General features: G+C 59.6%; 181 protein-coding genes, 2 tRNA genes, 2 pseudogenes and 1 riboswitch (1 of these 186 running past the window's edge). Of the genes and pseudogenes, 101 read left to right on the plus strand and 84 right to left on the minus strand.

Going from position 1 to position 220,043, the window contains the following annotated elements; genetic code table 11:
• The 9 genes and pseudogenes from KFS80_RS11590 to KFS80_RS11625 all read left to right on the plus strand — a co-directional run.
• Positions 1–565, plus strand: the 3' portion of a protein-coding gene (locus tag KFS80_RS11590; RefSeq protein ID WP_212544874.1) for a lipopolysaccharide kinase InaA family protein. 188 nt of this gene lie to the left of the window's left edge; 565 of the gene's 753 nt are visible here — the last part of the coding sequence; its start codon lies beyond the left edge, outside the window; its stop codon occupies positions 563–565.
• Complete coding sequence (locus KFS80_RS11595) at positions 565–2,016, plus strand: lipopolysaccharide kinase InaA family protein (protein ID WP_212544875.1); 1,452 nt, start codon at positions 565–567, stop codon at positions 2,014–2,016. The genes KFS80_RS11590 and KFS80_RS11595 overlap by 1 nt, the downstream gene beginning before the upstream one ends.
• 331 nt (positions 2,017–2,347) lie before the next feature.
• Positions 2,348–2,488, plus strand: a pseudogene (locus tag KFS80_RS26950) (DUF3800 domain-containing protein); the annotation flags it as partial.
• 225 nt (positions 2,489–2,713) lie between these two features.
• Positions 2,714–4,471, plus strand: coding sequence for a carbamoyltransferase family protein (locus KFS80_RS11600; RefSeq protein WP_008079282.1), 1,758 nt, complete (start codon positions 2,714–2,716; stop codon positions 4,469–4,471).
• Positions 4,455–5,585, plus strand: coding sequence for a glycosyltransferase (locus KFS80_RS11605; RefSeq protein ID WP_212544876.1), 1,131 nt, complete (start codon positions 4,455–4,457; stop codon positions 5,583–5,585). Before KFS80_RS11600 ends, KFS80_RS11605 begins: the two co-directional genes overlap by 17 nt.
• A complete protein-coding gene (locus KFS80_RS11610; protein ID WP_212544877.1) occupies positions 5,585–6,481 on the plus strand; it encodes an antimicrobial resistance protein Mig-14 in 897 nt (298 codons plus the stop codon). Before KFS80_RS11605 ends, KFS80_RS11610 begins: the two co-directional genes overlap by 1 nt.
• A gap of 8 nt (positions 6,482–6,489) precedes the next feature.
• Complete coding sequence (locus tag KFS80_RS11615; RefSeq protein ID WP_212544878.1) at positions 6,490–7,926, plus strand: PIG-L family deacetylase; 1,437 nt, start codon at positions 6,490–6,492, stop codon at positions 7,924–7,926.
• Positions 7,923–9,077, plus strand: coding sequence for a glycosyltransferase family 4 protein (locus KFS80_RS11620; RefSeq protein WP_212544879.1), 1,155 nt, complete (start codon positions 7,923–7,925; stop codon positions 9,075–9,077). The genes KFS80_RS11615 and KFS80_RS11620 overlap by 4 nt, the downstream gene beginning before the upstream one ends.
• A 50-nt stretch (positions 9,078–9,127) precedes the next feature.
• Complete coding sequence (locus KFS80_RS11625; RefSeq protein ID WP_159811711.1) at positions 9,128–10,012, plus strand: glycosyltransferase; 885 nt, start codon at positions 9,128–9,130, stop codon at positions 10,010–10,012.
• A gap of 18 nt (positions 10,013–10,030) precedes the next feature.
• Here KFS80_RS11625 and KFS80_RS11630 read toward each other — a convergent pair whose 3' ends face one another.
• Positions 10,031–11,248, minus strand: a complete 1,218-nt coding sequence (locus tag KFS80_RS11630) for an acyltransferase family protein (protein ID WP_212544880.1) — start codon at positions 11,246–11,248, stop codon at positions 10,031–10,033.
• The gene (locus KFS80_RS11635; protein WP_212544881.1) at positions 11,248–13,110 is read right to left on the minus strand and encodes a bifunctional O-antigen ligase/aminoglycoside phosphotransferase family protein; all 1,863 of its coding nucleotides are present in this window, start codon (positions 13,108–13,110) and stop codon (positions 11,248–11,250) included. Before KFS80_RS11635 ends, KFS80_RS11630 begins: the two co-directional genes overlap by 1 nt.
• A gap of 159 nt (positions 13,111–13,269) precedes the next feature.
• Between KFS80_RS11635 and msbA the strand changes: the two genes are divergently transcribed.
• From msbA to hldE, 4 genes are all read left to right on the plus strand, one after another.
• Positions 13,270–15,072, plus strand: a complete 1,803-nt coding sequence (gene msbA / locus KFS80_RS11640; protein ID WP_212544882.1) for a lipid A export permease/ATP-binding protein MsbA — start codon at positions 13,270–13,272, stop codon at positions 15,070–15,072.
• Between the two features lie 256 nt (positions 15,073–15,328).
• Positions 15,329–16,033: a sulfotransferase family 2 domain-containing protein gene (locus tag KFS80_RS11645; protein ID WP_212544883.1), complete on the plus strand. Its 705-nt coding sequence runs from the start codon at positions 15,329–15,331 to the stop codon at positions 16,031–16,033.
• Positions 16,026–16,637: an adenylyl-sulfate kinase gene (cysC, locus tag KFS80_RS11650; RefSeq protein ID WP_212544884.1), complete on the plus strand. Its 612-nt coding sequence runs from the start codon at positions 16,026–16,028 to the stop codon at positions 16,635–16,637. Before KFS80_RS11645 ends, cysC begins: the two co-directional genes overlap by 8 nt.
• 102 nt (positions 16,638–16,739) lie before the next feature.
• Positions 16,740–18,161, plus strand: coding sequence for a bifunctional D-glycero-beta-D-manno-heptose-7-phosphate kinase/D-glycero-beta-D-manno-heptose 1-phosphate adenylyltransferase HldE (gene hldE, locus KFS80_RS11655; protein WP_159811693.1), 1,422 nt, complete (start codon positions 16,740–16,742; stop codon positions 18,159–18,161).
• Between the two features lie 84 nt (positions 18,162–18,245).
• On the opposite strand, the gene KFS80_RS11660 is transcribed toward hldE, so the two are convergent.
• The 4 genes from KFS80_RS11660 to KFS80_RS11675 form a co-directional block, all read right to left on the minus strand.
• A complete protein-coding gene (locus KFS80_RS11660; protein ID WP_053116733.1) occupies positions 18,246–19,214 on the minus strand; it encodes a hypothetical protein in 969 nt (322 codons plus the stop codon).
• Between the two features lie 31 nt (positions 19,215–19,245).
• Complete coding sequence (locus KFS80_RS11665) at positions 19,246–20,058, minus strand: aldo/keto reductase (RefSeq protein WP_212544885.1); 813 nt, start codon at positions 20,056–20,058, stop codon at positions 19,246–19,248.
• Positions 20,055–21,230 (minus strand): NAD(P)/FAD-dependent oxidoreductase, encoded by a 1,176-nt coding sequence (locus KFS80_RS11670; RefSeq protein ID WP_212544886.1) that lies wholly within the window; start codon positions 21,228–21,230, stop codon positions 20,055–20,057. Before KFS80_RS11670 ends, KFS80_RS11665 begins: the two co-directional genes overlap by 4 nt.
• Positions 21,231–21,431: 201 nt before the next feature.
• The gene (locus tag KFS80_RS11675) at positions 21,432–21,764 is read right to left on the minus strand and encodes a DMT family transporter (RefSeq protein ID WP_053116736.1); all 333 of its coding nucleotides are present in this window, start codon (positions 21,762–21,764) and stop codon (positions 21,432–21,434) included.
• A gap of 111 nt (positions 21,765–21,875) precedes the next feature.
• Between KFS80_RS11675 and KFS80_RS11680 the strand changes: the two genes are divergently transcribed.
• Both KFS80_RS11680 and waaA read left to right on the plus strand, forming a co-directional pair.
• Entirely contained in the window at positions 21,876–22,772 is an 897-nt protein-coding gene (locus KFS80_RS11680) for a LysR family transcriptional regulator (RefSeq protein ID WP_212544887.1), read from the plus strand.
• An 11-nt stretch (positions 22,773–22,783) separates the two neighbouring features.
• On the plus strand, positions 22,784–24,058 hold the full coding sequence (waaA, locus tag KFS80_RS11685) for a lipid IV(A) 3-deoxy-D-manno-octulosonic acid transferase (protein ID WP_212544888.1): 1,275 nt from the start codon (positions 22,784–22,786) through the stop codon (positions 24,056–24,058).
• 168 nt (positions 24,059–24,226) lie between these two features.
• On the opposite strand, the gene KFS80_RS11690 is transcribed toward waaA, so the two are convergent.
• Complete coding sequence (locus tag KFS80_RS11690) at positions 24,227–25,660, minus strand: TolC family outer membrane protein (RefSeq protein WP_053116739.1); 1,434 nt, start codon at positions 25,658–25,660, stop codon at positions 24,227–24,229.
• A gap of 206 nt (positions 25,661–25,866) precedes the next feature.
• A riboswitch (TPP riboswitch) is annotated at positions 25,867–25,972 on the plus strand.
• Between the two features lie 146 nt (positions 25,973–26,118).
• Here KFS80_RS11690 and thiC point away from each other — a divergent pair.
• Together thiC and cytX are read left to right on the plus strand one after the other, a co-directional pair.
• Entirely contained in the window at positions 26,119–28,011 is a 1,893-nt protein-coding gene (gene thiC, locus KFS80_RS11695; RefSeq protein WP_212544889.1) for a phosphomethylpyrimidine synthase ThiC, read from the plus strand.
• A gap of 145 nt (positions 28,012–28,156) precedes the next feature.
• A complete protein-coding gene (cytX, locus tag KFS80_RS11700; RefSeq protein WP_064117169.1) occupies positions 28,157–29,449 on the plus strand; it encodes a putative hydroxymethylpyrimidine transporter CytX in 1,293 nt (430 codons plus the stop codon).
• Here cytX and KFS80_RS11705 read toward each other — a convergent pair.
• Positions 29,418–30,164 carry an RsiV family protein gene (locus tag KFS80_RS11705; RefSeq protein WP_053116742.1) on the minus strand — a complete coding sequence of 249 codons (747 nt, stop codon included), beginning with the start codon at positions 30,162–30,164 and terminating at the stop codon, positions 29,418–29,420. The genes cytX and KFS80_RS11705 overlap by 32 nt on opposite strands.
• Before the next feature lie 227 nt (positions 30,165–30,391).
• On the opposite strand from KFS80_RS11705, the gene KFS80_RS11710 reads away from it, so the two are divergent.
• The 9 genes from KFS80_RS11710 to KFS80_RS11750 all read left to right on the plus strand — a co-directional run bounded on the left by KFS80_RS11710 (position 30,392) and on the right by KFS80_RS11750 (position 39,886).
• Positions 30,392–31,009 (plus strand): NUDIX domain-containing protein, encoded by a 618-nt coding sequence (locus tag KFS80_RS11710; RefSeq protein WP_053116743.1) that lies wholly within the window; start codon positions 30,392–30,394, stop codon positions 31,007–31,009.
• Complete coding sequence (locus tag KFS80_RS11715; RefSeq protein ID WP_053116744.1) at positions 31,000–31,452, plus strand: DUF1249 domain-containing protein; 453 nt, start codon at positions 31,000–31,002, stop codon at positions 31,450–31,452. The genes KFS80_RS11710 and KFS80_RS11715 overlap by 10 nt, the downstream gene beginning before the upstream one ends.
• 99 nt (positions 31,453–31,551) lie before the next feature.
• Positions 31,552–32,367 (plus strand): 3',5'-cyclic-AMP phosphodiesterase, encoded by an 816-nt coding sequence (gene cpdA / locus KFS80_RS11720; RefSeq protein ID WP_212544890.1) that lies wholly within the window; start codon positions 31,552–31,554, stop codon positions 32,365–32,367.
• Between the two features lie 289 nt (positions 32,368–32,656).
• Entirely contained in the window at positions 32,657–33,265 is a 609-nt protein-coding gene (locus KFS80_RS11725) for a YqiA/YcfP family alpha/beta fold hydrolase (protein ID WP_212544891.1), read from the plus strand.
• Positions 33,266–33,306: 41 nt separating this feature from the next.
• The gene (parE, locus tag KFS80_RS11730; protein ID WP_212544892.1) at positions 33,307–35,214 is read left to right on the plus strand and encodes a DNA topoisomerase IV subunit B; all 1,908 of its coding nucleotides are present in this window, start codon (positions 33,307–33,309) and stop codon (positions 35,212–35,214) included.
• Positions 35,214–36,203: an esterase-like activity of phytase family protein gene (locus KFS80_RS11735; protein WP_212544893.1), complete on the plus strand. Its 990-nt coding sequence runs from the start codon at positions 35,214–35,216 to the stop codon at positions 36,201–36,203. Before parE ends, KFS80_RS11735 begins: the two co-directional genes overlap by 1 nt.
• Positions 36,200–36,724, plus strand: coding sequence for a retropepsin-like aspartic protease family protein (locus KFS80_RS11740; RefSeq protein WP_212544894.1), 525 nt, complete (start codon positions 36,200–36,202; stop codon positions 36,722–36,724). Before KFS80_RS11735 ends, KFS80_RS11740 begins: the two co-directional genes overlap by 4 nt.
• Before the next feature lie 7 nt (positions 36,725–36,731).
• Positions 36,732–38,996, plus strand: coding sequence for a DNA topoisomerase IV subunit A (gene parC / locus KFS80_RS11745; RefSeq protein WP_053116750.1), 2,265 nt, complete (start codon positions 36,732–36,734; stop codon positions 38,994–38,996).
• A gap of 176 nt (positions 38,997–39,172) precedes the next feature.
• Positions 39,173–39,886 carry a PqiC family protein gene (locus KFS80_RS11750; protein ID WP_053116751.1) on the plus strand — a complete coding sequence of 238 codons (714 nt, stop codon included), beginning with the start codon at positions 39,173–39,175 and terminating at the stop codon, positions 39,884–39,886.
• A 326-nt stretch (positions 39,887–40,212) separates the two neighbouring features.
• Here the strand turns inward: KFS80_RS11750 and KFS80_RS11755 are convergent, their stop codons facing one another.
• Complete coding sequence (locus tag KFS80_RS11755; RefSeq protein ID WP_212544895.1) at positions 40,213–41,730, minus strand: AhpA/YtjB family protein; 1,518 nt, start codon at positions 41,728–41,730, stop codon at positions 40,213–40,215.
• A 134-nt stretch (positions 41,731–41,864) separates the two neighbouring features.
• Here KFS80_RS11755 and serB point away from each other — a divergent pair, with 134 nt between their 5' ends.
• Entirely contained in the window at positions 41,865–43,079 is a 1,215-nt protein-coding gene (serB, locus tag KFS80_RS11760; RefSeq protein ID WP_212544896.1) for a phosphoserine phosphatase SerB, read from the plus strand.
• An 84-nt stretch (positions 43,080–43,163) separates the two neighbouring features.
• On the opposite strand, the gene KFS80_RS11765 is transcribed toward serB, so the two are convergent.
• The 4 genes from KFS80_RS11765 to KFS80_RS11780 all read right to left on the minus strand — a co-directional run bounded on the left by KFS80_RS11765 (position 43,164) and on the right by KFS80_RS11780 (position 48,421).
• Positions 43,164–44,915: a molecular chaperone gene (locus KFS80_RS11765; protein ID WP_212544897.1), complete on the minus strand. Its 1,752-nt coding sequence runs from the start codon at positions 44,913–44,915 to the stop codon at positions 43,164–43,166.
• A 230-nt stretch (positions 44,916–45,145) separates the two neighbouring features.
• Positions 45,146–46,006 carry an archaetidylserine decarboxylase gene (asd, locus tag KFS80_RS11770; RefSeq protein ID WP_053116755.1) on the minus strand — a complete coding sequence of 287 codons (861 nt, stop codon included), beginning with the start codon at positions 46,004–46,006 and terminating at the stop codon, positions 45,146–45,148.
• An 18-nt stretch (positions 46,007–46,024) separates the two neighbouring features.
• Complete coding sequence (gene rhdA / locus KFS80_RS11775; RefSeq protein WP_212544898.1) at positions 46,025–46,840, minus strand: rhodanese-like domain-containing protein; 816 nt, start codon at positions 46,838–46,840, stop codon at positions 46,025–46,027.
• Positions 46,841–46,882: 42 nt separating this feature from the next.
• Entirely contained in the window at positions 46,883–48,421 is a 1,539-nt protein-coding gene (locus tag KFS80_RS11780; RefSeq protein WP_212544899.1) for an HDOD domain-containing protein, read from the minus strand.
• 166 nt (positions 48,422–48,587) lie between these two features.
• On the opposite strand from KFS80_RS11780, the gene motA reads away from it, so the two are divergent.
• Complete coding sequence (gene motA / locus KFS80_RS11785) at positions 48,588–49,439, plus strand: flagellar motor stator protein MotA (RefSeq protein WP_053116758.1); 852 nt, start codon at positions 48,588–48,590, stop codon at positions 49,437–49,439.
• Between the two features lie 3 nt (positions 49,440–49,442).
• Positions 49,443–50,501: a flagellar motor protein MotB gene (motB, locus tag KFS80_RS11790; protein ID WP_212544900.1), complete on the plus strand. Its 1,059-nt coding sequence runs from the start codon at positions 49,443–49,445 to the stop codon at positions 50,499–50,501.
• A 352-nt stretch (positions 50,502–50,853) separates the two neighbouring features.
• On the opposite strand, the gene KFS80_RS11795 is transcribed toward motB, so the two are convergent.
• From KFS80_RS11795 to rsgA, 4 genes are all read right to left on the minus strand, one after another.
• A complete protein-coding gene (locus tag KFS80_RS11795) occupies positions 50,854–51,339 on the minus strand; it encodes a toll/interleukin-1 receptor domain-containing protein (RefSeq protein WP_053116761.1) in 486 nt (161 codons plus the stop codon).
• Complete coding sequence (locus tag KFS80_RS11800) at positions 51,339–52,298, minus strand: caspase family protein (protein ID WP_212544901.1); 960 nt, start codon at positions 52,296–52,298, stop codon at positions 51,339–51,341. The genes KFS80_RS11795 and KFS80_RS11800 overlap by 1 nt, the downstream gene beginning before the upstream one ends.
• 2 nt (positions 52,299–52,300) lie before the next feature.
• Entirely contained in the window at positions 52,301–52,708 is a 408-nt protein-coding gene (locus KFS80_RS11805; protein ID WP_053116763.1) for a TIR domain-containing protein, read from the minus strand.
• A 211-nt stretch (positions 52,709–52,919) separates the two neighbouring features.
• A complete protein-coding gene (gene rsgA, locus KFS80_RS11810; protein ID WP_007915800.1) occupies positions 52,920–53,951 on the minus strand; it encodes a small ribosomal subunit biogenesis GTPase RsgA in 1,032 nt (343 codons plus the stop codon).
• A 107-nt stretch (positions 53,952–54,058) separates the two neighbouring features.
• Here rsgA and orn point away from each other — a divergent pair, with 107 nt between their 5' ends.
• Together orn and KFS80_RS11820 are read left to right on the plus strand one after the other, a co-directional pair.
• Positions 54,059–54,601 carry an oligoribonuclease gene (gene orn / locus KFS80_RS11815; RefSeq protein ID WP_053116764.1) on the plus strand — a complete coding sequence of 181 codons (543 nt, stop codon included), beginning with the start codon at positions 54,059–54,061 and terminating at the stop codon, positions 54,599–54,601.
• A 183-nt stretch (positions 54,602–54,784) separates the two neighbouring features.
• Complete coding sequence (locus KFS80_RS11820) at positions 54,785–55,396, plus strand: trimeric intracellular cation channel family protein (protein ID WP_053116765.1); 612 nt, start codon at positions 54,785–54,787, stop codon at positions 55,394–55,396.
• A 94-nt stretch (positions 55,397–55,490) separates the two neighbouring features.
• Here the strand turns inward: KFS80_RS11820 and queG are convergent, their stop codons facing one another.
• The gene (gene queG, locus KFS80_RS11825; protein WP_159815244.1) at positions 55,491–56,555 is read right to left on the minus strand and encodes a tRNA epoxyqueuosine(34) reductase QueG; all 1,065 of its coding nucleotides are present in this window, start codon (positions 56,553–56,555) and stop codon (positions 55,491–55,493) included.
• Between the two features lie 63 nt (positions 56,556–56,618).
• Here queG and KFS80_RS11830 point away from each other — a divergent pair, with 63 nt between their 5' ends.
• The 12 genes from KFS80_RS11830 to KFS80_RS11885 all read left to right on the plus strand — a co-directional run bounded on the left by KFS80_RS11830 (position 56,619) and on the right by KFS80_RS11885 (position 71,621).
• Positions 56,619–58,118, plus strand: coding sequence for an NAD(P)H-hydrate dehydratase (locus KFS80_RS11830; protein WP_212544902.1), 1,500 nt, complete (start codon positions 56,619–56,621; stop codon positions 58,116–58,118).
• Complete coding sequence (gene tsaE / locus KFS80_RS11835) at positions 58,106–58,576, plus strand: tRNA (adenosine(37)-N6)-threonylcarbamoyltransferase complex ATPase subunit type 1 TsaE (RefSeq protein WP_053116768.1); 471 nt, start codon at positions 58,106–58,108, stop codon at positions 58,574–58,576. The genes KFS80_RS11830 and tsaE overlap by 13 nt, the downstream gene beginning before the upstream one ends.
• 3 nt (positions 58,577–58,579) lie before the next feature.
• On the plus strand, positions 58,580–60,013 hold the full coding sequence (locus KFS80_RS11840; protein ID WP_212544973.1) for an N-acetylmuramoyl-L-alanine amidase: 1,434 nt from the start codon (positions 58,580–58,582) through the stop codon (positions 60,011–60,013).
• A gap of 8 nt (positions 60,014–60,021) precedes the next feature.
• Entirely contained in the window at positions 60,022–61,923 is a 1,902-nt protein-coding gene (mutL, locus tag KFS80_RS11845) for a DNA mismatch repair endonuclease MutL (protein WP_212544974.1), read from the plus strand.
• A complete protein-coding gene (gene miaA / locus KFS80_RS11850) occupies positions 61,923–62,894 on the plus strand; it encodes a tRNA (adenosine(37)-N6)-dimethylallyltransferase MiaA (RefSeq protein ID WP_053116771.1) in 972 nt (323 codons plus the stop codon). Before mutL ends, miaA begins: the two co-directional genes overlap by 1 nt.
• A 95-nt stretch (positions 62,895–62,989) precedes the next feature.
• Positions 62,990–63,250: an RNA chaperone Hfq gene (gene hfq, locus KFS80_RS11855; protein ID WP_007902656.1), complete on the plus strand. Its 261-nt coding sequence runs from the start codon at positions 62,990–62,992 to the stop codon at positions 63,248–63,250.
• 12 nt (positions 63,251–63,262) lie between these two features.
• Complete coding sequence (gene hflX, locus KFS80_RS11860) at positions 63,263–64,564, plus strand: ribosome rescue GTPase HflX (protein WP_053116772.1); 1,302 nt, start codon at positions 63,263–63,265, stop codon at positions 64,562–64,564.
• A 96-nt stretch (positions 64,565–64,660) separates the two neighbouring features.
• A complete protein-coding gene (gene hflK / locus KFS80_RS11865) occupies positions 64,661–65,833 on the plus strand; it encodes an FtsH protease activity modulator HflK (protein ID WP_053116773.1) in 1,173 nt (390 codons plus the stop codon).
• The gene (hflC, locus tag KFS80_RS11870) at positions 65,833–66,702 is read left to right on the plus strand and encodes a protease modulator HflC (RefSeq protein WP_053116774.1); all 870 of its coding nucleotides are present in this window, start codon (positions 65,833–65,835) and stop codon (positions 66,700–66,702) included. The genes hflK and hflC overlap by 1 nt, the downstream gene beginning before the upstream one ends.
• Before the next feature lie 313 nt (positions 66,703–67,015).
• A complete protein-coding gene (locus KFS80_RS11875; protein WP_007915833.1) occupies positions 67,016–68,203 on the plus strand; it encodes an ATP phosphoribosyltransferase regulatory subunit in 1,188 nt (395 codons plus the stop codon).
• A gap of 54 nt (positions 68,204–68,257) precedes the next feature.
• Positions 68,258–69,547: an adenylosuccinate synthase gene (locus KFS80_RS11880; protein WP_027921980.1), complete on the plus strand. Its 1,290-nt coding sequence runs from the start codon at positions 68,258–68,260 to the stop codon at positions 69,545–69,547.
• Positions 69,548–69,686: 139 nt separating this feature from the next.
• Positions 69,687–71,621: a methyl-accepting chemotaxis protein gene (locus tag KFS80_RS11885; RefSeq protein WP_212544903.1), complete on the plus strand. Its 1,935-nt coding sequence runs from the start codon at positions 69,687–69,689 to the stop codon at positions 71,619–71,621.
• Between the two features lie 71 nt (positions 71,622–71,692).
• Here the strand turns inward: KFS80_RS11885 and KFS80_RS11890 are convergent, their stop codons facing one another.
• From KFS80_RS11890 to KFS80_RS11905, 4 genes are all read right to left on the minus strand, one after another.
• Positions 71,693–73,258 (minus strand): ABC transporter permease, encoded by a 1,566-nt coding sequence (locus tag KFS80_RS11890; RefSeq protein WP_212544904.1) that lies wholly within the window; start codon positions 73,256–73,258, stop codon positions 71,693–71,695.
• Positions 73,258–74,268 (minus strand): extracellular solute-binding protein, encoded by a 1,011-nt coding sequence (locus KFS80_RS11895; protein ID WP_212544905.1) that lies wholly within the window; start codon positions 74,266–74,268, stop codon positions 73,258–73,260. Before KFS80_RS11895 ends, KFS80_RS11890 begins: the two co-directional genes overlap by 1 nt.
• A gap of 292 nt (positions 74,269–74,560) precedes the next feature.
• Positions 74,561–74,647, minus strand: a tRNA-Leu gene (locus tag KFS80_RS11900).
• 181 nt (positions 74,648–74,828) lie between these two features.
• Positions 74,829–74,915: transfer RNA gene (locus KFS80_RS11905), tRNA-Leu, on the minus strand.
• A gap of 225 nt (positions 74,916–75,140) precedes the next feature.
• On the opposite strand from KFS80_RS11905, the gene rnr reads away from it, so the two are divergent.
• From rnr to KFS80_RS11960, 11 genes are all read left to right on the plus strand, one after another.
• Positions 75,141–77,771: a ribonuclease R gene (rnr, locus tag KFS80_RS11910; protein ID WP_212544906.1), complete on the plus strand. Its 2,631-nt coding sequence runs from the start codon at positions 75,141–75,143 to the stop codon at positions 77,769–77,771.
• Positions 77,768–78,532 (plus strand): 23S rRNA (guanosine(2251)-2'-O)-methyltransferase RlmB, encoded by a 765-nt coding sequence (gene rlmB, locus KFS80_RS11915; RefSeq protein ID WP_008078316.1) that lies wholly within the window; start codon positions 77,768–77,770, stop codon positions 78,530–78,532. The genes rnr and rlmB overlap by 4 nt, the downstream gene beginning before the upstream one ends.
• A gap of 276 nt (positions 78,533–78,808) precedes the next feature.
• Positions 78,809–79,231: a 30S ribosomal protein S6 gene (gene rpsF / locus KFS80_RS11920; protein WP_003217491.1), complete on the plus strand. Its 423-nt coding sequence runs from the start codon at positions 78,809–78,811 to the stop codon at positions 79,229–79,231.
• A gap of 28 nt (positions 79,232–79,259) precedes the next feature.
• Positions 79,260–79,490, plus strand: coding sequence for a 30S ribosomal protein S18 (rpsR, locus tag KFS80_RS11925; RefSeq protein WP_002551829.1), 231 nt, complete (start codon positions 79,260–79,262; stop codon positions 79,488–79,490).
• A 36-nt stretch (positions 79,491–79,526) separates the two neighbouring features.
• The gene (locus KFS80_RS11930; protein WP_212544907.1) at positions 79,527–80,420 is read left to right on the plus strand and encodes a hypothetical protein; all 894 of its coding nucleotides are present in this window, start codon (positions 79,527–79,529) and stop codon (positions 80,418–80,420) included.
• A gap of 18 nt (positions 80,421–80,438) precedes the next feature.
• Complete coding sequence (rplI, locus tag KFS80_RS11935) at positions 80,439–80,885, plus strand: 50S ribosomal protein L9 (RefSeq protein WP_042557398.1); 447 nt, start codon at positions 80,439–80,441, stop codon at positions 80,883–80,885.
• 120 nt (positions 80,886–81,005) lie between these two features.
• Positions 81,006–82,403, plus strand: coding sequence for a replicative DNA helicase (gene dnaB / locus KFS80_RS11940; protein ID WP_159815256.1), 1,398 nt, complete (start codon positions 81,006–81,008; stop codon positions 82,401–82,403).
• A gap of 220 nt (positions 82,404–82,623) precedes the next feature.
• Positions 82,624–84,936 carry a YgiQ family radical SAM protein gene (locus KFS80_RS11945; RefSeq protein ID WP_053116779.1) on the plus strand — a complete coding sequence of 771 codons (2,313 nt, stop codon included), beginning with the start codon at positions 82,624–82,626 and terminating at the stop codon, positions 84,934–84,936.
• 279 nt (positions 84,937–85,215) lie between these two features.
• Positions 85,216–88,509 carry a transglutaminase family protein gene (locus tag KFS80_RS11950; RefSeq protein WP_212544908.1) on the plus strand — a complete coding sequence of 1,098 codons (3,294 nt, stop codon included), beginning with the start codon at positions 85,216–85,218 and terminating at the stop codon, positions 88,507–88,509.
• A gap of 70 nt (positions 88,510–88,579) precedes the next feature.
• A complete protein-coding gene (locus KFS80_RS11955) occupies positions 88,580–91,066 on the plus strand; it encodes a circularly permuted type 2 ATP-grasp protein (RefSeq protein WP_212544909.1) in 2,487 nt (828 codons plus the stop codon).
• Positions 91,066–91,956, plus strand: coding sequence for a transglutaminase family protein (locus tag KFS80_RS11960; RefSeq protein ID WP_159815259.1), 891 nt, complete (start codon positions 91,066–91,068; stop codon positions 91,954–91,956). Before KFS80_RS11955 ends, KFS80_RS11960 begins: the two co-directional genes overlap by 1 nt.
• A gap of 208 nt (positions 91,957–92,164) precedes the next feature.
• Here KFS80_RS11960 and KFS80_RS11965 read toward each other — a convergent pair whose 3' ends face one another.
• Positions 92,165–92,353, minus strand: coding sequence for a hypothetical protein (locus tag KFS80_RS11965; RefSeq protein ID WP_158836123.1), 189 nt, complete (start codon positions 92,351–92,353; stop codon positions 92,165–92,167).
• 67 nt (positions 92,354–92,420) lie between these two features.
• Positions 92,421–93,008: an LOG family protein gene (locus KFS80_RS11970; protein ID WP_053116783.1), complete on the minus strand. Its 588-nt coding sequence runs from the start codon at positions 93,006–93,008 to the stop codon at positions 92,421–92,423.
• A 340-nt stretch (positions 93,009–93,348) separates the two neighbouring features.
• Here KFS80_RS11970 and azu point away from each other — a divergent pair, with 340 nt between their 5' ends.
• The gene (gene azu, locus KFS80_RS11975; RefSeq protein ID WP_053116784.1) at positions 93,349–93,795 is read left to right on the plus strand and encodes an azurin; all 447 of its coding nucleotides are present in this window, start codon (positions 93,349–93,351) and stop codon (positions 93,793–93,795) included.
• A 222-nt stretch (positions 93,796–94,017) separates the two neighbouring features.
• Positions 94,018–94,929 carry a hypothetical protein gene (locus KFS80_RS11980; RefSeq protein WP_212544910.1) on the plus strand — a complete coding sequence of 304 codons (912 nt, stop codon included), beginning with the start codon at positions 94,018–94,020 and terminating at the stop codon, positions 94,927–94,929.
• Between the two features lie 164 nt (positions 94,930–95,093).
• On the opposite strand, the gene nadE is transcribed toward KFS80_RS11980, so the two are convergent.
• The 5 genes from nadE to KFS80_RS12005 all read right to left on the minus strand — a co-directional run bounded on the left by nadE (position 95,094) and on the right by KFS80_RS12005 (position 99,315).
• Complete coding sequence (nadE, locus tag KFS80_RS11985; protein ID WP_212544911.1) at positions 95,094–95,921, minus strand: ammonia-dependent NAD(+) synthetase; 828 nt, start codon at positions 95,919–95,921, stop codon at positions 95,094–95,096.
• Between the two features lie 4 nt (positions 95,922–95,925).
• Positions 95,926–97,149 carry a nicotinate phosphoribosyltransferase gene (pncB, locus tag KFS80_RS11990; RefSeq protein ID WP_053116787.1) on the minus strand — a complete coding sequence of 408 codons (1,224 nt, stop codon included), beginning with the start codon at positions 97,147–97,149 and terminating at the stop codon, positions 95,926–95,928.
• A 49-nt stretch (positions 97,150–97,198) separates the two neighbouring features.
• Complete coding sequence (locus KFS80_RS11995; protein ID WP_053116788.1) at positions 97,199–97,453, minus strand: hypothetical protein; 255 nt, start codon at positions 97,451–97,453, stop codon at positions 97,199–97,201.
• Positions 97,446–97,715, minus strand: coding sequence for a hypothetical protein (locus KFS80_RS12000; RefSeq protein WP_159815749.1), 270 nt, complete (start codon positions 97,713–97,715; stop codon positions 97,446–97,448). Before KFS80_RS12000 ends, KFS80_RS11995 begins: the two co-directional genes overlap by 8 nt.
• A 133-nt stretch (positions 97,716–97,848) precedes the next feature.
• Positions 97,849–99,315, minus strand: a complete 1,467-nt coding sequence (locus KFS80_RS12005) for an alanine/glycine:cation symporter family protein (RefSeq protein ID WP_246541808.1) — start codon at positions 99,313–99,315, stop codon at positions 97,849–97,851.
• Between the two features lie 173 nt (positions 99,316–99,488).
• Here KFS80_RS12005 and KFS80_RS12010 point away from each other — a divergent pair, with 173 nt between their 5' ends.
• Positions 99,489–100,298 carry a helix-turn-helix domain-containing protein gene (locus tag KFS80_RS12010; RefSeq protein WP_212544912.1) on the plus strand — a complete coding sequence of 270 codons (810 nt, stop codon included), beginning with the start codon at positions 99,489–99,491 and terminating at the stop codon, positions 100,296–100,298.
• Positions 100,299–100,380: 82 nt separating this feature from the next.
• Here the strand turns inward: KFS80_RS12010 and KFS80_RS12015 are convergent, their stop codons facing one another.
• Positions 100,381–101,280 (minus strand): LysR family transcriptional regulator, encoded by a 900-nt coding sequence (locus KFS80_RS12015; RefSeq protein ID WP_053116792.1) that lies wholly within the window; start codon positions 101,278–101,280, stop codon positions 100,381–100,383.
• Positions 101,281–101,443: 163 nt separating this feature from the next.
• On the opposite strand from KFS80_RS12015, the gene amaB reads away from it, so the two are divergent.
• The 9 genes from amaB to KFS80_RS12060 all read left to right on the plus strand — a co-directional run bounded on the left by amaB (position 101,444) and on the right by KFS80_RS12060 (position 112,674).
• Positions 101,444–102,934, plus strand: a complete 1,491-nt coding sequence (gene amaB, locus KFS80_RS12020) for an L-piperidine-6-carboxylate dehydrogenase (protein ID WP_212544913.1) — start codon at positions 101,444–101,446, stop codon at positions 102,932–102,934.
• A gap of 147 nt (positions 102,935–103,081) precedes the next feature.
• Complete coding sequence (gene amaA / locus KFS80_RS12025; protein ID WP_053116794.1) at positions 103,082–104,365, plus strand: L-pipecolate oxidase; 1,284 nt, start codon at positions 103,082–103,084, stop codon at positions 104,363–104,365.
• Positions 104,366–104,733: 368 nt separating this feature from the next.
• Entirely contained in the window at positions 104,734–105,867 is a 1,134-nt protein-coding gene (locus tag KFS80_RS12030) for an ABC transporter substrate-binding protein (RefSeq protein WP_053116795.1), read from the plus strand.
• A 240-nt stretch (positions 105,868–106,107) separates the two neighbouring features.
• The gene (locus KFS80_RS12035) at positions 106,108–107,022 is read left to right on the plus strand and encodes an ABC transporter permease subunit (protein ID WP_053116796.1); all 915 of its coding nucleotides are present in this window, start codon (positions 106,108–106,110) and stop codon (positions 107,020–107,022) included.
• Positions 107,023–107,025: 3 nt separating this feature from the next.
• On the plus strand, positions 107,026–108,327 hold the full coding sequence (gene livM / locus KFS80_RS12040; protein WP_212544914.1) for a high-affinity branched-chain amino acid ABC transporter permease LivM: 1,302 nt from the start codon (positions 107,026–107,028) through the stop codon (positions 108,325–108,327).
• Positions 108,324–109,196 carry an ABC transporter ATP-binding protein gene (locus tag KFS80_RS12045; protein WP_053116798.1) on the plus strand — a complete coding sequence of 291 codons (873 nt, stop codon included), beginning with the start codon at positions 108,324–108,326 and terminating at the stop codon, positions 109,194–109,196. Before livM ends, KFS80_RS12045 begins: the two co-directional genes overlap by 4 nt.
• On the plus strand, positions 109,193–109,909 hold the full coding sequence (locus tag KFS80_RS12050) for an ABC transporter ATP-binding protein (RefSeq protein WP_053116799.1): 717 nt from the start codon (positions 109,193–109,195) through the stop codon (positions 109,907–109,909). The genes KFS80_RS12045 and KFS80_RS12050 overlap by 4 nt, the downstream gene beginning before the upstream one ends.
• Before the next feature lie 917 nt (positions 109,910–110,826).
• Positions 110,827–111,591, plus strand: a complete 765-nt coding sequence (locus KFS80_RS12055) for an SDR family oxidoreductase (protein ID WP_008087168.1) — start codon at positions 110,827–110,829, stop codon at positions 111,589–111,591.
• 177 nt (positions 111,592–111,768) lie between these two features.
• The gene (locus tag KFS80_RS12060; protein ID WP_053116812.1) at positions 111,769–112,674 is read left to right on the plus strand and encodes a cation diffusion facilitator family transporter; all 906 of its coding nucleotides are present in this window, start codon (positions 111,769–111,771) and stop codon (positions 112,672–112,674) included.
• 237 nt (positions 112,675–112,911) lie between these two features.
• Here KFS80_RS12060 and KFS80_RS12065 read toward each other — a convergent pair whose 3' ends face one another.
• The 7 genes from KFS80_RS12065 to KFS80_RS12095 form a co-directional block, all read right to left on the minus strand.
• Positions 112,912–114,045: an AGE family epimerase/isomerase gene (locus KFS80_RS12065; protein WP_212544915.1), complete on the minus strand. Its 1,134-nt coding sequence runs from the start codon at positions 114,043–114,045 to the stop codon at positions 112,912–112,914.
• 163 nt (positions 114,046–114,208) lie between these two features.
• Complete coding sequence (locus tag KFS80_RS12070; protein WP_212544916.1) at positions 114,209–114,781, minus strand: HupE/UreJ family protein; 573 nt, start codon at positions 114,779–114,781, stop codon at positions 114,209–114,211.
• A 27-nt stretch (positions 114,782–114,808) separates the two neighbouring features.
• Positions 114,809–115,423 carry an urease accessory protein UreG gene (ureG, locus tag KFS80_RS12075; protein WP_053116815.1) on the minus strand — a complete coding sequence of 205 codons (615 nt, stop codon included), beginning with the start codon at positions 115,421–115,423 and terminating at the stop codon, positions 114,809–114,811.
• Between the two features lie 11 nt (positions 115,424–115,434).
• Complete coding sequence (locus KFS80_RS12080; RefSeq protein WP_212544917.1) at positions 115,435–116,109, minus strand: urease accessory protein UreF; 675 nt, start codon at positions 116,107–116,109, stop codon at positions 115,435–115,437.
• Positions 116,106–116,606 (minus strand): urease accessory protein UreE, encoded by a 501-nt coding sequence (gene ureE, locus KFS80_RS12085; protein ID WP_212544918.1) that lies wholly within the window; start codon positions 116,604–116,606, stop codon positions 116,106–116,108. Before ureE ends, KFS80_RS12080 begins: the two co-directional genes overlap by 4 nt.
• A 301-nt stretch (positions 116,607–116,907) precedes the next feature.
• Positions 116,908–117,540 carry a TetR family transcriptional regulator gene (locus KFS80_RS12090; protein WP_053116818.1) on the minus strand — a complete coding sequence of 211 codons (633 nt, stop codon included), beginning with the start codon at positions 117,538–117,540 and terminating at the stop codon, positions 116,908–116,910.
• 169 nt (positions 117,541–117,709) lie between these two features.
• Positions 117,710–118,126: a hypothetical protein gene (locus KFS80_RS12095; protein ID WP_053116819.1), complete on the minus strand. Its 417-nt coding sequence runs from the start codon at positions 118,124–118,126 to the stop codon at positions 117,710–117,712.
• A gap of 385 nt (positions 118,127–118,511) precedes the next feature.
• Between KFS80_RS12095 and KFS80_RS12100 the strand changes: the two genes are divergently transcribed.
• A complete protein-coding gene (locus KFS80_RS12100; RefSeq protein WP_212544919.1) occupies positions 118,512–120,587 on the plus strand; it encodes an AsmA family protein in 2,076 nt (691 codons plus the stop codon).
• 168 nt (positions 120,588–120,755) lie between these two features.
• On the opposite strand, the gene KFS80_RS12105 is transcribed toward KFS80_RS12100, so the two are convergent.
• A complete protein-coding gene (locus tag KFS80_RS12105) occupies positions 120,756–121,289 on the minus strand; it encodes a ferritin-like domain-containing protein (RefSeq protein ID WP_134175811.1) in 534 nt (177 codons plus the stop codon).
• A gap of 90 nt (positions 121,290–121,379) precedes the next feature.
• A complete protein-coding gene (locus KFS80_RS12110; protein ID WP_172680067.1) occupies positions 121,380–122,309 on the minus strand; it encodes a LysR substrate-binding domain-containing protein in 930 nt (309 codons plus the stop codon).
• Between the two features lie 109 nt (positions 122,310–122,418).
• Between KFS80_RS12110 and KFS80_RS12115 the strand changes: the two genes are divergently transcribed.
• The 3 genes from KFS80_RS12115 (at position 122,419) to KFS80_RS12125 (ending at position 124,333) form a co-directional block, all read left to right on the plus strand.
• Complete coding sequence (locus tag KFS80_RS12115) at positions 122,419–123,057, plus strand: FMN-dependent NADH-azoreductase (protein WP_212544920.1); 639 nt, start codon at positions 122,419–122,421, stop codon at positions 123,055–123,057.
• Positions 123,058–123,363, plus strand: a complete 306-nt coding sequence (locus KFS80_RS12120; protein WP_053116824.1) for a DMT family transporter — start codon at positions 123,058–123,060, stop codon at positions 123,361–123,363.
• A gap of 91 nt (positions 123,364–123,454) precedes the next feature.
• Positions 123,455–124,333: an esterase/lipase family protein gene (locus KFS80_RS12125; protein WP_212544921.1), complete on the plus strand. Its 879-nt coding sequence runs from the start codon at positions 123,455–123,457 to the stop codon at positions 124,331–124,333.
• 114 nt (positions 124,334–124,447) lie between these two features.
• Here KFS80_RS12125 and KFS80_RS12130 read toward each other — a convergent pair whose 3' ends face one another.
• Positions 124,448–125,335 carry a DMT family transporter gene (locus tag KFS80_RS12130; protein WP_212544922.1) on the minus strand — a complete coding sequence of 296 codons (888 nt, stop codon included), beginning with the start codon at positions 125,333–125,335 and terminating at the stop codon, positions 124,448–124,450.
• Positions 125,336–125,431: 96 nt separating this feature from the next.
• On the opposite strand from KFS80_RS12130, the gene KFS80_RS12135 reads away from it, so the two are divergent.
• From KFS80_RS12135 to KFS80_RS12150, 4 genes are all read left to right on the plus strand, one after another.
• On the plus strand, positions 125,432–126,214 hold the full coding sequence (locus tag KFS80_RS12135; RefSeq protein ID WP_212544923.1) for an AraC family transcriptional regulator: 783 nt from the start codon (positions 125,432–125,434) through the stop codon (positions 126,212–126,214).
• A 108-nt stretch (positions 126,215–126,322) separates the two neighbouring features.
• Positions 126,323–130,723, plus strand: coding sequence for a dermonecrotic toxin domain-containing protein (locus KFS80_RS12140; RefSeq protein ID WP_212544924.1), 4,401 nt, complete (start codon positions 126,323–126,325; stop codon positions 130,721–130,723).
• 128 nt (positions 130,724–130,851) lie between these two features.
• Positions 130,852–131,157, plus strand: a complete 306-nt coding sequence (locus KFS80_RS12145; protein WP_053116829.1) for a PsiF family protein — start codon at positions 130,852–130,854, stop codon at positions 131,155–131,157.
• Positions 131,158–131,360: 203 nt separating this feature from the next.
• Positions 131,361–132,374 (plus strand): AI-2E family transporter, encoded by a 1,014-nt coding sequence (locus KFS80_RS12150; protein ID WP_053116830.1) that lies wholly within the window; start codon positions 131,361–131,363, stop codon positions 132,372–132,374.
• Between the two features lie 123 nt (positions 132,375–132,497).
• Here the strand turns inward: KFS80_RS12150 and KFS80_RS12155 are convergent, their stop codons facing one another.
• Complete coding sequence (locus KFS80_RS12155) at positions 132,498–133,772, minus strand: Hsp70 family protein (RefSeq protein WP_159815233.1); 1,275 nt, start codon at positions 133,770–133,772, stop codon at positions 132,498–132,500.
• Positions 133,773–134,065: 293 nt separating this feature from the next.
• Here KFS80_RS12155 and KFS80_RS12160 point away from each other — a divergent pair, with 293 nt between their 5' ends.
• Complete coding sequence (locus KFS80_RS12160; protein ID WP_053116833.1) at positions 134,066–135,016, plus strand: DnaJ C-terminal domain-containing protein; 951 nt, start codon at positions 134,066–134,068, stop codon at positions 135,014–135,016.
• A 23-nt stretch (positions 135,017–135,039) separates the two neighbouring features.
• Positions 135,040–135,345 (plus strand): chaperone modulator CbpM, encoded by a 306-nt coding sequence (locus KFS80_RS12165; protein ID WP_016984795.1) that lies wholly within the window; start codon positions 135,040–135,042, stop codon positions 135,343–135,345.
• 113 nt (positions 135,346–135,458) lie between these two features.
• On the opposite strand, the gene KFS80_RS12170 is transcribed toward KFS80_RS12165, so the two are convergent.
• Entirely contained in the window at positions 135,459–136,586 is a 1,128-nt protein-coding gene (locus tag KFS80_RS12170) for a sensor histidine kinase (protein ID WP_212544925.1), read from the minus strand.
• A 268-nt stretch (positions 136,587–136,854) separates the two neighbouring features.
• Between KFS80_RS12170 and KFS80_RS12175 the strand changes: the two genes are divergently transcribed.
• Positions 136,855–141,903, plus strand: a complete 5,049-nt coding sequence (locus KFS80_RS12175) for an NEL-type E3 ubiquitin ligase domain-containing protein (protein ID WP_246541809.1) — start codon at positions 136,855–136,857, stop codon at positions 141,901–141,903.
• A 50-nt stretch (positions 141,904–141,953) separates the two neighbouring features.
• Here the strand turns inward: KFS80_RS12175 and ureC are convergent, their stop codons facing one another.
• From ureC to cbiE, 24 genes are all read right to left on the minus strand, one after another.
• Entirely contained in the window at positions 141,954–143,654 is a 1,701-nt protein-coding gene (ureC, locus tag KFS80_RS12180; RefSeq protein WP_212544927.1) for an urease subunit alpha, read from the minus strand.
• 202 nt (positions 143,655–143,856) lie between these two features.
• Positions 143,857–144,162: an urease subunit beta gene (locus tag KFS80_RS12185; protein ID WP_212544928.1), complete on the minus strand. Its 306-nt coding sequence runs from the start codon at positions 144,160–144,162 to the stop codon at positions 143,857–143,859.
• Positions 144,162–144,695 (minus strand): GNAT family N-acetyltransferase, encoded by a 534-nt coding sequence (locus tag KFS80_RS12190; protein WP_053116839.1) that lies wholly within the window; start codon positions 144,693–144,695, stop codon positions 144,162–144,164. The genes KFS80_RS12185 and KFS80_RS12190 overlap by 1 nt, the downstream gene beginning before the upstream one ends.
• A gap of 5 nt (positions 144,696–144,700) precedes the next feature.
• Complete coding sequence (locus tag KFS80_RS12195; RefSeq protein WP_212544929.1) at positions 144,701–145,234, minus strand: GNAT family N-acetyltransferase; 534 nt, start codon at positions 145,232–145,234, stop codon at positions 144,701–144,703.
• Positions 145,235–145,243: 9 nt separating this feature from the next.
• A complete protein-coding gene (gene ureA, locus KFS80_RS12200) occupies positions 145,244–145,546 on the minus strand; it encodes an urease subunit gamma (protein ID WP_008085431.1) in 303 nt (100 codons plus the stop codon).
• A gap of 223 nt (positions 145,547–145,769) precedes the next feature.
• On the minus strand, positions 145,770–146,609 hold the full coding sequence (locus tag KFS80_RS12205) for an urease accessory protein UreD (RefSeq protein WP_212544930.1): 840 nt from the start codon (positions 146,607–146,609) through the stop codon (positions 145,770–145,772).
• 43 nt (positions 146,610–146,652) lie between these two features.
• On the minus strand, positions 146,653–147,351 hold the full coding sequence (gene urtE, locus KFS80_RS12210; protein WP_053116875.1) for an urea ABC transporter ATP-binding subunit UrtE: 699 nt from the start codon (positions 147,349–147,351) through the stop codon (positions 146,653–146,655).
• 140 nt (positions 147,352–147,491) lie between these two features.
• Positions 147,492–148,361 (minus strand): urea ABC transporter ATP-binding protein UrtD, encoded by an 870-nt coding sequence (urtD, locus tag KFS80_RS12215; protein ID WP_008078129.1) that lies wholly within the window; start codon positions 148,359–148,361, stop codon positions 147,492–147,494.
• On the minus strand, positions 148,358–149,437 hold the full coding sequence (urtC, locus tag KFS80_RS12220; RefSeq protein ID WP_212544931.1) for an urea ABC transporter permease subunit UrtC: 1,080 nt from the start codon (positions 149,435–149,437) through the stop codon (positions 148,358–148,360). Before urtC ends, urtD begins: the two co-directional genes overlap by 4 nt.
• Positions 149,437–150,939, minus strand: a complete 1,503-nt coding sequence (gene urtB / locus KFS80_RS12225; protein ID WP_212544932.1) for an urea ABC transporter permease subunit UrtB — start codon at positions 150,937–150,939, stop codon at positions 149,437–149,439. Before urtB ends, urtC begins: the two co-directional genes overlap by 1 nt.
• 143 nt (positions 150,940–151,082) lie before the next feature.
• On the minus strand, positions 151,083–152,348 hold the full coding sequence (gene urtA, locus KFS80_RS12230; RefSeq protein WP_053116878.1) for an urea ABC transporter substrate-binding protein: 1,266 nt from the start codon (positions 152,346–152,348) through the stop codon (positions 151,083–151,085).
• A gap of 309 nt (positions 152,349–152,657) precedes the next feature.
• A complete protein-coding gene (locus tag KFS80_RS12235; RefSeq protein ID WP_212544933.1) occupies positions 152,658–153,668 on the minus strand; it encodes a FecCD family ABC transporter permease in 1,011 nt (336 codons plus the stop codon).
• Positions 153,665–154,612, minus strand: coding sequence for an ABC transporter substrate-binding protein (locus KFS80_RS12240; RefSeq protein WP_212544934.1), 948 nt, complete (start codon positions 154,610–154,612; stop codon positions 153,665–153,667). The genes KFS80_RS12235 and KFS80_RS12240 overlap by 4 nt, the downstream gene beginning before the upstream one ends.
• Positions 154,609–155,397, minus strand: a complete 789-nt coding sequence (locus tag KFS80_RS12245; protein ID WP_212544935.1) for an ABC transporter ATP-binding protein — start codon at positions 155,395–155,397, stop codon at positions 154,609–154,611. Before KFS80_RS12245 ends, KFS80_RS12240 begins: the two co-directional genes overlap by 4 nt.
• A 223-nt stretch (positions 155,398–155,620) precedes the next feature.
• Positions 155,621–157,744 carry a TonB-dependent receptor gene (locus tag KFS80_RS12250; RefSeq protein WP_212544936.1) on the minus strand — a complete coding sequence of 708 codons (2,124 nt, stop codon included), beginning with the start codon at positions 157,742–157,744 and terminating at the stop codon, positions 155,621–155,623.
• Positions 157,745–157,895: 151 nt separating this feature from the next.
• Positions 157,896–159,275 (minus strand): PepSY-associated TM helix domain-containing protein, encoded by a 1,380-nt coding sequence (locus KFS80_RS12255; RefSeq protein WP_212544937.1) that lies wholly within the window; start codon positions 159,273–159,275, stop codon positions 157,896–157,898.
• Between the two features lie 170 nt (positions 159,276–159,445).
• Positions 159,446–161,566: a TonB-dependent copper receptor gene (locus KFS80_RS12260; RefSeq protein ID WP_212544938.1), complete on the minus strand. Its 2,121-nt coding sequence runs from the start codon at positions 161,564–161,566 to the stop codon at positions 159,446–159,448.
• 84 nt (positions 161,567–161,650) lie between these two features.
• A complete protein-coding gene (locus KFS80_RS12265) occupies positions 161,651–162,097 on the minus strand; it encodes a DUF2946 domain-containing protein (RefSeq protein WP_212544939.1) in 447 nt (148 codons plus the stop codon).
• Positions 162,098–162,118: 21 nt separating this feature from the next.
• Positions 162,119–162,598 (minus strand): copper chaperone PCu(A)C, encoded by a 480-nt coding sequence (locus KFS80_RS12270; protein WP_212544940.1) that lies wholly within the window; start codon positions 162,596–162,598, stop codon positions 162,119–162,121.
• 48 nt (positions 162,599–162,646) lie between these two features.
• The gene (locus KFS80_RS12275; protein WP_212544941.1) at positions 162,647–163,045 is read right to left on the minus strand and encodes a DUF2946 domain-containing protein; all 399 of its coding nucleotides are present in this window, start codon (positions 163,043–163,045) and stop codon (positions 162,647–162,649) included.
• 99 nt (positions 163,046–163,144) lie between these two features.
• Positions 163,145–163,435, minus strand: a complete 291-nt coding sequence (locus tag KFS80_RS12280; protein WP_053116889.1) for an addiction module antidote protein — start codon at positions 163,433–163,435, stop codon at positions 163,145–163,147.
• 3 nt (positions 163,436–163,438) lie between these two features.
• Complete coding sequence (locus KFS80_RS12285) at positions 163,439–163,741, minus strand: type II toxin-antitoxin system RelE/ParE family toxin (RefSeq protein ID WP_053116890.1); 303 nt, start codon at positions 163,739–163,741, stop codon at positions 163,439–163,441.
• Between the two features lie 158 nt (positions 163,742–163,899).
• Positions 163,900–164,631: a cobalt-precorrin-6A reductase gene (locus KFS80_RS12290; RefSeq protein WP_212544942.1), complete on the minus strand. Its 732-nt coding sequence runs from the start codon at positions 164,629–164,631 to the stop codon at positions 163,900–163,902.
• A complete protein-coding gene (gene cbiE / locus KFS80_RS12295) occupies positions 164,624–165,835 on the minus strand; it encodes a precorrin-6y C5,15-methyltransferase (decarboxylating) subunit CbiE (RefSeq protein WP_212544943.1) in 1,212 nt (403 codons plus the stop codon). The genes KFS80_RS12290 and cbiE overlap by 8 nt, the downstream gene beginning before the upstream one ends.
• A gap of 229 nt (positions 165,836–166,064) precedes the next feature.
• Here cbiE and KFS80_RS12300 point away from each other — a divergent pair, with 229 nt between their 5' ends.
• From KFS80_RS12300 to KFS80_RS12335, 8 genes are all read left to right on the plus strand, one after another.
• Positions 166,065–166,730 (plus strand): hypothetical protein, encoded by a 666-nt coding sequence (locus KFS80_RS12300; protein ID WP_212544944.1) that lies wholly within the window; start codon positions 166,065–166,067, stop codon positions 166,728–166,730.
• Positions 166,731–166,876: 146 nt separating this feature from the next.
• Positions 166,877–167,695: a hypothetical protein gene (locus KFS80_RS12305; RefSeq protein ID WP_212544945.1), complete on the plus strand. Its 819-nt coding sequence runs from the start codon at positions 166,877–166,879 to the stop codon at positions 167,693–167,695.
• 50 nt (positions 167,696–167,745) lie between these two features.
• Positions 167,746–168,402 carry a hypothetical protein gene (locus tag KFS80_RS12310; protein WP_212544946.1) on the plus strand — a complete coding sequence of 219 codons (657 nt, stop codon included), beginning with the start codon at positions 167,746–167,748 and terminating at the stop codon, positions 168,400–168,402.
• A gap of 136 nt (positions 168,403–168,538) precedes the next feature.
• Entirely contained in the window at positions 168,539–169,837 is a 1,299-nt protein-coding gene (gene cobG, locus KFS80_RS12315; RefSeq protein ID WP_212544947.1) for a precorrin-3B synthase, read from the plus strand.
• Positions 169,830–170,456 (plus strand): precorrin-8X methylmutase, encoded by a 627-nt coding sequence (locus KFS80_RS12320; RefSeq protein ID WP_053116894.1) that lies wholly within the window; start codon positions 169,830–169,832, stop codon positions 170,454–170,456. Before cobG ends, KFS80_RS12320 begins: the two co-directional genes overlap by 8 nt.
• Positions 170,453–171,187 (plus strand): precorrin-2 C(20)-methyltransferase, encoded by a 735-nt coding sequence (locus KFS80_RS12325; RefSeq protein WP_370872600.1) that lies wholly within the window; start codon positions 170,453–170,455, stop codon positions 171,185–171,187. Before KFS80_RS12320 ends, KFS80_RS12325 begins: the two co-directional genes overlap by 4 nt.
• A complete protein-coding gene (gene cobJ, locus KFS80_RS12330) occupies positions 171,187–172,887 on the plus strand; it encodes a precorrin-3B C(17)-methyltransferase (RefSeq protein ID WP_212544948.1) in 1,701 nt (566 codons plus the stop codon). Before KFS80_RS12325 ends, cobJ begins: the two co-directional genes overlap by 1 nt.
• 639 nt (positions 172,888–173,526) lie before the next feature.
• On the plus strand, positions 173,527–180,441 hold the full coding sequence (locus KFS80_RS12335; RefSeq protein ID WP_246541811.1) for a TcdA/TcdB pore-forming domain-containing protein: 6,915 nt from the start codon (positions 173,527–173,529) through the stop codon (positions 180,439–180,441).
• Between the two features lie 64 nt (positions 180,442–180,505).
• Here the strand turns inward: KFS80_RS12335 and KFS80_RS12340 are convergent, their stop codons facing one another.
• Positions 180,506–181,162: a hypothetical protein gene (locus KFS80_RS12340; protein WP_212544950.1), complete on the minus strand. Its 657-nt coding sequence runs from the start codon at positions 181,160–181,162 to the stop codon at positions 180,506–180,508.
• Positions 181,163–181,405: 243 nt separating this feature from the next.
• Between KFS80_RS12340 and KFS80_RS12345 the strand changes: the two genes are divergently transcribed.
• Together KFS80_RS12345 and KFS80_RS12350 are read left to right on the plus strand one after the other, a co-directional pair.
• Positions 181,406–182,224, plus strand: coding sequence for a hypothetical protein (locus tag KFS80_RS12345; RefSeq protein WP_212544951.1), 819 nt, complete (start codon positions 181,406–181,408; stop codon positions 182,222–182,224).
• Positions 182,225–182,276: 52 nt separating this feature from the next.
• Entirely contained in the window at positions 182,277–182,960 is a 684-nt protein-coding gene (locus KFS80_RS12350) for a hypothetical protein (protein WP_212544952.1), read from the plus strand.
• A gap of 35 nt (positions 182,961–182,995) precedes the next feature.
• On the opposite strand, the gene KFS80_RS12355 is transcribed toward KFS80_RS12350, so the two are convergent.
• The 13 genes and pseudogenes from KFS80_RS12355 to gcbA form a co-directional block, all read right to left on the minus strand.
• A complete protein-coding gene (locus KFS80_RS12355; RefSeq protein ID WP_159813521.1) occupies positions 182,996–183,592 on the minus strand; it encodes a MarC family protein in 597 nt (198 codons plus the stop codon).
• A 47-nt stretch (positions 183,593–183,639) separates the two neighbouring features.
• Positions 183,640–186,417, minus strand: coding sequence for a hybrid sensor histidine kinase/response regulator (locus KFS80_RS12360; protein WP_053116900.1), 2,778 nt, complete (start codon positions 186,415–186,417; stop codon positions 183,640–183,642).
• 99 nt (positions 186,418–186,516) lie between these two features.
• Positions 186,517–187,812 (minus strand): phosphoribosylamine--glycine ligase, encoded by a 1,296-nt coding sequence (gene purD / locus KFS80_RS12365; protein ID WP_212544953.1) that lies wholly within the window; start codon positions 187,810–187,812, stop codon positions 186,517–186,519.
• A gap of 149 nt (positions 187,813–187,961) precedes the next feature.
• Positions 187,962–189,569 carry a bifunctional phosphoribosylaminoimidazolecarboxamide formyltransferase/IMP cyclohydrolase gene (purH, locus tag KFS80_RS12370; protein ID WP_212544954.1) on the minus strand — a complete coding sequence of 536 codons (1,608 nt, stop codon included), beginning with the start codon at positions 189,567–189,569 and terminating at the stop codon, positions 187,962–187,964.
• An 83-nt stretch (positions 189,570–189,652) separates the two neighbouring features.
• Positions 189,653–189,973 carry a DNA-binding transcriptional regulator Fis gene (gene fis, locus KFS80_RS12375; RefSeq protein WP_003221275.1) on the minus strand — a complete coding sequence of 107 codons (321 nt, stop codon included), beginning with the start codon at positions 189,971–189,973 and terminating at the stop codon, positions 189,653–189,655.
• Positions 189,970–190,980 (minus strand): tRNA dihydrouridine synthase DusB, encoded by a 1,011-nt coding sequence (gene dusB / locus KFS80_RS12380; RefSeq protein WP_212544955.1) that lies wholly within the window; start codon positions 190,978–190,980, stop codon positions 189,970–189,972. Before dusB ends, fis begins: the two co-directional genes overlap by 4 nt.
• 185 nt (positions 190,981–191,165) lie before the next feature.
• Positions 191,166–192,461, minus strand: coding sequence for a DUF3426 domain-containing protein (locus KFS80_RS12385; protein ID WP_212544956.1), 1,296 nt, complete (start codon positions 192,459–192,461; stop codon positions 191,166–191,168).
• A gap of 30 nt (positions 192,462–192,491) precedes the next feature.
• On the minus strand, positions 192,492–193,370 hold the full coding sequence (gene prmA, locus KFS80_RS12390) for a 50S ribosomal protein L11 methyltransferase (protein ID WP_053116905.1): 879 nt from the start codon (positions 193,368–193,370) through the stop codon (positions 192,492–192,494).
• Positions 193,371–193,607: 237 nt separating this feature from the next.
• The gene (gene accC, locus KFS80_RS12395) at positions 193,608–194,966 is read right to left on the minus strand and encodes an acetyl-CoA carboxylase biotin carboxylase subunit (RefSeq protein ID WP_102899385.1); all 1,359 of its coding nucleotides are present in this window, start codon (positions 194,964–194,966) and stop codon (positions 193,608–193,610) included.
• Positions 194,967–194,983: 17 nt separating this feature from the next.
• Positions 194,984–195,442 (minus strand): acetyl-CoA carboxylase biotin carboxyl carrier protein, encoded by a 459-nt coding sequence (gene accB, locus KFS80_RS12400; protein WP_008078186.1) that lies wholly within the window; start codon positions 195,440–195,442, stop codon positions 194,984–194,986.
• A gap of 48 nt (positions 195,443–195,490) precedes the next feature.
• Positions 195,491–195,943: a type II 3-dehydroquinate dehydratase gene (aroQ, locus tag KFS80_RS12405; RefSeq protein WP_008078187.1), complete on the minus strand. Its 453-nt coding sequence runs from the start codon at positions 195,941–195,943 to the stop codon at positions 195,491–195,493.
• Between the two features lie 247 nt (positions 195,944–196,190).
• A pseudogene (locus tag KFS80_RS27315) lies at positions 196,191–196,697 on the minus strand (methyl-accepting chemotaxis protein); the annotation flags it as partial.
• Positions 196,698–198,188: 1,491 nt separating this feature from the next.
• A complete protein-coding gene (gene gcbA / locus KFS80_RS12415) occupies positions 198,189–199,859 on the minus strand; it encodes a diguanylate cyclase GcbA (RefSeq protein WP_212544958.1) in 1,671 nt (556 codons plus the stop codon).
• 435 nt (positions 199,860–200,294) lie between these two features.
• Between gcbA and KFS80_RS12420 the strand changes: the two genes are divergently transcribed.
• The 7 genes from KFS80_RS12420 (at position 200,295) to KFS80_RS12450 (ending at position 207,997) form a co-directional block, all read left to right on the plus strand.
• A complete protein-coding gene (locus KFS80_RS12420) occupies positions 200,295–201,362 on the plus strand; it encodes a DUF2333 family protein (RefSeq protein WP_053116908.1) in 1,068 nt (355 codons plus the stop codon).
• Positions 201,363–201,365: 3 nt separating this feature from the next.
• Complete coding sequence (locus tag KFS80_RS12425; protein WP_053116909.1) at positions 201,366–201,923, plus strand: NUDIX hydrolase; 558 nt, start codon at positions 201,366–201,368, stop codon at positions 201,921–201,923.
• A gap of 306 nt (positions 201,924–202,229) precedes the next feature.
• Positions 202,230–202,601 (plus strand): translation initiation factor Sui1, encoded by a 372-nt coding sequence (locus tag KFS80_RS12430; protein WP_007914613.1) that lies wholly within the window; start codon positions 202,230–202,232, stop codon positions 202,599–202,601.
• Between the two features lie 219 nt (positions 202,602–202,820).
• Positions 202,821–204,734 (plus strand): arginine decarboxylase, encoded by a 1,914-nt coding sequence (speA, locus tag KFS80_RS12435; protein WP_053116910.1) that lies wholly within the window; start codon positions 202,821–202,823, stop codon positions 204,732–204,734.
• A 234-nt stretch (positions 204,735–204,968) separates the two neighbouring features.
• Positions 204,969–206,312 carry a contractile injection system protein, VgrG/Pvc8 family gene (locus KFS80_RS12440; RefSeq protein ID WP_212544959.1) on the plus strand — a complete coding sequence of 448 codons (1,344 nt, stop codon included), beginning with the start codon at positions 204,969–204,971 and terminating at the stop codon, positions 206,310–206,312.
• A complete protein-coding gene (locus tag KFS80_RS12445) occupies positions 206,309–207,103 on the plus strand; it encodes a DUF4123 domain-containing protein (protein ID WP_212544960.1) in 795 nt (264 codons plus the stop codon). The genes KFS80_RS12440 and KFS80_RS12445 overlap by 4 nt, the downstream gene beginning before the upstream one ends.
• Before the next feature lie 18 nt (positions 207,104–207,121).
• Positions 207,122–207,997, plus strand: coding sequence for an alpha/beta hydrolase (locus KFS80_RS12450; RefSeq protein ID WP_212544961.1), 876 nt, complete (start codon positions 207,122–207,124; stop codon positions 207,995–207,997).
• On the opposite strand, the gene KFS80_RS12455 is transcribed toward KFS80_RS12450, so the two are convergent.
• Both KFS80_RS12455 and KFS80_RS12460 read right to left on the minus strand, forming a co-directional pair.
• A complete protein-coding gene (locus KFS80_RS12455; protein WP_053116914.1) occupies positions 207,991–209,340 on the minus strand; it encodes an MATE family efflux transporter in 1,350 nt (449 codons plus the stop codon). The genes KFS80_RS12450 and KFS80_RS12455 overlap by 7 nt on opposite strands.
• Before the next feature lie 205 nt (positions 209,341–209,545).
• Complete coding sequence (locus KFS80_RS12460; protein ID WP_212544962.1) at positions 209,546–209,839, minus strand: hypothetical protein; 294 nt, start codon at positions 209,837–209,839, stop codon at positions 209,546–209,548.
• Between the two features lie 243 nt (positions 209,840–210,082).
• On the opposite strand from KFS80_RS12460, the gene KFS80_RS12465 reads away from it, so the two are divergent.
• The 5 genes from KFS80_RS12465 (at position 210,083) to KFS80_RS12485 (ending at position 214,972) form a co-directional block, all read left to right on the plus strand.
• The gene (locus KFS80_RS12465) at positions 210,083–210,385 is read left to right on the plus strand and encodes a MazG-like family protein (RefSeq protein ID WP_053116915.1); all 303 of its coding nucleotides are present in this window, start codon (positions 210,083–210,085) and stop codon (positions 210,383–210,385) included.
• A complete protein-coding gene (locus KFS80_RS12470) occupies positions 210,385–211,134 on the plus strand; it encodes a methyltransferase (protein WP_212544963.1) in 750 nt (249 codons plus the stop codon). The genes KFS80_RS12465 and KFS80_RS12470 overlap by 1 nt, the downstream gene beginning before the upstream one ends.
• 12 nt (positions 211,135–211,146) lie before the next feature.
• The gene (locus tag KFS80_RS12475) at positions 211,147–211,761 is read left to right on the plus strand and encodes a DUF4136 domain-containing protein (protein ID WP_053116917.1); all 615 of its coding nucleotides are present in this window, start codon (positions 211,147–211,149) and stop codon (positions 211,759–211,761) included.
• Positions 211,762–211,814: 53 nt separating this feature from the next.
• Complete coding sequence (locus KFS80_RS12480) at positions 211,815–212,372, plus strand: DUF4136 domain-containing protein (RefSeq protein WP_053116918.1); 558 nt, start codon at positions 211,815–211,817, stop codon at positions 212,370–212,372.
• A gap of 611 nt (positions 212,373–212,983) precedes the next feature.
• Positions 212,984–214,972 (plus strand): pilus assembly protein TadG-related protein, encoded by a 1,989-nt coding sequence (locus KFS80_RS12485; protein WP_212544964.1) that lies wholly within the window; start codon positions 212,984–212,986, stop codon positions 214,970–214,972.
• On the opposite strand, the gene KFS80_RS12490 is transcribed toward KFS80_RS12485, so the two are convergent.
• Both KFS80_RS12490 and KFS80_RS12495 read right to left on the minus strand, forming a co-directional pair.
• A complete protein-coding gene (locus KFS80_RS12490) occupies positions 214,969–217,722 on the minus strand; it encodes a PAS domain-containing sensor histidine kinase (RefSeq protein WP_212544965.1) in 2,754 nt (917 codons plus the stop codon). The two genes, KFS80_RS12485 and KFS80_RS12490, sit on opposite strands and share 4 nt — an antisense overlap.
• Positions 217,719–218,174, minus strand: a complete 456-nt coding sequence (locus tag KFS80_RS12495) for a TadE/TadG family type IV pilus assembly protein (RefSeq protein ID WP_212544966.1) — start codon at positions 218,172–218,174, stop codon at positions 217,719–217,721. The genes KFS80_RS12490 and KFS80_RS12495 overlap by 4 nt, the downstream gene beginning before the upstream one ends.
• 75 nt (positions 218,175–218,249) lie before the next feature.
• Here KFS80_RS12495 and KFS80_RS12500 point away from each other — a divergent pair, with 75 nt between their 5' ends.
• Both KFS80_RS12500 and KFS80_RS12505 read left to right on the plus strand, forming a co-directional pair.
• Positions 218,250–218,720, plus strand: coding sequence for an A24 family peptidase (locus KFS80_RS12500; protein ID WP_053116922.1), 471 nt, complete (start codon positions 218,250–218,252; stop codon positions 218,718–218,720).
• A 126-nt stretch (positions 218,721–218,846) separates the two neighbouring features.
• Positions 218,847–219,614, plus strand: coding sequence for a response regulator transcription factor (locus tag KFS80_RS12505; RefSeq protein ID WP_053116953.1), 768 nt, complete (start codon positions 218,847–218,849; stop codon positions 219,612–219,614).
• Positions 219,615–220,043: the final 429 nt, after the last annotated feature.

The following is a 220,043-nucleotide window of genomic DNA, read 5'->3' on the forward strand; positions in this document are numbered from 1 at the left end:
CTTGACGCGCACGTTGCACGCGCCGTTTGGTGAGCCGAGTTTTGCCCGTGAGTTTCGCAATATCAGCCGTTACAACACGCTGGGGATTCCGGCGCTGCAAGCGGCGTTTTTCGGCCAGCGCAAGGTCGACGGCGAAGTCCGCGCGATCCTGCTGACCCGCGCCCTCGATGGCTGGGATGATCTTGATTCGTTGTTGCAGCGCTGGCCGGAACTGACCGCCGCGCAGCAATCAGCGATCCTCAAGGCCTGCGGGCAACTGGCGCGGCTGCTGCACGGTCTGCGTCAGGTGCACGGCTGTTTTTACCCGAAACATATTTTTTTGCAGGCCGACGGCGCTGATTATCGCGCGCAGTTGATCGACCTGGAGAAAACCCGGCCACTGCTGTGGGGCATGCGCGATCGGGTCAAGGATCTGGAGCCACTGGTGCGCCGTGCGCCGCAATGGAACGAGGCGCAACTGCGCGAGCTGCTTGCGGCTTATGTCGATCAGGCGACCGACAGTTCGTTGGTCGATGCCTGGGTTACGCGGCTGACCGCGCGGCGTAGTCGCAAGGAGACTCGCTGATGCAATTGTCCGATCTGAAAAACGCCGGGCGCACGCCGAGTCTGCCGTTGACGATTTCCCTGGCCGATGCCGCCGGGCCTGCCGATTTGCAGTTGCTGAGTCTGCTGCGGGTGCTGCCGGGGCAGCGTTATGTCGGTGCCGGTGTGTGGCGCGGTCGGCCAGTGCTGGCGAAATTGCTGGTCGGCAGCAAAGCGGCGCGGCATTTTCAGCGTGAACTCAATGGCGTGAAGCTGCTGGCGGCGCAAGGCTTGACCACGCCGCTGCTGTTGGCCGATGGCTTGAAGGAAGGCGAGGGCGGCTGGCTGCTGTTCGAATTCCTTGAAGACGCTGAAAGCCTTGGCGATGCCTGGCAACAGGTCGAGTCGTTGCCGGTGCTGGCGGATGAACAATCGGCGGTGCTGGGCGACGCACTCGGCGCGATTGCGCAGTTGCACAGCAAGGGCCTCTGGCAGGAAGACCTGCACCTCGACAATCTGCTGCGTCACGGCGGCCAGTTGTACTTGATCGACGGTGCCGGCATCTGCGCGGAAACCGCTGGCCAGCCGTTGTCGCGGCAGAAAGTGCTGGAAAATCTCGGTGTGTTTTTCGCTCAGTTGCCCAAGTCACTGGAGCCGTTCACTGAAGAGTTGTTGGTGTATTACCTGCTGAGCAACGGCGAACACGCGTTGCCGCTGGAAGCATTGCAGAAGCAGATCGACAAAGTGCGCGCCTGGCGTCTGCGCGATTACCTGATCAAGGTCGGTCGCGAGTGCACGCTGTTTGCCGTGCAGCGCGGTGCGTTTGCCCTGCGCGCTATTCGTCGCGAAGAAGAGGCGGCGATGGTGCCGGTGCTGGAACAGGCCGATGCGCTGCTCGATCAGGGCCATTTGTACAAGACCGGCGGCGCGGCGAGCGTCGGCAAGGTTGAAGTGGCCGGGCGCAAACTGGTGATCAAGCGCTACAACATCAAGAATTTTGCTCATTGGCTCAAACGCTTCTGGCGTCCGAGCCGCGCTTGGCATTCATGGCGTGAAGGCAATCGTCTGGCGTTCCTCGGCATCGCCACGCCGAAGCCGCTGGCCGTGCTGGAAAAACGCTTTCTGTGGCTGCGCAGCCGCGCGTATCTGATCACCGAATACCTGCCGGGCCCGGACATCATCGAGCGCTTTGCGCCGTATGTTGAAAACGGCAACGCGCCGGAATCCGAGCTGCAGGCGCTGGATCAACTGTTCGCCCGCCTGATCGCCGAACGCATCAGCCATGGCGACTTCAAGGGCCACAACCTGTTCTGGCAGGACGATCGCTGGGCGCTGATCGATCTCGACTCAATGTGCCAACACCGCTCCCTCGGCAGCTTCGCCCCGGCCTACGCCCGCGACCGCGCACGCTTCATGCGCAACTGGCCCGAGAGCAGCGCGCTGTATCAAGTGATTGATCAGCGGTTGCCCAAAGACATCTCCAGCGTTGCCTGAATCGGGTCTTCGACCCTTTCGCGAGCAAGCCCGCTCCCACATCGACCGCATTCCAACTAGAGGAACACGGTCACCTGTGGGAGCGGGCTTGCTCGCGAAGAGGCTCGTAAAAACGCCACAAACTCCGCTGACTTCTCCTACAACTTCTCCAGAACCCATAACCTGTGCCCGATTGAGCGCCGATGCTAATTTGCCCTGACGACATCGGAGGGCATCTCTTGACGATTAAAAGGGCAGCGAAAGTTTGCGTTCATACATGGGCTTATCAAGTCGTGGGTAGCGGTTTTGCAGTTTTCTCTCTTTGAAAACGCAAGCGAATCGGGAGTAACGAAGGGCAGGTCAGGAGAATCGCGCGTTTGATGTGCTCAAGCGCAAATTCTATTGCAGTGGTGGGCGGAGCAACGTTGGAGAGGGATTCGAGAACTGGGGTTTGAAGATTTTCCCTGCCCCAGAAAGCGAAAAGCCCCGGTGATCTCACCGAGGCATTAGCGCCGACCGGGATCCCCCAGTCCATTTGCACGGAGTCTATGTTGACGTGCCCGGAAGTGTCAACGCGGGCGCTTGCCCGTTCCGCTAGAGGTTTGCTGGCGCTTTTACGCTATAATCCCGCCCTTTAGCTGTCTCTCGCCCGGTGCGAGGGCACTTCAATTTTCAAGGCGCCTTGCGCCTGCATGCAGACTAAAGAGGCTAGACCCCTGTGGCATTGACGATTCTTGGCCTGTCCGGCGCCCTTAGCCATGATCCTTCAGCAGCCTTGTACATCGACGGCAAGTTGGTGGCGGCGGCTGAGGAAGAGCGCTTCGTACGCGATAAGCATGCAAAGAACCGCATGCCCTACGAATCGGCGAAGTTCTGCCTTGAGCAGGCTGGCATCAAGCCGTCCGACGTTGACGTGGTAGCGATTCCGTTCGCACCGATCAGCCTGTTCGGCGAGGCGCGCTGGCACTACGCCAAGCGCTACTGGTACGCACCGGATCGCGCTCTTGACGCGATTCTGATGGGCAACCGCCGCTACAAGCGCTATCGCAACAAGATCGTCTGGTGCCTGGAGCAACTGGGTTTTGATCCGAAAAAGATCAAGATCGAGCCGGTCGAGCACCACCTGGCTCACGCCTCCAGCGCCTACCACTGCTCGGGTTTCCAAGAGAAAACCGCGATTCTCGGCATCGACGGCAAGGGTGAGTACGCCACGACCTTCTTCGGTTACGGCGAAAACGGCAAGATCCACAAGATCAAGGAATTCTTCGACCCGGACTCCCTCGGCGGCCTGTACGGCGCGATCACCGAGTTCCTCGGTTTCGAGATGCTCGACGGTGAGTTCAAGGTCATGGGCATGGCGCCGTACGGCGACGCCAGCAAATATGATTTCTCGCGTCTGGCCTCGTTCGAGAACGGCGAGCTGGTGATCAACACCGACTACGCCAACGTGATCGGCCTGCGTCGCTACAAAGAGAAGGGCAAAGGCTTCTACTTCTCGCCGAAGCTGATCGAATGGCTGGGCCCGAAACGCGAAGGCGACATCGCTGACGAGCCGTATATTCACTACGCCGCGAGCATGCAAGCGCTGTTCGAAAAGATCTCGCTGCAGATGATCGACCACTACCTGGGTGACATCCTCAAGGAAACCGGCAAACTCGCGTTCGCCGGTGGCTGTGCGTTGAACGTCAAGCTCAACCAGAAAATCATCGCCCGCGATGACGTTAAAGAATTGTTCGTACAACCTGCGTCCGGCGATGCCGGCACCGCTGTTGGCGCCGCCGCTTACGTGTCGCACGCCCGTGGCGTACCGGTCGAGAAGATGGAACACGTCTACCTCGGCCCGTCGTACAGCAACGAAGACGTGATCGCCGCGTGCGCCCGTCACGAGAACAAGCCGACCTGGCGCAAGCTCGACAACATGCCGGAGCAGATCGCCAAGATCATGGTCGATGGCAACCCGGTGGCCTGGTTCCAGGGCCGCATGGAGTTCGGTCCGCGCGCACTCGGTGGTCGTTCGATCATCGGTTGCCCGAGCATTCCCGGCGTGGCTGACCGCATCAACCACCAGATCAAGTTCCGCGAGCGCTGGAGGCCTTTCTGCCCGTCGATGCTCGACACCGTTGCGCCACAGATGATCAAGATCGATCACCCGGCGCCGTTCATGACCTTCACTTTCGAAGTCGCGGATGAGTGGAAAACCCGTGTGCCGGAAGTCGTCCATGAAGACGGTACGTCGCGTGCCCAGGTGCTCAAGCGCGAATACAACCCGCGCTACTACGACATGATGAAAGCGCTGGAAGTCCTCACCGGCAACGGTGTGTCGCTGAACACTTCGCTCAACCGTCGTGGCGAACCGATGATCTGCTCGCCGACCGACGCGCTGAACATGTTCTTCGGCTCCGATCTGCAGTACCTGATCATGGAAGACATTCTGGTGGTCAAAGAGGGCGCAAACGCTTATGACTCGCTCGGCTGAACGCCATGTGTTGCAGTTCTGTCACGGCTATGACGGGCCGTTCCTCGACTGCGCACGGCAGTACGCCAGCCTGTTCGCGGGCACCGGTTATCGGGTGACCACGGTCTTTCTGACCGGGGCCGCCGATAGCGAGGTGGCCGCAGCGTGTGCCTCCGATGAAGTGTTGTTCATGGAATACAGCTCCAAGGCCATTCGTGGCCTGAAGCTGGGCGCCATCGGCGATCTGCGCAAGATCGCCGCTTCACGCAATTTCAGTTTCTGCATCGCCCATCGTTTCAAGCCGATCTACATCGCCTTGCTCGGCACGTCACTGCCGGTGATTGGCGTGCACCACGCGTTTGGTGATTACCAACGCCGTACGCGCAAGCTGTTCGCGCACATTTTCCGTAAACGTCTGAGCCTGCTCGGTGTGTCCGATGCGGTGCGCGACGACATGCGTCGTTGCCTGCCGCAGTGGCCGCAAGCGCGGATTCAGACGCTGTACAACCGTATCGATCTGCCTGCGCTGCAATTTGCTCAGGTGTCCGCCCGCGAAGCCCGCGAGACCTTGGGTCTGGCGGCGGATGCGTGGATTGTCGGCAACGTTGGTCGACTGCACCCGGACAAGGATCAGGCGACATTGCTGCAAGGTTTCGCCGCCGCGCTGCCGGGGTTGCCCGATAACAGCCAACTGGTGATTCTCGGCAAGGGCCGCCTGGAACAGGATCTCAAGGAGCTGGCGCGCGAGCTGGGTATCGGCGATCGCGTGCTGTTCCTCGGTCAGGTGCCGGACGCACGCAATTTCTTCCGCGCCTTCAATGTTTTCGCGCTGAGCTCCGATCACGAACCGTTCGGCATGGTGCTGCTGGAGGCCATGGCCGCCGGCGTGCCGTTGCTGGCCACTGCGTGTGGCGGGGCGAAGGAAGTCGTCGAAGGCGTGGGCATTCTGTTCCCGCTGGGCGATGCCGATCGCCTTGCCCAGGGCTTGCAACATTTGGCCGGTATGGATGATCAACAGCGCCATCAGTGCGCCGAGATGATGCTCGAACGTCTGCGTGAGCAATTCTCCGACCGTGCGGTGCGCGACACCTTCTGGCGTCTGCCGCAAGTTATCGATCTGGCACCGAGGGGCTGATGCTCAACCGATTCCAAGGCTGGCGCGAACGTGGCTGGTCGCCCGTTGACGCCTCGACCTATGCAACCACCTGGCAGCGTTTTGGCGGCAGTGTCGCCACGCATCCGCTGGTGGTTGAGCGTCTGGCTGATCTGGCCGGCATCCCGGTGCGCTATCTGGCCTGGGAGCAGCAAGGCGAAATCAAAGCGGCGATCCCGACCTGGGGCCGCGATCTCGCGCTGTCCAAGGACGTGCTCAAGCGCAACGGCAAGAAAGGCCTGTTCGACCTCGGTAACGCCGAGCTGATCCTGCCGGCCGCCGTCGATGCCCAAGCCCCGCTGCGCCATCGTGCACGCTACTTGTCGGCGCTCAACGAAAGTCGCTTCAGCGGCATGAAGTTGCAGACCGAGCAACTGGCCATGGCCCGCACCCCGGAAGAATTGTCGAAGAAGTTTCGCTACAACCAGCGCCGCGAATTGCGTCTGCTGGAAGAGGCGGGCGGCGTGGTGCGTCCGGTCAGCGACTTCTCCAGCGTTGAGCTGGCGGCGATCTACTGCGATCTGTTTCAGCGTCGCTGGGGTTTCCCCGCTACCGGCGCGGCGCGCATGGCTGATGTGATCGAGCTGTTGCGTGAGTTGCTGATCGGTTCGGTGATCTTCCTCAACGAGGCGCCGATTGCGATCCAACTGGTATACCGCGTCGAAGCGCCGGAGTGGATCAGCGTCGAATACATCAACGGCGGCGTCGACCCAGAAACCCGTGAATTCAGTCCCGGCAGCGTGTTGAGTTTCCTCAATACGCAAAGTGCCTGGGAACATGCGCGCGCGCTGAACAAGCCGCTGCGCTTTTCCTTCGGTCGCGCCGACCGTGAATACAAGGATCGCTGGTGCAATCCTGTGCCGGTGTTCACCGTATGAGCCCGCCCATGAGCCGCAAACAGCAACTGCTCAAGCGCCACCGGCGCAACAAACGTATCGGCCTGCTGATTGCGTTGATCGTGTTGATCACGATCGGTGTGCTGGTCGCCTGGTGGTTGCCGTTGCTGCTCGCGGTGATCGGCTGGATCGCCCATGAGGCGTGGTTCGCCGATCATTTGTTCTATTCGCCGAAAGACGATTATCAGTACAGCTTTCCACCGTTTACGCCACAGCCGAAAGTGCATCTGAACGGCGAGCAATTGCGTCTGGATGACGGCGTGATGGTGATGGATGACGCCACGCTGATTCTCGCGGTGCAGGTCAAAAGCACGTGGCTGGGCCGCTTCTTCGATCCGCGCATCGAACTGGTGGGCGGTACAAATCCTGACGCGCAAACCTTCGAGCGAGGCGTCAACGGTCTGCGCTATCTGAACCTCAGCGGTCAGGCGCAAGCCTTGTCGCAAGGTGTGCTGCGTTTGCGCTGGCGCTTCTGTCGCGTCTCCGGTGAACCGGTTTTGTGGGCGTTGGAGCAAACCGATTACCGCCGTTCGCGGGTGATGGTCATCGCACCGCACGCCGACGATGCCGAACTCGCGGCGTACGGTCTGTACAGCCAGGTCGATGAAGCCTGGATCGTCACCCTGACCGCCGGCGAAATCGAAGCCGAGCATTATCAGCAGATGGGCCTGAACAAGGTCGAAGCCGCGCGGCTCAAGGGTCGATTGCGCGCCTGGGACAGCCTCGCCGTGCCGCGCTGGGCCGGTGTGCCGGCGGAAAACTGCGTACAACTCGGTTACTTCTGTCTGCAACTGGCAGCGATGCAGGCAGCGCCGAATCAGGCGATGGCTTCACGCGAAGCCGATCTGAGTGATACCCGCCTGTTCCGTCAGTTGAACCCGTTCAGCTTGCCGAGCGATGTCGATGGCGCGCCGACCTGGAACAATTTGCTGGCCGACCTGCGCGAAGTGCTGCTGCGCGCACGTCCGGACGTGATCGTCCTGCCGCATCCGACGCTTGATCCGCACCCCGATCATATTTGCAGCCAACAAGCCGTGTTGCAGGTGCTCAGCAGCCTCGACTGGCAGCCAACCCTGCTCGGTTACGCCAATCATTTGCACGACAACGATCGCTGGCCGATGGGCAACGCCGGTGAGGGCATCGCGCTGCCGCCGGCGTTCGATGGCGCCGCACCGATGCAGCCGCTGTGCCTGCCGCTGACTATCGAACAGCAACGCGACAAAGCCATGGCGCTGGGCATGATGCATGACTTGCAGCCGCCAGCGCCGTTCAAGCGCCGTTTGCGCCGCTTGATCCAGCGTTTGCTGGCCGGTCGCGCGCCGTCGGTGTATGGCGAAAACGAATTTTTTCGAAAAGCGGTCAGACGCCAGGAATTGCTGTGGCTGCTGAAACCGGGTGAATCAGGCGTCAATCGGGGAGAGTTATGAGTCAACGGTCGAAGGTGCTGCAACTGCAGCCTGACTACAACGTCAAAGCCCATGATTTCGCTGACCTTGCCGAGCAGATCGTCAAGGCGCTGCCGTCGGATCGCTATGAAATCACCGCAGCGTTCCTGCGCGGCAAACCTGCACCTGGCGAGCCGGTCAGCCGCGCCGATCGCTCGGTGTATTTCGAGTTTTCCGACAAATCCCTGAAAGGCATGCGCCTGCGTGCGATGTGGGAACTGTACAAGTTCTGCCGCCGCGAGAAGTTCGACGTCGTCATCTGCAACCGCTTCAAACCGGTGAACATGATGCTCACCCTGAACCGCTGGTTGAAGGTGCCGCTGTGCATTGGCATCTCCCATGGTTTCGGCGAGTACGACCGCTTCTACCGTCGTCGCCAAACTCAGCGGCTGATCGACCGTCACTGGCGCTTCGTCGGTGTTTCGCCAGCTGTCAAACAGTACCTGCTGGACTGCGATTGCGGCTTCACCGACCAGAATACTTACGCGATCACCAACGCCATCGACATCGAACAGGCCGAAGGTTTGCAGCACAGCCGCGAAAAGGCGCGTGAGCTGCTCGGCATCGACCCGAATGTGCGCCTGATCGGCGCGCTGGGGCGGCTGGTTTCGGTCAAGGGTCACACTTATCTGTTGCAGGCTTTTGCCGCGCTGAAAGACAAATACCCGAACACGCAGTTGGCGATCATTGGCGCCGGGCGCCTGCAAGCGCCGCTGGCTGCCGAGATCGAGCAACTGGGTTTGGAGGGTCGCGCGCACTTGCTGGGTTTCAAGGAAAACGCGCTGCAATACGTGCGCGCGTTTGATATCTGGACGATGCCGTCGCTGGCCGAAGGTTTGGGTCTGGCCTTGCTGGAAGGCATGAGCGGACATTTGCCGGTGATCGCCTCGAACGTGCCGGCGATGGTGCCGCTGATCGAAGGCGCTGGCGGTCTGGCGATTACGCCGAAGGATGTGCCGAGTATTGTTGCGGCGCTGGATCAGTACCTCGCGCTGTCCGACGACGAACTCAAGGCCAAGGGCGAGCAAGCCTACCGCTATCTGCAAGAACAACATGACATCGAGGTGTTCCGTCAGGAGTACCTCAATCTGATCGACTCTGGCCTGGAACAGGCACGCAAGGAGCAGCCATGAGCGAGCAGAAAGCCATGGGCGAGCAAACAGCCTTGAGCGAACAAGAAGCCATGAGCGAAGCGAACGCCCTCGTCACCGTGATCATCGCCTCGTACAACCACGGCCCGTACATCGAGGAGAGCATCCTCAGCGTCATCAATCAGACCTACCAGAACATCGAATTGCTGGTGGTCGATGACGGCTCGAAGGACGACAGCGTCGAGCGCATCACTGCCTTGCAGGCACAGTACGGTTTCGATTTCCGTGTGCAGCAGAATCAGGGCCTGACCAATACGCTCAACGGCGCCATCGCGCGGGCCAAGGGTAGCTTGATCGTGCCATTCGGCTCCGACGACATCATGTACCCGGAGCGCATCGCGATTCAGGTGGCGTACATGGACGGCAAGCCGGAAGTGGGGATTTGTGCCGGCAACATTGAGTTGATGGACGCCGACGGCAACCTCTACCCGGAAAAGCGTCAGCGCCGTGATGTGCCGTTCCGTCGTCTGGACTTCGACGACATGTTCCTTGAGCGCAAACCGTATCCACCAGCCCCGACCCTGATGATTCGCCGCGAAGCGCTGGACAAGGTCGGTGGCTTCGACCCGACGATTCGCCTCGAAGACCTCTACATCGAACTGAAGGTGACCCGCGCCGGTTATTTCATCGATGGCTTGAACGTGGTGATGGCGCGCTATCGCAAGCACGCGACCAACTCGTACAAGAATCACCGCTTCATGATCGAAAGCATTCTGCGCATCTACGCGTTGTTCAGCGATCATCCGCTGTACGACGAAGTGCGCTACAAGTCGCTGAATTCGATGTTCCTGAAAACCGCCAACCGCAATCGCAAGCTGGCGTGGGAGCTGCTGAAGCAGATCCCGTTCAAGGCGTGGAACAAGAAGACCTGGCGCGGTCTTGGGCGGTTACTGTTTTCGCCGCAGGAAAAGGGCTGAAACAGCGGTCGCCCGCGCTTAGCGGGCGACTTTCTCCGAGAGCGGCTTATCGCCTTTCTGCCGCGAGCGAATCCACTGCAGCACCTTCTTGCCGGCGGCCATGCCCGGCAACTCGATGTACAGAAAGCTCAGGCTGCTGATCAGAATCAGCAGGCAGGTGCAGATCGCGATCAGCGGCAGATAGACATCCGCCTCCCGCGCATCCAGATTCAGCAGCAGCGGCAGACGCTGCACCATCAGCCACAACACAAAACCGTGCAGCAGATAGGTGCTGTAGCTGATCTCGCCGAGCCAGCGGATGCTGCGTGGCTTGAGCGCACCGAACAGGCTGTTGCCCGACGCCACGATCACGAAAAACAATGACAGCAGGAACAGCGGCCCGGTCTTGAACGCACGGTTGAACGCGGTGAAGGCAATCACCAGCGCCAACACGGCAATCACGCCCGCCAGACGTGTGCGGCTCCAGGCCACCAGCGCAGGCTTGCGAATCCAGTACGCCGCGGCGATCCCGCCGAGAAAACTGGCGAGGAAGTGCTTCTTCAGCGAGTGCTCCCAGCCGACCACTTGATACAGCGCGTAAATGCCGATCAGGCACAGCACCACTTGTATCCAGCTGCCGCGATAGATGAACACCATCCCGGCCAGTGGCAGCGCCAGATAGAAAAACACTTCATAGGCCAGCGTCCAGGTGACGTTGGAAATCAGCATGCCGGTTTGCGGGTATTGGTTGATGTCCGGACGGTCGAAGGTCAGCCACGCCAGAATCTGTTTGAACAGGGCGCTGCCAGGCTCTTTCAGTTCCCAGTTCTGCAAATGGAACACGGTGACGAAGACGATCAACATCAGCGGCAGGTACAGCGGATACAGGCGAAACACCCGCGAAATGCCGAAGGCCAGCCAATCGTGCTGACGCCCTTGGGTCAGCAGACGGTTCCAGAACAGGAAGCCGGTGATCATGAAAAACAGCGCAACGCTGCCCTGGCCGATCATCGAATAGAAGTTGCTCGGCGGAAAGCCGAATTCGCCGGTGCGCAGAAAGATCCAGGTAATGACAGCGTGGTGCACGAACACACCAAACGCCAGGTAGCCGCGCAGGCCATCGATGCTGGCATAGCGGCTTTCACCGGAATGCTGCAGGTGGCGGGCGATTTTCGGTACGACGCGCAACAAAAGCGCGGCGGATACGATGGCCAGCAGATAGGCTGCCAGCGCAATGAGGGGGTTGGTTTCGATCATCAATGAACTCGGGCCGCAGTGTTGCCGGCCAGCACTTGCCTGTGCAGATTATCCACCGCAGATTGCGACGCCATCACGGCGTAGCCCTGGAGTAATGCTTCGAAGTGGTCTTCGAACAACCAGCGTTTGTCGACGGTATAGCGCTGCATATGGCGCAAATTTCGCTGGCGCAGGGCCAGACTGAGCGGGCTAGGGTAAACGCGCAGGTCGGCCAGATCAATCAAACCGAACTCGCCATCCTCCAGCACCAGCACGTTGCCCAGGTGCAGCGAGCGGAAATACACGCCTTTCTCATGCAATTGCGCCATGAACTTGCCAAAACGCTCGACCAGCGCCTGACGAACGGCCGGTGCGGTAATGCTCTGCAATACCTGACGCAACGTGTGGCCAGGCAGCGGGGCGTAATGCACGGCGCTGCTGCCATCGTTGAGGCGATAAAGATTGAGCACTTGCGGGGTTGGAATGCCCATAAGGCGCAACTGCTCGCTGTTGACGGCAAAGCGCTCGGAATAGGGATTGAAGCTGCCCGAGGTGTACCAGCGGCGACGGCGGAACAGTTTGAGGAAGCTGCCATCGGTCAGGCGCAGGACTTTCGGGCCAAGGCCGTCTTCTTCGATGACCTGAGCGCCATTGCTCAAGTGCTGCAGGTCAGTCGCAGAGAGTTTTTGCACCGGCAGGGTCAGCAGTCGCCGCGCACGTTGATTGATGCTCAGTGCCGCGATCAGTGCCAACGGGATCCACAGCAGGAACCAGTGTTCCTTGGGCCGCGAAATGATCCCGCCGCCTTCGGTCAGCCCGGCGCCGATGCCAAAGATCAGCAGTGTCGAGGCGACAATCAGCAGCGGTTGTACGCGCTGACGCCAACTGCTCAGCAGGCCCCTGAAAATAAAGAACAGCCACGGCACCAGACCGACAATGCCGACGTAATACAGCACGCCCAGGACAAAGCTGTGTGGCTCCTGGAAATTGATGCCGACGCCGGGGTCGACGGACAACGTGGCGCTGTAACCATGTCCGATCCAGGGATGGTCGGCAATCATGTGCAGTACTTGTTTCCAGATTTCCAGTCGATACGAATCGCCACGTTCGATGATCATTTGTGCAAACAGGAAGGCGACCGTCACGCCGCTAAGGGCCAGGCCGATCAACAAGCCCACCGAGCGGCGGTTCCAGCAAATGAAGCACAGCCACAACGCGGCCATGGTCAGCGCCACAAGCGGCGTTCTGGAGCCGGTGCCAATGACCGCCATGAACATGATTGCCATTGCCGGCACACTCAGCCACATCATCTGGCGGCGTTTGCAGGTCATGGTTACGCTCAGCCAATAGGCGCTGAAGAAACCGAACAGGTGCGAGCTGAGCAGTGGGTTGTCGAAAGCGCCGCCGCCGATCAGACGTATGCCCGGTTGGTAAATATGGGCGAATCTGAACAGGAACCACGTCGTTGCGACCAACGCCACTAACGCGGCGCCGAACAGCAGAGGTTGCAGGATCTCACTGCGATAACGCACCAGCAGATAGGTGCCGGCAAACAGCAGCAAGGTGTGCAATGACGGTTTGAACATCCCGGCGAGGCCTTCTTCGCGCGGCCCCCAACTGAGGCTGAGCAGGGCCCAGGCGACAAATATCAACAGCGAGACGAAGATCGGTTCACGCAGTAATTCTTTGAGTTCACGTGGGCGCAGGCACAGTGCGATCAGCGTTGGAATGCTGAACAAGCCGTAAAACAGCTTGTGATGCAGACTTCGGCCCGGCAAAAAAAACAGCGCGCACAGGAGCAGGAAATAGCCGACGGGAAGTATCCACAGGCTAATGAAGTCGAAGACTCGATTGGACGTACTGCTGAAGCCGCGAAGTTGCATGCTGTGAGATTCAATCCTGAAGAAGTTGATCGACCATTCGGATGATGGCTATTTGATGCTTAAAAAGGTGTCTAACAATAACAGCCTTTCGCCGATTGCCAGAACCCCGAAGAAGCTGTGTTAAAGTCGGCGTCCTTATTTATCGACTCTTCGCGTGATATGACCGACTCCAGTCCTGCCGCAAGCCCCTCGAGCTTGAAAATCTACTTCCGCCTGCTCGGCTATGTTCGGCCGTACATCAGTCTGTTTCTGATCAGCATCGTCGGTTTTCTGATTTTCGCTTCGACCCAGCCGATGCTTGGTTACATTCTCAAGTATTTCGTCGACGGCCTGTCGAATCCGGAAGCCGTGCTGTTCCCGACCGTGCCTTACCTGCGTGACCTGCAACTGCTGCAGGCCGTGCCGTTGCTGATCATCCTGATCGCGGCGTGGCAGGGTCTGGGATCTTATCTGGGCAACTATTTTCTGGCCAAGGTTTCCTTAGGCCTGGTGCATGACTTGCGCGTGCAGTTGTTCAACAACCTGCTGGTGCTGCCGAACCGCTACTTCGACAAGCATAACTCCGGTCATCTGATTTCCCGCATCACCTTTAACGTGACCATGGTCACGGGGGCGGCAACGGATGCGATCAAGGTCGTAATCCGTGAAGGCATGACGGTGATCTTCCTGTTCGCCTCCCTGCTGTTCATGAACTGGAAGCTGACACTGGTGATGGTTGCGATCCTGCCGCTGATCGCCGTGATGGTGCGCACTGCGAGCAAGAAATTCCGCAAACAGAGCAAGAAAATCCAGCTGGCCATGGGCGACGTCACTCACGTGGCTTCGGAAACCATTCAGGGTTATCGCGTGGTGCGCAGCTTCGGCGGCGAAGTCTACGAAGAGAAGCGCTTCCTCAAGGCCAGCCAGAGCAACACCGACAAACAGCTGCGCATGACCCGCACCGGTGCGATCTACACGCCGATGCTGCAACTGGTGATCTACAGCGCCATGGCCGTGCTGATGTTCCTCGTGCTGTACCTGCGCGGTGACGCTTCGGCCGGTGACATGGTCGCCTACATCACCCTCGCCGGCCTGCTGCCGAAGCCGATTCGCCAATTGTCCGAAGTCAGCTCGACCATCCAGAAAGGTGTGGCCGGTGCGGAAAGCATTTTCGAGCAGCTGGATGTTGCGCCTGAAGTCGACACCGGCACGGTTGAGCGCGATGCGGTCACCGGTCGTCTGGACGTGCGCAACCTGAGCTTCACCTACCCGGACACCGAGCGTCAGGTGCTCGACAACATCAGCTTCAGCGTTGAGCCGGGGCAGATGGTTGCGCTGGTCGGCCGTTCCGGCAGCGGCAAGTCGACGCTGGCCAACCTGATCCCGCGTTTCTATCACCACGACAAGGGCGAAATCCTTATCGACGGTGTGGAAGTCGAAAACTACAAACTGCTCAACCTGCGTCGTCATATCGCTCAAGTGACTCAGCACGTAACCCTGTTCAGCGACACCGTGGCCAACAACATCGCCTATGGCGATCTGGCCGGCGCGCCGCGTGAAGACATCGAGAAAGCCGCGCGTGATGCCTACGCGATGGACTTCATCGCGCAACTGCCTGAAGGCCTCGACACTCAGGTTGGCGAGAACGGCGTGCTGCTGTCCGGTGGTCAGCGTCAGCGTCTGGCGATTGCCCGTGCGTTGCTCAAGAACGCACCGCTGTTGATTCTCGACGAGGCCACCTCGGCCCTCGACACTGAATCGGAACGGCACATTCAGGCGGCACTCGATCAAGTGATGAAGGGCCGCACCACGCTGGTGATTGCTCACCGTCTGTCGACCATCGAGAAAGCTGAACTGATTCTGGTCATGGATCAGGGCCGCATTGTTGAACGCGGCACCCACGATGAATTGCTGGCGCAGAACGGTTACTACGCCCGTTTGAACGCCATGGGCCTGGATGCTCCGGCTGAAGACATCGCCTGATAATGTTCACGCGGCCCGGTAGGAGCTGCCGCGGGCTGCGATCTTTTGATCTGTTTTCATAGAAGCAAGATCAAAAGATCGCAGCCTGCGGGAGCTCCTACAGGGAAAGTGCATTGCAGTTGTGGGCCGTTGTTTGTATCCAGACCTTTACCCTTCTTGACCAAACCGGCATAAAACCGGGCACCGCGCTTGTTAAGGTTCCTCAACGAACTCTTACATCTATCGAGGGGGACATCCCCGTCGCGCGGGTACTCTCATGTTGCAACGCTATCTGTGGAAACTGCTGCCCAAACCGCAGCGGGCCTTCCTGCTGGGGCGCTTGTCGGTGGTTGATCGGCAGGTCGTGAACAAGTCGATGTCGGCCAGCGTGGCGTTTCCAAAGGCTTTCCAGCAGCACGCGTGTCTGTTCATTCATGTGCCCAAGTGCGCCGGCAGCAGTGTTTGCGAAGCGATGTTCGATGGCTGGCGCCCGGGGCATCTGCCGTTGTACTGGTATCAGGAGCAGTTTCCGCAACAGTTCGCCACGGCGTGGAAGTTTGCCTTCGTGCGCGACCCGCTGGAGCGCGCGTACTCGGCCTTCGCGTTTCTGCGCGGTAATGAACTGAGTGGCCGCGATCAGGCCGCGCAGCAACTGGTCAGGCAGTACCGGGATTTCGACGATTTTGTCTTGCGCTGGCTGCATCCCGAGAACATTCCCCGGCAATTGCACTTTGCGGCGCAAACCGATTTTCTCACCGACTCGCTGGGGCATCTGGCGCTGGATTTCATCGGCTATCAGGAACATCTGCAGCGCGACTTTCAGTTGGTCTGCGAGCAGTTGGGTCTGGCCAGTCAGTTGCCCCACGTCAACAGCTCCCGGCAACGTCAGCCAATGCCCGCACGTGAATTTTGCACCGCGCGCACCCGGCGACTGGTGAGACGGGTTTATCAGCGTGACTACGAGTTGCTCGGTTATGAATGAATCGCTGTCGCTGCCGGCGCCAGCGCCGGCCATTCGCCCTTATGGTCTGGCGCTGTCGCATCAGGCCCGCGCCATGATCAAGGGGCAGCGTCCGCGTTGCCTGTGGCTGACCGGGTTTTCCGGTGCCGGCAAGTCAACACTGGCCAACGCGCTGGAGTTGTATCTGCATCAGTTTGGCCTGCACACCTTTTTGCTCGATGGCGACAATGTGCGCAGTGGCCTGTGTCGCGATCTAGGCATGGGCGATGGCTGTCGTCGCGAGAACATTCGGCGCATGGCGGAGGTGGCGCGGCTGATGGTTGATGCCGGGCTGATCGTGATCGTCGCGGCCATCTCGCCGTTCCGCGCCGAGCGTGAGGCGGCACGCCGACTGTTTGCCCCGGAGGACTTTATCGAGGTGCATGTCAGCACCTCGTTGCAGGTCTGTGCGCGGCGCGATCCGAAAGGGTTGTATCAAGCGGTTCGCGAGGGCCGGATCAGCAACTTCACCGGCGTAGACAGTCCCTACGAGCCCCCGCTGAGTGCGGAATGCCGAATCGACACTGAAGCCCTTGAACTGCCCGAAGCCTGTCAGCAGTTGGCGGGGTTGCTGCTCAAAAAATGAGCAGAAAACCCACCTGTTTCATCCTGTTGCAGCCTGCGCGCAAGCCGGCGCCAACCCTGTGTTAATATCGCGCCCCTGTTCATTTTGTATGTGGGTTGCTCCATGAAGTTGTCCATGCCGCGATTCGATCAAGCCCCTGTCTTGGTGGTCGGCGATGTCATGCTCGACCGTTACTGGCATGGTGGTACCTCACGGATTTCCCCTGAGGCGCCGGTGCCGGTCGTTAAAGTCGAGCAAATCGAAGACCGTCCGGGCGGCGCTGCCAACGTTGCCTTGAACATTGCCGCGCTGGGTGCGCCGGCGTCGCTGGTCGGTGTGACCGGCGATGATGAAGCCGCCGACAGCCTGAGCAACAGTCTCAAGGGCGCGGGCGTTCGTGCCCTGTTCCAGCGCATCGCGCATCAGCCGACCATCGTCAAACTGCGGGTCATGAGCCGGCACCAGCAATTGCTGCGTATCGACTTTGAAGAACCGTTTGCCACTGACGCATTAGCCCTGGCCTCGCAGGTCGAAGACTTGCTCGAAGGCATCAAGGTGCTGGTGCTGTCGGACTACGGCAAAGGCGCGTTGAAAAACCATCAGGTGCTGATCCAGGCCGCGCGTGCCAAAGGCATTCCGGTGCTGGCCGATCCGAAGGGCAAGGATTTCTCGATCTACCGTGGCGCCAGCCTGATCACGCCGAACCTCAGCGAATTCGAAACCATCGTCGGCGGTTGCGCCGATGAGCACGAGCTGGTGAGCAAGGGCGCGACCCTGATGCACGACCTCGAGCTCGGCGCGCTGCTGGTGACCCGCGGCGAACACGGCATGACCCTATTGCGCCCGGATCATCCGGCGCTGCACTTGCCGGCACGTGCCCGTGAAGTGTTCGACGTGACCGGCGCTGGCGATACCGTGATTTCGACGTTGGCGGCAGCGATCGCGGCGGGCGAAGAATTGCCTCACGCGGTGGCCCTGGCCAACCTGGCCGCCGGCATTGTTGTTGGCAAATTGGGTACGGCGGCGATCAGCGCCCCGGAACTGCGTCGCGCAATCCAGCGCGAAGAAGGTTCGGAGCGTGGCGTGCTGGGTCTGGAGCAACTGCTGCTGGCGGTTGACGATGCTCGCGCGCACAACGAACGCATCGTCTTCACCAATGGCTGCTTCGACATTCTGCATGCCGGCCACGTGACCTATCTGGAACAGGCGCGCGCGCAAGGTGATCGCCTGATCGTGGCGATCAACGATGACGCCTCTGTCAGCCGTCTGAAAGGCCCGGGCCGTCCGATCAATAGCGTCGACCGTCGTATGGCGGTTCTTGCCGGCCTCGGCGCGGTGGACTGGGTGATCAGCTTCCCTGAAGGCACGCCGGAAAACCTGCTGCGTGAGGTCAAGCCGGATGTGTTGGTCAAGGGTGGGGATTACGGCATCGACCAAGTGGTCGGCGCGGATATCGTGACTGCGTATGGCGGCACGGTGAAAGTGCTGGGGCTGGTGGAAAACAGCTCGACCACGGCGATTGTGGAAAAAATCCGCGGTCATTAAGGTCAAAAGATCGCAGCCTGCGGCAGCTCCTACATTGGAATGTATTCCCCTGTAGGAGCTGCCGCAGGCTGCGATCTTTTGCTTTCAGGAATTCACTTTCTTGCGCGGTACGATTTTCTTCAGCAATTGCTTGGCCTTGCCGCGTAATCGCGCGAGGCCAGTCGTCTTCTCCGGTGGCGTCAGACCTTGTTGACGCAACCAGTCCTTCCAACGAATCCGCTCATCGCGCACCAGCCAGCCCTCCTGGCGGGCGAAGCTTTCCGCCAGATACAAACCGCGAGTACTCGCCGGGTACAGTTGATCCTTTTTCAGGGTGTACAACTCGGGCAACGGCTGACCGTCCTGCAACGGCATCAGGTACAAATCGGGCCGCTTGCGATCCAGCCGCGCCACCAGTTGATCGCCTTCCAGCCGCTCGTCGACATGAAACAGGCTCAAGGATTTCGCTTCCTTGGGCACGTCCAGGCGCAGGTCGTAAATCAATTGCAGCGACGCCGTCGGCAAATGCACATAAGCCCGTGGCCGTTCCTGCAATTGCAGATTGGCGCAGCGCACCGGTCGTGCTGAACCCGACAGCGGCGACAGGCGAAACGGCAGCGCTTCACGATAATGCAGGGCAGAGGAGTAGGGCGCCGGCAGCCACGTATCGTTGAATCGGCCGCCGAGCCAGCCTTCGGGCGTTTCCAGCAAACACTCTTCAGCAATTTCCTGAATCGCCGTGTGCAACGGAATGTTCAGTTCGTGCGCTGGCACATAACCGGAAATCAGTTTCAGCACCACGTCGCCGCGATCCTGCCGACGCTGGCGCACCAGCACCCAGTAATCGCGATTCTGCCAATGCAGGGTCAGGCGCACCGACACACCGAGGTTGGCCAGCTCCAGCGAAAACCGCTCGGCGTCCGCCACGCTCACCGGTTTGCGCCGTTGCAGGGTCTGGGAAAAATTCAGCGGCATGCCGACGCTCTGATAGGTCAGGCCTTCAGGCGTGGCTTCGACGAACAGTGGCAGGGTTTTGAAGTTGCTCGGGTTCTTTCTGATGAGCGTGCGCGGCATGTCGGCTCCTGCTTAATGCCGCGGGGCGGCGTCAGTGACCACGAAGGACCTGGGCTACGGTCGCAACGTTGTGGGCGAGGTGCAGCGGATTGATCGTTCCGACAATAGCACTGGCTACGCCCGGCTGGGCAAACAACAACTCGAAGCTGGCGCGCACCGGATCGACTCCTGGGCTCAGGCAAACGTGACCGCTGGCCAAGGCCTTTTTCACCAGAATGGCTTTGCCGTGGGCAGCAGCATAGTCAATGACTGCTTTCTCGCTCTGTTCGTTCAGATTGTAGGTGACCATCGCGCAGTCCCCTTGCTCCAACGCTTTCAAGCCGCCCTCGACAGTTTTGCCGGAGAAGCCGAAGCCGCGAATCTTGCCTTCGGCCTTGAGTGCGGCGAGGGTTGCGTAAACTTCTTCGTGCTCAAGGATCGCCATGTCGTTGCCGTCGGAATGCACCAGAACCAGATCGATAAAATCGGTTTCAAGACGTTGCAGACTGCGTTCAACCGACATGCGTGTATGCGCAGCGCTGAAGTCGTGGTGCGACAGGCCATCGGCAAATTCTTCACCGACCTTGCTGACAATCACCCAGTCCTGACGCTGATCACGCAGCAGCGGGCCGAGGCGTTCTTCGCTGCGACCATAAGCGGGGGCAGTGTCGATCAGGTTGATGCCCAGTTCGCGCGCCTGGCGCAGCAGCATCCGCGCTTCGTCGTCGCCGGGGATCTGAAAACCGTTGGGGTATTTCACGCCTTGGTCGCGGCCGAGTTTGACCGTGCCCAGACCCAGCGGCGAAACCGTCAGGCCGGTGCTGCCCAGCGGGCGGTGGAAGTCGTGCAGGCTCGGAAGGCTCATGGCAGCAGTTGCTCCCAGGCAGGAATGCCCATCGGCGGTTTCGGCAGGATCGGCAACGGTTCGCTGGCGTGGGGCTGAATGCCGTCGCGCTCAAGTGCAGCGATCACGCGATCAGCGAAGTCCGGCGCCAGCGCCAGTTTGGTCGGCCAGCCGACCAGCAGACGACCTTGCTCGGCGAGGAAGGCGTTGTCCGGGCGGGTCAGCCCGGTTTGCAATGGTTCGGCACGGTCAACGCGCAAGGTCGCCCATTGCGTGGTGCTGAGGTCGATCCACGGCAGCAACTGCGCGATTTCTTTTTGCGCGGTAGCGATCTGCTCGGCGGGTTCGCGGTGTACGCCTTCGCTTTCAGCGATGTCGCCGCCCATGTACCAGACCCACTGACCGTCAGCGGCAGGATGGGTGGTCACGGTGATGCGCGGTTTGGTGCCTCCGCCCAGGCAGTGCGCGTACAGCGGCTTCAGGCCGGGGCCTTTGGCGATGATCATGTGCAGCGGTCGACGTTGCATGGCCGGTTGGCTCAGGCCGAGGTCTTCAAGCAATTGCGCAGTACCGGCGCCGGCGCTGAGCACGATGCGTTGCGCACGGATTTCGCGGCCATCGACTTTCAGGCCAACCAGCACGCCCGCTTCCAGCAGCGGTTCGATGGTTTGCCCGGCGAGCAGACCGTCACCCGCCAGATCAGCGAGACGCTGCACCAGACTCGGCACGTCTACCACCAGTTCGGCGAGGCGGTAGACCTTGCCCTTGAAGCGTTTGTCTTGCAGGGCCGGCGGCAGTTGCTCGCCCTTGACCTGATCAACGCGGCCACGCACGGCTTTACTGGCGAAGAAACTGGTGAGGTTGCCGGCGAGGGTGCCGGGCGACCACAGATAGTGAGCTTCGGAGAGCAGGCGCACGCCGGACAGATCCAGCTCGCCGTCGCCGGCCAGCGCTTCACGCCAGCGGCGCGGCATGTCGGCGATGGCTTCCGAAGCGCCGGTCAGCGCACCGTGCAGCGCGTATTTGGCGCCGCCATGGATGATGCCCTGGGACTTCACGGTCTGCCCGCCACCGAGGCTGGCGCTTTCCACCAGCACGGTCGAAAAACCCTGACGGCGCAGACGCGCGTTCAGCCAGAGGCCGGCGACACCAGCGCCGACAATCAGAACGTCGGTGGAAATAACGGATGGCATGCAAAGACCTCAGGTGTTCAAGACGAGGGCGCAGTATACAGACTCGGCAAAGCGCGGGATTTGTCGATGATCAATGCGACGAATGCAAAACCTGTAGGAGCCAAGCTTGCTCGCGAAAGCGGTGTGTCTGGGATGAATTTTTTGCCTGACACGACGCCTTCGCGAGCAAGCTCTGCTCCTACAGGGATAGGTGTTTGCCGATTAGTGGCCGGCGGTTTTCGAGAACAGCTGGATGACGACGACGCCCAGCACGATCAGCGCCATCCCGAGCATCGCCGGCACATCCAGTTTCTGCCCATAAATAAACAGCGCCGCGACGCTGACCATCACAATCCCCATCCCCGCCCACACCGCGTAAGCCACGCCGACTGGCACCGTGCGCACCACCAGCGTCAGCATCCAGAACGCGATGCCGTAACCGACGATGACCAACACCAACGGCAGCGGCGTGCTGAAGCCTTTGACGGCTTTCATCGACACGGTGGCGATCACTTCGGCGCAAATGGCAATGGCCAGGTAGGCGTAGGCGTTCATGGTTCAAATCCTCAAGGTGAAACGTTGCTTTACTGAGCCGGCATTCTAGAGATTCCCCAGATGGGGTAAAGTCATTACCTATCTGTTCTGAAGATGGGTTGGTGAGTCAGCATGCAGTGGAATCTGGAGCAACTTCGGGTGTTTGTCAGCGTCGCCGAGCAACGCTCGTTTTCCGCCGTGGCGCGGCAGCAGCGTAAGGCGCAGTCGGCGATCAGCAGCGCGATCGTCATGCTCGAAGACGACCTCGGTGTCAGCCTGTTCGAGCGTAGCAGCGGTCGCCAGCCGACCCTCACCGAAGCGGGGGAGGCGTTGCTCGAAGAGGCGCGGGAAGTGCTGCGCCAGTGCGAGCGCCTCAACGGCCGGGCGATGGCGATGATGCGCGGTCAGGAAGCGCAGTTGCGCGTGGCGCAGGATGAAGCGATGCCTTATCAGGCATTGGTGGAAAGTTTCGGCGCACTGGCCGAGCAATTCCCCAGCCTCGAAGTGCAACTGACCAGCGCCGCCCAAGGTGAGGTCGCGCGCAAACTGGAGGAGCGTCGCGCTGACCTCGGCCTGCTGTTCTATCACGACGAAATCCCCGAAGCGCTGGAGCGCCGAGTCCTTGGCAGCGTCGAAATGGTCACCGTCTGCGGGATCAATCATCCGTTGGCGACGCAGAGCTACGTCACATGTCAGCAGATGGCGCAGCATCGGCAACTGTTGATGTCGACCCAAACCAGTGTCTACCCCGGCAACGAACCGGCCAGCCCGCAAGTCTGGCGCGCCGACAGCTTCTACGTGATGGCCGAATGGCTGGTGCGCGATCTCGGCTGGGCGTGGCTGCCACGCCACGTCGTGCAGTACTCGGCGTATCAAGGTTTGATGGTCGAACTCGACAGCGAATGGACACCGCCGGCGCTGGTGGTGGAACTGGTCTGGCGCCGTGACGAGCCGCTCGGCCCGGCGGCGCGTTGGCTGGCGGAGCGTTTTGCCGTGCACTTGCGGGCGATCGGCGACAAAAGTCGATAAACTCCGCCGCCATGAATAGAACTCTCTACACCGCGCTGTTTTACCTGGGGCTGCCATTGGTGGCGATTCGGCTGTGGCTGCGGGCGCGCAAGGCGCCGGCATATGCCAAGCGGATTGGCGAACGTTTCTCCTACGGGATGCCAACGCTGCAACCCGGTGGCATCTGGGTGCACGCGGTGTCGGTGGGCGAGAGCATTGCCGCTGCGCCGATGATTCGCGCGCTGCTGCAACGTTATCCACAGCTGCCGATCACCGTGACCTGCATGACCCCGACCGGTTCGGAACGGATTCAGGCGCTGTTCGCCAACGAGCCGCGCATCCAGCATTGCTACCTGCCGTATGACTTGCCGTGTGCGGCGGCGCGCTTTCTTGATCGCGTGCAACCGAAGCTCGCGGTGATCATGGAAACCGAGTTGTGGCCCAACCACATTCATCAGTGCGCCAAACGCGGGATTCCGGTGGCGTTGGCCAACGGACGCTTGTCCGAGCGTTCGGCGCGCGGTTATGGGCGGTTCCGCAAACTGACCGCGCCGATGCTCGCCGAGATGAGTTTTTTCGCCATTCAGACTGAGGCAGAAGCGCAGCGCTTCCGCGATCTGGGCGCACGTTCGGAAACGGTCGAGGTGACGGGCTCGATCAAATTCGACCTGACCATCGACCCCGCACTGCTGCAACGCGCCGCCGAATTGCGTGGGCAATGGCAGGCGCTGGAGCGTCCGGTGTGGATCGCCGCCAGCACTCACGAAGGCGAGGACGAAGTGGTGCTTGATGCCCATCGTCGTTTGCTGGCCAATCACCCGGACGCGTTGCTGATTCTGGTGCCGCGCCATCCTGAGCGTTTCAACTCGGTGTTCGAGCTGTGTCAGCGCGAAGGTTTTGCCACGCTGCGACGCTCGACCGGGGCGAATGTCGATGGGCAGACGTCAGTACTGCTCGGCGACACCATGGGCGAATTGCTGTTTCTGTATGCCTTGGCCGACAGCGCGTTTGTTGGCGGCAGTCTGGTGGCGAACGGCGGGCATAATCTGCTGGAACCGGCCGCGCTGGCGAAACCGGTGCTCAGCGGCCCGCACCTGTTCAACTTCCTCGACATCGCCGCGCAGTTGCGTGAAGCCGGGGCCTTGGCAGAAGTGGAGGATGCCGAAGGGCTGGCGGTGGAAGTGCGGCGCTTGTTCGAGTTGCCGCGTGATGCGCAACGCATGGCCGACGCCGGGCTGGCCGTGATGCGCCGCAATCAGGGCGCGTTGCAGCGGTTGCTGGATGGCTTGGCGCGGCTGATCAAATAGTCGCTTGGAAAATTACTGTGGCGAGGGGATTTATCCCCGTTGGGTTGCGAAGCAGCCCCAAAACCATTCACCGCGGTGATTCGGGAAAACCGTGTTCACCTGTAATGCGACTGCTGCGCAGCCGAACGGGGATAAATCCCCTCGCCACAGGGGATTCATCCAGATTGTTTACGGGCGGGCCTTGAGTTGCTCTTCCGCAGCCTTGGCCAGATCCGGCGGCAGGAAATCCTTGTCCGGGTTGTAGTCGGCTTTCAGATAGCGTCGCAGATCTTCCAGGTCGCCGGGATTCAACGTCCCCGCCGCCTGCTTCAAGCGCAGGTTGTCGAGGATGTAGTCATACCGCGTGTTGTTGTAGTTGCGCACCGAGGTGTACAGCTGACGCTGCGCATCGAGCACGTCAACGATGTTGCGCGTACCGACCTGATAACCGATTTCCGTGGCTTCCACCGCGCTCTGGTTGGAAATGATCGATTGCTTGCGCGCCTGTACCTGCTCGACGTCGGTGTTCACCGCGCGGTGCAGGTTGCGGGTGTTCTCGACGATCTGCCGACGCAGCGATTCACGCTGTTGTTCGCTCTGATCCAGCTGCGCATACGACTGACGCACTTGCGAACTGGTCAGCCCGCCGCTGTAAATCGGCACGCTCAGTTGCAGGCCGACGGTGGTCTGTTCAACGTTGCCACCGTAAGGCGCACCGAACGAGTTCGGGTTGGCGAAACCGAGGGCGTCGTTGTCACCTTTTTCGTATTTGGCCACAGCATCGAGGGTCGGCAAGTGACCGGCCTTGCGCTGCTTCAATGTCTCTTCGGCCGAGCTGACGGCGTAGTTACTGGCCAGCAAATTGAGGTTCTGACGCGCCGCCGTATCGACCCACGATTTAGCATCGTTCGGCGCGGGCGGCAGAATCGGCAGCGAGTGAACGATGCCCTGAATCGAGTTGTACTGACGGTTGGTCAGGGTGATCAGCGCTTCAAACGCGTCATCGACCTGACGCTGCGCAACGATGCGGTTGGCCCGTGCGGTGTCGTAACTGGCTTGCGATTGCAGGACGTCGGTCTTGTCCGACAGGCCGACATCGAAGCGCTCGTTGGACTGGTCGAGCTGGCGCTTGAATGCGGCTTCTTCGGCCTTGGTCGAGGCCAGATTGTCCTGGCTGCGCAGCACGTTGAAATAGCTTTCCGCCGATTGCAGGATCAAGTTCTGCTCGGTTGCCGAGAGTTGCAGTGCGGCTTGCTCGTTGACGTCCTTCGCGGCCTGGTACTGGAACCAGCGATCGGCGCGGAACAACGGTTGGGCGAGGGTCGCCTGATACGAATGCGCGCTGCGGTTGGCGATGGCTGAAGGCTGATCGATCGAGGTGCGCACGTTGGCGGTTTCGGCGCCGCCGGACAGGTTCGGCAGCAAACCTGCGCGGGCCTGTGGCACCACTTCTTTCTGTGCGCCGTACTGGGCGCGGGCGGCGGCCAGATCGGCGTTGTTGTCGACCGCTTCCTGGTAAACGCTGACCAGATCGGTTTTGGTCGACAAGGGCGCTTCTGCTGCCCAAGCCATTGCGTTGGACGCACAAGACACGGCAATAGCCAGTGAGAGTTTGCGCAGCATGAGGCGATCCCTAGCATTAATATTATGGAAATAATGTGCGCGCCAAGGCTACGGCGCAGCCCCCGCAGCGTCAAGGCGCGGCCGGGCAAAGCGAGTGTAGTTGTGCAATCGGTTCACAACAATCGGCCAAGCCCCTGTATTTGCGCCATTCATCATGGTGTTTGCCACGGTGTTGGCGTTCTTTGCCAGTTGTGTCTAGACTGGCCGGGTTCTTGTCGGGGTGCCTTGCTATGAGGCTGAGATCGAATAATTTCGGATCCCGTTGAACCTGATCAGGTTAGCGCCTGCGTAGGGAACAAGATTTCTCGTCACCCGGCGAGTCCTCTTGTGCTTCGTCCGGGAAATTGTTCGACAATCGAACGCTCGACGACGATGCACAGCACCAGTCCTGGTGCGTCCGTGCCTTTCAGGTTCTGCTCCGACAATCCACTGCCTGGATGCTGTCTGGAGAGCCCGTGATGACTACTACAAAATCAAAAAACGCGATCAACCTGAGTGACTCGGCCAAGGTCGACGAGCAATCGGTCAAGCCGTTCACCCGTTCGCAAAAAGTCTACGTTCAGGGCTCCCGCCCGGACATCCGCGTGCCGATGCGCGAAATCAGCCTCGACGTGACGCCGACCGATTTCGGCGGTGAAATCAACGCGCCGGTCACCGTTTACGACACCTCAGGCCCGTACACCGATCCGAACGTGGTGATCGATGTGCGCAAAGGTCTGGGCGATGTGCGTTCGGCGTGGATCGACGACCGTGGCGACACCGAGCGCCTGCCAGGCCTGAGTTCGAACTTTGGCCAACAACGTCTGGCCGATGCCGAGCTGACCAAGCTGCGTTTCGCCCACGTCAACAACCCGCGCCGCGCCAAGGCCGGGGCCAACGTCAGCCAGATGCACTACGCCCGTAAAGGCATCATCACCGCCGAGATGGAATACGTCGCCATCCGCGAAAACATGAAACTGCAAGAGGCCCGCGCTGCCGGCCTGTTGACGCAACAACACGCCGGGCACAGCTTCGGCGCGAGCATCCCGAAAGAAATCACCGCCGAATTCGTCCGCGAAGAAATCGCCCGTGGCCGCGCAATCATTCCGGCCAACATCAACCACGTCGAACTGGAACCGATGATCATCGGCCGTAACTTCCTGGTGAAGATCAACGGCAACATCGGCAACAGCGCGCTGGGTTCTTCGATCGAAGAAGAAGTGGCGAAACTGACCTGGGGCATTCGCTGGGGTTCGGACACCGTGATGGACTTGTCCACCGGTAAACACATTCACGAAACCCGCGAGTGGATCATCCGCAACTCGCCAGTGCCGATCGGCACCGTGCCGATTTATCAGGCGCTGGAAAAAGTCAATGGCGTCGCCGAAGACCTGACCTGGGAGCTGTTTCGCGACACGCTGATCGAGCAGGCCGAGCAGGGCGTCGACTATTTCACCATCCACGCCGGCGTGCTGCTGCGTTACGTGCCGCTGACCGCCAAACGCGTGACCGGCATCGTTTCCCGTGGCGGTTCGATCATGGCCAAGTGGTGCCTGGCGCACCATAAAGAGAACTTCCTCTACACCCACTTCGACGAAATCTGCGAAATCATGAAGGCCTACGACGTCAGCTTCTCGCTGGGCGATGGCCTGCGTCCGGGCTCGATTGCCGACGCCAACGACGAAGCGCAGTTCGGCGAACTGGAGACACTCGGCGAGCTGACCAAGATCGCCTGGAAGCATGACGTGCAATGCATGATCGAAGGCCCGGGCCACGTGCCGATGCAGTTGATCAAAGAGAACATGGACAAGCAGCTGGAGTGCTGCGACGAGGCGCCGTTCTACACCCTCGGCCCGCTGACCACCGACATCGCGCCGGGCTATGACCACATCACCTCCGGTATCGGTGCGGCGATGATCGGCTGGTTCGGTTGCGCGATGCTTTGCTACGTGACGCCGAAGGAACACTTGGGCCTGCCGAACAAGGATGACGTGAAGACCGGGATCATCACTTACAAGATCGCGGCGCATGCGGCGGACTTGGCCAAAGGGCATCCGGGCGCACAGATTCGCGACAACGCCTTGAGCAAGGCGCGTTTCGAATTCCGTTGGGAAGACCAGTTCAACCTGGGGCTTGATCCGGACACCGCGCGTTCGTATCACGATGAAACCCTGCCGAAGGATTCGGCGAAGGTCGCGCACTTCTGTTCGATGTGCGGGCCGAAATTCTGCTCGATGAAGATCACCCAGGAAGTCCGCGAATACGCGGCCAACCAGCGGATCGAAGCGGTCGACGTGGACGTCGCCCAAGGCCTGGCGGAACAGGCCGAGCGGTTCAAGAAGGAAGGCAGTCAGCTGTACAAAAAGGTTTGACCCCGTACTGATCGTTCCCACGCTCCGCGTGGGAATGCAGCCCGTGACGCTCCGCGTCACTGGACGCGGAGCGTCCCTAGAGGCATTCCCACGCAGAGCGTGGGAACGATCACATGACAAAAAATACTCCTCCGAGATAACACCCTTGAGCATTCAACCCAGCACTTACTCCCCCGACCTCGCCGTACCCGCTGACAAGCGTGTCTTCGGCGGTCGTGATCTGTTTTCCCTGTGGTTCTCCCTCGGCATAGGCCTGATGGTTTTGCAGACCGGCGCATTGCTCGCGCCAGGTTTGGGCCTGTCCGGTTCGTTGCTGGCGATTTTCCTTGGCACGCTGGTCGGCGTGCTGTTGCTGGCCGCCGTTGGCGTGATCGGCAGTGACACCGGCCTGTCGTCGATGGCCGCGCTGAAGCTCAGCCTCGGCAGCAAAGGCGCGAGCTTGCCGGCGCTGCTCAATTTGCTGCAACTGATCGGTTGGGGCTCGTTTGAAATCATCGTCATGCGTGACGCCGCCAGCCTGCTCGGTACCCGCGCGTTCAGCGAAGGTTCGCTGTGGTCGAACCCGGTGTTGTGGACGCTGTTTTTCGGCGCATTGGCAACCTTGCTAGCGGTCAGTGGCCCGTTGACTTTCGTGCGGCAGATCCTGCGCAAGTGGGGCATCTGGCTGCTGCTGGCAGCGTGCATCTGGCTGACCTGGAATCTGTTCGCCAAAGCCGATCTGGCGGATCTCTGGTCGCGTGCCGGTGACGGTTCGATGCCATTCGCCGTGGGTTTCGACATTGCCATCGCGATGCCGCTGTCGTGGCTGCCGCTGATCGCCGACTACTCACGTTTCGGCAAGCGTGCGAAGAATGTGTTCGGTGGCACTGCGGTCGGTTTCTTCATCGGTAACTTCTGGCTGATGAGCCTTGGCGTCGCCTACACCCTGGCCTTCGCGCCAAGCGGTGAAGTCAACGCGCTGCTGTTGGCATTGGCCGGTGCCGGTCTGGGTATTCCGCTGTTGCTGATTCTGTTGGACGAGTCGGAAAACGCCTTCGCCGATATTCACTCGGCAGCGGTGTCCAGCGGGATTCTGTTGCGTCTGAAAGTCGAGCATCTGGCCTTGGCCATCGGCGTGATTTGCACGCTGATCGCCTTGCTGGCGCCGTTGGCGCAGTACCAGAATTTTCTGCTGCTGATCGGTTCGGTGTTTGCGCCGCTGTTCGGCGTGGTGCTGGTGGATCACTTCATTCTGCGCAAGCGCAGCGCTCAGGTCGCATCGGCTGCGTTGCGCTGGCCGGCGTTGTTGGCGTGGCTGGGTGGCGTGAGCACCTATCACTTGCTGGCGAATCTGTATCCGGATGTCGGCGCAACCCTGCCGGCGCTGGTGCTGGCAGGGCTGTTGCAGCTAGTGCTGGGTCGGGCCTTCAGTTACGGCCGGGAAACAGCTCAGGCTTGAGAATGCCGTTCAGACGCGGATAAGGAATCTTCAGTTCGACGTGGCCCAGTGCGTAAGGCGCAATGGTGGTCACGTCGTACTTGAGGATCACGCCGCCATAGGTCAGCGCCACGTTCTGGGTTTTCACGAACGGCCAGTTCTTCACGAACTCCGCTTCCTGATCGAGCTTGGTGCTGATCAACCAGCTGTTGTGCGCAACCTGCGCCGCTTTCCAGAATGCGTCTTCCTGACCCGGCAGCAACATGTCGGACAGGTTCAGCACCTTGTGCTGCTGGCGCGAATAGTTGATGAAACCGCGACCCGGGTTGCCATGCGCGCCGCCGGTGTCGAGGTAGCTCGACAACTCGATGATCACCAAGCCGTCATGCTGCTCACGTACTTTCGCTTGCAGGTAGCTGCTGTTGCGCGGTCCGGCACTGGCCAGAAACTGATCGCGATAAGCCGCCAGGGTCGGCGCTACCGGGGCGTTTTTCTCGGTGCGGGTCATTTGCAGCAGACGTTTTTCGATGATGCCGTCCAGTGCAGGTTCTGCCGGGAAGCGCAGGGTGTCGATGTTCACCAGCGGACAATCCGGGTTGGAACAGCCAGGTTTCAACTGTTCAGATGCGTCGCGAGTGGTCTCCAGCGGCGTGCGGTAGTTGGGCTGGAACAGGCTTGCGCAGGCGCCCAGAGTCAGGGCGATGGCGGCCACGGAGGCAATTTTGAAAAGCGACATAGGCGTCCTTTCGAAAACAAGGGAAGGCAAAAAGTTACCGCTTCGACTCTCAACGAGGCAGTCAGTTCGCCACTAAGCTAATTAGAGTGGGTTTCGCCTCCACCGTCCATCCCGCTGACGGTAAAGGGGCTGCATCAAACCGTTCGGGCGAGTTAGGATGGCGCGAAGTCGAGGTTGCCAATCAAGCAACGCAGCCTCGTAATGGAATTGCAGTAAAGAGGATGCTCATGACTGATTTTGCCAACGCCATTCCGACCGCCGTCGATATCGTGCGGCGCGAAAAATGCTACGAGGGCTTTTACAAGCTCGACCGCGTGCACCTGCGCCATGAATTGTTCGCCGGCGGCATGAGCCGCGAAATCAACCGTGAAATCTTCGTCCGCCACGATGCCGTGTGCATGCTGCCGTACGATCCGCAGCGCGACGAAGTGGTGCTGATCGAGCAGTTTCGCATCGGCGCCATGGGCAAGACCGACAACCCGTGGCTGGTCGAGCTGGTCGCTGGTCTGATCGACAAGGATGAACAACCGGAAGAAGTTGCTCACCGCGAGGCGCAGGAGGAAGCTGGGCTGGACATCAAGGCCCTGTGGCCGATGACCAAATATTTCCCGTCGCCGGGCGGCAGCAACGAGTTCGTGCATTTGTACTTGGGGCGTTGCAGCACCGAAGGCGCAGGCGGCCTGCATGGCCTGGAAGAAGAGGCAGAAGATATCCGCGTCACGGTCTGGGCCTTTGAAGATGCCTTGCAGGCCGTCCGTGACGGACGCATTGCCAATGCGGCGAGCATCATCGCCTTGCAGTGGCTGGCGCTGAACCGCGCCGAAGTGAGGGGGTTATGGTTGTAAACAAGTTGCGCGATCGCTATCGAGTCGACCTCGCGGGGCTGCAAGCCGCCTGCGAGGCCAACTACGCGCGCCTGATGCGGCTGGTGCCGGACATGCGCAACGACCCGGAAGCGCGGCGCATCGCCGTGACTCAGGGCGAGCAGATGCTCGGCGTGCTGGCCCTCGAAGTGCTGCAAACCTGCCCGTACACCACCACTTTGCAAGTGCGTCAGGAACACAGCCTGCCGTGGCTGCCGGTGCCGCAACTGGAAGTGCAGGTCTATCACGACGCGCGCATGGCCGAGGTGGTCAGCGCCGAACATGCACGACGCTTTCGCGGCATCTATCCTTACCCGAACGCTGCGATGCATCAGCCGGATGAAAAGGCTCAGCTCAATCTGTTCCTGGGGGAATGGCTGAGTCATTGCCTGGCGCTGGGGCATGAGTACGAAGTCGTACGCTAGTTGTGAACTGCGTCCGGTTCACCGCTTTCCTCTTTTACTGATCCCCCAGCATAATTGCGGCACTTGATCGATTCCGTGCTTTTGCCTTGGGAGAACGCCTTGCCGAGCGTATCCACGTTGACCCCCGCCGATCCGGCGTTGCTGGTGCAGTTGTCCGACAGCCATCTGTTCGCCGAGGCGGACGCTTCGCTGCTGGGCATGAACACCCGCGAGAGCCTGCAAAAGGTCATCGACCTGGTGCTGGGGCAACAGCCGCAGATCGACCTGATTCTGGCCACCGGGGATATTTCCCAGGACGGCACGCTGGAGTCGTATCAACAGTTTCGCCAGATGAGCGCGCAGATTGCCGCGCCGGCGCGCTGGATTCCCGGTAATCATGACGAGCCGATGATCATGGCGGTTGCCGCCGTGCAAAGCGCATTGCTCGAGCCGATTGTGGATATCGGCAACTGGCGGGTGACGATGCTGGATTCGGCTGTACCCGGCTCAGTGCCGGGGTATTTGCAGGACGATCAATTGCAGCTGCTGGCCCGTTCGCTGAGCGAAGCGCCGGAGCGGCATCATCTGGTGTGCTTTCACCATCATCCGGTATCGATTGGGTGCGCGTGGATGGAGCCGATTGGTTTGCGCAATCCTGAAGCGTTTTTCGAGGTGCTGGATCGTTTTCCACAGGCCCGCGCGGTGTTGTGGGGGCATGTGCATCAGGAGATCGATCGCGAGCGTAATGGCGTGCGACTGATGGCTTCGCCTTCGACGTGCATTCAGTTTGAGCCGGGCAGTGAGGATTTCAAGGTGGGGGAGCAGGCGCCGGGGTATCGCTGGTTGCGGTTGTTGCCGGATGGCCGCTTGGAAACCGGGGTGGAACGCGTCACCGGTTTCGCCTACACAGTCGATTACGGCTCCAACGGTTATTGAGCGACAAATCAAAACCCTCACCCCAGCCCTCTCCCAGAGGGAGAGGGGGCCGACCGAGGTGTCTTTCGCTATCCATCGACCTGAAGCAGCATTGTCGATTGCGGATTCACAGCAAAGCGTTCAGGTCTATGTAGTTCGCAAATATCCCCCATTCGGTCCCCTCTCCCTCCGGGAGAGGGCTAGGGTGAGGGCCGCTCGTGCTGTCACACCAATTTATCGTGCCCACCCCCAATCCCGGCCCTTCTCCCTGTAAACTCCGCTATCTTTCGCCGACACTCAGGGAGCTCAAATGTCCGGTTCGATCCTCTATATCCACGGTTTCAACAGCGCCCCGGCCTCGAAAAAGGCCTGTCAGCTGGTGACGGTGATGGAGCAACTGGGTTTGAGCGATCAACTGCGTGTCCCGGCCCTGCATCACCATCCGCGCGAAGCCATCGGTCAGTTGGAGCAGGCAATCGCCGAGCTGGGCAGCCCGCTGCTGGTGGGAAGCTCACTCGGCGGCTACTATGCGACTCACCTGGCCGAGCGCCATGGCCTGAAAGCCTTGCTGGTCAACCCGGCGGTCAGCCCGCACCGGATGTTCGACGGCTATCTGGGCACGCAGAAAAACCTGTATACCGATGAAACCTGGGAATTGACCCACGACCATGTGACGGCCCTGGCCGAGCTGGAAGTGCCAGCACCTGTGGACGCCCAGCGCTATCAGGTATGGTTGCAGACCGGCGATGAAACACTGGATTATCGCCTCGCCCAGCAGTATTACCGCGCCTGCGCCTTGCGCATTCAGGCCGGCGGCGACCACAGTTTCCAAGGCTTTGCCGGGCAATTGCCGGCGTTGCTGAGTTTTGCCGGCATTGGTGCCGATGTGTATCAGGCAATCGATTTCACCGCACTGTGAAGTCTTGCCCCTATTTCATGAATGACTGACGACGAGACCCTATGGCCACTCCCAGCGCTAGCTCTTATAACGCCGACGCCATCGAAGTCCTCTCGGGCCTCGACCCGGTGCGCAAACGCCCCGGCATGTACACCGACACCAGTCGGCCGAACCACCTCGCCCAGGAAGTCATCGACAACAGCGTCGACGAAGCCCTGGCTGGCCACGCCAGATCGGTGCAGGTCATCCTGCACGCCGATCACTCGCTGGAAGTCAGCGATGACGGCCGTGGCATGCCGGTCGACATCCACCCGGAAGAGGGCGTGTCGGGCGTCGAACTGATCCTCACCAAGCTCCATGCGGGCGGCAAGTTTTCCAACAAGAACTACCAGTTCTCCGGCGGTCTGCACGGCGTGGGTATTTCCGTGGTCAACGCCTTGTCGACCGAAGTGCGCGTGCGCGTAAAGCGTGACGGCAACGAATACCAGATGACGTTCGCCGATGGCTACAAAGCCACCGAGCTGGAAATCGTCGGCACCGTCGGCAAGCGCAACACCGGCACCAGCGTGTACTTCGCGCCGGATCCGAAATACTTCGATTCACCAAAATTCTCCATCAGCCGCCTCAAGCACGTGCTCAAGGCCAAGGCTGTGCTGTGCCCGGGCCTGCTGGTCAGCTTCGAAGACAAAGGCACCGGCGAGAAAGTCGAGTGGCATTACGAAGACGGCCTGCGCTCGTATCTGGTCGACGCCGTCAACGAATTCGAACGCCTGCCGAACGAGCCGTTCTGCGGCGCTTTTGCCGGTAATAAAGAAGCCGTCGACTGGGCGCTGCTGTGGCTGCCGGAAGGTGGCGATGCGGTGCAGGAAAGCTACGTCAACCTGATCCCGACGGCGCAGGGCGGCACCCACGTCAACGGTTTGCGTCAGGGCCTGCTCGATGCCATGCGCGAATTCTGCGAATTCCGCAGCCTGCTGCCACGCGGCGTGAAGCTGGCGCCGGAAGACGTCTGGGAGCGCATTGCGTTCGTCCTGTCGATGAAAATGCAGGAGCCGCAATTCTCCGGCCAGACCAAAGAACGACTGTCGTCCCGTGAAGCGGCGGCATTCGTCTCCGGTGTGGTTAAAGACGCCTTCAGCCTGTGGCTCAACGCCAACCCGGAAACCGGTCTGGCCCTGGCGGAACTGGCGATCAACAACGCCGGTCGTCGTCTCAAGGCAAGCAAAAAGGTTGAACGTAAACGCGTCACCGCAGGCCCGGCATTGCCGGGCAAACTGGCGGATTGCGCCGGCCAGGATCCGATGCGCTCCGAACTGTTCCTCGTCGAAGGTGATTCCGCCGGCGGTTCCGCCAAGCAAGCGCGGGACAAGGAATTCCAGGCGATCCTGCCGTTGCGCGGCAAGATCCTCAACACTTGGGAAGTCGACGGCAGCGAAGTGCTCGCCAGTCAGGAAGTGCACAACATCGCCGTGGCTATCGGTGTCGATCCTGGCGCGGCGGACATGAGCCAGCTGCGCTACGGCAAGATCTGCATCCTCGCCGACGCCGACTCCGACGGTCTGCACATTGCCACGCTGCTGTGCGCGCTTTTCGTCCAGCATTTCCGCCCGCTGGTGGATGCCGGTCACGTCTACGTCGCCATGCCGCCGCTGTACCGCATCGACCTCGGCAAAGAGATTTACTACGCCCTCGACGAGGCCGAACGCGACGGCATTCTCGACCGTCTGGTTGCCGAGAAGAAACGCGGCAAACCGCAGGTCACGCGATTCAAAGGTCTGGGTGAAATGAACCCGCCGCAGCTGCGCGAAACCACCATGGACCCGAACACTCGGCGTCTGGTGCAGCTGACGCTGGGCGAAGACTACGCCGAAACCTCGGAAATGATGGACATGCTGCTGGCGAAGAAACGCGCCGGCGACCGCAAAACCTGGCTGGAATCCAAAGGCAACCTCGCCGAGGTGCTGACCTGATGCACTTTGGCTGGGCCTTGGCGGGTGCGTTGCTGCTGAGTTCAATGTGCGTGTCGGCCGCGCCGATACAAGAGCTGCGCCTGCTCGCCGAGCATCCGGTCGACGGCATGCGCGGCGGCAACCTTTCGGGGCTGGCGCTGTGCGGTAACGAGTTGTGGACGGTGTCCGATCGCGATGACGATCAGATCTACCGTCTCAATACCGGCAACAAGGTCTGGCAGGCCGAAACCGTGCACATCGACGTCCCGCCGGTGCCTGACAGCGGTTTGCCGTGGGGCATCAGCTCGCGCACGTGGGCTGCATCGTTTGTGCGTGGCGGCGATCTGGATTTCGAAGGCATCACCTGCGACAACGCTGGCAATCGCTTCATCGTCAGCGAGGCCCACGCGGCCGTGTTGCAAGTGCCGCCACAAGGCCCGGCGTCATGGCTGAAAATCTCGCCAATGCTGGTCAAAGAAGCCCGCGCCAGTGGCATGTTGCTGCACTTCAATGCGCTGTTCGAAGGCTTGGCGATCAACCCGGCGGGCGATCAGATCTGGTTGGTCGCCGAGCGTGAGCGCCGTGGTCTGCTGACCATCAAGCGTCAGCAAACGGTCTGGGATTGCGACGGTGCCTGTGTTCTGCTCAGCGAAGCTGGCGTTGAAATGCAGCCACCGCAGTTCCCCAAGGCCCGCGCCGTCACCCGTGATTTCGCCGATCTGTCGCTGTTCAACGGCAAGCTGTTCACGCTGGAACGCAATGCCTTCGAGATCTGCCGCCGCGACGCGGTCACGGCTAAAGTCGAGCAATGCTGGTCGTTCGCTGAAGATGCCTTGCAACCGCAGCGCCAATACCCACAGGCCTACGGTCTGGCAGAAGCCTTGGTGGTGGATGCGCAGGGCGCGTGGATCGGTATCGACAACAATGAAGGCGTCCGCGCCGACGGCGAAAAACGTCCGATCATCTGGCGCTTTGCCGCGCCTGACGGTGGCTGGAGCGCCAAGCCTTGAGCCAGCAACCCCCGGGCAAACGCGCCGGTCGCGTGCTGATGATTCTGGCCTGGTGCGCGGCGCTGTTTCTCGCTACGCGGTTTTTCGGCCAGTGGGAGCAACGCCAGCAGAATCCGAACGTGGTAGTCAGTTCGGAGCAAGGCGAAGGATTTATTGAGGTGAAACTGGCCGGCAATGCCCAAGGGCATTTTGTCGCCAGCGGTCAGATCAACGGTGAGCCGGTGGAGTTTATGCTCGACACCGGTGCGACCGATGTGGCGATCCCGGCGGATCTGGCCAAACGTTTGAAGCTGGAAGAAGGTTTCGGTGTGACCCTGAGCACGGCCAACGGCCTGAGCCAGGGCTATCGGACAAAAATTGCCCGCCTGCAATTGGGCCACATCGTGCTGCGGGACGTCCGCGCACTGGTGGCGCCGGGGTTGCATGGCGATCAGGTGCTGCTCGGCATGAGCGCCTTGAACAAACTTGAATTTACTCAGCGCGGTGGCACCATGTTGCTGCGCCAGACAACGAACCGATGAGGCCTGCATGAGCAATCCCCTTGATCTCAGCCTGGACGGTGTAGAACGCCGGTCGCTGGCTGACTTCACCGAAAGTGCCTACCTCAACTACTCCATGTACGTGATCATGGACCGTGCGCTGCCGCATATCGGCGACGGTCTGAAACCGGTACAGCGTCGCATCATTTATGCGATGAGCGAGTTGGGCCTGGACGCCGATTCCAAGCACAAGAAATCGGCGCGTACCGTCGGTGACGTGCTCGGTAAGTTTCACCCGCACGGTGACTCGGCGTGCTACGAAGCGATGGTGCTGATGGCCCAGCCGTTCAGCTATCGCTATACGCTGGTCGACGGCCAGGGTAACTGGGGTGCGCCGGACGATCCGAAGTCCTTCGCCGCCATGCGTTACACCGAAGCGCGCCTGTCGCGTTATTCCGAGGTGTTGCTCAGCGAACTAGGCCAAGGCACTGCAGACTGGGGCCCGAACTTCGACGGCACCCTGCAGGAACCGTTGGTGCTGCCGGCGCGCCTGCCGAACATTCTGCTCAACGGCACCACCGGCATCGCCGTGGGCATGGCCACCGACGTGCCGCCGCACAACCTGCGCGAAGTCGCCACTGCTTGCGTGCGTCTGCTTGATGAGCCGAAAGCTACAGTCGAACAGCTCTGCGAACACATTCAGGGCCCGGACTATCCGACCGAAGCGGAAATCATCACGCCGCGCGCCGACCTGCTGAAAATGTACGAAACCGGCAAGGGCTCGGTGCGCATGCGCGCCGTGTACCACGTCGAGGATGGCGACATCATTGTCACCGCGCTGCCGCACCAGGTTTCCGGTGCGAAAGTGCTGGAGCAGATCGCCGCGCTGATGCAGGCGAAACCGTCGAAAGCGCCGCAGATCGCTGACCTGCGTGACGAATCCGACCACGAAAACCCGTGCCGCATCGTCATCATTCCGGTCAACAGCCGCGTTGATCACGACGCGCTGATGCAGCACCTGTTCGCCAGCACCGAGCTGGAGTCGACCTACCGGGTCAACGTCAACATCATCGGTCTGGACGGCAAACCGCAGCTGAAAAACCTCCGCGCCTTGCTGGTCGAATGGCTGGAATTCCGCGTGCAGACCGTGCGTCGCCGCCTGCAATTCCGCCTCGATAAAGTCGAGCGTCGTCTGCACCTGTTGGACGGTTTGTTGATTGCCTACCTCAATCTGGATGAAGTGATCCACATCATCCGTACCGAGGAACACCCGAAAGCCAAGCTGATCGAGCGTTTCGCCCTCAGCGAGATTCAGGCCGACTACATTCTCGACACCCGTCTGCGTCAGTTGGCGCGACTGGAAGAGATGAAGCTGCGCGATGAGCAGGACGAACTGCTCAAGGAACAAGCCAAGCTGCAAGCGCTGCTGGGCAGCGAAGCCAAGTTGAAAAAACTGGTGCGCACCGAGCTGATCAAGGACGCCGAAACCTATGGCGACGACCGCCGTTCGCCAATCGTCGAGCGCAGCGAAGCCAAAGCGTTGACCGAGCATGATCTGCTGCCGAACGAGAAAGTCACCGTTGTGCTGTCGGAAAAAGGCTGGATCCGTTCGGCCAAAGGTCACGACATCGACGCGACCGGCCTGTCGTACAAGGCCGGCGACGGCTTCAAGACCTCGGCGGCGGGGCGTTCCAACCAGTCTGCCGTGGTGATCGACTCCACCGGCCGCAGCTATTCGGTCGCCGCGCACACGTTGCCGTCGGCGCGTGGCCAGGGCGAACCGTTGACCGGCCGTCTGACGCCGCCACCGGGCGCCTCGTTTGAATGCGTGCTGATGCCGGAAGACGACGCGTTGTACGTGATCGCCTCCGACGCCGGTTACGGTTTCGTCGTGAAAGGCGAAGACCTGCAAGCCAAGAACAAGGCCGGTAAAGCCCTGTTGAGCCTGCCGAACAACGCCAAAGTCATCGCGCCACGCCCAGTGGCTGATCGTGAGCACAACTGGCTGGCCTCGGTCACGACCGAAGGTCGCCTGCTGATCTTCAAAATCAGCGATCTGCCACAATTAGGGAAGGGCAAAGGCAACAAGATCATCGGTATTTCCGGTGAACGTGTGGCCAGTCGCGAAGAATATGTCACGGACATCGCCGTCATTCCGGAAGGCGCCACGTTGGTGTTGCAGGCCGGAAAACGGACTCTGTCGCTGAAGGCCGACGACCTCGAACACTACAAAGGTGAGCGTGGACGTCGTGGCAATAAGCTACCTAGGGGCTTCCAGAGAGTGGATGCGCTGCTCGTCGAAAACCTCAATTAGGCGTCCTAGAGGCGTCGATCCACGATTTAACGCGTAGATCGACGCTTTGGCGCTGGAGTCGGAACGCATATTCACGGATGATATGGCCTTTCAAGCGCCGGCGTGGCCGAGCGTTCTTCATATTTATTGAGTATTTTCACTGTGGTCAGCCTTGTGGCGGCCACCTGGACGGGATGATGACTGCGCTACGCCTTCCACTTATTTTGTTGCTCGCCGGCGTTCTTGGCCTGGCGGGTTGCAGCGTTCACCAGCCGGTGTCGCTGTATCAACTGGACAGCGGAAGTCCGGTTCAGCCTGCGCAAAGCGCGGGCATGGCGGTTTTGTTGGGCCCGGTAGTCGTCGCTGATTACCTGCAACGTGAAACACTGCTGCAACGTCAACCCGACGGCAGCCTGCAAGCGGCGACCGATGGTCGTTGGGCCGGCAGCCTTTCGTCGGATATCGATCAGTTGTTGATGCGTCAGGTCGCGGGTCACCTCGACAGCCAACGTGTGGTGCTGGCACCGGCCACCAGCGGGTTTACCCCGGATGTGCAGGTGTTGCTGACCATCACGCGTCTGGACTCCGGGGTTAAACAACCGGCGATTCTGGATGCGCAGTGGCGTTTGATTGACCGTCGTGGTCAGGTGCGGGATAACCGCATCATTCATCTGCAAGAGCTGCATGCGGGCAGTACGGCTTCGCAAGTGCAGGCGCAAGGGATCTTGTTGCAGCGTCTGGCTGAGCAATTGTCGGTGGCGTTGAAGCCGTTGGCTAATCAGCCTCCGGTGGCTGAAGCGCCGCGTAAGTCGGCACCGAAACCGGCAGCGCCGGCGGCGGACGCGGATAAGCAGCCGAAGATTCCAATGGCTTCGCCGATTCGGACGGATATGGAAGTGTTCCGCTTCTAACGCTGGATCGAGTTAAAACAGAGCCCGCCTTGTGCGGGCTTTGTTGTGTCTGGGGTTCTGCGTGAAAGATCAAAAGCCCCTCACCCTAACCCTCTCCCGGAGGGAGAGGGGACTGACCGAGGTGTCTGGCGTCATACGTCGACCTGCAAGCGCTTGGCGATTATGGATTCACAGCTGGGCGTTCAAGTCGGTGCAGCTCTGCAATATCCCCCAATCAGTCCCCTCTCCCTTTGGGAGAGGGCTAGGGTGAGGGGCTTTTCAGTCACCCACAAAAAAGCCCGCAGACAATCACTCGTCTGCGGGCTTCTGTGTTTCAGGCCGAACGCTTAAGCCCGACGCTCATGCATCCGCGCCAGTTGCCGTTCCAGCATCGACGGATAAGGCTCCATCAACCGCTCCACACAGCAAGCCCCCTCAGGGCTGGCGATCGGGCGGATTCGCGCGCGTTGGCGGATCAGCGCGTCGTCACCAATCTTGCGTTCCACCAGCAGCAGATTGCGGCTGTGCTGCGACAGGGCCAAAGCATCCTGCGCCGAATCCGTCAGCAGCAGATCGATCTGGCTCAACCCAAACAGCTCATCGCCCAAGGTCAGGCCCAACTGCAATTGCAGGGTGATGCCGCTGTCCGCGACTTCAATCTGCAACTGATGGCCCAGCGCGCGCAGCAGCTCGCCGCAGCAGATCGCGTTGGTCAGGTAATCGTCGCCACTGTCTTCGGTGTGGAACAGCATCAGCGTGCTGCCGTCGTTCAAGGTTTCGATTTCACCCTGATACAACGAAGCCGCCTGATCGAGGCAGTCGCGATAACGTTCCAGCAATTCTTCCAGACGCGCACGCGGCAGGCGACGCAGTTGTTCCTGCGAACCCAGTTGCACGGCGAGCACCGCACTGTGTTGCGGCACGCTCGGCGTGGCTCTGCGCACGACCGGTTGCGGTGCTGCATCGAGCGATTCGTCGCGCAGATCGGCAAACGCGTCGTCGTCTTCATCGTCTTCAACGGTGCTGACGACGTGGCGTGGCGCCGGTTTCTGGGCGGCCATCGGACGGGTTTCGTCGAAGCTCGGATCGCGCAGGTTGCGCACTTCGAACTCGGGTTCGTCGTCCTCTTCTTCGAATTCCGGCTCGGGTTCCGGTTCAGGCACGGGCGCTGGTTCCGGGGCGTAGTTGGCGTGCAGTTGACGCGCCAGATCGCCGATCTCGTCCTGACGATCTGTGCCTGGCGTGTACTCGTCGATGTTGCGCAGCCACACGCGCAATTGCAGCAGTGGCGTCGACAAATTACGGCCAATGCGCAGGCTCAGGGCCAGCGACAGCGCCAACAGAATCCCGCTGAGAATGCCCATGCTTTGCAGGCTGATGGTCATCGGCTGCTGGAACTGATCCATGTCGAGGCTGATGCGCAGTTGCCCGGCGGTCACGTCCTGGAACGTGATCTTGCTCTCGTACATGCCTTCGGCTTCGCCCAACAGGCTGTGCTTGGGCCGCTGACCGGACTCGGCGAGGATGCGGTTATCCACGCTGTAGATTGCCGCGTGGGCCACCAGTTTGTTCTTGGTCAGGTTGTTGAGCAGCACGTTGAGGCTGAGGATGTCGTTGGACACCAACAGCTCCGTGGCAGAGGTCGCGGTCTGCGTGGTCAGGCTTTCGCCCAGCGCATCGGCCTGCTGGTGCATGGCCTGCTTGAATTGCAAACCCATCACGCCGGCATAGATCACCAGGGCCAGAGCGACCAGGATCACGTTATGGCTGGCAATGCGCAATGCAATCGGTACACGGCGGTGGCGCAGTGCACGGAAGATCAGCAGGAAGAAGTTATCGGTTTTAACTGGCGTGGGCCGGTTCACTGAGCTCGGCTCTTTTGTCCGTGAAGTTGACGCGCAGTATAGCGACAGGCCCTAGACCGGCAAAGCGCTGACGGTGCCCGATGGTCACTGAAAGTGGGTAGAATGCGGTTTTTTTCCAGTTGCGGGGGTGCGCGTTGCGCGAAATCGTCCTGATTAACATCACGGGAGTCGACCGTCCGGGTCTGACGGCAGCCATTACCGGTGTTTTGGCACAAGGTGGTGTGAACATTCTCGATATCGGTCAGGCGGTGATCCACGACACCCTGTCGTTCGGCATCCTGGTTGAAATTCCCGATTCCGAGCAAGGCAAATCCGTGCTCAAGGACATCCTGTTCAAGGGCTACGAGCTCGACCAGCAGGTGCGCTTCACCCCGGTGTCCGAAGAGGATTACCAGCAATGGGTGGGCAACCAGGGCAAAAAACGCCACATCGTGACCTTGCTGACCCGCAAGGTGACCGCCGGCCAATTGCAGGCCGTCAGCTCGATCACTGCTAAATACGGTTTGAACATCGACCACATCGACCGTCTGTCGGGTCGCATGCCGCTGGACACGCCGGCGGACAAGGGCAAGGGCTGCATCGAGTTTTCCGTGCGTGGCGAAGCGGCCGATCCGCAGGCCTTGCGCGCCGAATTCCTCAGCGTCGCCCAAGAGCTGAACGTCGACATCGCTTTCCAGGAAGATTCACTGTTCCGTCGCAACCGGCGTCTGGCCGTGTTCGACATGGACTCGACGCTGATCGAAGCGGAAGTGATCGATGAGCTGGCCAAGGCTGCCGGTGTCGGTGAACAGGTGTCGGCCATCACCGAACGGGCGATGTCCGGCGAGCTGGATTTCCGCGCCAGTTTCAAAGAACGTCTGGCGCTGCTCAAAGGCCTCGACGTCAGCGTGCTTGATTCGATCGGCGCTTCGCTGCGTCTGACCGAAGGCGCGGAAACGTTGTTCGCCGAGCTCAAACGTCTGGGTTACAAGACCGCGATCCTGTCTGGCGGCTTCACCTATTTCGCCAAACAATTGCAGGCCAAACTCGGCATCGACTACGTGTTCGCCAACGAACTGGAAGTGGTCGACGGCAAGTGCACCGGCGTGGCGATCGAGCCGATTGTTGATGCGCAGCGTAAGGCTGATTTGCTGAAAGAGTTGGCACACAAGGAAGGTTTGCGTCTGGAGCAGACCATTGCCGTGGGCGATGGCGCGAACGATTTACCGATGCTGGCAATTGCCGGGCTGGGTGTGGCGTTCCGGGCCAAGCCGTTGGTGAAGCGATCGGCGAAGCAGGCGATTTCGACGTTGGGTCTGGATGGTGTGCTGTATTTGCTGGGTTTCCGTGATCGTGATGGGCAGTTGTAATTAAAGATCAAAAGATCGCAGCCTTCGGCAGCTCCTACATGGTTTTTCTCCTGTAGGAGCTGCCGAAGGCTGCGATCTTTTGCTTTATAGCGACTTCCACAACGAATCAAAATCCTCCTCGCTCCCGCCATTCTGCGCGGCTTCCAGCGAGCGGTAAGCGAACTGATTAAAACTGTGCGTACTCGCCACCCGCCGATCCAGCCCGGCGCGGTGTTCTTTGCCGTGGGTGTTGATCAGCACTTTGCTGCCTTCCTGAAACGGCAGGCACGGCGCGAGCAGTGTCGCGGGCACGTCGATCGCGCTGATCTCCGGCAACAATAATCCACGCAAATACTGGCTGTGATCGTCCCGCGAACGCACCAGTTGCAAGCCGCAGGGCTGCGCATGCGGCGCCACCAGTTCAATGCCCATTTGCGTGCCGCCGCCGCGCACCTGACGAATCCAGCGAATCACCGCGATGCTCCAGCCCAGACTGACGCTGTCCTGAATGCCGAGCATTTCCCCGGCCTGCAACTCGGCGGGGACTTCTTTCGGCCAGCCCAGGCAGTAACCGCCGGGGCTGTGATTGATCACGGGCAATGCGTAGGTCGGATAGTGCGGTGCGGCGTCGGCGCTGCTTTCATCTTCGCCGAGGTGGTCGTACTGGATTTCTTCGTAGGGCAAAAATTCCTCGTTATTCTGTGGCGCCGCATCGAAGGCATGGCTCCAGCTGTCCTTTTCACCTTGAACCACGGCGTGGCTGAAATTCGCTGCGCGGGCGCCGGGATGTTTGAGCATATCGCTGAAACTGCGCTCGCCGCCAAGGTAGAAGTGCAGGGGGCTCATGCCCACGCACACGGTCAGATTGCCTTGGCCGACGGTGCGCTGAAAACTGCGCTCGGCCGCTTCGCCCCACGTCGCGTGTAAATGTTGCAGCGTGTCGAAACTCAGCCCGGTCGGGACGGGCAAAGGCTTGGACGTGTCCTGATGCAGCAAATGCGCTTCGAGGGTATTCACCAGCGGTTGCGGATCGAAGCCGAGCAAACCGGCGCGTTGCTCACTGCGGAACATGCTGCGGTAACGCGGGCCGACATCGAGTTCGGCGCTGATCGCAAACAGGCCGTCGTCGGGCGTACCGGGGTGCAGCTTGAGCAGGGCGCTCCATGGTTCAAGCACTTCGGCAAGGCGGGCGATCTGGTTCTGGCGCAGTTGATTGCAGCGGGCGCTGCCGAGGAGCAGGGCGGCGATGTAGGTTTGTTCGAGGCTCAGCTCCGTGGTCAGGCTGGACAGATCGTCATGCACACGCCGCTGTTGCAACTGCAATTGACACGCGATGCGATAGAGCTGATGCAGTTCAAACCACAGATGCTCTGGCGGCGGACTGTACAGCTGGGTTGCGCGAACCAGTTGGCCCTTCAACGCATGCGCCGCGCGCTGCAAAGCCAATCCAACCAACGCCGCACGATCCTTGCTGTACTTCGGCGCAATCCGCACAACGATCTGTTTGTAACCGATCGCCAGATGACTTTGCAGGGCCTGACACAGATTGCTGATCTTGCGCGAACGCTCATCGAGCATGATCGCCTGATGCAGGAAATGTCGCTCCAGATGCTGACAGACGAAATACACCTCGGGCCGCAGCAATTCGAGCAGGTGCAGACGATTGTCGCTGGGCGTGAGTAATTGGTTGAGTTCGCCGAGGCCTTGATACAACTGGCGGGCGGTTTCGCCGATGTTGGCCTTGGGCAGGCCGGCGATCCAGCGCTTGAGGTCGCGCGGGGTAGCTTCGCAAAATGACAGGCGCGGCTGATTCGGGGTCGGGGCGCGCAGCTGTGGGGGAGAGATGGTCTGGCTCATGCCAAAAACCATAGCAGCAAATAAGCGAGCGGGTGTTCTGCCTCAACGCATCGTCATTGACGATGCATACAAAACAACGTGTAGGAGCTGCCGCAGGCTGCGATCTTTTGATCTTTTGATCTTTTGATCTTTGAACGCGGAGCGTCCACGGCTGCATTCCCACGCAGAGCGTGGGAACGATCAAGATCGCAGCCTGCGGCAGCTCCTACAAGGATTGTGTGTTTCTGGAATCAGGCGTTTGGCAGTGCCAGGCCTTGGCCCATCTGCACCGGCGAACCGGCAACCAGTTCTTCAGCCCATTTCACCTGATCCGGGCCGAACAGCACGATCGCGGTCGAACCCAGTTTGAAGCGGCCCAGTTCAGCACCTTTCTCCAAGTGGATCGGCGCACGGGCGGCTTCGTCGTAGCGGAAGGTTTTCAGCTCGCGCTTCGGCGGCGTGACCAGACCGGCCCACACGGTTTCAATCGAAGCGACGATCATCGCGCCGACCAGCACCACCGCCATCGGGCCGCGCTCGGTGTCGAAAATGCACGCCACGCGCTCGTTGCGAGCGAACAGTTCCGGCACGTTTTCAGCGGTAGTCTGATTCACCGAGAAGATCCGCCCCGGGATATAGACCATCTCGCGCAGGGTGCCGGCCAGCGGCATGTGCACGCGGTGGTAGTCCTTCGGCGACAGGTAAATAGTGGCGAAGTCGCCGCCCATGAACGGTGCCGCATTGGCCGCGTCACCGCCGAGCAGTTCGAGCACGCTGAAGCTGTGGCCCTTGGCCTGGAACACGCGACCGTGTTCGATCGGGCCGAGCTGGCTGACCGCACCGTCGGCCGGGCTGAGGATCGCGCCCGGGGTTTCGTCCAGCGGGCGCGCGCCGTCTTTCAGGGCGCGGGTGAAGAAGGCGTTGAAGTGCTCGTAAGCGGTCAGGTCTTCCACCAGCGCTTGCGACATGTCGACTTGATAACGCTTGGCGAACCACTGGGTGAACGCATTCTTGAACCAGCGCACGCGGCACTCGGCAACGCAGCCGGCCAGGCGCGACAGCAGGTGATGAGGCAGCAGGTACTGACTGAGGATAAACAGACGCTCTTTCATTAGTTGTCCTTAAAAACCTTAAATCTCGACTGGCGTGTCAGGGTGGTTGCCCCATTCGCCCCAGGAACCGGCGTAGCCTTTGACCCGCGGATAACCGAGGGATTTGGCCACCAGATAAGTGAAGCCCGACCGGTGATGGGTCTGGCAGTGGGTAATGATTTCTTTGTCCTTGGTGATCCCGAGGTCTTCGAGGATCTGCGGCATGTCGCTGCGAATGCGCAACTGACGCGCCTTGTCCATGCCCGCCGTCCATTCAAAATTGACCGCGCCGGGAATGTGCCCGGCCTTGGCGGCCAGCACTTTCTCGCCGGAGTATTCCAGCGGCCCGCGCGCATCCCAGATCGCCAGATCGGCAGCCCCGAGACGGCTTTGCAGGTATTCACGGGTCGCGGTCGGCTCGTCGTGCAGGGTCAACGGCAGTGGGCCTCCGACGGCTGCCGGCACTTGAATCGACATCGGCATGCCATCCGCCAGCCACGCCGGCAAACCACCGTCTATATAGTGGTACTTGTGGTGACCGATCACGTCGAGCAACCAGATGAAGCGTCCGGCCCAGCCGCCGCCCTCATCGTCGTAAACCACGTAGACCGCGTCCTTGCGATGGCCCAGCTCACCGAACAACGCTTCCAGATCGGCTTTGGCCGGCAGCAAACCCGGCGCCGGCGGCTGGCCGAGCTGGGTACGCTTGGGGTCGACAAAGCGCGCGCCGGGGAGATGTCCCTCGGTGTAGCGGGCGGCACTGGTCAGATCCACCAGAATCAGCTCTTCAGACTCAAGCCGAGGCAGCAGGTCGCTCGGTTCGATGACGAGCGGCAAGCCAGAGAAGTCAGACATGCGAGGTCTCCAGAGCACAAAGGGGAGGATTGTAGCGCAGCCTCATCGGCCACGGCTGCTAAAGCTGTGCAGGGCTTTTTCGATGCACTGCGCGGTTTTGCCAAAGGCCTGCACGGTGATGTCGGCAAACGGCCCGCCGCCCTGATCGGCGACAACGATCATGATCACCCGGCCATTGTTGACCAATGAACGCAGGAACAAATGCTCACCGCGAAACAGCGTGCGCAGGCCCGATGGCAGCAACGCGGAAAATTGAGCGTTGTTGTCCGGGTTGATCCGCACCTGCGCCTGTTGCGCGAGTAAACGTTGCAGCACGCTGCTCTGGCTGACGACAAAATTCAGCGCTGCCGCTTCTTTCGGCAGGCCGAAGGTTTGATTCACGCGCAGATTGGATTGCGTGCGGTCAGCCATCAGTATCATCACCCGGCGCATGCCGCTGGCCACCAGCGCATCGCGGGCGGCGACGGTCAGGCTCATGGCATTGGTGAAACGGCTCGGCTCGGCCAGCAGTTCGGCGCATTGCTTGCGCCACTGGCCCAGGTCTTCAGAGGTCGGCGCGGCGGCGGGCAACATCCCGGCGGGTAAACGACGAGTGCCCCACGGCCACAACAGCGAAACCGCCGGGTGCCACAAATCAGGCATCGCATGCTGACGGGCACTGTTCGCGGCTTGTTGGTGCAACTGTTGCTGCACCTCGTCCATGGAAATCTGCAGATATAGGCTGGTCAGGTACTGCCAGCGTTCACTGTGCGGACTGTCCCAGGCCTGTTGCGCTGACAGCGCCAGACCGTTGGCCAGCAGCACGGTGTTGGCCGGTTGGTTGAGCCAGCGGCGCAAAGTCGGGTCATCGTCGAGGCGATTTTGCTGGCGCAGCGGGTGTTCGCTGTCGCGGGCGATGCGCAGCACTTTGACCAGTTCACGCTGTTCGCTGAGCAACAATTTATAGCCTTGCTGCACCCAGATCGGCAGGTGCCAGACCGCAACCAGCGCTTCCGCGATCCGCAGCAGGCGCACGCCGAACAATTGCTTTTCGACGGTGCGCGCCGACTCGCCCTTGTGGATAACCCGCAGCTCCCACTCTTCGAGCAACTGTGGATAAGTCAGCGCCAGTGGCCACAGCGGCGACAGAAACAACAGGCTGCCCCAATGAATGTCCTGCCACAGCCGCGCCAGGCGACTGGCGAAAAAGCCATTGGCCTGTTGCGTCGCGTGCTGGCTGATCATCTGCAATTGGCGCAGGGCCTTGGGGATTTGCATCTGCGGTTGGGCCGGCAGACGCGCGAGCAACTCTTCGGTACGGGCGAGGCCGAGACGATTGATCGCCACTTCCAGATTTTCCGCCGGCGTGCCCATGTTGCCGTGGGTGTGACGATTGGCCTCACGGATGATGCTCAAGGCCAGCGCCGGGCTGTCCTGCATCAAATCGGCGATGTCGCGCAGCGAGCTGCGGTTATCACGGATCGCGCGACAGACCTTGTCGTGTGCCTCTTGCGGCACGGGCAGGCGAACGCTGTCGAGCAGCTTGACCCAGCCTTCGAGGGTGGTCGGTTTTGCGTGTGGGACGTTCGTTTCATTAGCCATGTCTGGACGGGATCTTCATCTGCTTTAGACGCGCCCGGCATGGGCTAAATTGGCTTTTCGCCTGAACTGGCTATAGTCTGGCGCAGTTTTGCCGATAAGTAGAAGAAGAGATTTTTTAACTTCCGAATATGACCTTGAACCCGACTTAAATAAGTACTTTCTACCTATGGCTAAAATTATCGGCATCATCGTCGTATTCGCGAGCGTGCTCGGCGGATACGTGCTTTCCCACGGCAAAATTGCCGCCCTTATCCAGCCTTTCGAGGTGTTGATTATCGGTGGCGCGGCACTCGGTGCGTTCCTGCAGGCCAACCCCGGCTACATGACGATGCACGTGCTCAAGAAATCCCTGAGCATGTTCAGTTCGCGCTTCACCCACACGTTCTATCTGGAAGTGCTGGGTCTGATCTACGAGATCCTCAACAAGAGCCGCCGCGAAGGCATGATGGCCATCGAGGGCGACATCGAAGATGCCGCCGCGAGCCCGATCTTCGCCAAGTACCCGGCCGTGCTCAAAGACGAACGCATGACCGCGTTCATCTGCGATTACCTGCGCATCATGTCGTCCGGCAACATGGCCCCGCACGAGCTGGAAGGCTTGTTCGACATGGAGCTGTACAGCCTTAAAGAAGACCTCGAACACCCATCCCACGCGGTGAACGGCATCGCCGACGCCATGCCGGGTTTCGGTATTGTTGCGGCGGTACTCGGTATCGTGGTGACCATGGCTTCGCTGGGTGAAGGCGATCAGAAATCCATCGGTCTGCACGTCGGTGCGGCACTGGTGGGTACCTTCTTCGGTATTCTCGCGGCGTACGGTTTCTTCGGCCCGCTGGCGCATTCGCTGGCCCACGATGCCAAAGAAGAGCTGAACGTTTACGAAGCCATCAAGGCCTCGCTGGTGGCTTCGGCTTCTGGCATGCCGCCATCGCTGGCAGTCGAGTTCGGGCGCAAGGTGCTGTACCCGGCGCACCGTCCAAGCTTCGCCGAGCTGGAACAAGCGGTTCGCGGTCGCTAAGTCATGGAAAATAATCAGCCGATTATCATCAAGCGCGTCAAGCGCATAGCCGGTGGGCATCACGGCGGAGCGTGGAAAATCGCCTTCGCCGACTTTGCGACGGCGATGATGGCGTTCTTCCTCGTGCTGTGGCTGTTGTCCACCGCCACACCCGAGCAGAAGATCGCCATCGCCGGTTATTTCAAAGACCCGGTCGGCTTCTCCGAAAGCGGCACGCCGTACATCATCGACTTGGGCGGCACGCCGACCCTGGCGCCGGAAAACACCCTCAACCCTGAGGTGAAATCCCAGCCGCAACCAGACAAGGTCACCGTCGACACCGAACAGGTCGAAGGCATGGCCGAGCAGGTCGAGAAAGAACGTCTGGAACTGCTCCTGCAAGAACTGCAGAACAAGGTTGACGAGAACCCGCAACTGCAGAAATTCAAGGATCAGATCCTCTTCGAGATCACTCCGAATGGTTTGCGCATCCAGATCATGGACGCTGAAAACCGGCCGATGTTCGACTCAGGTTCTGCACGCCTGAAGCCGTATTTCGAAGACATCCTGCTGGCGATGGCCGATACGATCAAAGCGGTGCCGAACAAAATCAGCATCAGCGGCCACACCGACGCCAAGCCGTACACTGGCACCGGCGATTTCGGAAACTGGGAGCTGTCGGCCAACCGCGCCAACGCTGCACGTCGTGCACTGGTGGCGGGGAGCTATCCGGATGCGCAAGTGGCGCGGGTCGTCGGTTATGCCTCGTCGGCGTTGTTCGACCGGGAAAATCCGTTCAACCCGGTCAACCGTCGTATCGACATCGTCGTCCTGACCAAAAAGGCCCAGGAAGCGATCGAGGGTGCGCAAGGTGCGGACGCGGCGAAGCCAGTCGATGAAAGCCACAACGGCGCCACCCCGACAACGCCGGTTGATCCGAATGCTTTGCCGGCGGATCAGCAACCGGTGCCGCCGCATGAGTTGCGTGAGCGGCTGAACTTGTTTGATGACGCCGCGCCGAAACCGGCGGAACCGGGGAGTGCGGTGCCAGCGCCGGCGCCGGCTCCTGCGCCGAAGCAGTAAGAGACGAAAAAGCCGACAGAGATGTCGGCTTTTTTTGTGGCTGGCGGTTTGAGATTTGGTGTGGCGCCAAGAGCACCCCCTCACCCCAACCCTCTCCCCCAAGGGGTAGAGGGGAAAGGGAGCCGATCTTCGTGGTTGTCAAAATTTGCGTTTGACTGAAGGAGGGGAGCCGATCTTCATGCTGTTCAGAATTTGCGTTTGACTGCGGAAATGGAGCAGATCTTTGTGCAGTTCAAAACCTGAGTACGACTCAGGAATTTCAGGTCGGCGTACCTCGCACAATCACCGCTGTCAGTCCCCTCTCCCTCCGGGAGAGGGCTAGGGTGAGGGGCTATCAAGCCAAGCCGAACAATCAAAACCCCCGCCGAATCCTGCCCTTCAACTGATCATGAAACTGCTCAGCATTCCTCTTGTAAGTCCCCTTCATCGACTCACTCATCGAATCCAGCATCACCGAACGCTTATTCGTCACTTCCTCACGATAAGCATCAATAAAGAAATCCAGATCTTTATCCGTACTCAATTTCGGCCATTTATCCAGATACAGCGGCAGCTCCGCCGGCCCGGTCTTGAACGAGCAGATCCGCCGGTTGCTGATGGTCGCCTCGCCAATCTCGAACGGCACCCACCACGACGAAGCCGTCCGCTCCGAGACCACCGCCAGCAAGTGCGTGCACTCGGTGATGTTGCGGGTGATGACGCCGGTGATGTCGTCGGTGGTCTGTGATTCCGGATCGAGCACATCCAGATAAGTCTTGATGTTCGCCTGTTTCAGGCGACTGTTGATCGCCATGGCCTGCATACGATCCATGTGGCGGTAGCTGATAAACACAGGCATCAGAAGTGTCCTTTGATTGCGAGTTCGCGGTAGTAGGCGCCGAGCGCGGTGAGGCGGCAGCCGGTGGAGTGGAGGGCGGCGTAGTACATGTGCTCGGCGTCGACCGGTTCGATCAGGCTGTGGCGATTGCACTTCTGCAGTTGCGCGAAGACCTCGCCGTGCTCTGGGTTGAACGTCGCCTCGGTCGGTTCGTAGCTGGGATCGAGCGGGTAGGTCGATTCGGCTTCGGCAAACCATTCGGGCAGTTTGCGCAGGATCTCTTTGGGGATCAGCGGCGAGACTTCGCGCAGGGAAATGAACTGCGACACATTGGTCTTGAACACCGGGCGTTGTTCCCAAGCGTCGAGCGCGTTATCGACAAAGGAATAGAGGCTGCCGGGCGTGATCTTGCCGAGAATGTTCGCCGCGCCGCCGTGCAGGGCCTGAAGCAGCAAACCGGTAAACACGCCGTGTTGCGCGCCTTCCATGGCCGGTTCTTCCTTTTTGCACGCGGTGAGAATGGTCATGCCTTCGCCGACCACACTGCTTTCGCTGCGCAAGGCGCGCACTTCACCGGCGGCGCCGCTTTGGCAGCAATCGAGGATGATCACTTTGTTCTTGATGCGCGTGGCTTTGCTCGCCCAGTTGAGGATGTCGCTGATGCGGATGCCGTCCTTGGCGTTGCGATAATCCTGGGGCAGCAACATGCCTTCGTCATTGTCGGTATCGAAACCGCCATGCCCGGCGAAATACAGCAGGGCGACATTGCAGTCGCCGAAAAACAGCTCGCGGATCTGGTCTTCGAGCATCTCCCGACCCAGGTAATCCTCAGCCGACGTCAGCACGACATTCTTGAAGTTGGGGTCGCCGTCGGCGTCGGTTTTCAGCACCGAGGCCATGGCCATGGCGTCATTGCTGCAACCGCTCAGGCGCGAAATATGCGTGTAGTCGTTGATGCCGATAAACAGTCCCTTGCGCATGATCAGGCCGCCGTGTGCAGGCGGATCGCGCCGACGATGCTGTTGGTGTTCCACGCGCATTCGGCGTGTGCGGCGTTACGCACCACCGTGGAAATGCGCTCGGCGCCGAACGGTTTCACCGCGATGATCACCTTGCCCATGCGCTTGGCGATCTCGATTTCCTTGTTGATCCACTTGCTGTAGGTCGAATACATGCCGGCCATGATCAGCACCGCCGAGCACGGACGAATCTTGTTTTCGATGGCTTCTTCGAGCTGTTTGTCAGTCTGCGCGCCCATGATCGGGTTGTGCGGCGGCACCGAAAAATTCTTGTAGGTGAAGTCGGGGTGGGCACTGAGCAGGCGCACCAGATTGTCGTGGGCGTGGGAGTAGTTCCACGAGTGGCTGATGAACAAATGGTAGGTTTGCATGGGGGTTCCTCTGGGGCGCGAACGTGCGACGAGGAACTCAATGTAGGCTCATGAAGCGTGCCCACAAGGCTTGGGCGAAGAAAGAGAAATGTCCTGCAAGCAGGCGTGCAAAAGTCCTACAGAAAAGACCGATGTTTAAAAAAGGGAGGAGGGTGTCAGGGAAAAACCGACCTCCGGCAGCCCTTGGGGAAAGGGCTGCCGGTGCGACTGTTTAATAGCCGTTTTCGGGCAGGCTGGCGATGATCGAGCGGTAGCTGTTCATGCGCTGTTGCTGAACGCGGCCGTCTTCCAGAGCTTTGAGCAACGCACAACCGGGTTCGCGGTCGTGCTTGCAGTCGCGGAAACGGCAAGTGCCGAGCAGGTCGTCGAACTCGATGAAACCGGCTTCAACATCGGCGCGGCTGACGTGGCCGAGGCCGAATTCACGGATACCCGGGGAGTCGATCAGCTCACCGCCGCCGGGGAAGTGGAACAGGCGCGCGGTGGTCGTCGTGTGCGTGCCCTGACCGGACAACTCGGACAGCGGCCCGACGCGGGTTTCGACTTCAGGCAGCAAGCTGTTGACCAGCGACGACTTGCCGACACCGGACTGACCGACGAACACGCTGATGCGTCCGTCGAGCTGCTTTTGCAGCTGTTCCATGCCGTCACCGTGGTGCGCCGACACTTCCAGCACCGGATAACCGAGCGTGCGGTACACCGCCAGCAGCGCATTGAGCGCCGGTGCGTTGTGCTCGTCGATCAGGTCGAATTTGTTCAGCAGCAGCAACGGGCGGATGCCGGCGTGTTCGGCGGCGACGAGATAGCGGTCGATCAGGTTGGCATGCGGCTCGGGCAGCGGGGCGAAGACAATGACGATCATGTCGACGTTGGCCGCGACCGGCTTCAACTGGCCTCGGCTGTCCGGACGGCAGAGTTCGGTGGTACGCGGCAATTGCGCGACGATCACACCGATGCCCTGATTGCCGGCACGCCAGACAACCGTGTCGCCGGTCACCAGTGCAGGCAGGTTGGCGCGCAAGTGGCAGCGGAAAACCTGGCCGGCCTGTTCGCCGTCAATGGCCTCGACTTCGACTTGCACGCCGAAGTGAGCGATCACCAGACCGGTCTGTTCCGGGCCCAGGTCGCCGCCCTCCAGGGCTTCGACAGCCGAGGACTCGCGTTTGGCGGCGCGTGCGGCGCGTTCGCCCTGAATCTTTTCGATGCGCCAGTTTTGACGACGATTGAGTTGGCGTTTGGCCATGGGTGTTCCGTCTGAAGAATGCAGCGATTAGGTAAAACGGCCGCGAGTTTAGCACGCCCGGCAGCCGGCCTAGGCTAAACTGCGCAGCATTGCTCAGGAGCCGAAACATGCAAAACCCGCAGAATCTGATCTGGATCGACCTCGAAATGACCGGCCTTGACCCGGACAACGACGTCATCATCGAAATGGCCACCATCGTCACCGACAGTGACCTCAACACCTTGGCCGAAGGCCCGGTGATCGCCATCCACCACAGCGACGAAGTGCTCGCGCGCATGGACGAATGGAACACCCGCACCCACGGCAACTCCGGCCTGACCCAGCGCGTGCGCGACAGCCGCATCAGCATGGCCGAAGCCGAAGCGGAAACCATCGCCTTCCTCGAGAAATGGGTGCCGAAGGGCAAGTCGCCGATCTGCGGCAACAGCATCTGCCAGGATCGGCGCTTCCTTTATACCCACATGAAAGCGCTGGAAAGCTATTTCCACTACCGCAACCTCGACGTCTCGACGCTCAAGGAACTGGCGGCACGCTGGGCACCGGACGTACGCGACAGCTTCAAAAAGGGCAGCACCCATTTGGCGCTGGACGATATTCGCGAATCGATCGCCGAGCTGCAGCACTACCGCAAGCACTTCATCAAATTCTGATGCGATCCCTGTAGGAGCTGCCGAAGGCTGCGATCTTTTGATCTTGTTTTTCAGGTTTAAAACAAAGATCAAAAAATCGCAGCCTGCGGCAGCTCCTACGGGGTTTTGTGTTTGCTGTGGCGCCCTCTTTTGGTGCCGCACCGAAATGGCTAGACTGCGCGCCTTCCTGACTGGATCGCCACCATGTTGCTGATGCTCTATCTGATTGCCATCACCGCTGAAGCCATGACCGGCGCGCTGTCTGCCGGTCGTCGCGGCATGGACTGGTTTGGCGTGGTGCTGATCGCCTGCGTCACGGCATTGGGCGGCGGTTCGGTGCGCGACGTACTGCTCGGACACTACCCGCTGACGTGGGTCAAACACCCGGAATACCTGGTGCTGACCTCGGTCGCGGCGATGTTCACCGTGTTTACCGCCCGCTGGATGCGCCACCTGCGCTCACTGTTTCTGGTGCTCGACGCCGTCGGTCTGGTGGCCTTCACCCTGATCGGCTGCATGACTGCACTGGAAATGGGCCACGGCATGTTGGTGGCCTCGGTCAGCGGCGTGATCACCGGCGTCTTCGGCGGCATCCTCCGCGACATCTTCTGCAACGACATCCCGCTGATCTTCCGCCGAGAACTCTACGCCAGCGTCTCGTTCGCCGCGGCGTGGTGTTACATGCTTTGCCTGTATCTGAATGTGCCAAGCGAACAGGCGATCCTGATTACGTTGTTCGGCGGCTTCCTGCTGCGCCTGCTGGCGATCCGCTTCCACTGGGAAATGCCCAAGTTCGTCTATAACGATCAGCCGTAACGCAATATTCCATGTAGGAGCTGCCGAAGGCTGCGATCTTTTGACGTTGTTTCAAGATCAAAAGATCGCAGCCTGCGGCAGCTCCTACAGGGGATTATGCGATTCCGTGTTGTTTCAGAGCCCATTCGACGTGTTCTTGTACCAGCTCTGACGGATAGTCCCGCCGCGCCTTCAATGCTTCCAGCACCGGAATGCTCGACGGCGCGTTACCGAGCCCTACCGCCAGATTGCGCAACCAGCGTTCATACCCGGCGCGGCGCAGCGGTGAGCCTTCGGTGCTGCTGAGGAATTTATCCTCGTCCCACATAAACAACTCAGCCAGTTCCGCATTGTCGAGATTGTGCCGTGGCTTGAAGTCGCTTTCGCCGGAGGGTTTGGCGAAACGGTTCCACGGGCAGACGATCTGGCAGTCGTCGCAGCCGAACACGCGGTTGCCGATCAGTGGACGCAGGTCTTCGGGGATCGCGTTTTTCAGTTCGATGGTCAGGTACGAAATGCAGCGTCGCGCGTCCAGCACATAGGGGCCGACGAAGGCATTGGTCGGGCAGATGTCGAGACATGCGGTGCAGCGACCGCAATGTTCGGTGCTGTGCGGATCATCCACTGGCAACGGCAGATCAACGAACAACTCGCTCAAGAAAAAATAGCTGCCAGCCTTACGGTTCAGCACCAAGGTGTTTTTGCCGATCCAGCCCAGTCCGGCCTGCTCGGCGATGGCTTTTTCCAGCACCGGAGCGCTGTCGACAAACGCCCGAAAACCGAACGGGCCGATCTCGGATTGAATCTTGTCGGCCAATTGCTGCACACGTTTACGGATCAATTTGTGGTAATCGCGGCCCAAGGCATAACGCGAGACGTAGGCTTTTTCCGGTTGGGCCAGGCGTTTGGCCATTTCGGTGTCGCCCGGCAGGTAGTCCATGCGCAGCGAAACCACGCGCAACGTGCCCGGCACCAGTTCTTCCGGGTGCGAGCGTTTGCTGCCGTGGGCGCCCATGTAGTCCATTTCGCCGTGGTAGCCGGCCGCGAGCCAGCGCTGCAGATGCTGTTCATGCTCGGCGAGATCCAGACCGCTGATGCCGACTTGCTGAAAGCCCAGCTCGCGGCCCCAATCCTTGATCGATTGGGCGAGGGCGGGCAGGTCTGTGGTGATGGCGGACATGAGGCGAGAGAAACCGGAGCTGAGGTGCGTATAATTCTGCCAGACATCGGAGCCCGAAGACGCATGCCGCACACGAAAGATGAATTACCCGACGCGCTGTATGGCGCCGCACAGGTGCGCGAACTCGATGCGCGGCTGATTGCCGCCGGCACGCCGGGCTTCGAATTGATGCAGCGCGCGGCGCATGCAACGTGGCGCGCGCTGGTTCGGCAATGGCCGTCGGCGACCGAACTGACGGTGCTGGCCGGGCATGGCAACAACGCTGGTGATGGTTATCTGGTCGCGGCCATGGCACAGCGAGCCGGGTGGCAGGTGCGGGTGTTGGCGGTCGGCGATCCGCAGCGATTGCAGGGCGATGCCGCCCTGGCCCACTCCGAGGCGCTGGCTGAAGGTGTTGCGGTGCAAGGCTGGCAGGCTCACAGCGAACTGCGCGGCGTTATTCTTGATGCCTTGCTCGGCACCGGTTTGAGCGGTGACGTGCGCGAGCCTTACCTCTCGGCGATCAAAGCCATTAACGCCAGCGGCTTGCCGGTAACTGCCGTCGATATTCCTTCTGGTTTATGTGCAGACACCGGGCATGTGCTCGGCGGCGCCGTGCAGGCCGATCTGACGGTGACCTTTATCGGGCTGAAACTCGGTTTGTTCACCGGCGATGCGGCGGATCACATCGGCTCGTTGCTGTTTAATGATCTGCAAGCCAGCGCCGACATCTATCGTGACATTCCGGGCATCGCCCAACGGCTCAACCCGGCTAATCTTCCGAAACTGACGGCGCGTAGGCCGACTTCGCACAAGGGCCGTTTCGGCCATGTGTTGCTGATCGGTGGCGATCACGGGTTTGGCGGGGCGATCCTGCTCAGCACCGAAAGCGCTTTGCGCAGCGGCGCCGGAATGGTTTCGCTGGCGACGCGCCCGGAGCATGTCCCGGCTGCGCTGACTCGTGTGCCGGAGGTGATGACGCTCGGCACATCGTCGGCCAATCAATTGATGGGTTTGCTGGAAAAAGTCTCGACACTGGTGATCGGCCCCGGACTCGGCCAGGCCAGTTGGGGCCGGGCGTTGCTGTCAGCAGCTGCCAATGCGCCGTTGCCGCAAGTCTGGGACGCCGATGCGTTGAACCTGCTGGCGAGCGGTTTTGTGCAGCTGCCCAAGGATTGCGTGATCACTCCGCATCCTGGCGAAGCGGCGCGGCTGCTCGGCATCAGTACCGCCGAAGTGCAGGCTGATCGACCGGCCGCCGCGCGGGCATTGAGCAAAAAATACGCAGCGACTGTAACTCTCAAAGGTGCGGGTACTCTGATCGCACATCCCGATGGGCGTCTGGCGTTGTGTCATCAGGGCCACCCGGCGATGGCGACGGCCGGGTTGGGCGATGTGCTGGCCGGTTTGACCGGCGCGTTGCTGGCGCAGGGAATGCAAAGTTTCGACGCCGCGCGTCTGGCCGTGTGGCTGCACGCCAACGCCGGAGCGCAACAAGGCAAATTGGGCCGTGGGCTGGCGGCCAGTGATCTGATTCCAGCCATTCGTCAGTTGTTGGAGGAGCAAGCACCGTGTCTGAAGTAACCCTGTACCTGGCCGATGAACAGGCCATGAGCGACTTTGGCGCACGGATCGCCCGCGTGACCCAGGGCCACGGCCTGATTTTTCTGGAAGGCAACCTCGGGATGGGCAAAACCACGCTGTCGCGGGGCATCATTCGTGGCCTGGGCCACGTTGGCTCGGTAAAAAGTCCGACCTTCACATTGGTCGAGCCCTACGAGATCGGTGACGTCCGCGCCTTCCACTTCGACCTGTATCGACTGGTCGATCCGGAAGAGCTGGAGTTTCTCGGCATCCGCGATTACTTCGAAGACGATGCGCTGTGCCTGATCGAGTGGCCCGATAAAGGTGCAGGCTTTTTGCCAAAGCCTGACCTGACCATTACCATTAGCCCGCAAGACAGCGGGCGTTCGCTGAAAATTTTATCCCAGGGCTCGCGTGGCGAGGCCTGGTGTGCCGCTTTGGCATTGGAATCCAATTAAATGATGGGGTTAGGTATGCGCTTTCGCGCGTTGGTGGCTGCCGTTGGACTGTTGTTGATGGCAGTAACCGTCAACGCTGTGGCCGATTCAAAGGTCAACAGCGTGCGCTTGTGGCGAGCGCCGGATAACACGCGACTGGTCTTCGACCTGAGCGGCCCGGTGCAGCACAGCGTCTTCACCCTGACCGCTCCGGATCGGCTGGTGATCGACATCAATGGCGCCACATTAGGTGCGCCGCTGAAATTGCAGACCGCGAACACCCCGATCACCGCCATGCGCTCGGCACAACGCACGCCGACCGACCTGCGCGTGGTCATCGACCTGAAAAAAACCGTCACGCCAAAAAGCTTCTCGCTGGCGCCGAACGGGCAGTATGGCAACCGTCTGGTGGTCGATCTGTTCGACAACGCAGCCGACGCCGAACCCGCTCCAACACCTGCGCCGACCCCTTCGGTCGCGACCATACCAGCAGTGCCGGTCACCCCGACAGAACCGGCGATCAAGTTGCCCCCAGCCCCGGCCGGCAAGCGCGACATTATTGTGGTGATCGACGCCGGCCACGGTGGCGAAGACCCGGGCGCGTCCGGTTCGCGCGGGCAGCGTGAGAAAGACGTGGTGCTGCAGATCGCCCGCGAACTGCAACGTCAGGTCAACGGCATGAAAGGCTTCCGCGCCGAACTGACCCGTACGGGCGACTACTTCATCCCGTTGCGTGGCCGTACCGAAATCGCCCGCAAAAAAGGCGCCGATCTGTTCGTGTCGATCCACGCCGACGCCGCGCCTTCTGCGGCAGCCTTCGGCGCCTCGGTGTTTGCCCTGTCTGATCGCGGCGCAACCTCGGAGACCGCGCGTTGGCTGGCCGACAGCGAAAACCGTTCCGACTTGATCGGTGGTGCCGGCAACGTCAGCCTCGACGATAAAGACCGCATGCTCGCGGGCGTATTGCTAGACCTGTCGATGACCGCCTCGCTGACCTCCAGCCTCAACGTCGGCCAGAAAGTCCTGACCAACATCGGCCGCGTCACGCCGTTGCACAAACAGCGCGTGGAACAAGCCGGGTTTATGGTGTTGAAGTCGCCGGACATCCCGTCGATCCTGGTCGAAACCGGGTTTATCTCCAACGCCAACGAAGCGAACAAGCTCTCGGCCTCAAGCCACCAGCAAGCGCTGGCGCGTTCGATCAGCAGTGGCGTGCGCCAGTTCTTCCAGCAGAATCCGCCACCGGGCACCTACATTGCCTGGCTGCGTGATTCCGGAAAAATCGCCCAAGGCCCGCGTGATCACCGCGTCGGCCCGGGTGAGACCCTGGCCATGATCGGCGTGCGTTATCAGGTGTCGCCAGCCACGCTGCGCAGCGCGAACAATCTGAAAAGTGATGAGCTGAAAGTCGGCCAGCACCTGACCATTCCTGGCACCGAACTGGCGTCCAAAGAATGAACGAAGTGCTGAACGCTGCCGCGCGCATCGAACTGCTCAGCCCGCGGCTGGCGAACCAGATTGCCGCCGGTGAGGTGGTTGAACGTCCGGCCTCGGTGATCAAGGAGTTGCTGGAAAACAGCCTCGACTCCGGCGCCAAACGCATCGATGTCGATGTCGAGCAGGGCGGCGTCAAGCTGCTGCGCGTCCGTGATGACGGCAGCGGTATTTCCGCCGATGACCTGCCGCTGGCGCTGGCCCGTCACGCCACCAGCAAGATCCGCAACCTCGAAGACCTCGAGCAAGTGATGAGCCTCGGTTTCCGGGGTGAGGCATTGGCGTCGATCAGCTCCGTGGCGCGCCTGACCCTGACTTCGCGTACCCGCGATGCCGAACAGGCCTGGCAAGTTGAAACCGAAGGTCGCGACATGGCACCGCGGGTTCAACCGGCGGCGCATCCGGTCGGCACCTCGGTGGAAGTTCGTGATCTGTTCTTCAACACCCCGGCGCGGCGCAAATTCCTCAAGACCGAAAAAACCGAATTCGATCACCTGCAAGAAGTGATCAAACGTCTGGCGCTGGCGCGTTTTGACGTGGCTTTTCATCTGCGCCACAACGGTAAAACCATCCTCAGCCTGCACGAGGCCCACGATGATGCGGCCCGCGCACGGCGTGTAGCGGCGATTTGCGGCTCGGGTTTCCTTGAGCAGGCGCTGCCGATCGAGATCGAGCGCAACGGCCTGCACTTGTGGGGCTGGGTCGGTTTGCCGACCTTCAACCGTAGCCAGGCGGATTTGCAGTATTTCTTTGTGAATGGCCGGGCCGTGCGCGACAAACTGGTCGCCCACGCGGTGCGTCAGGCCTATCGCGACGTGCTGTTCAACGGCCGTCACCCGACGTTTGCGCTGTTTTTCGAAGTTGATCCGGCGGCAGTCGACGTCAACGTGCACCCGACCAAACACGAAGTACGCTTCCGTGACGGGCGCATGGTGCATGACTTCCTTTACGGCACCTTGCACCGCGCGTTGGGCGATGTGCGGCCGGAAGATCAACTGGCCGGCTCCGTCACCACTGCCGTCGTTCGCCCATCCGGCCTCGATGCCGGCGAGTTCGGCCCGCAAGGTGAAATGCGTCTGGCGGCCAATGCGCTGCTCGAGCAACCGCAGGCACAACCAGCGTTCAATACCTCGTCCGGGGCCAGCGCTGGCGGCGCTTATCAGTATCAATACACACCGCGCCCGCAGTCGGGCATGCCGCCGGCCGCCGAGGCGCAGGCTGCGTATCGCGAGTTTTTTGCGCCGTTGCCTGAAGCCAACGCCAATGCGCTGCCGGCCGGTCAGGAAGACATTCCGCCGCTGGGTTACGCGCTGGCGCAGCTCAAAGGCATCTACATTTTGTCCGAGAACGCCCAAGGGCTGGTGCTGGTAGACATGCACGCCGCTCACGAGCGGATCATGTATGAGCGCCTGAAGATCGCCATGGCCAGCGAAGGCTTGAGCGGCCAGCCATTGCTGGTGCCGGAGTCGCTGGCCGTCAGTCAGCGCGAAGCCGATTGTGCTGAAGAGCACGCGGCATGGTTCCAGCGTCTGGGCTTTGAATTGCAGCGTCTTGGCCCGGAAACCTTGGCGATCCGTCAGATTCCGGCCTTGTTGAAGCAAGCCGAAGCCAACCGCTTGGTCGGCGATGTACTCTCGGACTTGATGGAGTACGGCACCAGTGACCGGATTCAGGCGCACCTGAACGAACTGCTCGGCACCATGGCCTGCCACGGCGCGATCCGCGCCAACCGGCGCCTGGCCCTGCCGGAAATGAACGGCCTGCTGCGTGATATGGAAAACACCGAGCGCAGTGGTCAATGCAACCATGGCCGACCGACCTGGACTCAACTGGGCCTGGACGATCTGGACAAACTGTTCCTGCGCGGTCGTTGATGAGCCAGCTCCCTCCAGCGATTTTTCTGATGGGCCCGACCGCTGCGGGCAAGACTGATCTGGCCATCGAGCTGACCAAGGTGCTGCCGTGCGAGTTGATCAGTGTCGATTCGGCGCTGGTCTATCGCGGTATGGACATCGGCACTGCCAAACCTTCCAAAGAACTGCTGGCCGAACATCCGCACCGCTTGATCGACATTCTCGATCCGGCGGAAGCGTATTCGGCTGCGGATTTCCGTCGCGATGCGTTGCAAGCGATGGCGGAAATCACCGCGCGCGGAAAAATTCCGCTGCTGGTCGGCGGCACCATGCTCTATTACAAGGCGCTGGTGGAAGGGTTGGCCGAGATGCCGGCGGCTGATCCCGAGGTGCGCGCGCAGATCGAGGAAGAGGCTGCACGCCTTGGCTGGCAAGCCCTGCACGACCAATTGGCGGTCATCGACCCGGTGTCGGCAGCGCGGATTCATCCGAACGATCCGCAGCGCTTGAGTCGGGCACTGGAAGTCTATCGAGTCAGCGGTCAGAGCATGACTGCCCTGCGCGCACAACAATCTGCGCAAAGTACTGAAGCAGCCGCTTCGGGACTGCAACAATTGCCCTATACTGTCGCGAACTTGGCCATTGCCCCGGCAAACCGCCAGGTACTGCACGAGCGCATTAAACAAAGATTCACAATTATGTTGGAACAGGGATTCATCGACGAGGTCGTAGCCCTGCGTAAAAGAAGTGACCTGCATTCAGGGTTGCCGTCTATACGTGCGGTAGGCTACCGCCAAGTCTGGGATTACCTGGATGGCAAGCTGACGTTGGCCGACATGCAGGAGCGCGGCATCATCGCCACGCGCCAATTAGCCAAGCGCCAGTTCACCTGGCTGCGCAGCTGGGAAGATCTACACTGGCTGGACAGTCTTGATTGCGACAATCTGCCACGCGCCTTGAAATACCTTGGGACCATCTCCATATTGAGCTGAGTCCTTGCAATTGCCGTCTATCCTTGGGGGTGTGGCGGCTAAAGCCATCTGAATTACCTATTTTTTATTATTGAATCCTTAAAGGAGTGCGGCACATGTCAAAAGGGCATTCGCTACAAGACCCTTACTTGAATACTTTACGTAAAGAGAAAGTTGGGGTTTCCATCTACCTGGTCAACGGTATCAAACTGCAAGGCACGATCGAGTCGTTCGACCAGTTCGTGATCCTGCTGAAAAACACCGTGAGCCAGATGGTTTACAAACACGCTATCTCGACAGTAGTGCCGGTTCGTCCAATTCGTCTGCCTAGCGCAACCGAATCCGAAGCAGGTGACGCTGAGCCAGGTAACGCCTGATAGGAGTCTCCTTTGTTCTTTGAGCGCCACGGTGGTGGTGAGCGAGTAATCCTCGTTCACTTGGATGGACAGGACCCTGAGGCGCGCGAAGATCCGCAGGAGTTTCAGGAATTGGCTAATTCGGCCGGCGCCGAGACCGTTGCGTTTTTTAACGTGCCGCGTCATCGGCCAACCGCCAAATACCTGATTGGTAGCGGCAAGGTCGAGGAACTGCGCGACCTGGTCAAAGCTGAAGAAGCCGATCTGGTGATCTTCAATCACATCCTCACGCCCAGTCAGGAACGTAACCTCGAACGTGTTTTCGAGTGTCGCGTGATCGACCGTACCGGCCTGATTCTCGATATTTTCGCCCAACGCGCCCGTACCCATGAAGGCAAGCTCCAGGTCGAACTGGCCCAGCTTGACCACATGAGCACCCGCCTGGTTCGTGGCTGGACTCACCTTGAGCGTCAAGGTGGCGGTATCGGCATGCGTGGCCCGGGTGAAACCCAACTCGAAACCGACCGCCGTTTGCTGCGGGTTCGCCTGCGCCAGATCAAGGGCCGGCTCGAGAAGGTGCGCAGCCAGCGCGAGCAGTCGCGTCGCGGCCGTTCCCGTGCGGATATCCCGACCGTTTCTCTGGTGGGATACACCAACGCCGGCAAATCCACACTCTTCAACAACGTGACGAAATCCGACGTCTACGCGGCCGACCAATTGTTCGCCACGCTGGATCCGACCCTGCGCCGTCTCGACATTGACGACCTGGGGCCGATTGTTCTGGCGGACACGGTGGGCTTCATTCGTCACTTGCCGCACAAGCTGGTTGAAGCATTTCGGTCTACCCTCGAAGAGTCGAGCAACTCCGATCTGCTGTTGCACGTGATCGATGCAGCAGAACCGGATCGCATGTTGCAGATCGAGCAGGTGATGGTGGTGCTGGGCGAGATTGGTGCCCAGGACTTGCCGATCCTCGAGGTCTATAACAAACTCGATTTGCTTGAAGGCGTTGAGCCACAAATCCAGCGCGACGAAAACGGCAAGCCCCAGCGGGTCTGGCTTTCGGCGCGTGATGGCAGTGGTCTGGAATTGCTTGAACAAGCCATCGCCGAATTGCTCGGCAGTGATTTGTTTGTCGGTACCCTGCGCTTGCCGCAACGATTCGCCCGACTGCGTGCGCAGTTTTTCGAGCTCGGTGCGGTACAGAAAGAAGAACACGACGAAGAAGGCATCAGTTTGCTGGCCGTTCGTTTGCCCCGGGTCGAGCTGAATCGACTGGTAAGCCGCGAAGGATTGCAGCCGATGGAATTCATCGAGCAACACACTTTGCAATAAAAGCCTGAAGAAGCGGTTGTGCCGTGACGGCAGGCATTCTGTAGCATTGGTCGGCGCGCCGTGGGTGCGTCTTTGCTTTATCAGATGGAGAGCGCTATGGCTTGGAATGAGCCGGGTGGCAACTCGAATAATCAGGATCCTTGGGGTGGCAAACGCCGCAATAACGGCGACCGCAAGGGGCCACCAGATCTCGACGAGGCCTTCCGAAAGCTGCAGGAAAGCCTGAACGGGTTGTTCGGTGGTGGTAAAAAACGCGGTGATGACGGCGGGGGTTCCGGCAAAAGCCGTGGCGGCTTCGGCGGTCTGATCGGCATCGTCCTCGTCGTGCTGGCGGCTATCTGGCTGTACAGCGCGGTCTATGTGGTCGACGAGCAGGAGCAGGCCGTGGTGCTGCGCTTCGGCAAGTACTACGAGACTGTTGGCCCGGGCCTGAACATCTACCTGCCGCCGATCGACAAGAAGTACATGGAAAACGTAACGCGTGAGCGTGCGTACACCAAGCAGGGCCAGATGCTCACCGAAGACGAGAACATCGTCGAAGTGCCGCTGACCGTGCAGTACAAGATCAGCAACCTGCAGGACTTCGTGCTGAACGTCGATCAGCCGGAAATCAGCCTGCAACATGCGACCGACAGCGCCCTGCGCCACGTGGTGGGTTCGACCGCCATGGATCAGGTGCTGACCGAAGGTCGTGAATTGATGGCCAGCGAAATCAAGGAGCGTCTGCAACGCTTCCTCGATACTTACCGCACCGGTATCACTGTGACTCAGGTCAACGTACAGAACGCGGCAGCCCCGCGTGAAGTGCAGGAAGCCTTCGATGACGTGATCCGCGCCCGTGAAGACGAGCAGCGTTCGCGCAACCAGGCTGAAACCTACGCCAACGGCGTCGTGCCGGAAGCCCGTGGTCAGGCCCAGCGCATCATCGAAGATGCCAACGGTTATCGTGACGAAACGGTCTCGCGTGCCAAGGGTGAGGCGGATCGCTTCACCAAACTGGTCGCCGAGTATCGCAAGGCACCTGAAGTCACCCGCGAGCGTCTGTACCTGGACACCATGCAGGAAGTCTTCAGCAACACCAGCAAGGTACTCGTGACCGGTAACAAGAACGGCCAGAGCAACCTGTTGTACCTGCCGTTGGACAAAATGATTCAGAACAGCTCGGGCAGCAATGCGCCGGTCACCGGTTCGGCCGCTGCCAGCAACAACACGGATGCCGCGCCGCACGTCACTGACCTGCCGCAGACGCGCACAAGGGAGACCCGCTGATGAGCAATAAATCGCTGATCGCCCTGATCGTTGGCGTCGTTGTGCTACTGGTGGGCTGGAACTGCTTCTACATCGTCGCTCAGACCGAGCGTGCGGTGCTGCTGCAATTCGGTCGCGTGGTTCAGGCTGATGTTCAGCCGGGCCTGCATGTGAAAGTGCCTTACGTTAACCAGGTGCGTAAATTCGACGCACGTCTGATGACGCTGGATGCACCGACACAGCGCTTCCTGACCCTGGAAAAGAAAGCCGTGATGGTTGATGCCTACGCCAAGTGGCGCGTGAAAGATGCCGAGCGCTTCTACACCGCAACTTCCGGCCTCAAGCAAATCGCCGACGAGCGTCTGTCCCGCCGTCTCGAATCCGGTCTGCGTGACCAGTTCGGTAAGCGCACCCTGCACGAAGTGGTGTCGGGTGAGCGTGATGCACTGATGGCTGACATCACTGCATCGCTGAACTCGATGGCGGAAAAAGAGCTGGGTATCGAAGTTATCGATGTCCGGGTCAAAACCATCGATCTGCCGAAAGAAGTAAACCGCAGCGTGTTCGAACGTATGAGCACCGAGCGTGAGCGTGAAGCTCGCGAGCACCGCGCCAAGGGTAACGAGCTGGCAGAAGGCATCCGTGCCGACGCCGATCGTCAACGCCGCGTGCTGCTGGCTGAAGCCTATCGTGAATCCGAAGAGGTTCGCGGTGACGGTGATGCCCAGGCCGCTGCGATCTACTCCAAGGCCTACGGTCAGGATCAGGAGTTCTACGGTTTCTACCGTAGCCTGCGCGCCTACCGTGAAAGCTTCGCGAACAAATCCGACGTACTGGTCCTCGACCCAAGCAGCGACTTCTTCCGTTACCTGGAAAAGTCCAAGCCTTGATACGACGTTGACCTGAATCATTCCGCCCGGCGGCTAAAACCTCGGGCGGGGTGATCCTTTCGGAAAACGTGTGTATGATGCGGCAGCCGGGAAATTCCCGGCTTTTTTGCGTCTGCACGTTTGATTGCTGTTTTTTGTTGCAGGCATCGGGTTGAATGGCCCGACCGTTTTTCGAGGAAAGTGATGGGCGAAGCCGCTGACAGGCCTTTCGCTGCGTCGTTCATGCGCGTGCGTTTTGAACGGACTGGTCATTTTCTGCTTCACTCAAGGCTCGCCCTCGTGCTGGCCGCCCGGATCAAAGGGGAATGGCGTAATGGCAACGGTAGACCGCTGGCTGCTGCCAGATGGCATCGAAGAAGTACTGCCACCGGAGGCGGCGCGCATTGAAGTCGCGCGTCGTCAGGTGTTGGATCTGTTCCAGAGCTGGGGTTACGAGTTTGTCGTGACCCCCCATATCGAGTACCTGGAATCCCTGCTGACCGGCGCGGGCCAGGACCTGGATCTGCGTACCTTCAAGGTCATCGACCCGCAATCGGGCCGGCAGATGGGTTTCCGGGCGGACATCACGCCGCAAGTGGCGCGCATCGATGCGCACACCCTGCGTCGCGAAGGCCCGAGCCGTCTGTGCTACGCCGGCAGCGTGCTGCATGCGCAACCGCGTGCATTGTCGTCCTCGCGCAGCCCGATCCAGTTGGGCGCCGAGTTGTACGGCGACGCCAGCCCGAGCAGCGACGTTGAAGTGATCAGCCTGATGTTGGCCATGCTGCAACTGGCCGACGTGCCGGATGTGCACATGGATCTGGGGCATGTCGGCATTTACCGTGGTCTGGCGCGTGCCGCCGGTCTGTCTGGTGAAGTCGAGCAGCAGTTGTTCGATGCGCTGCAACGCAAGGCCATCGACGAGGTCATTACCTTGACCGAAGGTCTGCCGGCCGATCTGTCCGGCATGCTGCGTGCGCTGGTTGATCTGTGCGGCGGCCGTGAAGTGTTGAGCGCTGCCCGCGAGCGTCTGGCGAATGCGCCGGCGCCGGTTCTGGCAGCACTGGAAGATTTGCTGGCGATCGCCGAGCGTCTGTCGGCGCGCTTCCCGGAGCTGCCGCTGTACTTCGATCTGGGCGAGCTGCGTGGCTACCACTACCACACCGGTGTGGTGTTCGCGGTGTTCGTGCCGGGTGTTGGCCAGTCCATCGCTCAGGGCGGTCGCTACGACGACATCGGCGCCGATTTTGGTCGCGCTCGTCCGGCGACAGGCTTTTCCACCGATTTGAAAACCCTGGTGACCCTGGGGCGTGCTGAGATCGAGCTACCGTCTGGCGGTATCTGGATGCCTGACAGTACGGATGCGGCACTCTGGCAGCAGGTTTGCCAGTTGCGCAGTGAGGGTCAGCGTGTCGTTCAGGCGTTGCCTGGACAACCTTTGGCCGCCGCCCGTGATGCGGACTGCGACCGGCAATTGATTCAGCAGAACGGGCTTTGGCAAGTTTCGCCACTGGCTTCTTGAGTTTTCCTGCCGGCCATCGCCGGCACCAAGTTTGCGCGAATGAGGACAAGTGTTATGGGTAAGAATGTCGTAGTCCTGGGCACCCAATGGGGTGATGAGGGCAAAGGCAAGATCGTTGATCTGCTGACCGAACATGCTGCCGCCGTAGTGCGCTACCAAGGTGGCCACAACGCTGGTCACACCCTGGTGATCGACGGCGAAAAAACCGTTTTGCACCTGATCCCGTCGGGCGTGCTGCGCGAAGGCGTGCAGTGCCTGATCGGCAACGGCGTGGTGGTTGCACCTGACGCCCTGCTGCGCGAGATCACCAAGCTGGAAGAGAAAGGCGTACCGGTGCGCGAGCGTCTGCGTATCAGCCCCTCCTGCCCGCTGATCCTGTCCTTCCACGTAGCGCTGGATCAGGCTAGGGAAAAGGCCCGTGGCGAGCTGAAGATCGGTACTACCGGTCGCGGCATCGGCCCGGCGTACGAAGACAAGGTTGCTCGTCGTGGCCTGCGTGTTGGCGACCTGCTGAACATGCCGCGCTTCGAAGACAAGCTGCGTGAACTGGTGGATTACCACAACTTCATGCTGGTTGGTTACTACAAAGAGCCAGCCATTGAGTTCGAAAAGACTCTGGCCGAGTGCAAGGAATACGCTGAGCTGCTCAAGCCGTTGATGCTCGACGTGACTGCCGAGCTGCACGACCTGCGTCGCGCCGGCAAAGACATCATGTTCGAAGGCGCCCAGGGTTCGTTGCTCGACATCGACCACGGCACCTACCCGTACGTGACCAGCTCCAACACCACCGCCGGTGGCGTGGCGACCGGTTCGGGCGTTGGCCCGATGTTCCTGGACTACATCCTGGGCATCACCAAGGCTTACACCACTCGCGTCGGTTCGGGCCCGTTCCCGACTGAGCTGTTCGACGAAGTCGGCGCGCACCTGGCCAAGCAAGGTCACGAGTTCGGCGCTACCACCGGCCGTGCCCGTCGTTGCGGCTGGTTCGACGCCGTTATCCTGCGTCGCGCTATCGATGTGAACAGCATCTCGGGTATCTGCCTGACCAAGCTGGACGTACTCGACGGTCTGGAAACCATCAACATCTGCGTCGGCTACAAAGACGCGCAAGGCAACGCCGTTGCTCCGACCGACGCTGACAGCTACGTAGGCCTGCAGCCTGTGTACGAAGAAGTGCCGGGCTGGACTGAATCGACCGTGGGTGCAAAAACCCTGGAAGAGCTGCCGGCTAACGCTCGTGCCTACATCAAGCGCGTTGAAGAGTTGATCGGCGCACCGATCGACATTATTTCGACGGGCCCGGATCGCAACGAAACCATCGTTCTGCGTCATCCGTTTGCTTGATAAGTCGTTGATGTAAAAAACAAAGGCCCCTTAATCGGGGCCTTTGTCGTTTATGCCTGTCGGACGGCATGACCTTTGCTGTGAAACTTCCTACAAGAGTGCCATCAAATTAATGGCGTCAGAAGTAGAGGTATTCACAGTGTCGGCCGTTCTCTCACTGTTACAAAGCCGTTTGTTGCGCCCGGTATTCGTTACCCTTGGTATCGCCCTTTTGGTGCAAGTGCTGGTGGCCGTCGCCCTGACACGGAGCACCGTCACGGCGCTGGAAGCCGATCTGGCCGTGCGCCTAGGTGCCGACAGCCAGAAACTCTCTGGTGAACTAGAGCAGGCCGGACGTGAAGTCACGTCGAGCCTGGACAACCTTTCCAGCAGCACCCGCCAGCGGTTGACCGCCGGTTTGTCCGCGCGTCTGAAGGATGAGCAGGCACAGCTGCGTGCGACTCTGGAAAAAGACCTCAAGGACTCGGCCAATGACATGGCGCAACTGCTCGCCTCCGTTGCGCCGCGCGCGATGTGGGACAGCGACGTGCCGACCCTCTCTGAGTTCGCCCGTCGTGCCCAGCGCAATCCCAATGTGCTGTTTGTGGTGTACGACGATGCCACCGGCCAGCACCTGACCCGTTATCTCAACCGCGAAAACCCGATCAACAAGGCCTTGCTGGAAAAAGGCCAGGGCGAGCGCGCGCTGGATAAAGTGCTGGACGCGGCGAAAAACGATCCGTCGGTTTACTACCTCGAAGCCTCGATCAATCCCAACGGCGTGGAAATCGGCAAGGTGCTGATGGGCGTTTCCACGGCGTCAGTGGAAACCGATCTGGCCGCACTGGATAAACGCTTCTCGGCGCTGATCGCCAGCAGTGATCAACTGGTCGGCGACAGTCTTCGAGGTGCCGCCGCCGATAGCGCAAAAGCCATGCAGGCGCGTCTGCAATCGGCGCAATCCACCGCTGCTGAAATGAAAGCCAATACCGCCAGCACCGTGCAAGAAGCAGCGGCGACGCTGCGCTGGAGAATCGGTCTGGGCCTGGCGCTGGTCGGCTGCGGCGTGCTGCTGTTGCTGGCCGTGGTGTTGGGCCATCGCGTGGTCAATCGCCTGAAGATGCTCAATGCCGCGATGGATGATCTGGCGGCGGGCGAGGGCGATCTGACCAAGCGTGTACAGATCAACAGCAAAGACGAAATCGGCGACATGGCTTCGGCGGTCAATCGCTTTGTCGATAAGTTGCAGCCGATCGTGCGCGAGGCGGGCGATGTCGCCCAGCGTACCGGCGTGGAAATCGGCGCGATGACTCTGCGCAATGCTGGTGCCGATGCGGCGGCCGGGATGCAGCGTGATGAAGTGGCGGAGAGTCTGCGCGCACTGTCGCAAATGGCCGACGAGGCACAGTCTGAAAGCCATGCGATGCAGGCGGCGTTGAAGCAGGTGGTGGATATTCGTCAGGCCACTGATGAGAACACGCGCACGTCGGCCAAGGTCGGCGGCTTGATTGAGGCGTTGGCCGGGCAGGTCGACACCGGAGCGAAGGTCATTCAGCGACTGGCGCAGCAGAGTGAACAGATTGAAGTGGTGCTGACGGTGATCCACGGGATCGCCGAGCAGACCAATTTGCTGGCACTGAACGCGGCGATTGAAGCGGCGCGCGCGGGTGAAACCGGGCGTGGGTTCGCGGTAGTGGCGGATGAGGTGCGTGCGCTGGCGAGCAAGACGCAAAGCTCTACCGGCGATATTCAGGCGCACATTGTTGCTTTGCAGCAGGGTGCGCGTGAGGCGGTCGAGGCGATTGGTCAGGCCGGGCGTCAGGCTAGCGAAGGCTTGCTGGTGTTGCGCGACAGTGCGCGCTTGCAGCAATCGGTGCAGGCCTCGGTTGAGCAGGTGCATGCGGCGATTGGTCTGGCGACGCAGGCAGCGGCGCATCAGGCGCAGGGTGCGCAAGCGGTGCGTGGGCGGGTCGAGACGATTCATGCGCAGGCCGAGAAAGCGGCGCAGGCGGTAGTGGAAACCACGGCGAGTGGCAAGGTGCTGGATGGTTTGGCGGCGCAGTTGAAGGCGAGTCTGGGGCAGTTCAGGGCTTAGGATCAAAAGATCGCAGCCTGCGGCAGCTCCTACATTAATCTCCTGTAGGAGCTGCCGCAGGCTGCGATCTTTTAGCGGCTCAGATACATCCGCGTCGTCAATAGATAAACCGGCAACCCGGACACCAAAATCAACAACGCCGCATAAGGCGCCGCCGCCGCAAACTCGACATTCGCGGTATGCGCCCACACCTCGGTCGCCAACGTGTTAAGTCCGGTCGGACTCAGCAGCAGCGTCGCCGTCAATTCCTTCATCGCATCCAGAAACACCAGCGCAAACGCCGCGCCCAATGCCGGGAAAATAATCGGCAACGTCACCCGGCAAAACGCCGTGAACGACGAAGCGCCCAGCGTCCGTGCAGCCTCTTCAAGCTGCGGCGCAGCCTTGTTCAGTGCAGTACGAATCGGTGCCTGCGCCAGCGGCAGAAACAGCAGTGCATAAGCGATCAGCAACAACCCCGAAGTCTGGTACAGCGCCGGCACGTAATGCAGGGCGAAATACACCAGCGTCAGCGCAATCACCAGGCCCGGCAGCGCGTGCAACAGGTACGGCAGACGCTCAGCCCAGATCGCCAGTTGGCCTTTGTAACGCACCACCAGCAAACCAACTGGTACTGCCAGCACCAGGCACAGCGCCGCACCGCCGAGCGACAGCGCCAGCGAAGACAGCAGGGCTTCGGTAATTGCCGCCACAGGGAATGCCGCCGAAGAGCCGACCGCCAGCCAGTAAGCCAGCATCCCCAGCGGAATCCCGCTGCCGACAATCGCCAACGCCAGACAATACAACTGACCCAGCGGAGCCCAGCGACCCAATCGAACTTGCTCAGCCTGACGCGCCGCGCCTTGCCCGGTGCGCACATGCCGGCCTTTGCCACGCACGCGCAGCTCCAGCCACAACAACACCAGGCACAACGCCAACAACACCGCGGAAAGCATCGCCGCGTTGGCGTTACTGAATTCCAGCTCGAACTGTTGATAGATCGCCGTGGTGAAGGTTTGCAGGCCGATGATCGACAGCGCGCCGAACTCCACCAACATGTGCAAGGCAATCAGCAACGAACCGGCCAACAGCGACGGCCAGAGCAGCGGCAGGGTGACGCGGAAAAACACCCCCCAGCGATTCTGCCCGAGGGTGCGTGCGGACTCTTCAAGGGAGGGATCGAGATTGCGCAGGGTCGCCGCTACCGGCAGAAAGATCAGCGGGTATTTCGACAGGCTCATCACCAGAATCGCCCCGCCCAGCCCTTCGAACTGCACACTCAAGGAGACCCAGGTGAAGCTGCTGACAAACGCCGGCACCGCGAACGGCAGGCACAGAATCACGCCCCACAAGCGCCGCCCCGGCAGATTGCTGCGTTCCAGCAACCACGCCAGCGATAGACCGATCACGCCGCAGGTAATCGTCACGCCAACCATCAATGCCAGCGTATTGCGCAGCAGGCCGAACACGTACGGGCGCCACAGCAAGTGCAGTGCCTCGGCCCAGCCGGCCTGCCAGGCTTTCAGTCCGACGTAGGCGAGCGGCAAAAGGCTGAGCACCACCAGCAGCAACACTGGCAGCACCAGCCAGATCGACGGCCGCTTGCGCTTTGGTACGTAACCCCCGCGCGCGGCGGGGGCGGATAACGATGCGGCCATCAGTTCAAGCCAACTTCACGTTCCAGTTCCAGCGCTTCTTCGGCATTGCCCAGATCGGCCGGCGTTACGTTCGGCGCTTCCAGCTCGCTGAACGGCTTGAGCCCGCGATCCGATTCCATGCCTTTGTGCAGCGGATATTCGGCGGTGGTCTGAGTGATCACGCGCTGACCTTCTTCGCTGGCCATGTAGGCGAGGAATTGCTGGGCTTCTTTTGGATGCTTGCTGGATTTCAGCACGGCAGCACTGGATACAGTGATCAAGCCACCGACATCGCCGCCAGTGAAGTAATGCAGTTTCGAGTCGAGTTGGCCTTTCTCGCGCTGCAGGGCGAACCAGTAGTAGTTGTTCACCAGCACGGTAGCGACTTCGCCGTTTTCCACGGCTTTGAGCGCGACCATGTTGTTGCTGTAGGTTTTACCGAATGCGCGCAGGCCAGTCAGCCATTCTTCGGCAGCGTCACGACCGTGCACCTTGATGATCGCTACGGCTTGTTCCTGGAACGCGCCGCTGGTTGGTACGAAGCCGACTTTGCCTTGCCACTGCGGATCAGAGAATTCCATCACCGATTTCGGCAGGTCTTTTTCATCGACCAGTTTCGGGTTGTAGGCAACCACGCGAACGCGCGCTGTGACGCCGATCCAGGTGCCGTTGCCGGCTACATATTTTTCCGGAAGCACAGCCAAAGTGGCGTCATCGGTTTTCGCCAGCAGGCCGAGTTCGCCGAGATTGTTAAGCGGCGGCGATTCTTCGGTGTAGATCACATCGGCGGGGGAGCGGTCGCCTTCTTCGATGACCTGGCTGGCGAGCTGATTGCTGCTGCCTTTGCGGACATTGACGTGAATGCCGGTCTTGGCTTCGAAGGCTTTGGCGATCGCGTCGCCGACTTCCTTGTGCTGGCCGTTATAGAGAGTCAGGGAAACCGCATCGGCAGCCTGGGTGAGGGGAGTGGCGAGCGCCAGGCCGAGAAGGGTGAAGGTCAGGCCTCGGCGCAGGGTATTTCGAAACGTCATTCGCAGGGTTCCTCACTGTCGCATTGCAAAAACTTGCAACAATGATAAACGATATTGTTTCTCAAGTGCGCCTTGCGAGAGGCCGCCAGCTCTGATACGACGTCTTCGTTGAACCGTAGGAGCTGCCGAAGGCTGCGATCTTTTGATCTTGCTCTTTGGAAAAACAAGATCAAAAGATCGCAGCCTTCGGCAGCTCCTACATGGAGATATCAAGATTTCGGGAAGCCAGAAACGCAAAAACCCGCTTTCGCGGGTTTTTGTGAAATCCAAGGCCGTAACCTTGAATTTGAATTGGTGCCCAGAAGAAGACTCGAACTTCCACGACCTTGCGGTCACCAGCACCTGAAGCTGGCGTGTCTACCAATTTCACCATCTGGGCAATCATCGCTAGCGTTGCCGCTGTTGATGTGGCGCACTATACGGAGCGCTTTTTAATCTGTAAACCCCTGATTTAATTTTAATAAATCAGTTTTAACAAAAGCGTTCCTTAGAATGCAAAAAACCCGCTTTCGCGGGTTTTTGTGTGAGTCTTGAAACTGATCTAGTCTCAAACTCTAAATTGGTGCCCAGAAGAAGACTCGAACTTCCACGACCTTGCGGTCACCAGCACCTGAAGCTGGCGTGTCTACCAATTTCACCATCTGGGCAGTATCGGCAACGCTGTGCGTCGTCGATGGCGCGCACTATACGGAGCGTCTTTTTAACTGTAAACCCCTCTCAGCAAAAAACATGGTTTTTTTTACCGGCGGTGGTCAAAACGGCTTTCAAGCAACGCTACAGCCCCGGATACGCGCCTTATAGAAGCGGAAATTTCCCGTTTCATGGCGCCTATGCCAAACTAACCCGCATATAGACAAGGTGAAAACTCTCTAATGGCCGATTGGCAGTCCCTCGATCCCGAGGCCGCTCGTGAAGCGGAAAAATATGAAAACCCTATTCCTAGCCGCGAACTGATCCTGGCGCACCTCGCCGATCGGGGTTCGCCTGCTGCCCGCGAGCAACTGGTCGAAGAGTTTGGTCTGACCACAGAAGACCAGATCGAAGCCCTGCGCCGCCGCCTGCGCGCCATGGAGCGCGACGCTCAACTGATCTACACCCGCCGCGGCACGTACGCGCCGGTCGACAAGCTCGACCTGATCCTCGGTCGCATCAGCGGTCACCGTGACGGTTTCGGCTTCCTGGTGCCGGACGACGGCAGCGACGACCTGTTCATGAGCCCGGCGCAAATGCGTCTGGTGTTCGACGGCGACCGTGCGCTGGCCCGTGTTTCCGGTCTTGACCGTCGCGGTCGCCGCGAAGGCGTGATCGTCGAAGTGGTTTCGCGTGCTCACGAAACCATCGTCGGTCGCTACTTCGAAGAAGGCGGCATCGGTTTTGTCGTTGCCGACAATCCGAAGATCCAGCAAGAAGTGCTGGTCACGCCGGGCCGTAATGCCAACGCGCAGATCGGTCAGTTCGTCGAGGTGAAAATCACCCACTGGCCAACGCCGCGCTTCCAGCCGCAAGGCGATGTGGTCGAAGTGGTCGGCAACTACATGGCGCCGGGCATGGAAATCGATGTTGCCCTGCGCACTTACGACATTCCGCACGTCTGGCCTGAAGCTGTTCTGAAAGAAGCCGCCAAGCTCAAGCCGGAAGTCGAAGAGAAAGACAAAGAGAAGCGCGTTGACCTGCGCCATCTGCCGTTCGTCACCATCGACGGCGAAGATGCCCGCGACTTCGACGATGCGGTTTATTGCGAAGCCAAACCGGGCAAGCTGCGCCTGTTCTCCGGCGGCTGGAAGTTGTACGTGGCGATTGCCGACGTTTCCAGCTACGTGAAAATCGGTTCGGCGCTGGACAACGAAGCGCAAGTGCGCGGCAACTCGGTGTACTTCCCCGAGCGTGTCGTGCCGATGCTGCCTGAGCAACTGTCCAACGGCCTCTGCTCGCTGAACCCGCACGTCGATCGTCTGGCCATGGTTTGCGAGATGACCATTTCCAAGTCCGGCGAAATGACCGACTACTGCTTCTATGAGGCGGTGATCCACTCCCACGCTCGTCTGACGTACAACAAAGTCAGCGCGATGCTGGAAACGCCGAAAATCACCGAGGCGCGTCAGCTTCGCGGTGAGTACAACGACGTTCTGCCGCACCTCAAGCAGCTTTATGCGCTGTACAAGGTTCTGTTGGCTGCTCGTCACGTACGTGGCGCGATCGATTTCGAAACGCAGGAAACCCGGATCATCTTCGGTACCGAGCGCAAGATTGCCGAGATCCGTCCGACCACCCGTAACGATGCGCACAAGCTGATCGAAGAATGCATGCTGGCGGCCAACGTGGCCACCGCCGAATTCCTCAAGAAGCACGAAATTCCTGCGCTGTACCGCGTCCACGATGGCCCGCCACCAGAGCGTCTGGAAAAACTGCGTGCCTTCCTTGGCGAGCTCGGCCTGTCCCTGCATAAAGGCAAGGACGGCCCGTCGCCGAAGGACTACCAGGCATTGCTGGCGAGCATCAAGGATCGTCCGGATTTCCACCTGATCCAGACTGTAATGCTGCGTTCGCTGAGCCAAGCGGTGTACAGCGCTGACAATCAGGGCCACTTCGGCCTGAATTACGAAGCCTATACCCACTTCACCTCGCCGATCCGTCGTTACCCGGATTTGCTCACGCACCGCGCGATCCGCAGCGTGATCCATTCGAAACAGGACACCCCGCACGTTCGCCGTGCCGGTGCGATGACCATTCCGAAAGCGCGTATCTATCCGTACGACGAAGCGGCGCTGGAGCAACTCGGCGAGCAATGCTCGATGAGCGAGCGCCGTGCCGACGAAGCGACCCGCGACGTGGTGAACTGGCTCAAGTGCGAGTTCATGAAGGATCGCGTGGGCGAGTCGTTCCCTGGCGTGATCACGGCGGTGACCGGTTTTGGTCTGTTCGTCGAACTGACTGATATCTACGTCGAAGGCCTGGTGCACGTCACCGCGCTGCCGGGCGATTACTACCACTTCGATCCTGTGCATCACCGCTTGGCGGGCGAGCGCACCGGTCGTAGCTTCCGTCTCGGCGATACCGTTGAAGTGCGCGTCATGCGCGTTGACCTCGACGAGCGCAAGATCGACTTCGAGATGGCCGAAAAAACCATCAGCGCGCCGATCGGTCGCAAAAAGCGTGGTGCTGAAACTGCTGCGCCAGCCGCGAAGGAAAAAGCCGAAGCGGCTCCTGCAAAAAACGCAGGTCGCCGTCCAGCGAAAGAGAAAGCTCCTGAAGCCTATCGTCCAAGCGACGCTGTGGCGAAAAACGCCGAGCTGCGTAAAAGCCGTGAAATGAAGAAGGCTCTGCTTTCCGACGCCAAAAACGGTGGTAAAGCGGCGCCTGGGGGAAAGACCGGGCGGTCGGCGCCTGAAAAGGCCTCCGGCGGCAAGCCAGCAAAACCGAGCAAACACCGTAAAGGCCCGCCAAAAGCGGGTTCTGCTCCAGCCAAAAGTGGCGGGGCACGTAAACCGAAGGCGAAGTCATGAGTCAGTTGGAAAAAATCTACGGCGTTCACGCGGTAGAAGCGTTGCTGCGTCACCACCCGAAGCGCGTCAAACAGATCTGGCTGGCGGAAAGCCGCAACGATCCGCGCGTGCAGACCCTGGTTGAGCTGGCCAACGAAAATCGTGTCCAGGTCGGTCAGGCCGAGCGCCGCGAAATGGACGCCTGGGTTGAAGGCGTTCACCAAGGCGTGGTCGCGGAAGTCAGCCCGAGCCAGGTCTGGGGCGAAGCGATGCTCGACGAGCTGCTCGATCGTACTGATGGCGCACCGTTGCTGCTGGTGCTCGACGGCGTGACCGATCCGCACAACCTCGGCGCCTGCCTGCGTTCGGCCGATGCGGCGGGTGCGCTGGCGGTGATCGTGCCAAAAGACAAGTCGGCAACCCTGACGCCGGTCGTGCGTAAAGTGGCCTGCGGTGCGGCGGAAGTGATTCCGTTGGTGGCCGTGACCAACCTTGCGCGCACCCTGGAAAAGCTTCAGCAGCGCGGTCTGTGGGTTGTCGGCACAGCAGGCGAAGCTGAAGTCAGCATCTACGACCAGGATCTGACGGGCCCGACCATTCTGATCATGGGCGCCGAAGGCAAAGGCATGCGTCGCCTGACCCGCGAACACTGTGACTATCTGGTGAAACTGCCGATGGCCGGTAGCGTCAGCAGCCTCAACGTCTCGGTCGCGACGGGCGTCTGCCTGTTCGAAGCCCAGCGTCAGCGCGGCGTAAAAGCCAAGCCTGCTGCCAAGAAATAAACTCACTGTAGGAGCTGCCGCAGGCTGCGATCTTTTGATCTTGTCTTTAAAAACAAAATCAAAAGATCGCAGCCTTCGGCAGCTCCTACAGGTGTTCATTGGTGATTGTTCAAATAATCACCAATTGCCTTGCACCTCTTCTGTCCCTTCTCTACAATTGCGCCCCTTGCTGTGACGGCAGGCACGCATGTGCCCCGCGCCAGCAAGTCCATAAGTGTCATTCACTCCTTGTCTGACCGTTTTTGAGCGGCAGGCTACAACCCGTAAGGAGCATTCATGCGTCATTACGAAATCATCTTTTTGGTCCACCCGGATCAAAGCGAGCAAGTCGGCGGCATGGTTGAGCGTTACACCAAGCTGATCGAAGAAGACGGCGGCAAAATCCACCGTCTGGAAGATTGGGGCCGTCGTCAACTGGCCTACGCAATCAACAATGTTCACAAGGCTCACTACGTGATGCTGAACGTTGAGTGCACTGGCAAGGCCCTGGCCGAGCTGGAAGACAACTTCCGCTACAACGATGCAGTGATCCGTAACCTGGTCATCCGTCGCGAAGAAGCCGTTACCGGCCAATCCGAGATGCTCAAGGCTGAAGAAAACCGCAGTGAGCGCCGTGAGCGTCGCGACCGTCCTGAGCACGAAGGCGCTGAAAGCGCTGATAGTGATGACAGCGACAACAGCGATAACGCTGACGAGTAATCCACGGACCTTTTAAGGAGCCTATCAAATGGCACGTTTCTTCCGTCGTCGTAAATTCTGCCGCTTCACCGCTGAAGACGTGAAGGAGATCGATTACAAAGATCTCAACACTCTGAAAGCCTACGTATCTGAGACCGGCAAAATCGTTCCAAGCCGCATCACCGGTACCAAAGCTCGTTATCAGCGTCAGCTGGCCACCGCTATCAAGCGCGCCCGCTTCCTGGCCCTGCTGGCCTACACCGACAGCCACGGCCGCTGAGACCGGGCAGTCGACAAGTAGCAAAGGATTGAATGCATGCGTGCCTTAGCTGAGTTCATCATGCGCGGCCGCATGCAGGCCACTCTCGTAGTGGCCGGATGTGCAACATTGCCGTTGTTGTATTGGTTGGGTGCCGCCGCCGGGAGCCTTGTGCTGCTGCGGCGCGGATTGACAGACGCCCTCGGTGTTCTGTTGCTGGGACTGCTGCCGGCCTTGGTCTGGTGGTTGTACGCCGATGATCCACGGGCACTTCTGGTGCTGTTGGGGTCTTCGGGGCTTGCGTTGATTTTGCGCGCAAGTGAGTCCTGGGTTCGTACGCTGCTGGCCAGCGTGGCAATAGGAGTGGTGTTTTCGGTGGTGCTCGGGGCGGCGTTTGCGGCCCAGATCGAGATGCTCGCGCAGGCCCTTATCAAGGTAATGCCCGCGCTTCTCGGTGAGACCTACAAGCAATTGTCGGTCGATGAGCAAGCGCGTTTTGCGTCCCTGATTGCACCAGTCCTGACCGGACTGATTGCGGCGTTGTTGCAGATCGTCAGCGTGCTGAGCCTGATTGTCGGGCGTCATTGGCAGGCGTTGTTGTACAACCCGGGTGGTTTTGGTCGCGAGTTTCGCGCCATACGGATCCCGCTGGGGCCGGCGATGTTACTGCTGGCGTTGATGCTTCTGGGCCCGAATCTCGGTGCACAGATGGCCATGTTGACGCCGTTGTGCAGTGTACCGCTGGTGTTCGCCGGACTTGCCTTGATTCACGGGCTGGTCGGGCAGAAGCGACTGGCCGGTTTCTGGCTGGTGGGGTTGTACGTCACGCTGTTGCTGTTCATGCAGCTGATCTATCCGTTGCTCGTGGTTTTGGCCATTGTCGACAGCCTGATTGATTTTCGCGGTCGTCACGTGTCGAAAGACACCGACAGCGCGAACGGTGAAGGTTAAAAGTTAGAGGATTTTCACATGCAACTGATCCTTCTGGAAAAAGTCACCAACCTGGGCAACCTGGGTGACAAAGTAAACGTTAAGGCCGGTTACGGTCGTAACTACCTGCTGCCTTACGGCAAAGCTACCGCCGCGACCCCAGCGAACATCGCTGCGTTCGAAGAGCGTCGTGCCGAGCTGGAAAAAGCTGCTGCAGACCGTAAAGCATCGGCTGAAAGCCGTGCTGCCCAACTGGCCGAGCTGGAAGTGACCATCACTGCCACCGCTGGCGACGAAGGCAAGCTGTTCGGTTCGATCGGTACTCACGACATCGCTGACGCACTGACCGCCTCCGGCGTTGAAGTGCAGAAGAGCGAAGTTCGTCTGCCGAACGGCACCATCCGCAACGTAGGTGAATTCGACGTGGCTGTGCACCTGCACGCCGAAGTTGAAGCCACCGTACGCGTTGTCGTGGTAGCAGCTTAAGCAACACCTGATCGGCTGGCGGCTTGCCCGTCAGACGGTTAACATCGGGCACGATCCTGTTTACAGGTCGTGCCCTTTGTCTTTCTGCAATTCCTGATTTTCAACCAAACTCAAGTGGCCATGAACGATATCTCCGCTCCCGAGCAATACGATCTGCAAACCGCTGCCCTGAAGGTGCCGCCGCATTCCATCGAAGCCGAACAGGCTGTACTCGGTGGTCTGATGCTGGACAACAACGCCTGGGAACGCGTGCTCGATCAAGTCTCCGACGGTGATTTCTATCGACATGACCACCGCCTGATCTTCCGTGCGATCGCCAAACTGGCCGATCAGAACTCGCCGATCGACGTCGTGACCCTTGCCGAACAATTGGACAAGGAAGGTCAGACCTCGCAAGTGGGCGGCCTCGGTTACCTTGGCGAACTGGCGAAAAACACACCGTCCGTCGCCAACATCAAGGCCTATGCGCAGATCGTTCGCCAGCGTGCGACGTTGCGCCAACTGATCGGCATTAGCACCGAGATCGCCGACAGCGCCTTCAACCCGGAAGGGCGCACCGCCGAGGAAATCCTCGACGAAGCCGAGCGCCAGATCTTCGCGATTGCCGAGGCCCGGCCGAAAACCGGTGGCCCGGTGGGTGTGAACGATTTGCTGACCAAGGCCATCGATCGCATCGACACGCTGTTCAACACCGACAACGCGATTACGGGTCTGTCCACGGGTTACACCGACCTTGATGAGAAGACCAGCGGCTTGCAACCGTCCGACCTGATCATCGTCGCCGGTCGTCCGTCGATGGGTAAAACCACCTTCGCAATGAACCTGGTGGAAAACGCCGTACTGCGCAGCGACAAAGCCGTTCTGGTGTATTCCCTCGAGATGCCAGGCGAATCGCTGGTCATGCGTATGCTCTCCTCGCTGGGCCGCATCGACCAGACCAAGGTGCGTTCCGGTCAGTTGGAAGATGACGACTGGCCGCGCCTGACCTCGGCGGTCAACCTGCTCAATGACCGCAAGCTGTTTATCGACGACACCGCCGGTATCAGTCCGTCGGAAATGCGTGCGCGAACCCGGCGTCTGGCGCGTGAGCACGGTGACATCGGCCTGATCATGATCGACTACCTGCAATTGATGCAGATTCCAGGTTCCGGCGGCGACAACCGCACCAACGAGATTTCGGAAATCTCGCGTTCCTTGAAAGCCCTGGCCAAAGAATTCAACTGCCCGGTGGTGGCGCTGTCGCAGCTCAACCGTTCCCTCGAGCAGCGGCCGAACAAACGCCCGATCAACTCCGACCTCCGGGAATCCGGAGCGATCGAGCAGGATGCTGACGTGATCATGTTCGTTTACCGCGACGAGGTGTATCACCCGGAAACCGAGCATAAAGGCATCGCCGAAATCATTATCGGTAAGCAACGGAACGGGCCAATCGGCTTTATCCGCCTGGCGTTTATCGGTAAGTACACCCGTTTCGAAAACCTTGCGCCGGGCAGCTATAACTTCGACGACGATGAATAAGCTCTTCATCGTCTGAGGCTGACGCCTTCGCGAGCAAGCTTTGCTCCTACAGTTGATCCCTTGTAGGAGCAAAGCTTGCTCGCGAAGAACGATAACGTGGTGCAACCAATAACCGCGATCGGGTCGGCACAATTTCCGACCACAGCCGTCGGAATTGGTCAAAATTTGTGCTATATTCCGCGCCCGCGAAATTCAATGAAAGCCAACACCGGTTATCGACATGCAAGCAGCCAAGCCGTTATTTGACTATCCAAAGTACTGGGCCGAATGTTTCGGGCCAGCGCCATTCCTGCCAATGAGCAGGGAGGAGATGGATCAGCTTGGCTGGGATTCCTGCGACATCATCATCGTCACCGGTGATGCCTACGTCGATCACCCGTCGTTCGGCATGGCGATCATCGGCCGGCTGCTGGAGTCGCAAGGCTTCCGCGTCGGGATCATCGCCCAGCCAAACTGGCAGTCCAAAGACGACTTCATGAAGCTCGGCGAGCCGAATCTGTTCTTCGGCGTCGCGGCCGGCAACATGGACTCGATGATCAACCGCTACACCGCCGACAAGAAAATCCGTTCCGACGACGCCTATACCCCGGGCGGTATGGCCGGCAAACGTCCGGATCGCGCAAGCCTGGTCTACAGCCAGCGCTGCAAAGAAGCCTACAAAAATGTGCCGATCGTTCTCGGTGGCATCGAGGCCTCCCTGCGCCGCATCGCCCATTACGATTATTGGCAGGATCGCGTGCGTAACTCGATCCTGATCGACGCCTGCGCCGACATTCTGCTGTACGGCAACGCCGAGCGCGCGATTGTCGAAGTCGCCCAGCGTCTGTCCTACGGTCACAAGATCGAAGACATTACCGACGTGCGCGGCACCGCGTTCATTCGTCGTGACACGCCGCAAGGCTGGTACGAAGTTGACTCGACGCGCATTGACCGTCCGGGCAAGGTCGACAAGATCATCAACCCGTACGTGAACACCCAGGACACCCAGGCCTGCGCCATTGAACAGGAAAAGGGCCCGGTCGACGATCCGCAGGAAGCCAAGGTTGTACAAATTCTGGCCAGCCCGCGCATGACTCGTGACAAGACCGTGATCCGCCTGCCGTCGATGGAAAAAGTCCGCGGTGATGCGGTGCTTTATGCCCACGCCAACCGCGTGCTGCACCTCGAAACCAACCCGGGCAACGCCCGCGCGCTGGTACAGAAGCATGGCGAAGTCGACGTCTGGTTCAACCCGCCGCCGATTCCGATGACCACCGAAGAAATGGACTACGTGTTCGGCATGCCTTACGCACGTGTTCCGCACCCGGCGTACGGCAAGGAGAAGATCCCTGCCTACGACATGATCCGTTTCTCGGTGAACATCATGCGCGGCTGCTTCGGTGGCTGCACCTTCTGCTCGATCACCGAGCACGAAGGCCGGATCATCCAGAACCGTTCCGAAGAGTCGATCATTCGCGAGATCGAAGAGATCCGCGACAAGGTGCCAGGCTTCACCGGCGTCATCTCCGACCTCGGTGGCCCGACCGCGAACATGTACCGCATCGCCTGCAAAACGCCGGAAATCGAATCCGCGTGCCGCAAGCCGTCCTGCGTATTCCCGGGCATCTGCCCGAACCTGAACACCGACCACTCGTCGCTGATTCAGCTGTACCGCAGCGCCCGTGCCTTGCCGGGTGTGAAAAAGATCCTGATTGCCTCCGGCCTGCGTTATGACCTCGCGGTCGAGTCGCCGGAGTACGTCAAAGAGCTGGTGACCCACCACGTCGGCGGTTACCTGAAGATCGCCCCGGAACACACCGAGGAAGGTCCGCTCAACCAGATGATGAAACCGGGCATCGGCAGCTATGACAAGTTCAAGCGCATGTTCGAGAAGTACACCAAGGAAGCGGGCAAAGAGCAGTACCTGATTCCGTACTTCATCGCCGCCCACCCGGGCACCACCGACGAAGACATGATGAACCTGGCCCTGTGGCTCAAGGGCAATGGCTTCCGCGCCGACCAGGTGCAAGCGTTCTACCCGTCGCCGATGGCCACCGCCACCGCGATGTACCACTCGGGCAAGAACCCGCTGCGCAAGGTCACTTACAAGAGTGACGGCGTGAATATCGTCAAGAGCGAAGAGCAGCGTCGTCTGCACAAGGCGTTCTTGCGTTATCACGACCCGAAAGGCTGGCCGATGCTGCGTGAAGCGCTGATCCGCATGGGTCGCGGCGACCTGATCGGTTCGGGCAAGGATCAGTTGATCCCGACGCACCAGCCGACCACCGACAGCTACCAGAGCGCCCGTCGCAAAAACTCGACACCGGCTGGCAGCCATAAAGTGGCGAAGGAAGGCAAAGAGAAGACCACCAAGATCCTCACGCAGCACACCGGTCTGCCGCCGCGTGCCAGTGATGGTGGTAATCCGTGGGACAAGCGTGAGCAGGCCAAGGCTGCGGCATTTGCCCGCAATCAACAGGCTGCGAAAGAGCGTAAAGACGCCGCGAAAGGCAAAGGGCCGAAACCGACCCGCAAGCCGGTCGTACCGCGCTAAAGCAAACGCCAACCTTCGGGTTGGCGTTTTTTTTTTGAGTCAAAAGATCGCAGCCTGCGGCAGCTCCTACAGTGGGATTCGCGTTTCCCTGTAGGAGCTGCCGCAGGCTGCGATCTTTTGATCTTCGCCACATTTAGGCGCAACTTCGCCTAACCATTTCCCCGCATCGCCCGATTTTGGTGCTGTACTGCCCTAAGCATTCCGGGAAAGCGCCCAAGCCTCTGCATGGCATAAGTCTTGCGCGCTTTCGAATACGCTTAGGCTCGCAGGAGGCACGCCGTGTCGATTCATGTCGCATTGCATCACGTCACGCATTACCGCTACGACCGCGCTGTCGAACTCGGCCCGCAGATCGTTCGCCTGCGCCCGGCTGCCCACAGTCGCACGCGGATTTTGTCGTATGCGCTGAAAGTCTCGCCCGAGCAGCATTTCATCAACTGGCAGCAAGACCCGCAGGGCAACTACCTCGCGCGGCTGGTCTTCCCGGAAAAAACCGATGAGTTGCGCATCGAGGTCGATCTGCTGGCCGAAATGGCCGTGTTCAATCCCTTCGATTTTTTCCTTGAGCCCTACGCCGAGAAAATCCCTTTCGCCTACGCCGCCGATGAGCGCAAGGAACTGGCGCCGTATCTCGAAACCCTGCCACTGACACCAAAATTCAAAGCCTATCTGGACGCCATCGATCGCACGCCGCTGCCAGCGGTGGACTTCCTCGTCGCACTCAACCAGCGCCTCAGCGAAGACATCGGCTACCTGATCCGCATGGAGCCGGGCGTGCAAACTCCGGAGCACACCCTCGAACACGCCTCCGGCTCCTGTCGCGACTCGGCGTGGTTGCTGGTGCAATTGCTGCGCAACCTCGGGCTGGCCGCGAGGTTTGTATCCGGTTATCTGATTCAACTGACCGCCGATGTGAAAAGCCTCGACGGCCCGTCCGGCACTGAAGTGGATTTCACCGACCTGCACGCTTGGTGTGAGGTGTACTTGCCGGGTGCTGGCTGGATCGGTCTGGACGCCACGTCTGGACTGTTCGCCGGTGAAGGGCATATTCCGTTGGCCTGTAGTCCCGATCCGTCCTCGGCGGCGCCGATCAGTGGTTTGGTCGAACCCTGCGAATGCGTGTTCAGTCACGAAATGTCGGTGGAGCGGATCTGGGAGGCGCCGCGCGTCACCAAGCCTTACACCGATGAGCAATGGCTGGCGATTCAGGCGTTGGGCCGGCAGATCGATGCTGACCTGTTAGCCGATGACGTGCGCCTGACCATGGGCGGCGAGCCGACTTTCGTGTCCATCGATGACCCGGACGGCGCCGAGTGGAACACCGCTGCATTGGGCGAGGACAAGCGCCGTCTCTCTGCGGAATTGTTCCAACGCATGCGCAAACACTACGCGCCCAAGGGCCTGGTGCATTTCGGTCAGGGCAAGTGGTATCCGGGCGAGCAACTGCCGCGCTGGTCGCTCAATTGCTATTGGCGCCGCGACGGCATACCGATCTGGCACAACGACGCGCTGATTGCTGACGAACAACAGGATTACGGTGCCACAGGTGAATTGGCCGGGCGTTTTCTCGCCAGTGTCGCCGAACGCCTGAAATTGCCTACACGTTTTGTGTTCCCGGCCTACGAGGACAACTTCTATTACCTGTGGCGCGAGGGCACGTTGCCGAGCAACGTCAGCGCCGAAGACTCGCGCCTGGAGGAGCCGCTGGAGCGCGCACGCCTGCGCAAAGTCTTCAGTCAGGGCCTGAACAAGGTGATCGGCCAAGTCCTGCCGCTAGCGCGCACAGCCAAGGGCGATCAATGGCAAAGCGGCCGCTGGTATCTGCGCGATGAGCATTGCCGTCTGGTGCCGGGGGATTCGCCACTGGGCTATCGCCTGCCGCTCGGTTCGCAGCCGTGGGTGAAGGCTGCCGAATATCCGTTTATTCATCCCCAAGATCCGAATCAGGATTTCCCCGAGCTTCCGCAAACCACCCAACTCAACCTTCACGGCGAACCGGCGACGTCTGATGAGCGCGCGCCAAAAATCGACGAATCCGCCGATTGGCTGACCCGCACCGCGTTCTGTGCCGAAGCCCGCGAAGGGCGTTTGTACCTGTTTATGCCGCCGCTGGAGCGGGTCGAGGATTATCTAGAGCTGGTTGCAGTGATCGAGGCCACCGCCGAAGAACTGCATTGCCCGGTATTGCTGGAAGGCTACGAGCCGCCTAGCGATCAACGCCTGAGCAACTTCCGCATCACCCCCGATCCGGGCGTGATCGAGGTCAACGTGCAGCCATCGGCGACATGGGACGAGTTGGTCGAGCGCACCGAGTTCCTCTATGAAGAAGCGCGGCAAACCCGCCTGACCACCGAGAAATTCATGATCGACGGCCGCCACACCGGTACCGGCGGCGGCAATCACTTTGTGCTCGGCGGCGCAACACCGACGGATTCACCGTTCCTGCGACGTCCGGATCTGCTGCGCAGCCTGATCAGTTACTGGCACAACCATCCATCGCTGTCGTACCTGTTTTCCGGATTGTTCATCGGCCCGACCTCACAGGCGCCACGCGTCGATGAGGCGCGTAATGACGCGTTGTATGAGCTGGAAATCGCTTTCGCGCAGATGCCGGAGCCGGGCGAGGAATGCGCGCCGTGGCTGGTCGATCGATTGCTGCGCAACTTGCTGATCGACGTCACCGGCAACACCCACCGTGCCGAATTCTGTATCGACAAACTGTATTCGCCCGACGGCGCCACGGGGCGTCTCGGTTTGCTGGAATTGCGCGCCTTTGAAATGCCGCCGCACGCACGCATGAGCCTCGCTCAACAATTATTGCTGCGGGCGCTTGTCGCACGTTTCTGGCGCGAACCTTATGCGCCAACGAAACTGGCGCGTTGGGGCACCGAACTGCACGATCGCTTCCTGTTGCCGCACTTTATCGAGCAGGACTTCGCCGACGTCATCGTCGAACTGAACAACGCCGGTTATCCGCTGCGGGCGGAATGGTTTGCGGCGCACCTGGAGTTTCGTTTTCCCAAGGTCGGCGATTACGCCGTCAATGGCATCGAACTGGAACTGCGCCAGGCGCTGGAACCGTGGCATGTGCTGGGCGAGGAGGGCGCGGCGGGCGGCACGGTGCGTTATGTCGATTCATCGCTGGAGCGCTTGCAGGTCAAGGTAAAAGGCTTGCCGCCGCAGCGTTATCTGCTGACCTGTAATGGCATCGCGGTGCCGTTGCACCCGACCGGGCGCGTCGGCGAATTCGTCGCCGGTGTGCGTTACCGCGCCTGGCAACCGGCCAACTGCCTGCAACCGACGATACCCGTACATGCACCGCTGGTATTCGACCTGCTCGATACCTGGATGGGTCGATCACTGGGCGGTTGTCAGTACCACGTCGCGCATCCCGGCGGGCGTAATTACGAGACGCTGCCGGTTAATGCTAACGAAGCGGAGAGCCGGCGTATGGCGCGATTCTTCCGCGTCGGACACACGCCAGGGAAACTTCCTATACCGAAGGTGGAAATCACTGACGAGCTACCGATGACAATCGATTTACGACGTTTCCAAATCGTACGCGACGCTTAGATTTTTCGTATATCCGGGCGTCATGTGCCTGCGTTAGTCTGACCGTTCCTTGCTGTCTGCCGAGCTTTCCATGCCTGACCTGCTAGACCGCTACCCGCTCACGGCGGGCACTTATCACGAACTGCTCGACGGCAGTGGAGCGGTGCGCCCGCATTGGCAGCGGCTGTTCGATCAGTTGCAGCGCAGCAGCCCGGCGCAGTTGCTGCAGCGGCAAGCGTTGCTGGCGCGGCAGATTCAGGAAAACGGCGTCACCTATAACGTCTATGCCGACCCCAAAGGCGCGGATCGGCCGTGGGAACTGGATCTGCTGCCCCATGTGATTGCGGCGGATGAGTGGCAACAGTTGTCAGCCGGGATTGCTCAGCGTGCGCGCCTGCTCAATGCTGTGCTGGCGGATCTTTATGGCCCGCAAAAGCTGATCAGTGAGGGGTTGCTGCCGGCGGAACTGGTCTTCGGCCACAACAATTTTCTCTGGCCGTGTCAGGGCATTGCGCCACCGGAAGGGGCTTTCCTGCATCTCTACGCGGTGGATCTGGCGCGCACGCCGGACGGCCGCTGGTGGGTGACGGCCGATCGCACTCAGGCGCCATCGGGTGCCGGTTATGCGCTGGAAAACCGCACCATCGTTTCCCGTGCTTTCCCCGAGTTGTACCGCGACCTGAAGGTGCAGCATCTGGCCGGTTTTTTCCGTACGTTGCAGGAAACCATGGCCCGGCAGGCACCCTGCGACGATGATGCGCCGCTGATCGTGTTGCTGACGCCTGGGCGTTTCAACGAAAGCTATTTCGAACATTTGTACCTGGCTCGCCAGCTCGGTTATCCACTGGTCGAGGGCGGCGATCTGACCGTGCGCGATGCCACGGTCTACCTGAAAACCCTCAGCGGCCTGCGTCGGGTACACGCAATCATGCGCCGGCTCGACGACGATTTCTGCGACCCGCTGGAGCTGCGCACGGACTCGGCACTCGGCGTGCCCGGACTGCTTGAAGCCGTGCGTCAGGGCCGTGTGCTGGTGACTAATGCGTTGGGTAGCGGCGTGCTAGAATCGCCGGGGTTGCTGGGGTTTTTGCCGAAGATCAATCAATTCCTGTTCGGCGAAGAACTGATCCTGCCGTCGATTGCCACGTGGTGGTGCGGTGAGGCGCCGGTGTTGGCGCAGGCGTTGGAGAAACTTCCGGAACTGTTGATCAAACCGGCATTCCCATCACAAACCTTCGCGCCTGTGTTTGGTCGTGATCTGAGTGAAAAACAGCGTCAGGCGCTGGCCGAGCGCATGCAGGCGCGCCCTTACGCCTACGTCGCGCAAGAATTGGCTCAGCTGTCTCACGCGCCTATCTGGCAGGCTGAAAACGGTCAGTTGCAACCCCGTGCGATCGGCATGCGCATGTATGCCGTGGCCAGTCGCGACGGTTATCGCGTGCTGCCCGGTGGCCTGACCCGCGTGGCCGCCGAGGCCGATGCCGAAGTGGTGTCGATGCAGCGCGGCGGCGCGAGCAAGGACACCTGGGTGCTGGGCGAACGACCGCCGAGCGGTGAGCAGTGGAAAACTCAGCGCAATGTCGGCGTACGTGACCTCGTCCGCCGCGATCCCTATTTGCCGTCGCGGGTGGTGGAAAACCTGTTCTGGTTCGGCCGTTATTGCGAGCGCTGCGACGACAGTGCGCGCTTGCTGCGCATCATGCTCGCGCGATATGTCGACGGTGATGACCCGCAAGCATTGCAGGCCGCTGTCGATCTTGGCGAACGGCTGGCGCTATTGCCGGACGAAGGCGAATTGCCTGAACGCCTTTTGGCGGCATTGCTCGGCGAAGATTGGTCATTCAGCCTGCGCTCCAACCTGCAACGCTTGCAGTGGGCGGCCTCGCAGGTGCGCGGCAAACTCTCGCGGGAAAACTGGCAGGCACTTGTCGAGTTGCAGCGCGAAGCGATGGAGCTGGATACCGACGAGCCGGACTTCGGCGAGTTGCTGGATTTTCTCAACCGACTGGTGATGTCGCTGGCGGCGCTGTCTGGGTTTGCCCTCGACGACATGACCCGCGATGAAGGCTGGCGCTTTCTGATGATTGGCCGGCGCATCGAACGTCTGCAATTCCTCAGCAGCAGTCTCGCGGCATTTTTGCGCGGCGCCGGCGCTTTCGATCAGTCGGGGCTGGAATGGCTACTGGAACTGGGTAACAGCAGCATCACCTATCGCTCACGGTATCTGGCGGTGGCGCAATTGATCCCGGTGCTGGATCTGTTGCTGCTGGATGAGCAGAACCCGCACGCGGTGCTGTTCCAGCTGAAACTGGTGACGCGCACGTTGAAGCGCCTGAACGAGGATTTCGGTGCGCCTCGGGAGGCTGGGCTGCCGCAATTGGTCGAGCGGCTGGCGCGTTTCGATCTGGGCTGTCTGGAAAATCCGCTGTTCGGTGACACCAGCGTGCGCGCCGCGCTCAATGGTCTGGCGGATCTGCTGCAAGAGATTGCTGAGGCCAGCGGGCAAGTATCTGATCGTCTGGCCCTGCGCCATTTCGCTCACGTCGATGATGTCAGCCAACGCACGGTGTCCGTCTGATGAGCGCGCATTACCAGATCCTCCACGACACCTGTTACCACTACGACAGCCCGGTGTCGCTGGCGCAGCAGTTGGCACATCTATGGCCACGCGAATGTGCCTGGCAGCGCTGCACCGAACAAAAATTGCTGATCAGTCCGGAGCCGACGGCGCGCCGCGATGAGCTGGATGTGTTCGGTAATCCGCTAACCCGACTGGCGTTCGAGCGCCCGCATGATGAATTGCAGGTGAACGCGCGGCTGACGGTGGAAGTGTTGGCGCGGCCGGTGCTGGATTTCCAGCAGTCGCCAGCGTGGGAACAGACTCGCGATGCGCTGACCTACAGCAGCCTGCCGTTGTCCGCGGAGATACTTGAGGCGTGTCGATACCGCTTCCAGTCACCGTATGTGCATTTGAAACGCAGCTTCGTCGAGTTCTCGCAAAGTTGTTTCCCTGCGGGGCAGCCATTGATGCTCGGTGTGCAGGCGTTGATGCAGAAGATTTTCAGCGAATTCACCTTCGATGCCGAAGCGACCCAAGTGGCGACGCCGCTGGTGGAAGTGCTGGAGCGGCGGCGCGGGGTGTGTCAGGACTTTGCGCACTTGATGCTGGCGTGTGTGCGCTCGCGAGGTTTGGCTGCGCGTTATGTCAGTGGTTATCTGCTGACTCAGCCGCCACCGGGGCAGCCACGCTTGATCGGCGCCGATGCCTCGCATGCGTGGGTGTCGGTGTTTTGCCCGGTGTTGGGCTGGGTGGATTTCGATCCGACCAATAACGTGCAGCCGGCACTGGAGCACATCACTTTGGCGTGGGGCAGGGACTTTTCAGATGTTTCGCCGCTACGCGGTGTAATCCTCGGCGGCGGCAACCACGATCCGGAAGTGCGCGTCACCGTGATGCCACTGGATTAACGCAAATTAAACTGTGGGAGCGGGCTTGCTCGCGAAAGCGTTGTTTCAGTTACACAGGAGCAGTCAGACCTGACGCCTTCGCGAGCAAGCCCGCTCCCACAGGGGAATTGGGGTGTTTCGGCAAGTGGGGCTGTGAGGGCCGGCAGTGAAACCGCCAGCCCCGTCACAAATCCGCAGGGTCTGATTCGATCATCAAACCCGGTGGGGTTCAGGCGTCAGGCGCCTGATCTTTCGGTGCTTCGGTTGCATCAACATCATCTTCTGTTGCCACTTCACCCTCAGGGTTCAGTGCTGCTTCTTCAGCGGTTTGCTTCTTGCGCTGAAGCTTTTCCTCTTTCTTCTGTTCCTTTGCCAAGTCGCGTTGACGTTTGGCGAAGGAGTAATTGGGTTTGGCCATGGGCGTTCCTCTAGGTCGAAGGTGAGGTTGAGCGGCGCGTATTCTGCCCTGTATCGACGTCCGAGGGTTAACCGGGTTTTTGATCGACCCACTTTGGCGTGACGGTCGGCTTCCAGTTATCCAGGGCATCGAGCAGCGTTTGCGGCGATTCGCTCACTTGCAGCATGTCACGGTGTGGCGCGCGAACGAAGCCTTCGCCGACGATGTGGTCAAGAAAAGCAGTGAGTTTGCTGTAAAAACCGTTCACTTCGAGCAGACCCAGCGGTTTGCCGTGATAGCCGAGCTGGCCCCAGGTCCAGACTTCAAACAATTCTTCCAGAGTGCCGAGGCCGCCGGGCAGCGCGATAAACGCATCGCTGAGCTCCGCCATCCGCGCCTTGCGCGCATGCATGCCGTCGACCACTTCCAGACGTGTCAGGCTTTTGTGACCGATTTCCTTGTCCATCAGGCTCTGCGGAATGATGCCGATCACTTCGCCACCAGCGGCCAGCGCGGCGTCGGCAACAATACCCATCAAACCCACGGCGCCACCGCCGTAAACCAGCGTCAGCTTACGCTCGGCGAGCGCTCTGCCTAACGCAACGGCAGCTTCGGTGTAAGCCGGATCAGTACCGGCGTTGGCACCGCAAAATACACAAACGGATTTCAGAGACATGCTTTTCTCCTGGGTCAATCCGACACAGGGTAATGGCTGGCACGCCTCGATCCAAGGGCTAAACTTCGCGTTCCGGTGTTTCAAAGGTACCGCTGGCGCCACAGGCGTAGGCGGCGAGCAAACTGCACAACAGACCGTTAAAGAACATGACAGGCACTCCGTTTCAGTAGATGCGCCGATCATAGGGCGGGGCGGGAATTCTGGCCGTTAGATTTTGTCGATGAGTGTCATAGCCTGAAAGTTGTATACAATTTTTGACGCAAGTCATAGGAACTTGCGAAGATTTCAGGCAGTCTTTCCACCATTAGTGTTTTTGTTAACCCTGCCTTGGAGATTCACCATGTTTTCCAAAGTTGTTGCGGTATCCCTGCTGGCGCTGGCCAGCAGCCAATTGATGGCTGCCGAATGCAAAACCACCGTTGACTCCACCGATCAGATGTCCTTCAACACCAAGGAAATCGTGATCGACAAGAGCTGCAAAACCTTCACCGTCGAACTGACCCACTCCGGCAGCCTGCCGAAGAACGTCATGGGCCATAACCTGGTGATCAGCAAAGAAGCTGACATGCAGCCAATCGCCACCGACGGTCTGGCCGCCGGCATCGACAAGAACTACCTCAAAGACGGCGACGCTCGCGTAATCGCCCACACCAAAATCATCGGCGCCAAAGAAACCGATTCGCTGACCTTCGACGTATCGAAGCTGGACGCCGCTGAAAAATATGGCTTCTTCTGCTCGTTCCCAGGCCACATCTCGATGATGAAAGGCACTGTGACGCTGAAATAATCAGACGCTGAAGCTTTAAAAAAAACGCCGCTGCGAGGTTATCGCAGCGGCGTTTTTTTGTGGCTGGACTGGGTGTTTTTAGTGAAACATCAAGCATGGCCCACTGGTCGGAAAAGCATCAATACCTGTAACTTCTGACAGTAGACACAAATCTTGATCCTGAGTCTGATGGGTAAGCACTCGCATCACCGGGCGCATCCATTCCGAAAAAGGAGTTTTCGTATGACCGATCAAGAGAAATTTCCCCACCCGCGTACTTTGATTAGCTCGCTGGATAAGATCGCGAAAGTGAGCTCGACTCGAATTGAAAGCATCACCAATGGTAAGGGCGAGCCCATCGACAATGGTGGCGTAACCGATAATGCTGATTTGTCTTTCGTTGGATCGGCTCAACCAAGCCAGTACGCGCAAATTCTGGATAACGGAGTTGGGACGCACCCCGCCGTATGGGTGGACGATTACTGCCATTTCAGTGCCTTTTTTCCCGATGAGGCAGCGGGGGAGCATGCATATACCGTTCAAACAATGGATGGTCATAAGTCGGATGTCTGGCGTGTTTACATTGGCAAGGCCACGGAAGCAGACATTGATTGGGTTAACGATAGCAATGGCAATCCAATCGAAAGAGGCGGGTTCACACGTGATACCGAGTTGAACTTCGTTGGCTTTGGGAGGAGCCACACGGAAGTGAAACTTTTCGATAACGGGAATTATCTTCAAACGCTTGCAGTGGACGGTAACAGCCATTGGAGCGCCTTTGTTCAGCACTTGGTGACAGGGCTCCACCAGTTTACCGTGCTTGGGCCTGATGAAGTTTTATCCCGACCTTGGGTTATCGAGGTCAAAGAGTCAGCTCCGCTTGCGATCCAGTTCGTCATCGATTCAAATTTGAAGCTGCTTGGAAACCACGAAAAAACAACCGCTAAGACGGTGACGTTTGTTGGCACGGCAAATCCGAATGAAAAAGGGTTTCTCTCTGACTACGACAATGACGTGGCTTCGATCCATGCAGACTCGAATGGAGTTTTCACAGTGACGGCTTATGATTTGGCAGAGAAGGTTCATACCTTCAGGATCAAGTCTGATAATGGTCGATTATCCGACCCTTGGACTGTTCGAGTTGTCGCTTCCTGAATTCAACAGAGGTTATCGAGTCAATAAAAAAGCGTCCCTTGGGACGCTTTTTGCTTTCTGTAGGAGCTGCCGAAGGCTGCGATCTTTTGATCTGGTTTTGAAGATCAGGATCAAAAGATCGCAGCCTCGTTTCACTCGACAGCTCCTACAGGCTCCGCCGCGACTTATGGGGCGAATGGCATCACACGTTTGTGATGGGTTTTGTTGTAGGTGTCGACGATGATTTTGATGGCTTCCTCGCGCACCGGCTCGCCGTGCAGGAACGCATCAATCTCGGCATACGTCACGCCATGCGACGCTTCGTCCGGTTTGCCCGGCGACAAATCTTCAAGATCCGCCGTTGGGACTTTCTCGACCAGCGATTCCGGCGCGCCGAAGCTGCGGGCAATCGCGCGCACCTGATTTTTCACCAGACCGCTCAGCGGTGCCAGATCGCAAGCGCCGTCGCCGAATTTGGTGAAGAAGCCCATCACCGCTTCCGCCGCGTGGTCAGTGCCGATCACCAGGCCGTGCGCTGCGCCGGCGATGGTGTATTGAGCGACCATGCGCATCCGCGCCTTGGTGTTGCCGAGCACGAAGTCCACCGATACTGCGTGTTTGCCTTCGAACGCGGCGACTTCGCTGGCCAGCGACTTCACGGCCGGGCCGATGTTGACGGTGTGGCGTTCGTCCGGGGCGATGAAATCCACCGAGGCCTGGGCGTCATGCTCGTCGAACTGAGTTTCGTACGGCAGGCGCACGGCGATGAATTTGTAGCTGTTATCGCCGGTCTGGTCGCGCAGCTCACGCATCGCGCGCTGGGCCAACAGGCCTGCGGTCAGCGAATCGACGCCGCCGCTGATGCCGAGCACCAGCGTCTTGAGCCCGGAATTGACCAGACAATCCTGAATAAAGGCGATGCGCCGGGCGACTTCGGCCTGCAGGGCTTTGTAGTCAGCGAACGGCGGTTGCACTTTGAGCTGTTCAGCAATCTCACGCTGTACGGCTTGCATGAATTCACTCCTTGCTAGATGAACTGGAATCGGCAGGAACCTGGAACACGTGTCGCAAGTAGGCGACGAAATTCGGGTCTTTGCAGTGAGACTTGCCTGGCTCGTCGGAGATCTTCGCCACCGGTTGGCCGTTGCAGGCAGTCATTTTAAGCACGATGCTCATCGGTTCGACACCCGGAATGTCACAGGTGAGGTTAGTGCCAATGCCGAAGCTGACGTTGATCCGGCCGTGCAGCGCGCGGAAGATCTCCAGCGACTTGGGCAGGGTCAGGCTGTCGGAGAACACCAGCGTCTTGCTCATCGGGTCGATGCCGAGCTTGTGGTAATGCGCGATGCATTTTTCGCCCCACACCACCGGATCCCCGGAGTCGTGGCGTAAACCGTCGAACAGCTTGGCGAAGAACAGATCGAAATCGCCGAGAAACGCATCGGTGGTAATGCAGTCGGTGAGGGCGATCCCCAGCAAACCCCGGTACTCACGCACCCAACAGTCGAGCGCGGCGATCTGGCTGTCGATCAACCGTGGGCCGAGTTGCTGGTGGGCCATGATCCATTCGTGAGCCATGGTGCCCAGCGGTTTCATGTCCAGTTCACGCGAAAGATGCACGTTGCTGGTGCCGACGAAACGCCCGGGGAAATCGTGCTTGAGCACGTTCACCACTTCTTCCTGCACACGGTAAGAAAACCGGCGACGGGTGCCGAAATCGGCTACTTGCAGTTGCGACAATTCGTCGGCCGAGGCGTTGGCGGTCAGCCAATCGAATTTGCGGTAGAGCTGCTCGCGGGCCTGTTCGAGCACGGTTTCGCGGTAGCGATAGCGGTTGCGCACTTCGCTGACGATCGCCAGCAGCGGCACTTCGTAGAGGATCACATGCAGCCACGGCCCGCGCAGGCGGATGAACAGCTCGCCGTTCTCGATGCCGGTGTGCACGTAGCGCAGGTTGAAGCGGAACAGACCGAGGAATCGCAGAAAATCCGGTTTCAGGAAAGAGATACGCTCAAGGAAATTCAGTTGATCGGCGCTCAGGCTCAGTTCGGCCAGGCGCTCGATCTGATAGCGGATCTCGGCCAGGTACGGGCGCAGATCCTCGCTGTTGCGGCAACGGAATTCCCATTCGACTTCAACGTTGGGGTAGTTGTGCAGCACCGCCTGCATCATCGTCAGTTTGTAGAAGTCGGTGTCGAGCAGGTTCTGCACGATGCGATCGGCAAACACACTCTCGCTCATAAACGGTCTCCAGGTGCGCCGCGCTGTGGCGCGGTAAAAATCAATGGCGCTAGTGGCGCATATCAGTGGTGGGGATTGCCAGCGCTTTTTTGCTCTCGGGTGAAAGATCCTCTGAGGCCATGCATCTCAGTCCACAAAATTTAGCTATTTTCGGTTGCGCCTCAAGTGCAGCTTGAATGACTTGTTCGAGTTGTGCCCCGCTTTTTAAATAATCGGCCAGCAGGGAGTGTTTAGGTATCAGATTGATTTCAACTGCTTTAACCAAAGCAGCTCTGAGCATTTCTTGGGTTACGATTTTATACATGAATGACGCCTCCTTTGAAGGTGATCTGTTCCAGTGTGTCGACGCCGTCCTGAAGTAGCACGTACGCTGGAAGTATTAGTTTATAAAAATCAGAATCGTTGGTGCCCTTGAGGGTGACTAATGTGAAAGCCTCCAAAAGACTTGCGGAAGCGCGGATTCTGAAACAGGCATCTTCAAATAACTGATTGGGTGTGGCATGTGAGTCTATGAAGTATGTCGGCGTATCAGTTGCATTTGCTTTGAGGGGGTAAAAGCGATTCATAGGAAAAACTCCTTCTGTTTGTTCTGGGCGTGACGGCTCGAAGAAAGCAGGGTTCTTGAGATTTTATTTTTAGGTGGTTTTGATGTAGTAGCTGCAAAGCCATTAATTGATTTAATGACTTTGCCTGTTCTGTTTAACGTTTGGCAGTCTGTTTACTGGTGCTCGAAGAAATAACGTTCTCGCTATGAGTATTTATGTCTGGGCAGCTATATCCCGGCGGCCAGGCCAAAAGATCGATATCCAGATCCGGGAATTTACTTGAGTCGAAAATGGGCTTCTTGATTCCGGCACGGCGTTGTTCGTCGTAGTCGCGCACAACACGCATGCTGATGTTGAAGAGCAAGAACATTGCTACCGGGTTGACAAGCGCGAGCAGTGTCATGGTGATGTCTGCAAAAGCCAGAACAGTGGACAGGTCTTCGACGGAGCCCCAGTACACTAATATCAATACCAGCGCACGGTACAAGAGCAGCGTCTTTCGAGGCTCACCCAAAATGAACCGCAAGCTGTTTTCTCCCAGGTAATAGTTGTAAAGCATCGCCGTGAATACGAAGAGCGCAAGCACGACGCTGATAAACATCCGTCCCCATTCCCCAACGACGGCGGCGAGCGAATTTTGTGCCAGCGCAATCCCGTCACCTTCAAATCCTGGTGTGTAGAAACCCGATAGCAAAATCAGTAGCGCGGTACAGGTGCAGATTATGAATGTATCGATGAAGACACTCAGGGCTTGTACGACGCCTTGTGCAACCGGGTGGCCGATCTTCGCTACTGATGCGACATTGGGAGCGCTTCCCAGTCCTGCCTCGTTGGAGAACACTCCGCGTCTCACCCCCTTGATGATTGCGCTGCCCACCAGCCCGCCAAAGGCCGGATCCAGCCCGAACGCGCTGTTGATAATGGTCATGAGCATTGCCGGAACTTGATCGAACTGTAGAACGATTACGTAGGCCGTCACGCTGATGTAGGCGAGAACTTTAATAGGTACCAGAAGGTCAGCAACTGCCGCTATGCGCTTTATCCCGCCAATGAAAACGACCCCCAGCAACAGCGCAAGTCCGAGCCCTGACCAGATCGGCGCCACGCCAAACGCATCTTTTAGTGAATGCGATACCGCATGCGATTCGAGGCCGTTGATCGCAAACCCAAAAGTCACCAGCAATAGTACGGCTGCGATCATGCCGAGCCAGCGCTTGTCCAGACCGTGCTGGATGTACCAGGACGGGCCCCCTCGGTAGAGGCCTTTGCCATCGCTACGCTTATAGAGTTGTCCCAGCGTACATTCGAAGAAACTGCTCGACATACCCAGAAGAGCAGTCATCCACATCCAGAACACTGCGCCGGGCCCGCCCATGCTTACCGCGATCCCGACACCGACGATATTTCCCGTGCCGACTCGCCCGGCAAGGCTGAGCATAAGCGCCTGAAATGAACTCAAGTGATGGCTGTTGCCGCGCCAACTGCCGAGTAATACGCCAAACATATGGGGGAAATACCTCAACTGAACAAATCCGGATCGGACAGTGAAGTAGCTTCCCAGGCCAAGCACTAAAGGTATTAATACCTTGCCTGAGAGAAAGTCGTTGATGATGTCTAGCATTCCACGCTCCTTGCTTTGTAAGTGCTGGCGAATTATTGGTGTCGTCAGTCCTGAAGCCTTTCAGGAGTCGTAATATCCAGCCATATTTCATCCGATGCAATTTCGCAAGTTGCTCAAATGTGATGCTGGTTGCTGCTAAGGTGAGTTCTCCTGGGTTTCTTGCTGAGTGATTTATGTGTGAATTTTTTTCCGCAAACTTGAGGTTTCTGTGTAGTCACTACAGATCTGTCGCAGAGGTCTGTAGGAAGGTTCGTATTAATCGTGGGCAATTTAATAAGTATCTTTGTGGGAATAGTATGCCCGCACCTTTTAACCTCAAGCGGATTTGCGATTTTTTTGGTGTGGAAGAGTTTGAAATGCGCCTGCCAAGCGAGCAGTTCATTGCATTGATTGGCGTAAAAACCAGCAAAGCCAGGCTCTTCGATGAAGAAACAGTCTCACAAAGAGTTTTGAAACACCTGCGCAAACAATCCTCACCAGAACTGAAGGCTCACACGGGGTATTACCACGAGTACTACCATGCGATGACTGAGCCGGGTTCCATTCTGTGTTCACTTGTGCATGTGCGGGAAGAAGGCGATGACATAGTGTATGAACGTAATGAGCAGTTACAGATGTCTGGGGTAGAAGGTGGGTTTGAACGATATCGATATAAAGGTGTTGCTTATTACCTGCGAGATCGCCTTTTTTTCGTAGATTATGAATCGCTGACTTCAAACGAAATCAGTCAAACTATTCTCATCCCAAGTTTCAAAAGCTGCATTACACGGTTAAATGGATTGAAGCTTGGCGTTTCGGCTGCTGATCATCGCGCGCCTTCCTGTTCAAGGGTGGTCTGGGAATATTTGGGGCAGGAAATTGATCGGGCCGCAGCCTATCGTCGTGTCCGGTTGTACAACCCTGATGATTGCGCCATTGATGCCGATCTGCGTGCGCGTCTCGCCCAGGCTCAGGTTGTGGATGGCCTGTTTGTGATCGTATGACAAATTTTCGTGGGAGCTGCCGCAGGCTGCGATCTTTTGATGTTGGTTTTGAAGATCAAAAGATCGCAGCCTTCGGCAGCTCCTACAGCGGATTGTCGATCTGTTCGAGCATCCATTTGACGAAATCCCGCACTTTGGGGACTTCCGCCGCGTGCTCCGGGTACGCCAGATAGTACGCGTCAGTGCTCGGCATCGCATGCTGCCAGGGAATGACCAGTTTGCCGTCGGCCAATTCCTCTTCGACCAGAAACCTTGGCAACAGCGCCACGCCACAACCCACCTGTGCGGCGCGAATGCACATATAAAAGGTTTCAAAACGTGGCCCGTGATAGCTGTGTTCGGTCTGGTAGCCCTGACTGTCGAACCAGTCGTGCCACGCCTGTGGGCGTGAGGCATTTTGCAGCAAGACCAGATCGGTGAGTTGCGTCGGATCAGTGAACGGCGTATCCGGCAGGCTGCTCGGAGCGCACACCGGCACCAATTCTTCACTGAACAACTTCAGGCATTCAGTCCCCGGTCGCGAGCCTTGACCGTAATAGAAAGCCAGATCACTGCGCCCTTGCAGTAAATCATCGGCCTCTTGCTCGTTGCACAAATCCAGATGAATTGACGGATGGCGCAAACGCCAGCCTTTCAGGCGTGGCACCAGCCAACGCGCGCCGAAGGTCGACGGGGTCGATACGCGTAGGACTTCGGTCTCGCCGCCGTAGGAACGCAGGTAATGGGTCGACATCTCCACCTGCGTGAGGATTTTTCGTACTTCCACCAAGTACAAATCCCCGGCCGGGGTCATCTGCAAACGTCGGCGCACGCGGAGGAACAACAAGTGTTGTAACAATTCCTCAAGCTGCGCGACCTGCTTGCTCACCGCACTCTGGGTCAGGTTCAGTTCCTCGGCGGCGCGGGTGAAGCTCAGGTGCCGGGTCACGGCCTCGAAGCATTGCAGGGCGGTGATCGAGGGCAAGTGGCGTTTGTTCAGCATGGCCGATCCTTTTCTTGTCTTTCTATGCTCAGCATGAATAAACGGAATGATATCTCGCGTAAAGGTCGTTTGTTGCCTCGCCATTGTGAAGCTACAACTAATGGCCTGCCCGGTCGTGAAATGGCGACCGCACACATTCAGTTTTTTGCTTGAGGAGTGACCCATGGTTGCCGCATTGCTTGATCGTCTTGATGTGAACCCGGCCCTTTATCAGAACGGCAAAGTGCCGGTGCACTCGCCGATCGACGGCAGCCGCATTGCTGCCGTGAACTGGGAAGGCCCGGCCGAAGTCGAGCAGCACATCAGTCGCGCAGATCATGCGTTCGAGCAATGGCGCAAGATTCCGGCCCCGCGTCGCGGCGAACTGGTGCGTCAATTCGGCGAGGTGTTGCGTGAATACAAGGCTGATCTGGGCGAACTGGTTTCGTGGGAGGCGGGCAAGATCACTCAGGAAGGTTTGGGCGAAGTGCAGGAGATGATCGACATCTGCGATTTCGCCGTCGGCCTGTCCCGTCAGTTGTACGGTTTGACCATCGCTTCCGAGCGTCCGGGCCACCACATGCGTGAAACCTGGCATCCGCTGGGCGTGGTCGGTGTGATCAGCGCGTTCAACTTCCCGGTGGCGGTGTGGGCGTGGAACACCACGCTGGCGCTGGTCTGCGGCAACCCGGTGGTGTGGAAGCCGTCGGAGAAAACCCCGCTGACCGCACTGGCCTGCCAAGCGCTGTTCGACCGTGTGGTGAAGAATTTTACCGATGCACCGGCGAATCTTTGCCAAGTGATCATCGGTGGTCGCGATGCCGGCGAAGCGTTGGTCGATGACCCGCGTGTCGCCCTGATCAGCGCCACCGGCAGCACGCGCATGGGCCGCGAAGTGGCGCCGAAAGTCGCCGCTCGTTTTGCCCGCAGCATTCTGGAGTTGGGCGGCAACAACGCGATGATCCTCGGCCCAAGCGCCGATCTCGACATGGCGGTGCGCGCGATTCTGTTCAGCGCCGTCGGTACCGCAGGCCAGCGCTGCACCACGCTGCGTCGCTTGATCGCCCATGAATCGGTCAAAGAAGAAATCGTCACCCGCCTGAAAGCCGCGTACTCGAAGGTGCGCATCGGCCATCCGCTGGAAGGCAATCTGGTCGGCCCGCTGATCGACAAGCACAGTTTCGAAAACATGCAGGACGCGCTGGAGCAGGCATTGAGCGAGGGCGGTCGGGTGTTTGGCGGCAAGCGCCAATTGGAAGATCAGTTCCCGAATGCTTACTACGTGTCGCCGGCGATTGTTGAAATGCCGGAGCAGAGCGATGTGGTGTGCAGCGAAACCTTCGCGCCGATTCTGTACGTGGTTGGTTACAAAGATTTCCAGGAAGCACTGCGCCTGAACAACGCGGTGCCGCAAGGGTTGTCGTCGTGCATCTTCACCACTGATGTGCGTGAGGCTGAGCAATTCATGTCGGCGGTGGGCAGTGATTGCGGGATCGCCAACGTCAACATCGGCCCGAGCGGTGCGGAGATTGGTGGTGCGTTTGGTGGTGAGAAAGAAACCGGTGGTGGTCGTGAATCGGGTTCGGATGCCTGGCGCGGGTACATGCGCCGCCAGACCAACACCGTGAACTACTCGCTGGAGTTGCCGCTGGCGCAGGGCATTACGTTCGACTGAGGATGGAGGAAAAGCTGAAAAGATCGCAGCCTTCGGCAGCTCCTACATAGGTGGCGCCAGGCTGCGGTTTTGTAGGAGCTGCCGAAGGCTGCGATCTTTTGGCGGCCCCACAAGCGCATTTGGTTAGGTTTCTGTTGGAGTCTGGCAATGCCGTTACGCGAAGAATGTCTGTGGGAAAAACTCACGCCGCAAAGGCCGGATAACACGGCGCTCAAGGGTGAAGTCAAAGTCGATGTCTGCGTGATCGGCGCCGGGTTTACCGGGTTGTCGGCGGCGCTGCATCTGTTGGAACAGGGCAAAAGCGTCTGCGTGCTGGAAGCGCATCGCGCTGGCCACGGCGGTTCCGGGCGCAACGTCGGATTGGTCAACGCCGGCATGTGGATTCCACCGGACGAGATCGAAGCCGGTTTCGGCGAAGCGGTCGGCAGTCAGCTCAATCGCATGCTCGGGGCCGCGCCCGCGCTGGTGTTCAGCCTTGTGGACAAGTACAACATCGATTGCCAGTTGCGCCGCGAAGGCACGCTGCACATGGCGCATAACGCCAAGGGCGAGGCCGATCTACGCAGTCGCGAGCAACAATGGAAACGTCGCGGCGCACCGGTCGAGCTACTCACCGGCAAGGCCTGTGAACAGGCCACCGGGACGCAAAAAATCGCCGCCGCGTTGCTCGATCGTCGCGCCGGCACGCTCAATCCGATGGCTTATGTCACCGGGCTGGCGAACGCGGTGCTCGGCCTCGGCGGGCAGATGTTCGACCATTCACCGGTCACTCGACTCGAGCGTCAGGGCGCGAAATGGTCGGTGCAAACAGAGCACGGTTCGGTGCTCGCCGAACAAGTGGTCATCGCCTCCAACGCCTACACCGAGGGCGACTGGACGGAACTCAAACGCAATTTCTTCCCCGGTTATTACTATCAGGTCGCTTCGGTGCCGCTGACCGAAGACGCTGCGCAGGAGATTCTTCCGGGTGGGCAAGGCTCGTGGGATACCCGCCAGGTGTTGAGCAGCATCCGCCGCGATAAAGAAGGGCGGTTATTGCTCGGCAGCCTTGGCAACGGTAATCAAAAACCGGCCTGGTTTCTCAAGGCCTGGGCCGACCGGGTGCAGCAGCATTACTTCCCGCAATTGAAACCCGTCGAATGGGAATGCACCTGGACCGGGCGCATCGCGTTTACGCCCGATCACCTGATGCGTCTGTTCGAACCGGCACCGGGGCTGGTCGCTGTCACGGGCTATAACGGCCGTGGCGTCACCACTGGCACGGTGGTCGGCAAAGCCTTCGCCGATTACTTGTGCAACGGCAATGCCGAGGCCCTGCCAATTCCCTTTGCACCGATGCAGCCCTTGGCGGGCGTGGGCTTGCGCAGTTGCCTGTACGAGGCCGGGTTCTCGCTGTATCACGCGGGCCAGTGCCTGCGCATCGTGATTTGAGTGTTGAATTATGTTGCCGGAAGCGGCGCTTTTCGATGCAGCGACTAGCCTGTAATGGTGCGGGTTGTAGCAGTCCCGCACCAGCAGTGTGCAGTTCGGTGACGCGGGCTGTTACAGGCTGGTTGCACGTCGTTTGGTGCCGCGGTTGCAATGATGGCGCATGCGGGTTGCGCCTGAAAAAATAAATGGTTTCACCTTCCGCGGTTTAGACGGTTGCACGCCCAATGAAAATGGGAACGAAACAGTCGAAATAACAAGAAAGCAGCGACTTTTTGAAGAATAAAAAACCGATGGCACGGCCCTTGCTCTGCGCATTCAGTGAAGTGAAGTCGCAGTGCCAACTAAAAAAAACCTTGGAGCACCACCTCATGTCCCAGACGTTTTACAAGAAAGGCTTTCTGGCCCTCGCAGTGGCTACTGCGTTGGGTGTTTCTGCGTTTGCTCAGGCTGATATCAAAATCGGTGTAGCGGGTCCAATGACGGGCGCCAACGCGGCATTTGGCGAGCAGTACATGAAGGGTGCACAAGCGGCGGCCGATTCGGTCAACGCGGCAGGTGGCGTCAACGGGGAAAAAATCGTTCTGGTCAAAGGCGATGACGCCTGCGAACCGAAACAAGCGGTAACGGTCGCCAAGGATCTGGTCAATCAGAAAGTCGCTGGCGTGGTCGGCCACTTCTGCTCGTCTTCCACCATTCCAGCCTCGGAAATCTACGACGAAGCCGGCGTAATCGCGATCACCCCGGGTTCCACCAACCCGCAAGTGACCGAGCGCGGCCTCAGCGCCATGTTCCGTATGTGCGGGCGTGACGACCAGCAAGGTATCGTTGCCGGCGACTACATTGTCGACGTGCTCAAGGGTAAAAAAGTCGTTGTGTTGCACGACAAAGACACCTACGGCCAAGGCCTGGCGGATGCCACCAAGGCCCAACTGGTCAAGCGTGGCGTGACGCCAGTGTTGTATGAAGGCCTGACCCGTGGCGAAAAAGACTTCAGCACCATCGTCACCAAAATCCGTGGCGCTGGCGCCGATGTCGTCTACTTCGGTGGTCTGCACCCGGAAGCCGGTCCGCTGGTTCGTCAACTGCGTGAGCAAGGCCTGAAAGACGTCAAGTTCATGTCCGATGACGGCATTGTGACCGATGAACTGGTAACCACCGCGGGTGGCCCGCAATTCGTGGATGGTGTGCTGATGACCTTCGGTGCCGACCCACGCATGCTGCCAGAGAGCAAGGCAGTGGTAGACGCGTTCCGCAAGGCCGGCACCGAGCCTGAGGGCTACACCCTGTACGCCTACGCTTCGGTACAAACCCTGGCCGCAGCGTTCAACGGCGCCAAGTCCAACAAGGGCGAAGAAGCGGCTGCCTGGCTGAAGAAAAACCCGGTGAAAACCGTCATGGGCGAAAAAGCCTGGGACTCGAAGGGCGACCTGAAAGTCTCCGACTACGTGGTTTACCAGTGGGACAAGGACGGCAAATATCACCAGCTGGAAAAACAGAAGTAAGGGCTGACGCGATTAGCTGAACGCCACAAACCCCTGTGGGAGCGGGCTTGCTCGCGAATGCGGGGTGTCAGTCACCATCAACGGTAGCTGATACACCGCATTCGCGAGCAAGCCCGCTCCCACAGGAGGTGGTGGCGATAGGCTGATCGTGGCTGACATTGCTCCGACGTAAATCTGTATTTTCCCTAGAAGAGCCGCACGTCCACAGGCGTGCAGGTTCTCACTGCGTGAGATTGCGTTATGGATGGTATTTTCCTGCAGCAACTGGTCAACGGCCTGACCCTCGGGTCGGTCTATGGCCTGATCGCCATCGGCTACACAATGGTCTACGGCATCATCGGCATGATCAACTTCGCCCACGGCGAGGTTTACATGATTTCTGCTTACCTGGCGGCAATCAGTCTGGCTCTGCTGGCTTACTTCGGTATCGAATCTTTCCCGCTGCTGATGCTCGGCACACTGATCTTCACCATCGTCGTCACGGCGGTGTATGGCTGGGTCATTGAGCGAGTCGCTTACAAACCCCTGCGCAACTCCACCCGACTGGCACCGCTGATCAGCGCCATCGGTATCTCCCTGATTCTGCAAAACTACGCACAGATCGCTCAAGGCGCGAAACAACAAGGCGTGCCAACCTTGCTGACTGGCGCGTGGCGTGTCGACATCGGCACCGGTTTCGTGCAACTGACTTACACCAAAGTCTTCATTCTGGTGGCCGCGTTCGTCGGCATGGGCGTACTGACCTACATCATCAAGTACACCAAGCTCGGGCGCATGTGCCGTGCTACTCAGCAAGACCGCAAAATGGCCTCGATTCTGGGGATCAACACCGACCGCGTGATCTCTTACGTGTTCATCATCGGTGCAGCCATGGCGGCATTGGCCGGTGTGTTGATCACCATGAACTACGGCACGTTCGACTTCTATGCCGGCTTCATCATCGGCATCAAGGCATTCACTGCTGCGGTGCTCGGCGGTATCGGCTCTCTGCCCGGTGCGATGCTCGGCGGGATCATTCTCGGGATTTCCGAGTCGCTGTTCTCCGGCCTGGTCAACTCCGACTACAAAGACGTGTTCAGCTTCTCGCTGCTCGTACTTGTTCTGGTCTTCCGGCCGCAGGGCCTGTTGGGCCGTCCTCTTGTGTCGAAGGTGTAAGCGATGTCTTCAACCACCCAAAAAACCATCGATATCAAAAAAAGTCTGGTTGAGGCGATTCTTGCCGGCCTGATTGCCCTGATCGTATTTGGCCCGATTGTCGGCGTTGTGCTGGAGGGTTACAGCTTCAACCTCGAACCAACCCGCGTGGCGTGGCTGATCGGCATTGTCATGATTGGCCGCTTTGTCATTAGCCTGTTCCTGCAAACGCCCAAGGGCCTGAAGATTCTCGACGGATTCGAGAGCACCGGTTCCGGTGTGCATGTGCTGCCCGCCGATCACAAATCGAGCCTGCGCTGGATCATCCCGTTGCTGATTGTGCTGGCCGTCATCGTGCCGTTTGTTTCCAACTCCTATTTGCTGGGCGTGGTCATCCTCGGGTTGATCTACGTGCTGCTGGGGTTGGGGCTGAACATCGTGGTCGGTCTGGCCGGTCTGCTCGACCTCGGTTACGTGGCGTTTTATGCCATCGGCGCCTACGGTCTGGCGCTCGGTTATCAGTACCTCGGTCTGGGCTTCTGGACGGTGCTGCCGCTGGCGGCGATCACCGCGGGCCTTGCCGGCTGCATCCTCGGTTTTCCGGTACTGCGCCTGCACGGCGACTATCTGGCGATCGTGACCCTGGGCTTCGGTGAAATCATTCGCCTGATCCTTAACAACTGGTTGTCGCTGACTGGCGGCCCGAACGGCATGCCGGCGCCACTGCCGACGTTCTTCGGTCTGGAGTTCGGCAAACGGGCGAAGGATGGCGGGGTGCCGTTCCATGAGTTCTTCGGCATCGCCTACAACCCGGACGTGAAGTACTACTTCATCTACGCGGTGTTGTTCCTCGTGGTATTGGCTGTGCTGTACATCAAACACCGTTTGGTGAAGATGCCGGTCGGCCGTGCCTGGGAAGCCTTGCGTGAAGACGAAATCGCCTGCCGTTCGATGGGCCTCAACCACGTGCTGGTCAAGCTTTCCGCGTTCACCATTGGCGCGTCGACGGCAGGTCTGGCCGGTGTGTTTTTCGCCACCTATCAAGGTTTCGTTAACCCGACCTCGTTCACTTTCTTCGAATCGGCACTGATCCTGGCCATCGTCGTCCTCGGCGGCATGGGCTCGACCATCGGCGTAGTGATTGCAGCCTTCGTACTCACCGTCGCCCCGGAACTGCTGCGCGGCTTCGCTGAATATCGCGTGCTGCTGTTCGGCATCCTGATGGTGTTGATGATGATCTGGCGACCACGCGGGCTGATCCGCATCAGCCGTACCGGGGTCACTCCACGCAAAGGTGCCATTCACTATGAGAGGACTGCGCCATGAGTGAAGTCGTACTCTCTGTTGAAAAACTGATGATGCATTTCGGTGGCATCAAGGCCTTGAGCGATGTCAGCCTGAAGGTCAAACGCAACTCGATCTTCGCCTTGATCGGCCCTAACGGCGCTGGCAAAACCACGGTGTTCAACTGCCTGACCGGTTTCTACAAAGCCTCCGGCGGCAAGATCGAACTCAATGTGCGCGGCCAGCAGACCAACGTCATCCAGTTGTTGGGCGAGTCGTTCAAAGCGTCGGATTTCGTTTCGCCGAAATCCTTCCTCAGTCGCATGTACTACAAGATGTTCGGTGGCACGCACCTGGTGAATCGTGCGGGGCTGGCGCGGACATTCCAGAACATTCGTCTGTTCAAGGAAATGTCGGTGCTGGAAAATCTGCTGGTGGCCCAACACATGTGGGTCAACCGCAACATGCTCGCCGGGATCCTCAACACCAAGGGCTACCGCAAGGCTGAAAGCGACGCACTGGATGTTGCGTTCTACTGGCTGGAAGTGGTCGATCTGGTTGACTGTGCCAACCGTCTCGCCGGTGAACTTTCCTACGGTCAGCAACGCCGTCTGGAGATTGCCCGGGCCATGTGCACGCGGCCGCAGATCATCTGCCTCGACGAACCGGCCGCCGGCCTCAACCCACAGGAAACCGAAGCGCTGAGCGCGATGATCCGGCTGCTGCGCGACGAGCACGATCTGACCGTGGTGCTGATCGAACACGACATGGGCATGGTAATGAGTATTTCTGACCACATCGTGGTGCTGGATCACGGCATCGTCATCGCCGAAGGCGGGCCTGAAGCGATTCGAAATGATCCGAAAGTGATTGCGGCGTATCTCGGCGCTGACGAAGAGGAACTGGTATGACGCAACCGATCCTCGAACTCAAAAACCTCGACGTGTTCTACGGACCGATCCAGGCGCTCAAAGGTGTTTCGCTGCAGATCAACGAGGGGGAAACCGTCAGCCTGATCGGCTCTAACGGTGCCGGCAAGTCGACATTGTTGATGTCGATTTTCGGCCAGCCAAGGGCAGCTGGCGGGCAGATCATTTATCAAGGCGTCGACATCACCCAGAAGTCCTCGCACTACATCGCTTCCAATGGCATCGCGCAGTCGCCGGAAGGACGGCGGGTGTTCCCCGACATGACCGTCGAGGAAAACCTGTTGATGGGCACCATCCCGATTGGCGACAAGTACGCTAAAGAGGACATGCAGCGCATGTTCGCGCTGTTCCCGCGACTGGAAGAGCGGCGGACGCAGCGGGCGATGACCATGTCCGGTGGTGAGCAACAGATGCTCGCGATTGCCCGGGCGTTGATGAGCCGGCCGAAATTGTTGCTGCTCGATGAACCGAGCCTGGGCCTCGCGCCGATCGTGGTGAAGCAGATTTTTGCGACCCTGCGGGAGTTGGCGAAAACCGGGATGACGATTTTCCTGGTCGAGCAGAACGCCAACCATGCGCTGAAGCTGTCGGATCGGGCGTATGTGATGGTTAACGGCGAGATTCGCCTGACCGGTACCGGCAAAGAGTTGCTGGTGAATGAGGAGGTGCGTAACGCCTATCTGGGCGGGCACTGATTCTTCGCACGTTATACACAGCCCCGGCGACGCAAGTCCCGGGGCTTCTTATTACCCACAATTCCCTGTAGGAGCTGCCGCAGGCTGCGATCTTTTGATCTTGAAAAACAACATCAAAAGATCGCAGCCTGCGGCAGCTCCTACAGGGAAAACGATTGCTCCGTCAAATTGTGGAAAACAAATCCGGCAAGCTACCAAAGCGCGACATAAAGACGCTGCAAATGGCTGTTTTTCCACAGTTTTGACTTGTCCCCGTTTGCTGTGGAGCTGGCTGTGAATAACGTGGGTGTATCTGGCTGCAGGCCTTGTAAGCCGTGGCTTGCAAAGGTGTGGTTGTTTTTTGATCAGACGCTTTTGCCTGAGCGAGAGGCGCCAATGTCAACCTTTTTATAAGGCTGCTAACGCAGTCGATATGCAGTGCCCCTGGCTGTGGATAAGTCTGTGATTAAACTCTGGAAAGACCTCGCTAAGCACCGTAATTGCTGGCCTCGCGCAATCACTGTGTTGACCGCTTGGTCGTGCAAAATGCCCTGTCCCGCACATCTGCCGCTTCAGGGTCAAGCAAAAAACTTTCTGTTTCCCCCGCAAAGCCTTGTGCGGCGCGGCTTTGCGCGTTTCCACTTGCCCCCGGAAACTGTGGAAGGGACTGTGGATAACATGCGCGCACATGGCTACAGGCCACGCCCTGTATGGCGTTCCTACGGTTGATCATTTTTTGAGCTGAATCCGTCCGTGTAGGAGCTGCCGAAGGCTGCGATCTTTTGATTCTGGTTTTGAAGATCCAAAGATCGCAGCCTCGTTGCACTCGTCAGCTCCTACACATGGGTGGGTGTTGCCCGTGAGTGCAGGGCCGGGCATGCTGCTGGCTGATTTTCTATTCCAAGGGCTGCTCCGGTGGCCGAAGCAAGGAGAACACGATGTCCAACACCCTGTTTATCACCGGCGCGACGTCCGGTTTTGGTGAAGCCTGCGCCCGCCGTTTTGCCGAGGCTGGCTGGAAACTGGTGCTGACCGGTCGTCGTGAAGAACGCCTCAATGCGCTGTGCGCAGAATTGTCGAAGCAGACCGAAGTACACGGACTGGTGCTCGATGTGCGTGATCGCAAGGCGATGGAAGAGGCGATCGCCAATCTCCCGCCATCGTTCGCCAAGCTGCGTGGCCTGATCAACAACGCCGGTCTGGCGCTGGGCGTTGATCCTGCGCCGAAGTGCGATCTGGACGATTGGGACACCATGGTCGACACCAACGTCAAAGGCCTGATGTACGCCACGCGTTTGCTGCTGCCGCGTTTGATCGCCCATGGCCGTGGCGCCGGCATCGTCAACCTCGGCTCCATCGCCGGCAACTACCCGTACCCGGGCAGCCATATCTACGGCGCGACCAAGGCGTTCGTTAAGCAGTTTTCGTTGAACCTGCGTTGCGACTTGCAGGGCACCGGCGTGCGCGTCAGCAACATCGAGCCGGGTCTGTGCGAGAGCGAGTTCTCGCTGGTGCGTTTTGCCGGCGATCAGGAGCGTTACAACGCGACTTACGCCGGTGCCGAGCCGATCCAGCCGCAGGACATTGCCGAGACGATTTTCTGGGTGATGAATGCGCCGGCGCACATCAACATCAACAGCCTGGAGTTGATGCCGGTGAGCCAGACCTGGGCTGGCTTTGCGATTGAGCGTAACAAGGCCTGACACCGCGTTATCGTTCTTCGCGAGCAAGCCCGCTCCCACATTTTGAAATGTATTTCCCTGTGGGAGCGGGCTTGCTCGCGAAGAGGCCAGAACAGGCAGTACAAGGCTTTGAGGTAAACTCCCCTCGCAACAACCCAACCGCACCCCGCGGTTTTCAAGGTTTTTCGAGGAGTCAAAGTGAGTAACCGAGGTGAGCAGTCGCTGCTCAAACAATCGACCATTCTGATGTTCGCCGTGGCGATCGCCGGGATCGTCACCGGTTTTGTTTCTGGTTCACAATCCATCCTTTTTGATGGTTTTTTCTCGCTGATCGCCACCTTCATCAAAGTCCTGATGCTGATCACCGCCAAGTTGATCGCCAAGGAAAGCAATCACCGCTTCCAGTTCGGTTTCTGGCATCTGGAGCCGATGGTGCTGCTGATCGAAGGCAGTTTCCTGCTGCTGATCGCGATCTATGCGTTTCTCAACGGTGTGTTTGGCATCATCAACGGTGGTCGTGAGATCGAGTTGGGGCTGGTGATCATTTATGCCGCGGTGTTTACCGTGGTCGAGTTCGCCTATTTCTTCTACGTCCGACACCGTAACCGCAAGCTCAAATCGACCCTGATCCAGTTCGACAACATCAGCTGGCTGGTGGACGCGATGCTGTCTGTGGGCCTGTTGATCAGTTTCCTCGCGGCGCTGCTGCTCAAGTCCCAGGGTTATGGGCAGTGGGCGGTGTATGTCGACCCGCTGATCCTGATCGTGCTGGCGCTGACCATGTTGCCGCCGGCGTTCAAGATACTGGGGCCGGCGTTACGCGATGTATTGGGGATAGCGCCGGACACGCTGGATGATCAGGTGCGTCAGGTGATGGAAGAGGCGAAGGCTGAGCATGGTTTCGACGATTACGTGTCGTACGTGCAGAAGCACGGACGGGCGCGGTTTATCGAGATTCATGTGGTGTTGCCGGCGGACTATGCACTGAGCCATGTCGGGCAATTGGATGCATTGCGCGAGGAGATTTCGGCGAAGCTGGGCAAGCCGGATGCGGCGCGGTGGCTGACTATCAGCTTTACCGGCGACAAGAAGTGGATTGCCTGATGTAACCCTGACTACTGTTGAGAACAGATTTGTGGTGCAGGGGATTTAGGTAGAGAAGGGATTTACTGTAGAGAAGGGATTTATTGTGGCTAGGGGATTTATTGTGGCGAGGGGATTTATCCCCGTTGGGGCGCGAAGCGGCCCTGAAAAGAGCGGGGCCGCTGCGCAGCCCAACGGGGATAAATCCCCTCGCCACAGTAGATCTCCTCAGCACATTGAATCTCATTTGCCATGAGATCAGCGCAAATATTCAGCCAGGCCGTGATAGCAAGTCGCAAGGTGATACGGCGTGGTCGAAGGCATGTCCTTGCGACTCACCTCACCCAACTCATCCCGGCATTCATGCCAGCCATCTGCATGCAGAAACCGCTGCTGCAACGCCTGCAACTGACGCAACACTACCGCCTCGCTGCCCTGACGCAACGTCAGCGCGCGCAAATATTCCGCCTGCGCCCAGATTCGTTGAGTCGAATCCTTCGGCTGCCCATCCTGTCGCAGATCGAGCATCGCTCGCACCGCGCCTGACGGCTGTTCCACGCCGTGAAGTTCAGTAAACGCAAACGCCCGATCCAGCGCCGCATGCAGCTTCGAGCCGCGCAGCAACGGCGAAGACTCGAGCAGGAAATACCATTCGAACTGATGCCCCGGCTCGTACCAGTTATCCACAGCCCCCAGCGGTTTCTCCATCAACACGCCATATTGCGGATCGACGAAGCGCTTGTGCATGGCTGTGCATAACTCCAGCAACGCGGTTTGGGTCTGGGCATCTTCGCGAACGGCGAGCGTGGCGAGGAAGGCTTCGGCCAGGTGCATCAACGGGTTTTGCAGCGGGCCGGTTTCCAGGGTGATCCAATCGCGATCCAGGCACGCCTCGTATAAACCATCACCGGTGGCAAAGCGTCGACCAATGATTTCCAGCGCCGCATTCAACGTCGATTCGACCAGCGGATCGCCGGATTTGCCCCAGTAGTGCGCGCAGGCAAAAAGGATGAAGGCGTGGGTGTAGAGATCCTTGCGCTGATCCAGCGGTTTGCCCTGCGCATCGATGCTGTAGAACCAGCCGCCGTGGTCGGCATCGTGGAAGTGCCGTTGCAACGAGCGGAACAGCGACGCCGCGCGAACCTCAGCGTTATCCACAACCCCGATCAGACTGGAAAACAGATACAACTGCCGCGCGCACGCCATCGCGCGATAGCGTTGCGGTGGCAAGGGTTGATGCGCGGCGTCCAGCGCCTCGTACGGCAGCGCCATGTCGGCGTTCCAGCCCGGGCCTTGCCAGAGGGGCACGATCACGTTGACGAAGTGCTGTTGCACAGCGCCGAACAGGGCGGTCAATTCAGGCAGGGAGGTGGAGCGGGAAGCGTGGGGCATGGGCGGACGTCGTCACGGGCTGGGGCGATTGCGCGACATGGTAGCAGAGAGCATCGGTTGGGTGACGACCCTGTAGGAGCTGCCGCAGGCTGCGATCTTTTGATCTGGCTTTATAAAGTCAAAAGATCGCAGCCTGCGGCAGCTCCTACAGGAGATCAGCCGTTTAGCCGGCCAGCAGCCAGGCGCCGGTGATTGCCGAAGCCGCACCTGCAAGACGCACCAACGGTGCAGCAGCTTGAGGCAGGAAACGCACTACGGCATAACCAGCGGCATGCAGTGCAGCTGTCGCGGCGACGAAACCGGCTGCATACGCCCAAGGACTACTCATATCCGGCAATTCCAAACCATGCGCGACACCATGGAACAACGCAAACACCGCCGTCGCCAGCACCGCCATCACCAGCGGCGGACGCACGGCCAATGCCACCGCCAGACCCAGCGCCAACACCGACGCGGCAATCCCGCTTTCCAGCGCCGGCAGTTCCAGACCTTCAAACCCGAGCAGGCCGCCCATCAGCATGGTGCCGACAAACGTGCACGGCAGCGCCCAACGCGCCGCGCCTTGTTGCTGCGCCGCCCACAAACCGACGGCAACCATCGCTAACAAGTGGTCGAGCCCACCAATCGGGTGGCTGATGCCGGCGATCAATCCACTGTCGCCGTGGCCCGGGTGGGCGAAGGCCAGCGCCGGGGTCAGCAGCAGCGCCACGGCGCCGAGAATGCGTTTAAGTGTCATGAATAAGCTTCCTTGTTGATAAATAAATCAGGCTGCGGTCAGCAGGCCCTGGCGTTCGATGAAGGCGATGATGGCTTCCAGACCCTGACCGGTTTTCTGGTTGCTGAAGACGAACGGCTTGCCGTTGCGCATGCGTTTGGTGTCGCTGTCCATCATTTCCAGCGAGGCGCCCACCAGCGGCGCCAGGTCGATCTTATTGATCACCAGCAGATCGGATTTGCAGATTCCAGGCCCGCCCTTGCGCGGCAGCTTGTCGCCGGCGGAAACGTCGATCACATAGATAGTCAGGTCGGACAGTTCCGGGCTGAACGTCGCCGACAGGTTATCGCCGCCCGACTCGACGAGAATCAGATCCAGCCCCGGGAAGCGCCGATTGAGTTGATCCACCGCTTCAAGGTTGATCGAGGCGTCTTCGCGGATTGCCGTGTGCGGGCAGCCGCCGGTTTCCACGCCGATGATCCGCTCCGGCGCGAGGGCTTCATTGCGCACGAGGAAATCGGCATCTTCGCGGGTGTAGATATCGTTGGTGACCACGGCGAGGTTGTAGCGCTCGCGCAGGGCCAGACACAGGGCCAGGGTCAACGCGGTTTTGCCGGAACCGACCGGGCCGCCGATGCCGACGCGCAGAGGTTGTGTGTTCATTAATGGTTCTCCTAGGAGCGAAAGAGGCGGCTGTACTGGCGCTCGTGGGCCATGCACGCCAGGGACAGGCCGAACGCGGCGCTGCCGATGTGTTCGGGATTGATTCGGGTCGCGTCCTGCTGTGCCTGTTGCAGTAACGGCAGCAATTCGCTGGTCAGGCGCTGGGCGGCTTGCTGGCCCAGCGGCAGGGTTTTCATCAGCACAGCGAGCTGGTTTTCCAGCCAACTCCACAGCCACGCGGCGAGGGCGTCTTGCGGGCTGATGCCCCAGGCGCGTGCTGCCAGCGCCCAGCACAAGGCCAGATGCGGTTCAGTGCATTGATCGAGAAAATCACGAGCAGGCGCGTCGAGCTCCGGCAAACCGTTGAGCAGTTGCTGCAACGAATAGCCCATCTGCCGACTTTCCAGATGCAACTCGCGGGTCTCGCGGCTGGCGCGATGGCTTTCACAGAGGATCAGCAACTCGCTCCAGTTTTCATCCGCCGCCGCCTGGCAATGCGCAAGCAACAACGGCGCCTCAAAGCGCGACAGGTTCAACAGCAACTGATCGCTGATCCAGCGGCGGGCGTCGTCCGGGTTTTTCACCCGTTCGTTATCCACAGCCATCTCCAGACCTTGCGAATAGCTGTAGCCGCCAATCGGCAACTGCGGACTGGCCAGGCGCAGCAGCGCCCAGGCCGGATTCACAGGCGGACGCCGAACTGATGGAGTTTCGGCGCGTAGTTGAAGTCTTCGTCGCCGTGTCGTGAATGATGGTGGCCGCCGCCATAAGCACCATGTTCCGGCTGGAACGGTGCTTCGATGGCTGCAACCTGCGCGCCCAATTGTTCGAGCATGGCTTTGAGTACGTAATCGTCGAGCAGACGCAGCCAGCCGTCACCGACCTGCAGGGCGACATGGCGGTTACCGAGGTGATAAGCGGCGCGGGTCAGTTCGAAGGCGTTGGCGCAGGTGACGTGCAGCAACTGCTCGGGGCGGGCGCAGACGCGAACGATGCGGCCGTCTTCAGCCTGTAGGCATTCGCCGTCATACAGCGGCGGTTGGCCACGCTCCAAAAACAACCCGACGTCTTCACCTTCAGCACTGAAACAGCGCAGACGGCTTTTGCTCCGCGCTTCGAAGGTCAGGTGCAACTCGGCGGCCCAGACGGGTTGAGGGTCGATTCTGCGGTGAATCACCAGCATCGGGAAACTTCCAGCTATGGACAATGGTTGCTCTAGAGCAAGGGGCTTGCCAATCGGACGAGATGTAGGAAATCCCTGTCGGAGCGTAGTGGATGTTTCAAGATGTTGCGGGGATTTGGAAGGTTTTGGTGCATGAAGGTTTTTACATGCACCAAATAGAGGCCGTGACGCATGACCCTTGTGGGAGCGGGCTTGCTCGCGAAGGCGGTGGGTCAGCAATATAGATGTTGGCTGATACGACGCTTTCGCGAGCAAGCCCGCTCCCACAGGGGGAATTTGGTGTGTCAGTGATAGAGGGGAGTTACTCGGTACTGCCGAGGCCTTGCCAGTGCTTCAGGCCGATAAAGATAAAACGCAGCTGCTGAGTGATCTTCGCCTGTGGCGTCAGATGCTCCGGCAGTGCTTCAGCGGGCGGGTCGATGATGTCGGGGAGGGTGGCGAACACCGATTTGACGATCAGATCAGCCATCACACTCAGGCCATCGGCATCGAGATGCTGGAGCTTGGGCATCATCGTCAGATCCGATGCAAGGTCGGAGCTGATGTTTTCGCGCAACCGACCAATGGCTTGCCGCACCGGCAGCGAACCACCGTATTGCTCGCGAGCGAGAAACAGAAATTGCGAGCGATTAGCGCTGACTACATCGAGAAAGATCCGCACCGAGGCATCGATAATGCCGCCCATGACGAATTCGTTGTGGCGCACCAGGCGGATGGTTTCGCGGAAGGTCTGACCGACTTCGCTGACCAGCACCAAACCCAGTTCGTCCATATCGGCAAAATGCCGGTAGAAACCGGTGGGCACGATCCCGGCGGTTTTGGTCACTTCGCGCAGGCTCAGGCTGCCGAATCCTCGGCCGCTTTCCATCAGGTGGCGGGCAGCGTCCATCAGGGCGTTGCGGGTCTGTTGCTTCTGTTCGGCGCGGGGCAGCATCGCAGGGTGTGTTCTTCGGCGGGACAAGCGCCGCACTCTAGCAAATCGGCTTTATCGGCGTCGAACGGCAGGACGGTGCAGCGGGGATTTTTGCGGGATGTTTTACCGGGGCCTGAAAAGTCAAAAGCCCAATCCGTCGATTGGGCTTTTTTTCTGGGCCACCATGGGCTCAGCTCACAGCGCTGTTGCGTTCGATCACACGATCACCACCACCTTCGGCAACAGCCTGGCCTTGTGGGGTTTTGTCGTAGCCGTCTTCAACCAGGCCTTTTTCTTCGAGGCGGTTGCGACCGTTTTCGGCGACAGCCTGACCTTGAGGGGTTTTGTCGTAGCCATCTTCGACCAGACCTTTTTCTTCCAGGCGATCACGGCCGCCTTCTGCTACAGCTTGACCCTGTGGAGTTTTGTCGTAGCCGTCTTCAGCGAGGGTGCCTTTGGTGTGGTCGGAGCCGTCGGCAGCAACGGTCTGGCTGAACACCGAGTAGCTGGTTTTTACTTGTGGCGTGGCTTGTTCGGCGGCAGGCAGAGCGAAAGCCGTGCTGGCCAGCATCGAGAGGGTAAGGCTAAGCAGTAATTGGCGTTTCATGATGGGTTGCTCCTTGGGAGGGCGATAAAGTGGGTACGAGGGCAATGCTACTCTCGATAAGTCGATATAAAAGTTCATAAACGCAATGGTAATAATCAACAGAATTGATTGTTCTGGCGGGAGGCTCTAGATCGGGCCTTTCAGAGCATCGGTTTTGCACCGAGGTGGGTATTTTCGACCCACTCGCGCCTCGCAAAAGTGCGGGTCGCGGTAACGCTGTTCGACTGATCGGTCAGAATTCACCCGGGTTTTTCCGTCTTAATCGGCTTTTCGGTTAAACCTGCGGGCCTTTTGCCAGTCACAGTTTTCATAGGGGCCGCTTTGGCCCGCCGTTTCAGCCTTTCACCGTGTTTTGGGTGAGGGGTCGTGATCAGGAGTTTTGTGCATGACGCGCACTGGAAAAATCTTCAGCTGGATCTTCGCCACCCTCGTGCTGCTACTGGCCGTGCTGGTATTGATCATCGTGTTCTTCGACTGGAACCGGATCAAACCGCCGCTCAACGCCAAAGTCTCGGAAGAACTGCACCGACCGTTTGCCATCAATGGCAACCTCGCGGTGATCTGGCAGCGCGAGCCGGATGAAGGCGGCTGGCGCGCCTGGGTGCCGTGGCCGCATGTGGTTGCCGAGGATTTGAGCCTTGGCAATCCGGACTGGTCGAAGAAACCGCAGATGGTCACCCTCAAACGTGTCGAACTGCGCATCTCGCCACTGGCGCTGCTGGCGCAACGCGTGGTGATTCCGCGAATCGACCTGACCGAGCCCAACGCCGATCTGCAACGACTGGCGGACGGCCGCGCCAACTGGGTGTTCAAGTTTGATCCCAAGGATCCGAATGCTGAACCGTCGAGCTGGGTGGTCGACATCGGCGCCATCGGTTTCGACAAGGGTCACGTCACCCTCGATGACCAGACCCTGAAAACCAATCTCGATGTGCTGATCGATCCGCTGGGCAAGCCGATTCCGTACAGCGACATCGTTGGCGACAAAGCGGCGAAAACCGCGCAGGACAAGGGCGGCGCGCCGCAGGACTACGCGTTTGCGCTCAAGGTCAAAGGCCAATACCACGGCCAGAACCTTACCGGCCAAGGCAAGATCGGCGGATTGCTGGCCTTGCAGGACGCAAGCAAACCGTTTCCGCTGCAAGCCCAGGCGAAGATCGGCGACACCCGCATCGAACTGGCCGGCACCCTGACCGACCCGATGAATCTCGGCGCTCTTGACCTGCGCCTGAAGCTGGCCGGCGACAGCCTCGGCAATCTCTATCCGCTGACCGGCGTTACGTTGCCCGATACGCCACCGTATTCCACCGACGGTCATTTGATTGCCAAACTGCATGACGCTGCCGGCGCCAAATTCACCTACGAAAAATTCAACGGCAAGATCGGCAACAGCGACATCCATGGCGACCTGACTTACGCCGCTACCCAGCCGCGACCAAAACTCAGCGGTGCGCTGGTTTCCAATCAACTGCTATTCGCCGACCTTGCGCCGCTGATCGGCGCCGATTCGAATGACAAGCAAAAGGCCCGTGGCGGCGACAGCAAGCAACCGGCGGATAAAGTGCTGCCGGTCGAGGAGTTCAAGACCGACCGTTGGCGCGCGATGGATGCCGACGTCGAGTTCACCGGCAAGCGCATCGTCCACAGCGAGAAGCTGCCGTTCAATGACCTCTATACGCATCTGGTGCTCAACGACGGCGAACTGAGCTTGCAGCCGCTGCGCTTCGGCGTCGCTGGCGGCAATCTCGATGCACAAATCCGTCTCAATGGCCGCACCGAACCGATGGAAGGCCAGGCCAAACTCACCGCGCGCCGCTTCAAGCTCAAAGAGTTGTTCCCGACCTTTGAACCGATGAAGACCAGTTTCGGCGAGCTGAATGGCGACGCCGATATCAGCGGTCGCGGCAACTCGGTGGCGAAGCTGCTGGGCGGCGCCAACGGCAAGTTGAAGATGTTGATCAACGACGGCGCGATCAGCCGTGAATTGATGGAGCTGGCCGGGCTTAACGTCGGTAACTACGTGGTCGGCAAAATCTTTGGCGACAAGGAAGTGAAGATCAACTGCGCGGCGGCGGATTTCGATATCAAAACCGGTCTGGCGACCACGCAGCTGTTTGTCTTCGATACCGAGAACGCGATCATTTATATCGATGGCACGGCGAACATGGCCACCGAGCAACTGGATCTGACGGTGACCCCGGAATCGAAGGGCTGGCGTTTGATTTCCCTGCGTTCGCCGCTGTACGTGCGCGGCAAGTTCATCAAGCCGGACGCCGGGGTCAAGCCGGTGCCGTTGCTGTTGCGCGGCGCGGGGATGGTGGCGTTGGGTGTGATTGCGGCGCCGGCCGCGGGGTTGCTGGCGTTGGTGGCGCCGAGTGGTGGCGAGCCGAATCAGTGTGCGCCCCTGCTGGAGCAGATGAAGGAAGGGAAAGCCCCGGTGACCGTTAAACCCACCAAGTAATCGGGTAAAAGCAAAAGATCGCAGCCTTCGGCAGCTCCTACGCCGATCGTTCCCACGCTCTGCGTGGGAATGCCTCTACAGACGCTCCGCGTTCGGCATTAAAAAGGCACGCAGAGCGTGCCGGGCTGCGTTCCCACGCGGAGCGTGGGAACGATCAGTTATCAGGGTTTAGAGGTCGTTCAGGATGTCGGCCATGTCATCGGCGTGCTCTTCTTCCTGCGCGAGGATGTCTTCGAAGATGCGCCGTGTAGTCGGGTCTTTCTCGCCGATGTACTGAATGATTTCGCGGTAGCTGTCGATAGCGATCCGCTCAGCGACCAGATCCTCGTAAACCATCTCTTTGAGGGTGTTCCCGGCCACGTATTGCGCGTGGGACATTTTCGACAGCAGGTCGGGATTGAACTCAGGCTCGCCGCCCAATTGCACGATGCGCTCGGCCAGACGGTCGGCGTGCTGGGCTTCCTGGGTGGCGTGCTCAAGAAATTCTTCGGCGGCCACATGGGCTTTGACGCCGTTGGCCATGAAATAGTGGCGCTTGTAGCGCAACACGCAGACCAGTTCGGTGGCCAGCGATTCGTTGAGCAAGCGCAGCACTTCTTCACGGTCGGCGCTGTAGCCCTCGGTGACGGCGCCGTTCTCGACGTGTTGGCGCGCACGTTCGCGCAGTGTTTGTACATCTGACAGATGCAGGTCGTCGCTCATTTCGATCTCCAGGAGGCTAATCCGATGGGCGCCACGTTCTGCGGCCGTGGTCGCTACCCAAGTTGTGAGTCATGAGCGAAGCAAAAAGTTTTATGCAATTTGCGCTGTCCTCGGCGTCAGCCCCGACAACGCCGCCTCCTCGCGCAACCACGCAAAAAATGCGCGCACCGGCGGATGCCGTTCGCGGCCCGGCACACACAACGCGCTATACCCGGCGCCATCCACCACAACGTCGGCTTTGTAAGGCACCAGCAGACCACTGGCGACACTTTCCGAGACCAGAATATTGCTCGCCAGCACCAAGCCTTGCCCGGCGATCGCCGCTTGCAGCGCGTAATGCTCTTCGTCGTATTCGCGGTTCGCCGGCGACTGTTTGAGCCAGTTTTCGCCAGCCTTTGCGCACCACGCTTGCCAGCCATGGGCGTAGAGCTTGGAGTTATGCCAATGCACGCTGATCAATGTTGGCGTGCGCCGCGCGGCCAGCGCCACTTGCTCCGGTGAGCCGTAGACGCCGAAGGATTCATCGAACAGGCACAAGCCATACAGGTTCGGATAGTCGTCGAGGCTGTAGCGCAGCACCAGATCGACGCTGGCGTCCTGATGCAAATCGATAACTTCGCAATGGGTATCCAGGCGCACGTTGATGTTCGGATGCTGTGCATAAAAACGTCCGAGACGCGGCACCAGCCATAACGCCGCGAAGGCTGCGGTGGTCGACAGCGTCAGGCTGCTGACGCTGCGTTGCGGGCGCAGGGTGTCGACGCTTTGCGCCACTTCGAGCAGCGCGCCGTGCAGGCTGCGAAACAGGCGCTCGCCGCCCTCGGTCAGGCGTACCTGGCGCGGCAGGCGTTCGAACAGAGCAAGCCCGAGCCAGTCCTCCAGCGCACGAATCTGATGGGAAATCGCAGTCGGCGTCACCGACAACTCTTCGGCGGCCGCTTTAAAGCTCAACAAACGTGAAGCAGATTCGAAAGCGCGCAGGGCGGTCAGTGGCAGCGAGGCGAACATTGAAAACTCCACGGATGAAATCAATTCATCCCGACTGATTTTTGCTCATTTGTTTAGACGTAATGGCGAGCTTCAAGCTGCAATCCACAAGCCGTTTGATTCTAGTCCGGAGAATGTACAGATGAGCAAGATTCTTGTGCTGCATGCCAGTCCGCGTGGTGATCGTTCCACTTCGCGCCGTCTGGCGGAAAGTTTTCTCAGCGCCTGGCAGGTGCGCCATCCGCAGGCTCAAGTCACTCGCCGTGAAGTCGGGCGGGCATTGATTCCGGCAGTCAACGAAGCGTTCGTCGCCGCAGCGTTTTACCCCGAGCCCGACAACCGGCCTCTGTCGATGCAGGCCGATCTGGCGCTCAGCGATCAACTGGTCGGCGAATTGTTCGATCATGATCTGCTGCTGATTTCCACGCCGATGTACAACTTCAACGTGCCCAGCGGGCTCAAGGCCTGGGTCGATCAGATCGTGCGGCTGGGCCTGACCTTCGATCACACGCTGGACAACGGCGTCGCCCAATACACGCCGCTGTTACAGGGCAAGAAGGCCTTGATCGTCACCAGTCGCGGCGGATTCGGCTTCGGCCCCGGTGGCGAACTGGAAGCGCTGAACCACGCCGATCCATGGCTGCGCACGGCGCTGGGTTTCATCGGCATCAACGATGTCAGCGTGGTCGCCGCCGAAGGTGAAGAATCCGCCGAACGCAGCTTCGCGGTGTCGGTGGCCGAGGCCGAGCAGCGGTTGCTCGACCTTGCCCGGGAGCTCTAGGTGGCCTGGGTGTTCCTGCTGATCGCCGCCGGTTTTGAAGTCACCTTCGCCATGGGCATGAAGTACGCCGAAGGTTTCACCCGGCTGTGGCCGTCGCTGATCACGGTGATCGCGGCGATCGGCGGGATTTACTTTCTGACTTTGGCGATGCGCGAGTTGCCGGTGAGTATTGCTTATCCGATCTGGACGGCCATCGGCTCGCTGGGCACGGTGTTCCTCGGTTTTGCCTTGCTCGGCGAGAGCCTGACGCTGGTCAAACTGCTGTCGGTGGGGCTGATTGTGGCGGGGGTGGTGGGCCTGAAGTAGGCTGGTCGATGAGTTGTCATCATCAGGGAGGATGCTTGGCGGGCGTTTTGCAGGCCTTGCATCCACTCACCGACCACAAGGATGTTTGCCCATGTCCACGCGTTATCCGCTGGTGTTGGTTCCGGGCATGCTCGGGTTTGTACGTTTAGTGCTCTATCCGTATTGGTACGGAATCATCAAAGCCTTGCGCCGTGGTGGTGCGACAGTGTTCGCGGTTCAGGTGTCGCCGCTCAATTCGACCGAAGTGCGGGGCGAGCAACTGCTCGCGCGTATCGATGAGATTCTGCGCGAGACCGGCGCGCAGAAGGTCAATCTGTTCGGCCACAGTCAGGGCTCTTTGACGGCGCGCTATGCCGCGGCGAAACGCCCGGATCTGGTGGCGTCGGTCACGTCGGTGGCGGGGCCCAATCATGGCTCGGAGCTGGCGGATTATCTGGAAAAACATTACCCGGCGGACAGCGCCAAGGGGCGTCTGCTTGAGGCGTTGTTGCGTTTTTTCGGGTGGCTGATGGCGGTGCTGGAGACCGGTTATCGCGGGCCGGGATTTCCGGTGGATGTCCATGCTTCGCACCATTCGCTGACCACGGCGGGCGTGGCGCTGTTCAACCAGCGTTATCCACAGGGCTTGCCGCAAACCTGGGGCGGGCATGGGCCGGAAGAGGTTAACGGCGTGCGTTATTACTCGTGGTCGGGGACGTTGCAGCCGGGCAAGACCGATCGCGGCGGCAATCTGTTTGACGGGACCAATCGCAGTTGTCGCTTGTTCGCGAAAACCTTTGTGCGCGAGCCGGGGCAGTGCGACGGGATGGTCGGGCGGTACAGCTCGCACCTCGGCACGGTGATTGGCGATGATTATCCGCTGGATCATTTCGACATTGTTAACCAGTCGCTGGGGCTGGTGGGCAAGGGCGCGGATCCGGTGCGGTTGTTTGTTGAGCACGCGGCACGGCTGGAGGCAGCGGGGCTTTAACCGTAAGACCGAGTTATCGTTCTTCGCGAGCAAGCCCGCTCCCACATTGGATGGCATTCCAACTGAAGAAATGCGGTCAACTGTGGGAGCGGGCTTGCTCGCGAAGAGGCCAGATCAGGCAACGCTTAACTTTCGACCCAGCACGGTGGTCCAACGCTCAGAAAGTATCACCCCACCCAACGTCAGCAACCCGCCCACCAAGTGATACATCGCCAACTGCTCCTTCAACACCACCGCCGCAATCAGCGCAGTAATCAATGGCAGCAAATTAAAGAACAATGTCGTCCGGCTCGGCCCCAGGCGTTGCACCGCCTGCATCCACGCCAACGGCGCAACCATCGAAGCCAGCAGGCACGCATACAACACCAGCGGAATGTTCTGCAGGGTCAAACCGGTTTTCGGCGAAGCGACATACAGCGGAAACAACACGACAATCGCCACCAGCACCTGCAAATACAGCAACACCAGCGGCGGCAAACGTAGCTGCCATTTCTTCAGCAGCGTGCTGTAAATCGCGTAAGCCAGCGTCGCGATCAACATCATCGCATCGCCCATGTTCAGGCCGTGTTGCAGCAACGCGCCAAGGCTGCCCGACGACACCACCACCAGCACGCCAGCAAACGACAGCACCGCGCCGACCAGCGCACCGGCGGTCAGACGTTGACCGAGGCTGATGATTGCCATGGCCAGCGACATCAACGGCATCAGCGACAAAATGATGCCCATGTTGGTCGCGGTGGTCAGGGTCGCCGCAAAGTAAGCGAGGCTCTGATACACCGCCATACCCAGCACGCCGAGGACAAAAATCTTGCCCAAGTTCGGACGAATCTGCGGCCAGTGCGCGATCACCGCTTTGAGCATAAATGGCGTGAACAGCAAACCGGCGAGCAGCCAGCGATAGAAACCGATCTCGGCGGGGAAAATCGCCCCGACCGCCAGTTTGTTGATCACGGTATTGCCGGCCCAGATAAAAATCGCCAGCAGCGGAAACGCGTATTGCATGAGTTGAAACCAGTACGTTGATGAAGCGCAATTATCCCTTGTCTGGATACAGGCCTATACTTCGAACCGGACAACCTGCCTCTGAAACCGGACAGCATGAACAGTAAACACATCGATCTACTGGATTTCAGCGAGCTGCCGTCGGCGGTGTACTTCCGTTATGCCGATTTCAACGCCCACGAATTCGCCGCGCCGCACCGCCATCCGTGGGGCACGCTGGAATACGCGGCGCACGGCGTGCTGCACATGGACGTCGACGGCAGTCGCTTCATGTCGCCGCCGCAATACGCGGTGTGGGTGCCGCCGCAGGTCGAGCACAGTTTTTACAGCCATCAACCGGTCAACTATCGCGCGGTGTGTCTGGATCCCAAGGTCTGCGCCGATCTGCCCCGACGCGCCTGCACGCTGGCGATCAGCGACATTCTCAAAGCGATTCTCAAGGACTTCGCCGCACGCGATGTGAAAATTCCTCAACTCGATGCCGATCAACGACTGGCGCAGGTGTTGGTTGATCAACTGCAACAGGCGCCGGTGCACGAGTGTTATCTGCCCTACGCGAGCAGTCCGGGTTTGCTGGCGATCCTCGAATCGTTGCAGGCCGAGCCTGGCAACAACCAGCCGCTGGCGCATTGGGCGGCGCAAGTGCATGTCAGTGAGCGCACGTTGGCGCGTCAGTTTGTACGGGAACTGGGGATGAGTTTTGGCGAGTGGCGCCAGCGTCTGCGTTACCTTGCGGCGATCGAAGCGTTGGAGGGTCAGCGTAGCGTTCAGGAAATAGCCTTTGATCTTGGCTATAGCAGTGGTTCGGCATTTATTGCGATGTTTCAGCGTCAGGCCGGCTGTACACCGGAGTTTTATCGTCGACATAATTTGTTCTAGTTGCAAAGCGAACTTTCTTACAGGCTTCTCCGAAACCGGCTTCATAAGATGACGATGTTCTCGCGTTAGGCTGCCTCGATACTTTATGTGATCGAACAGGGATTGAACGTGAGCAAAAAATTGTCGTCGGCTAATAATCTGGCCAGTTTAAACAGTGGTCAAAGTGTTCATCATGACTTTATCAGTAACGCCATTCCCGACTGGCTGGTTCAGTCAGGGAGCAAAAGAGTTGGCGAACTTAAACAGAGTCCGAAAGTTATACCGTCGTGGTTAGAGGAAGCGTCATCGGTTGAACTGCTTGCACTCAATCTGGCATCGGTCTCCAGATCGAACGCTCAAGCGGCGGTGGATCGGATGTTTGAACGATTGCAGGATGTTTATGCCTTCGCGCAGCCGTTGCTGGTTAAGGCATTGAAAGATCAATACGGCGTGTCCGTCGATGTTCGTGAGACTTTTGTCAGGCTGTATTCACCGGCGCACTTGTCCCCTTGGGTCATGAATGTAGCGGGCGGAATGAGTGTGCGTACCGTGTCCCTGCTGGATGCAGCGCTGCACAACTTTTCAGCCAATGAGGTTTTTCAGTCCGGCAGTGGCTTTATCAGCAAGCCGGATGAGCAAGGCCTGTTTGAAGTAAAAGTTTTGAATGCGCTGACGGTCGAACAGTTCAAAGAGTTATGTCGAACTCTGGATATAGGCCAGCGATATAAGGTTTATCTTCAAGACTATTTGCGGCCAGCCGATGCCCTCCCTCGCCATTTTTTGCGAAGCCAGGTTATCGAAAGCCAGAAACATACTTTCAAAATGGCTGCCCATCTGGCGTTGATGAAGAAAGATATTTCAGCGGAGGTGTATCTGCACGCGCTGCACCTGTTCGGCGACAAACGAGGGCTGAAGCTTGATGGTTTGCCAGTTCGTTATTTCCACCTGACGATGCTCGATGTGCGCCTGACCGGCATTGTCCTGATGATGCCTGATCCAGAGGCACCCGTTGCCGGCGTGCGGCGGGTCATTGCCTACGTGCCGCACGATCCGCAACATCCATTGAAGGAATACCCTTCATCACAGGCATTTTTCGCTGAGCTGACGCGTCAACTCAGGGGAGATACCGACGCGGCACCGTCCACGCCCAACCGCTATCAGGTGTTTTTCACCCAGTTCGTCGAACATGAGCAACGTGGGCGTTTTTTTGCCCAACTGCATGCGCAACTGTTTCCGATTCAGTATCACGGGCCTTCGCCACGACCCGACCAACCGTCCTGGCGTGAAACACCCGCGCCAAACCCGCACCTGCGATTCGGTGCCATTGCCTTTGGTGATCAGACGGGCGAGCGTTTCAACGCTGACCTGTGGGGTTACCTGTTCCAGCAGCAAGTCAACAAGATGCTTAATGACGGACGTACATTGGCTGTTTCCACGGCGGATGCCGACAGCGCCGAGCGCTGGGCCTGGGTCGAAGATTTTGAGCAGATGTTTTTCGAGATCCTCAATGTTGCGCTGTTGGTCGTGACCCCTTTTGTGCCGTTTCTCGGGGAAATGATGCTGAGCTATATGGTCTATCAATTGCTCGGCGACGTCGTGGAGGGCGTGATAGATCTGGCCGCTGGCGACTACGTGCAAGCAGTAGAACACCTCCTCGGCGCAACCGAATCGATCATCGAGGCTGGTCTCTTTGCGGTCGGCGGCAGTTTTGCCAGGGAGGTCATTCGTCCCAAGCTGTCGGCGTTTCTCGAAAATGCCGCACCGGTCACGCTGGCGGACGGCAGCCAACGTCTGTGGGGGCAGAATCTTGAGCCCTATCTGCAACATAATCTGCAACTGGCAGCGGAGGCCAGGCCCCAGGCTGACGGGTTACACCTGCATCAGGGCAAGTCGATCCTGCGCCTTGATGCGCGTCACTTCGAGATTCGGAAGGACAGGCAGAGTGGCCAACATCGGATTCAGCACCCCGGCCGTCCGCACGCCTACCAACCGGTGGTCAACAGCAATGGCGCAGGCGCTTTCGTCATCGAAGGCGAAAAACCATTCAATTGGGATGTCGATACGCTGATGCGCAGGCTCGGGTCTTCGGTGGAAGGCCTGACCGATGATTTTGCGGCGATTCGTACTGTCAGTCAGGTAGAGCCCGGTGCACTGCGGCGCATGTACGCTGACCATGAGAGGGCGATCCCGTTGCTTAGCGATACGGTGACCCGATTCAGAATCGACCGCGACATCAAGACATTCATCGAACAACTGTCCAGTGCCAGCCCCGATCAGTACCTGAATGCCGATCCTGTCTGGCAGTTTCAACTGCTTGATGGCGTGTGGCCGGGCGAGCCGGTTGAGCTGATCGGGGCGCGCGGCGAGAGGCTAGGGTATCTGGGCGCCGTCAATGCGCGGCCCTTGCGCCTGTCGCTGGAACGTCTGATGGACGGCGATTGGCTGAAGACACTGGTGACACAACTGGATGACGCACAAATCCGAGCGTTGTTGGGCGATTCTTCCAGTGCACCGGTCTCCTCGCCCGAGGTGAGTACCCGACGTCTTCGCGTCGAGTTGGCACGGTTGGCCCGTCGGCGCCAATCGCGGTTGTTCGAGCAACGCTATAACCGCGAGGCTGGAAACATTTCTGCGCCGGCTCGGGTCATTCAAGATCAACTGCAGCCGTTGCCCGGCCCGGTGGCGCAGGCATTGGCGTCCCTGGCGACACCTGCGGAACTTGAGGCCCTAGCCCAGGCAAAAATTCCCGAACGATTGCTGAATCTCGGGCGTTGGGCGCAGCAGGATGTGCGCATCAGCCGGGCCTATGAAGGATTGTTTCTGGAATCGGTAGAAAGTGCTGAAAGCGACACGCTGGTGTTGCACTCGTTGGCAAACCTGCCGGGCTGGAATCCCGACGTGAGCATTGAAGTGAGTCTTTACCGCTACGGTGGACGGCAGCTGGAACGCATCGGCTCCGCTACGGCATCCATTCAACGCACGATCGTTGTCGACGAACACGGCAGGTTCCAGGCGCATGATGCTTCAGGTCAGGCGTTGCATCCTTCCAGCGATTTCTACACGGCGATACTGCAAGCATTACCGGATGGCGAGCGCAATCGTCTGGGCATCCACATCGGTGAAATGTCGAAGTTGAAATCCGCGTTGCGTGAGCACCTCCTCAAACCTCATCGGCTGCTCAAGGTTCTCAACGACTTACCCGTCCTGCCGGTGCAGACATTCGATCCGTCGTTCATGCGTCTGCGTGGAGGCGGGGTGACCGACGCCGCTGAAGTCCCGGTATTGCAGGGCATCGCCGAAACGTTTTCTGACTTTGTCGCGGCAGCGTTTCATCCCAGCGTTGCCGAATTTGAGCAATACAACTATCTGCGCGGTTTGCAGTTGATGAACGAAACGTTGCCACTCGAATGCTGGAACAGCCTGGTGGAGGCTTTCATAAGCGCCAACGCTCAGGGATATGAAGCCAATCAGAGGGTGGTGCGCAGTATCGAAGTCCTGCCGGATTTGCAAAAACTGATGAGCGCAGACGCTTTTCAGCACTTGATCGGGCGACTGTTTACCGCCGATGGACTGGAACCGCTCACGAAGTCCGAATGCAATCTGGGGAGCATCGCGCGCAATCTACAGCAGACCGGACGGGATCAGGATTATCAAGCGCTCAGGCAGGCAGTGCTGGAAAACCCCGATCATCAGGTTGAACCTTGGGAGGAACTGCGGGAATACCATGAACTTCTCTCTTCTGGCGCTGAACCTGACTCCACGCCGAGCGAGGTGACGGCTCAAGTCATGGCCAATCTGCAGTCGGCGCAGCGTGCCATATTCAGGGCCAAAGAGTTACTGCCGCTCTCTGGCAATCAGTTGCCGAGCATCTGGGAAAAGGGCGGTTCGGCGATTGCGAAGATCAAAGGGCTCAGACAGCTGGATCTTCAGTCGGGTGACTTCACTGCCCGCTGGACCAGTGCGGAAACCGCCAGGAAAGCCATCGCCATCAAGGGCGGTAATTGCTCGGAAAACTCCAAGGTCACGTTCTCGATTCTCGCGAGCCAGCCGAGGGCGTCGCGCATTCATATCGTCAAAGCGACCGCTTTCGATCATCAGTACGTGGTGATTGGTGACGACTTGAGCAATCTTGCCGAGTTGGTGGTGGCCGACTCGTGGCCAGAATTTCCCGTCGCACACACGGCTGATAAAGGTTACTTCCGGTTCGAGCTGCCAGCACTGGAAACCCTGGAGCCTGGCCCTGCGGTTGCCGACTACGCGTTCATCGAGAGTGTCCCGCCGGGACCGGCGGCACTGCCGCAAGTTTCACAGGAGAACACCATCAGGCAAATCAAGATAAACAAGCTCCACCAGAGGGGGGCTTATGCTCAGTTCACCTCGGTGGCAGAGCTGGGTGCGCGCTACCATACGCCAGATGAAGTGCCGGTTTCTTTCGAACTGCTGCCCACGACAGTTATTGAAAAAAGGATTGAGGCTTATAGGGATTATCAGAAAGCGTTTGAGAAACCGGGGGCCGCAGGCACTGAATAGGCGCTGCGGTCAGGGATCTGGCGCGTGCGGCAAAGATCCGGAGCAGGGTGCGGAGGAAGGTGTAACAAGATTTGGCTACACTCCTGCAGAGGCCGCATCCATCGGTGCGGCGACAAGGAGAAAACTCCATGAAGATGTTGCGTGTGCCTTTGTTGATGATTGGTTTGCTCCTGTGTTCCCAGGGTTTTGCCGCCACGGCGCAGCAAAACAAAATGACCACCTGCAATGCCGATGCGACCGCCAAGAGTCTGAAAGGCGATGAGCGCAAAACCTTCATGAGCACTTGCCTCAAGGCAACGCCTGCGGCTAACGACGGCAAGCAACTGACCCCGCAGCAGCAAAAAATGACCACCTGCAACGCCGATGCGAAAACCAAAGCGCTGACCGGCGATGCGCGCAAGGCGTTTATGAGTGATTGCCTGAAGAAAAAATAAACACTTGAGTCTTGTGGTGAGCGGGCTGGCCTCTTCGCGAGCAAGCTCGCTCCCACAGGAGTGCGCATGCCAATGTGGGAGCGAGCTTGCTCGCGAAGGGGCCGGTCGTTACGCCGCCAATCTCAAACCCTGCATATCCCTAGTGCTCCCCCCGGAACGCTGGCAGACTGCCCATCCTTTTACGCCGTTCGTTTTGAGGCTGTATGCCAACGTTTTCTGAGCGTCATGTAGTGTTCTGGGTCAGTTGCATCATCATTTTCGGCGGTTTGCTGCTGGTGCTGCCGCTGCGCTTGTTGCCGAGCCTGCTCGCCGGCTTGTTGGTGTTCGAGCTGGTCAACATGCTCACCCCGCAACTGCAACGGCTGATTGAAGGCCGCCGCGCGCGCTGGCTGGCGGTGGCGTTGCTGGGGACGTTGGTGGTCAGTGTGCTGGCGCTGCTCTTTGCCGGCGCGATCAGTTTCCTGTTGCACGAAGCGGAAAACCCGGGCGCCTCGCTCGATAAATTCATGGGCGTGGTGGATCGTGCGCGCGGGCAACTGCCGCCGTTCATCGACGCTTATCTGCCCGCCAGCGCCGGTGAATTCCGCGTGGCGATTGGCGAATGGATGAGCAAGCATCTCTCCGAGCTGCAATTGGTCGGCAAGGATGCGGCGCACATGTTCGTGACGCTGCTGATCGGCATGGTGCTCGGCGCGATCATCGCCCTGCAGCGCGTGCCGGACGTCACCAAACGCAAACCGCTGGCGGCGGCGCTGTTCGATCGTCTGCACCTGCTGGTTCAAGCGTTTCGCAATATCGTTTTCGCGCAGATCAAAATTGCCTTGCTCAACACCTTCTTCACCGGGATCTTCCTCGCGGTGATCCTGCCGATGTTCGGCGTGAAGCTGCCGTTGACCAAAACCCTGATCGTGCTGACCTTCCTGCTCGGTCTGCTGCCGGTAATCGGCAATCTGATATCCAACACGCTGATCACCATCGTCGGCCTGTCGCTGTCGATCTGGGTGGCGGTGGCGGCGTTGGGTTATCTGATCGTTATCCACAAACTTGAATACTTCCTGAATGCGCGCATTGTCGGCGGGCAGATCAGTGCCAAGTCGTGGGAGTTGCTGCTGGCGATGCTGGTGTTCGAGGCCGCGTTCGGCCTGCCGGGGGTGGTGGCAGGGCCGATTTATTACGCGTATTTGAAGAGTGAGTTGAAGCTGGGCGGGATGGTTTAACCACCCCGTGATCGTTCCCACGCTCTGCGTGGGAAAGCATCCCGTGACGCTCCGCGTCACAGCCTCAACAGCGGACGCAGAGCGTCCATGGCGGCGTTCCCACGCGGAGCGTGGGAACGATCATCAGTTCATGGCGCCATAGCGTTTCATCGCTTCAATCGCCAAACCACTACCAATGCTGCCAAAGATATTCCCTTCAACATGCCGTGCATTCGGCAGCATCGCCGAGACGCTGTTGCGCAGCGCCGGAATACCGCTCGAACCACCAGTGAAGAACACCGTATCGACCTGATCGACCGCCACTCCGGCATCGTTCAACAGCTGCGTAACACTGCCGCGTACCCGCTCCAGCAGCGCATCGATCGCCGATTCAAACAGCGCGCGGCTCAGTTCCACGCTCAACCCGGCCTCGATTCGATCCAGCGGCACATGGCGACTGTCGGTGTGGGTCAGCTGGATCTTGGTTTCTTCGACTTCCATCGCCAACCAGTGGCCGGCGCGTTGTTCGATCAACTTGAACAGGCGATCGATACCGCCGGTGTCTTCGATGTCGTATCGCATGCTGCCCAGCGCCAGGCTGGATTTCTGCGAATACACCGAGTTGATGGTGTGCCAGGTCGCCAGGTTCATGTGGTGGCTGGTTGGCATGTAGGCGCCGCTCTTCATCCGGCTGCCGTAGCCGAACAGCGGCATCAGGCCTTGCAAGCTCAGCTGTTTGTCGAAGTCGGTACCGCCGATGTGCACGCCACCAGTGGCGAGGATGTCGTCGTGACGGTTATCGAAACCGCGACGCTCGGGCGACAGGCGCACCAGCGAGAAGTCAGAGGTACCACCGCCGATGTCGACGATCAGCACCAGCTCTTCTTTTTCGATGGTCGACTCGTAGTCGAAGGCCGCAGCGATTGGTTCGTACTGGAACGACACTTCCTTGAAACCGATCTTTTTGGCTACGTCGACCAAAGTGTCTTCAGCTTCCTGGTCAGCCAGCGGATCGTCATCGACGAAGAACACCGGACGACCCAGCACCACTTGCTCGAATTCCCGACCAGCGGCAGTTTCGGCGCGGCTCTTCAACTGACCGATAAACAGGCCGAGCAAGTCCTTGAACGGCATCGCCGTGCCGAGAACGCTGGTGTCGTGCTTGATCAGCTTGGAACCGAGCAGGCTTTTCAACGAGCGCATCAGTCGGCCTTCATAGCCTTCCAGGTACTCGTGCAGCGCCAGACGACCGTAAACCGGGCGGCGTTCCTCGATGTTGAAGAAGACCACCGACGGCAGGGTGATCTTGTCGTCTTCCAGCGCGATCATCGTTTCCATGCCGGGGCGCAGCCAGCCGACGGTGGAGTTGGACGTGCCGAAGTCGATGCCGCAGGCACGGGCTGGAGAGGCGTCTTTCATGTCTTTCGGTTCCGGTCAAAAAAACGGCCGCGCAGTGTATGTCAGTGCGCGCCAGAATCGAAGGCCGGTCATCTGCTATTTCGCGACTAAACTGCCTTGAAACCTCAAGCTTCGCCCCAAACTTGCTGGCATGGGCCGGCAGAACCACCGGCGGTCACAAGAACCGCCGTCTACTGCCGATAAACTTCTGCTGCGCCACCCGGTCACAACTTTGAGATCGGTCAACCTGGCACGCGCGAATCGGCGCATGCTTGGCAACGGCGCGAAATCGATAACGGATGGTGATTCCTTCAATGGACTTCAAAGACTATTACAAGATCCTCGGCGTGGAGCCGACAGCAGACGACAAGGCAATCAAGGCGGCCTATCGCAAGCTGGCGCGCAAATACCACCCCGATGTCAGCAAGGAAAAAGACGCCGAAGAGAAATTCAAGGACGCGTCGGAAGCCTATGAAGCGCTGAAAAGCGCCGACAAACGTGCCGAGTACGACGAGCTGCGCCGTTATGGCCAGCACGGTCAGCCGTTCCAGGGGCCACCGGGCTGGCAGAGCCGTGGCGGCTTTGGTGGCGGCGGTCAGGACACCGGCGACTTCTCGGACTTTTTCAGTTCGATCTTCGGCAATCGCGGCCCCGGTTTCGGTGGCGGTGAAGGTCGGCAACAACGCAGTGCAGGGCGCCGAGGGCAAGACGTGGAAATGGAACTGCCGATCTTCCTCGAGGAGACGCTGTCGAACGAGTCGAAGAAAGTCACCTTCCAGGTGCCGCAATACAACGCCAACGGCCAGCACGTCAGCAACACCACGAAAAGCCTGAATGTGAAGATTCCGGCAGGTGTGACCGACGGCGAGCGCATCCGCCTCAAAGGCCAGGGCGCACCGGGTGCTGGTGGCGGGGCGAATGGCGATCTGTACCTGACCATTCGTTTTGCGCCGCACCCGAAATTCGATGTCGAAGGCGACAACCTGATCATCACGCTGCCGCTGGCACCGTGGGAGCTGGCGCTGGGCACCGAAGTGGCCGTACCGACCCTGACTGGCAAGATCAACCTCAAGGTGCCCGCCGGCAGTCAGAATGGCCAGCGCATGCGCGCCAAAGGACACGGTCTGAAGAACAAGGCTGGTGAACGCGGTTTCCTGTTTGTGCAGCTCAAAGCGGTGATGCCGAAAGCGTCCGACGATGAGGTCAAGGCGCTATGGCAGGAACTGGCGAACAAAGCCGCCTTCAATCCGCGAGAGAACTTCTAAATTCGACGACGGAGTAGCCCATCATGAGCAGCCCCCTGATCGTTCAACTGGACTTGGCAGAATTCTGTGAGGCGGCCGATTTGTCGGACGTCTACGTGATCGAAATCGTCGAGCACGGCATCCTCGAACCTCAGGGCGCGCAGCCCCGGGAATGGCGCTTCACCGACTACGAACTGGCCCTGGCCAAACGCGCCGCCAAGCTGCGGCGCGACCTGGAGCTGGAGTGGGAGGGCGTCGCGCTGGCGCTGGATCTGCTGGAAGAGGTTCGCGAATTGCGCGCCGAGAACCGCATGTTGCGGCAGCGGTTGGGGCGGCTTGTTGTCGAGTAATTTCTCAGGTGCTTGATCGGGCCTCTTCGCGAGCAGGCTCGCTCCCACATTTGGAATGCATTTCCCTGTGGGAGCGAGCCTGCTCGCGAAGAACGATAACGCGGTATCGTTGATTAAACCTGCCTCGGTAACACTACGCTAAACCGCGTGCCGTCAGCCTCATTCGAGCTGACTTCAATCGTCCCGCCATGGGCATTAACCACTTCCCTGACAATAAACAGGCCCAATCCGAGACTTGTCGAAGGCTGCCCCAGTTCTTCATCGGCGCTGCGCACCAGCGGATCGAAAATTGTCCCTAAGGCATCCTCCGGAATCGGCGTGCCGAAGTTATGCACCGACAGGCACACCGCGTCCGCCTCATCCTGCAAGGTCAGCGTTACCTGTTGCGTGTTCGATCCATGCTGCAGCGCATTGCCGATCAGGTTTTGCAGCAGTTGATCAATGCGCCCCGCGTCCCACACACCTCGGGTATCACCGTCAATGTGCAACACCGGCGAGCAATTCGGGTTGCCGGCACACGCCTCGGCAATCGCCGCCCGCGCCGCCTCGGCCAGATCCATCGGGGCCGGTTCGATCGGCAGACTCTTGCCGAGACGGCTGCGCACCAGCTCCAGCAAGTCACTGACCATCGCCGCCATGTGCCGGGCGCCGCGCTTGATGTTGTGGGCGCAGGCAAGCGCATCGCCTTCGAGCGTGGCTTTGCGCAACAGTAATTCGGTGGACATGCTCACCGCCTGCAGAGGCGCCCGCAGGTCGTGGCCGAGAATCGCCAGAAAGATGTCCCGCGAACGATTGACCTGTTCTGCGTAGGCCGCCGTCGATTCGGCCAATGCTTCATCGATGGCTTCATTGAAACGAATCATGTCCTGAAAGTAGGTCATGTCCGGTGCTTCGAGGCTGTCGACCCAGCGGCGGATCACGCAGGCGCGCAAGTGACGGAACTCCGAGGTCATCTGCACCAGATCAAAACCGACGGTGTGGCGCAATTCACCATGGCTGGCGCCGGCCTGATCGAGGCTTGGGGTTTTCTCCGGGCCGTCGCCCTTGGCTTTGGCAGCCTGTTCGTCGGGACTTTGCGGTTTGTTCATGTCGCGAGCGGCGGCCAGCAAAATGGCTTTGGCGTGGTCACGCAAGCCTTCGGCGTCCATGTACCCGGCAGCGGGCGTGATGGTGGCGGCGAACTGCTCCCACTCCGCGACGATGGGATCCACGTTGCACACGATGAACTCGGAAAGACGCATGAGCGGTTACCTGAGCATGAATCGATGGACGGCGATTCGAATATTAGCCCCTCTGGCGAGAATTACACCCCCGCTGATGCCCGGCTCCCGGGGTATTTTTTTGGGTGCGGTACATATGTATTTTCGGCTCTTCAATTACTGCGGGATTAAGGGGTTTTCAGTGCGTTCTTGAGCAGGATTTTGGTTTTTTGTTTTTTCCTGCCATCCGTAATCTGAGCTCAAGTTATTGGATGACGAGATGCTCGATATGGATATTGATACAAATAAAATGCCGCTAAACAGTGGCCCGCGCTCTGCTGCGGTCACCGCGCTTATACCTGCGGCGATCACGCAGGCCCCGGCCCATCGACTTGAATCGCTCAAGGCGAATTTGCACGTTGCACAACAGTTCCCGTCGTGGCCATCACACGGCCGTCAGCGTTTGCAGCCGCTCATTCAAAGGCACTGGCAGCTTCAAGGCGAGGTCGATACCACACTGCAGCACCTCGAACAGAATATCGAAAACTTCGCCCGACCCTTGCTGACGCAGGCCCTCAAAAGCCAACTGAAAGTTGATCTGGACGTCGACACGGCGATGCTCAGGCTTTACGTCCCGGACAAAATCATCTTCGGCATCGACCGGGGCGCCACGCACTCGCGGCATTCATCGTTGCTGGCGGCGGCATTGCATAACTTCGAACTGACGGAGACTGAGCACGGCTACTTTCGCAACGGTTCCGGCCTATACGTTGCCGATGCTTCCGGCGCTCCGGTGCAGCACGACATTACCGTCGGTCAAATCGCGAGCCTCTGCCGTTCGCTGGACATCGGTGCGCAATATCGGCAGCACCTCAAGGCGTTGTTGCTCCCCGACGATGTGACCAAACAAGCGACGCTGAAAAGGCAGTCGATGGCGGTGGAGAAGTCCGCGCTCGAGGTGGCGGCAGCTATCGCCGGGATGAACACTGATCTGGGGGTTCACGCTCAGTCCGCTATCAGTGATGTGATCAGCGGGCGAACAGCGATCAGCTTTCACGGTCGCCCATTACAGGCCCATCGATTGCGAATAATGGGTCTTGAACTCTCCGGTATCGTGTTGTTCAGTGCCGTTGCAGAAAAAAACGAGATCGAGAAGTTTCTGCTGGGGCTTGTCTCGCCAGAACTTCAGTTCCTGTTTGACTGGTCGCGACGTATCCCAGGTCTCAACGACAATCTGTATGAAAAATACAAGGTGCTTAGTGACGTCTTCGCTAATGGGCCGAGCGCCGTAACCGAAGAACTGTCCCGACGGAACGACTTCTACGATCAAAGTATTTTGAACGGGCCGTTAATTGCCTACATCCCCGACGATCCGCTGCATCCTTTGAAAGAATACCCATCGCTTACCGCGTTCATGAAAGCCTTGGCCACACAGTTGCTGGAAAAAAACTATCAAGCGTTTTTCAGTCGGTTTGTGGCACAAAGGGACAAGCCGAAATTCTTCAAACGGGTCGACGAGCGTCTCAAGGAAATCACCTGGCATCAGCGCGAACCCCTTGATATGGGCCCATGGTGGCGGGAAACACCGATTGAAAATCCCCATGCAGAACCAATCACCGTGCCGATCCAGGGTGATCTCTGGGAACACCTTTACCTGCGCAAGCGCGACAAGGCGCTCAGCGATGCACGATTGATTGCCGTGCCCACTGACGATGAAAATGCCAAAAGCCGCTGGAACCGCCTGATCAGTTATTTGAATGTTGGCTGGAACGTCTTCAATTTTGCCGTGATGCTGGTGCCTGGCGTTGGCGAGGTGATGCTGGGTGTGATGGTCGCCCAATTGCTCGCGGAGTTCGCCGAGGGCATCGAGGACTGGAGTCACGGTGACAAGGAAGAGGCGTGCGCGCACATCAACAGCGTGATCCTCAACTTTACGCAACTGGCTTTGATGAGTGTGGGACACCTTCTACCCAAAGGCGCTACAGCGATTACCCCTTCACCCTTTATCGACAAGCTCAAAGAGGTGACCCTGGCGGATGGCCGCACGAAAATGTGGAATCCCGATCTCAGGCCCTATGAGCACGCAATCGATCTGCCTGCCGGCGCATGGACTGATGAATCCGGTTTGTACACGCACCAGGGCAAAAAAGTGCTGCACCTTGAAGGTAAGCAGTACGTGCTGAAAGAGGATCCGCTCAACGGCCAGTTCCGCATGCAACACCCGACTCGAGTTGACGCTTATACACCGCAGATCGAGCACAACCGGGCGGGCGCCTGGAAGAGCGAAGCCGAACGACCGATCGAGTGGGAAAAGACGCAGCTCTTGCGCCGCCTTAATCCGTTGGCCGCGACGTTCAGCGAGCCTGCATTGCAGCAGGTGCTCAGTGTCAGCGGCGTCGAAGAGGGGGTGCTGCGTCGTCTGCATGTTGAACACGAACTGCCGCCGCCGCTGTTGACCGACACCCTTAATCGTTTCGATCTCTATGCCGCCGTCAGTCGTTTTGGCGAGCAGATCCGTGAGGGTCGCCTCAGCGATCATCTGAGCGGTTATCTACCGGGGCTGATGACTGAGCTGCCGCACTGGCCGGAATCCAAAGCCATTACCTTGAAAGACCCGCTACCGACCGGGAGAGCGTCAGTCACTTATGGCAACTCCAGCGCCACACCAGCCGACACTCTGACGGTCACGCAGGTCGACATTCAAACTGGCCAGTTCGAAAGCCGGGTGCTGGCGTTCCTGCAGGAGCCGGACATTGAAGCGTTGCTTGGCCATGCCATCTCCACCGACAAAACCGTGCGCATTCAAGCATTGCGTGAAGCGTTGGCGTTGCGTGCTGTCAGGCGCGCTCCGCGGGTGTTCGAATCGCAGTACAGAACCTCGGACATTTCCGCCGATATTCGCGTGCGCAGGTTGCAAAGCGACTACCCGGATTTGCCGTGCAGCGTACTCGAACAAATGCTCAAGGACGCGGATCCGCAGAGCGTCCGGGTGTTCGAGGAGCGCGGGCAGGTTGTCCTCAAACTGCGCCAGCAATTGCGTGAGGCAGGCGTCAAGGTTCGTCTGAATCGAGCCTTCGAGGGGCTTTACCTTGAGCAACTGGCCAACGCCGATAGCCGCCGACTGGCATTGAGCTCGCTGGAAAAACTGCCGGGCTGGTCGCCCCAGGTACGTATCGAAATCCGCGACGGCTCTTTCACCGGGCTGTTAGAGGCCAGTGTCGGTGCGCCGGACGCGCCGATCCGCAAAGTGCTGGTGGGTGACGAGAATGGGCTTTACAGCGCTCGCGATCAGCAGGGTCTGCATTTGCACGGCGCTGAAGATCTTTACAGTGCAGTGCTGCATGCCTTGCCCGATGAGCAGCGGCAGGCCTTGGGGTTCGAAATTTTCCAGGGAGACCTGCTCAAACAGACCCTCCAGCGTTCACCCCTGAGTCATGAGGTGTTCGAGAACGTCCTGTCGGAATACCCGATCCGTAAACCTGCCTACGACCCGGAGACGTTGCGCCTGCGTGGCGGCATGCAGGGCTACCCGTTGCGCCCCAAAAACTGGTCGGCCCTCAAACGTCGAGTCGGTTCGCTGTATCCCGCGTTCACCGAGGCCGAGGTGGAGACGATGCTCAAAGGCTTTGGCGAAAATGTGATGGAAGAGCGCGTAGCGGCGCTGGAACGCGAGTTCAGCACGTTCAACCTGGTTTTTCAGCGCTGGTTGAATGACATGAGTCTGTCCTACCGTTTCAGTATTGAAGGCGTGGCGGAATGGACGTCGCGAAACAGGGTGTATCAAATTCTCCGTCAATGCTGGCAGCGTACCGGTCCTGAGGGGCCGCCGGCACCGGGGGTAATGCGGGCGCAGAGACTTGTTCTCAACGGCCTGCCGATGGATCGTCATCTGCAAAATATGCCCCGGCTCAGCGGCAGTTTTGACCATGTCACCTCCTTGAGCCTGCACAACGGACGGATACTCAGTGACCAGCAACATTTTCTGGGTGGCTTTCGCCAGTTGCGCGAACTCGACTTATGGAAAAACCGCTTGAGCGATTTCCCGCAGGTCATCAGCGAGATGCCGTATCTGCGTGTGCTGACGCTCTCGGATAATCAGATCTCGTTGACCGCTGAAAGCGCTGCACGGTTGCGTGCGATGAACCGGCTGCAAGTGCTGAAACTGGACGGTAATCCACTCGGGCAAGTGCCGGACATCAGCCAGATGCCAGCCTTGCTGATACTGAAGCTGGACAGTACCGGGATCGATACATGGCCGGTCGGTCTGTTTGCCAGGCAACGTCCGCGCAATCTGTATCTGGACCTGCGCTTCAATCAGCTCAGCGAGCTTCCGGACGTTGCGCCAGGATCGGCGTCCGCCGAACTGATCGCGCGCACCAATGTAAGCCGTGACCCCTTCCATTTGTCTGCTGAGAACCTGGAGAAACTCAAGCAATACATCGAATCCGTCGGCCTCGATCCGGATCGTCCGTATCCGCCACGAGGCACCATCGACAGCTCGGTTTGGGACGAGGGCATCAGTGAGGCCGAGTGGAATGCGCGACAACCGTTCTGGGATGAAGTGGAAGATGAGTTCGGTTCCGAGCCATTCTTTAGTGAATTGCGCAAACTGACCGCGTCTGCGGATTTTCGAGCCGCTAATCCGGGTTACAGAATTGACCTCACCGCCAAGGTCTGGCGAATGATTTTCGCTATGTACGAGAACACGGCGCTGCGCGAGAAGATTTTTGCCGAAGCGGTTGCGTCCACGACCTGTGCGGATGCCGGCGCACAGTTCTTTAATGCCATGGGCGTCGAGGTGCTGATTCACGAAGCGTATGGCTTGATCAATACCGATCTGGTGGAAGGTGAACTGGTAGCCCTGGCCCGTGGCAAATCACGACTGGACGAATTGGGGCAGATCGCCCGGCAGCGCGTGGCAGATCGCTTGCAAGCCGGGGAGACGTTCCGTCGTGAGAACGCAGACGGTGTCACCGGAACTATCGATGAAGTGGAGGTTCACCTGGCCTATATGACCGATCTGGCGGAACGACTGGATTTACCGTGGCAATCACGCGGAATGTTGTTCCGAAAAATCGCCGGGGTCACTGAGCAGATGATCGAGGACGCTTATCAGCGAGTGATCGCCTTGGAGGAAGGTGAACTGCTGGCGCCACGGATTCTTGAACAGCCCTTGTGGCAACGCTTCCTCAAGCGTACTTATCGCAAAGAGTTCGATGAACTGCTGCTGTCGCTCAAGGATGAGGACGATATGGCGCAATTTGAAGCGTTGCAAACGCTGGAGAAAACCCTGACGCAAAAAGCGATAGATCGGGCGAAGCTGCAGACGGTTTATCCGCCGTTCACGGTGAAACCGTAAACAGGCCTGGAGGCGCGATAACGCCTCCAGGCTTTTTTTGCTGCTGTGGCTTAAAACAGAAAGTAACGCTGCGCCATCGGCAGCGTTTCCGCCGGTTCACACCATAGCAATACGCCGTCGGCCTTGACCTGATACGTCTGCGGGTCGACGTCGATGTTCGGCAGGTAATCGTTGTGGATCAGATCGGTTTTCTGCACATTGCGACAACCTTTGACCACGGCGATTTTTTTCTTCAAACCCAGCGCTTCGGGCAACCCGGCGTCGTGTGCAGCCTGGCTGATGAAGGTCAGGCTGGTGGCATGCAGCGAGCCACCGTAACTGGCAAACATCGGGCGGTAATGCACCGGTTGCGGCGTCGGAATCGAAGCGTTGGCGTCGCCCATCAAACTGGCGGCAATCGCACCACCCTTGAGAATCAGCGTCGGTTTCACGCCGAAAAACGCCGGACGCCAAAGCACCAGGTCGGCCCATTTGCCGACTTCAATCGAGCCGACTTCGTGGCTGATGCCGTGGGTGATCGCCGGGTTGATCGTGTACTTGGCGATGTAGCGTTTGGCGCGGAAGTTATCGTTGCCTGCGCCGTCCTGCGGCAGTGGGCCGCGCTGTTTTTTCATTTTGTCGGCGGTCTGCCAGGTGCGCGTGATGACTTCGCCGACGCGGCCCATGGCTTGACTGTCGGAGCTGATCATCGAGAACGCGCCGAGGTCATGAAGGATGTCTTCGGCGGCAATCGTTTCGCGACGGATGCGGCTTTCGGCGAACGCGACATCTTCGGCAATGCTTGGGTCGAGGTGGTGGCAGACCATCAACATGTCGAGGTGTTCGTCGATGGTGTTGCGCGTGAACGGGCGGGTGGGGTTGGTCGAACTCGGCAGCACGTTAGGGAAGCCGCAAGCCTTGATGATGTCCGGCGCGTGACCGCCACCGGCACCTTCGGTGTGGTAGGTGTGGATGGTGCGACCCTTGAATGCGCCAAGGGTGGTTTCGACGAAACCGGATTCGTTGAGGGTGTCGGTGTGGATCGCCACCTGCACGTCGAACTGGTCGGCGACAGTCAGGCAGTTATCGATGCTCGCCGGGGTGGTGCCCCAGTCTTCGTGCAGCTTGAGGCCGATGGCGCCGGCCTTGACCTGCTCGATCAGCGGTTCTGGCAGGCTGGCGTTGCCTTTACCGGTGAGGCCGATGTTCATCGGGAAGGCGTCGGCGGCCTGAAGCATGCGCGCCAGGTGCCAAGGGCCCGATGTGCACGTTGTGGCGTTGGTGCCAGTGGCCGGGCCGGTGCCGCCGCCGATCATGGTGGTGACGCCGCTCATCAGCGCCTCTTCAATCTGCTGTGGGCAGATGAAGTGGATGTGCGTGTCGATGCCACCGGCGGTGAGGATCATGCCTTCACCGGCGATGACTTCGGTGCCGGCGCCGATGGCGATGGTCACGTTGGGCTGCACGTCCGGGTTACCGGCCTTGCCGATCGCGGCGATGCGACCGTCCTTGAGGCCGACGTCGGCTTTGACGATGCCCCAGTGGTCGATGATCAGCGCGTTGGTGATCAGCGTGTCGACGACTTCGGCGGCCAGCAATTGGCTCTGGCCCTGGCCGTCGCGGATGACTTTGCCGCCACCGAATTTGACTTCTTCGCCGTAGGTGGTGAAGTCTTTTTCGACCTCGATCCAAAGCTCGGTGTCGGCCAGGCGCACCTTGTCGCCGACGGTGGGGCCGAACATGTCGGCGTAGGCTTGACGGGAAATCTTCATGCGGCGTCCTTCAGGAAAATAGTGGTGAGCCATAGACCCTCACCCTAGCCCTCTCCCAGAGGGAGAGGGGACTGTTCGCGGTGGGTCGGCTATCGGTGATCAGCTCCGGCGGGGGGACTGTTCGCGGTGGGTCGGCTATCGGTGATCGGCTCCCTCTCCCTCGGGAGAGGGCTGGGGTGAGGGGCAGCGGTGCACGCAGATGTCAGAGATCCCCCATGATTCGTCCGGCAAATCCAAACACCCGCCGATGCCCGGCGTAATCCACCAGCTCAACTTCACGACTCTGCCCCGGCTCAAAACGCACCGCCGTCCCCGCCGGAATGTTCAGGCGCATGCCACGGCTGGCTGCGCGGTCAAACGCCAGCGCGTCGTTGGTTTCAAAAAAGTGATAGTGCGACCCCACCTGAATCGGCCGGTCGCCGCTGTTGGCGACTTTCAGGCTGATAGTGCGGCGATCGACATTGAGTTCGATGTCGCCGGGCTGGATCTGGTACTCGCCAGGAATCATCACTGGGCTCCTTGCAGAATCTTGTAATAGAGGGCGGTCGGCCGATAGGTGCCGTTCGGGTCGCAGGCGTAATCGGGGATGGCACCCGCGCGGGTGTAACCCAATGCCTGATAGAAATTTTCGGCGGGCGAGCCCGCTTCGGTGTCGAGGTAGAGCATGCCGCGCTTGTGCTTCGGCGCTTCGAGTTCCAGCGCGCTCATCAATTGCTGACCGAGGCCGCGACGCCGCGCGTCTTCGCGCACCAGCAGTTTCTGCACCTCGGCGCGGTTCAAACCGTTGGCCTTCTGACACAGACCCAACTGCACACTGGCCAGCACTTCTTCGTCTTTGACCACCACCCAGAGCAGCACGCTGCCCTTGTTGACGTTGTCCTGAACCTCATCGAAATATGCGCGCGCCTGCACCGCATCAAGGTCGGCCATGAAACCGACGCTGGCGCCATAACCCACTGCGTCGAGCAGCAAATCGATCAGGCCCTGACGGTAGTGGGCAAAACTTTCAGCATTGACGCGGCGCAGTTGGGCGGCGTTCATCGGTGTCACTCCTTGATGGTTTCAGGCGGCTCCGCGCCAGGATTGAGGGTCAGTTGCATGAATGTCAGGTCGAGCCAGCGGCCGAACTTGGTGCCGACTTGCGGCATCTGCCCGGTGGTGATGAAACCGGCGCGCTCGTGCAGACGAATCGAAGCAGCGTTGCCGCTTTCGATGGCGGCGACCATCACGTGCTTGTCGCAGGTCTTCGCCCGTTCGATCAGCACAGTCATCAGTTGCGGGCCGAGGCCGTTGCCGCGTTGGTCGCTGCGCACATACACCGAGTGCTCGACGGTGTGGCGGAAACCGTCGAACGGCCGCCAGTCACCGAACGAAGCGTAGCCGAGCACAGTGTTGTCGCCGTCGACGATCACCAGAACCGGATAGGCCTGTGCCTGACGGGCGCTGAACCACGCCTGGCGGTTGCCGAGGTCGACGGCTTGTTCATTCCAGATCGCCGTGGTGTTGAGCACGGCGTCGTTGTAGATGTCGCGGATCGCCGGCAGATCGGCGTGAACGGCGTCGCGAATGGAGTAAGTCATGGCGCGGCCTCAGACGATCGGTTGGTGGACGGTGACCAGTTTGGTGCCGTCGGGGAACGTCGCTTCGACCTGAATCTCCGGGATCATTTCCGGGATGCCTTCCATCACTTGTTCGCGGCTGAGCAGGGTAGTGCCGAAGTGCATCAACTCGGCGACGGTCCGACCGTCACGCGCGCCTTCGAGCAGCGCAGCGGAGATGTAGGCCATGGCTTCCGGGTAATTGAGTTTCACGCCGCGCGCCAAACGCCGCTCGGCGACGAGGCCGGCGGTGAAGATCAGCAGTTTGTCTTTTTCGCGTGGGGTCAGATCCATTGTGGGGTTCCATCAGGGCAGATTTGTGAGGTTCTTGCGGGTGTGGGCTGCCAGTTGGAGCAGCCCCTCACCCTAGCCCTCTCCCGAGGGAGAGGGGACTGATCTCGGTTGTTTTCAATGGCCGGTTCAGTCAGCAGAATTCGTTCAGGCAGTTAAATTCATTTCAATCGACTCGGTCAGGCTCCCTCTCCCTCCGGGAGAGGGCGGGGGGTGAGGGTTGCTTTCAGGTGCTCCATATTCTCGGTGACACCGCTTCGCGGTCCAGCAGCACCGGGCGTAGCAAGCGCCATAAATCGATCAGCCACGCACGAGCGAGCAATGCTTCGTTAGCCAGACACCGGGCAACCAACAGCCCCGGCAATTGCGTCAAATCCCCGCGCACGTCATGCCCCAGCGAACGACAACGCTCCAGCAACTCAGCATCAATCTCACCGGTGACCAACAACGTCGCAAACACCGGATGACCATCCAGCCCGATCGGCGAATCAAGCAAACCGTCGTCACCGACAATGCGCTGGCGTTCATGCCAGAGCAATCGGCCGTCGCGGCGAATATCCAGATGCGCCTGAAAATGCCCGCGATCAAAACGCTCGCCACTGGCCGGACGCCCCAACGCCACCACGTCCCAATAAAACAAACGCGCGTCACCTTCAAGATCAATCGAAGTGCTCAGTTCAGCCTGGGCGGCGCTGTAGACGATGGTTTCCTGCGGCAGCCATTCCAGCGTCGCGCCGGCCGCCACTTTAAAGTCGAGTTTCTGATAAGCCGGGCCACCGGCGCGATACCACTTGGCCGCGCCGGGGCTGGTGATCTGCGCCCAGGCCTGTTGCTCGACGCGCACGCTGATGTCGAGACGATCATCGCCGGCAATTCCGCCCGGCGGGTGGACGATGATGTGCTGGCACACCTCGGGGCCTTCGGCGTACAGGTGCTTTTGCACGCGCAGCGGGCCGAGGTGCCGGCGCTGAACCGGACGTGTGCAATCGCCGAAACGGGCGTAAGCGAGTTCCAGCTCGGCGTGCCAGCTCGGGGTAAACAGGGCAGGTGAAACAGTCGAATTCATGGTTTGTAATTATCGTTAGGAAGCTACAGATTAGATCGTTGCCTTAGATCGTGACCAGCCCGCGCACGCCTTCGGCCTCCATATTTTCGCCGCGACCCTGTTGCACGATCTCGCCCCGGGACATCACCAGGTATTGATCGGCCAGCTCCGCCGCGAAATCGTAGAACTGCTCGACCAGCAAAATCGCCATGTCGCCGCGCGCCGCGAGTTTCTTGATCACCGCGCCGATTTCCTTGATCACCGAGGGTTGAATGCCTTCGGTGGGCTCATCGAGGATCAGTAAACGCGGACGACTGGCCAACGCGCGACCAATCGCCAATTGCTGTTGCTGACCGCCGGAGAGGTCACCGCCGCGACGCTGCTTCATTTGTAGCAGCACCGGGAACAATTCATAAATGAAACTTGGCACTTCTTTGGCTTCACTGCCGGGAAACCGCGACAGGCCCATCAACAGATTTTCCTCAACGGTCAGGCGGCCGAAGATTTCCCGACCTTGCGGCACGTAAGCGATTCCGGCGTGAACGCGTTGATGCGGCTTGAACGTGGTGATCGGTTTGCCTTCCCAGTTCACTGCGCCTTCTTTCGCGGGCAGCAGGCCCATCAGGCATTTGAGCAGGGTGGTTTTGCCGACGCCGTTGCGCCCGAGCAGGCAGGTGACTTCGCCGACTTTCACGTCGAACGAGAGACCGCGCAGGATGTGGCTACCGCCGTAGTACTGGTGCAGCTTGTCGACTTGCAGCATGTCCAAAATCTCCCCCGGTGATCGTTCCCACGCTCTGCGTGGGAACGCATCCCGTGACGCTCCGCGTCACATAACGGCGGACGCAGAGCGTCCATGGCGGCATTCCCACGCAGAGCGTGGGAACGATCTATTCGCAAACCTTAGCGGCCGAGGTAAACCTCGATCACGCGCTCGTTTTCCTGCACTTGCTCAAGCGAGCCTTCCGCCAGCACGCTGCCCTGGTGCAACACGGTCACATGGTCAGCAATCGAGCCGACAAAGCCCATGTCATGCTCCACCACCATCAGCGAATGCTTGCCCGCCAGGCTCTTGAACAACTCAGCCGTGAACTCGGTTTCCGCATCGGTCATCCCCGCCACCGGTTCATCGAGCAGGAGCAATTGCGGATCCTGCATCAGCAACATGCCGATCTCGAGAAACTGCTTCTGCCCGTGGGACAACAACCCTGCCGGGCGATTGACCGAGGTGGTCAGGCGAATCGTCTCCAGCACTTCGCTGATGCGATCCTTCTGCTCACCACTTAACCGCGCACGCAAACTGGCCCATACCGACTTGTCGGTTTTCTGCGCCAGTTCAAGGTTTTCAAACACGCTCAAAGCCTCGAACACTGTCGGCTTCTGAAACTTGCGACCGATGCCGGCCTGAGCAATTTGCACTTCGCTCATTTGCGTCAGATCCAGTGTTTCGCCAAACCACGCCTTGCCATGGCTGGGGCGAGTCTTGCCGGTGATCACGTCCATCAGCGTGGTCTTGCCCGCACCGTTGGGGCCGATGATGCAGCGCAACTCGCCGACGCCGATGTACAGATTCAGATTGTTCAGTGCGCGAAAGCCATCGAAGCTGACGCTGATGTCTTCGAGGGTCAGGATCGTGCCGTGGCGGGTGTCGAGGCCCGGGCCGACGCGTTGGCCGAGGCCGATCGAGTCGCGGCTGGTGCCGGCGTCCTTGTTCGGTTCGACGGGAAAAAAGGCTGGTTCCAACATGAATTCAGCGCTCGCTGTGACTCTCATTGTTCACCTCGTTTCTTCAGCAGACCGATCACGCCTTTGGGCAGGTACAGCGTCACGACGATAAACAGCGCGCCGAGGAAGAACAGCCAGTATTCCGGGAACGCCACGGTGAACCAGCTCTTCATGCCGTTGACCACACCGGCACCGAGCAACGGGCCGATCAGCGTGCCGCGCCCGCCAAGGGCAACCCAAACCGCCGCTTCAATCGAGTTGGTCGGCGACATTTCGCTCGGGTTGATGATCCCGACTTGCGGCACATACAACGCACCGGCCAGACCACACAACACCGCACTCAAGACCCACACGAACAACTTGAAACCGCGCGGGTCGTAGCCACAGAACATCAAGCGGTTTTCCGCATCACGCAATGCGGTCAGCACGCGGCCAAACTTGCTCTGCGCCAGGCGCCAGCCGATGAACAGGCTCGCCACCAGCAACAACACCGTGGCCAGAAACAGCACCGCGCGGGTGCCCGGTTCAGTGATGCCGAAACCGAGAATCGTGCGGAAATTGGTGAAACCATTGTTGCCACCAAACCCGGTCTCGTTGCGGAAAAACAGGAGCATGCCGGCGAAGGTCAGGGCCTGGGTCATGATCGAGAAATACACGCCTTTGATCCGCGAACGGAAGGCGAAGAAACCGAACACCAGCGCCAGCAAACCCGGCGCCAACACCACCAGACACATCGCCCAGACGAAGCTGCTGGTGCCGGTCCAGTACCACGGCAATTCGCTCCACGACAGGAAGGTCATGAACGCCGGCAGACCATCGCCGGCAGCCTGACGCATCAGGTACATGCCCATCGCATAACCGCCAAGGGCGAAGAACAGACCGTGACCCAGCGAGAGCAAACCGGCGTAACCCCAGACCAGATCCAGCGCCAGTGCGACGATGGCGTAGCAGAGGATTTTGCCGACCAGCGTCAGCGTATACGCCGAGATGTGCAGCGCATTGTCGGGCGACAACAACGACAGCAGCGGCAGGGCGATCAGCAGGGCGAGTATTACCGCGCCAATCGCGAGGGTGACTTTCGGCCCGGCCTTTTGCGTGGCCGTGACTAACAGAGGCTGGTTCATCAGTCGATCACCCGTCCTTTCAGTGCGAAGAGGCCTTGCGGACGTTTCTGGATAAACAGAATGATCAGCGCGAGGATCAGGATCTTGCCGAGCACCGCACCGATCTGCGGTTCGAGAATCTTGTTGGCGATGCCCAAGCCAAATGCCGCGAGCACGCTACCGGCCAACTGGCCGACGCCGCCGAGCACCACGACGAGGAACGAGTCGATGATGTAGCTCTGGCCGAGGTCCGGGCCGACGTTGCCGATCTGGCTCAGCGCCACACCGCCGAGGCCGGCAATGCCCGAGCCGAGGCCGAAGGCGAGCATGTCGACACGACCGGTCGGCACGCCGCAGCAAGCCGCCATATTGCGGTTCTGGGTAACGGCGCGGACGTTGAGGCCGAGGCGGGTTTTGTTCAGCAGCAGCCACGTCAGCACCACCACGAACAGTGCGAAAGCGATGATGACGATGCGGTTGTACGGCAGCACCAGATTCGGCAGCACTTGAATACCGCCGGACAGCCACGCCGGGTTGGCGACTTCAACGTTCTGCGCGCCGAACAACAGGCGCACCAGTTGAATCAGCATCAGGCTGATGCCCCACGTGGCGAGCAATGTTTCCAGTGGGCGGCCGTAGAGGTGACGAATCACCGTGCGCTCCAGTGCCATGCCGATTGCGGCGGTAACGAAGAACGCCACCGGCAATGCGATCAACGGATAAAACTCGATGGCTTGCGGTGCGTAGCGCTGGAACATCAACTGCACCACATACGTCGAGTAGGCGCCGAGCATCAGCATCTCGCCGTGGGCCATGTTGATCACGCCGAGCAGACCGAAGGTGATGGCCAGACCAAGTGCCGCCAACAACAGAATCGAACCAAGGGACATGCCGCTAAAGGCCTGACCGAGGATCTCGCCGATCAGCAGTTTGCGTTTGACCTGGGCGAGGCTGGTTTCGGCGGCGGTGCGCACGTTGGCATCGGCTTCGACGCCGGGTTCGAGCAAACCTTCGAGGCGAGTACGGGCGAGTGGATCGCCGGTTTCGCCGAGCAATCTCACTGCGGCGAGGCGCACGGCGGGGTCAGTGTCGACCAGTTGCAGATTGGCCAGCGCCAGGCTCAGGGCGGCGTGGACGCTGTCATCTTTTTCGCCAGCGAGTTGCTGGTCGAGGAATTTCAGCTGCGCGGGTTTCGCGCTTTTCTGCAATTGCTGCGCGGCAGTCAGACGGATTTTGGCGTCGGCGGCGAGCAATTGATGGCTGGCCATGGCGGTGTCGATCAGACCCCGCAGGCGATTGTTCAGGCGCAGGGTTTTTGGCTGGCCATCGATGGTCAACTCGCCTTGTTGCAGGGCGTTGATCAGTTCGATACGCGCCGGATCGGGCTGCGCGGCCCAGGTTTCCAGCAGTTTGGCCTGTTGCACGGGATTGGCCGCGACGAAGTCTTCGGCATCGCCGGCGTGGGCGAGCATTGGCAGCAACAGTGCGATGGCGAGAAGCAAGCGGTGTATGGCAGTGCGCATATGCGTGGCCTTGCGTAGTGATCGTTCCCACGCTCCGCGTGGGAATGCAGCCCGGGACGCTCCGCGTCCCCAAAGCGGACGCAGAGCGTCCGTTGAGGCATTCCCACGCAGAGCGTGGGAACGATCAGGTTGAGCGGGATAACTCAGTTGCTCTTCACCGCATAATCCGGCTTCTTGTCGTTGCCCTGAATGAACGGGCTCCACGGTTGCGCACGGATCGGCCCTTCGGTCTGCCACACGACGTTGAACTGACCATCGGCCTGAATCTCGCCGATCATCACCGGTTTGTGCAGGTGGTGGTTGGTCTTGTCCATGGTCAGCGTGTAGCCCGATGGCGCCGCAAAGGTCTGCCCGGCCAGCGCTTCACGTACTTTGTCGACGTCAGTGGATTTGGCTTTCTCAACCGCCTGCGCCCACATGTGGATACCGACGTAAGTGGCTTCCATCGGGTCGTTGGTCACGGCTTTGTCCGCGCCCGGCAGGTTGTGTTTCTTCGCGTAGGCTTTCCAGTCAGCGACGAATTTCTTGTTCGCCGGGTTCTCGACGGATTCGAAGTAGTTCCACGCCGCGAGGTTGCCCACCAACGGCTTGGTGTCGATGCCGCGCAGCTCTTCTTCGCCGACCGAGAACGCCACGACTGGTACGTCGGTGGCTTTCAAACCCTGGTTGGCCAGTTCTTTATAGAACGGCACGTTGGAGTCGCCGTTGACGGTCGAGATGACCGCAGTCTTGCCACCGGCGGAGAATTTTTTGATGTTGGCGACGATGGTTTGATAGTCGCTGTGACCGAACGGCGTGTAGACCTCTTCGATGTCCTTGTCGGCCACACCTTTGGAATGCAGGAACGAACGCAGGATTTTGTTGGTGGTGCGCGGGTAGACGTAGTCGGTGCCGAGGAGGAAGTAGCGCTTGGCGCTGCCGCCTTCTTCGCTCATCAAATATTCCACCGCCGGGATCGCTTGCTGGTTCGGCGCGGCGCCGGTGTAGAAGACGTTTGGCGACATCTCTTCGCCTTCGTATTGCACCGGGTAGAACAGCAGACCGTTGAGCTCTTCGAACACCGGCAACACCGATTTACGTGACACGGAAGTCCAGCAGCCGAACACCACGGCAACCTTGTCCTGGGTCAGCAACTGCCGGCCTTTCTCGGCGAACAGCGGCCAGTTCGATGCCGGGTCAACCACGACCGGCTCAAGCATCTTGCCGTTGACGCCGCCCTTGGCGTTGATCTCGTCGATGGTCATCAGCGCCATGTCTTTGAGCGACGTTTCGGAGATCGCCATGGTGCCGGACAACGAATGCAGAATCCCGACCTTGATGGTCTCGGCGGCCTGGACAGTCCAGGTCATGCCCATCGCGGCAATCGATGCCGTGAGTGTGAAAGCCTTGATCAAACTGCGACGCTTCATTGTGCGATCTCCATGAACATTTGAAGTTTTTTTGGTTGGCAGATGCGGACGACTGAAGGCTGTTTTGCAAGGGCTGTGCCCGGTCGGGTTCAGGCAGGAAAATGTCGTGTTAGAGCGCTTGCGCGGTTTTGCGCTGCACCACGAAGGGACGCGCAGGGCGCGTTGGTGCATGCGGTCGCGCCACTTTGGGGCGCGAAAAATCATGTGTAGGAGCTGCCGAAGGCTGCGATCTTTTGATCTTGCTCTTAAAACAAGATCAAAAGATCGCAGCCTTCGGCAGCTCCTACGGGGAGGAGAAATGTGTGTGGGTCAGCGGCGGCGCATCAGGCCGATGAAGAAGAGGCCGCCGATGGCAGCAGTGGCGATGCCGATCGGCAGGTCTTCCGGCGCGATCAATGTGCGCGCTGCGACATCGACCCAGACCAGAAAGATGCTGCCAAGCAGCACGCACGCCGGCAGCAAACGCCGATGCTCGGCACCGACCAGACGCCGCGCGATGTGCGGCACCATCAGCCCGACAAAGCCGATCGAGCCGCTGATCGATACCAGCACACCGGTCATCAACGAGGCGATGACGAACACCCGTAAACGCACCGCGCGTGCATTCAAACCGAGGGTCACGGCGGTTTGCTCGCCGGCCATCAATGCGTTCAACGGTCGCGCCATGCCCAGCAGCAACATCAACCCGAGCAGCACGCTGGCCGCTGGCACCGCGAGCAACTCCCAACGCGCCAGCCCGAGGCCGCCGAGCATCCAGAACATCACCGCCGAACTCGCGCGATGGTCGCCCATGAACAGCAGCAGATTGGCGATCGCCATCATCACGAACGACACCGCCACGCCACACAGCAGCAGGCGGTCACTGTCGAGCCGGCCATGGCGACTGGCAATCGCCAGCACCACCAGCATGCTCAACAGCGCGCCGATGAACGCGGCGATCGGCAAGGTCAACAGCCCGACAATTTCGCCGACGTGCAGCACCACAATCACCGCGCCCAGCGTCGCCCCGGAGGTGACGCCGAGCAGATGCGGATCGGCCAGCGGATTGCGCGTCACCGCTTGCAGCACCGCGCCGATCAGCGCCAGCCCGGCACCGACCAGTGCACCGAGGAGCATGCGCGGCACGCGAATCAGCCAGACGATATGTTCCTGCCCGGCGCTCCAGCTCACCTCGCCAACACCGAAAGCCTTGTGCAGCAAAATCCTCCACACCACGTCCACCGGCACCCGCGCCGGGCCGAAGCCGAGCGAGACCACGCACGACACCAGCAACACGGCGCCGAGGGCGATCAGCAGCAAGGCATAGCGACGGTTGATCATTCGCCGTGGAAACCTTTGGCCAGGGTTTCAACGGCCAACACGTTGTCGATGCCCGGCGTGGCCTGCACATACGGAATGACGATGAAGCGTTGGTGCTTGATCGCATCGACCGATTGCAGCGCTTGGTTATCGAGCAGGAACTGGATTTTCTGATCTGCGGTGATTTCGCTGTAGTCGACGATCACGATCACCTGTGGATTGTGTTCAACCACGGTTTCCCAGTTGACCCGCGTCCAGCTCGCGTCGACGTCATCGAGAATATTGTGCCCGCCCGCCGCATCGATCAGTGCTTGCGGCATGCCGAGGCGGCCAGAGGTCATCGCGCGGTCTTCGCCGCTGTCATAAAGGAACACGCGCGGCTTTTCTGCCGGCAGGTCTTTGCGCACGGCAGCGACTTGCGCCTGCATGTCGGCGATCAAGGCATTGGCGCGATCCTGCACGTCGAAGATTTTGCCGAGGTTGCGCAGGTCGTTGTAAGTGTCCTCCAGCGTCGCCGCCGGGCGCTTCATCACGAAAGCGCAGGACTCGGTCAACTCGTAGACATTGATACCCAGCGGTTGCAGGGTTTGCGGCGTCAGGTCGCCGCCGACGCGCATGCCGTAATCCCAACCGGCGAAGAAGAAATCGACATTGGCATTGAGCAGGGTTTCCACCGACGGGTACTTCGCCGCGAGCTCCGGCAAACCGTCGAGCAGCGATTGCATCTCGGGTGTCACCGACTTCCAGCCACTGACGCCGCTGTAGCCGGCCATCCGCGATTTGAGGCCGAGGGCGAGCATCATCTGGGTCATGTTGATGTCGTGGCTGACCGCGTGTTTTGGCGCTTCCTTGAAAGTCACGTCGCGGTTGCAGCTGTGCACGGTCAGCGGGTATTTCGTCGATTCGGCCAAAGCCTCGGCACTGCACAACAGAAGAGCGACGCAAAGCAGGGAACGCAGGGTCATGGTCGGGTTATCCAGGTGATTCGCGGGTAGCCGTGGAGGGGATGCGCATCGATCAACGCTTCGACGCCGAACACCTCGCGCAGCAATTGTTCAGTGAGGACTTCTTGCGGCGTGCCGCTGGCGACGATGCGGCCGTGATCGATCACGTACAAACGGTCGCAGAACGCGGCGGCCAAATTCAGGTCGTGGATGCTGGCGAGGGTGCCGATCTTCAGGCGTTTGACCAGTTGCAGCAATTCGAGCTGATAGCGCGGGTCGAGGTGATTGGTCGGCTCGTCGAGGATCAGCAGTTGCGGTTGTTGAGTCAGGGCGCGGGCGAGAATCACTCGTTGCTTTTCACCGCCGGAGAGGGTGGCGAAGGCGTGGTCTTCGAAGCCTTCGAGGCCGACGGATTTCAGCGCTTGAGTGGCCAGATCGCGGTCTTCCCGGGTGTCGCCGTCGAACAGACGTTTGTGCGGCGAGCGGCCCATGGCGACGACCTCTTCGACGGTCAGGCCGAAGGCATCGGGAAACTCCTGCAAGACCACGGCGATGCGTTGCGCACACCAGCGTGAGGACTGTTTCCAGACGTTGTGGTGATCGAGTTTTACCTCACCGCTTTCCGGCGGGCTGAAGCGATAGGCGCAGCGCAGCAGACTGGTTTTGCCGCTGCCGTTGGGGCCGATCAACCCGACGAACTCACCGGCGGCCACCTGCAACGAGGCGTCACGCAGCTGGAACTGGTGATGACAGTGGCCGTGGCCCAGCGGTGACCAGGCGAGGTCGGTGAGGGTGAGTGAGGTCATGCGGGTCCGGTGTGATGTTGGTGATTGTGGTGGTTCAGTGAGATTTTTTCCCCCTCACCCCAACCCTCTCCCCCAAGGGGTAGAGGGGGAAAGGGAGCCGATCTTCATGCTGTTCAAACCCTGAGTTCGACTCGGTATTTCAAGTCGGTGCAACTTGGCCAAACACCTCGGTCAGTCCCCTCTACCTCTGGGAGAGGGCTAGGGTGAGGGCAAGGCTTTTCAATCAAAAGGTGTAATCAGCGCTGACAAAAAACGAGCGCGGTTCGCCAAGGATCCACTGCTGCCCCACATTGTATTGGCTTTGCGCATACCGGCGGTCAAACAGGTTGTTCACCTGCATGCCCAGCGTCGTATTGCGCAGCGCTTGCCACGACAACGTCGCATCGACCACGGTGTAACTCGGCAGCTCGTTGCGGTTGGCCATGTCGGCGTAACGCGCATCAACATACCGCACACCGGCGCCGGCCTTGAGATCATCGCTGAGCGCTTTGTTCAACCAAAGGTTGGCCGTACGCCTTGGCACGTCCACCGGACGATTGCCGTTATACGACAGCGTCTGGCCGTTCACCACCTCTGAGAAATCGTCGTACTTGGCCTTCACGATCGCCGCGTTCGCTTGCAGTTGCCAGGCGTGCGGCAGTTGCAGATCGAGGCTCGCTTCCAGACCGTTAGACGACTGCTGACCCACTTGCTGCTTAAGCGTCGGGTTGCCCGGATCGTCAGTCAGCAGCTTCTTTTTCACAATGCGATACGCCGCCAATGTGAACTCGCCGCGCTGATCCCAGAACAACTGCTTCATGCCGACTTCAGTCTGGCGTGCCGTCGACAGATCGTATTGCTGCTGGCTCGGGCTCAGAGAAATCAGCCCGCCAATACCGTCGGTGCTGGTCGCCATCTGGCCGTAGAACGAGGTGTCCGGCGTCAACGCAAACACCAGCCCGGCCTTCCAGTTGTTGCCGGTCAGGGTCTTGTCGCTCTGACTGCCATCGAGCAGATTATTGCGATCGACGTGCACGTAATCGCGGCGTACACCAGCGACCAGCGACCAGCGCTCACTCAGTTGCGTGCGGTTCTCGGCGAACACCGACATCTGTTTGGTGGTGCTGTCGAACTGATCGCGATAAGGGTCGGCGCTCTCGAAAGTGCCGGCTTGCGGGTGATAGAGATCCACGGCCTGACCGGTCGGCAACACGTCGTTGAACGGCGAGTTGCTGTTGAGCTGGAAGCGGATGCGGTTGTACTCGACGCCGCTGACGGTCTGGCTGTCGAGGCCGAACAGCGAGTGTTTGAAGGTGAAGGTCTGACGGTCGCCAACCTGTTCTTGTTTATGGCCGATGCCGAAATAACCGCTGCGACTGAGTTGCTGCGTGCCCGCGTCGAAGTTGTAGTTCTCGGCGTTCTGCCAGCGGCGCTGGGCTTTGAGGTAGTACAACTCGTTGCTGGCGCTGACCGAGTCGTTGATCTGCCAGTCGCTGGTCAGACGCGTCCACTGATCGTTGTAGTGCTGTTTGTCGTCGCGCACGTTGTAGTTCTTGTAACGCAGGCTGTCCTGCAAATGGCCGTTGATCAACGGCGTGCCGAAGTAGTTTTGCGGGTGCTGATCGCCGTAATCGTGGGCGAGGGTGAACGCCAGATCTTCGCTGGCCTGCCAGCGCAGGGCCGCGCTGATGAAGTCGCTGGAGGCGTCGCCGTGATCGATCCAGCCGTGGCTGCGCAGACGATTGAGATTGAGGCGATAGCTCAACGTATCGCTCAGTGAACCGCCGCTGTCGAAGGCCTGCTGTTGGCTGTCGTAAGAGCCATAACCGACGCGCAGATGATTTTCGATGTCGCCCTCGAATGGCTTCTTCGGAATGACGTTGACCACCGCGCCGGTCGCGCCTTCGCCGTACAACACCGACGCCGGGCCACGCAGCACATCGACACGCTCGACCGACCAAGTGTCGACCGGAAACGTGACGGTGCCCATGCCGGTGTACATACGATTACCGTCATACAACTGCATCACCGAACTCTGACCGGTGAAACCGCGCGCCTGCAACGATGTGCCGCCATCGCCCGGCGTCCCGGTGCGGCTGATGCCGGTGCTGCGCGACACCGCGTCCTGCACGCTGCGATCGCCGCGTGCGCGGACTTGCTCGCCGCTGAGGCTTTCAACGCTGGCCGGGGTTTGCATGGCGCTGAGGTTCAGCCGCGAACCGGCGGTGGTCGGCGTGGTGAGGCTGACGGTTGCATCGTCAACGGCGGGCGCGCTGATGGTGCCGGTGGGCAACGTCAGGGGGGCGCTGTCGGCGTGGGCATTGTTCATGGCGAACAGGCAGAGGCTGGACAAGAGGTACTTGTTCATCGGTGCAGTGGATCACTTCATCAAATGAAAAGCCCACGACTTGTGGTCGTGGGCAGAATGGCAAATTCGCGTTATACAGTAACACTAAAAATTGCCGGCATATAAGCCCCGGCAGTCTATAGAGCTGTCTAAATCGCGCATCTCGCCTGTTTCATGATGAAGTTGAGGCAGATTCAGGTTGGCGACCAAACCGCGACAGCAGCAGTCGATCCAGCAACCACACCACCACCAGCGAAGCCCCCACCAGCGGAAAAATCACCGCCAGCGCGAGCATGATGACCACGCCGGTTTTCCATTTCGGCAGGTCATGCCGCAGCGGTGGTACGCCGAATTTGCCCTGTGGCCGACGCTTCCACCAGATCACCACGCCGCTGACGGCGCTGAGCAGAATCATCAGGCAGATCAGCAACACGACGATCTGATTGAAGGTGCCGAACATCTTGCCTTCGTGGAGCATCACGCCGATTTCGGTGGCGCGGGCAACCGTGCCGTACTGTTCGAAACGCACATCGGCGAGGACTTTGCCGGTGTACTGATCGACGTGCAGGGTGGCGTCGTTGCGCGGGTCATCGGCGAACACGGCGATGGTGAACACGCCGGTGGCGGTGGTCGGCAACGTGATGCTGTAGCCAGGTTCGACGTTGCGTCCGGTGGCGATGTTCTGCACGTTTTGCAGGCTGATGGTCGGTGCTGCCGGGCCTGCGTTGGCGCCACCGTGGGCCATGTGTTCGGCGTGGTCGCCGGACATCGGCATCGGCGTATTTTCCATCGCCCATGGCACGGTCTGGCGCGTGGCGCTGTTGAGGCTGCGGGCTTCGACGTCGGAGGTCGGCACGTTGTCCCACATCGCTGCCGGGAAGACGTTCCACACCTGCGCGTATTGCTTGCCCCAGAAACCGGTCCAGGTCATGCCACTGAGCAGCATCACCAGCAGCAATGTCGCGCCCCAGAACCCGGTGACCGCGTGCAGATCCCGCCACAACACACGACCGCGACTGTTCAGCCGAGGCCACAAAATGCCGGCGGCCTGACCGCGCGGCCACCACAGGAACAACCCGGACACCACCAGCACCACGCCCCAACCGGCGGCCATTTCGATGAGACGGTCACCGACGGTGCCGATCATCAATTCGCCGTGAATCGCGCGGGCGATGGCTTGCAGGTTTTGCTTGGCGTCTTGTTCGCCGAGGATGTCGCCGTGGTACGGGTCGACGAACACGTTGAGTTCGTGACCGGCGTTGGTCACCACAAATTGCGCGCTGCGTTCGGCGTTGACCGGCGGCAGGTATTGGGTGACCTGGCCTTGTGGATAAGCGCTTTTTACCCGTTGCAGCAAGTCATCGGCCGGGACGCTGTGATGACCGGCGGGGACGTTGAGCAGGCTGCTGTACATCAATGAATCGAGCTGCGGTTTGAACAGGTAAATCATGCCGGTCAGGGCCAGCATCACCATAAAAGGGGCGACGAAGAGCCCGGCGTAAAAATGCCAACGCCAGGCCAGGTTGTAGAAATTCGGTTTGGGCTGATTCATCACGTGTGCTCCGCTTGGCTTGGATCTTCTAGTTGTTCATTCAGGTTGCAACACTGCATTCCCTTTGGGAGCGGGCTTGCTCGCGAAAGCGGCGGCACATTCAACATTGATGTCGCCTGGCACGCCGCCTTCGCGAGCAAGCCCGCTCCCACATGGGTGGGTGTTGCCTGTCAGAAACTCATGTCCACCTTGCTCCAGAGCGTGCGCCCTGGTTCATTGATGGCTTGCGGGTCGTTGGCCGGGTAGCCGAATCCGGCGTTGCCCGCCAGGTTCAGGTGTTCGGCGTAAGCCTTGCCGAAGAGGTTGTCGACGCCGCTGCTGACCTTCCAGTTTTTGTTGATCCGGTAGGCACCGTTGAGTGAGAACACGCCGAAGCCCGAACTCTTGTCGTAATCCTTGCCGACCACGTTGCCCTTGTTCTGGTCGATACGGTTTTGCGCGGCAACCACCCTCCACAGTGCGCCGGCGCTCCAGTTGTCTTTGGTATAGGTCAGACCGAAGCGTGCATCCAGCGGCGGCATTTGCGGCAGGGCCGAACCGTCGCTGCTGTTCTTGCCCCAGGCGTAGGCCAGGGTCGCATCGGTCTTCCAGTTGTCGGTGAGTTGATACGCGGCACCGAGTTCACCACCCATGATTCGCGCGTCGATGTTCTCGGCGCGCGAGGTGCTCATGCCCATCATTCCCGGGGTGTAATCGAACAGGATGTAATCGCGCACCACGCCGATGTAGCCCGAGGCCCAGGCTTCCAGATCGGCGCTCTTGTAGTTCACGCCGAAATCGAACTGCGTGGTTTTCTCCGGTTTGATCGAATCGAACGCGTTGAGCGAACCGACCGGGCCGCTGCTCGCCGAGAACAGCTCCCAGTAATCCGGAAAGCGCTGCGCGTGACCGAGGCCGGCGTAGAGCGTGGTCGGGCTGTCAGCGAGGTCATGCTCGTAGCGCACGAAGCCGCTGGGCAGGGTATCGGCGCGGGTGTCGTCGGCGGTCGGATTGGGGCGGGTCATCATTCCCGAGCCGGTGGTTTGCCGATAATCCTTGGCCGAGGCGCGGTCGACGCGGGCGCCGGTGATCAGCCGATCGCGGTCGGCGGCGTACCAGGTCATTTCACCGAACACGCCGTAGTTATGGAAATCGGCGTCCTTGGTGTAGGGCAGATCTTTGTAGGTGTCGACGCCCATTGAACTGCGCTGGCGATGCTCGTTGGTCTGCGCGTCGAGGCCGGTGATCAGTTGAATGTCGGCCCAACGCCAGGTCGCTTTGATCCGCGCACCGAGGGTGCGACGGTCGACATTGGACGCCATGGGCCCGGCCATCATCCCGGTGCCCGACGGCGTGCGCAGGGTGTAGTTGTCCATAACATGGTCGGCGTAGTTGTAGTAGACCTGCGCTTCGAGTTTCTCCAGCACGTCGGTGATGTTGGATTTTTCGAAGCGCAGACCGAGGCTTTCACGCAGGAATTGCGAGCCGTCCATGCCGCGCCCAGCGTAGCGTGCTTCGCCGTCGCCCTTGCCGGCGGTGAGTTCGATCAGGGTGTCGGCATCCGGCGTCCAGCCGACCGCGACGTCGCCGTTCCACTTGTCGTAGCGCGAGGCGACGATGTCGTTGTTGCCGTCGCGGTAATCGTCGGAATGCGCGGTGTTGCCGATCACGCGCACGTAACCCAACGGGCCACCGGCAGCGGCGTCGACAACCTTGTCGAAGCGCCCGTGAGAACCGGCCAGAACGCTGGCGTTCACCCGCGTGCCGAGTTCGCCGAAGCTCTCCGGTTCACGATCAAACAACACCGTGCCCGCCGAGGCGCCCGGGCCGTAAAGCACGGTTTGCGGGCCTTTGATCACGGTGAGTTTGTCGTAGGTTTCCGGCGAGATGTACGAGGTCGGCGCGTCCATCCGGCCCGGGCAAGCGCCGAGCAGCATGCTGCCGTTGGTGAGGATGTTCAGACGCGAGCCGAACATGCCGCGCAATACCGGATCGCCGTTGGTGCCGCCATTGCGCACCAGCGCGAAGCCCGGAATGGTTTTCAGATAATCGCCGCCGTCACTCGCCGGCACTGGTTGGCGTGGATCTTTTGGGTTGGTAACGATGGTCAGCGGTGAGCTCGGCGCGATCGCGGTGATCACCGTTGGACTCAGTTCTTCGTTGTGGCCGGTGTGATCATCGGCCAACACCAACGGGGACAGCAGGACGCCGCAAAGGACGGCGCTAGCGTGCCTGAAACGAATCCGTGATTCGTTCAAAGCGAAGGATGCCGGGGCGGAACCCGAGCGTGAAACAGCAGCAAACCTGGACATGACAATTTCCATCAAACAGTCGTAAACGACACGGCCGGCAGCCTGAAGCTGTCTTCTCAACCGTGTGCAATCAAAGGTGCGTGTTTACGCTGCGATGGGTGGTGCGCGGCTGCGGGCGCCGGGGAAGAAGGTTTGCCGGGCGTGGCCCAGGCGCGGGGAGGGCGGAGTGAAAGTGTTGAGTGGCGGGATGTTGAAGGCGACGAAATCGCCGCCGCCGGTCAGTGCCGGGCAATTGAACAGCAGGCTGCAATAGCCGCATTTTTCCCACAGCACGTGGTGCGAGGATTGTGGCGGGCAATGTTCGGCGCTGGGTTTCGCGTCATGTCCGGAGTGATCCATCCCCGGCATGTCCATCGACATGTCCATGCTCATTGGCAGGGAGGTCGAGGCGTGTTGATCCATCGGCATCGACTGAGAAATCAGTGGGCCGATGAAAATCATCAACATGGCGAACAGGGCGATCCAGCTGCCGCGAGTCAGGTGTTCAGTCTGACGGCGTGGCGCGGAGGGCCTGGCGCTCAGCGGGCGCATGGGCGGAATCTGCCGGAAGGCTTACTGAGCGTGCGCGTGAGCCTGCGTGGTTTCCGGGGGCTTCTTCTGCACCGAAACTTCGACGGTGACGTCGCCGGCCTTCTCGAAATGCATCGTCAGCGGGAATTGCTTGCCGTCCGTGAGCAGGCTGCGATCAGTCGGGTTGAGCAGCATCACGTGATAGGCCATCGGCGCAAATATCACGTTGCCGCCAGCAGGGATTTCCACGCTCGGCACCTGCTGCATCTTCATCAGATCGCCCTGCATCACATGCTCATGCAACTGCGCTTGGGGGGCGATCGGCGAGTCGACGCTGAGCAAGCGGTCAGCCGCTTTGCCGCCGTTGTGAATCACGAAATACGCCGCTACGGTCGGCGCATTCGGTGGTAACTCCTGCGACCACGGGTGGGCGATTTCAATCTCGCCAGCCTTGTATTCGTGGGCATTGGCGAAGCACGCGGGCAGCAACAGCGCAGCGATGACGATGAGTTTGTTCAACATGGCAGTTCTCCAGAACGATTTGAAACGCAGGTCAATTGCGAGAACAAATCAAACCAGAGGAGAGGCGCGGGGATTGAGGCTCGGCCATTGCTGGCGCGGAGTAGGGGTTTGCAGTGAGAGCGGCGCGACGCTGTGATTGCTTTCATAGCGGGCGAAATACAGCTGCGGCGAATGGCCCGGCAACGCCACCAATGGCGCAGAACCCGAGCAACACCAGCAATGCTGCATGTTGGAATGCGTGTCGTTGGCCGGCGCCTTCTGCTCGGTGGAACCGATGTTGATCGCGACCATCTTCGTCCCGCTGCCGGTGCAGAAACTGCTCCACAGCAACTGTTCGGCCGGTGAATTGGCCGCCTGCGCCATCGCCCCCGTCATCGGCATGGCGAGCATATTGAACAGCACTGCAAAGCAGGCGATCCAGGCAAATGCTAGCCGTTGTCGGTTCATGGGAGAGATCCATTGGGTGGGCGATCAGGCGCGGGCTATTTAGCCTGATCAGGGCCGATAAGTAAAAAAGCGTCGTGCGGTTTGGTGTCGCAGCGTTTTTCAAGACGCTACGGCATGCAACCTCATACCGAGTGCCTTCATGACTTTCATGATAGTTGCGAATTCAGGGTTGCCAGTGCTACTCAGCGCTTTATAGAGACTTTCGCGACCCAAACCTGCATCCCGTGCCACTTGCGTCATGCCTTGAGCGCGGGCGATGTCATTGAGTGCTGCACGGATCAGAACGCCATCGCCTTCATCGTCGTCAAAACAGGCGTCTAGATATGCCGCCATGTCCTCGGGAGTTTTGAGGTATTCGGCAGCGTCAAAACGGGCGAATTCTTCGGTCATGATTCACTCCTCATTTCCGATGTTATGCGCCATCTGCACGGCGCGTTTGATATCTCTCTTTTGTGTCGATTTGTCGCCCCCGATCAACAGCAGATAAACCACTTCGCCTTTACGTGTGAAGTACATCCTGTAACCAGGGCCGTAATGAACGCGCATTTCATAAACGGTATCACCTACAAACCCGCAGTCGCCAAAGTTGCCATGTTCAGCTGCCTTGAGTCTGGAGATGATTCGGCCTTTACCGATGATGTCTTTCAAGGAGTCGAGCCATTCGGAAAAAAGGCGGGTTCGTTCAACGACGATCATTCTGAATCGTATTCCTTGGGATACAAGCTGGCAAGCCGCTTTTCTTGGCTGTCTGCTTGTCGGGATTAAAGGAACCGAAGTATTGGGGGGAAGGTGTAGTGAAGAACAGTCGGCTGCGTCCTCAAAAATTGCAGGCAAATTCGCAGAAAAATTGAAAGTTAGGAAAAGTCTTGCGTCGTGAGGGCCGCGAGGACTTCAGACGCCGACCCAAACTCCCGATCAACCCCCGGCAACACCGGCCGCTTCAACACCAGCACCGGCACCCCACGCTCGCGTGCCACTTCCAGTTTCGGCTCGGTCGCAGTGCTGCCGCTGTTTTTGCTGATCAGCACATCGATCTGCCGGCGTTCGAACAAGGCGCGTTCTTCGTCGATCAGAAACGGCCCGCGCGCGCCGATGACTTCGCAGCGTTCGTTGCCGGGATAAACGTCGAGGGCGCGCAGCGTCCAGAATTGCTCGGCGGGGATTTCATCGAGGTGCTGCAACGGTTCTCGGCCAAGGGTAAACAGCGGACGGCGGAAGGGTTTGAGGGCATTGATCAGCTCCGCCCAGTCGCTGACTTCGCGCCAGTCATCGCCCGCTTGCGGCTGCCACGCCGGGCGGCGCAGGGCCCAGCAGGGGATGCCGGTCAGTTGCGCGGCGGTGGCGGCGTTCTGGCTGATTTGCGCGGCGTACGGGTGCGTGGCGTCGAGCAGCAGGTCGATGCCTTCTGCGCGAATAAACTGCGCCAGACCTTCGGCACCGCCGTAACCACCGACGCGTACCTGACAGGTCAGATCGGTCGGTACACGGCCGACACCGGCGAGGCTGTAAATGTGCTCCGGCCCCAGCGTGCGGGCGATGGCCAGCGCTTCGGTGACGCCGCCGAGCAGCAGGATTCGTTTACGCATCGAGGGGTTTGACCAGATCAAGCAGCGTGATCGGCAACGCTTGTCGCCACGTATCAAACTCGCCCAGCGGCTGCGCTTGCGCGACATGAATGCGCGTCAGTTCGCCACCAAAGCGTTCGCGCCAGCTCATCAGGGTGACTTCACTTTGCAGGGTCACGGCATTGGCGATCAGCCGACCGCCGGGTTTGAGCTGTTCCCAGCACGTTTCAAGCACGCCTTCACGGGTGACGCCGCCGCCGATGAAAATCGCATCCGGGCGCTCCAGACCTTGCAGCGCTTGGGGAGCCTTGCCGCGAATCAACTGCAAACCGGGCACGCCCAACGCATTTCGGTTGAGCTCGATCAATTGCTGACGGCCGTCATCGGCTTCGATGGCCAGCGCGCGGCAGCTCGGATGTGCGCGCATCCATTCGATGCCGATCGAGCCGCTGCCGGCGCCGACGTCCCAGAGCAATTCGCCGGGCGTCGGGGCGAGGCGGGCGAGGGTGATGGCGCGCACGTCGCGTTTGGTCAGTTGGCCGTCATGTTTGAACGCCGAGTCCGGCAGGCCGGCAAGGCGCGACAAACGTGGCGTGTTGGCGTCGGCGCGGCATTCGATGGCGATCACGTTGAGGTCGGCAGTCGAGGCAAGGTTCCAGTCGTGGGCGCTGGCGTCGATCCGTTGCTCGGCATCGCCACCCAAGTGTTCGAACACGCTCATGCGACTCGAACCAAAGCCGCGTTCACGCAGCAATTGCGCAACCGCCGCCGGGCTCTGTCCGTCATTGCTCAACAGCAGCAACCGCACGCCGCTGAACAACTGCGCATTGAGCGCTGCCAGTGGCCGCGCCACCAACGACACAATGCTCACCTCCTGCAACGGCCAGCCCAGCCTTGCCGCCGCCAGTGAGCAGGACGACGGTGCGGGCAGAATCAGCATCTCATCGCTCGGTACCTGCCGCGCCAGGCTGGCGCCAACGCCGTAGAACATCGGATCACCACTGGCCAACACACAGACCGCTTCGCCGCGCTGCTCAAGCACCGGCGCGAGAGAAAACGGGCTCGGCCACAACTGGCGTTCGCCGCGAATGCACACCGGCAGCAAATCCAGCTGACGCTGGCCACCGATAATCCGCGAGGCGTTCATCAGGGCGCGCCGGGCGTTTTTACCAAGGCCTTTAAAGCCATCTTCAGCGATGCCTACAACCGTCAGCCAAGGGGCCATACCTTCCTCAATCGTGTGCTTGCCATTATCCGGCGACATGATAGCGCGATGGCTGCCAACTGACTGCTTTCAATCTGTTAATTGGCGAGCGGACACTAATTGTTTTAGTTGCTTATATTGGAATTGATTTGAGGTTGTTATTCTCAGCGCGATGAGCTGCCGTTTATAGCTGAACAGGCAGTGATAATGAGTGCCAGGCAAGGCACCTTAAATATACAGGAGTGTAGATATGAGTGAGATGCAACGGGCTGCAAGTGCTTTACTTGATGGCGGTGCTTCAGTCGTAATGGGAGGCAATTTACTGTCGTTTCTCTCGGGTGTGGCCAAGATAGATCAACGGTTTATTAAAGACAGTATGCGCTGGGCGGAGTTTAGAGCGGATCAACGCCATAACAGAAAACATGAACCTGCGGCATGGTTCGAATTTTACTCTGGCGTTCTGTGGTCTGTTGGCTGGGGGTTGGAATACGAACCGGTAATTGTTGCCGACAAAAACTTTACAGGAAACGTGTTGGACAAGTGGGCAAAATCGGTGTCGACGCTGATAAGTCGATCAAAAATTGCCGCAATGAAAGAGACCTTTCAATTACTTGAGTTTAGCCCGGCTGGAATCGATGTGTTATCCGATGGCGCGCGCGCATGGGCAGACTTTCGTTTTTCCCCAGCGCAATACAACGCGCAAAAAGAGTTGGAGATCGTGATTAGCAACGTGCGCTTTCTGCAAGCTGACTGGAGTTCAAATTATCTGTTCTGGACGGTACAGCACAGCGGTGCGCAACTTGATATCCAGTCCAGGCGCTTTGCAATCAAACCGCGACAGATGGAAGAGTATCGCGCACGATTAAGCGAAGCGGTGCTTGAAATGCGTACGGCGGAAATTGAACTGACGCGTTAAATGGTGGCTGGAGATAGAACGATTTTTTGTGTTGGCGTGGCAGCTGAAATGAATTGAATGGAACGGAAGTTGATTAATTTTAAACGCGGGGCTAATTTGGTTTTACGCCAAGACGGCGTTTAAATAACTGCATGGAGTCTATAGTAATGACTGAAGTAAAAGATCAAGTAACTTCTGCTGCTCAACGTGTTGCATTAATTACGGAGTGCAATGAATTTGTCGCGGCACAACCAGTAATGCATGCGCGCACCGTTCGGGCCGCTGCGAACTTGCCGATTGACAAGGATGAACTTAACGCCGCCATCATGGGGTCGGGTATCGCAGGTTTTGATGCGAGCATGTCCAAGCGCAGCAAGCGTATCGTCAAGAATACGTACATGTATGCCGACCTGGTGGCCCTGCTCAAATTTCCGGCGGCCAGCCAGAAAGAACAACGATACAACGAGTTCATGCGACTGATGAAGTTGACCGGATGGTTCGCCTTCAGCCAGCCGTATAATCGCTACAGTGCTTCTTCGCAAAAGCTCACGATGGACAATGTTGCCTTGACCATTATTCATGGGGCGGTGGGTGCAGCCATTGGCCAAGGTCAGACAGCATTGAAGGTGCTGTCGACTGTCGCCGATGCAACCATGGATGCACTGAAGAACGAGCCTGAAGCATTGAAGCTTTTTGAAAACAACTCGAAGAAAGCCGAAGGTGGCAACTTCTGCATGTCCAGTGCCCTGGAAGATACTGACGGTGGCATTACCCTGGCCGTTGCAGCCGTGCAATACCTCGCCAATGCGCAACCGACCAAAGTGTTGTTTGTCGAGTGGGCTACTTCGGCGGTTGAAATCTATAACGGCGCGGCCACCATGCACATGGATGAAGAGGATTACTTGATGGTCGAGCCGCTGATTGTCAAAGCGCTGACCGAGCAGCGTGAAAAAGCGCTTAGCTATGAGTTCGGTACAAAGGCCTGAGTTTAAATAAAGCCAGAGATGCGAGTCTCTGGCTTTCCAGGAAGCTGAAAATGAACACAGGATTTAAAACTTTCGTCTGCGCCGGCGCGGTCATTCTGGTGGCGGACGAATTATCCGCAGCAGACCGATCCGATAGCCTTGATGCGCTGCTGTATGCTCAAACAGTCGCCGCCCATAAAGTGTCCGATGGCCGCGACGTTGAATCATGGGCCCACGCTAATAACATGGCATTGAGAGCCACCGGTGCCCTGTTGCTCGACAACCCGGGCGTAAATTTTTCGGCGCCTTTGCCTGAAAGCTTTACCGTGTTGGAGTTGGCAACCAGACTTCTGCACAGCTGGATTCCCGCGACGGTCACACGCGTCTGCGCTTCAGCGATCGAGTTGCAGTTGAAGCAAGTCTCCGCTGAGGTTGCTAATCAGAGTATCCAGCCACATGTTTTGTTAGAGGGGAATTGCATCAGATTTATGTTGGGCGTTGTTTCTTCCGGGATCGCGGTATCGACTGTGGTCGTGTCTTTTGAAGTTGCAGAAATCGTCGTCGATAATGTGCTTTATCATCGTTTCAATAACAAAAGTATCCAGGGCCGCGTGTTTGTCGAAGGCTACAAAGCGCTGATCGATCCCGAGGATTATGGTTTTTCCCGGGCCAAGGTTATCTCGTTACTGAGCGAGCGCCGCCAAGAGCAAATCATCGCGTTGGCCTGAAATACCTGCGAGGGCAATGCCCGTCGAGGGATATGTCTTGCAAAACCGACGGGCAGACTTTTCATGCCGGTGAACAAAGCAGGCATAATACCGCGCCTTTCCCTCGCAACCGGTTCGCCCCTTGAACGAACGCCCGATGTCCACTGCCATACGCCCCTCGGCTTGTCCGGGGTTGCTGCGTATCGTTCAGGCATTGGATGGCGGGATCTGTCGGATCAAACTCAACGGTGGCTCGATCAGTGCCGATCAGGCAGATGCGGTGGCGGATGCGGCACAACAGTTCGCCAGCGGCGCCATCGAGGCGACCAACCGCGCCAATCTGCAGATTCGCGGGATCGGCGCGCAGTCCGCTGCATTGATCGACAGTTTGTTGGCTGCTGGCCTAGGCCCGCGATCCGCCGCCGGCGACGACGTGCGCAACCTGATGCTCAGCCCGGCTGCCGGGGTCGACCAGCAGATGCAATTCGACACTCGTCCGCTCGCCGAACAGATCCTCGACACTTTGCAAAACCATCCGCGCTTTCATGAGTTGAGCGCCAAGTTCGCCGTGCAACTGGACGGCGCTGAAGCCTTGGCGATGCTCGAACACCCGCATGACCTGTGGTTGTCGGCCTTCAAAAGGGACGGCGAGACATTGCTGGCATTCGGTCTGGCCGGTTGCCCGACGGATCGTGCGCTTGGTGCGGTGGCACTGCACAACGGCCATGCGCTGGTGGTCGCGGTGCTCGAATTGTTCCTTGAACTGGCGCGACCTGAGCAAACGCGGATGCGCCATTTGCTCAGCGAAATGACGCCTGCGCAGTTTCTCGAAAAACTCGCTCAGCGGGTCACCCTGCAAGCCGTCAGCGATTGGCAGCGCCCGCCGGCAGCGGACAATCTGCACATCGGCGTTCATCCGCAAAACACCTCGGATTTGGTGTACATCGGCGCCGTACCAGCGCTCGGTCGACTCGATCCGACAATGCTGCGCGGTGTCGCACAACTGGCTCGCCAGTTCGGCAACGGCCACCTGCGTTTCACCCCGTGGCAAAGCCTGTTGCTGCCCGATGTCAAAATCACTGACGCCGCCGAGGTGCTGCAAGGCCTCAAGCAACTCAACCTGCTGACCGAGCCGAGCCAACCGCTGTCGCGCCTGATTGCCTGCACCGGTTCCAACGGCTGCGGCAAAGGCCTCGCCGACACCAAACAGGACGCCCGCCATCTGGCGACGCTGCTGCCCTCGGCGCTCAGCGTGCACCTGTCCGGTTGCTCGCGCTCCTGCGCCGCCGCGCACCGTACGCCGGTGACGTTGCTGGCGGTCAGCCCCGGTCATTACGACCTCTATTTTCGCGATGCAACGCTGCCCGGTTTTGGCGCGTTGCACGCACGCAACCTTACTATTGAAGCGGCCGCGACCCTGCTCGACGCCCGCTCCCGGAGCCCCCTTGATGCTTGATTACATCCGCGACGGTCAGGAGATCTATCGCAACTCCTTCGCGATCATTCGCAGCGAAGCCAACCTCGCGCGAATCCCGGCCGATCTGGAAAAACTCGCGGTGCGGGTGATTCACGCCTGCGGCATGGTCGAGGCCATCGACGGTCTGCAGTTTTCCGAAGGCGCGGGCAAGGCCGGGCGCGAGGCGCTGGCCGCCGGTGCGCCGATTCTGTGTGATGCGCGGATGGTCTCCGAAGGCGTGACCCGCGCGCGCCTGCCGGCCAACAACGAAGTGATCTGCACCTTGCGCGACGACAGCGTGCCGGAGCTGGCGCGCGAGCTGGGTAACACTCGTTCCGCCGCTGCGCTGGAACTGTGGCGTCCGCACCTTGAAGGCAGTGTTGTGGTGATCGGCAACGCGCCGACCGCGCTGTTCTATCTGCTGGAAATGCTCGATGCCGGCGCACCAAAACCAGCGCTGATTCTGGGCTTCCCGGTCGGCTTCGTTGGCGCTGCCGAATCGAAAGCGGCACTGGCCGCCGACAGCCGTGGCGTGCCGTTCGTGATCATGCAAGGCCGCCTCGGTGGCAGCGCCATGGCCGCCGCGGCCGTCAATGCCCTCGCCACGGAGATCGAATGATGCAGGCTAAAGGACGTTTGATTGGCCTGGGCGTCGGCCCCGGTGATCCGGAACTGATTACCGTCAAGGCGCTGCGCTTGCTGCGCGAATCGCCGGTGGTGGCGTACTTCGTCGCCAAGGGCAAAAAAGGCAACGCGTTCGGCATCATCGAAGCGCACCTGCAAGAAGCGCAGAACCTGCTGCCGCTGGTGTATCCGGTGACTACCGAAGCATTGCCGGCGCCGCTTTCTTACGAACAAGTCATCAGCGACTTCTACGATGAAGCCGCCGAAACCGTCGCCGCGCATCTCGATGCCGGTCGCGATGTCGCGGTGATTTGCGAAGGTGATCCGTTCTTCTACGGCTCCTATATGTACCTGCACGATCGCCTCGCCACGCGCTATGAAGCGCAAGTGGTGCCGGGCGTTTGCTCGATGCTCGGTGGCGCTTCGGTGCTGGGCGCGCCGTTGGTGTATCGCAATCAAAGCCTGTCGGTGCTTTCCGGCGTATTGCCCCATGAAGAATTGAAGCGACGTCTCGCCGATGCTGACGCCGCCGTGATCATGAAGCTGGGCCGCAACTTCCCGAAAGTGCGTCAGGTGCTGGAAGAACTTGGTCTGGCCGAGCGCGCGCTGTATGTCGAGCGCGCGACCATGGCCAATCAGAAGATCGTGCCGATGGATCAGGTGGAGCCGATGTCCTCGCCGTACTTCTCGCTGATTATCGTGCCGGGCGAACGGTGGCAGGGCTGATGACTCACTCAATACCCGCGATCGTCATTCTCGGTCAGGCCAGCCTGGCCACGGCCCGTCGCATTCAGCAGGTCTATCCGGCGGCGCAGATTCACGGCCTCGCCGGGCGCGTTGAAGGTGCCGATTGCAGTTATCAGGAATTCGGCGCGACCTTGCGCGACCTGTATCAGCACAACACGCCAATCATTGCCCTGTGCGCTGCGGGCATTGTCATCCGCACACTGGCGCCGCTGTTGCTGGAGAAGGGCGCCGAACCTGCCGTGCTCGCCGTGGCTGAAGATGGCAGCGCGGTGGTGCCGCTGCTCGGCGGCCTCGGCGGGGTGAATGTCATGGCGCGGGAAATCGCGGCGGCGTTGCAAGTCGCCGCCGCCATCACCACCAGCGGCGAATTGCGCTTTGGCACGTGCCTGCTCAACCCGCCCAGCGGTTATGCGCTGGCGGACCTGGAGTCGGGCAAGCGCTTTGTATCGGATCTGTTGGCCGGGCACAGCGTGCGTATCGAAGGCGCGGCGCCGTGGCTGGATCAGGCGCAGTTGCCGGAAGATCCACAGGCGCAGCGTTCGATTCATGTGGGCAGTGCCGCGCGTCAAGCGAGCGCCAATGAATTGCTGATCTATCCGCGCAGTGTGGCGGTGGCGATCAGTGCCGACGTTGGGGATCTGCCGGAAGCCGTTCGCGCGGCGTTGCTGCACGCGAACATTGCGCTGCCATCGCTCGCCTGCCTGCTGGCCGCCGACACTGAAATGGCCTCGATGAACTTGCACGAGGCGGCGCTTGAACTCGGCGTACCGCTGCGGTTTGTCGCCGCGCAAAGTGACCTTGTCGCATTGGCAGCCGTTGCCGTATCTGACGCGAAGATCGTCACTGCCGACAACCTTGCCGTCGCAATTGCCGAGCAACCGCTGGACGTTGCAACGATCGGTCGTCGACGCGGGCGTCTCGCCGTCATTGGCCTCGGCCCCGGCGCTGCCGAACTGATGGTGCCGGCGGTCAAAGCCGAACTGGCGCGCTGCACCGACGTGCTCGGTTATGAAACCTACGTACGCATGGCCGGCCCGTTCCGCGATGAGCAGGTGCAACATTGCACCGACAACCGCGAAGAAATGCAGCGCGCCCGCCACGCCTTCAGGCTGGCGGCCGAGGGCCGTTCGGTGATCGTGGTGTCGTCGGGTGATCCGGGCGTATTCGCCATGGCGGCGGCGGTGCTCGAAGCGCTGCACGAGTCGGATGATCCGGCCTGGCACAGCGTCGATCTGGAAATTCTTCCCGGCGTTTCCGCTTCGCTGGCCACCGCCGCACAGGCCGGTGCGCCGCTTGGCCACGACTTCTGTGTGATGTCGCTGTCGGACAACCTCAAGCCGTGGTCGATCATCGAGAAACGTCTGGACCTGGCTGCGGAGGCGGATCTGGCCTTGGCCTTCTACAACCCGATCTCTAAGGCTCGGCCGTGGCAGTTGGGCCGCGCGCTGGAAATCGTCGGCCAGCACCGCACAGCGCAAACCCCGGTGGTACTGGGGCGCGACATCGGCCGCCCAGGGCAGACACTGCGCGCCACGACGCTGGGGGCGCTGACCCCGGATCAGGTGGACATGCGCACGATGGTGCTGATCGGTTCGTCCACCACCTGCACGTTCCCGCGTGCCGACGGTAGCAGCTGGGTTTACACCCCACGCTGGTACGGTGAAAAACCCGCCTCCTGAAATCATGCGGCCCGCGCTGGGCCGCCTATCCCTTCCTGCGTCAGCCTCGCTCAGGTATTTATTCGCTTATCGCTGTAGGCATCTTCCTGAATGCCGACGTAAAGCCAGCTGGCGGGTGCAGGTTTTTTTACATTGGGTTGTCAGTTTATTTACTGCCTTGATTGAAGTTGTTTCCGACTGATTGCAGATGTAAGTAATGTTTTTGTTGTTTTACGCTGTGAGCGCTATTTGCGTGCTGGTTTGAAATTCATATTGTTTATTGTATTTCCATGCCGCTGTTTATTGATTCGACATGTAGCCGTGTTCCTGAAAACAATTGAATTCCTTGTGGCTTGATCGCGTTGGCGGGGAGGAATAGTTTTTCCTTGTTCAAAAGGTCAAAGCGGCCTTGTGTTACTTCAAGTCAATGGTTGATAAAAGGGGTTTTAGTGTATGAGTGAGTCAGAAGTCTCGCCGGCGAACGGCTATGTTGAATTTGTAGAACTTTTTAAACTGCAAACGCTGGAAGATGCATTGTCGGCCTATAAAAGCAGTAAGCAGCATGACGCGATCTTGCGTTATTACGCCGGCTGCGTTGCGGCAGATACGGCCTCTGAATTACTTGAGCCGTTGAGATTGTTACAGCAGGCGCTTGCCTCGTTGACTGATTCTCCTGGTGGTCGCCGTCGACGTTCAACAGAGCCCGCTGCTCCTGTAGCGGAAGAAACCAAGGCTGATGCGGAGTTGACGGTTATCAGCAACAGAATCGATGAATACGCCACTCGCCTGGCCAACAGCGTCGAGCAACTGAATGCCTCGGCCAGGGAAGTGGTGAAGTTGCAGCACTTTGTCTGGCTTGGCGGCGGCATCGGCGATATCCAGCGTGATTACATCAATGTCTGGACGCAGGTGCTGGGCCCCGAAGGCTATGCCTTCAAGCTTTGGTACGACAGTGATGCACTGCTGGTTCATGAAACCAATCGGATTGTGGTGGAAGCGGCAAAGGCTGATGCCATGGCGGCCGGAGGCGCAAGCGTTTCCTCGGGATATGATTTGGCCGATCTCTACGAAGCGCGTCTGGAAGTTTTGAAACTACAACTGTTCGGGCATGTGCAGGCGGGAAAATCTGGCGCCGATGAAGCGCGAATAGACTTGCTGGTACGTGCTTACGGTCAGGACGAAACAAGGCTACGTGAGCTGCGGCAGAAGAACCTGGTGACACTGCAGGCCATGAACCAGGATTTATTGCGGTTAGTTGATGTGCGTGAGAAGGACTATTCATTCCCGCTTGTGGATATCTATGAACGTGAATTGAACATGCGTGGCAATCTGGCGGCGGCGGGCGATGTTCTACGCTACCAGGTGTTATTCAATGAAGGCGGAACTTACAGCGATGTAGATTACTTGCCGCCGTTCAAGAAGATGCTGGGCGAAGTTCACGTCGATATGATCCCGGGAGCTAAGCCCGCGCTGGCGGTACTGCAATTGATCCTTGATCGTAACCCGCATTTTATGCCCGGTCGTCAGGCTTTACGCGACCGCTACAACAGTTATGCAGAGGATATTCCGGCGGAGTTATTACCTGAAATTGAGGCGTTTGCTGCCAGCGGCCCTTTGTTGAAGGACGTGTTTGCCGCCCCCGAACCTCGTGTAGCCATTCCCGACGCATTGCGGGCTGCTTACGTTGATAATTCCGCTTTGACCAATGCTTTTTTGATCGCTCACGCAGGCGCGGCGAGTTTGGAGGCTGTTACATCGCGTGTGCGATTCATGTACGAGTTGATGGATCAGTACAGAGATGCATTGATTGAGCAGCGAGTACCTGCGCTCGACGTTGACACCCAAATTCGGATTGCTACTGATGTGATCGTTGGCGCACCGGGATTTAATGAGCTACCTCGTGAAATTCAGCACTACCTTCTGGCTCGAATACAAGATTTCCTCGGTTACTTTGGCGAAGGGGTGACACCCAATGCTAAAGGCACCATTCATTTGACCGGGCCGGGCGTAATGCGCACGGGGATGTCAGTCTACGAAGCAGCCCATTTCACGCCCCGCGCTGCAGCGGTGTTCAGCAAGCAGGCGAAGTTGCAGGACGGGTTCAACTACTTCACTGAAGAAGAGCAGGATCACAGCTGGCACGAGAAGTTTTCTGACTTCGAACAGTGGCGTTTGAGTGAACATAAAAAATCGCAGGAAGGCGTATTCAAGGCCCGCTATGTCGGCGATGTCGCTGAGCTGCTCAAACGCCAGAGCATCGAATTCGATGAAGGCTGGCCCGTCATCGAAGGTCGTTATGTGCTGGCAACCGATATCCTTCAGAACCTCGCCGAAGGGCTTGGCGAACCTTTCTTGCGGGCGATGCGTGAAGGCTTCACCGGCACCGTGGGCTTTGCCCGTCTGGTGCCGCTGGGTTTTGATCAGCGTCAGGCCATTGTCGCGCAGAAGACCAACGTTTTCGCCCCTGCTTCAGGCGCTACCGCAGAGACCCGCGATCTGCCACTGGATGAATTCCTGCAGCGATACGCCAAGGGCACGTTCGGGCTAGAGCAACTCAGTCCTTGCCAGCGCCTGTTGCTCGGCTCGTTGCTGGGTGCGCCGAGCCTGGACAAACACAGCTTTGAAGCGCTTGTCGTGGAACTCGATAACCTCGCCAACGGTGTTTCGGAGCTGGGCATCTCAAATCGTTATGCGGTCATCGAACGTGAGCTGTTCAAGCGTCAGGCACCGGCGTTTCTCGCCGGGCTGAAACGCCCGCCGGCCTCGCTTCCGGCCCACGATGAAACGGCATTGACGTTGAAGAAGTATGCGCTGGAGCAACCACTGACACTGAGTCAGTGGGGGGAACATGTCGCGCGCATCCAGCAGGTGGCGAAGCTCGAGTTTCGCGACCGTATCGTCGAGCGCCTGAGTGATGTGCTCGACAGCTTCCACGGTGCCGACACCAAACTGGTGCCTCAGGATCTGTTGCTGGAAGGAGCGGGCGACACCATCGGTGGCCGCTGCTACCCGCTGGCACTGGTGATGGCGGCTGCCCTGCATCAGGGCGCTGACGCCATGAACACCCTGCGCGAGCGTTTCTACCTGGGCGTAATCGAGCCTTCTGATCGCGACTCGATGGCGTTTTTGCAAGTACTTGAAGAATTGCGCGATGAAAGCCTGGCTGATTCTGGCAGCGCCCTTGAGCGTTCAACGCTGGAGCAGGTGGTGGGCCTGCTGGAGGACGCGGATGCTACTCGCACGATCATGCTCAACTCTGACAATCACGCCATGCTGGTCGCTAAAACGCGGACTGGCGAGGGCAGCGCCTATCACTTTTACGATCCCAACTTTGGCGTCTTCGAATTTGCCCAGGCGCAGCCGTTTCGCGAGGCGCTGGAACGCTTTTTCATTGAGCATGAAATGGCTCGTCACTACGCCACGTTCGGCGAATTGTCCGCACCGACATTTGATCTGATCGAGCTGAATGCTGAACGCGTCGGGGCGCTCGTCGTGCCGTCGGGGTTGCAGGTGAACGAACTGCTGGCGCCGGGAGCACTGCGCGAAAGGCCGCTGTTGCCCGGGCGCCAGCGCCTGACCAGTGCGCGCGGGCAGTCGCTGGTGAACAACATCAATCTGGGCAACAGCCTGCGTGATCTGGACGGTCACTGGTGGGCACAACAGATCGAGCAGGCCACCCGCCGACTGCAAATCGACAACCAACTGACAGCAAGCTTTGCGCCGGTGTTTGATTCGCTGGAAGTGACGCCGACGGGTGACTATCACCTCAGCCTGGTCAACCTCGAGGATCCGCAGCAGTGGGTGAAAGTCACCACCCGCGATCATGGGTTCTTGCGCATCAAACAGTTCTTGAGCGAGCGTTTTGCCAGTCTCGCCCGACAGCCTGTGTCCGCTGGCAGTCCGCCGGATCCGACCGAAGCCGGCAGCGTCCACACCCTCAACGCCGGGTTTACCATTCAGGCATTGATGCATGCACTGCGTTCGCGCGAGGGTGATACGCGGGAGCTGACCATGGCGGTGCGTTTGCACGCCTACATCAACTACGCGCAGTTGCTGCACGGCAACGTGGTGGATATCGCCGGTGTCATCCAATTGGTGCGTCAGGCGCTGGCGCAGGAAAAACTCATCGCCCAGACCAGTACATCGGTGATCGGCGAAGCCCTTGGGCACGTCGCCGGCGAAGGCGTTGGCGCAGTATTGGGGCTGGCCAACGTCGGGTTTGATATCTATCAGTTGAGCGAGGCGGGCAGTGATGCCGAGAAGGCGCGCTTCGGCACCCAACTGGCGTTTGACTCCGCCAGTTTGCTGGTCACCGGTTCCGGACTGATCGCGGCAGCCGCCGGCGCAGGCACGGCGGCGGCGGTGCTCGGCGGCGCCGGGGTGATTCTGGGCGGACTGGCCATCGGTGTCGGCGCATTGGTTGAAGGATTCGCCGGTATTTTTGAACGGGCCAGGCAAGTCGGGTTGTTCTTTTACGAGTTCGATAAAGCCGTTCGGCAGGGCGGTTATCGTCTGGATCCGCAGAGCAAGGCGTGGTCGGCCCACGCCTCGCTGGTGGTCGAGTCCGTTGACCTGCTGACCGGCCAGCTACGTCTGGGCAGCCCTCAACTGTTTCCGCTGCGTGATCATTTCGGGGTTCCGGACTACGAGGTTGATTTCACCCGTAGTGTGGATATTCGCCAAGGCCTGGAGTTGCCGCAGACGTTGGCTTTTTCGCCGCAGGCAGGCGACTTGATCGTCCTGCCCTGTACGCCGAAAACCTGGTATGGCTACGGCTACAAAGCCTTTCCGTTCGCCAATGAATTACACACCGAAGGCTTCGAGCTGGCGCGTCGCCTGGAGAAACCCGGGGCCGATGGCAAGCGCAGGTTTCTGTTTTCGTTCTACTCGTTTCCCAGTGAGTACCTGGTCGCAGACATGGCGCCGGTCTACAAACCCTCATCGATTGAAGTGCGGCTGGACACTGTCGAACGAACGCTGGTGGTGCCGGTGTTGCCGAAAAACTGGCACGGCTTGATCAGTTACGACATTGCCGGTCGCGGAGCGCCGTGCACCTTGCTGCTCAATCCCGGGGTCAGCCTGGAATTCACCGGCACTCATCTGGCCACCACACGCTGGACATTGCTGGCGAGCTGGGCGACGCAAGCTGATCTCAGCTTGTCCGGCGACCGGCTGGATATCGGTGAGATGAGCCTGTGCTTCGACGACGTCAATCTGCATGAGGTCAGCCTCAAACTGGCCGATCAGGTCCTGCGTATCGACTTCACGCAGCAGACGCTGCTGCTGGTTTCAGCAGATCTGCAGCCGGGCATGATGGATCCGCGCACGCTGCATGCGCACTTCAAGAAACTCGCCCATGAGCATCGCCTGGCGTTGCCCTATACGCCGGTGCATAACTATCGGGTGCCCTTCGAAGACCCTGGCCAACCGCGCGACACGACGGCGTTCTACGACGCCCGAGAGGATCGCTTCATCTACATTCGCGATGAAGACCTGCCGTCAGCCGATGAGGCCCAGTTGGGTATGGTCATGGGCCAGGATGCGTTCTTTTACCAACCCGACAGTTTCCTGGTCTGGCAGGTCGATGTCGTCACCGGTCTGATCAGCCATCACTACCGCCTGCTGGCGAGCGTCACGGGCAGCCGCATCACTCGCTGCGAGCCTGTTGCCGGTGGCGCCGTACAGGTGACGCAGGAGATACCTCGCGCCGGTCAGGCTGCAGATGTGCTGAGCTACCTGATCCGCGATGGCGAGGTGTATCTGACTTCATTGGTACGCGGGCCGGACAGTGCATTGCAGGCGCTTTTCAGTGCGACACCGACGTTGTCCGACTGGTCGCTGGTGTTCGGTGAGTTCTACACATTGCGCGAGCGCGAACACACCGCAACCGCTGTCGTCGTCAATTGGCAGCCGGCGCCGATCGTCTCGGTCTGCTGGGCGATCGATTCGACCCAGCGCGATATGGCGTGGGTGCGTCATGAGGATCGTCTGATCATTCGTCCGCCGGCGCGTCGGCACCATGCTCGCGGTTGGGCCGACTCGATCAAAAATATGCAGGACCTGTCGTTGCTGGTGCCGTCAGGCGGTCAGCAGGATTTGTTCGTCGTCTACGACAAACTGCACAAACGCCTGTTGCGCTTGCAGCGCAATCAGAGCGCGCAAGCGGGGGCACACTGGTCGCAGGAAAATATCTGGGTCGACGGATTGCAAAACATTCTGGCCACAGACCACGGTTACGTGGCGCTGAGTGAGAACGGGCTGTGCTTCGACGTGACGAATGATGGTCAGCTGGCGCTCAGTGGCCTGGCCGAATCGTGGTTCAAACAGCGCCCTGAGTGGTGGGCGCACTTGGCAGAGGTCGCGGCGAAACACCCCGTTACCCGTTTTGCGCTGCTGGGATTGAGCAACGCCGCCGGTGATGCAAAGTTGTGTGCCTGGTACGTCGACGATCGTTTGTTGCTCGCCGACCTGGGGCCGGGTGCTCATGTTCGTCTGCTCGGGGTTACGCCGGACCGGCAGGCCGCCTGGTTGTTCGAGGTTGATAGCGGTGTCATCTATCGCCAGGGTTTCATCGCGGCTGATCGACTGTCAGCAGCGTTCGGTCAGGGGACTCGGCTGTTACAGGCTGACAGGCTGCCGGCACCCCAACGGCGGTGGGCGGATTGGCCTTTTGTCGATGTGACGGCCAAGGGTGCAGAGCTTAGAGGCGTTACCGCGCAAGGTCTGATTATGACCTTGCAGCAGGACCAGCCCGCGTTGCTGACCGGCGTCGAAAGCCAATGGGTTTCGACGCATGAAGACAGGTTGCTGGCTGACCTTGCGGCACTGGCGAACTCCCATCGACACGTGGATTTCCTGTCCGTCGACACGCCGCAGAAAGTCCAATGGTACGTCGCCGCCAGCGGGCAATTGCTCGGGGTTGATCGTGCGTTGGTGCAGCCTTCCAGTGCTTTGCTTGGGACGCGGCAGCAAGGCCATGCACTGATGCTCCATGACCCGGCGCGGGGTGTGGTTCAAGCCTTTCCGGGCGAAACCCGAATCGGGCCACTGCCTTATGCTCGACGTGACACTGACGTGATGACGCTGGAGGGTGAGCAGTTGATCGGCGATGTTTTGCCTTTGCTTCCCGACGATGTCAAAACCCTGGTATTGCGCCTGGGGCAGGGCGCCGTGACGTATCGACTGTCGCGGGGAGCCTGGCTGAGGCTGGATTCGCTGGTGCTCGATTGCCGACCGGCCTTGGCCGGTAAGCCAGCGATTCCCGGCAAGTTGATCTGGGAGCTGGATGATCCCGGCAAGTTGCTGCTGAGCATCGTTGGCGAACATCTGGTGCTGATCGAACCGGACAGTGGCCACGCGGTGATCATCCGGGAAGCCTGCGCAGCTGATGTCAGCTTGCGTGGCGAGGTTGTCCTGGCGTTTGCCGGCTATCGCTCGCTGCTTGTGTCTGCGCTGGTCGCGGCGATCGCTGATTTGGGGGCCGCCGCAACAGGCGTGTCGCTGGAAGAACTGGTGGGGCGTGCGACCAATTCGGTCGAGGTGGCGCCTGCCGACCTGGATGCCTTGATCGATTGAAAATGACGCCATTGTGCGTGCCCCGGTTTGGCCAGCGCCGCCAAACCGGGTTTTCCTGGCCGGTTTATGAGCGTTTCTTGCGCAAGGCAAAGCGCTGTGCAGTCAGTTTTTTGCGTAAAACTTCAAATAGACGCATTTTTTGTTCATCAAGGATATTTCGATCAAGAACAAAAAAAGCCTTGCGTTGAAGGAGGGTCGTCGAGGTCTCCTCCCACTTCCAGAATAGAAACTTGCTTTGCTTCACTTTGCTGATCAGTTCGAGTTGGAAGACCGCCAGATGAAGATTTCCTTTGGAATCATAATGAGTGGGGGCCACTTGAAAGCGCCGCCCCATGGAACTCTCTTTATCGAATGAAACCAGGGCCGTCTCGTCCGAACTCAATGCGTCTAAGGTATCAATCATCGCGTTTCCCTGAGGGCGGCCATTGAATAATTCAATATTTTGCACCAAATGATCGGCGATGGTCCCGGAGATATTGTGTTGTTGGGTCTCTGTATATCGCCCCCCGTCCAAGGCTTTCCATCCAAAATATTGCAGGTTGGAATAGTACTCTTGAGCCCACTCCAGAGAATCGCCAAAACGACTGGTACTTCTTTCGGAGAGCATTGTTACGATGCGAGTGCAATCCGTCAGATAGTCATAATCTTCTATCGGCAGGCTTCCGATGAGCGAGATCAAGTTGTGGTTTTCGAGGATGCCCGTTGGTGTTTCGTTGTTCATTGTTTTCTCTTAAGGATTAGATTCTGTTCGGTGTGGTGGCTGTTTGTCGTGGTTGATATTGGCAAGTATTACTGGCTCTGGCTTGAAGTTGTTGTGAGAAATTATTTGTTGGTTGTGTTGGCGTTCTAGGGTGGTTAATAACATTGTGAATTAACGTGATGTTGTTGGTTTTTGTTTGATGGGTTAGTTTCGTTTTACGCTGTCACTTCGATGCGTTATTAATCAAAAGGAGTTTGAGTTTTTATGGAATGCAAGATTTCGTGTAAAGAAAGCAACGCACTGGTCAAGGCACGTATTGGCAAACGCCAGTCGCTGCCTGTGGAAGTTTTCCGTAGCGCCCGTGTGCAGGCGTTCGGCGCCGTGGATTCAAACAGCCCGACCAAGGATCTGGACGCTATCGTATTGGCCAATACCCTGGTGGGTTACGGTGACAATATCTCTCTGGAGAACATGGCGATCATCGAAAACATCATCAAGTTCTCCAAGCTTGAAGCCAACTTTGAAGTTCCTGGGAACGAGCCTGAAGCGTGGTACCGCGCCTTTGTACAATGCATGGAAGATGCCGGCTGCTTCGTGGCCGACTCCGGTTATTCGGTATACAAGAAAAGCACCCAGCAACTGACCATGGATAATATTGTGGTTGATATTGTCAAGGCCGGCATCGCGGCAGCCAAAGCGGCCATTCCGGGGGCAACAGTGCTCTCGGCAATTACCGACTCGACCCTGGATGCCTTGAAGAAAGAGCCGGAAGCTATCAATCTGCTGAACCGTGAAGTGACCAAGGATAAAGGTGTTCGGCTTGCGGTAATGCCGTGCGATCAACTAAAGAATGGAATTATCCTGACGTCGCTGTCGTCGATCGACAGTGTGGGCGGCGGGAATGAAACTTCGCCGTTGTTTTTCAACTGGAAAACAACCAATCGCAGCATCTTTCGCGGCAGTGCCTACATTACTTTCAATCCGTTGCGTTATGCAGACTTGAAAGGCGATCTTGAAGAGTACCTGGGCGAGCACTTCAAGGCCGCACTGAGCAAACGCTTCCAGCGCCGTAAAACCAAGTAATCCGTAGAGACAGGCTGCCGGCACTATCGCCGGCAGTTATCGGAGCAAATAGATGAACTACTCGGTTTATGTCAATGCGGGCGTGCTTCTGGTGGTATCCAGCGCCTTGCCGTCGACGATCAAACAGGATGTGCTGGACACGTTGGCATTTGCCCGGCTGGCGGCTGACGAAGATGTGCCGCAGGGCGTGCAGGATTCACGGTGGTTCGACATCTACTCGGGGATCCTGTCGGCCTGTGGCTGGAGTTTTTTCGCCGAGCAGCAGACTGATCTAGCCCTTTTGGGGCCGGAGTCGACTATTTCAGGCCAGGACGAAATGCTCGAGTTGGCTGAAACCCATTTGCCTTCCGGGCAGGGGCTGTTGATCTCGGCGGCTTTGCGCAGGCTGGCGTCAGCCTCCAGCGATGCGGTGCTGATGCAAAGCCTCAAGTGTCATTGCTTGTCCGCAGAGGCCGGGAGCGTGCGGTTCAGGGCAATGGCCGGGGTGGTCGAGGCGGGTGGTTTTCTCGGCATGGTGTCCGTGTCATTCGACACGCAAAGCAAAATTGACCCGTGTTATTGGGAGAGTGGGGCTGCGCGGCACACGCCCGTCGGCAACGTCATTCGCCGTGGTTATTCGGCCCGTTTCAATCAGGCTTTATACGACGAATTCAGAGCCGACACGCGGGAGTGGCTGGCGGCTGAGTTACATCCACCCTCGATCGAGATCGGCCCGTTGTTCAGCGAAAAGCACTGACCTGTCGCGTGACGACACACCTCGACGTTCGGGGCTTATGGCACCAGGTAGCCTTTGACCCCGGTGAAGATGATTTGCGCGGCCAGCGCACAGACAAACAGGCCCATCAAACGGCTGACGATCTGCAGACCCTGATCGCCGAGAATTCTCTCGATCCGGTTCGACAGGTACAGCACCACGCCGACGGTGAAACTGGCCAGCACAATACTCAGAATTGCCGTGAGCTTGTCGTCCCAGTGCGGCTGGCTCACGCCCATCACCAGCAAGGCACCGATGGTGCCGGGGCCGACGGTGATCGGAATGGTCAGCGGCACGATTGTCACGTCTTGCTGGACATTATCGGCCTGCACCGCCGATTTACCCTGTGCCATGCCCAGTGCCGAGATAAACAGCACGCTGCCGGCGCCGATGCGGAACGCATCCACGGTAATGCCGAAGACATCGAAAATCACTCGCCCGAACAGGTACAGCAAGACGCTGGAAATCAGCGTGGCGGCGGCGACTTTCCAGGCCAGGCGCCGTTGTTCCTTGCGCGAGTAGCCACGGGTCAGAGTAATGAAGCACGACAACACGAAGAACGGGCTGTAAAGCACCAGCATCTTCAGGTAAACGCTGAACAACACGTGGAGCATGGCGCTGGCTCACTGGCGAGGGTAGTCGTGGGGGAGTCTAACAGGCGTTACGACGGTTGGGTTGTGGCGCGATTCTGCTGATCACGCTCAGCCACCCAATGCTCGATCAACTCACGCAACTGCGACAACTCCACCGGTTTGGACATGTGCCCGTCCATGCCGGCCTGACGCGCGCGCTCTTTGTGTTCGGCAAGAATGTGCGCGGTCAGCGCGACGATTGGCGTGCGGATGCGCTGATTGCTGACTTCCCAGGCGCGTAACTGCTGGGTCGCTGAGAAGCCATCGAGAATCGGCATTTCGCAGTCCATCAACACCAGATCGTAACGCTGCGCTTTCATCGCTTGCAGGGCTTCTTCGCCGTTGCTGGCAGTGTCCGGTTGCAGGTTGAGTTTGCCGAGCATGCCGCGAATCACTTTGGTCGAAATCGTGTTGTCTTCGGCGACGAGGATGCGGAAATCGCTCGGCACTTTCGCCGCCGTGGCCGCGGTGACCACTTGCGGCTGGAACACCACCTGACCTTTGTTGCGCTGGTTGAGTTCGTCCGCCAGCGTGGTCTTGAGGGTGTAGCCGGCCACCGGTTTTGCCAGAATGCGTTTGATCCCCGAGTTGCGCGCGATGATCTTGCTCGGCGCGTTGCTGATGCCGGTGAGCATGATCAGCAGAATGTCGTGATTGAGGCTCGGGTCTTCCTTGATCTTCGCCGCGAGCTGCATGCCGGTCATGCCGGGCATGTTCTGATCGAGCAAAACCACATCGAAATAATCGCGCAGGTGCGCTTTGGTGCGCAGCAGGGCCAGCGCTTCCTTGCCCGACGGCACGGCGCTGACATTCAAGCCCCAGGCGCTGCATTGCTGCACCAGCACTTTGCGGCAGGTGTCGTTGTCGTCGACCACCAGTACGCGCGCGCCTTGCAGTGGACTGTCGAGATCGGAGGTCGGGTGTTCGAGACGATCCGGATCCAGCGGCAAAGTCAGCCACAACGTGCTGCCCTGCGTGGCGCCGCTCTTGATGCCGAATTCACCCTGCATCAAACGAATCAGTTGCCGCGCGATGACCAGCCCGAGATTGCCGCCCAGACGATTCGCCGAGAGGAAGTGTTTGCTGTGCAGTTCGGCGTGCATCAGCGCATCGCGTTCTTCCTGCTCCATCGGCGCGCCGCTGTCCTGCACGGCGATGCGCAGACGCGGTTTGGTGCTGCGCTCGTCGAGGGCGACGACGATCAGCACTTCGCCTTCTTCGGTTTTCTTCAGGGCGTTTTCCAGCAGGCTGAGCAAGGTCTGGCGCAGGCGCGTCGGATCGCCACTGATGACGCGCGGGACTTGCGGCTGGATGAAACTGATCAGTTCGACGTTCTGCTGTTCGGCCTTGGCGCGGTAGATGCTCAGGCAATCGTCGATCAACGCATTGAGATCGAACTGCACATCGTCCAGTTCGATCTGCCCCGACTCGAGTTTGGAGATGTCGAGAATCTCGTTGATCAACGTCAGCAGTTCGTTGCCGGCGCTGTGGATGGTCTGCACGTAGTCACGTTGCTTGACCGACAGCGGCGTGCCGAGCAGCAGTTCGGTCATGCCCAGTACACCGTTCATCGGTGTGCGGATTTCGTGGCTGATCTTGGCGAGGAATTCGGCTTTGGCGTTGATCTCGGCGTTGCTTGCGGCGAGGTCGCGGCTGACGCTGAAACGGCTTTCGGTGATGCTGCGCTGACGCTCGCCGAGGGCGATGCTCATCAACAGACCGCTGACGCAGATGAACGCCATCAGCGTCATGATCAAGCCTTGCGGCGACACCAGTGTCAGCCCCAGCAGCGCCGGCAAAATAATCAGCGTGCCGATGTTGAACACCACCATGGCCGCCACGAACAGACGCGCCGGGCGATAACCTTTTTGCCAGTGATAAACGCCGACGAACAACATGCTCAGACCGGCGAGTGCCACCAATGCGTAGGTGATGATGTTCAGCGGCAGTGTATTGACGAACAACAGCAGCAGGCTGCAGATGACAATGAACAGGATGTCGGCCATCAGCAGCTTGTTCAGCGGGTGCGGGCCGAGCGGGCCAAAGAAGCGATAAGCAAACATCAAACCGGCGGGTGCGGTCAGCAGCAGCGCCAGATAAGCGCCCGGTGTCTGGATCGCGTGCCAGTTCGGCAGCCAGGGCCCGAGCAGATTGAGCAGGAGCAACAGGCTCAGGCCCAGCAGACCTTCGCAAACCGCCAGCCACAAGCTGCTGCGTGAACGCGAATAGCTGTAACGCACCACGTTATGCAGCAGGAGCATGGCGAGGCAGCCGAACAGCAAACCGAAAATCAGCGAATGGTTTTGATTGGCCGCGCTCATCACGGCCGATTGCAGGGTGATGTGCGGACGCAATTGATGGTCGGAGACCATCCGCAAATAAACGTCGAGGGGTTTGTCGCTTTGCGGCAGGGCGAGCATGAAGTCGCTGCTGGGCAACGGTCGTTCGGCCTGCGGTTGCTCGGTGCCGGTGTTGCGTTGCTCGATCAACTGGTCGCCGTCGAGCACGTACAGATTGAGCTGCGAGAGGTCGGGGGCAAAGATGCGCAGCACTTGTTCGTGCTTGCCCGGCGCCAGTCTGAAGCGCAGCCACAGTGCGCCATCGGGCTCGGACGCGGTGAGGCGCTCAAGGTCGATGGGGCTGAATTGATTGGTGTAGCGAGCGGAGCGGATGTCGCTCAGTTGCAGATTGCCCTGATCGTCGAGCAATACCGACCAGCCACTGCCTTGTGCGGCCTGGGCCGGAAGCATGCAGAGCAAGGTCAGCATCGTGACGGTGAAGCTTATGGCAATCCTGAGCCAGCGCACGGCGAAATCCCTTCGTAGGTTGATGCCAGAATATAACGATGCGCCGCGGCGGAACAGCCCGGCGAGGAACGGTATCCCTCGCCGGACTTGATGAACAGCTTATTCCTGGGTTTCGCCACGTTCACGGGCAATGGCGCGGTAGCCAATGTCCTTGCGGTAGAAGCTGCCGTCCCAGTCGATGGCCGCTGCCAGCTTGTACGCTTGCTGCTGCGCTTCACCGACGCTTGCGCCCATCGCAGTGGCGCAGAGTACGCGACCACCGGCGGTAACAACCTGGCCATCCTTCAGCGCAGTACCGGCGTGGAAGACTTTGCCTTCCAGCTTCGCCGCTGCGTCGAGACCGTTGATCGCCGCGCCCTTGGCGTAGTCGCCCGGGTAGCCGCCAGCGGCCAGTACGATGCCGACGCTCGGGCGTGGATCCCACTGTGCTTCAACCTTGTCCAGCGCTTGCGCCAGAGCGGCTTCGACCAACAGCACCAGGCTCGATTGCAGACGCAGCATCACCGGTTGGGTTTCCGGGTCGCCGAAACGGCAGTTGAACTCGATGACTTTCGGGTTACCGGCCTTGTCGATCATCAGACCGGCATAAAGGAAACCGGTGTAGACGTTGCCTTCCTCAGCCATGCCGCGCACGGTCGGCCAGATCACCAGATCCATCACGCGCTTGTGCACGTCGGCGGTGACCACCGGGGCAGGGGAGTAAGCACCCATGCCGCCCGTGTTCGGGCCGCTGTCGCCGTCGCCCACACGTTTGTGATCCTGGCTGGTGGCCATCGGCAGCACGTTTTTGCCGTCGACCATGACGATGAACGACGCTTCTTCGCCGTCGAGGAACTCTTCGATCACCACGCGCGAACCGGCGTCACCGAAAGCGTTGCCAGCGAGCATGTCGCGCACGGCGTCTTCGGCTTCGGCCAGGGTCATGGCGACGATCACGCCTTTACCGGCGGCCAGGCCATCGGCCTTGATCACGATCGGTGCGCCTTTTTCACGCAGATAAGCCAGGGCCGGCTCGATCTCGGTGAAGTTCTGGTAATCGGCGGTCGGGATCTTGTGACGGGCGAGGAAATCCTTGGTGAAGGCTTTCGAGCCTTCCAGCTGTGCAGCGCCGGCAGTCGGGCCGAAGCAATCCAGACCACGCGAGCGGAACAGGTCAACGACGCCAGCCACCAGCGGCACTTCCGGGCCGACGATAGTCAGCGAAACGTTTTTCTCGGCGAAGTCGGCCAGTTGCTCAAGGGCCAGCACGTCGATGGCGACGTTCTCGCACTTGGCTTCAATGGCGGTGCCAGCGTTGCCCGGTGCAACAAAAACCTTCTGCACGCGCGGATCCTGAGCCACTTTCCAGGCCAGAGCGTGTTCACGGCCACCGCTGCCAATGATCAAAACATTCATTTCAAAAACCTCGGATGACGCTAATTCTGTGGGGGCTGATCGTTCCCACGCTCTGCGTGGGAATGCCTCTACGGACGCTCTGCGTCCAAGGGACGCGGAGCGTCCCGGGCTGCGTGCCCACGCAGAGCATGGGTACGATCAAGCAATAATCAGTGACGGAAGTGGCGCATGCCGGTGAACACCATAGCGATGCCGGCTTCGTCAGCGGCGGCAATCACTTCAGCGTCACGCATCGAGCCGCCCGGCTGGATCACCGCAGTGATACCGACCTTGGCCGCGTTATCCAGACCGTCGCGGAACGGGAAGAACGCGTCCGAGGCCATCACCGAACCGGCGACTTGCAGACCAGCGTGCTCAGCCTTGATCGCAGCGATACGCGCCGAGTTTACGCGGCTCATCTGGCCCGCGCCGACACCGATGGTCTGACGGTTCTTGGCGTAGACGATGGCGTTGGACTTAACGTACTTGGCAACTTTCCAGGCGAAGATCAGGTCGTGGATTTCCTGCTCGGTCGGCGCACGTTTGGTCACGACTTTCAGGTCATCGGCGCTGATCATGCCGATGTCGCGGCTCTGTACCAGCAGGCCGCCGTTGACGCGCTTGTAGTCCCACGCTGCAGCGCGTTCAGCCGACCACTCGCCGCAGGCCAGCAGGCGCACGTTGGCTTTGGCCGCAACAATGGCGCGGGCTTCTTCGCTGACGCTTGGGGCGATGATCACTTCAACGAACTGACGCTCGACGATCGCCTTGGCGGTCTCGGCATCCAGTTCACGGTTGAAGGCGATGATGCCGCCGAACGCCGACTCGGTGTCGGTGGCGTAGGCCAGTTCGTAGGCCTGACGGATGCCGCCTTCAGCGTCCGGGCTGACGGCCACGCCGCACGGGTTGGCGTGCTTGACGATGACGCAGGCGGGTTTGACGAAGCTCTTCACGCATTCCAGCGCGGCGTCGGTGTCGGCCACGTTGTTGTACGAGAGTTCTTTGCCTTGCAGTTGGGTCGCGGTGGCGATGCCGACTTCGGCGGGTTTGGCTTCAACGTAGAACGCCGCGCTCTGGTGCGGGTTCTCGCCGTAGCGCATTTCCTGGGCCTTGATGAACTGGCTGTTGAAGGTGCGCGGGAATTCGCTGCGGCCTTCGGTGCTCAGGGTTTCAGCGGCCTGATTCACGGTGCCCATGTAGTTGGCGATCATGCCGTCGTAGGCAGCGGTGTGTTCGAAGGCTTTGAGCATCAGATCGAAGCGCTGAGCGTAGGTCAGGCCACCGGCCTTGAGGCCTTCCAGCACGCTGGCGTAATCGCTGGCATTCACCACGATCGCGACGTCTTTGTGGTTTTTCGCTGCCGAACGCACCATGGTCGGGCCGCCGATATCGATGTTTTCGATCGCGGTCGGCAGGTCGCAACCTGGCTTGTTGATGGTGGCTTCGAACGGGTAGAGGTTAACGGCAACCAGATCGATCGGCTTGATGCCGTGCTCGTTCATGATCGCGTCATCGATACCGCGACGACCGAGGATGCCGCCGTGGATTTTCGGGTGCAGGGTTTTCACCCGACCGTCCATCATCTCGGCGAAACCGGTGTAATCCGCGACTTCCACTGCGGCAACACCGTTGTCGCGCAGCAGCTTGAACGTTCCGCCGGTGGAGAGGATCTCGACGCCCAGAGCTTCAAGCTCCTTGGCGAATTCGAGGATCCCGGTCTTGTCGGAAACGCTGATCAAGGCGCGGCGGATCGGCAGGCGGGTAGTCTGGTCGGTCATCTCAATTTCCATCAAAAGCAAAGGAAGTCAGCAAAAAAGGCGACCGTTTTTTACGCGGGCGCCTTTCTGGTTTGATTGAATGCTTACAGCAGATCGTACTGCTTGAGTTTCTTGCGCAGCGTGCCTCGGTTGAGACCGAGCAGCTCGCTGGCCTTGGTCTGGTTGCCCTTGACGTAATTCATCACGCTTTCGAGCAGGGGCGCCTCGACTTCGGAGAGCACCAGGTTGTACACATCCGTGACGGACGCGCCCTCAAGGTGGGCGAAATAATTGTGCAGCGCCTTCTCGACACTCCCGCGAAGGGTCTGACCTTCTTCGCTCGGGGTATTGAGGTGCTGTTTCAAATTCACGTTGTCGCTCACGGGTGCTGTTCCACTCACTAAAGTCTCGGTCATCATCGTCATGCGGCCACCCCTTCTTCGTCCCCTGTCAGGCTCTTGTAATGCTCGGCGAAGAACTCCCGAACATTGGCGCATTGTGTTTCCGTACCATCCAAACGATTGAAGTGGGCGCGAAACTCCTTGGCGCCCGGCAAGGTTGCGAGATACCAGCCCACATGCTTGCGCGCAATGCGCACGCCCATCACATCCCCATAGAAAGCGTGAAGTGCGGCCAGATGCTCTAGCAGTATGTGTTCCACTTCGATCAACTGCGGCGCCGGCAATTTCTCGCCCGTGCGCAGGTAATGATCGATCTCGCGAAAAATCCATGGCCGCCCTTGGGCGGCGCGGCCTACCAACAGGCCATCGGCTCCGGTCGCGTCGAGCACGAAACGGGCCTTCTCCGGCGAATCGATGTCGCCATTGGCAAACACCGGAATCGACACGGCCTTCTTGATCGCGGCAATCGTGTCGTATTCGGCTTCACCTTTGTACAGATCGGCGCGAGTGCGGCCATGCACTGCCAGCGCGGTGATCCCGGCCTGCTCGGCGATCTTCGCCACGGTCAGACCGTTCTTGTTGTCGCGATCCCAACCGGTGCGGATCTTCAGGGTGACCGGCACATCAACCGCAGCCACAACGGCCTGCAGGATCTCGGTCACCAGTGCTTCATCTTTCAACAACGCGGAACCGGCGGCCTTGTTGCAGACCTTCTTTGCCGGGCAACCCATGTTGATATCAATAATCTGTGCGCCCAGCTCAACGTTGGCCCGGGCGGCATCCGCAAGCATCTGCGCATCGCCACCGGCAATCTGTACCGAGCGTGGCTCGGGATCGCCTTCGTGGATCATGCGCATGCGCGACTTGCGGGTGTTCCACAAGCTCATGTCGCTGGTGACCATTTCCGAGACTACAAGCCCTGCGCCCAAACGCTTGCACAGCTGACGAAAGGGCTGATCGGTGACGCCCGCCATCGGGGCGAGAATCAAGCCGTTCTGCAATATGTATGGGCCGATGCGTACCGCCGACATAGGACTTCCCTGAAGTGGGGCCGGATCATGAGAGTTCGAAAAAGGGTTGGCATGATACCCGCTCTCGATGACTGGATAAAGGCTGAATTGAACAAAATCTGAACAGTTATTCTGTTATTGCCAGCGGTTTGGTTGCGCGCCGCTCAGTCAGAAAACTGCCGTCAATCGAGAAACGGTGAAGCGATTCACTCGGGCGAGTGAAAACTCAGGCTGTAATTCACCGCTTTCGGGCCTGGATCGAGAATATCCAGCGCAATGTGGATCGGCGTCTGTGGTGGCATTTCGGCCAAGCCTTCGAGATCGCCGCTCAGGTATTCGCCGGGTTTGAACCGACGACTGGCAATCAAGTGACCATTGAGGTCGGCGAAACGCAGTTCCAGCAGCGGAAACGGCTGCGAGAACGTCGCTCGGTTATAGATGATCGCGTCGACCACCAAGGCACCGCTGAACTCCGGATGGCTGCGCACCACCAGATTGCTGCTTTTAATGCGGGCGATGTCGACTTTCGACGGCACGGTGCAGCCGATCTGCGGGCAGATCTCCTGGAACCATGGCCGGTATTGATCCTGTCGCGCCAGTTCGTCGAAATGGTAAGCAACGTACTGCGCGCCGAGACCGCTCGCCGCCAGCAGCACCAACAACAGCCAAAGCATCCGCCGGCCCCACGGCGAGCGGCGTTTCTGCCAGTCGAGTTGCAGTGGGTCGTCGGTCAGATCCTGCAGGACTTCGGCGCGCACGCCGGGGTCTGCGCGGTCACGCTTTTTGCGTAACGGGGTGATCGTTGGCAGGTCGTCGTCTTCGCTGTCGTCGCTGGCGGAAAAACGTTCGCGACGGGCGTTCGGATCGATCGGGTCGTGCAGGCGCAATTGCGGGATGGCCGGCTCGTCGTCGAGATCCACCGGTTCCAGCGACAACGAAGGCTCGGTGCGCGCGGATTTCACCGGCTCGATGTCGACAACTTCTGGCTCGTGTTCTTCGTGCTCTTCGTGCTCTTCGTGTTCGGCGGCGTGCTCATCGGCGCGTTCGCTGAAAAGAGTATCGCGCCAGACCGTTTCATCAGGCTCAGGGCTGTCGCGGCGAGCACTCAGGGAATCTTCGCGTTGACGACCGAATTCGGTGGTCGGCTGGATTTCCCGTTGTTCGAGGCGGGCGAGTTCTTCGTCCAGATCGAGGCTGTCGAGGTCAAGCTCGGACGCGCTCCACTGTTTTTGGCTGATGGCGCGCGGTGCGGGCGGCTCGATGATGGGCGGCGGATCGATAACGGGCGCGGCCTCGACAATCGGCGCAGGCTCGACAATCGATGGCGCGACCGGCGTCACCGCGTCCTTGCCGGCGTGTTGTTCCAGCAGCTGTTTGGCCGCGTTGAACACTTGCAGGCAGGAGCCGCAGCGAACCACCCCGCGGGCCACGCTCAATTGAGCATGGCTGACACGGAAACTGGTTTGGCAATGCGGGCACTGGGTGACGAAGCTGTCGGTCATGCGGCGATCCGGATTGTGCAGGCGGTCATATTAGCGCCGACGGCCGGTGATGCGCACCCAGCCATCGCGATTGGCGATCGGGTCGAGGTCGAAATCCTGCGCGTAAGCGGCGGCGACTTCATCACCTTGCTCGGCAAGAATGCCCGACAACGCCAGACGGCCACCGGATTTCACCAGGCTGGACAGTTGCGGCGCCAGCGAAACCAGCGGGCCGGCGAGAATATTGGCGACCAGCACATCGGCTTGCACCTGCGGCAGATCTTCCGGCAGGTACAGCGGGAACAGTTCATCAGCGATGTTGTTGCGCCCGGCGTTGTCGCGCGATGCTTCCAGCGCCTGCACGTCGATGTCGGTGCCGACCGCTTCTTTCGCGCCGAGCAGCAGGGCGGCAATGGCCAGAATCCCCGAGCCGCAGCCAAAATCGAGCACGTTGCAGTCTTTCAGATCCTGGCCGTCGAGCCATTCCAGGCACAGTGCGGTGGTCGGGTGGGTGCCGGTGCCGAAGGCCAGGCCCGGATCGAGCAGCAGATTGACCGCGTCAGGCTCCGGCGCGGCGTGCCAGCTCGGCACAATCCACAGACGCTGACCGAAACGCATCGGCTCAAAACCGTCCATCCAGCTGCGTTCCCAATCCTGATCTTCGATGACTTCGCTGTGATGCTCGGGCAGCGGGCTGCCGGTCAGCAGTTCGAGATGGGCCAGAACCGGTGCCGGTTCGGTGCCGCCTTCGAACAGCGCCAACAGATGCGTGTGCGCCCACAGCGGGGTGGTATTGAGTTCCGGTTCGAAGATCGGCTGATCTTCGGCGTCCATGAAGGTCACCGACACGGCGCCGACTTCAAGGAAAGCGTCTTCGTAGGTTTCGGCTTGTTCCGGGCTGATGGCGAGACGTACTTGCAGCCAAGGCATGGCGGGCACCTTTGAAAAATATTGATTGCAGCCTAGCGGCCGGCGAGAAGCGCGCAAGTTTACGCGAGCGCGCGGCAGAACACGAACATGGTTGAAGATCAAAAGATCGCAGCCTGCAGCAGCTCCTACGCTGAAATGCGATCCCCTGTAGGAGCTGCCGCAGGCTGCGATCTTTTGACTTTGCTGCAGAAACAACAAAGCCGCCCGAAGGCGGCTTTGTCTGGTGCGGGCTGAAGCTTAGTGCTTCTCGCCAGCCAGCTTGTGCTCGAGGTAGTGAATGTTCACGCCGCCCTTGCAGAAGCCTTCGTCACGAACCAGATCACGGTGCAGCGGGATGTTGGTCTTGATCCCGTCAACCACGATTTCGTCCAGGGCATTGCGCATGCGGGCCATGGCTTCGTCGCGGGTCGCGCCGTAAGTGATCAGCTTGCCGATCAGCGAGTCGTAGTTCGGTGGAACGGCATAGCCACTGTACAGGTGCGAATCGACGCGAACGCCGTTGCCGCCTGGAGCGTGGAAATGCTTGACCGTACCCGGGCTCGGCATAAAGGTTTTCGGGTCTTCAGCGTTGATCCGGCATTCCAGCGAGTGACCGCGTATGACCACATCATCCTGAGTGAACGACAGCTTGTTGCCAGCGGCGATGCTGAGCATCTCCTTGACGATGTCGATGCCGGTGACCATTTCCGAAACCGGGTGCTCCACCTGAACACGGGTGTTCATTTCGATGAAGTAGAAACGACCGTTCTCGTACAGGAACTCGAAAGTACCCGCGCCGCGGTAACCGATGTCGATGCACGCCTTGACGCAGCGAGCCAGTACTTCTTCGCGAGCCTTCTCGTCGATGCCCGGTGCCGGCGCTTCTTCGAGAACTTTCTGGTGACGACGTTGCAGCGAGCAATCGCGGTCGCCCAGGTGGATCGCGTGGCCCTGGCCATCGGACAGCACCTGAACTTCGACGTGACGCGGGTTGGTCAGGAATTTTTCCAGATACACCATCGGGTTGCCGAACGCCGCGCCAGCTTCGGTGCGGGTCAGCTTGGCGAAGGCGATCAGGTCTTCTTCCTTGTGCACCACGCGCATGCCGCGACCACCACCGCCGCCAGCGGCTTTGATGATCACCGGATAGCCGACCTCACGACCAATGCGCAGCGCCGTTTCTTCGTCTTCCGGCAGAGGGCCGTCGGAACCTGGAACGGTAGGAACGCCCGCTTCGATCATCGCGTGCTTGGCCGATACCTTGTCGCCCATCAGGCGAATGGTGTCGGCTTTCGGGCCAATGAAAGCGAAGCCGGAGTTCTCGACTTGCTCGGCAAAATCGGCGTTTTCCGCGAGGAAACCGTAGCCTGGGTGAATGGCGGTAGCGCCAGTCACTTCAGCGGCAGCGATGATGGCCGGGATGTGCAGGTAGGACTGAGCGGCAGACGCCGGGCCGATGCAGACGGATTCGTCTGCCAGACCCAGGTGCATCAGCTCTTTGTCGGCCTTGGAGTAAACGGCGACGGTCTTGATGCCCATCTCTTTGCAGGCACGCAGAATCCGCAGGGCGATCTCACCGCGGTTCGCGATCAGAACTTTTTCCAACTTCGCAGTCATCAAAGGCTCTCCGCAGTTCAAACGATGGTGAACAGCGGTTGGTCGTACTCAACCGGCTGGCCGTCTTCGACGAGGATGGACTCGATCACACCGCTGGTTTCAGCTTCGATGTGGTTCATCATCTTCATGGCTTCGACGATGCACAGAGTGTCGCCTTTCTTCACGGTCTGGCCGACTTCAACGAAGGCAGGCGAGGCTGGCGAAGATTTACGGTAGAACGTGCCGACCATCGGCGAACGGGCAACAGTGCCGTTCAGCGCTGGCGCAGCAGCGGCAACCGGGGCTGCAGCCGCTACCGGAGCAGCAACAGGTGCGGCAGCCGGTGCTTGCATCGGAGCCGGCGCGTAATACTGCTGAGCCGGGGTTTTGCTGTGACGGCTGATGCGTACGGACTCTTCGCCTTCCTTGATCTCGAGCTCGTCGATGCCGGACTCTTCCAGCAATTCGATCAATTTCTTAACTTTACGGATATCCATGAATCATCAACTCCCAAGGGTCGGTCAGGGGCGCTTAACGCTTGTATTTCAAGTCGTTGCCGGTGTTTCAAGCTGTTCTAGTGCAGCCTCCAGGGCCAGTCGGTAACCGCTGGCGCCAAGGCCGCAGATCACTCCCACCGCTACGTCGGAGAAGTAAGAGTGATGGCGGAAAGGTTCGCGTTTGTGCACGTTGGACAAATGCACTTCGATGAATGGGATGCTCACTCCCAGCAGCGCGTCACGTAATGCGACACTTGTGTGTGTAAAAGCTGCTGGATTGATCAGGATGAAATCCACACCTTCGCCGCGCGCGGCGTGGATCCGGTCGATCAATTCGTACTCGGCATTGCTTTGCAGATAGAGCAGATGATGGCCGGCTTCACGGGCGCGGCGCTCCAGATCCTGATTGATCTGCGCCAGGGTCGTGGAACCGTAAGTACCGGGTTCGCGGGTGCCGAGCAGGTTCAGGTTGGGGCCGTGCAGCACCAGTAGGGTTGCCATCTGCGTGTCCTTGTTATGGGTGAGCAATGTTCAGAACCCGGCGACTATGCCGCAAAGACTTTGTGACTGTCCAGTTCTATGCAATAGCCAGCACGATGGGCGATGTTTGCGCAAAATATGTGACCGGGGGTCTGGATCCGGTCATTTGTGGCAATCCTTGTAGGAGCTGCCGAAGGCTGCGATCTTTTGATTTTCAGGTGCAAGATCAAAAGATCGCAGCCTTCGGCAGCTCCTACAGGGATTTTTGTCAGACGCGGAAGGCCTGAACGGCTGTATGCAGCTGGCCGCCGAGAACCAGCAGATTTTCGCCCTGTTCGCGACCTCGGCCGATCCGCAGCAAGTTATCCCCACCCAACTGATGAATCCGCTCACTGTGATCGCGAATCTCACTGACCGCGCCACTCTGCTGCGCCGTAACCTCAGCAATGCGCACCGCCGTGTCGGAAATCGTCTGAATCGCGCCAACAATTTTATCCAGCGCCCCGTCCGCTGCTTGTGCCTGACTGGCCGTGGCTTCGGCGTGTTCGACCTGCGCGCGCATGCCTTCGACCGATTGCCGCGCCGCCGTTTGCAGGCCGGCAATCAACGTCTGAATCTCCGCCGTGGCCCCGGCTGTCCGCTGCGCCAGCGAACGCACTTCCTCGGCGACCACTGCAAAACCGCGACCCATTTCCCCGGCCCGCGCCGCTTCAATCGCCGCGTTCAGCGCGAGCAAATTGGTCTGATCGGCAATCGAGCGAATCACCGTCAGCACGCCACCGATGGTCGCCGACTCCTCAGCCAGATGCTCGATCATCTGCGCGTTGCCTTGCACTTCGCCAACCAAGGCGTGCAGCCCGGTCAAGCTCTGGCCAATCACGGTTTGGCCATGTTCGACGGCCAGTCCGGCATGACGGCTGGCATCGGCTGCCTGTCGCGCGTCCCCGGCCACTTGTTGAATCGTCGCCTCCAGTTCGCCGAGGGAATCGCGGATCAGCGCGGTGTCGCCGGCCTGATGCTCGGCGCCGCTGTGCAGGTCGTTGCTCAGTTCGGCGAGGGTGCGGCTGCTGCCCGCGACCTGCTCGGCGTTGCCGCGAATCGTCCCGACCAGATCCACCAGATAGGCGCGCAAGCGATTGAGCGAAGCCTCGATGTCATGCAGTTCGCGGTTGGTTTTGCCCAGATGAATGTCGCGGCTGAAATCGCCTTCAGCCCAGGTCGACAGCGCTGGAGCGAGGTTGGTCAGAGTGCGCGAGAGGCGGCGCTGCAAGGTGTCGATCAGCAGCGCGATCAACAAAATCAGGCCGATCATCACGCCCTGCATCAGGCGCACTTCACCCTGAATCTGCCCGTGTTGCGCACGCACCACCGGCTCGAGTCCGGCGATGGCCTGCTGCACGGCGGCGATTTTCTGGTGGGTGGCGGCGCTGAGATCACTGCGCTTCTGGATCTGCTCGCGGGTGCGCGCCAGCTCTGCCGGATAACGACCGAGCAGGCTGTTGAGTTCGCGTTTGAGGCCGACGCCAGCATCTTCGGCGACGGCTTTTTCAGTGTTCTCGATGCCCATCATCGCGGCGAAATCGTCGCTGCCGGATTCACTTTTCGCAACCACGCCGAGCAAGGGCAGGGCATCAATCGCTTGCGCCTGCGTGCTGATATTGCTGACTTCACGCTCAACGTCCGCCGCCAATTCACTGCGACCGCTGCTGACCAGTTTGTCCCGCGCCAGCGACAATTTGCCGAGATGTTGCGAGGCGGCAAGCAGCGGCGTCAGGTAACCCGAGTTGCCGTTGGCGTAGGTGCTGAGTTGCTCAAGGCTGGCGCTCAATTCGCGCTCGGCCTGCAACAGCAAGGCCTGCGGATCACCGGCCAGTTTGCCGGCGGCGAGCAGATCGGTTTTGCTGAATTCATCCAGCTCCGCCAGGCTCGGGCGCAGCGTATCGGCCAGCGCCGGCGGCAGTTCGCCGAGTTCTTTGTGCAAGCCATCGATGGCCTGACTGGCGGCGCTCAGGCGCAAGGCGTCGCCGCTGGCGAGGTAGTCCTCGACGTTGCGCGCCACCTCGTTCTGAAATTGCTGCGACAACCCCAAATACCGCTCCATCAATAGATACGGGCGTTCCAGGGCTTTTTGCGACCACCACAGCGTGGCGCCGAGTGCGACACACACGGCGACCAGCAGCAGGGTATTGAGATTGGTGAGCAACTTCAGGCGCATGACGGCTACCAACGGCAGAAATGGTAAGCGCCTGAATTTATTGCGGTTCTGTTACAGGGTTATGACCGAATCAGTGGAATCTGATGAAAAGGTGGCACTTTGCTTTGATTCCCGCGCCGACTGCACGCGATTGCGTCCGGCACCCTTGGCGCGGTACAGCGCCTCGTCGGCCTGGCTGGCCATCATCAGGCTGTCGCAGTCGTCGTGCATTTCCACCACGCCGGCGCTGAAGGTGCACCACAAATCCTGCGGTTGTGCCGGGTAATGGATCTCGGCGAAGCGCTGACGGATTTCGTCGAGCACTTTATGCGCGGCGTCTATATCGGTGTCGGGCATAACGATGGCGAACTCTTCGCCGCCGTAACGACCGATGAAATCTGTCTTGCGCAAACGCTGCTTGAGGAACAGTGCCAGGCTCTTGATCACGCGGTCGCCCATTGGGTGGCCGTGGCTGTCGTTGACCCGTTTGAAGTGGTCGATGTCGAGCATCGCAAAGCTCAGCGGCTTGCTCTCGCGGCGGGCGCGGAACGAGCAGTCTTCGAGCAATTGCAGAATGTGCGTGTGGTTGTACAGACCGGTGAGGCTGTCGCGCACCATCCGTGCTTTCAGATTGCGCGCACGGGCGGCGCGGTTGCGCACGGTGGTGATCAGGTGGCGCGGCTTGATCGGTTTGGTCAGGAAGTCATCGCCGCCCTCGCTCATCGCGTCGAGCTGTTTGTCCAGATCGTCCTCGGCCGACAGATAAATGATCGGCACGCTGACATAACGGTCGTTGTGGCGAATCACTTTGGCCAGCTCGGTGCCGGTGCAGGCCGGCATGTACATGTCGAGGATGATCAGATCCGGCTGGAAATCGGCCAGTTCGGCCATCGCCTGAATCGGTTCGATCAGCGTGCGTGTGACGATGCCGGCGCTGTTGAGCAAGCGCTCGGTGTGCAGGGCCTGCGCACGCGAGTCGTCGATGATCAGCACTTTATAAGGTTCGTATTGGGCGACGCAGGTGAGGACTTCGATCTTCTCCAGCAGGCTCGACGCTTCGAGGGTGCCGGTGAGGAATTCCTGGCCGCCGGCGCGCACGGCGGCGAGACGGGTCGGGGTGTCGGTTTCGTGCAGGCTGAAGAACAGCAGCGGCAGCGGTTCATCCAGACCGACCTGCGCTTCGGCGGCGAGTTTCAGGCCGATGCCGGCACCGCTGAAGTCCACGTCCATGACGATGGCGGCAGGCAAGCGCTCGACCATCGACGAACGAAAGGCTGCCACGCTGTCCAGCGCCTGCGCGCTGAGACCGAAAAATTCCAGTTGTTTGGCCAGCCGCTCGGCGCGGTCGTGATCCTGCAGCATCACGTAGATTGGCTTGCGCAGCGGCGGCAGGAAGGTCTGGTCAAGTTGATCGCCATGACGCAGGCCGGTGCGCGACAAACGCTGCATCAAACGATTGAGGTCGGTGATCAGACCGCTGCTGAGACGGCCGCGATTGGCATCCACTGCTTGCAGCGATTGACTGATGTGGTGCGCCAGTTGCGTGTGTTCGGGCTGTTCGAAGCGCTCGGCAAAACGCAGCAGGCGCAAGTTCGCCTCGCTCAGTTCGGCGAGGTCGACGGTAGACCACTCACTGCGTTGCAGGCGCTGCCATATCTCAAGAATCTGACGTGCCTGATGAATTACCCGCTGGGCAAAGTGGTGCTTGAGACGCTCACGGCTGGGGTCTTCTGGCTCGGTCATATCCTGACTACTAGTTAGGCTGCATGCTGAGGGCGACTGGTGGCTCTATGCTAGCACCTCTTTTCCCTTACACGAGCGTCGTACTGCAATAATCTGCAATGCGTCATCATTCAGTTTCTGACCGATCGGTTTTGTTTTCGACCTGCTCGTCGGTGAAGTCCCCGTGATCTGGGGGCGTTACAGAGGCAGGGTGATTTTCGGATGAGTTTTTTGCCCACGCTTTTATCATCGCGGTGAATGCGCTTTTCGATTGTTTTCAAGCGCCTGCATGCGGGTGATGGGCGCTCGGGTATCAGGGAAACCCTTAGTTCGGCGCGAAGCGTCATTTGCCCACACGATTTGCGGCTTATCTTTACGCGCGGGTGCCCGGCTCTGGCACGTTGTTGTATGGTTGTGGTCGAACCGTTGAACCCAAGTGATTGAAAGGATATCGCCATGCTGGACTGGAAAAACCGCGCGGGCAGCGCGCCTGAACGTGCCGCCGAGCCCAAGTCGGCCACCCGCAGCTATGTTGGCGGGCTGCTGTTCAGCCGCGCATTGGCCACACTGATCGGCATTTATCTGCTGGTGACCATCGGCCTCGGCTGGTACTGGAGCCAGGAGCCGGCGCTGTTTCCGGTCGCACAAAACGCGCAAGTGGCTGCCGAGAAAGAAGGCAAGCAAATGGTCATCGGCTACACCACGGTCGAAACTCTGAAGACCGTCGCCGGCACCTTGCTCAACAAACCGGGCGGCTACATTTCCAACGACCGCTTCCCGCCGGGCCTGTGGATGGACAACACGCCGAGCTGGGAATACGGCGTGCTGGTTCAGGTGCGTGACCTGACCCGTGCCCTGCGTAAAGACTTCGCCCGTTCGCAATCGCAGTCGGCGGAAGACGCCGATCTGGCCAAGGCCGAGCCGCGTTTCAACTTCGACAACAAGAGCTGGGTTCTGCCTTCCAGCGAGTCCGAGTATCAGGAGGGCATCAACTCGCTGAGCCGTTATCAGGCGCGCCTGTCGGATCCGAGCCAGAAAAACGCACTGTTTTATGCGCGTGCTGACAACCTGAACAACTGGCTGGGCGATGTCGGCACCCGTCTGGGTTCACTGTCGCAACGTCTGTCGGCCAGTGTTGGCCGGGTCAAGCTGAACACCGCGCTGAAAACTGAAACCCCGGCGGTGGGTGAAGTGCCGCAGGTCGATGAGGAAATCGTCGAGACGCCGTGGATGCAGATCGACAACGTCTTCTACGAAGCACGCGGTCAGGCCTGGGCGCTGTCGCACCTGCTGCGCGCTATCGAAGTCGACTTCGCCGATGTGCTGGCGAAGAAGAACGCCACCGTCAGCGTGCGTCAGATTATTCGTGAGCTGGAAGCCTCGCAGGAACCGGTGTGGAGTCCTATGATTCTTAACGGTAGCGGCTTCGGCGTTTTGGCCAACCACTCGCTGGTCATGGCCAACTATATTTCCCGTGCGAACGCTGCTGTGATCGATCTGCGTCAACTGCTTAATCAGGGATGAGTCATGTCCGATAGCGCGAAAGAGGCGGCGCACCGTGCCGCCTCCGATGCCGAACAGATTGCCTGGGTCGACGAGCAGGACAACCTGCTCGGCGCTCTGGTGCGTGCCGATCTGCGCGAACGCGGGCTGATCGGTCGCGGCACTTACATCATGCTGTTCAATTCCGCCGGTGAGCTTTGCGTGCATCGGCGCACCTTGAGCAAGGCGATTTATCCCGGTTACTGGGACGTCGCGGCGGGCGGCATGGTGCAGGCTGACGAGACTTACGCCGAGTCGGCCGCCCGTGAGTTGGAAGAAGAGCTGGGCGTCAGCGGCGTGGAGTTGACCGCTCACGATCATTTCTACTTCGAAGACACTGGCAACCGACTCTGGTGTTCGGCGTTTTCCGCCGTCTGGGACGGCCCGCTGAAACTGCAACCGGAAGAGGTGCTGGAAGCGCGCTTTATTCCGGTCGAGCAGGTCATGCAGGAAATCCGGCAAAAGCCTTACTGCCCGGACTCGCTGGCCGCGTTGAAGCGCTATCTCAAGGCGCAACAAAGCGACGTCGCAAAGAACACATAAATTGGCGCTGATTGGCACTTAGCAATCGGGTTTTTTGCCGTTACACTGCGCGACCTTTTCAAGCTGCACCGAATAGTTTGAGGTTGGCCTGCTGACCCACTGTAGGAGCTGCCAAAGGCTGCGATCTTTTGATCTTGTTTTTCAAGAGCAGGATCAAAAGATCGCAGCCTTCGGCAGCTCCTACAGGTCAGCAGTCTCGTCGCCAAATTCCGGTGCAGTAGCGCTGCCCCTGCCTGAGTGGGGCTTCGCGGTCGATGACCTTGCCCAAGGTCGCGATCAGTCTTTGTCCTCCCAAGAGGATTGCCGGTGGCCAAAAAAGCCGCATCCTTCGCCGCCCTTGGTGGCCTGGTATTTTCCACCGACGCAGGTCGTCATTGCCCGGAATGCAGTAAGCCGGTGGACGCCTGTATCTGCAAACAAACCGTGATCCCGGCAGGGGACGGCATTGCCCGCGTGCGTCGCGAGAGCAAGGGCCGCGGCGGCAAGACGGTGACCACCATCACCGGCGTGCCACTGGCCGAAGACGCGCTCAAAGAGTTGGCGACAACGTTGAAGAAACGTTGCGGCACTGGCGGGGCGCTGAAAGACGGGATCATCGAAATCCAGGGCGATCATGTCGAGCTACTCTTGGCTGAGCTGATCAAGCACGGTTTCAAAGCGAAGAAGTCCGGCGGCTAGCAGCCTCTGTGAAATCCATCTGCGGCTTGATCCGGCGCTGAATTCATTCAGATCCGGCGTCGTCTCCATGGTTTTCACAGAGCCTGTTCATGACCGGTTTCTAAACTCCACGCGGTCAGCGCGGTCTACCGCCGCGCTGACGAATCGTCATTTTCATTCTTTAGACTGCGCCAGCCTGCGATCAGGCGACGCACTATGACTTCTTTATAGGGGACTTCGATGTCCGTACGACGCACACGTAAAGACGATGGCAGCCAATGGACAGTTGCGGACAGCCGCAGTGTTTACGGGATTCGCCATTGGGGGGCCGGGTATTTCGCGATCAATGAAGCCGGTCGCGTCGAAGTTCGTCCGAACGGCCCGAGCAGCTCGCCTATCGACCTGTTCGAGCAAGTCGACCAACTGCGCAAAAGCGGTTTGTCCTTGCCGTTGCTGGTTCGTTTCCCTGACATCCTGCAAGACCGTGTCCGCCAGTTGACCGGCGCCTTCGATGCGAACATCGAGCGTCTGGAATACCAGAGCAAATACACCGCGCTGTACCCGATCAAGGTTAACCAGCAAGAAGCGGTGATCGAGAACATCATCGCCACCAAGGACGTCTCCATCGGTCTGGAAGCCGGCTCCAAGCCTGAGCTGCTGGCCGTGCTGGCGCTGGCGCCGAAGGGCGGCACCATCGTCTGCAACGGTTACAAGGATCGCGAGTTCATTCGTCTGGCGCTGATGGGTCAGAAGCTTGGCCACAACGTATTCATCGTCATCGAGAAAGAATCCGAAGTCGCTCTGGTGATCGAAGAAGCCGCCTCGCTGAAGGTCAAGCCACAGGTCGGCCTGCGCGTGCGTCTGTCGTCGCTGGCCTCGTCGAAGTGGGCGGACACCGGTGGCGAGAAATCCAAATTCGGTCTGTCGGCGGCGCAATTGCTGTCGGTGGTCGAGCGCTTCCGCGCGGCCGGTCTGGATCAGGGCATTCGCCTGCTGCACTTCCACATGGGTTCGCAGATTGCCAACCTCGCTGACTATCAACATGGTTTCAAAGAAGCCATCCGTTACTACGGCGAATTGCGCAACCTCGGTCTGCCGGTCGATCACATCGACGTCGGTGGCGGTCTGGGCGTCGACTACGACGGCACGCACTCGCGCAACGCCAGCTCGATCAACTACGACATGGACGATTACGCTGGTGTCGTGGTCGGCATGCTCAAGGAATTCTGCGACGCGCAGGCCCTGCCGCATCCGCACATCTTCTCCGAGAGCGGCCGCTCGCTGACCGCGCACCACGCGATGCTGGTGGTGCAGGTGACTGACGTCGAGAAGCACAACGACGAAATCCCGCAGATCGAAAACAAGGAAGCGCTGCCGGAAACCGTGCAGTGGCTGGTTGACCTGCTCGGCCCGACCGACATCGAAATGGTCACCGAAACCTACTGGCGCGCGACTCACTACATGAGCGACGTGGCCGCGCAGTACGCCGACGGCAAGCTGACCCTGGCTGAAAAAGCCCTGGCCGAGCAGTGCTACTTCGCCGTGTGCCGTCGCCTGCACAACTCGCTGAAAGCGCGTCAGCGTTCGCACCGTCAGGTGCTCGACGAGCTCAACGACAAACTGGCCGACAAGTACATCTGCAACTTCTCGGTGTTCCAGAGCCTGCCGGACACCTGGGCGATCGATCAGGTACTGCCGATCATCCCGCTGCACCGTCTCGACGAAGAGCCGCTGCGCCGTGCCGTGCTGCAAGATTTGACCTGCGACTCCGACGGCAAGATCAACCAGTACGTCGACGAGCAGAGCATCGAAACCAGTCTGCCGGTACACGGTTTGAATGAAGGCGAAGACTATCTGCTGGGCGTGTTCCTCGTGGGCGCCTATCAGGAAATCCTTGGCGACATGCACAACCTGTTCGGTGATACCGACTCGGTGAACATCTACCAGAACGCCGATGGCAGCGTGTACCACGCCGGCATCGAGACCCACGACACCATCGAAGACATGCTGCGTTACGTGCACTTGTCGCCGGAAGAACTGATGACTCACTACCGCGACAAGTGCGCCAGTGCCCGCATCAGTGCCAGCGAGCGCACGCAATTCCTCGATGCCTTGCGTCTGGGTCTGACCCGCTCCTCCTACCTGTCTTCCTGACGGCAGGTTGTCCTTAAACCGGGTTGTCTGAAATTTTCCCCGCAGGCTGTGGAAAATTCGGATAACCCGGTGGGACATATCCCAACTTCCCCGCGAAATCCTTGGCCATCCCGGCCAGCAAAGTCATCCGGTCTGCTTTTCGCGTAGGTCATTTCCTAAGTTGTACTTCGGCACTCTACTCAGCCATGGGTCTCGGCGAGAATCCCCGGCCGCCCCTCCTGTAGAGATCCGCCTATGTTTGATCCAGTCAACGAGCCGACCTTTCGTCTCGATGTAGCGGGTCTGTCCGACGCCTTCGAAGTGCTGGCGTTTACCGGTAACGAAGCCCTCAGCGAACCCTTTGCGTTTGAGATCGATGTGTTGATCGACGATGTGCAACTGGATCTCGCCGGTCTGCTGCACCGCTCGGTGTTCCTGCATTTCGATGCGCTGCGCAACGGTGTGCACGGGCAATTGCACAGCCTGGTTCAGCACGAGCATGGCCCGGGCGTCCGCCTGTGTCGCGCGCGGTTGGGGCCAAAATTGAACTGCCTGGCGCTGCGTTTCAGTCAGCGGGTGTTCAGTGGTTGCTCGGTGCCGCAGATTCTCGCGCAAGTGCTCAAGGAACACGGGATCAGCGGTGGGCAGCGACGCTTCGAGCTGGGCGGCGATTATCCGCCGTTGGCGTTCTGCACCCAATACCGCGAGTCCGACCTGCAACTGCTGCAGCGGTTGTGCGCGCAGGCGGGCATCCACTATCACTTCGAGCATCGGCGTGACGGCCATTGTCTGGTGTTCGGTGACGATGTCGCGCAATTGCCTCGGGCCGGTGCCGCGCAATTTGCTGACGTGATAGAAGACGAAGCGCCGGCGGTGCGTCGCTGGCAATTGCACAACGCATGGTCGCCGAGCGAGGGCGGTACGCAAGCGGCGCAGAGGGCCGAGGGCGAAACTGATCTGGCCTGCTTGCGCAGCGGTCGCTGGCTGCCGCTGGCGGGTCATCCGTTTGCCGAGTGCAACCGTGAATGGCTGCTGTCCCGCGTCGAACATCACGCCGATATGTCCCTTGAACAACCGTACGCCAACCGGATTTTCGCGGTCTTGCAGGATACCGCGCCGGTACCGGAAACCGTGCCCGCGCGCCCACGCATGCACAGTTTGCAACGGGCCTGGGTGGTGGCGGTCGACGAGCCGCGTCCGGATCGCTCGCGGCCGGTGGCGGTGCAGTTCGACTGGCTGTATCAGGGCGAAGGCGCTGCGGCCAGTCATTGCTGGCTGCCGCTGGCGCCGGCGTTGGCCGACCAGGCGCTGCCCTTGCTGCGCGAAGGGGTCGAGGTGGTGGTGAGTTTTCTTGAAGGCGATCCGGATCAACCGGTGATCAGCGGGGTTTTACAGGCGCCGCTGGCCGATGAAGAGCCTGAAGAAGAAAACTCGTTGCCGGAGCAGTTGATCACCGAAGGCCTGCCGCAATGGCTGAAGTCGGCGCAACCGTTGCTGCTGCTGTGCCTGATCCCCGGCGGCGGCAGTTACAGCCATTGTCGCGAATCAATCTGCAGCTGCCGGTTGGTCAGTGAACTCGACCAGAGCGGTCGCGGATGAGCGACGTCATGCTCGAACCGCTGGCGCAATGGCTGCTGCTTGATGTCCAGGAAGCACCGCAGGCGCTGAAGATGCTGCGTGAAGAATTCGCCGGATTGCGGCACTTCTGGCTGTTCGATGCCACGGAGTTTCAACCGCTGCGCGAGCACGGGCCGTTGTTGATCGAGTTGCACGACAGCGAGGCGCTGCTGGAATGCTGTCAGCGCGACCCGCAGACCTGGCGCGGCTTGTTGCTGGATAGCGAAGTGTCGAGCGCGGAATTGCTCCTGCATTTGCGGCGCATGCTCACCGTGTCGTTCGGCCTGCATCACCGCGCACTGCTGAGTTTCTACAACCGCCAGACTGCGAGCTATTTCTTCGACGCTTGCGATGCCCGCGAATTGAGCCGTTGGCTCGGGCCGATTCAGCAGTTGCGCTGGTACGGTGGCACCTGGGCCGACCGGGCGATTGGCAGTCACGGCTGGCAGCAATTGCGCAATCCACGCTTGGCGGTGGCGCCGCTCGGGGTTGAAGAAAATCTGACCGCGCAGCAACGCGAGCGCCTGCAAACCTGTCTGCTGGAGCAGCACATCTGGCGCTGGTGCCAATCGCTTGGAACCGACTACGCGACGATGGCCTCCCATGTTCAACAAGGTCTGGCGCTGGGCTTCAGCGACCGCGGCGTGCTCGACGGCTGGTTGTGGCTACGCTTGCTGCATCCGCGCGCTGTGTTGGTGCCGCCACCGGCGGGATTGACCCAGCAGGAAGGGCTCGACCATGTGCGTCGTCAGTGGCAGAACGATCAACCCTGAATCAGAGGTTCGGCATCCATGGCAGGCACTTTTCGGCAACGGTTTGGCACGCTGATCGGCGGGATTTTACTGTTGGTGCTGGGCGGTTGCTCGCCGGTGAAAGTGCTCAATGCCCTGACGCCCGAAGATACCTTCGATAAAACCGCTGGCATTGTCTACGGCGATGATCCACGGCAGAAGCTCGACGTCTATGTGCCGCGTCATCCGCTCAAGGACGCGCCGGTGGTGGTGTTTTTCTACGGCGGCAGCTGGAATACGGGCGACCGAACGGATTACACCTTTGTCGGCGAAGCGCTGGCGTCGCGGGGGATTGTCGCAGTGGTGGCGGATTATCGGCTGTATCCGCAGGTGCGTTATCCACTGTTTCTTGAAGACGGCGCGCGGGCGGTGGCGTGGGCCAAGGCACACATCAGTGAATATTCCGGCAACCCGCAGCGCCTGTATTTGATGGGGCACAGCTCCGGCGCCTACAACGCGGCGATGCTGGCGCTGGATGGCGATTTGCTGGGGAAGGTCGGCATGTCGCCGAAAGATCTCAGCGGATGGATCGGTCTGGCCGGTCCGTATGATTTTCTGCCGATCGAGAACCCTGACGTGCGTCCGGTGTTTTTCTGGCCGAATTCGCCGCCGCAATCGCAGCCGATCAACCATGTCAGTCGCGGCGCGCCACCGGCGTTGCTGATTGCCGCGAGCAAGGATGATCTGGTCAATCCGACGCGCAACAGCGGCGGCCTCGCTCGCAAACTGCGCGAAGCCGGGGTGCCGGTGCAAGATTTGTATTACTCGCGGCCCAGCCACATCACATTGGTGGCGACACTGTCACGACCATTGCGGCGATTGGCGCCGGTGCTCGATCAGGTGGTCGGTTTTATCGAGCACACGCCCACTCAATGAGCGCCACCGTTGAACCAGCCGTCATTGCGTTTGAGCCACAGCGCTTGCGCGCCGAGCGTCAGGCTGCGCAAGACCATGAACAGCAGAAACGTTATCCACAGGCCGTGATTGCCCAGACCTTGCAGCGCCCAGGCGAAGGGCAGCAGCAGAACCACGGTCATCAACATGCCATTGCGCATTTCCCGCGCGCGGGTGGCGCCGATGAACAGGCCATCGAGCAAGTAGCTCCACACCGCAATCAACGGCAGCACGGCGAGGTAGGGCAGGTAGATGAATGCGGTGTCGCGCACGCTCTGGATGTTGGTCTGCATCTCGATAAACAGATGCCCGCCGAGCAGAAACAGCACGGCAAAACCGACGCTGGCGATCAATGACCAACCGCCAGCCACCACCAGCGATCGACGCAACGCAAGGCGATCACGCGCGCCGATGGCGTGGCCGCAGAGGGCTTCGACGGCGTGGGCCAGACCGTCGAGGGCGTGGGCGGTCAGCAGCAAGCCGTTGAGCAGCAACGCGTTGGCGGCGACGGTGGCATCACCCAGCCGCGCGCCTTGCACAGTGATCAGGAAAAATACCGATTGCAGGGCGAGGCTGCGGATGAAAATGTCGCGATTGACCGCCAGCAACGGGCGCCAGCTCTGCCACAGTTTCAACGCCGCCCAGGCAATGTGCCCCGGATACGCGCGCAGGGCTTTGCGGGTCATGTAGAGGCCGAGCAGGGCGCCGCTCCATTCGGCGATCACCGAAGCGCGGGCCGAACCGACCACGCCCCAGTCCAGACCGATGACGAACCACAGATTGAGGGCGATGTTGATCAGGTTGGTGCTGAGCAGAATCGCCAGCGGCGCCCGCGCGTTCTGCGTGCCGAGGAACCAGCCGACCAGCGCGTAACTGGCCAGCGCCGCCGGCAGGCCGAACAGCCGCGTATGGAAAAACTCCCGGGTGAGCTGATCCAGCTCCGCCGACGGCTGCATGAAATGCAGAGCCACGCCGCTCAACGGCACGCCGAGGGTGCCGAGCACCAGCGCCAGACCCATCGCCAGCAGCAGCCCTTGCAAGAGAATCTGTCGCAACGCCGCGCCGTCACTGCGCCCGGCCGCTTGCGCGGCAAAACCGGTAGTGCCCATGCGCAGAAAACCCATGGCCCAGGCGAGAAAGGTGTACAGACTGGCGCCGACCGCCACTGCGCCCAATTGATGGGCGTGGGGCAAATGGCCGATGACAGTGCTGTCGACCAGCGCCACCAGCGGCACGGAAATATTCGAAAGGATCATCGGCGCAGCCAGCGCCCAGACCTTGCGGTGAGTCGGGCGGTCGCGCCAGTCGGTGGTCAGGTTGGACATGCGGGCTCCTTGGGGGAGCGGCATTGTAGCGGTAGAAGCTACCCTCACCCCAGCCCTCTCCCGGAGGGAGAGGGGGCCAATCCCGGTTTAATCCAATTCCCGAGTTCAACTCGCTAACTCAAGTCGGCGTACTTCTCGCAAACACCCAAATCAGTTCCCTCTCCCTCCGGGAGAGGGCTAGGGTGAGGGGCTCTTAAAAGCGTACCTAGTGAATAATCCAGCTCAGCAACCACAACCCCAGCAACAACCAGATAATCCCGGTAATGATCGACGCATTCATAAACGCCCGAATCGCCGACCACAACAGCATTAACCCGACAATCAGCGCGATGATGCTGATGATCGACGTGTCCATCCCCAGCGTCTTCGCCAGCCCGTCGACAAAGTTGCCGCCGGCATTGCTCAGAATATTGAACAGCCCGCTGAGGCCATCGACGATAAAGCGGATCACCGACCCGAGCGCCTGGCCGAGCCATTCGAAAAAGCTTTCTACCTGCATGTGTGCATCCTGATGAAAGAGCTGAGCCTTGGGCCACAACGCAGGTGGCCGAGTTCCCTGCATGATAGAAGGTTTGCACCAATCCTGTGGGAGCGGGCTTGCTCGCGAAAGCGGTGTGTCATTCAACACTTCAATTGACTGATCCAACGCCTTCGCGAGCAAGCCCGCTCCCACAATAGATCACCGGCGCTGCTTGCCTTCAGGTCGTATCCGCTTGAAGCTATACGCCTTCAGGAGAGCCCGATGAACCTTGTTGAACTGACCGAACGCCTGCACGCCATTCGCGACCGCAATGACTGGCGGCAATTTCACAGCCCGAAAAACCTGGCCATGGCCGCCAGCGTCGAGATGTCTGAGCTGGTGGAAATCTTCCAGTGGCTGAGCGAAGACCAGTCGCGCCAGTTGCCCGCTGACAAACTCGCCCATGCCGGGCAGGAAGTCGGCGACATCGTGCTGTACCTGTTGCTGCTGTGCAGCGAGTTGGGGTTGGACATGAATGAAGTGGTGCGCGCCAAGCTCGCCGACAGCGAACGGCGGTTCAGCTGATGAGCGACCGGCATTTCGATCAGTTAGCGACGCGTTTCGCCGAAAAAATCTACGGTGGCGCCAAAGGCGCGATTCGCCTCGCGGTGTTGCAGGCGGACCTTGCTGAAGCGCTGCCGGATCGTCCGTTGCGTGTGCTCGACATCGGTGGTGGTCTCGGCCACATGTCGCTGTGGTTGGCCGAGCGTGGCCACGACGTGACCTTCACCGAGCCGGCCGAGCCGATGCTCGAAGGTGCGCGCCAGCGTTTCGCCGAAGCCGGGCAGACCGCGACGTTTATTCAGGCACCGTGGCAGGCGTTGCTCGGGCAACTCACCGAACCGTATGACCTGGTGATCTGCCACGCCGTGCTCGAGTGGCTCGCCGAACCCCACGCGATCCTGCCGGTGCTGCATCAATTGACCAAGCCCGGCGGCTGGCTGTCGTTGGCGTTCTACAACCGCGATGCGCTGATTTACCGCAACCTGCTCAAAGGCCATTTCAAGAAAATGCGCAAGAACGACATGGCCGGTGAAAAGCAGAGCCTGACCCCGCAGCAGCCCCTCGATCCACGGGAATTGGCAACGCAACTCGAAGGGTTGTGGCAGGTCGAAACTCAGAGCGGGATCCGGGTTTTCCACGACTACATGCCGGTGGAATTCCAGGCCCGCGCCGAACTCGTCGATTTGCTCGAGATGGAGCTCGCTCACCGTCGCCACCCAAGCTTCGCCGGGCTTGGGCGTTACTTGCACTGGATCTGCCGGCCGATCTGATCGGAGCGCAAAATGAAAGCTCAATCCGGGTTATTGCTGATCTGTCTGGGGTTGGCCGCCTGCGAGGGCAGCAACCCTTATGTGGCGCAATCGCGGCCCTTGCCGCCGGCGCCGCCGCAAGCCGCCAACACCTTTGATCGCAGTGCTTATCCGGCGCCGCCGCGTGATTACGGGCGCTATCGCAGTTGGGCCTGGCTCAACGGCCAATTGCCGCCGGGCACTGCATGGGCGGATTCGGCGCAAGTGGCCGAGGCAGTCAGCAACGCGCTGGATCAACGAGGTCTGCGCCCGCTGCACGACAATCGTCCGGCCGACCTGTTGGTCAGCGCCAACCTGAGTCTGCAAACACGCTTGCGTCAGGTGCAGGACGATTACGGCTACTACGGCGGCGGATACAGTGGCTATGATCGTTATGGTCGGGGTTACGGGATGTACAACAGCGTGCCGATCGTGCGCACGTACTCCGAACAAGTGGTCGTCGTTCAGGTGGATCTGTTCGACGCCGGTACCGGACAACCGGTCTGGAGTTCCAGCGCCGAAACAGGCACCCGTGGCAACCAGAGTGATCAAGCCGATTCGATCCGGGAGGCTGTGGAAAAAGCCATGTCGGCGTATCCTCCCAGTTAGCTTCTTGCAAATGAGAAGCTTGTGCAGGTCATGTCTTCTACCGGAGAAAAACCATGTTCCGTCGTCTCGCCTTACTGGCCATGGCCGCGTTGCTCAGCGCCTGCGCCGCCAATCAGGTTAATCATGACTTCGACGCCAGCCGCGATTTTGCTGCCTATCGCAACTGGAGCTGGAAAGAACCCGCCCTGCAATATCGCCCGGATGATCCACGGATCAAAAGCGACCTGACCGAGCAACGCATCCGCCAGGCCGTCACCGATCAACTCGATCAGCGCGGTTTGCGCCCGGCCGCTGCCGGGGCCAAGGGTGATTTGAGTGTGCAGACTTACCTGATTGTCGAGGATCGTCAGCAGCAAGTGACGACCAACTACGGCGGCGGTTGGGGTGGCCCGTGGAATGGCTACTGGGGCGCGCCGATGTACAACGAAACGCGCAACATCACCTACAAAGTCGCGACCATCCAGATCGACTTGCTCGACGGCAAGGACGGCAAACTGGTGTGGCGCGGCAGCGACGAGCAAATGCTCGCCAGCAAACCGAACCCGGAAGACCGCAGCAACGCCATCCGCGAGACCGTCACCCGGATCCTCGCCAACTACCCACCGCGCTGAAATCCCAATCCCTGTGGGAGCCGAGCTTGCTCGCGAAGACGGTGTGTCAGGCAGATAAATGCTGAATGACCCGTCGCTTTCGCGAGCAAGCTCGCTCCCACAGGTTTTTGGGGTGTTCACAGAATTTGTGCGCACCTCGGTCATTGTGGGAGCCGGGCTTGCCCGCGAAGAGGCCGGCACATTCAACATTGATTTGGCAGACAGTTCGCTTTCGCGAGCAAGCCCGCTCCCACAGGTTTTTGAGGTGTTCACAGAATTTGTAGGCACCTCGGTCATTGTGGGAGCCGGGCTTGCCCGCGAAGAGGCCGGCACATTCAACATTGATTTGGCAGACAGTTCGCTTTCGCGAGCAAGCCCGCTCCCACAGGTTTTTGGGGTGTTCACAGAATTTGTGACCTCCTCGATCATTGTAGGAGCCGAGCTTGCTCGCGAAGACGGTGTGTCAGGCAGATCAATGCTGAATGACCCACCGCCTTCGCGAGCAAGCTCGGCTCCTACAGGTTTTGTGTTGTGTGCGCTGGCGTGTTGCCAGCAGTGTTGCTCGGTCGCGTCTACACTCAAGCGCATCAATGGAGGTTGCGCTCGGCAGTGCGCCGGCAAAGGAGTGCGCCATGTCGCCTCGTTCGCAGTTCAATGGCCCGGCCCGGCAACGCGGGGCGATCGGGTTGATGGCGGCTGCCACGCTGAGTGTGGCGCTGGTGGCGATGCTGTTGGTGGTCGACACCGGGCGCTTGTACATGGAGCAGCGCAAATTGCAGCGGGTGGTGGATAACGCCGCGCTGGAAGCGGTGAGCCGTGGCGGCAACTGTCTGCCCGGTTTGACCGCTGCCACTTACGCCGGGCAAAGCGCGGTGCGTAATGGTTTTACCGTCGATGCCAACAACACCCTCGCCACCACCTGTGGTTCATTAGTCACGGCCGCGACCGGATTGCGTTCGTTCACCGTGGATGCCACGCAAGCGGCAGCGGTGCGCGTAGTCGGCAGTCACACCCTCACCACCAGTTTTGCCGGCGGCGTGCAGGCGTTGTTCAGCGGCACGGCGGTCAGCCTCAACACCACGCTTAACGCCACGGCCGTCGCCGCGAAACCCCAGCCGACCATCGCCCAACTGAACATTCGCAGCACCTTGGCCACGATCAATACCGCGCAATCGAACATCCTCAATCCGCTGTTTGCCGGGCTGCTCGGCGGTAACGTCAACCTCACGGCGCTGGGCTGGGACGGCTTGCTCAAAACCGATATCAACCTGCTCAGCTACCTCAACCAATTGGCGATCAACCTCAATGTCGCCGCCGGCAATTACACGCAACTGCTCAACACCCAGGCCACGGTCACCCAACTGATTCAGGCCGCCGCGACGGTGGTGCAACTCAACGGCGCGACGGCGGATGTGATCACTGCACTGGGCCAGTTGCAGGTGGCGGCGATCAACGCGGCGCCGGTCAAACTTGGCGATATTCTGCAATTGCAGACCGGCACCACGGCGGCGGGGCTCGACGCCAATCTGCAACTGCTGCAACTGGTGCAGGGCGTGATTCAACTGGCTAACAGCAAAAGCGCGGTGGCGGCGACGTTGCCGATCAGTGTGTTGGGGCTGGCGAATGTCACGGTGAAGGTGAAGGTGATCGAGCCGCCGCAGTTTTCTGCGATTGGTGATCCGGCGCGCGCCAAGCTCAGCCCATTGGGGGCGGATCGAATTTTTGTACGAACGGCACAGATCCGCACGCTGGTCTCGGTGGATCTGACGGGATTGTCTGGAGTTACCGGGCTGACCAATGCGGTGCTGGGACTGGTGGGCGGATTGACATCGACGCTCAACGCAGTGCTGAGTCTGAATCTGGTGGCAGTGCTCAACTCAGTGATCTGCATTGGCTGTCAACAGCTGGATCCGAAGCTGTTGCCGACGCCGAGAATCGATATCAGCCTGGATGCCGGCGGCGCGAAAAGTTATGTCACCGATTACAGCTGCCCAACCGGAACAACCGGCACCAAGAGCCTGACTGCGCACACCGTCACTTCAATTGCCGACCTCAAGCTCGGCACGATCGATCCAACTAACGCCTTCTCTTCCGTCGCCGAGCCCACCGTTACACCGTTGCCGCTGATAGACCTTGGCATCGTGAGTTGCTACCGGATCATCGGGCTGGGCAGTTGCGACCCCTCCACACATATTCAGTACGGTGCTGGTGGTATTGCAATCATGCTCGACACCAGCGTCGCGCAAAACTCGCAGGATCTGGTGTTCTCCAGCGCTACTCCGTTCGCGACCCCTGCCAACCTCAAATTGCCACCGAGCATACAGTCGGCGGTGCCTACCAATAATATTGTCGGCAGCCTGTCGAGCACCTTGGCGGGTATCAATCTGATCGTTTACAGACCGCTTGGCAGCAATCCATTGGGGGCTATCGTGACGGGTGTTGCCTCTCTGATCAGTGATGTCACCAGCAAGATATTGCCCGTAATCACCAACCTGCTAAGCCCGCTCCTCGACCCCTTACTCAACAACCTCCTAAAAAGCCTAGGCATCAACCTGATGGACGTCGACGTCGGCGCCAACATGACCTGCGGGCAAACCGGCAAAGCCTATCTAGTCATCTAATCGTCCGCCGCAATCGGCAGTTCAATACAAAACCGCGCGCCCTCGACCGAGTTGCGCACGCTCAAAAGCCCACCCATGTTGTCGATAATCCCGTAACTCACCGACAGCCCTAACCCCGTGCCGACACCAATCGGTTTGGTGGTGAAAAACGGCTCGAAAATTCGCTCCAACAAACGCGGATCAATGCCACCACCGTTGTCCTCGACCCACAGCCTGACCTTCAAATCATCACGCTCGGCATAAATCGAAATCCACGGTTTGAAGCTCGAATCCTTCTCACGCTTGCTCAACAACGCGTCGCGGGCGTTGACCATCAAGTTGATCAACACCTGCTCCAGTTGATCGACATAACCGCGCACCTGCACCTGAAAACCGGTGTCGCTGATGCGAAGATCCACGCCTTTTCCGCGCATGCCTTCAGCCAACAGTGACAACGTGCCTTCGATGGCCGACGCCGGATTGAACAGTTGTTGCTCGATCTCCGAACGGCGGCCGAACACGCGCATGTGATCGACAACCTTGGCCGCGCGTTGCACCTGCGCGTCGATGCGGTTGAGTTTGTCGGTCAGGTAATCGACCTGCACATCGCCGTTGCTCAAGCGCTTGAGCACGTTGACGATGGCCATGCGCATCACGTTCAGCGGCTGATTGATTTCGTGCGCCAACCCCGTGGCCATCTCGCCGAGGGTGGCCATTTTTGCGCTCTGCGTGAGTTGCTGCTGCGAGCGGCGCACTTCGGTGTTGTCGCGACCCACCGCTTGCACTTCGATCAACTGCCCGCGCTCATCGAACACACCGCGATCCGACCACACCCACCAGGCATGTTCGCGGCCAGGCAATTGCAGGCTGATTTCGGCGGTGCTCACCGGGTTGTCCGGGGTCAGCAGCGTCAGGCGCTGGACGAACGCGGCGCGCTGTTCGTCGGACATCCAGGTGCCCAGATCGATGCCCGGCAATTGCTCCGGCGTGCATTCCAGATAGTTAGCCAGTGGCCGGTTGCCGAAAGTCAGGGTCAGATCCGGGCGATAGCGGCAGATCATCGCCGGTGAATCTTCGACCAGAATCCGGTAGCGCTCTTCGCTTTGTTTGATCCGCTCAGCGGCCAGCGTCGCATCGGTAACATCCAGCCATAGGCCAACGGCTTCGACCGGCAAACCGAGGTCGTTGCGCAGCAGTTTGGCCTCGTCGAGCAGCCAGTGATAATCGCCACGGCTGTCACGCAGGCGATAACGCGCACGCACCGAACCTTCGCGCAGCAACTGCCGAGTACGCTGGAAATACACCTCGCGATCTTCCGGATGCAGGCGTTCGATCAGCGCCGCCGCGCTGCAATCTTCCAGACGCAAACCGAGCAGCGGTTGCAGGCTGGCGCTGAAAAACGCTGGTTGCAACGCACCTTCGGCGTAGTGCTGCACGTAAATCACCGCCGGTGAACTGGCGATCAGATTGTCCAGCCGCGCATGGGCGGCGGCGGCCAGTTGCTGCTGGTTTTTGATGTCGCTGATGTCGAGCATGAAACCGACCAGCCGCCGGTGTTCGGCGTTGCCGGTGACTTGTCCTTGCACGCGAAACCACGTCGGCGCTTGCTCGTTATCCGCAGGGTGCAGACGCACGCTCAAGGTCAGCGGCTCGCCGCGTTGTTGCAGGGCGTGCAGACAGCTGCGCATTTCCTCGCGATCGGCAGGATGGATCTGCGTCAGCCATTCTTCTTGGGTCAATCGTGTCGCCTGCAGTTGTAGGGCTGCAGCCAATGACGGCGCCAATTGCACCGCATCGCCGACGCCGGGGATTTCCCACCAACCGGTGCCGAGCAAGGTCTGTAGGGATTCCAGACGTTCGTGCTGGCGATGATGTTGCTGCTCGCGCAGACGCCCGAGCAACGGCGCCGCCAGTGAACTTGCCAGCCACATCCAGTCGCGCACCGTCAGATAGGGCGCAGCGTGATCAACGTCGTAAAAACCGCAGAGCAGCCATGCGACCACGCCGCGATCATCGCTGTAGGGCACGGCAAAACCGTCGGCGTTGCCGAAGATAATCTGCACCCGCGAATGTTCGTTGAGGCCGTGGTGCGCATCGAGTCGCTGCGGCGCGGTGCCGTTCAAACTGTCGAGCGGCGTGCCCAGTCGTTGACCGTCGTGCCACAGCGTCGGCGCGTCATGGGCCTGAAACTGCCGATAGATTTGCCAGCCCTGTTCCTGTTCATCGAGCAGCGCCAATGCCAGACAAGGGATGTGCCAGCGCTGGGCGATGACTTGCAGTTGTTCGCTGACAATCGCCGGCAAACGCAGCGGGCCGCAACTGCGCAATTGTTCGCTGATTTGCCCGGCGATCACTTGGCAGGCGTCGTGGTGGCGCGCTTGCTGGCGTTCGATGAGCAAGTCGGCGATGTCCATCAACTGCAACAGCCAGCCGTTGCCCCAGCGCTGCGCCCAGCCGCGCAAATGCAGCACCTGATCGCCGAGGCAGGCGAAGTCGAGATCGAGCAGTTGCCCTTGCCAATCACTCGGCTGGCCCTCGATGGCCAGGCAACTGTGGGCAAGCAAGTAGTCGCTCAGCGGCAATGGTTGAGCATGAGGTTTCTGTTGTTCGAGCACATGGCGCAACGGCCCGGCCATCTGCAATACCGCGCCGTCATCGTCGAGATGAATGTGCAGGCCCAGCATCGGCGAGACCAGAGGCTCCAGCGGTTCGTGAGCGACGACCGCTGAACGCTTGAGCAACCGCCCGAAAAGTTTATCGCCAGCCGTCAAAATTGCAGACTCGATTGGGCGGTCAGATTGGTCGGCAGGCTGGGCACGGTGCCAACCCCCGGCAGCACCAGAAACGGCAGCACCTGATTGAGCTTGCTGACCGGGTAATTGACGCTGACGGTGAGCGTGCCGTTGAGGCCTTTGCTGCTGTCGAAAACCGCGCTGGTATCGGTGCCAACCACCAGATTGAACGACGAGTTCATCCACGACAATTGGTCAGTCAGCGCTGCATTCGCAGCATTGACGACCGCCGTCGCATAACCGGGCGTCGTCGGGTCAATGGCGACGCTACGGCGCACGGCTTCAGCCGTCGCCTGATTGAACGATTGCATCATCACGAACGGCAGGCTGTAGCTGATCAAGCCGTAAAACACCGCAAAAAAGATCACGAACACCAGGGCGAACTCAATCGCCACCGCACCTTTTTGCGACTTCCGAAAGCCGTTTTTCATGAGTGCGTCTACCCTGACAGTCACTGCGTAGTATCAGCATAGAATCATTCAGCAAAAACGGACGGTTTTTACCGGATGCAGAGTTTTATCCTTCTCGTATGGCTGCTGGTTTGCGCCGCTCAGGACGCCCGGCAGCGGCGCATCACCAATCTCTTGACCGTCGGTGTCGGTGCCTTGGCGCTGGGGTTTTTATTGGCTACCGGCAGCACCTGGCTGGGTGCTCAGGCCGGGCAGGGCGGCTGGGCGGTTTTGTTGGCGTTGGCGTTCACCCTGCCGGGTTATTTGATGGGCCGTATGGGCGCCGGCGATGTGAAACTAATGACAGCTCTGGGCCTTGCGACGGACGGTATTTTCGTTCTTTGGACATTTGTCGGCGCCGGCATCGCCAGCGTGCTCTGGCTGCTGCTCGCGCCAAGAGTCTGGCTGCATATGAGTCAAGGGCTTAGAGATCGTCTTCGATATTTGGGCCCGGGATCGTCAAAAAAGCTGCCATTTGCGCCGTTTGTGCTACTCGGCACGGGGCTGGCTTTCTATTGGATCCACTAGTCGCCGGGTGCCACTAGTTCTATGTACATAGTCGGAAAGTACGTCTACTTTCAAATGAGCTGGTTATACAGCCAAGGGCTGTCAGTACAGGAATGGTCAGCTTTGGCCTAGGGCATGGAGTGGCACGTGAACAAGCTTACGTCTGCGGTAAAAGTCCTCGTGGTTGATGATCAACCCTTGATTGTCGAGGAGTTGTGCGAGTTTCTCGAGTCCAGCGGTTATCGCTGCGTCCCCTGCGTTTCCAGCCAAGAGGCGATCGAGCGTTTTACTGAAGACGCGCAGATTGGTCTGGTGTTGTGCGATCTGCACATGCCGGGGATGGATGGCATTGAACTGGTGCAGGCGTTGCAACGCCTGGCCGGCAAGCAGCGCGCGTTCGAGGCGATCATGTTGACCGGGCGCGCGGACAAGCAGGACGTGATCAAGGCGTTGCGCGCGGGGATTGCTGATTATTATCAGAAGCCGATTGATCTGGCGGAGTTGCTGGAGGGTTTGCAGCGTCAGGAGTTGGCGTTGCAGGAGCGGCACAAGAATGTGCAGCTTGGGCATTTGAATCAGAAGTTGCAGTTTTTGTCTGAGTCGATTGATGACCTTTATCAGGATCTGGATAAGGTTCGGCGTAGTCCTGCGACGGTGGTGCGGGATAGGTTGGGCGGGGAGGCTGAGGCGGCGGAGATGCCGGAGATTTTCAATCAGTTGTCGCCACGGCAGTTGGATGTGGCGCGGTTGGTGGGGAAGGGGCAGACGAATTATCAGATTGCTTGTGAGTTGGGGATTACCGAGAACACGGTGAAGCTTTATGTTTCGCAGGTTTTACGGTTGACGCATATGCATAATCGGACGCAGTTGGCGTTGGCGCTTTCGCCTGGGCGGGGGCGGGTTACGGCGCATTGATTTGGGTACATATCCGTTGTTTGTGGTGGGGCGGGTATTGGTTCCGCCCTTACGGCGGGTCACTTTGGCAAACGCCCCAAAGTAACCAAAGGTCTTTGCCCTGACGTCCGGCCCTCGCTAAGGCTCGGGTTCCTTCGCTCCGGGTTCATCCGGGGGCATCGCCTACGGTTTGCTTCGCTGCACCTCCTCTCGATGCTTTCCCCGTATGAATCCCTCCCGCTCAGCCTCCCGACGGGCTCTAAGATCAAAAGCTGCACCCGAGCTTGCGCTCATCGTGTGTAGGAGCTGCCGAAGGCTGCGATCTTTTGATCTTCGTTGGATTCGCCCCTCACCCCAGCCCTCTCCCGAGGGAGAGGGGGCCGATTTTTGGGCTTTTCAAAACTTGAGTTCAACTCGGTATCCCACGTCGGCGTAACTCGCCCAAACACC

It is taken from the genome of Pseudomonas rustica (assembly GCF_018336155.1).
GTDB classification, from domain to species: domain Bacteria; phylum Pseudomonadota; class Gammaproteobacteria; order Pseudomonadales; family Pseudomonadaceae; genus Aquipseudomonas; species Aquipseudomonas rustica.

Excerpts from the sequence above, each read along its gene's own strand:
- KFS80_RS12010 (WP_212544912.1), top strand. The coding sequence starts at position 99,489 with ATGTGTGAATTTTTTTCCGCAAACTTGAGGTTTCTGTGTAGTCACTAC.
- KFS80_RS12450 (WP_212544961.1), top strand. The coding sequence starts at position 207,122 with ATGGCAGGCACTTTTCGGCAACGGTTTGGCACGCTGATCGGCGGGATT.
- KFS80_RS12275 (WP_212544941.1), bottom strand. The coding sequence starts at position 163,045 with ATGAACCGACAACGGCTAGCATTTGCCTGGATCGCCTGCTTTGCAGTG.
- KFS80_RS11605 (WP_212544876.1), top strand. The coding sequence starts at position 4,455 with ATGACTCGCTCGGCTGAACGCCATGTGTTGCAGTTCTGTCACGGCTAT.
- KFS80_RS12460 (WP_212544962.1), bottom strand. The coding sequence starts at position 209,839 with ATGCAGGTAGAAAGCTTTTTCGAATGGCTCGGCCAGGCGCTCGGGTCG.
- KFS80_RS11880 (WP_027921980.1), top strand. The coding sequence starts at position 68,258 with ATGGGTAAGAATGTCGTAGTCCTGGGCACCCAATGGGGTGATGAGGGC.
- hfq (WP_007902656.1), top strand. The coding sequence starts at position 62,990 with ATGTCAAAAGGGCATTCGCTACAAGACCCTTACTTGAATACTTTACGT.
- KFS80_RS11715 (WP_053116744.1), top strand. The coding sequence starts at position 31,000 with ATGGTTGTAAACAAGTTGCGCGATCGCTATCGAGTCGACCTCGCGGGG.
- KFS80_RS12035 (WP_053116796.1), top strand. The coding sequence starts at position 106,108 with ATGGATGGTATTTTCCTGCAGCAACTGGTCAACGGCCTGACCCTCGGG.
- prmA (WP_053116905.1), bottom strand. The coding sequence starts at position 193,370 with ATGCCTTGGCTGCAAGTACGTCTCGCCATCAGCCCGGAACAAGCCGAA.
- urtE (WP_053116875.1), bottom strand. The coding sequence starts at position 147,351 with ATGCTGCAAGTCGACAAGCTGCACCAGTACTACGGCGGTAGCCACATC.
- nadE (WP_212544911.1), bottom strand. The coding sequence starts at position 95,921 with ATGCAAGCCGTACAGCGTGAGATTGCTGAACAGCTCAAAGTGCAACCG.
- KFS80_RS12150 (WP_053116830.1), top strand. The coding sequence starts at position 131,361 with ATGCCAACGTTTTCTGAGCGTCATGTAGTGTTCTGGGTCAGTTGCATC.
- hldE (WP_159811693.1), top strand. The coding sequence starts at position 16,740 with ATGAAGTTGTCCATGCCGCGATTCGATCAAGCCCCTGTCTTGGTGGTC.
- KFS80_RS12495 (WP_212544966.1), bottom strand. The coding sequence starts at position 218,174 with ATGAAAAACGGCTTTCGGAAGTCGCAAAAAGGTGCGGTGGCGATTGAG.
- KFS80_RS12095 (WP_053116819.1), bottom strand. The coding sequence starts at position 118,126 with ATGAAACGCCAATTACTGCTTAGCCTTACCCTCTCGATGCTGGCCAGC.
- KFS80_RS12385 (WP_212544956.1), bottom strand. The coding sequence starts at position 192,461 with ATGACCGACAGCTTCGTCACCCAGTGCCCGCATTGCCAAACCAGTTTC.
- ureC (WP_212544927.1), bottom strand. The coding sequence starts at position 143,654 with ATGAAGATTTCCCGTCAAGCCTACGCCGACATGTTCGGCCCCACCGTC.
- urtC (WP_212544931.1), bottom strand. The coding sequence starts at position 149,437 with ATGAACCAGCCTCTGTTAGTCACGGCCACGCAAAAGGCCGGGCCGAAA.
- KFS80_RS12195 (WP_212544929.1), bottom strand. The coding sequence starts at position 145,234 with ATGACTTACTCCATTCGCGACGCCGTTCACGCCGATCTGCCGGCGATC.
- waaA (WP_212544888.1), top strand. The coding sequence starts at position 22,784 with ATGAATAGAACTCTCTACACCGCGCTGTTTTACCTGGGGCTGCCATTG.
- KFS80_RS12255 (WP_212544937.1), bottom strand. The coding sequence starts at position 159,275 with ATGAATCAGCCCAAACCGAATTTCTACAACCTGGCCTGGCGTTGGCAT.
- KFS80_RS12350 (WP_212544952.1), top strand. The coding sequence starts at position 182,277 with ATGAACTACTCGGTTTATGTCAATGCGGGCGTGCTTCTGGTGGTATCC.
- KFS80_RS11820 (WP_053116765.1), top strand. The coding sequence starts at position 54,785 with ATGTTGCTGATGCTCTATCTGATTGCCATCACCGCTGAAGCCATGACC.
- KFS80_RS12260 (WP_212544938.1), bottom strand. The coding sequence starts at position 161,566 with ATGTCCAGGTTTGCTGCTGTTTCACGCTCGGGTTCCGCCCCGGCATCC.
- KFS80_RS12270 (WP_212544940.1), bottom strand. The coding sequence starts at position 162,598 with ATGTTGAACAAACTCATCGTCATCGCTGCGCTGTTGCTGCCCGCGTGC.
- fis (WP_003221275.1), bottom strand. The coding sequence starts at position 189,973 with ATGACGATGATGACCGAGACTTTAGTGAGTGGAACAGCACCCGTGAGC.
- KFS80_RS11615 (WP_212544878.1), top strand. The coding sequence starts at position 6,490 with ATGAGCCGCAAACAGCAACTGCTCAAGCGCCACCGGCGCAACAAACGT.
- KFS80_RS12355 (WP_159813521.1), bottom strand. The coding sequence starts at position 183,592 with ATGCTCCACGTGTTGTTCAGCGTTTACCTGAAGATGCTGGTGCTTTAC.
- KFS80_RS11965 (WP_158836123.1), bottom strand. The coding sequence starts at position 92,353 with ATGGCCAAACCCAATTACTCCTTCGCCAAACGTCAACGCGACTTGGCA.
- KFS80_RS11960 (WP_159815259.1), top strand. The coding sequence starts at position 91,066 with ATGAGCGCGCATTACCAGATCCTCCACGACACCTGTTACCACTACGAC.
- KFS80_RS12445 (WP_212544960.1), top strand. The coding sequence starts at position 206,309 with ATGAGCGACGTCATGCTCGAACCGCTGGCGCAATGGCTGCTGCTTGAT.
- KFS80_RS12050 (WP_053116799.1), top strand. The coding sequence starts at position 109,193 with ATGACGCAACCGATCCTCGAACTCAAAAACCTCGACGTGTTCTACGGA.
- KFS80_RS12325 (WP_370872600.1), top strand. The coding sequence starts at position 170,453 with ATGATGCAGGCTAAAGGACGTTTGATTGGCCTGGGCGTCGGCCCCGGT.
- KFS80_RS11890 (WP_212544904.1), bottom strand. The coding sequence starts at position 73,258 with ATGGCCGCATCGTTATCCGCCCCCGCCGCGCGCGGGGGTTACGTACCA.
- KFS80_RS11830 (WP_212544902.1), top strand. The coding sequence starts at position 56,619 with ATGCCGCACACGAAAGATGAATTACCCGACGCGCTGTATGGCGCCGCA.
- KFS80_RS11765 (WP_212544897.1), bottom strand. The coding sequence starts at position 44,915 with ATGAGCCAGACCATCTCTCCCCCACAGCTGCGCGCCCCGACCCCGAAT.
- KFS80_RS12185 (WP_212544928.1), bottom strand. The coding sequence starts at position 144,162 with ATGATTCCTGGCGAGTACCAGATCCAGCCCGGCGACATCGAACTCAAT.
- KFS80_RS11625 (WP_159811711.1), top strand. The coding sequence starts at position 9,128 with ATGAGCGAAGCGAACGCCCTCGTCACCGTGATCATCGCCTCGTACAAC.
- KFS80_RS12240 (WP_212544934.1), bottom strand. The coding sequence starts at position 154,612 with ATGACCCTGCGTTCCCTGCTTTGCGTCGCTCTTCTGTTGTGCAGTGCC.
- KFS80_RS12070 (WP_212544916.1), bottom strand. The coding sequence starts at position 114,781 with ATGACACTTAAACGCATTCTCGGCGCCGTGGCGCTGCTGCTGACCCCG.
- KFS80_RS11895 (WP_212544905.1), bottom strand. The coding sequence starts at position 74,268 with ATGACGTTTCGAAATACCCTGCGCCGAGGCCTGACCTTCACCCTTCTC.
- accC (WP_102899385.1), bottom strand. The coding sequence starts at position 194,966 with ATGACTGCGAAGTTGGAAAAAGTTCTGATCGCGAACCGCGGTGAGATC.
- KFS80_RS12485 (WP_212544964.1), top strand. The coding sequence starts at position 212,984 with ATGTCGCCTCGTTCGCAGTTCAATGGCCCGGCCCGGCAACGCGGGGCG.
- KFS80_RS11930 (WP_212544907.1), top strand. The coding sequence starts at position 79,527 with ATGCGTGCCTTAGCTGAGTTCATCATGCGCGGCCGCATGCAGGCCACT.
- KFS80_RS11945 (WP_053116779.1), top strand. The coding sequence starts at position 82,624 with ATGCAAGCAGCCAAGCCGTTATTTGACTATCCAAAGTACTGGGCCGAA.
- KFS80_RS11875 (WP_007915833.1), top strand. The coding sequence starts at position 67,016 with ATGGCAACGGTAGACCGCTGGCTGCTGCCAGATGGCATCGAAGAAGTA.
- accB (WP_008078186.1), bottom strand. The coding sequence starts at position 195,442 with ATGGATATCCGTAAAGTTAAGAAATTGATCGAATTGCTGGAAGAGTCC.
- KFS80_RS12105 (WP_134175811.1), bottom strand. The coding sequence starts at position 121,289 with ATGAGCGACGACCTGCATCTGTCAGATGTACAAACACTGCGCGAACGT.
- KFS80_RS12320 (WP_053116894.1), top strand. The coding sequence starts at position 169,830 with ATGCTTGATTACATCCGCGACGGTCAGGAGATCTATCGCAACTCCTTC.
- KFS80_RS12235 (WP_212544933.1), bottom strand. The coding sequence starts at position 153,668 with ATGATCAACCGTCGCTATGCCTTGCTGCTGATCGCCCTCGGCGCCGTG.
- asd (WP_053116755.1), bottom strand. The coding sequence starts at position 46,006 with ATGAAAGAGCGTCTGTTTATCCTCAGTCAGTACCTGCTGCCTCATCAC.
- livM (WP_212544914.1), top strand. The coding sequence starts at position 107,026 with ATGTCTTCAACCACCCAAAAAACCATCGATATCAAAAAAAGTCTGGTT.
- KFS80_RS11800 (WP_212544901.1), bottom strand. The coding sequence starts at position 52,298 with ATGCGCAAGGGACTGTTTATCGGCATCAACGACTACACGCATATTTCG.
- KFS80_RS12345 (WP_212544951.1), top strand. The coding sequence starts at position 181,406 with ATGGAATGCAAGATTTCGTGTAAAGAAAGCAACGCACTGGTCAAGGCA.
- KFS80_RS12470 (WP_212544963.1), top strand. The coding sequence starts at position 210,385 with ATGAGCGACCGGCATTTCGATCAGTTAGCGACGCGTTTCGCCGAAAAA.
- KFS80_RS12265 (WP_212544939.1), bottom strand. The coding sequence starts at position 162,097 with ATGCGCCCGCTGAGCGCCAGGCCCTCCGCGCCACGCCGTCAGACTGAA.
- gcbA (WP_212544958.1), bottom strand. The coding sequence starts at position 199,859 with ATGACCGAGCCAGAAGACCCCAGCCGTGAGCGTCTCAAGCACCACTTT.
- KFS80_RS12475 (WP_053116917.1), top strand. The coding sequence starts at position 211,147 with ATGAAAGCTCAATCCGGGTTATTGCTGATCTGTCTGGGGTTGGCCGCC.
- KFS80_RS12420 (WP_053116908.1), top strand. The coding sequence starts at position 200,295 with ATGCTGGACTGGAAAAACCGCGCGGGCAGCGCGCCTGAACGTGCCGCC.
- ureA (WP_008085431.1), bottom strand. The coding sequence starts at position 145,546 with ATGGATCTGACCCCACGCGAAAAAGACAAACTGCTGATCTTCACCGCC.
- KFS80_RS12300 (WP_212544944.1), top strand. The coding sequence starts at position 166,065 with ATGAGTGAGATGCAACGGGCTGCAAGTGCTTTACTTGATGGCGGTGCT.
- KFS80_RS12115 (WP_212544920.1), top strand. The coding sequence starts at position 122,419 with ATGAGCAAGATTCTTGTGCTGCATGCCAGTCCGCGTGGTGATCGTTCC.
- KFS80_RS12175 (WP_246541809.1), top strand. The coding sequence starts at position 136,855 with ATGCCGCTAAACAGTGGCCCGCGCTCTGCTGCGGTCACCGCGCTTATA.
- msbA (WP_212544882.1), top strand. The coding sequence starts at position 13,270 with ATGACCGACTCCAGTCCTGCCGCAAGCCCCTCGAGCTTGAAAATCTAC.
- KFS80_RS11620 (WP_212544879.1), top strand. The coding sequence starts at position 7,923 with ATGAGTCAACGGTCGAAGGTGCTGCAACTGCAGCCTGACTACAACGTC.
- miaA (WP_053116771.1), top strand. The coding sequence starts at position 61,923 with ATGAGCCAGCTCCCTCCAGCGATTTTTCTGATGGGCCCGACCGCTGCG.
- KFS80_RS12055 (WP_008087168.1), top strand. The coding sequence starts at position 110,827 with ATGTCCAACACCCTGTTTATCACCGGCGCGACGTCCGGTTTTGGTGAA.
- KFS80_RS12245 (WP_212544935.1), bottom strand. The coding sequence starts at position 155,397 with ATGACCTCACTCACCCTCACCGACCTCGCCTGGTCACCGCTGGGCCAC.
- urtD (WP_008078129.1), bottom strand. The coding sequence starts at position 148,361 with ATGAGAGTCACAGCGAGCGCTGAATTCATGTTGGAACCAGCCTTTTTT.
- KFS80_RS11665 (WP_212544885.1), bottom strand. The coding sequence starts at position 20,058 with ATGAGCCTTCCGAGCCTGCACGACTTCCACCGCCCGCTGGGCAGCACC.
- rplI (WP_042557398.1), top strand. The coding sequence starts at position 80,439 with ATGCAACTGATCCTTCTGGAAAAAGTCACCAACCTGGGCAACCTGGGT.
- KFS80_RS12455 (WP_053116914.1), bottom strand. The coding sequence starts at position 209,340 with ATGTCCAACCTGACCACCGACTGGCGCGACCGCCCGACTCACCGCAAG.
- KFS80_RS11750 (WP_053116751.1), top strand. The coding sequence starts at position 39,173 with ATGACTGCGCTACGCCTTCCACTTATTTTGTTGCTCGCCGGCGTTCTT.
- KFS80_RS12130 (WP_212544922.1), bottom strand. The coding sequence starts at position 125,335 with ATGCAATACGCGTTTCCGCTGCTGGCGATTTTTATCTGGGCCGGCAAT.
- rlmB (WP_008078316.1), top strand. The coding sequence starts at position 77,768 with ATGAGTCAGTTGGAAAAAATCTACGGCGTTCACGCGGTAGAAGCGTTG.
- KFS80_RS12030 (WP_053116795.1), top strand. The coding sequence starts at position 104,734 with ATGTCCCAGACGTTTTACAAGAAAGGCTTTCTGGCCCTCGCAGTGGCT.
- cysC (WP_212544884.1), top strand. The coding sequence starts at position 16,026 with ATGAATGAATCGCTGTCGCTGCCGGCGCCAGCGCCGGCCATTCGCCCT.
- aroQ (WP_008078187.1), bottom strand. The coding sequence starts at position 195,943 with ATGGCAACCCTACTGGTGCTGCACGGCCCCAACCTGAACCTGCTCGGC.
- KFS80_RS12250 (WP_212544936.1), bottom strand. The coding sequence starts at position 157,744 with ATGAACAAGTACCTCTTGTCCAGCCTCTGCCTGTTCGCCATGAACAAT.
- KFS80_RS12305 (WP_212544945.1), top strand. The coding sequence starts at position 166,877 with ATGACTGAAGTAAAAGATCAAGTAACTTCTGCTGCTCAACGTGTTGCA.
- KFS80_RS11690 (WP_053116739.1), bottom strand. The coding sequence starts at position 25,660 with ATGCTGCGCAAACTCTCACTGGCTATTGCCGTGTCTTGTGCGTCCAAC.
- KFS80_RS12090 (WP_053116818.1), bottom strand. The coding sequence starts at position 117,540 with ATGCTGCCCCGCGCCGAACAGAAGCAACAGACCCGCAACGCCCTGATG.
- KFS80_RS12135 (WP_212544923.1), top strand. The coding sequence starts at position 125,432 with ATGAACAGTAAACACATCGATCTACTGGATTTCAGCGAGCTGCCGTCG.
- KFS80_RS12005 (WP_246541808.1), bottom strand. The coding sequence starts at position 99,315 with ATGCTAGACATCATCAACGACTTTCTCTCAGGCAAGGTATTAATACCT.
- rpsR (WP_002551829.1), top strand. The coding sequence starts at position 79,260 with ATGGCACGTTTCTTCCGTCGTCGTAAATTCTGCCGCTTCACCGCTGAA.
- rhdA (WP_212544898.1), bottom strand. The coding sequence starts at position 46,840 with ATGTCTGACTTCTCTGGCTTGCCGCTCGTCATCGAACCGAGCGACCTG.
- KFS80_RS11670 (WP_212544886.1), bottom strand. The coding sequence starts at position 21,230 with ATGCCATCCGTTATTTCCACCGACGTTCTGATTGTCGGCGCTGGTGTC.
- cobG (WP_212544947.1), top strand. The coding sequence starts at position 168,539 with ATGTCCACTGCCATACGCCCCTCGGCTTGTCCGGGGTTGCTGCGTATC.
- KFS80_RS12285 (WP_053116890.1), bottom strand. The coding sequence starts at position 163,741 with ATGATCGTCGTTGAACGAACCCGCCTTTTTTCCGAATGGCTCGACTCC.
- urtA (WP_053116878.1), bottom strand. The coding sequence starts at position 152,348 with ATGAAGCGTCGCAGTTTGATCAAGGCTTTCACACTCACGGCATCGATT.
- KFS80_RS11705 (WP_053116742.1), bottom strand. The coding sequence starts at position 30,164 with ATGTCGCTTTTCAAAATTGCCTCCGTGGCCGCCATCGCCCTGACTCTG.
- KFS80_RS11610 (WP_212544877.1), top strand. The coding sequence starts at position 5,585 with ATGCTCAACCGATTCCAAGGCTGGCGCGAACGTGGCTGGTCGCCCGTT.
- parE (WP_212544892.1), top strand. The coding sequence starts at position 33,307 with ATGGCCACTCCCAGCGCTAGCTCTTATAACGCCGACGCCATCGAAGTC.
- KFS80_RS12480 (WP_053116918.1), top strand. The coding sequence starts at position 211,815 with ATGTTCCGTCGTCTCGCCTTACTGGCCATGGCCGCGTTGCTCAGCGCC.
- KFS80_RS11710 (WP_053116743.1), top strand. The coding sequence starts at position 30,392 with ATGACTGATTTTGCCAACGCCATTCCGACCGCCGTCGATATCGTGCGG.
- ureG (WP_053116815.1), bottom strand. The coding sequence starts at position 115,423 with ATGAACACACAACCTCTGCGCGTCGGCATCGGCGGCCCGGTCGGTTCC.
- KFS80_RS11635 (WP_212544881.1), bottom strand. The coding sequence starts at position 13,110 with ATGCAACTTCGCGGCTTCAGCAGTACGTCCAATCGAGTCTTCGACTTC.
- KFS80_RS11980 (WP_212544910.1), top strand. The coding sequence starts at position 94,018 with ATGACCGATCAAGAGAAATTTCCCCACCCGCGTACTTTGATTAGCTCG.
- KFS80_RS12045 (WP_053116798.1), top strand. The coding sequence starts at position 108,324 with ATGAGTGAAGTCGTACTCTCTGTTGAAAAACTGATGATGCATTTCGGT.
- KFS80_RS12015 (WP_053116792.1), bottom strand. The coding sequence starts at position 101,280 with ATGCTGAACAAACGCCACTTGCCCTCGATCACCGCCCTGCAATGCTTC.
- KFS80_RS12310 (WP_212544946.1), top strand. The coding sequence starts at position 167,746 with ATGAACACAGGATTTAAAACTTTCGTCTGCGCCGGCGCGGTCATTCTG.
- KFS80_RS11595 (WP_212544875.1), top strand. The coding sequence starts at position 565 with ATGCAATTGTCCGATCTGAAAAACGCCGGGCGCACGCCGAGTCTGCCG.
- purH (WP_212544954.1), bottom strand. The coding sequence starts at position 189,569 with ATGACCGACCAGACTACCCGCCTGCCGATCCGCCGCGCCTTGATCAGC.
- motB (WP_212544900.1), top strand. The coding sequence starts at position 49,443 with ATGGAAAATAATCAGCCGATTATCATCAAGCGCGTCAAGCGCATAGCC.
- KFS80_RS11735 (WP_212544893.1), top strand. The coding sequence starts at position 35,214 with ATGCACTTTGGCTGGGCCTTGGCGGGTGCGTTGCTGCTGAGTTCAATG.
- rpsF (WP_003217491.1), top strand. The coding sequence starts at position 78,809 with ATGCGTCATTACGAAATCATCTTTTTGGTCCACCCGGATCAAAGCGAG.
- rnr (WP_212544906.1), top strand. The coding sequence starts at position 75,141 with ATGGCCGATTGGCAGTCCCTCGATCCCGAGGCCGCTCGTGAAGCGGAA.
- KFS80_RS12440 (WP_212544959.1), top strand. The coding sequence starts at position 204,969 with ATGTTTGATCCAGTCAACGAGCCGACCTTTCGTCTCGATGTAGCGGGT.
- thiC (WP_212544889.1), top strand. The coding sequence starts at position 26,119 with ATGACTACTACAAAATCAAAAAACGCGATCAACCTGAGTGACTCGGCC.
- parC (WP_053116750.1), top strand. The coding sequence starts at position 36,732 with ATGAGCAATCCCCTTGATCTCAGCCTGGACGGTGTAGAACGCCGGTCG.
- KFS80_RS11780 (WP_212544899.1), bottom strand. The coding sequence starts at position 48,421 with ATGGCTAATGAAACGAACGTCCCACACGCAAAACCGACCACCCTCGAA.
- KFS80_RS12145 (WP_053116829.1), top strand. The coding sequence starts at position 130,852 with ATGAAGATGTTGCGTGTGCCTTTGTTGATGATTGGTTTGCTCCTGTGT.
- KFS80_RS12280 (WP_053116889.1), bottom strand. The coding sequence starts at position 163,435 with ATGACCGAAGAATTCGCCCGTTTTGACGCTGCCGAATACCTCAAAACT.
- orn (WP_053116764.1), top strand. The coding sequence starts at position 54,059 with ATGCAAAACCCGCAGAATCTGATCTGGATCGACCTCGAAATGACCGGC.
- KFS80_RS11805 (WP_053116763.1), bottom strand. The coding sequence starts at position 52,708 with ATGCAAACCTACCATTTGTTCATCAGCCACTCGTGGAACTACTCCCAC.
- ureE (WP_212544918.1), bottom strand. The coding sequence starts at position 116,606 with ATGCTGGTGATTCACCGCAGAATCGACCCTCAACCCGTCTGGGCCGCC.
- KFS80_RS11630 (WP_212544880.1), bottom strand. The coding sequence starts at position 11,248 with ATGATCGAAACCAACCCCCTCATTGCGCTGGCAGCCTATCTGCTGGCC.
- KFS80_RS12125 (WP_212544921.1), top strand. The coding sequence starts at position 123,455 with ATGTCCACGCGTTATCCGCTGGTGTTGGTTCCGGGCATGCTCGGGTTT.
- KFS80_RS12100 (WP_212544919.1), top strand. The coding sequence starts at position 118,512 with ATGACGCGCACTGGAAAAATCTTCAGCTGGATCTTCGCCACCCTCGTG.
- KFS80_RS11970 (WP_053116783.1), bottom strand. The coding sequence starts at position 93,008 with ATGTCTCTGAAATCCGTTTGTGTATTTTGCGGTGCCAACGCCGGTACT.
- azu (WP_053116784.1), top strand. The coding sequence starts at position 93,349 with ATGTTTTCCAAAGTTGTTGCGGTATCCCTGCTGGCGCTGGCCAGCAGC.
- KFS80_RS12190 (WP_053116839.1), bottom strand. The coding sequence starts at position 144,695 with ATGAACGCCGCCCAACTGCGCCGCGTCAATGCTGAAAGTTTTGCCCAC.
- KFS80_RS12155 (WP_159815233.1), bottom strand. The coding sequence starts at position 133,772 with ATGAAAGACGCCTCTCCAGCCCGTGCCTGCGGCATCGACTTCGGCACG.
- urtB (WP_212544932.1), bottom strand. The coding sequence starts at position 150,939 with ATGCGCACTGCCATACACCGCTTGCTTCTCGCCATCGCACTGTTGCTG.
- KFS80_RS12170 (WP_212544925.1), bottom strand. The coding sequence starts at position 136,586 with ATGCGTCTTTCCGAGTTCATCGTGTGCAACGTGGATCCCATCGTCGCG.
- KFS80_RS11645 (WP_212544883.1), top strand. The coding sequence starts at position 15,329 with ATGTTGCAACGCTATCTGTGGAAACTGCTGCCCAAACCGCAGCGGGCC.
- KFS80_RS11680 (WP_212544887.1), top strand. The coding sequence starts at position 21,876 with ATGCAGTGGAATCTGGAGCAACTTCGGGTGTTTGTCAGCGTCGCCGAG.
- speA (WP_053116910.1), top strand. The coding sequence starts at position 202,821 with ATGTCCGTACGACGCACACGTAAAGACGATGGCAGCCAATGGACAGTT.
- KFS80_RS11675 (WP_053116736.1), bottom strand. The coding sequence starts at position 21,764 with ATGAACGCCTACGCCTACCTGGCCATTGCCATTTGCGCCGAAGTGATC.
- hflK (WP_053116773.1), top strand. The coding sequence starts at position 64,661 with ATGGCTTGGAATGAGCCGGGTGGCAACTCGAATAATCAGGATCCTTGG.
- KFS80_RS12165 (WP_016984795.1), top strand. The coding sequence starts at position 135,040 with ATGAGCAGCCCCCTGATCGTTCAACTGGACTTGGCAGAATTCTGTGAG.
- motA (WP_053116758.1), top strand. The coding sequence starts at position 48,588 with ATGGCTAAAATTATCGGCATCATCGTCGTATTCGCGAGCGTGCTCGGC.
- KFS80_RS12340 (WP_212544950.1), bottom strand. The coding sequence starts at position 181,162 with ATGAACAACGAAACACCAACGGGCATCCTCGAAAACCACAACTTGATC.
- KFS80_RS12465 (WP_053116915.1), top strand. The coding sequence starts at position 210,083 with ATGAACCTTGTTGAACTGACCGAACGCCTGCACGCCATTCGCGACCGC.
- dusB (WP_212544955.1), bottom strand. The coding sequence starts at position 190,980 with ATGTCGGCGGTACGCATCGGCCCATACATATTGCAGAACGGCTTGATT.
- purD (WP_212544953.1), bottom strand. The coding sequence starts at position 187,812 with ATGAATGTTTTGATCATTGGCAGCGGTGGCCGTGAACACGCTCTGGCC.
- KFS80_RS11725 (WP_212544891.1), top strand. The coding sequence starts at position 32,657 with ATGTCCGGTTCGATCCTCTATATCCACGGTTTCAACAGCGCCCCGGCC.
- dnaB (WP_159815256.1), top strand. The coding sequence starts at position 81,006 with ATGAACGATATCTCCGCTCCCGAGCAATACGATCTGCAAACCGCTGCC.
- KFS80_RS12290 (WP_212544942.1), bottom strand. The coding sequence starts at position 164,631 with ATGCGTAAACGAATCCTGCTGCTCGGCGGCGTCACCGAAGCGCTGGCC.
- cobJ (WP_212544948.1), top strand. The coding sequence starts at position 171,187 with ATGACTCACTCAATACCCGCGATCGTCATTCTCGGTCAGGCCAGCCTG.
- KFS80_RS11840 (WP_212544973.1), top strand. The coding sequence starts at position 58,580 with ATGGGGTTAGGTATGCGCTTTCGCGCGTTGGTGGCTGCCGTTGGACTG.
- KFS80_RS12065 (WP_212544915.1), bottom strand. The coding sequence starts at position 114,045 with ATGCCCCACGCTTCCCGCTCCACCTCCCTGCCTGAATTGACCGCCCTG.
- KFS80_RS11995 (WP_053116788.1), bottom strand. The coding sequence starts at position 97,453 with ATGTATAAAATCGTAACCCAAGAAATGCTCAGAGCTGCTTTGGTTAAA.
- KFS80_RS12000 (WP_159815749.1), bottom strand. The coding sequence starts at position 97,715 with ATGAATCGCTTTTACCCCCTCAAAGCAAATGCAACTGATACGCCGACA.
- KFS80_RS12425 (WP_053116909.1), top strand. The coding sequence starts at position 201,366 with ATGTCCGATAGCGCGAAAGAGGCGGCGCACCGTGCCGCCTCCGATGCC.
- KFS80_RS12160 (WP_053116833.1), top strand. The coding sequence starts at position 134,066 with ATGGACTTCAAAGACTATTACAAGATCCTCGGCGTGGAGCCGACAGCA.
- KFS80_RS12205 (WP_212544930.1), bottom strand. The coding sequence starts at position 146,609 with ATGAATTCGACTGTTTCACCTGCCCTGTTTACCCCGAGCTGGCACGCC.
- pncB (WP_053116787.1), bottom strand. The coding sequence starts at position 97,149 with ATGAGCGAGAGTGTGTTTGCCGATCGCATCGTGCAGAACCTGCTCGAC.
- KFS80_RS12500 (WP_053116922.1), top strand. The coding sequence starts at position 218,250 with ATGCAGAGTTTTATCCTTCTCGTATGGCTGCTGGTTTGCGCCGCTCAG.
- hflC (WP_053116774.1), top strand. The coding sequence starts at position 65,833 with ATGAGCAATAAATCGCTGATCGCCCTGATCGTTGGCGTCGTTGTGCTA.
- queG (WP_159815244.1), bottom strand. The coding sequence starts at position 56,555 with ATGTCCGCCATCACCACAGACCTGCCCGCCCTCGCCCAATCGATCAAG.
- amaB (WP_212544913.1), top strand. The coding sequence starts at position 101,444 with ATGGTTGCCGCATTGCTTGATCGTCTTGATGTGAACCCGGCCCTTTAT.
- rsgA (WP_007915800.1), bottom strand. The coding sequence starts at position 53,951 with ATGGCCAAACGCCAACTCAATCGTCGTCAAAACTGGCGCATCGAAAAG.
- amaA (WP_053116794.1), top strand. The coding sequence starts at position 103,082 with ATGCCGTTACGCGAAGAATGTCTGTGGGAAAAACTCACGCCGCAAAGG.
- KFS80_RS11660 (WP_053116733.1), bottom strand. The coding sequence starts at position 19,214 with ATGCCGCGCACGCTCATCAGAAAGAACCCGAGCAACTTCAAAACCCTG.
- KFS80_RS11955 (WP_212544909.1), top strand. The coding sequence starts at position 88,580 with ATGCCTGACCTGCTAGACCGCTACCCGCTCACGGCGGGCACTTATCAC.
- KFS80_RS11795 (WP_053116761.1), bottom strand. The coding sequence starts at position 51,339 with ATGCCTGTGTTTATCAGCTACCGCCACATGGATCGTATGCAGGCCATG.
- cbiE (WP_212544943.1), bottom strand. The coding sequence starts at position 165,835 with ATGGCCCCTTGGCTGACGGTTGTAGGCATCGCTGAAGATGGCTTTAAA.